At 68.4% G+C, this 230,686-nt stretch carries 212 protein-coding genes, 1 pseudogene and 1 riboswitch (1 of these 214 running past the window's edge); of the genes and pseudogenes, 83 read left to right on the plus strand and 130 right to left on the minus strand.

Annotated elements, in window-relative coordinates:
• Positions 1–94: 94 nt before the first annotated feature.
• Genes HUN07_RS19535 through HUN07_RS19545 form a run of 3 tightly spaced genes read right to left on the minus strand, consistent with a single transcriptional unit; the run spans position 95 to position 3,326 of the window.
• Positions 95–922: an SDR family oxidoreductase gene (locus HUN07_RS19535; protein ID WP_174912052.1), complete on the minus strand. Its 828-nt coding sequence runs from the start codon at positions 920–922 to the stop codon at positions 95–97.
• Positions 919–2,385 carry a flavin-containing monooxygenase gene (locus HUN07_RS19540; RefSeq protein ID WP_174912054.1) on the minus strand — a complete coding sequence of 489 codons (1,467 nt, stop codon included), beginning with the start codon at positions 2,383–2,385 and terminating at the stop codon, positions 919–921. The genes HUN07_RS19535 and HUN07_RS19540 overlap by 4 nt, the downstream gene beginning before the upstream one ends.
• Positions 2,382–3,326 (minus strand): patatin-like phospholipase family protein, encoded by a 945-nt coding sequence (locus HUN07_RS19545; RefSeq protein WP_174912057.1) that lies wholly within the window; start codon positions 3,324–3,326, stop codon positions 2,382–2,384. Before HUN07_RS19545 ends, HUN07_RS19540 begins: the two co-directional genes overlap by 4 nt.
• Positions 3,327–3,386: 60 nt before the next feature.
• Between HUN07_RS19545 and HUN07_RS19550 the strand changes: the two genes are divergently transcribed.
• Complete coding sequence (locus tag HUN07_RS19550) at positions 3,387–4,019, plus strand: TetR/AcrR family transcriptional regulator (protein WP_174912060.1); 633 nt, start codon at positions 3,387–3,389, stop codon at positions 4,017–4,019.
• Here HUN07_RS19550 and HUN07_RS19555 read toward each other — a convergent pair.
• Complete coding sequence (locus HUN07_RS19555; protein WP_254622606.1) at positions 4,013–4,612, minus strand: hypothetical protein; 600 nt, start codon at positions 4,610–4,612, stop codon at positions 4,013–4,015. The two genes, HUN07_RS19550 and HUN07_RS19555, sit on opposite strands and share 7 nt — an antisense overlap.
• Positions 4,613–4,844: 232 nt before the next feature.
• Between HUN07_RS19555 and HUN07_RS19560 the strand changes: the two genes are divergently transcribed.
• Positions 4,845–5,960 carry an N-formylglutamate amidohydrolase gene (locus HUN07_RS19560; RefSeq protein WP_174912063.1) on the plus strand — a complete coding sequence of 372 codons (1,116 nt, stop codon included), beginning with the start codon at positions 4,845–4,847 and terminating at the stop codon, positions 5,958–5,960.
• Here HUN07_RS19560 and HUN07_RS19565 read toward each other — a convergent pair.
• From HUN07_RS19565 to HUN07_RS19580, 4 genes are all read right to left on the minus strand, one after another.
• Positions 5,944–7,452 (minus strand): acyl-CoA synthetase, encoded by a 1,509-nt coding sequence (locus HUN07_RS19565; protein WP_114721862.1) that lies wholly within the window; start codon positions 7,450–7,452, stop codon positions 5,944–5,946. The two genes, HUN07_RS19560 and HUN07_RS19565, sit on opposite strands and share 17 nt — an antisense overlap.
• 45 nt (positions 7,453–7,497) lie before the next feature.
• Positions 7,498–9,126 (minus strand): acyl-CoA dehydrogenase family protein, encoded by a 1,629-nt coding sequence (locus HUN07_RS19570; protein WP_174912065.1) that lies wholly within the window; start codon positions 9,124–9,126, stop codon positions 7,498–7,500.
• Between the two features lie 68 nt (positions 9,127–9,194).
• Entirely contained in the window at positions 9,195–9,962 is a 768-nt protein-coding gene (locus HUN07_RS19575; protein ID WP_254622607.1) for a PaaX domain-containing protein, C- domain protein, read from the minus strand.
• Between the two features lie 108 nt (positions 9,963–10,070).
• Positions 10,071–11,408, minus strand: a complete 1,338-nt coding sequence (locus tag HUN07_RS19580; RefSeq protein WP_114721857.1) for an anaerobic C4-dicarboxylate transporter family protein — start codon at positions 11,406–11,408, stop codon at positions 10,071–10,073.
• 114 nt (positions 11,409–11,522) lie between these two features.
• Between HUN07_RS19580 and HUN07_RS19585 the strand changes: the two genes are divergently transcribed.
• Both HUN07_RS19585 and HUN07_RS19590 read left to right on the plus strand, forming a co-directional pair.
• Positions 11,523–16,046 (plus strand): ATP-dependent helicase, encoded by a 4,524-nt coding sequence (locus HUN07_RS19585; protein WP_174914890.1) that lies wholly within the window; start codon positions 11,523–11,525, stop codon positions 16,044–16,046.
• Between the two features lie 4 nt (positions 16,047–16,050).
• Positions 16,051–16,836, plus strand: a complete 786-nt coding sequence (locus HUN07_RS19590) for an Fpg/Nei family DNA glycosylase (protein ID WP_174912068.1) — start codon at positions 16,051–16,053, stop codon at positions 16,834–16,836.
• Here the strand turns inward: HUN07_RS19590 and HUN07_RS19595 are convergent.
• On the minus strand, positions 16,821–17,423 hold the full coding sequence (locus HUN07_RS19595; protein WP_174912070.1) for a TetR/AcrR family transcriptional regulator: 603 nt from the start codon (positions 17,421–17,423) through the stop codon (positions 16,821–16,823). The two genes, HUN07_RS19590 and HUN07_RS19595, sit on opposite strands and share 16 nt — an antisense overlap.
• 83 nt (positions 17,424–17,506) lie before the next feature.
• Here HUN07_RS19595 and HUN07_RS19600 point away from each other — a divergent pair, with 83 nt between their 5' ends.
• Positions 17,507–18,445, plus strand: a complete 939-nt coding sequence (locus HUN07_RS19600; protein ID WP_114721854.1) for an oxygenase MpaB family protein — start codon at positions 17,507–17,509, stop codon at positions 18,443–18,445.
• Positions 18,446–18,465: 20 nt separating this feature from the next.
• Complete coding sequence (locus tag HUN07_RS19605) at positions 18,466–19,008, plus strand: hypothetical protein (protein ID WP_174912073.1); 543 nt, start codon at positions 18,466–18,468, stop codon at positions 19,006–19,008.
• On the opposite strand, the gene HUN07_RS19610 is transcribed toward HUN07_RS19605, so the two are convergent.
• Positions 18,983–20,743 (minus strand): glycerol-3-phosphate dehydrogenase/oxidase, encoded by a 1,761-nt coding sequence (locus tag HUN07_RS19610; protein WP_174912076.1) that lies wholly within the window; start codon positions 20,741–20,743, stop codon positions 18,983–18,985. The two genes, HUN07_RS19605 and HUN07_RS19610, sit on opposite strands and share 26 nt — an antisense overlap.
• Positions 20,744–20,818: 75 nt before the next feature.
• On the opposite strand from HUN07_RS19610, the gene glpK reads away from it, so the two are divergent.
• On the plus strand, positions 20,819–22,357 hold the full coding sequence (glpK, locus tag HUN07_RS19615; protein ID WP_174912079.1) for a glycerol kinase GlpK: 1,539 nt from the start codon (positions 20,819–20,821) through the stop codon (positions 22,355–22,357).
• Here the strand turns inward: glpK and HUN07_RS19620 are convergent.
• The 3 genes from HUN07_RS19620 to HUN07_RS19630 form a co-directional block, all read right to left on the minus strand.
• Complete coding sequence (locus HUN07_RS19620; RefSeq protein ID WP_174912082.1) at positions 22,297–22,731, minus strand: type II toxin-antitoxin system Phd/YefM family antitoxin; 435 nt, start codon at positions 22,729–22,731, stop codon at positions 22,297–22,299. The two genes, glpK and HUN07_RS19620, sit on opposite strands and share 61 nt — an antisense overlap.
• Before the next feature lie 109 nt (positions 22,732–22,840).
• Positions 22,841–24,064, minus strand: coding sequence for an aminotransferase-like domain-containing protein (locus HUN07_RS19625; protein WP_174912084.1), 1,224 nt, complete (start codon positions 24,062–24,064; stop codon positions 22,841–22,843).
• Between the two features lie 196 nt (positions 24,065–24,260).
• Positions 24,261–25,664: an NAD(P)H-quinone dehydrogenase gene (locus tag HUN07_RS19630; RefSeq protein WP_114721849.1), complete on the minus strand. Its 1,404-nt coding sequence runs from the start codon at positions 25,662–25,664 to the stop codon at positions 24,261–24,263.
• A 200-nt stretch (positions 25,665–25,864) separates the two neighbouring features.
• On the opposite strand from HUN07_RS19630, the gene HUN07_RS19635 reads away from it, so the two are divergent.
• Positions 25,865–26,335 (plus strand): gamma-glutamylcyclotransferase, encoded by a 471-nt coding sequence (locus HUN07_RS19635; protein WP_114721848.1) that lies wholly within the window; start codon positions 25,865–25,867, stop codon positions 26,333–26,335.
• A 29-nt stretch (positions 26,336–26,364) separates the two neighbouring features.
• On the opposite strand, the gene HUN07_RS19640 is transcribed toward HUN07_RS19635, so the two are convergent.
• The 3 genes from HUN07_RS19640 to HUN07_RS19650 form a co-directional block, all read right to left on the minus strand.
• Positions 26,365–27,516 (minus strand): amidohydrolase, encoded by a 1,152-nt coding sequence (locus tag HUN07_RS19640; RefSeq protein WP_174912087.1) that lies wholly within the window; start codon positions 27,514–27,516, stop codon positions 26,365–26,367.
• Entirely contained in the window at positions 27,513–28,673 is a 1,161-nt protein-coding gene (locus tag HUN07_RS19645; protein ID WP_441346831.1) for a M20 family metallopeptidase, read from the minus strand. Before HUN07_RS19645 ends, HUN07_RS19640 begins: the two co-directional genes overlap by 4 nt.
• 64 nt (positions 28,674–28,737) lie before the next feature.
• Complete coding sequence (locus HUN07_RS19650) at positions 28,738–29,436, minus strand: enoyl-CoA hydratase/isomerase family protein (RefSeq protein WP_114721846.1); 699 nt, start codon at positions 29,434–29,436, stop codon at positions 28,738–28,740.
• Positions 29,437–29,502: 66 nt separating this feature from the next.
• Here HUN07_RS19650 and HUN07_RS19655 point away from each other — a divergent pair, with 66 nt between their 5' ends.
• From HUN07_RS19655 to HUN07_RS19665, 3 genes are all read left to right on the plus strand, one after another.
• Positions 29,503–30,288, plus strand: coding sequence for a purine-nucleoside phosphorylase (locus HUN07_RS19655; RefSeq protein ID WP_174912090.1), 786 nt, complete (start codon positions 29,503–29,505; stop codon positions 30,286–30,288).
• Complete coding sequence (locus tag HUN07_RS19660; protein ID WP_174912093.1) at positions 30,285–31,766, plus strand: phospho-sugar mutase; 1,482 nt, start codon at positions 30,285–30,287, stop codon at positions 31,764–31,766. Before HUN07_RS19655 ends, HUN07_RS19660 begins: the two co-directional genes overlap by 4 nt.
• 82 nt (positions 31,767–31,848) lie before the next feature.
• Complete coding sequence (locus tag HUN07_RS19665; protein ID WP_254622608.1) at positions 31,849–31,998, plus strand: PepSY domain-containing protein; 150 nt, start codon at positions 31,849–31,851, stop codon at positions 31,996–31,998.
• A 54-nt stretch (positions 31,999–32,052) separates the two neighbouring features.
• On the opposite strand, the gene upp is transcribed toward HUN07_RS19665, so the two are convergent.
• Positions 32,053–32,676, minus strand: coding sequence for a uracil phosphoribosyltransferase (upp, locus tag HUN07_RS19670; protein WP_114721842.1), 624 nt, complete (start codon positions 32,674–32,676; stop codon positions 32,053–32,055).
• A gap of 128 nt (positions 32,677–32,804) precedes the next feature.
• Here upp and HUN07_RS19675 point away from each other — a divergent pair, with 128 nt between their 5' ends.
• From HUN07_RS19675 to HUN07_RS19695, 5 genes are read left to right on the plus strand one after another with little or no spacing between them, the layout of a single operon-like run.
• Positions 32,805–33,122: a type VII secretion target gene (locus HUN07_RS19675; RefSeq protein ID WP_174912096.1), complete on the plus strand. Its 318-nt coding sequence runs from the start codon at positions 32,805–32,807 to the stop codon at positions 33,120–33,122.
• Positions 33,119–34,279, plus strand: coding sequence for a C40 family peptidase (locus tag HUN07_RS19680; protein WP_174912099.1), 1,161 nt, complete (start codon positions 33,119–33,121; stop codon positions 34,277–34,279). The genes HUN07_RS19675 and HUN07_RS19680 overlap by 4 nt, the downstream gene beginning before the upstream one ends.
• Positions 34,280–34,289: 10 nt before the next feature.
• Positions 34,290–34,634 carry a hypothetical protein gene (locus HUN07_RS19685; RefSeq protein WP_114721839.1) on the plus strand — a complete coding sequence of 115 codons (345 nt, stop codon included), beginning with the start codon at positions 34,290–34,292 and terminating at the stop codon, positions 34,632–34,634.
• On the plus strand, positions 34,631–34,936 hold the full coding sequence (locus HUN07_RS19690; RefSeq protein ID WP_114721838.1) for a YbaB/EbfC family nucleoid-associated protein: 306 nt from the start codon (positions 34,631–34,633) through the stop codon (positions 34,934–34,936). The genes HUN07_RS19685 and HUN07_RS19690 overlap by 4 nt, the downstream gene beginning before the upstream one ends.
• A gap of 48 nt (positions 34,937–34,984) precedes the next feature.
• The gene (locus HUN07_RS19695; protein ID WP_174912102.1) at positions 34,985–36,220 is read left to right on the plus strand and encodes a primosomal protein; all 1,236 of its coding nucleotides are present in this window, start codon (positions 34,985–34,987) and stop codon (positions 36,218–36,220) included.
• Positions 36,221–36,237: 17 nt separating this feature from the next.
• On the opposite strand, the gene HUN07_RS19700 is transcribed toward HUN07_RS19695, so the two are convergent.
• Positions 36,238–37,326, minus strand: coding sequence for an adenosine deaminase (locus tag HUN07_RS19700; protein WP_174912105.1), 1,089 nt, complete (start codon positions 37,324–37,326; stop codon positions 36,238–36,240).
• Between the two features lie 534 nt (positions 37,327–37,860).
• Between HUN07_RS19700 and sdhC the strand changes: the two genes are divergently transcribed.
• The 5 genes from sdhC to HUN07_RS19725 all read left to right on the plus strand — a co-directional run bounded on the left by sdhC (position 37,861) and on the right by HUN07_RS19725 (position 42,707).
• Positions 37,861–38,265: a succinate dehydrogenase, cytochrome b556 subunit gene (sdhC, locus tag HUN07_RS19705; RefSeq protein WP_174912108.1), complete on the plus strand. Its 405-nt coding sequence runs from the start codon at positions 37,861–37,863 to the stop codon at positions 38,263–38,265.
• Between the two features lies 1 nt (position 38,266).
• Positions 38,267–38,710: a succinate dehydrogenase hydrophobic membrane anchor subunit gene (locus HUN07_RS19710; RefSeq protein WP_114721834.1), complete on the plus strand. Its 444-nt coding sequence runs from the start codon at positions 38,267–38,269 to the stop codon at positions 38,708–38,710.
• 15 nt (positions 38,711–38,725) lie between these two features.
• Positions 38,726–40,477, plus strand: a complete 1,752-nt coding sequence (gene sdhA / locus HUN07_RS19715) for a succinate dehydrogenase flavoprotein subunit (RefSeq protein WP_174912111.1) — start codon at positions 38,726–38,728, stop codon at positions 40,475–40,477.
• Complete coding sequence (locus HUN07_RS19720) at positions 40,477–41,253, plus strand: succinate dehydrogenase iron-sulfur subunit (protein WP_114724263.1); 777 nt, start codon at positions 40,477–40,479, stop codon at positions 41,251–41,253. The genes sdhA and HUN07_RS19720 overlap by 1 nt, the downstream gene beginning before the upstream one ends.
• 113 nt (positions 41,254–41,366) lie before the next feature.
• On the plus strand, positions 41,367–42,707 hold the full coding sequence (locus HUN07_RS19725; protein ID WP_174912114.1) for a D-alanyl-D-alanine carboxypeptidase family protein: 1,341 nt from the start codon (positions 41,367–41,369) through the stop codon (positions 42,705–42,707).
• A gap of 7 nt (positions 42,708–42,714) precedes the next feature.
• On the opposite strand, the gene yhjD is transcribed toward HUN07_RS19725, so the two are convergent.
• The 9 genes from yhjD to HUN07_RS19770 all read right to left on the minus strand — a co-directional run bounded on the left by yhjD (position 42,715) and on the right by HUN07_RS19770 (position 52,445).
• Positions 42,715–43,740 (minus strand): inner membrane protein YhjD, encoded by a 1,026-nt coding sequence (gene yhjD / locus HUN07_RS19730; protein ID WP_174912116.1) that lies wholly within the window; start codon positions 43,738–43,740, stop codon positions 42,715–42,717.
• Positions 43,741–43,748: 8 nt separating this feature from the next.
• On the minus strand, positions 43,749–44,792 hold the full coding sequence (trpS, locus tag HUN07_RS19735; RefSeq protein ID WP_174912119.1) for a tryptophan--tRNA ligase: 1,044 nt from the start codon (positions 44,790–44,792) through the stop codon (positions 43,749–43,751).
• A 14-nt stretch (positions 44,793–44,806) separates the two neighbouring features.
• Positions 44,807–45,247, minus strand: coding sequence for a barstar family protein (locus HUN07_RS19740; RefSeq protein ID WP_174912122.1), 441 nt, complete (start codon positions 45,245–45,247; stop codon positions 44,807–44,809).
• 16 nt (positions 45,248–45,263) lie between these two features.
• Complete coding sequence (locus HUN07_RS19745; protein ID WP_174912125.1) at positions 45,264–45,785, minus strand: ribonuclease domain-containing protein; 522 nt, start codon at positions 45,783–45,785, stop codon at positions 45,264–45,266.
• Positions 45,785–46,588, minus strand: a complete 804-nt coding sequence (locus HUN07_RS19750) for an exodeoxyribonuclease III (protein ID WP_174912127.1) — start codon at positions 46,586–46,588, stop codon at positions 45,785–45,787. Before HUN07_RS19750 ends, HUN07_RS19745 begins: the two co-directional genes overlap by 1 nt.
• A gap of 29 nt (positions 46,589–46,617) precedes the next feature.
• Positions 46,618–47,748 carry an MFS transporter gene (locus HUN07_RS19755; RefSeq protein ID WP_114724267.1) on the minus strand — a complete coding sequence of 377 codons (1,131 nt, stop codon included), beginning with the start codon at positions 47,746–47,748 and terminating at the stop codon, positions 46,618–46,620.
• Between the two features lie 185 nt (positions 47,749–47,933).
• Entirely contained in the window at positions 47,934–49,157 is a 1,224-nt protein-coding gene (locus tag HUN07_RS19760) for an NADP-dependent isocitrate dehydrogenase (RefSeq protein ID WP_114724250.1), read from the minus strand.
• A gap of 257 nt (positions 49,158–49,414) precedes the next feature.
• Positions 49,415–51,001, minus strand: a complete 1,587-nt coding sequence (gene hutH, locus HUN07_RS19765) for a histidine ammonia-lyase (RefSeq protein ID WP_174912130.1) — start codon at positions 50,999–51,001, stop codon at positions 49,415–49,417.
• A gap of 52 nt (positions 51,002–51,053) precedes the next feature.
• Complete coding sequence (locus tag HUN07_RS19770; protein ID WP_114724248.1) at positions 51,054–52,445, minus strand: amino acid permease; 1,392 nt, start codon at positions 52,443–52,445, stop codon at positions 51,054–51,056.
• A 215-nt stretch (positions 52,446–52,660) separates the two neighbouring features.
• Positions 52,661–52,776, plus strand: a riboswitch (SAM riboswitch).
• Positions 52,777–52,914: 138 nt separating this feature from the next.
• On the opposite strand from HUN07_RS19770, the gene HUN07_RS19775 reads away from it, so the two are divergent.
• A complete protein-coding gene (locus HUN07_RS19775; RefSeq protein WP_114724247.1) occupies positions 52,915–54,228 on the plus strand; it encodes a bifunctional o-acetylhomoserine/o-acetylserine sulfhydrylase in 1,314 nt (437 codons plus the stop codon).
• Positions 54,225–55,364, plus strand: coding sequence for a homoserine O-acetyltransferase MetX (metX, locus tag HUN07_RS19780; protein WP_254622609.1), 1,140 nt, complete (start codon positions 54,225–54,227; stop codon positions 55,362–55,364). The genes HUN07_RS19775 and metX overlap by 4 nt, the downstream gene beginning before the upstream one ends.
• Positions 55,365–55,400: 36 nt before the next feature.
• Here metX and HUN07_RS19785 read toward each other — a convergent pair whose 3' ends face one another.
• From HUN07_RS19785 to HUN07_RS19800, 4 genes are read right to left on the minus strand one after another with little or no spacing between them, the layout of a single operon-like run.
• Positions 55,401–55,646, minus strand: coding sequence for a DUF3017 domain-containing protein (locus HUN07_RS19785; RefSeq protein ID WP_174914896.1), 246 nt, complete (start codon positions 55,644–55,646; stop codon positions 55,401–55,403).
• Positions 55,647–55,697: 51 nt separating this feature from the next.
• Positions 55,698–56,558 (minus strand): bifunctional methylenetetrahydrofolate dehydrogenase/methenyltetrahydrofolate cyclohydrolase, encoded by an 861-nt coding sequence (locus HUN07_RS19790; RefSeq protein WP_174912133.1) that lies wholly within the window; start codon positions 56,556–56,558, stop codon positions 55,698–55,700.
• A gap of 57 nt (positions 56,559–56,615) precedes the next feature.
• Entirely contained in the window at positions 56,616–57,224 is a 609-nt protein-coding gene (locus HUN07_RS19795; RefSeq protein WP_114724244.1) for a pentapeptide repeat-containing protein, read from the minus strand.
• A 43-nt stretch (positions 57,225–57,267) separates the two neighbouring features.
• Positions 57,268–57,549 (minus strand): hypothetical protein, encoded by a 282-nt coding sequence (locus HUN07_RS19800; protein WP_174912136.1) that lies wholly within the window; start codon positions 57,547–57,549, stop codon positions 57,268–57,270.
• A gap of 79 nt (positions 57,550–57,628) precedes the next feature.
• Between HUN07_RS19800 and HUN07_RS19805 the strand changes: the two genes are divergently transcribed.
• Together HUN07_RS19805 and HUN07_RS19810 are read left to right on the plus strand one after the other, a co-directional pair.
• Entirely contained in the window at positions 57,629–58,093 is a 465-nt protein-coding gene (locus tag HUN07_RS19805) for a tRNA (cytidine(34)-2'-O)-methyltransferase (RefSeq protein ID WP_174912138.1), read from the plus strand.
• 153 nt (positions 58,094–58,246) lie between these two features.
• The gene (locus tag HUN07_RS19810) at positions 58,247–59,266 is read left to right on the plus strand and encodes an alpha/beta hydrolase (protein WP_174912141.1); all 1,020 of its coding nucleotides are present in this window, start codon (positions 58,247–58,249) and stop codon (positions 59,264–59,266) included.
• A 26-nt stretch (positions 59,267–59,292) separates the two neighbouring features.
• On the opposite strand, the gene HUN07_RS19815 is transcribed toward HUN07_RS19810, so the two are convergent.
• Complete coding sequence (locus HUN07_RS19815) at positions 59,293–60,186, minus strand: LysR family transcriptional regulator (protein WP_114724240.1); 894 nt, start codon at positions 60,184–60,186, stop codon at positions 59,293–59,295.
• A gap of 91 nt (positions 60,187–60,277) precedes the next feature.
• Between HUN07_RS19815 and HUN07_RS19820 the strand changes: the two genes are divergently transcribed.
• On the plus strand, positions 60,278–61,342 hold the full coding sequence (locus HUN07_RS19820; RefSeq protein WP_174912144.1) for a TDT family transporter: 1,065 nt from the start codon (positions 60,278–60,280) through the stop codon (positions 61,340–61,342).
• An 18-nt stretch (positions 61,343–61,360) separates the two neighbouring features.
• On the opposite strand, the gene HUN07_RS19825 is transcribed toward HUN07_RS19820, so the two are convergent.
• From HUN07_RS19825 to HUN07_RS19875, 11 genes are all read right to left on the minus strand, one after another.
• Positions 61,361–61,747, minus strand: a complete 387-nt coding sequence (locus HUN07_RS19825; RefSeq protein ID WP_174912146.1) for a DUF302 domain-containing protein — start codon at positions 61,745–61,747, stop codon at positions 61,361–61,363.
• A 39-nt stretch (positions 61,748–61,786) separates the two neighbouring features.
• Positions 61,787–62,053: a metal-sensitive transcriptional regulator gene (locus HUN07_RS19830; protein ID WP_114724237.1), complete on the minus strand. Its 267-nt coding sequence runs from the start codon at positions 62,051–62,053 to the stop codon at positions 61,787–61,789.
• A gap of 92 nt (positions 62,054–62,145) precedes the next feature.
• Positions 62,146–64,320, minus strand: coding sequence for an MMPL family transporter (locus HUN07_RS19835; RefSeq protein WP_174914898.1), 2,175 nt, complete (start codon positions 64,318–64,320; stop codon positions 62,146–62,148).
• Positions 64,321–64,419: 99 nt separating this feature from the next.
• On the minus strand, positions 64,420–64,728 hold the full coding sequence (locus HUN07_RS19840) for a rhodanese-like domain-containing protein (protein ID WP_114724236.1): 309 nt from the start codon (positions 64,726–64,728) through the stop codon (positions 64,420–64,422).
• 49 nt (positions 64,729–64,777) lie between these two features.
• Positions 64,778–66,421, minus strand: coding sequence for an FAD-dependent oxidoreductase (locus HUN07_RS19845; protein ID WP_217487229.1), 1,644 nt, complete (start codon positions 66,419–66,421; stop codon positions 64,778–64,780).
• Positions 66,422–66,485: 64 nt separating this feature from the next.
• The gene (locus HUN07_RS19850) at positions 66,486–69,764 is read right to left on the minus strand and encodes an error-prone DNA polymerase (protein ID WP_217487150.1); all 3,279 of its coding nucleotides are present in this window, start codon (positions 69,762–69,764) and stop codon (positions 66,486–66,488) included.
• 145 nt (positions 69,765–69,909) lie between these two features.
• The gene (locus HUN07_RS19855; RefSeq protein WP_174912152.1) at positions 69,910–71,100 is read right to left on the minus strand and encodes a serine hydrolase domain-containing protein; all 1,191 of its coding nucleotides are present in this window, start codon (positions 71,098–71,100) and stop codon (positions 69,910–69,912) included.
• A gap of 118 nt (positions 71,101–71,218) precedes the next feature.
• Positions 71,219–72,208, minus strand: a complete 990-nt coding sequence (locus tag HUN07_RS19860; protein ID WP_114724232.1) for an AraC family transcriptional regulator — start codon at positions 72,206–72,208, stop codon at positions 71,219–71,221.
• Positions 72,209–72,273: 65 nt separating this feature from the next.
• Entirely contained in the window at positions 72,274–72,867 is a 594-nt protein-coding gene (locus HUN07_RS19865; RefSeq protein WP_254622610.1) for a GDSL-type esterase/lipase family protein, read from the minus strand.
• A gap of 13 nt (positions 72,868–72,880) precedes the next feature.
• On the minus strand, positions 72,881–73,702 hold the full coding sequence (locus HUN07_RS19870) for a DUF4261 domain-containing protein (RefSeq protein WP_174912158.1): 822 nt from the start codon (positions 73,700–73,702) through the stop codon (positions 72,881–72,883).
• A gap of 149 nt (positions 73,703–73,851) precedes the next feature.
• Positions 73,852–75,123, minus strand: coding sequence for a globin domain-containing protein (locus HUN07_RS19875; protein ID WP_254622611.1), 1,272 nt, complete (start codon positions 75,121–75,123; stop codon positions 73,852–73,854).
• Positions 75,124–75,344: 221 nt separating this feature from the next.
• Between HUN07_RS19875 and HUN07_RS19880 the strand changes: the two genes are divergently transcribed.
• The 7 genes from HUN07_RS19880 to HUN07_RS19910 all read left to right on the plus strand — a co-directional run bounded on the left by HUN07_RS19880 (position 75,345) and on the right by HUN07_RS19910 (position 82,487).
• Positions 75,345–76,268, plus strand: coding sequence for a MurR/RpiR family transcriptional regulator (locus HUN07_RS19880; protein ID WP_174912160.1), 924 nt, complete (start codon positions 75,345–75,347; stop codon positions 76,266–76,268).
• A 129-nt stretch (positions 76,269–76,397) separates the two neighbouring features.
• Positions 76,398–77,531 (plus strand): ABC transporter ATP-binding protein, encoded by a 1,134-nt coding sequence (locus HUN07_RS19885; protein WP_174912163.1) that lies wholly within the window; start codon positions 76,398–76,400, stop codon positions 77,529–77,531.
• Positions 77,524–78,879 (plus strand): ABC transporter substrate-binding protein, encoded by a 1,356-nt coding sequence (locus HUN07_RS19890; protein WP_174912166.1) that lies wholly within the window; start codon positions 77,524–77,526, stop codon positions 78,877–78,879. The genes HUN07_RS19885 and HUN07_RS19890 overlap by 8 nt, the downstream gene beginning before the upstream one ends.
• Before the next feature lie 11 nt (positions 78,880–78,890).
• Positions 78,891–79,655 carry a tyrosine-protein phosphatase gene (locus HUN07_RS19895; protein ID WP_174912169.1) on the plus strand — a complete coding sequence of 255 codons (765 nt, stop codon included), beginning with the start codon at positions 78,891–78,893 and terminating at the stop codon, positions 79,653–79,655.
• Positions 79,656–79,688: 33 nt separating this feature from the next.
• Positions 79,689–80,588, plus strand: coding sequence for a phosphodiesterase (locus HUN07_RS19900; RefSeq protein ID WP_114724225.1), 900 nt, complete (start codon positions 79,689–79,691; stop codon positions 80,586–80,588).
• A gap of 30 nt (positions 80,589–80,618) precedes the next feature.
• Positions 80,619–81,584 (plus strand): carbohydrate ABC transporter permease, encoded by a 966-nt coding sequence (locus tag HUN07_RS19905; RefSeq protein ID WP_174912172.1) that lies wholly within the window; start codon positions 80,619–80,621, stop codon positions 81,582–81,584.
• 9 nt (positions 81,585–81,593) lie between these two features.
• On the plus strand, positions 81,594–82,487 hold the full coding sequence (locus HUN07_RS19910) for a carbohydrate ABC transporter permease (protein WP_114724223.1): 894 nt from the start codon (positions 81,594–81,596) through the stop codon (positions 82,485–82,487).
• 23 nt (positions 82,488–82,510) lie between these two features.
• Here the strand turns inward: HUN07_RS19910 and HUN07_RS19915 are convergent, their stop codons facing one another.
• The 4 genes from HUN07_RS19915 to HUN07_RS19930 form a co-directional block, all read right to left on the minus strand.
• Complete coding sequence (locus HUN07_RS19915) at positions 82,511–82,918, minus strand: DUF5313 family protein (RefSeq protein WP_174912175.1); 408 nt, start codon at positions 82,916–82,918, stop codon at positions 82,511–82,513.
• A 2-nt stretch (positions 82,919–82,920) separates the two neighbouring features.
• Complete coding sequence (locus HUN07_RS19920) at positions 82,921–84,645, minus strand: SulP family inorganic anion transporter (protein ID WP_174912178.1); 1,725 nt, start codon at positions 84,643–84,645, stop codon at positions 82,921–82,923.
• Positions 84,646–84,801: 156 nt separating this feature from the next.
• On the minus strand, positions 84,802–86,688 hold the full coding sequence (locus HUN07_RS19925) for a phosphoenolpyruvate carboxykinase (GTP) (RefSeq protein ID WP_174912181.1): 1,887 nt from the start codon (positions 86,686–86,688) through the stop codon (positions 84,802–84,804).
• A 153-nt stretch (positions 86,689–86,841) separates the two neighbouring features.
• Entirely contained in the window at positions 86,842–87,207 is a 366-nt protein-coding gene (locus HUN07_RS19930; protein ID WP_114724219.1) for an ArsR/SmtB family transcription factor, read from the minus strand.
• Between the two features lie 301 nt (positions 87,208–87,508).
• Here HUN07_RS19930 and HUN07_RS19935 point away from each other — a divergent pair, with 301 nt between their 5' ends.
• From HUN07_RS19935 to HUN07_RS19945, 3 genes are all read left to right on the plus strand, one after another.
• Positions 87,509–88,672, plus strand: a complete 1,164-nt coding sequence (locus HUN07_RS19935) for a steroid 3-ketoacyl-CoA thiolase (RefSeq protein ID WP_174912184.1) — start codon at positions 87,509–87,511, stop codon at positions 88,670–88,672.
• Positions 88,673–88,796: 124 nt separating this feature from the next.
• Positions 88,797–90,797: an SDR family oxidoreductase gene (locus HUN07_RS19940; protein WP_174912186.1), complete on the plus strand. Its 2,001-nt coding sequence runs from the start codon at positions 88,797–88,799 to the stop codon at positions 90,795–90,797.
• A gap of 139 nt (positions 90,798–90,936) precedes the next feature.
• Complete coding sequence (locus HUN07_RS19945; RefSeq protein ID WP_114718946.1) at positions 90,937–92,418, plus strand: flavin-containing monooxygenase; 1,482 nt, start codon at positions 90,937–90,939, stop codon at positions 92,416–92,418.
• A gap of 10 nt (positions 92,419–92,428) precedes the next feature.
• Here HUN07_RS19945 and HUN07_RS19950 read toward each other — a convergent pair whose 3' ends face one another.
• Genes HUN07_RS19950 through HUN07_RS19980 form a run of 7 tightly spaced genes read right to left on the minus strand, consistent with a single transcriptional unit; the run spans position 92,429 to position 99,746 of the window.
• The gene (locus HUN07_RS19950) at positions 92,429–93,346 is read right to left on the minus strand and encodes a sucrase ferredoxin (RefSeq protein ID WP_174912189.1); all 918 of its coding nucleotides are present in this window, start codon (positions 93,344–93,346) and stop codon (positions 92,429–92,431) included.
• 21 nt (positions 93,347–93,367) lie between these two features.
• The gene (locus HUN07_RS19955; protein ID WP_174912192.1) at positions 93,368–93,940 is read right to left on the minus strand and encodes a YdeI/OmpD-associated family protein; all 573 of its coding nucleotides are present in this window, start codon (positions 93,938–93,940) and stop codon (positions 93,368–93,370) included.
• Between the two features lie 2 nt (positions 93,941–93,942).
• Positions 93,943–94,443, minus strand: coding sequence for a hypothetical protein (locus tag HUN07_RS19960; protein WP_441346781.1), 501 nt, complete (start codon positions 94,441–94,443; stop codon positions 93,943–93,945).
• 29 nt (positions 94,444–94,472) lie between these two features.
• Positions 94,473–95,246 carry an alpha/beta fold hydrolase gene (locus tag HUN07_RS19965; protein WP_174912198.1) on the minus strand — a complete coding sequence of 258 codons (774 nt, stop codon included), beginning with the start codon at positions 95,244–95,246 and terminating at the stop codon, positions 94,473–94,475.
• The gene (locus HUN07_RS19970; RefSeq protein WP_174912201.1) at positions 95,243–97,339 is read right to left on the minus strand and encodes a heavy metal translocating P-type ATPase; all 2,097 of its coding nucleotides are present in this window, start codon (positions 97,337–97,339) and stop codon (positions 95,243–95,245) included. The genes HUN07_RS19965 and HUN07_RS19970 overlap by 4 nt, the downstream gene beginning before the upstream one ends.
• A 47-nt stretch (positions 97,340–97,386) precedes the next feature.
• Complete coding sequence (locus HUN07_RS19975; protein WP_174912204.1) at positions 97,387–98,943, minus strand: DNA polymerase Y family protein; 1,557 nt, start codon at positions 98,941–98,943, stop codon at positions 97,387–97,389.
• Positions 98,940–99,746 carry a hypothetical protein gene (locus HUN07_RS19980; protein WP_254622613.1) on the minus strand — a complete coding sequence of 269 codons (807 nt, stop codon included), beginning with the start codon at positions 99,744–99,746 and terminating at the stop codon, positions 98,940–98,942. Before HUN07_RS19980 ends, HUN07_RS19975 begins: the two co-directional genes overlap by 4 nt.
• 227 nt (positions 99,747–99,973) lie before the next feature.
• Here HUN07_RS19980 and HUN07_RS19985 point away from each other — a divergent pair, with 227 nt between their 5' ends.
• A complete protein-coding gene (locus tag HUN07_RS19985) occupies positions 99,974–101,146 on the plus strand; it encodes a serine/threonine-protein kinase (RefSeq protein WP_174914905.1) in 1,173 nt (390 codons plus the stop codon).
• Positions 101,147–101,183: 37 nt separating this feature from the next.
• On the opposite strand, the gene HUN07_RS19990 is transcribed toward HUN07_RS19985, so the two are convergent.
• Together HUN07_RS19990 and HUN07_RS19995 are read right to left on the minus strand one after the other, a co-directional pair.
• Complete coding sequence (locus tag HUN07_RS19990; protein WP_114718934.1) at positions 101,184–101,858, minus strand: response regulator; 675 nt, start codon at positions 101,856–101,858, stop codon at positions 101,184–101,186.
• Positions 101,859–101,867: 9 nt separating this feature from the next.
• Positions 101,868–103,151, minus strand: a complete 1,284-nt coding sequence (locus HUN07_RS19995; RefSeq protein WP_254623023.1) for an ATP-binding protein — start codon at positions 103,149–103,151, stop codon at positions 101,868–101,870.
• Positions 103,152–103,285: 134 nt separating this feature from the next.
• On the opposite strand from HUN07_RS19995, the gene HUN07_RS20000 reads away from it, so the two are divergent.
• Both HUN07_RS20000 and HUN07_RS20005 read left to right on the plus strand, forming a co-directional pair.
• On the plus strand, positions 103,286–104,683 hold the full coding sequence (locus tag HUN07_RS20000; protein WP_174912207.1) for a PspC domain-containing protein: 1,398 nt from the start codon (positions 103,286–103,288) through the stop codon (positions 104,681–104,683).
• A gap of 31 nt (positions 104,684–104,714) precedes the next feature.
• Positions 104,715–104,933, plus strand: coding sequence for a hypothetical protein (locus HUN07_RS20005; protein WP_114719004.1), 219 nt, complete (start codon positions 104,715–104,717; stop codon positions 104,931–104,933).
• Positions 104,934–104,998: 65 nt separating this feature from the next.
• Here the strand turns inward: HUN07_RS20005 and guaA are convergent, their stop codons facing one another.
• The 4 genes from guaA to guaB form a co-directional block, all read right to left on the minus strand.
• Positions 104,999–106,570, minus strand: coding sequence for a glutamine-hydrolyzing GMP synthase (guaA, locus tag HUN07_RS20010; protein ID WP_174912210.1), 1,572 nt, complete (start codon positions 106,568–106,570; stop codon positions 104,999–105,001).
• 41 nt (positions 106,571–106,611) lie between these two features.
• A complete protein-coding gene (locus HUN07_RS20015; protein WP_174912211.1) occupies positions 106,612–108,375 on the minus strand; it encodes an FAD-dependent oxidoreductase in 1,764 nt (587 codons plus the stop codon).
• Positions 108,376–108,571: 196 nt separating this feature from the next.
• Positions 108,572–109,711, minus strand: a complete 1,140-nt coding sequence (locus tag HUN07_RS20020; protein ID WP_114718930.1) for a GuaB3 family IMP dehydrogenase-related protein — start codon at positions 109,709–109,711, stop codon at positions 108,572–108,574.
• Positions 109,712–109,741: 30 nt separating this feature from the next.
• Positions 109,742–111,265, minus strand: coding sequence for an IMP dehydrogenase (gene guaB / locus HUN07_RS20025; RefSeq protein ID WP_174912214.1), 1,524 nt, complete (start codon positions 111,263–111,265; stop codon positions 109,742–109,744).
• A 208-nt stretch (positions 111,266–111,473) separates the two neighbouring features.
• Here guaB and HUN07_RS20030 point away from each other — a divergent pair, with 208 nt between their 5' ends.
• Positions 111,474–111,878: a DUF5319 domain-containing protein gene (locus HUN07_RS20030; protein WP_114718928.1), complete on the plus strand. Its 405-nt coding sequence runs from the start codon at positions 111,474–111,476 to the stop codon at positions 111,876–111,878.
• Between the two features lie 80 nt (positions 111,879–111,958).
• On the opposite strand, the gene HUN07_RS20035 is transcribed toward HUN07_RS20030, so the two are convergent.
• The 3 genes from HUN07_RS20035 to HUN07_RS20045 form a co-directional block, all read right to left on the minus strand.
• Positions 111,959–112,939: an anti-sigma-D factor RsdA gene (locus tag HUN07_RS20035; protein WP_174912217.1), complete on the minus strand. Its 981-nt coding sequence runs from the start codon at positions 112,937–112,939 to the stop codon at positions 111,959–111,961.
• Positions 112,932–113,510: a sigma-70 family RNA polymerase sigma factor gene (locus tag HUN07_RS20040; RefSeq protein ID WP_031938667.1), complete on the minus strand. Its 579-nt coding sequence runs from the start codon at positions 113,508–113,510 to the stop codon at positions 112,932–112,934. Before HUN07_RS20040 ends, HUN07_RS20035 begins: the two co-directional genes overlap by 8 nt.
• A gap of 129 nt (positions 113,511–113,639) precedes the next feature.
• Positions 113,640–114,479 carry a hypothetical protein gene (locus HUN07_RS20045; RefSeq protein ID WP_174912220.1) on the minus strand — a complete coding sequence of 280 codons (840 nt, stop codon included), beginning with the start codon at positions 114,477–114,479 and terminating at the stop codon, positions 113,640–113,642.
• A 562-nt stretch (positions 114,480–115,041) separates the two neighbouring features.
• Between HUN07_RS20045 and HUN07_RS20050 the strand changes: the two genes are divergently transcribed.
• The 4 genes from HUN07_RS20050 to HUN07_RS20065 all read left to right on the plus strand — a co-directional run bounded on the left by HUN07_RS20050 (position 115,042) and on the right by HUN07_RS20065 (position 117,594).
• Positions 115,042–115,332: a WhiB family transcriptional regulator gene (locus HUN07_RS20050; RefSeq protein ID WP_174912223.1), complete on the plus strand. Its 291-nt coding sequence runs from the start codon at positions 115,042–115,044 to the stop codon at positions 115,330–115,332.
• Between the two features lie 164 nt (positions 115,333–115,496).
• Positions 115,497–116,159: a fasciclin domain-containing protein gene (locus HUN07_RS20055; RefSeq protein WP_174912225.1), complete on the plus strand. Its 663-nt coding sequence runs from the start codon at positions 115,497–115,499 to the stop codon at positions 116,157–116,159.
• A 63-nt stretch (positions 116,160–116,222) separates the two neighbouring features.
• Positions 116,223–116,888 (plus strand): sigma-70 family RNA polymerase sigma factor, encoded by a 666-nt coding sequence (locus tag HUN07_RS20060; protein WP_174912227.1) that lies wholly within the window; start codon positions 116,223–116,225, stop codon positions 116,886–116,888.
• A 1-nt stretch (position 116,889) separates the two neighbouring features.
• The gene (locus HUN07_RS20065; RefSeq protein ID WP_114718924.1) at positions 116,890–117,594 is read left to right on the plus strand and encodes an anti-sigma factor; all 705 of its coding nucleotides are present in this window, start codon (positions 116,890–116,892) and stop codon (positions 117,592–117,594) included.
• Between the two features lie 80 nt (positions 117,595–117,674).
• On the opposite strand, the gene groL is transcribed toward HUN07_RS20065, so the two are convergent.
• From groL to HUN07_RS20085, 4 genes are all read right to left on the minus strand, one after another.
• Positions 117,675–119,288: a chaperonin GroEL gene (gene groL, locus HUN07_RS20070; protein ID WP_114718923.1), complete on the minus strand. Its 1,614-nt coding sequence runs from the start codon at positions 119,286–119,288 to the stop codon at positions 117,675–117,677.
• Positions 119,289–119,402: 114 nt separating this feature from the next.
• Positions 119,403–119,705 (minus strand): co-chaperone GroES, encoded by a 303-nt coding sequence (gene groES, locus HUN07_RS20075; protein ID WP_005518479.1) that lies wholly within the window; start codon positions 119,703–119,705, stop codon positions 119,403–119,405.
• Positions 119,706–119,950: 245 nt separating this feature from the next.
• Positions 119,951–120,385 (minus strand): PaaI family thioesterase, encoded by a 435-nt coding sequence (locus HUN07_RS20080; protein WP_114718922.1) that lies wholly within the window; start codon positions 120,383–120,385, stop codon positions 119,951–119,953.
• Positions 120,382–121,353, minus strand: coding sequence for a zinc-binding dehydrogenase (locus tag HUN07_RS20085; RefSeq protein WP_114718921.1), 972 nt, complete (start codon positions 121,351–121,353; stop codon positions 120,382–120,384). Before HUN07_RS20085 ends, HUN07_RS20080 begins: the two co-directional genes overlap by 4 nt.
• A 162-nt stretch (positions 121,354–121,515) precedes the next feature.
• Between HUN07_RS20085 and HUN07_RS20090 the strand changes: the two genes are divergently transcribed.
• From HUN07_RS20090 to HUN07_RS20130, 9 genes are all read left to right on the plus strand, one after another.
• Complete coding sequence (locus HUN07_RS20090; RefSeq protein ID WP_174912229.1) at positions 121,516–122,331, plus strand: 2-keto-4-pentenoate hydratase; 816 nt, start codon at positions 121,516–121,518, stop codon at positions 122,329–122,331.
• A gap of 18 nt (positions 122,332–122,349) precedes the next feature.
• Entirely contained in the window at positions 122,350–123,687 is a 1,338-nt protein-coding gene (locus tag HUN07_RS20095) for an aromatic ring-hydroxylating dioxygenase subunit alpha (protein ID WP_114718919.1), read from the plus strand.
• Positions 123,684–124,034, plus strand: a complete 351-nt coding sequence (locus tag HUN07_RS20100; protein ID WP_174912232.1) for a bifunctional 3-phenylpropionate/cinnamic acid dioxygenase ferredoxin subunit — start codon at positions 123,684–123,686, stop codon at positions 124,032–124,034. Before HUN07_RS20095 ends, HUN07_RS20100 begins: the two co-directional genes overlap by 4 nt.
• Positions 124,031–125,260, plus strand: a complete 1,230-nt coding sequence (locus HUN07_RS20105) for an NAD(P)/FAD-dependent oxidoreductase (RefSeq protein WP_174912234.1) — start codon at positions 124,031–124,033, stop codon at positions 125,258–125,260. The genes HUN07_RS20100 and HUN07_RS20105 overlap by 4 nt, the downstream gene beginning before the upstream one ends.
• 7 nt (positions 125,261–125,267) lie before the next feature.
• A complete protein-coding gene (locus HUN07_RS20110; RefSeq protein ID WP_114718916.1) occupies positions 125,268–125,840 on the plus strand; it encodes an aromatic-ring-hydroxylating dioxygenase subunit beta in 573 nt (190 codons plus the stop codon).
• A 64-nt stretch (positions 125,841–125,904) separates the two neighbouring features.
• Entirely contained in the window at positions 125,905–126,786 is an 882-nt protein-coding gene (locus HUN07_RS20115) for an alpha/beta fold hydrolase (RefSeq protein ID WP_174912237.1), read from the plus strand.
• Positions 126,783–127,619 (plus strand): 3-(cis-5,6-dihydroxycyclohexa-1,3-dien-1-yl)propanoate dehydrogenase, encoded by an 837-nt coding sequence (gene hcaB / locus HUN07_RS20120; protein ID WP_114718914.1) that lies wholly within the window; start codon positions 126,783–126,785, stop codon positions 127,617–127,619. The genes HUN07_RS20115 and hcaB overlap by 4 nt, the downstream gene beginning before the upstream one ends.
• Positions 127,616–129,217 carry an acyl-CoA synthetase gene (locus HUN07_RS20125; RefSeq protein ID WP_174912240.1) on the plus strand — a complete coding sequence of 534 codons (1,602 nt, stop codon included), beginning with the start codon at positions 127,616–127,618 and terminating at the stop codon, positions 129,215–129,217. Before hcaB ends, HUN07_RS20125 begins: the two co-directional genes overlap by 4 nt.
• Complete coding sequence (locus HUN07_RS20130; protein ID WP_174912243.1) at positions 129,214–129,612, plus strand: hypothetical protein; 399 nt, start codon at positions 129,214–129,216, stop codon at positions 129,610–129,612. The genes HUN07_RS20125 and HUN07_RS20130 overlap by 4 nt, the downstream gene beginning before the upstream one ends.
• 539 nt (positions 129,613–130,151) lie before the next feature.
• Here HUN07_RS20130 and HUN07_RS20135 read toward each other — a convergent pair.
• Positions 130,152–131,447 carry a helix-turn-helix transcriptional regulator gene (locus HUN07_RS20135; protein ID WP_114718911.1) on the minus strand — a complete coding sequence of 432 codons (1,296 nt, stop codon included), beginning with the start codon at positions 131,445–131,447 and terminating at the stop codon, positions 130,152–130,154.
• Positions 131,448–131,711: 264 nt separating this feature from the next.
• Here HUN07_RS20135 and HUN07_RS20140 point away from each other — a divergent pair, with 264 nt between their 5' ends.
• From HUN07_RS20140 to HUN07_RS20190, 12 genes and pseudogenes are all read left to right on the plus strand, one after another.
• Positions 131,712–132,134: a hypothetical protein gene (locus HUN07_RS20140; protein WP_174912246.1), complete on the plus strand. Its 423-nt coding sequence runs from the start codon at positions 131,712–131,714 to the stop codon at positions 132,132–132,134.
• 467 nt (positions 132,135–132,601) lie between these two features.
• Complete coding sequence (locus HUN07_RS20145; RefSeq protein ID WP_254622615.1) at positions 132,602–133,354, plus strand: IclR family transcriptional regulator; 753 nt, start codon at positions 132,602–132,604, stop codon at positions 133,352–133,354.
• A gap of 76 nt (positions 133,355–133,430) precedes the next feature.
• Positions 133,431–134,198 (plus strand): HD domain-containing protein, encoded by a 768-nt coding sequence (locus HUN07_RS20150; RefSeq protein ID WP_114718908.1) that lies wholly within the window; start codon positions 133,431–133,433, stop codon positions 134,196–134,198.
• Between the two features lie 2 nt (positions 134,199–134,200).
• Positions 134,201–135,469, plus strand: a pseudogene (locus HUN07_RS20155) (cytochrome P450); the annotation flags it as partial.
• Between the two features lie 57 nt (positions 135,470–135,526).
• On the plus strand, positions 135,527–136,600 hold the full coding sequence (locus HUN07_RS26685; protein WP_114719001.1) for a PEP/pyruvate-binding domain-containing protein: 1,074 nt from the start codon (positions 135,527–135,529) through the stop codon (positions 136,598–136,600).
• Positions 136,601–136,668: 68 nt separating this feature from the next.
• Positions 136,669–138,483, plus strand: coding sequence for a PEP-utilizing enzyme (locus HUN07_RS20160; RefSeq protein ID WP_114718907.1), 1,815 nt, complete (start codon positions 136,669–136,671; stop codon positions 138,481–138,483).
• A gap of 1 nt (position 138,484) precedes the next feature.
• Complete coding sequence (locus HUN07_RS20165; protein WP_114718906.1) at positions 138,485–139,222, plus strand: SDR family NAD(P)-dependent oxidoreductase; 738 nt, start codon at positions 138,485–138,487, stop codon at positions 139,220–139,222.
• Positions 139,223–139,233: 11 nt separating this feature from the next.
• A complete protein-coding gene (locus HUN07_RS20170; protein WP_114718905.1) occupies positions 139,234–139,554 on the plus strand; it encodes a 2Fe-2S iron-sulfur cluster-binding protein in 321 nt (106 codons plus the stop codon).
• Between the two features lie 2 nt (positions 139,555–139,556).
• Complete coding sequence (locus HUN07_RS20175) at positions 139,557–140,864, plus strand: NAD(P)/FAD-dependent oxidoreductase (protein WP_114718904.1); 1,308 nt, start codon at positions 139,557–139,559, stop codon at positions 140,862–140,864.
• A gap of 6 nt (positions 140,865–140,870) precedes the next feature.
• Complete coding sequence (locus HUN07_RS20180; protein ID WP_114718903.1) at positions 140,871–141,518, plus strand: HD domain-containing protein; 648 nt, start codon at positions 140,871–140,873, stop codon at positions 141,516–141,518.
• Positions 141,515–142,993 (plus strand): aldehyde dehydrogenase, encoded by a 1,479-nt coding sequence (locus tag HUN07_RS20185; RefSeq protein ID WP_174912249.1) that lies wholly within the window; start codon positions 141,515–141,517, stop codon positions 142,991–142,993. The genes HUN07_RS20180 and HUN07_RS20185 overlap by 4 nt, the downstream gene beginning before the upstream one ends.
• A 105-nt stretch (positions 142,994–143,098) precedes the next feature.
• Positions 143,099–144,082 carry an endonuclease/exonuclease/phosphatase family protein gene (locus HUN07_RS20190; RefSeq protein WP_174912252.1) on the plus strand — a complete coding sequence of 328 codons (984 nt, stop codon included), beginning with the start codon at positions 143,099–143,101 and terminating at the stop codon, positions 144,080–144,082.
• Positions 144,083–144,098: 16 nt separating this feature from the next.
• Here the strand turns inward: HUN07_RS20190 and HUN07_RS20195 are convergent, their stop codons facing one another.
• Both HUN07_RS20195 and HUN07_RS20200 read right to left on the minus strand, forming a co-directional pair.
• The gene (locus tag HUN07_RS20195) at positions 144,099–145,808 is read right to left on the minus strand and encodes an HNH endonuclease signature motif containing protein (RefSeq protein WP_174912254.1); all 1,710 of its coding nucleotides are present in this window, start codon (positions 145,806–145,808) and stop codon (positions 144,099–144,101) included.
• A gap of 38 nt (positions 145,809–145,846) precedes the next feature.
• Complete coding sequence (locus tag HUN07_RS20200; protein ID WP_147283452.1) at positions 145,847–146,116, minus strand: hypothetical protein; 270 nt, start codon at positions 146,114–146,116, stop codon at positions 145,847–145,849.
• Between the two features lie 136 nt (positions 146,117–146,252).
• Between HUN07_RS20200 and HUN07_RS20205 the strand changes: the two genes are divergently transcribed.
• Together HUN07_RS20205 and HUN07_RS20210 are read left to right on the plus strand one after the other, a co-directional pair.
• Positions 146,253–146,597, plus strand: coding sequence for a hypothetical protein (locus HUN07_RS20205; RefSeq protein WP_174912257.1), 345 nt, complete (start codon positions 146,253–146,255; stop codon positions 146,595–146,597).
• Positions 146,598–146,669: 72 nt separating this feature from the next.
• Entirely contained in the window at positions 146,670–146,828 is a 159-nt protein-coding gene (locus tag HUN07_RS20210; protein WP_174912260.1) for a hypothetical protein, read from the plus strand.
• A 4-nt stretch (positions 146,829–146,832) separates the two neighbouring features.
• Here HUN07_RS20210 and HUN07_RS20215 read toward each other — a convergent pair whose 3' ends face one another.
• The 3 genes from HUN07_RS20215 to HUN07_RS20225 form a co-directional block, all read right to left on the minus strand.
• A complete protein-coding gene (locus tag HUN07_RS20215) occupies positions 146,833–147,651 on the minus strand; it encodes an alpha/beta fold hydrolase (protein WP_174912263.1) in 819 nt (272 codons plus the stop codon).
• Positions 147,652–147,737: 86 nt separating this feature from the next.
• A complete protein-coding gene (locus HUN07_RS20220; RefSeq protein WP_174912266.1) occupies positions 147,738–148,670 on the minus strand; it encodes a 3-carboxyethylcatechol 2,3-dioxygenase in 933 nt (310 codons plus the stop codon).
• 63 nt (positions 148,671–148,733) lie between these two features.
• Entirely contained in the window at positions 148,734–149,540 is an 807-nt protein-coding gene (locus HUN07_RS20225) for an IclR family transcriptional regulator (RefSeq protein ID WP_114718895.1), read from the minus strand.
• Positions 149,541–149,739: 199 nt separating this feature from the next.
• Here HUN07_RS20225 and HUN07_RS20230 point away from each other — a divergent pair, with 199 nt between their 5' ends.
• Positions 149,740–150,339 carry an XRE family transcriptional regulator gene (locus HUN07_RS20230; protein ID WP_114718894.1) on the plus strand — a complete coding sequence of 200 codons (600 nt, stop codon included), beginning with the start codon at positions 149,740–149,742 and terminating at the stop codon, positions 150,337–150,339.
• Between the two features lie 82 nt (positions 150,340–150,421).
• Entirely contained in the window at positions 150,422–152,155 is a 1,734-nt protein-coding gene (locus HUN07_RS20235) for a TIGR03767 family metallophosphoesterase (protein ID WP_174914911.1), read from the plus strand.
• Here HUN07_RS20235 and HUN07_RS20240 read toward each other — a convergent pair.
• Entirely contained in the window at positions 152,152–152,733 is a 582-nt protein-coding gene (locus HUN07_RS20240) for a potassium channel family protein (protein ID WP_114718893.1), read from the minus strand. The two genes, HUN07_RS20235 and HUN07_RS20240, sit on opposite strands and share 4 nt — an antisense overlap.
• A 207-nt stretch (positions 152,734–152,940) precedes the next feature.
• Between HUN07_RS20240 and HUN07_RS20245 the strand changes: the two genes are divergently transcribed.
• A complete protein-coding gene (locus HUN07_RS20245) occupies positions 152,941–154,338 on the plus strand; it encodes an exopolyphosphatase (RefSeq protein WP_174912269.1) in 1,398 nt (465 codons plus the stop codon).
• On the opposite strand, the gene tsaD is transcribed toward HUN07_RS20245, so the two are convergent.
• The 8 genes from tsaD to HUN07_RS20285 form a co-directional block, all read right to left on the minus strand.
• Positions 154,283–155,323, minus strand: coding sequence for a tRNA (adenosine(37)-N6)-threonylcarbamoyltransferase complex transferase subunit TsaD (gene tsaD, locus HUN07_RS20250; RefSeq protein ID WP_174912272.1), 1,041 nt, complete (start codon positions 155,321–155,323; stop codon positions 154,283–154,285). The two genes, HUN07_RS20245 and tsaD, sit on opposite strands and share 56 nt — an antisense overlap.
• Before the next feature lie 5 nt (positions 155,324–155,328).
• Complete coding sequence (gene rimI, locus HUN07_RS20255) at positions 155,329–155,826, minus strand: ribosomal protein S18-alanine N-acetyltransferase (RefSeq protein WP_114718891.1); 498 nt, start codon at positions 155,824–155,826, stop codon at positions 155,329–155,331.
• The gene (tsaB, locus tag HUN07_RS20260; protein WP_174912275.1) at positions 155,823–156,479 is read right to left on the minus strand and encodes a tRNA (adenosine(37)-N6)-threonylcarbamoyltransferase complex dimerization subunit type 1 TsaB; all 657 of its coding nucleotides are present in this window, start codon (positions 156,477–156,479) and stop codon (positions 155,823–155,825) included. Before tsaB ends, rimI begins: the two co-directional genes overlap by 4 nt.
• Positions 156,480–156,505: 26 nt before the next feature.
• The gene (tsaE, locus tag HUN07_RS20265) at positions 156,506–157,006 is read right to left on the minus strand and encodes a tRNA (adenosine(37)-N6)-threonylcarbamoyltransferase complex ATPase subunit type 1 TsaE (RefSeq protein ID WP_114718998.1); all 501 of its coding nucleotides are present in this window, start codon (positions 157,004–157,006) and stop codon (positions 156,506–156,508) included.
• Positions 156,996–158,090: an alpha/beta fold hydrolase gene (locus tag HUN07_RS20270; protein WP_174912277.1), complete on the minus strand. Its 1,095-nt coding sequence runs from the start codon at positions 158,088–158,090 to the stop codon at positions 156,996–156,998. The genes tsaE and HUN07_RS20270 overlap by 11 nt, the downstream gene beginning before the upstream one ends.
• Positions 158,087–159,265 carry an alanine racemase gene (gene alr, locus HUN07_RS20275; RefSeq protein ID WP_254623025.1) on the minus strand — a complete coding sequence of 393 codons (1,179 nt, stop codon included), beginning with the start codon at positions 159,263–159,265 and terminating at the stop codon, positions 158,087–158,089. The genes HUN07_RS20270 and alr overlap by 4 nt, the downstream gene beginning before the upstream one ends.
• A 100-nt stretch (positions 159,266–159,365) precedes the next feature.
• Positions 159,366–160,817, minus strand: coding sequence for an NAD(P)H-hydrate dehydratase (locus tag HUN07_RS20280; protein ID WP_174912280.1), 1,452 nt, complete (start codon positions 160,815–160,817; stop codon positions 159,366–159,368).
• A 2-nt stretch (positions 160,818–160,819) separates the two neighbouring features.
• Positions 160,820–161,599, minus strand: coding sequence for a VOC family protein (locus HUN07_RS20285; RefSeq protein WP_174912283.1), 780 nt, complete (start codon positions 161,597–161,599; stop codon positions 160,820–160,822).
• A gap of 73 nt (positions 161,600–161,672) precedes the next feature.
• On the opposite strand from HUN07_RS20285, the gene HUN07_RS20290 reads away from it, so the two are divergent.
• Positions 161,673–162,026 (plus strand): cupredoxin domain-containing protein, encoded by a 354-nt coding sequence (locus HUN07_RS20290; protein ID WP_174912286.1) that lies wholly within the window; start codon positions 161,673–161,675, stop codon positions 162,024–162,026.
• Between the two features lie 28 nt (positions 162,027–162,054).
• Here HUN07_RS20290 and glmS read toward each other — a convergent pair whose 3' ends face one another.
• Positions 162,055–163,917, minus strand: a complete 1,863-nt coding sequence (gene glmS, locus HUN07_RS20295; RefSeq protein ID WP_114718884.1) for a glutamine--fructose-6-phosphate transaminase (isomerizing) — start codon at positions 163,915–163,917, stop codon at positions 162,055–162,057.
• A gap of 98 nt (positions 163,918–164,015) precedes the next feature.
• On the opposite strand from glmS, the gene HUN07_RS20300 reads away from it, so the two are divergent.
• Positions 164,016–164,891, plus strand: coding sequence for a dienelactone hydrolase family protein (locus tag HUN07_RS20300; RefSeq protein WP_174912289.1), 876 nt, complete (start codon positions 164,016–164,018; stop codon positions 164,889–164,891).
• Between the two features lies 1 nt (position 164,892).
• Here the strand turns inward: HUN07_RS20300 and HUN07_RS20305 are convergent, their stop codons facing one another.
• From HUN07_RS20305 to eccCa, 10 genes are all read right to left on the minus strand, one after another.
• The gene (locus HUN07_RS20305; protein ID WP_174912292.1) at positions 164,893–166,389 is read right to left on the minus strand and encodes a hypothetical protein; all 1,497 of its coding nucleotides are present in this window, start codon (positions 166,387–166,389) and stop codon (positions 164,893–164,895) included.
• Positions 166,389–166,691, minus strand: coding sequence for an N-acyl-D-amino-acid deacylase (locus HUN07_RS20310; RefSeq protein ID WP_174912295.1), 303 nt, complete (start codon positions 166,689–166,691; stop codon positions 166,389–166,391). The genes HUN07_RS20305 and HUN07_RS20310 overlap by 1 nt, the downstream gene beginning before the upstream one ends.
• 114 nt (positions 166,692–166,805) lie before the next feature.
• Positions 166,806–168,143: a phosphoglucosamine mutase gene (glmM, locus tag HUN07_RS20315; RefSeq protein ID WP_174912298.1), complete on the minus strand. Its 1,338-nt coding sequence runs from the start codon at positions 168,141–168,143 to the stop codon at positions 166,806–166,808.
• Positions 168,144–168,296: 153 nt separating this feature from the next.
• Positions 168,297–168,812: a 30S ribosomal protein S9 gene (gene rpsI / locus HUN07_RS20320; protein WP_114718880.1), complete on the minus strand. Its 516-nt coding sequence runs from the start codon at positions 168,810–168,812 to the stop codon at positions 168,297–168,299.
• A complete protein-coding gene (gene rplM, locus HUN07_RS20325) occupies positions 168,809–169,252 on the minus strand; it encodes a 50S ribosomal protein L13 (RefSeq protein ID WP_114718879.1) in 444 nt (147 codons plus the stop codon). Before rplM ends, rpsI begins: the two co-directional genes overlap by 4 nt.
• 171 nt (positions 169,253–169,423) lie before the next feature.
• Complete coding sequence (gene rocD, locus HUN07_RS20330) at positions 169,424–170,668, minus strand: ornithine--oxo-acid transaminase (protein WP_174912301.1); 1,245 nt, start codon at positions 170,666–170,668, stop codon at positions 169,424–169,426.
• 153 nt (positions 170,669–170,821) lie between these two features.
• On the minus strand, positions 170,822–171,112 hold the full coding sequence (locus HUN07_RS20335; RefSeq protein WP_114718877.1) for a WXG100 family type VII secretion target: 291 nt from the start codon (positions 171,110–171,112) through the stop codon (positions 170,822–170,824).
• 46 nt (positions 171,113–171,158) lie between these two features.
• Positions 171,159–171,482: a WXG100 family type VII secretion target gene (locus HUN07_RS20340; protein ID WP_254622616.1), complete on the minus strand. Its 324-nt coding sequence runs from the start codon at positions 171,480–171,482 to the stop codon at positions 171,159–171,161.
• A gap of 185 nt (positions 171,483–171,667) precedes the next feature.
• Positions 171,668–172,981, minus strand: a complete 1,314-nt coding sequence (locus HUN07_RS20345; RefSeq protein WP_174912304.1) for a type VII secretion-associated protein — start codon at positions 172,979–172,981, stop codon at positions 171,668–171,670.
• Entirely contained in the window at positions 172,978–177,000 is a 4,023-nt protein-coding gene (gene eccCa, locus HUN07_RS20350; RefSeq protein WP_174912306.1) for a type VII secretion protein EccCa, read from the minus strand. Before eccCa ends, HUN07_RS20345 begins: the two co-directional genes overlap by 4 nt.
• A gap of 210 nt (positions 177,001–177,210) precedes the next feature.
• Between eccCa and eccD the strand changes: the two genes are divergently transcribed.
• Together eccD and mycP are read left to right on the plus strand one after the other, a co-directional pair.
• Positions 177,211–178,692, plus strand: a complete 1,482-nt coding sequence (gene eccD / locus HUN07_RS20355; RefSeq protein ID WP_174912309.1) for a type VII secretion integral membrane protein EccD — start codon at positions 177,211–177,213, stop codon at positions 178,690–178,692.
• Between the two features lie 50 nt (positions 178,693–178,742).
• Positions 178,743–180,086, plus strand: a complete 1,344-nt coding sequence (gene mycP / locus HUN07_RS20360) for a type VII secretion-associated serine protease mycosin (RefSeq protein WP_254622617.1) — start codon at positions 178,743–178,745, stop codon at positions 180,084–180,086.
• 22 nt (positions 180,087–180,108) lie between these two features.
• Here the strand turns inward: mycP and eccB are convergent, their stop codons facing one another.
• Positions 180,109–181,584, minus strand: coding sequence for a type VII secretion protein EccB (gene eccB, locus HUN07_RS20365; protein WP_174912312.1), 1,476 nt, complete (start codon positions 181,582–181,584; stop codon positions 180,109–180,111).
• 112 nt (positions 181,585–181,696) lie between these two features.
• Between eccB and eccE the strand changes: the two genes are divergently transcribed.
• Positions 181,697–183,337, plus strand: a complete 1,641-nt coding sequence (gene eccE / locus HUN07_RS20370) for a type VII secretion protein EccE (RefSeq protein WP_174912315.1) — start codon at positions 181,697–181,699, stop codon at positions 183,335–183,337.
• Between the two features lie 3 nt (positions 183,338–183,340).
• Here the strand turns inward: eccE and HUN07_RS20375 are convergent, their stop codons facing one another.
• Positions 183,341–183,898 carry an NADPH-dependent FMN reductase gene (locus HUN07_RS20375; RefSeq protein ID WP_114718871.1) on the minus strand — a complete coding sequence of 186 codons (558 nt, stop codon included), beginning with the start codon at positions 183,896–183,898 and terminating at the stop codon, positions 183,341–183,343.
• Between the two features lie 39 nt (positions 183,899–183,937).
• Complete coding sequence (locus tag HUN07_RS20380; protein WP_114718870.1) at positions 183,938–184,507, minus strand: TetR/AcrR family transcriptional regulator; 570 nt, start codon at positions 184,505–184,507, stop codon at positions 183,938–183,940.
• 70 nt (positions 184,508–184,577) lie between these two features.
• Between HUN07_RS20380 and HUN07_RS20385 the strand changes: the two genes are divergently transcribed.
• Positions 184,578–185,720: an acyl-CoA dehydrogenase family protein gene (locus tag HUN07_RS20385; protein WP_114718869.1), complete on the plus strand. Its 1,143-nt coding sequence runs from the start codon at positions 184,578–184,580 to the stop codon at positions 185,718–185,720.
• A 3-nt stretch (positions 185,721–185,723) separates the two neighbouring features.
• Here the strand turns inward: HUN07_RS20385 and truA are convergent, their stop codons facing one another.
• The 8 genes from truA to infA form a co-directional block, all read right to left on the minus strand.
• Positions 185,724–186,614: a tRNA pseudouridine(38-40) synthase TruA gene (gene truA, locus HUN07_RS20390; RefSeq protein ID WP_174912318.1), complete on the minus strand. Its 891-nt coding sequence runs from the start codon at positions 186,612–186,614 to the stop codon at positions 185,724–185,726.
• A 5-nt stretch (positions 186,615–186,619) separates the two neighbouring features.
• Positions 186,620–187,165: a 50S ribosomal protein L17 gene (gene rplQ / locus HUN07_RS20395; RefSeq protein WP_114718867.1), complete on the minus strand. Its 546-nt coding sequence runs from the start codon at positions 187,163–187,165 to the stop codon at positions 186,620–186,622.
• Positions 187,166–187,220: 55 nt separating this feature from the next.
• Positions 187,221–188,285 (minus strand): DNA-directed RNA polymerase subunit alpha, encoded by a 1,065-nt coding sequence (locus tag HUN07_RS20400; RefSeq protein ID WP_114718866.1) that lies wholly within the window; start codon positions 188,283–188,285, stop codon positions 187,221–187,223.
• Positions 188,286–188,387: 102 nt separating this feature from the next.
• Positions 188,388–188,993: a 30S ribosomal protein S4 gene (rpsD, locus tag HUN07_RS20405; RefSeq protein WP_114718865.1), complete on the minus strand. Its 606-nt coding sequence runs from the start codon at positions 188,991–188,993 to the stop codon at positions 188,388–188,390.
• Between the two features lie 26 nt (positions 188,994–189,019).
• Entirely contained in the window at positions 189,020–189,433 is a 414-nt protein-coding gene (gene rpsK, locus HUN07_RS20410; protein ID WP_005239680.1) for a 30S ribosomal protein S11, read from the minus strand.
• Positions 189,433–189,801, minus strand: coding sequence for a 30S ribosomal protein S13 (gene rpsM, locus HUN07_RS20415; protein ID WP_114718864.1), 369 nt, complete (start codon positions 189,799–189,801; stop codon positions 189,433–189,435). Before rpsM ends, rpsK begins: the two co-directional genes overlap by 1 nt.
• Before the next feature lie 215 nt (positions 189,802–190,016).
• The gene (gene rpmJ / locus HUN07_RS20420; protein ID WP_003938068.1) at positions 190,017–190,130 is read right to left on the minus strand and encodes a 50S ribosomal protein L36; all 114 of its coding nucleotides are present in this window, start codon (positions 190,128–190,130) and stop codon (positions 190,017–190,019) included.
• A 77-nt stretch (positions 190,131–190,207) separates the two neighbouring features.
• Positions 190,208–190,429, minus strand: coding sequence for a translation initiation factor IF-1 (gene infA / locus HUN07_RS20425; RefSeq protein WP_003418601.1), 222 nt, complete (start codon positions 190,427–190,429; stop codon positions 190,208–190,210).
• 304 nt (positions 190,430–190,733) lie between these two features.
• Between infA and dtd the strand changes: the two genes are divergently transcribed.
• Positions 190,734–191,171: a D-aminoacyl-tRNA deacylase gene (gene dtd / locus HUN07_RS20430; RefSeq protein ID WP_174912321.1), complete on the plus strand. Its 438-nt coding sequence runs from the start codon at positions 190,734–190,736 to the stop codon at positions 191,169–191,171.
• Between the two features lie 80 nt (positions 191,172–191,251).
• Here dtd and map read toward each other — a convergent pair whose 3' ends face one another.
• The 24 genes from map to rpsJ form a co-directional block, all read right to left on the minus strand.
• Entirely contained in the window at positions 191,252–192,055 is an 804-nt protein-coding gene (map, locus tag HUN07_RS20435; RefSeq protein ID WP_174912324.1) for a type I methionyl aminopeptidase, read from the minus strand.
• Positions 192,055–192,600 (minus strand): adenylate kinase, encoded by a 546-nt coding sequence (locus tag HUN07_RS20440; RefSeq protein ID WP_174912327.1) that lies wholly within the window; start codon positions 192,598–192,600, stop codon positions 192,055–192,057. Before HUN07_RS20440 ends, map begins: the two co-directional genes overlap by 1 nt.
• Positions 192,597–193,919, minus strand: coding sequence for a preprotein translocase subunit SecY (gene secY, locus HUN07_RS20445; RefSeq protein WP_174912330.1), 1,323 nt, complete (start codon positions 193,917–193,919; stop codon positions 192,597–192,599). The genes HUN07_RS20440 and secY overlap by 4 nt, the downstream gene beginning before the upstream one ends.
• A gap of 222 nt (positions 193,920–194,141) precedes the next feature.
• Positions 194,142–194,582, minus strand: a complete 441-nt coding sequence (rplO, locus tag HUN07_RS20450) for a 50S ribosomal protein L15 (RefSeq protein WP_114718859.1) — start codon at positions 194,580–194,582, stop codon at positions 194,142–194,144.
• Positions 194,583–194,584: 2 nt separating this feature from the next.
• Positions 194,585–194,764 carry a 50S ribosomal protein L30 gene (gene rpmD, locus HUN07_RS20455; RefSeq protein ID WP_005518394.1) on the minus strand — a complete coding sequence of 60 codons (180 nt, stop codon included), beginning with the start codon at positions 194,762–194,764 and terminating at the stop codon, positions 194,585–194,587.
• Positions 194,765–195,412 (minus strand): 30S ribosomal protein S5, encoded by a 648-nt coding sequence (gene rpsE / locus HUN07_RS20460; RefSeq protein ID WP_174912333.1) that lies wholly within the window; start codon positions 195,410–195,412, stop codon positions 194,765–194,767.
• A 31-nt stretch (positions 195,413–195,443) separates the two neighbouring features.
• Complete coding sequence (gene rplR, locus HUN07_RS20465; protein WP_114718856.1) at positions 195,444–195,851, minus strand: 50S ribosomal protein L18; 408 nt, start codon at positions 195,849–195,851, stop codon at positions 195,444–195,446.
• A 1-nt stretch (position 195,852) separates the two neighbouring features.
• Positions 195,853–196,389, minus strand: coding sequence for a 50S ribosomal protein L6 (rplF, locus tag HUN07_RS20470; RefSeq protein WP_114718855.1), 537 nt, complete (start codon positions 196,387–196,389; stop codon positions 195,853–195,855).
• A 14-nt stretch (positions 196,390–196,403) separates the two neighbouring features.
• The gene (rpsH, locus tag HUN07_RS20475; RefSeq protein WP_031937772.1) at positions 196,404–196,802 is read right to left on the minus strand and encodes a 30S ribosomal protein S8; all 399 of its coding nucleotides are present in this window, start codon (positions 196,800–196,802) and stop codon (positions 196,404–196,406) included.
• 174 nt (positions 196,803–196,976) lie between these two features.
• Positions 196,977–197,162 carry a type Z 30S ribosomal protein S14 gene (locus HUN07_RS20480; RefSeq protein WP_107982812.1) on the minus strand — a complete coding sequence of 62 codons (186 nt, stop codon included), beginning with the start codon at positions 197,160–197,162 and terminating at the stop codon, positions 196,977–196,979.
• Positions 197,163–197,166: 4 nt separating this feature from the next.
• On the minus strand, positions 197,167–197,733 hold the full coding sequence (gene rplE, locus HUN07_RS20485; protein WP_114718854.1) for a 50S ribosomal protein L5: 567 nt from the start codon (positions 197,731–197,733) through the stop codon (positions 197,167–197,169).
• Position 197,734: 1 nt separating this feature from the next.
• Complete coding sequence (rplX, locus tag HUN07_RS20490; protein WP_114718853.1) at positions 197,735–198,052, minus strand: 50S ribosomal protein L24; 318 nt, start codon at positions 198,050–198,052, stop codon at positions 197,735–197,737.
• Positions 198,052–198,420: a 50S ribosomal protein L14 gene (gene rplN, locus HUN07_RS20495; protein WP_174912336.1), complete on the minus strand. Its 369-nt coding sequence runs from the start codon at positions 198,418–198,420 to the stop codon at positions 198,052–198,054. The genes rplX and rplN overlap by 1 nt, the downstream gene beginning before the upstream one ends.
• 171 nt (positions 198,421–198,591) lie before the next feature.
• Positions 198,592–198,882: a 30S ribosomal protein S17 gene (rpsQ, locus tag HUN07_RS20500; protein WP_174912339.1), complete on the minus strand. Its 291-nt coding sequence runs from the start codon at positions 198,880–198,882 to the stop codon at positions 198,592–198,594.
• Positions 198,879–199,115, minus strand: coding sequence for a 50S ribosomal protein L29 (gene rpmC, locus HUN07_RS20505; protein WP_114718850.1), 237 nt, complete (start codon positions 199,113–199,115; stop codon positions 198,879–198,881). Before rpmC ends, rpsQ begins: the two co-directional genes overlap by 4 nt.
• The gene (rplP, locus tag HUN07_RS20510; RefSeq protein ID WP_114718849.1) at positions 199,115–199,531 is read right to left on the minus strand and encodes a 50S ribosomal protein L16; all 417 of its coding nucleotides are present in this window, start codon (positions 199,529–199,531) and stop codon (positions 199,115–199,117) included. The genes rpmC and rplP overlap by 1 nt, the downstream gene beginning before the upstream one ends.
• A gap of 3 nt (positions 199,532–199,534) precedes the next feature.
• Positions 199,535–200,338, minus strand: a complete 804-nt coding sequence (rpsC, locus tag HUN07_RS20515) for a 30S ribosomal protein S3 (protein WP_114718848.1) — start codon at positions 200,336–200,338, stop codon at positions 199,535–199,537.
• The gene (gene rplV, locus HUN07_RS20520) at positions 200,338–200,742 is read right to left on the minus strand and encodes a 50S ribosomal protein L22 (RefSeq protein WP_114718847.1); all 405 of its coding nucleotides are present in this window, start codon (positions 200,740–200,742) and stop codon (positions 200,338–200,340) included. The genes rpsC and rplV overlap by 1 nt, the downstream gene beginning before the upstream one ends.
• Positions 200,739–201,020, minus strand: a complete 282-nt coding sequence (gene rpsS / locus HUN07_RS20525; protein ID WP_005518370.1) for a 30S ribosomal protein S19 — start codon at positions 201,018–201,020, stop codon at positions 200,739–200,741. Before rpsS ends, rplV begins: the two co-directional genes overlap by 4 nt.
• Before the next feature lie 18 nt (positions 201,021–201,038).
• Positions 201,039–201,872 (minus strand): 50S ribosomal protein L2, encoded by an 834-nt coding sequence (gene rplB / locus HUN07_RS20530; RefSeq protein ID WP_114718846.1) that lies wholly within the window; start codon positions 201,870–201,872, stop codon positions 201,039–201,041.
• A gap of 40 nt (positions 201,873–201,912) precedes the next feature.
• Positions 201,913–202,218 (minus strand): 50S ribosomal protein L23, encoded by a 306-nt coding sequence (gene rplW / locus HUN07_RS20535; protein WP_005518367.1) that lies wholly within the window; start codon positions 202,216–202,218, stop codon positions 201,913–201,915.
• Complete coding sequence (gene rplD, locus HUN07_RS20540; protein WP_174912341.1) at positions 202,215–202,880, minus strand: 50S ribosomal protein L4; 666 nt, start codon at positions 202,878–202,880, stop codon at positions 202,215–202,217. Before rplD ends, rplW begins: the two co-directional genes overlap by 4 nt.
• Entirely contained in the window at positions 202,877–203,530 is a 654-nt protein-coding gene (gene rplC, locus HUN07_RS20545; protein ID WP_114718844.1) for a 50S ribosomal protein L3, read from the minus strand. Before rplC ends, rplD begins: the two co-directional genes overlap by 4 nt.
• 28 nt (positions 203,531–203,558) lie before the next feature.
• The gene (gene rpsJ / locus HUN07_RS20550) at positions 203,559–203,864 is read right to left on the minus strand and encodes a 30S ribosomal protein S10 (protein WP_003938093.1); all 306 of its coding nucleotides are present in this window, start codon (positions 203,862–203,864) and stop codon (positions 203,559–203,561) included.
• 510 nt (positions 203,865–204,374) lie between these two features.
• Here rpsJ and HUN07_RS20555 point away from each other — a divergent pair.
• The 6 genes from HUN07_RS20555 (at position 204,375) to HUN07_RS20580 (ending at position 209,790) form a co-directional block, all read left to right on the plus strand.
• Positions 204,375–204,851 carry a hotdog fold domain-containing protein gene (locus HUN07_RS20555; RefSeq protein ID WP_114718843.1) on the plus strand — a complete coding sequence of 159 codons (477 nt, stop codon included), beginning with the start codon at positions 204,375–204,377 and terminating at the stop codon, positions 204,849–204,851.
• A gap of 184 nt (positions 204,852–205,035) precedes the next feature.
• A complete protein-coding gene (locus tag HUN07_RS20560; RefSeq protein ID WP_174912344.1) occupies positions 205,036–205,731 on the plus strand; it encodes a GntR family transcriptional regulator in 696 nt (231 codons plus the stop codon).
• Positions 205,732–205,926: 195 nt separating this feature from the next.
• Complete coding sequence (locus HUN07_RS20565; protein WP_174912347.1) at positions 205,927–206,898, plus strand: ATP-binding cassette domain-containing protein; 972 nt, start codon at positions 205,927–205,929, stop codon at positions 206,896–206,898.
• Positions 206,895–207,758, plus strand: a complete 864-nt coding sequence (locus tag HUN07_RS20570) for an ABC transporter permease (RefSeq protein WP_174912350.1) — start codon at positions 206,895–206,897, stop codon at positions 207,756–207,758. Before HUN07_RS20565 ends, HUN07_RS20570 begins: the two co-directional genes overlap by 4 nt.
• Entirely contained in the window at positions 207,755–208,642 is an 888-nt protein-coding gene (locus tag HUN07_RS20575; protein WP_174912352.1) for an ABC transporter permease, read from the plus strand. Before HUN07_RS20570 ends, HUN07_RS20575 begins: the two co-directional genes overlap by 4 nt.
• Before the next feature lie 182 nt (positions 208,643–208,824).
• Positions 208,825–209,790, plus strand: coding sequence for an esterase/lipase family protein (locus HUN07_RS20580; protein WP_114718840.1), 966 nt, complete (start codon positions 208,825–208,827; stop codon positions 209,788–209,790).
• A 93-nt stretch (positions 209,791–209,883) separates the two neighbouring features.
• On the opposite strand, the gene HUN07_RS20585 is transcribed toward HUN07_RS20580, so the two are convergent.
• Positions 209,884–225,240, minus strand: a complete 15,357-nt coding sequence (locus HUN07_RS20585; protein WP_174912355.1) for a non-ribosomal peptide synthetase — start codon at positions 225,238–225,240, stop codon at positions 209,884–209,886.
• Positions 225,241–225,370: 130 nt separating this feature from the next.
• Positions 225,371–230,686, minus strand: the 3' portion of a protein-coding gene (locus HUN07_RS20590) for a non-ribosomal peptide synthetase (protein WP_174912358.1). The gene runs 5,379 nt beyond the window's last position; 5,316 of the gene's 10,695 nt are visible here — the last part of the coding sequence; its start codon lies beyond the right edge, outside the window; the stop codon is at positions 225,371–225,373.

The raw sequence follows: 230,686 nt of genomic DNA on the forward strand, positions 1-230,686 counted from the left end.
CAGGAGTCCGGTCTGATGACGGTCATGCTCGCGCAGCGCAACGCGGCGCCACTCCCCTAGTGCCGTCGAAACCTCCCCGCGCCGACCGCGGGATTCATTCCGACTCGGTGCGCCGCAGCCGCGCGTCATAGTCGGCCCGCGCGGTGGGGTCGACGTGGGTGAGCGCCCGCTCCCCGCCGATGACGCGTCGGATCAGCCGTACCAGCCGTTCGGGCGCCACCGCCACCCCGACGTCGAGGGCCGCGAGGTACCCCGGGACGGGGGTCTCGGCGCGTCGCGTGCGGACGGTGCGCAGGACGGCGTCGGCGATGTCCTCGGGGTCCACGGTGGGCAGGCCCTTGCCGAGCGGGATCCCGGACGTCAGTGTGGTGCGGACCGCGCTGGGCAGCACGGCGCTGACGCTGACTCCGTGCTCGGCGAACTCGAGGCGCGCCGCCGACGAGAGTCCCACGGCCGCATACTTACTCGCGTTGTACACGGCGAGCCCGGGGATGGCGATCTTCCCGGCGAGCGACGCGACGTTCACGACGTGGCCGCGGCCGCGTTCGATCATGCCGGGCACCACGGCCCGCATGCCGTGGATCGGTCCCCACACGTTGACGTCGATCGTCATCTCACCGGTCGCGTCCGGCTCATCGAGGAACGCCCCGACCGGCATGACGCCAGCGTTGTTGACGAGAATGTCGATCGGCCCCACCTCGGCCACGCACGTGTCCCACGACGCCCGGGACCGGACGTCCAGCACGTGGGCGGTACCGAGACCTGCGGCGGCGTCCTCGACCGCACTCCGGTCGATGTCGGCCAGAGCAACGGTCGCGCCGTGGGCCGCCAACGCCCGCGCGGTGGCCCTGCCGATGCCGCGTCCGGCGCCGGTCACGAGCACCCGCGCGCCGCCGAGAGCAATCGCGGGATACCGGGTCATGACGACACCTCCGTCGATGTCAGGTAGGCCGCCTTGTCGAAGTGCCGCAGCCTCTCCCGCATCCGTCCGGTCGACCACGGCCAATTGAAGCTGTTGCGGCCGTTGACATCGAGGAAGTAGCTCTGGCAGCCGCCGGCGTTGTAGACGGTGGTGGCGAGTGCCTGCTGCACCTCGGCGTTGAACGCGGCCTGCACCTCGGGACGGGTCTCCATCCGGGTCCAGCCTGCGGCGCGGGCGGTGGCGATCGCGGCGGCCAGGTAGTCGAGTTGCGCCTCGAGGATCATGAACGCCGACGTGTGGCCGGTGCCGAGCGCGGGACCGAGCAGCACGAACGCGTTCGGGAACCCGGCGACGGTGGTGCCGAGGTACGCCTGCGGGCTGCCCTTCCAGTGGTCGCCCAGGCTGCGGCCCTGACCGTCGAACACCCTTCCCGCGATGGGCATGTCGAGGATGTGGAAGCCGGTGCCGAAGATGATGGCGTCCACCTCGCGCTCCTGGCCGTCGGCGCCGACCACCACGTTGCCACGCACCTGCTGTACCGCGTTCGCGTGCACCTCGACGTTCGGGCGATTCAACGCGGGATAGTACGTGTTCGACATCAACAGGCGCTTGCAGCCGAGCGTGTAGTCCGGGGTGAGCGACTTCCGCAGGTGCGAGTCGCGAACCTGCGCCCGCAGCTGCACCCGACCGATCTGCTGGACCACCCGCAGGATCCACGGGTTGCGGAAGCCGATCCCTAGCGCCTCCATGATTCCGTACTGGATGCGCCGCAACGCCTTCAGCGCGCCCGGCACCCGCCCCATGGCCGCTCGCACCGCGCCCGGGATCGTGGTGTCCGGCTTCGGCAGCACCCACTGCGCGGTGCGCTGGTACAGGTGCAACTCCGCCACGGTCGGCGCAATCTCCGGCACGAACTGCACCGCCGACGCGCCGGTCCCCACCACGGCCACCCGCTTGCCCGCCAGCTCGTAGTCGTGGTTCCACCGCGACGAGTGGAAGACCTCGCCGCCGAAACCGTCGAGCCCCGGGATGTCGGGGATCAGCGGCTGATTCCACGGTCCGGCGGCCGCGATCACCGCGTTCGCAGTGAGCACACCGTTCGACGTCTCCAGCAGCCAGCGGCGCGACAGCTCGTCCCACTGCGCGCGCAGCAGTTCGGTGCCGAACTCGACGCGCTCGTGGACGCGGTGCGCCGCCGCGGTCCGCTCGATGTACTCGCGAATCTCGTCCTGCCCCGCGAACAGTCGACTCCAGTCGGTGTTGGGCGCGAACGAGTACGAGTACAGCGCCGACGGTACATCGCACGCACACCCGGGATAGGTGTTGTCGCGCCACGTCCCACCGAGCGAATCGCTCTTCTCCAGGACGACGACGTCGTCGACCCCCATCTGCTGCAGCCGGATCACGGCGCCGATTCCCGAGATTCCGGCGCCGACGACGATCACCTCGTGGTGGCGGGTCATCCGCGAACTCCTGTCGTGAGGGCGTGCTCCACCGCGGTCCGGGTGCTGCGCAGCGCGTGTTCCAGCGTCGCGAGCCGACGCCGGTCGTCCATGAAGTTGGCGCCCATCACGGCGAGATCCTCGGCGGTCGCGTCGATCCGGATCACCCGGGTGCCGGACGCCTCCAGCGCCGCGCATTCGGCGTCGAGTCCGGCGCTCATCCAGTTCCGCAACACCGTCCGCTCGAGGATCGCCGGTCCCCGAGCGCGGATGCGTCCGCCGGACGCCATGGGAGCCAACACGATCACCTCGTCCAGTCCGCGCCCGGCCAGCAGGTCGGCGGACGCCGTGGACGCCGCACCGCCGTCGACGAACCGTCGGCCGCCGATCCGGACGGGCGGCATCCAGCCCGGGATCGCCCACGACGCCCGGAGCGCCTCCGCCAGCGTCGCGTTCGGTGCCCCCTGCGCACCGAACGCCACCCGCTCGCCGGTGCCGTAGTCCATCGCGACCAGCCGGGTGTCGGGATGCGAGACCCAGCCACCGGCACCGAGACCGGTCGCGAGCCGGTCAAGCCAGCCCGCGTCGCCACCGCCCTCCGGGAGCATCCCGCTCAGCCCGGTCACGGTCGGCAGGCCGCGACGCAGCAGCCCGGGCGAGCCCAGGCGCGGTCGCGGTAGCGGCGGGAAACGTCCCGGCGCGCCGGCGAGATGTCCGGCGAGCACGGGATGCGTCGACTCGCCCAACTGCACAGCCAGGATCTCGTCGACACCGATTCCGCTGCCCAGCATCGTCACCAGCTCGGCCCCGGCCGACGTGCCCATCAGGACGTCGGCGTCGCGCGGATCCCAGCCGAGCGCGTCCCGCACGGCGACCAGCGCCGCGACCGTCCACGCCGCCCCCAACGTTCCCCCGCATCCGATCACCAAGCCGCGACTGAGATGTGTGTCACTCGACGTCATATCTAGAAACTAACAGCATCCAGATACTCTGGGTACCCCAAATGCGCGAGGAGATTGGCGATGCCCCGTCTGACCAGGTCGGAGAGTCAGGCCCGGACCCGGGCCGAGTTGCTGTCGACCGCCCGCGACCTGTTCCTGACCGACGGATACGCGGCGACGTCGCTCGAGAAGGTGGCCGAGACGGCGGGCTATTCGAAGGGTGCGGTGTACTCGAACTTCCGTGGCAAGAAGGAGTTGTGCCTCGAGGTCCTGGACCTGATCCACTCGACCAAGTTCGCGGAGGTCGCCGCACTGCTCGCGGCGGACGGCGAACTCGACACCACACTCGCCCGTTTCCAGGACTGGGCCGAACGAACACTCGGCGATGTCGACTGGACGATACTCGAGTTCGAGTTCATCGCCGCGTCCCGGCACGACCCCGAGGTCCGGGCCGCGCTCGCGTCGACGCTCGGCATGGCGCACGGAATGGTTCTGGCCCTGCTGAATTCGCTGACCGAGACGACCGGCGTCACGCTCCCGATCCCACCCGACGACGCCGCCCGCAGCGTTCTCAGCCTGGGCGTGGGTCTCGGCATCCAGCGCGCCATCGACCCCACCATCTCGGCCCGCATCGTCACCGACAACCTGCGCGCGCTGCTCCACCGGAGCTCGCCCCTCCCCGACTCCGAGGCGAGCGGCCGGCCGGGTCAGTAGAGCGTGGCGATGAAATCGAACACGGCGGGCTGGACCGCCGGGTTGTTGTTGGTGATTCCGGTCGCTGCTCCGATCGCGCCACCGATCGCGGCACCCGGGATGCAGCCGACGAACAGGAACAGAACGCAGCCGACGACGGCACCGACACCCGCGCCGATCTGCGCGGACATCTGTCCTCCGTTGAACCAGCCCTGTTCGATCTGCCGGACCATGTTGTCGTAGGCGTCCTGGCGGGCGTCCACGTTGTGCAGCGCAGCGACGCCCTGGGCCGGGACCGCCGGCGTGAGGGTGAGTCTGCTGCCGTCGACCGACGGGACCAGCGAGATGTCGGTACCGGCCACCGGGTAGGTCAGCGGGATGGTGCCGACGGTGGCGCCCGCGGGATCGACGACGTCGACGACATTGCCTGCGACCCGGAAGGTGCCGGCATCGAGCACAGTGTCGAGCGATGTTCCGTTCGAACCGATCTGGGTCTGATAGTGAATGACCCCAGGACTCGGCGGAGGTCCGGGCTCGGCGTAGGCGGTGCCGGTGGCGACACCCAGAGCCGCGATGGCCAGCACGGACACGGCGGCTGTTCTGTGGAGTTTCACGGGGAGCTCCCCTCCTTGCAGGAAGACGGCCCCGACCTGGTCAAAGACCGTCCGGAACATCCACTAGACTAGTGAGTGGAGGCCGGTCTGTACGGCCTTACCGGGATTCTCGACCGAATCTCGAGCGACTTCGACGACGCGGCCCGTCGCCCGTTCGGCAGCGCTCCCCACTGTCCGATTCGACCGCATTTCCCTACCGCCCCAAAGTATTCCGAGACGATATGGTCGAGCCATGACTGGCACGCCGCTGTTCGTCCCTGCCGGAACGGAATTCACGCCCGAGGACCTGGTGTTCTACGCCGACCCAGGCAATCGAACGCTCGATCAGGCGCTGGCCGAGGCGGATCTGCTGGTGAGTTGCCCGCATTCGGGTTACGCGATCCCCGAGGAGCTCGCACCGTTCCTCGCACCCGAGTTCACTCGCAGACTCCAGTTCGATTTCACCGATATGTCCACCGGGCCGATCGTGCGGCGTTGGGCCGAGATCGACCCCCGGATCGTGTATGTCGAAAATCCGCACCCGCGCATGATTCGCGACCCCAACCGGGCCCGCCCGACGGATCTCGAGGCGACGCTGCGCGAGGCATTCGCGCGGGTGCGGCAGGCCGGCCCCGGCAACCGGGCCGACCTCGACGGCGTCGACGCCGTCCGACCGGTCACGTTCTCGTTCTACCCGCTGCTGCGCGAACCCACCGACGACGCCGGATGGAAGCATCTGGCCGACACCTTCACCGAGGTCGCCGACCGCGGCCTGGGCGTCTACGAGCGCACCCGCGACGAGTTGGTCGACCGCATGGCGGAACTGGCCCTGCGCCGCGGCACCGACTTCACGACCCTCTCGTTCCACGACACGATGAACCACACGACCCGACGCGACGGCGCGGTGAACGTCCTGCGGGCCGAGCCCGACCTGCTACCGGATGTCGTGGCCCTGTCGAATCGCGGGGACCACGAGGGCGATCCGCGGGGCGACAATCCGGTCACGATGGACCCCGCCCGGGTCCGCGCACTCGCGCAGGCACATCGCAAGGGATTCGTGGACTTCACCGCCGAGGCGGAAGCCGTGCAGCTCAACCAGCCGTACCTGGGCAGCCAGGAGATCATCGCGGCCGGCGCCCGTTTCGCCGCGCTGCGGCACCGCACCGAGGCCGCCGGGGTCGTCCTCGGTGCGGTGCAGGCCGAATTCCGGCGCGAGTTCCTGCTCGGCGAACGGGCGACGGCCGAACTGATGGAACCGGGCGTCGACTGGCCGACCGCCGATCAGGACCGGATCGACCACCTCGCCCGCGCGTGCAAGGCGAGCTGGGACGAGTACCGGAGCCGGTTCCCGCTCAGACCGTCTCGGTGAGCAGGCGATCGCGGAGCGCGTTCTTCTGCACCTTGCCCGTGGCCGTCGTCGGCAGCGCCTCGATGAACCGGACCCGGGTCGGCACCTTGAAACGCGCCAGCCGTTGCCGAGCGAAGGCGATGACGTCGTCCTCGGCGAGTGCGGCACCCTCGGTCGGCACGACGAAGGCCACCGGCGTCTCGCCCCACTTCTCGTGGGAGGCCGCGACCACCGCCACGTTGCGCACTCCGGGCATCTCGGCGATCACCACCTCCACCTCACGGGAGTACACGTTCTCACCGCCGCTGATCAGCATGTCCTTCTTCCGGTCGACCAGGGTGATGAAACCCTCGTCGTCCGCTCGTGCCATGTCCCCGGTGTGGAACCATCCACCCCGCAACGCATGGGACGTCTCCTCGGGACGCATCCAGTACCCGGCGAACACGTTGTCGGCTCGGACCAACAGTTCTCCCACCGTTCCGACGGGCACGTCGCGGTCCAGGTCGTCGACCAACCGCGTGTCGATCCCGAAGAGCGGCCGTCCGATCGATCCGGCCTTCTCCCGAACGTGCTCGGAGTCGAGCAGCGCGATCGACGGGGCACACTCGGTCATCCCGAACCCCTCCCGGAACGGGATACCACTGCGCGCCAGGAAGTCCAGCACCGAGACAGGTGCAGGCGCACCGGATGTCAGGGCACAGTCGAGCGAGGACAGGTCGTAGCGTTCCAGATCGGGCACACCCATGACGGCCTGCCACATCGTGGGCACCAACAACAGTTGAGTCGCCCGGTGCGCGACCACCGCGTCGAGGACCGCGACCGGATCGAACGACGGCATGATCACGTTCATGGCGCCCACATAGATGAACGGCAGTGTGTAGAGCCCCAGCCCGCCGATGTGGAACATCGGAAGTGCCGTCACGGTGACGTCGCACGAACGCAGTCCGAACGCGGAGGTGACGGCGGCCGCGTTGGCCCGGAGGTTCTCGTGGGTGATCATGGCGCCCTTGGGTCGCCCGGTGGTTCCGGACGTGTACATGATCACCGCCACGTCGTGGCGATCCGTCAGCGCCGGCAACGGGTCCGGATCGGCGGTCGCCACGAGGTCGTCGTACTCCGCCCCCAGTGCTACCACGTCGCGCACCCGCACGCCCGGTTCGTTCACCGCAGCTGCCGCCTGGGTGAACGCCCCGTGCACGAAGAGTAGCTGTGCTCCGAGATCGGCCAGGACATAACCGATCTCGGACGCCGTGAGCCGGACGTTGATCGGTGTGAAGACGGCGCCGAGCTTCGCTACCGCGAAGAGGATCTCGAGGCACTCCACGGACGTGGGTACGACCGCGGCGATGCGGTCTCCGCGCCTGACGCCGAACCGATCGCGTAGCTGGTTCGCCAGCCGGTTCGCGCGGTCGTCGAACTCGCCGTAGGTCCAGGTGCGCTCACCGGACACGAAAGCGACCTTGTCGCCGCTCAATTGGGCCCGCCGGGTGGCCCAGTCACCGATTCCCTGCATTGATCGACTCCTTCGACATTGTGTTCCGGGCCGCGGTCGGCTCTGTCAGCCGACCTTCGAGGTGACGCGATCGATAATTGCTGCGAAGTCCACGCCGGCGGGCAGCGTTCCGTACACGCTGCCACGGTCGCCGTCGATTCTGGTGGCAATGAAGGCATCGGAGACCGCATGATTGCCGTGCCGCACCAGGAGCGACGCCTGCAGAACCAGTGCCATCCGCTCGATCACGCGACGGGCGAGGACCTCCGCGTCCGCCAGATCGGTCAGCTGGGAACGGATCTCGCGGACCGCACGCTGAATGCTCGGCTCGGGACCGGCCAGCGCGACCTCGTCGAAGAACCCTTCGACGGTGCGCGGATTCTTGCCCATCGCCCGCAGCACGTCGAGCGCCGCGACGTTTCCGCTGCCTTCCCAGATCCCGTTGAGCGGGGACTCGCGGAACAGGCGCGGCATCTGAGACTCCTCGATGAAGCCGTTGCCCCCGAAGCACTCCATCGCCTCGGCCGCATGAGCGGGCCACCGCTTGCACACCCAGTATTTCCCGACCGCGAGGGCCAGACGCAGGAAGTCGGACTCCGCCGCGTCACCGCGAGTGGCACGGTCGTGGGCGCCGGCGAGGCGCATCATCAGCAGCGACGCCGCCTCCGACTCCACGGCCAGGTCGGCCAGGACGTTCCGCATCAACGGCTGGTCGATGAGGTAGTTGCCGAAGGCCTGCCGATGCGTCGCGTGATGCACGGCCTGGGTGACGCCCCGACGCATGCCCGACGCCGCCCCGATCAGGCAGTCGAGGCGAGTCATGTTGACCATCTTGATGATCGTCGGCACACCACGGCCCTCGTCACCGACACGCCACGCGAAGGCGTTCTCGTACTCGATCTCGGCCGACGGGTTGGACCGATTGCCCAGCTTGTCCTTCAGCCGCATCAGTCGAACGTTGTTGCGGGTGCCGTCGGGAAGGACGCGGGGCACCAGGAAGCACGTCACGCCCGCGTCGGTCTGCGCCAGGACCAGGAACAGGTCGGCCATCGTCGCCGACGTGAACCACTTGTGGCCGACGATCCGGTAGGTGCCGTCGGGCTGCAGGACGGCGCGCGTCGTGTTGGCTCGAATGTCGGAGCCGCCCTGCTTCTCGGTCATGGACATCGTCGCGAGCAGGCCCGCCTTCTCCAACGGAGGCCTCAGGCCGCCCTCGTACGACGAATTGGACAGCAGCGGTTCGTAGATCGCGGCCAGCTCGGGGTTCTCCCGCAGCGCGGGGACGGCGGCGTACGTCGCCGAGATCGGGCAGGTGTGGCCGGCCTCGACATTGCTCCACACGTAGAACTTGGCGGCGCGCGCCACGTGGCTGCCCGGCCGGGCGTCGCTCCACGGTGCGCCGTGCATCCCGTTGGCGACGGCCGTGGACATCAGCTCGTCCCACGCCGGGTGGAACTCGATGTCGTCGGTGCGGTGACCGAACCGGTCGTAGGGCCGCAGGACCGGCGGGTTCTCGTTCGCGAGCCGGCCCAGTTCCTGCACGTGCTCGGTTCCGGCCAGCGCGCCGAGGCGGCTGACGTCGTCGACGGCCCATTCCGCGCCCTCACGGACGAGCCCCTCGAGCAGCGTCGGATCGTCGGCGACGTTGTGGCCGTATAGCGGAACGGACTGGTTGAACACCTCGTGTGTCTGCATGACTGCCTCCTTCGACTGATTCGGACATTACGTTTTCCGAACAGTCGAAGTCAATGAGTAATATTCGGTCAGTTCGTGTGACCGACCTCCGGAATCGACACGAACTCCTCCTGGTACGCGCCCCACGCCGCATGCACACGGTCGGCCGTCCACGAATTCGGTCGAAGTTCCTGCGGTAAAACAGGATCCGTGAGAAGGTGTCGAACAACCGCGGTGGCGACCGTGAATCGGTCGACCGTGCTCTCGGCCAGGTTCATCAGCTCGAGCAGCCGCCGGGACTCCCGCTCCCAGGCCGGGAGGTTCCACAACGATCCGAGGAGTTCACCGGCGTCGCGCACCGGACTTCCCGTCAGCACCTCCACCGGTTCGGCGGCCAGGTCGAGCACCCGCGTCAGGTTGGCCGGACGCAGCCAGACGCCCTCGCGCAGTTCGGCCAACCGGAGCCGGGACAGCCGCTCGCGCAGCGCGGCGCGATCGCCGGGATCGCGTCCCGTGCCGGTGACGACGACGATCTCCCACTCCCCGTTCCACGGGCGGGTCCCCTGCTCCACCTCGTGCAGCACCCGCTGACGACGTTCGAGCAGCGGTGCACTCAGATGGAACCCGTCGGGTGTTCGCGTGAGATCGCCACCGGACACCATCCGGCTCAACGCGACCCGCGCCGCAGATTCCTTGATACCGAACACTCCCGCGGCCCGGACGACCTGCGCCGGCGTCGGCCGCGCCGGGTGATTGCTCACGAGGAGACTGAGAATCACACCACGCGCCGTCAGTCGCGGTAGATGCGCCGCCAGGTCCAGCCGCGAGCGGTCGGTCGGGTCGTCAGCACCCTCCACGTCGGTTCACTCCTTGTCACGCAGGCAGGGCAAACGGGAGATGTCCCTGCGGCATCGTCCAACCGTAAGGCTCCACGCGCGATACCGACCGTGGGGGCGATCAACCCCTCACCCCAGCAACACGCCCAGGCCCGCACCCGCCGCGACGGTCGTGGCCGCGAGGACCACGGTCGGGATGAAGAACGAGTGGTCGACGAGCTTGGTGCCGAGCTTGGTGGTGCCCGACAGGTCGAAGTTGGCGGCCGCGATCTGGGAGCCGTTGGTGGGCAGCAGGTAGACGCCGGCGAAGGCGCCGGCCCACATTCCGCTGAGGACGCCCGGCGCGATGCCCGCCGCGAGACCGATCGGCACGATCGTTCGGGTCGCGGTCGACTGGCTCGTGGTGAGGACACACACGAGGAACACGCCGAGCGCGAAGATCCACGGTGCCGCGTTCACCCAGTCGCCGACGGTGTTGGTGATGGTGTCGCTGTGTGCGCTGATGAACGTGTCGGTCAGCCACGCGAGTCCGAACAGGGCGATCGCCGAGACCATGCCGGCACGGAACACCGTCGAGGCGGGCACCGTGGACACGTCGGGCCGCGACACCAGCAGGATCACGGTGCCGACGAGGAACATGATCATCTCGATGATCGGCGTCATGCCGAGCGGGGTGCCGTCGGCGGCATCCGGCCGGATGTCCTTGAACAGACCGAACACGACGATCGCGGCGACACCGGCGAGGAAGATCAGCGCAGCGTTGCGGCCCTTCGTGGTCGATTCGAGTTTGAGGGCGCCCGGACCACCGGCCCCCGCGACCTCGAGTTCCCCGGACTCGATCCGGGCCTGCACCTCGGGGTCGTCGCGCAGTTCCTTACCGAGCTTGTTGACGACGAACGCCGAGAGCACGATGCCGATGATCGCGGCCGGCAGCGTGATCTTGATGATGTCGATGAGTTCGAAGTCGTACGGCGAGACGTCGGTGAGCGTCACCATCGCGGCCATCGCGGCCGAGACCGGGCTGCAGGCGAGCGCGACGCCGGTCGACACGACCGACAACGACAGCGGACGCGACGGCCGGACCCCGTTCCGGTACGACAGGTCGTAGATCACCGGGAGCAGCGGGTACAGGATGTTCGACGTCCCGGCGCCCACCGAGAACAGGAACGCGACCAGCGGCGCGATCAGCGTGATCTGTTTCGGCCGCTTCGAGATGAGCCGGGCGGCAATGGTCACCATCCAGTCGATGCCGCCGGCCACCTGCATCATCGACGACGCCAGCACCACCGACAGGACGATCAGCAGCGCGTCCACCGGCGGCGTTCCGACGTCCTCGCCGAACACGAACACCAGCACGGCCACGCCCGCGCCGCCCCACAGGCCGAGCGCGACGCCGCTCGAGCGGGTGCCCATCACGATCGCGCCCAGCACGACCACGAGTTCGAGCACCATCTTCAACGTCTCCATGCCGCCCCGCCCGTTCTTTGTGAAGACCGATCGTTTGTTCAGGAAGCTACTACGCGGTGGGGCCGGGACGCTGGCTGAAAGTGCGTGTCGGTGCCTGCGGGCAAGATGGAGCGCATGGACGCCGTCCTCGACCGCTTCTCCGCGCCCACCCGGGAGTGGTTCGACGGTGCCTTCGATGCGCCGACGGCCGCACAGCTCGGGGCGTGGGACTCCATCGCGAGCGGGTCGCACACGCTCGTCGTGGCACCCACCGGCTCCGGCAAGACCCTGTCGGCGTTCCTGTGGGCGCTCGACCAGCTGTCCACGTCGACCGAGTCCGACCGGGCCACCCGTGTCCTGTACATCTCGCCGCTCAAGGCGCTGGGCGTCGACGTCGAGCGGAACCTGCGCGCCCCGCTGGTCGGGATCACCCAGACCGCGAAGCGGCTCGGGTCGGAGCCCCCGGAGATCCGCGTGGGTGTGCGTTCCGGTGACACCCCCACCGGTGAGCGCCGCAAGCTGATCAAGACCCCGCCGGACATCCTCATCACCACCCCCGAGTCGCTGTTCCTGATGCTCACGTCGTCGGCGCGGGAGACGCTCGCGGCAGTCGACACGGTGATCGTCGACGAGGTACACGCAGTCGCCGGCACCAAACGCGGCGCCCACCTCGCGCTGTCGCTCGAGCGCCTCGACCAGCTCCTGACCAAGCCCGCCCAGCGGATCGGGCTGTCGGCGACCGTGCGTCCGCACGAGGAGGTGGGCCGGTTCCTGGCGGGCGCCGCGCCCATCCGGATCGTGGCGCCGCCCGCAGCGAAGACCTTCGATCTCACCGTGCGGGTCCCGGTCGAGGACATGACCGAACTCGGCGTCGCGGAACCGGATCCGGACTCGATGTCGCCGGCGCCGCAGGCCGGGTCCATCTGGCCGCACGTCGAGGAGCAGATCGTGGACCTGATCCTCGCGCATCGCTCATCGATCGTGTTCGCGAACTCCCGCCGCCTCGCCGAGAAGCTCACCGCACGGCTCAACGAGATCTACGCCGAACGCCTCGGCGGCGCCGTCGAGAAGCAGGGCCGGCCGCCGGCGCAGATCGGCGCGCCCACCGAGGTGAACTACGGCGCCGATCCCCTACTGGCCCGCGCCCACCACGGTTCGGTGAGCAAGGACCAGCGGGCCATCATCGAGGACGATCTCAAGTCGGGACGGTTGCGCTGTGTCGTCGCGACCAGCAGCCTCGAACTCGGCATCGACATGGGCGCGGTCGACCTCGTCGTCCAGGTCGAGGCGCCGCCGTCCGTCGCGAGCGGACTGCAGCGCGTCGGCCGCGCCGGACACCAGGTGGGCGAGATCTCCCGCGGCGTGCTGTTCCCCAAGCACCGCACCGACCTGATCCACTGCGCCGTCACCGTCGAACGGATGACCAGTGGCAAAATCGAGGCGCTCGAGATCCCGGCCAACCCGCTCGACATCCTCGCGCAGCAGACCGTCGCCGCCACCGCGCTCGAACCGATCGACGTGGAGCAGTGGTACGAAATGGTCCGTCGCAGTGGGTCGTTCGCGACGCTACCCCGCTCGGCGTACGAGTCGACGCTGGACCTGCTCGCGGGCCGCTATCCGTCCGACGAGTTCGCCGAGCTTCGGCCCCGGCTCGTCTGGGATCGCGACGCCGGCACCCTCACCGGACGGCCCGGGTCGCAGCGCCTCGCCGTCACCTCCGGCGGCGCCATCCCCGACCGCGGCCTGTTCGCGGTGTACATGGTCGGCGAGAAGGCCTCTCGGGTGGGCGAACTCGACGAGGAGATGGTGTACGAGTCCCGGGTGGGCGATGTGTTCGCACTCGGCGCCACCAGTTGGCGGATCGAGGAGATCACGTTCGACCGCGTGCTCGTCAGTCCCGCGTACGGACTGCCCGGACGGCTGCCGTTCTGGCACGGCGACGGTCTGGGCCGTCCCGCCGAACTCGGGGAGGCGCTCGGGGGGTTCCTGCGCGAGCTGTCCACCAGCACCCCGGACGAGGTGGCCACCCGACTCGCCGCGAGCGGACTCGACGCCAACGCCACCACCAACCTCGCGGCCCTGATCGACGATCAGCAGCAGGCCACCGGACGCGTCCCCACCGACCGCACGCTCGTCGTCGAACGTTTCCGCGACGAACTCGGCGACTGGCGACTGGTGCTGCACTCGCCCTACGGGCTGCGCGTGCACGCGCCGTGGGCGCTCGCGGTGGGCGCCCGACTGCGGGAACGCTTCGGCGTCGACGCCGCCCCCACCGCGTCCGACGACGGCATCATCGTCCGCCTGCCCGACACCGAGGACAACCCGCCCGGCGCCGAACTGTTCGCGTTCGAGCGCGACGAGATCGAGGACATCGTCACCGACGAGGTGGGCGGCTCGGCACTGTTCGCGTCGCGGTTCCGCGAATGTGCCGCGCGCGCACTGCTGTTGCCGCGCCGCACCCCCGGCAAGCGGGCGCCGCTGTGGCAGCAGCGGCAGCGCTCGGCGCAACTGCTCGACGTCGCCCGCAAGTATCCGACGTTCCCGATCCTGCTCGAGACCGTGCGCGAATGCCTGCAGGACGTCTACGACCTGCCCGCGCTGCGCGACCTGTTCGGCCGCATCGCCCGTCGGCAGATCCGCATCGTCGAGGTGGAGACCGCGTCGCCGTCGCCGTTCGCGAGCTCGCTGCTGTTCGACTACATCGGCGCGTTCATGTACGAGGGCGACAGCCCGCTCGCCGAACGCCGCGCTGCCGCGCTGTCCCTGGACTCGACACTGCTCGCCGAACTGCTCGGCCGGGTGGAACTGCGCGAACTCCTCGACGCCGACGTCATCGCCAAGGCCGAACACGAACTGCAGCGCCTGGTCCCGGAACGGCACGCCCGCGACGTCGAGGGCATCGCCGACCTGCTGCGCCTGCTGGGGCCACTGACCACCGAGGAGGCCGCCGCCCGCGCCACCGCCGACCCGCTGCCGTGGCTCGAGGAACTGGTGGAACACCGGCGCGCGCTGCACGTCTCGTTCGCGGGCCGCCAGTGGTGGACCGCGATCGAGGACGCCGCACGGCTGCGCGACGGGCTCGGCGTACCGCTGCCGATCGGCACGCCCGCGGCATTCATCGAGCCGGTCGACGACCCACTGGGCGATCTGCTGAGTCGCTTCGCGCGCACCCACAGCCCGTTCACGCTGGCCGAGGCCGCGGACCGGTTCGGCATCGGATCGGCCGTCGCGCGGGACGTGCTGGTCCGGCTCGCGAACGAGAAGCGCGTGGTCGAGGGCGAGTTCCGTCCCGGCGCCACCGGCAGCGAGTGGTGCGACGCGGAGGTGCTGCGGCGCCTGCGCCGGCGTTCGCTGGCCGCGGCCCGCGAGGACGTCGAACCGGTGAGCACCGCGACCCTCGGCCGCTTCCTGCCGGGCTGGCAGCACGTCGGAGGTTCGCTGCGCGGCATCGACGGTGTCGCGACCGTCGTGGAACAGCTTGCAGGAGTTCCGGTTCCGGCGTCCGCCCTCGAAACCCTGATCCTGGGCTCGCGCGTCCGCGACTACTCCCCCGCGATGCTCGACGAACTCACCTCCACCGGCGAGGTGCTGTGGGCGGGCGCCGGACAGATCTCCGGGAAGGACGGCTGGGTGAGCCTGCACCTGGCCGAATCGTCCCCGCTCACGCTCGCGGCGCCCGCCGACATCGAACTCACCGAGATGCACCGCTCCGTCCTCGACACCCTCGCCGGCGGCGGCGCGTACTTCTTCCGGCAACTCTCGGACACACTCGGCGCGACGGACGATCCCGCGCTCACCTCCGCGCTGTGGGACCTGGTGTGGGCGGGATACCTCGGCAACGACACACTGGCCCCGCTGCGGGCGCTGCTGTCGGACACCTCGCGCTCCACACCCAGCCACCGCACGCCACGGCGCGCACCCCGCGCGCACGCCTACCGGCGGCTGGGCCGGCCCACCATGCCCACCAGACCCGGCCCGCCCACCGCGGGCGGACGCTGGTCGCTGCTTCCCGAACCCGAGCCGGACCCCACGCTGCGCGCACACGCCACCGCCGACCTGCTGCTCGAACGCTACGGTGTCGTCACCCGCGGATCGGTGGTGAGCGAGAACGTTCCCGGCGGCTTCGCCTTGATGTACAAGGTCTTCAGCGGCTTCGAGGACGGTGGCCGCTGCCGCCGCGGCTACTTCGTCGACACCCTCGGCGGTGCCCAGTTCTCCACCTCCGACGTCGTCGACCGGCTGCGGAGCTACAGTGACACGATCGAAGGCCGGCACACCTCCACCCCCGCCGTCACGCTCGCGGCATGCGATCCCGCGAACCCGTACGGCGCGGCACTGCCGTGGCCTCCGTCGATGTCGGGCGAGGACGCACCGCGGCACCGGCCCGGCCGCAAGGCCGGCGGCTTGGTGGCGCTCGTCGAGGGCGAACTGGTGCTGTTCGTCGAGCGCGGCGGACGCACCGTCCTCACCTTCACCGACGACATCGGCGCACTGCGCACCGCCGCGGAATCGCTCGCCGGCACCGTCAAACGCGGAGGCATCGACAAGGTCGTAGTCGAGAAGGTCGACGGCGCAACGATTCACGGACACGACTTCGCACAACTGCTCGCCGAGGTCGGATTCTCGGCCACCCCGCGCGGCTACAGATTGCGGGCGTGAGGCGATGCCCGAGGGAGACACCGTCTGGCGGACGGCGCAGCGGCTCGACGCAGCCCTCACCCGCCACGTGCTCACCGAGTGCGACGTCCGGGTCCCGCGCTACGCGACCGTCGACCTGTCCGGCAACACGGTCGACTCGGTGATCGCCCGCGGCAAACACCTGCTGACCCGGGTCGGCGACCACACGATCCACACCCACCTGAAGATGGAGGGCGCCTGGCACGTGTACCCCCGGGGCGCCCGGTGGAAGCGCCCCGGACATCAGGCCCGCATCGTTCTGGGCACCGATGACGCCGTCGCCGTGGGATTCTCACTCGGCATCACCGAAGTGATCGGCCGCGACGAGGAGGAGAGCGTCGTCGGCCACCTGGGCCCCGACCTGCTCGGCCCCGACTGGGACGCGGCGGTCGCGGCCGCGAATCTGGCTGCGGCCGAGGATCGTCCGATCGGCGAGGCCCTGCTGGACCAGCGCATCATGGCGGGCATCGGCAACGTGTACCGCAACGAGATCTGCTTCCTACGCGGCGTCGATCCGCGAACCCCCACCGACCGGGTGCCGGACCTGCCCAAGGTGGTCGACCTGGCGCACCGACTGCTCCAGGCCAACCGCGACCGCGCCGTCCGCGTCACCACCGGTGATCGACGGCCCGGCCGACGGGACTGGGTGTACGGGCGCGGCGGCAAGCCGTGCCTGCGCTGCGGCACCCTGATCGTGGCCGACGAGTTGGCCGAGGGACCCGGCCGCGAGCGTTCGATCTTCTACTGCCCCAACTGTCAGCCGCTGCGCTGACCGGCACCGTCGAGCAGTGCGACACAGTGTCCGACGAACCGCTCGCGGGATGTCACGATCGTGCCGTCCAGGTACCCGATGAACAGACTCGTGAGCGCCCCGACGAGGCCGACCGCCGTCATCTGCCGTTCGTCGCGATCGGTGATCTGCGACAGCTGCTCGTGTACGAGCAGCACGAAGGCCGGGGCGAGTTGGAGCCCCCGCCCACCGAGCGCGGGCTCGACGAGCGGCGCGAGCAGCAGCACCCGGCCACGCGCCGGGTCGTCGACCATCAGTTCCACGAAGGCCGACACGGCCGCGGCCGCGCGGTCGTGTGGTGCCGGTGCCGCTCCGACCGCCGCCACGAGTGCGGCGTGCGCCTGCCGGCCGACGTCGTCGTACACCGCTCGGACGAATCGGTCGCGGTCGGCGAAACTCTCGTAGAAGTACCGTTCGGTGAGTCCGGCGGCGCGGCAGACCGCGCGGACGCCGACGGCCGCACCGCCCTGTGCGCCCAGCAGTTCGATGCCGGCGGCGAGCAGTGTGTCGCGCCGGGCGGCACGGCGTTCCTCGATTCCGGTGCCCGCCCACGTCCGCTGCGTACCCACCGCACCTCCAGCCCTTGACCGCGTACCGCCCCGATCCTAATCTGACAACGGGTGTAGTCAATTGCTCCCGGAAGGCGGCTCGCATGACCCGTTCGGACACGTCGGCGCCGATACCGCTCGGTCCCGACTCGCTCACGTGGCGCTACTTCGGCGACTGGCGCGGCATGCTCCAGGGTCTGTGGGCGGGGTCGATGCAGAACATGCACCCGGGTCTGGGCGCCGGAGTGGAGCAGCACTCCCGGTTCTTCGAGGAACGGTGGGAACGCCTGTTCCGGTCGCTGTACCCGATCGGCGGCGTGGTGTTCGACGGTGACCGCGCGCAGCAGACGGCCGAGGAGGTCCGCAACTACCACCGCGACATCAAGGGCGTGGACGCGAAGGGACGGCGCTATCACGCACTCGACCCCGAGACGTTCTACTGGGCGCACGCCACGTTCTTCATGGGCACGATCCTCACCGCCGACAACTTCATGGGCGGCATCACCGAGGCCCAGAAGCGGCAACTGTTCACCGAGCACATCCAGTGGTACCGGCTCTACGGGATGAGCATGCGTCCGGTGCCGCAGACGTGGGAGGACTTCCAGCGGTACTGGGAGCACATGTGCCGCGACGTCCTCGAGGACAACAGGGCTGCCCGTGACGTGCTCGACCTGTCCGACATCGGCCGTCCCCCGTTCCTGATGTGGGTGCCGGAGCCGATCTGGCGGGTCGCCCGGATTCCGGTGTCGAAGGGGTTCGTGTGGCTCACGGTCGGGATGTACGACCAGCCTGTGCGGGATCTGCTGGGCTACCGCTGGGGGCCGCTGGACGCGTGGCTGCACCGCCGCGTCGGCGAACTCGTGAATGTGGCATTCCGACTCGTTCCGGAGCGCAGGCGCAAGCATCCGCGGGCCCGTGGCGGCGTCGACCGGGTCAGCGGGCGGTCACCGGCCGACGCTCCACTGGTGCACACGCCGACGCGCAACCTTCCGCCGCTCGAGCATCGCAACGATCCGAGCCACTACGTTCCACCCCTCAACTGAGGTATGCGACGCTTTTACGCATGGAACCGGACCTTCGCTCGCTGCTGCACCGCCCCCTGTTGAGTCGTTCGGTTCCTCTCGACCGGGAGAACGCGGCCAGTCGCATCAGCGCCTACGTGTACGGCAACATCCTGATCCTCGCCGCGCTGATTCCGGAGACCGTCTCCCGCAGCGACTCCCGCACCATCGCCGTCGTGGCCGGAACCGCGGTGTCGACATTCATCGCCCACGCCTTCGCGGAAGGCGTCGGCAGATCGGTGCGCTCCGGTCGTCAGCTGACGACCGCCGAACGCCTGGCCGAACTGCGCGATTCGGTCCCGGTCCTCAGCTCGGCGGTCCTTCCCATCGTCCTCCTCGCGACCGCCGTCTTCGGTTGGCTCGAGCCGTTCACCGCCCAGGTGATCGCCGAGGTCACGATCCTCATCCGCATTGCGTCGATGGTCTTCGTGATCGCCCGTCTCCGCGGCGAACGACCCTCGCGCGACACCCTGATCGCCGCGGGGCTGCTGGCCGTCGCAGCCACCGCGGTCGTCGTCGTCAAGATCGTGCTGACCCACCACTAGGCAGCACCGTGCCCGGTACCGGCTCGAGGATCTGCGCACGCGCCTCCGGGGCCGCGGCCCGCAGCGCGTCGGCGGAAGCGTCGTCCGGCTGCGCCTGCGACATGATCTCGGCCTCGACGCGCGCCCGATACGTCTCGACCTCGCGGTCGATCGTGGCCGAGTCCCAGCCGAGGATCGGCGCGACGAGATTGGCCACCTGCTCGGCGCAGTTCACGCCGCGGTGCGGGTACTCGATCGAGATGCGGGTGCGGCGCGCGAGGATGTCCTCGAGATGCAGCGCACCCTCGGCCGCGGCCGCATACACGGCTTCCACCTGCAGGTAGTCGGGCGCGTCGGTGATCGGCTGGAGCAACTCGGGTGAGTCCTGACCCAGTTCCAGGACCTCGTCGATGAGCGAGCCGTACCGGTCGAGCAGGTGCTTGACCCGATACGGGTGCAGTCCGTACAGCTGGCCGAGGTGCACGGCCTGGTTGACCAGCGCGAAGTAGCCGTCGGCGCCGACCAGCGGCACCTTCTCGGTGATCGACGGCGCGACGCGGGCCGGAATGTCCTCCGAGGCGAGGTCGACGGCGTCCTGCCCCATCACCCGGTAGGTCGTGTACTTGCCGCCGGCGATCGCGACGAGGCCCGGCGCGACGCGTGCGACGGCGTGTTCCCGCGAGAGTTTCGACGTCTCGTCACTCTCCCCCGCCAGCAGCGGACGTAGCCCGGCGTACACGCCGTCGATGTCGTCGGGGGTGAGCGGGGTGACCAGCACCTTGTTGACGTGGCCGAGGATGTAGTCGATGTCGGCCTTGGTCGCGGCCGGGTGTGCGAGGTCGAGATTCCAGTCGGTGTCGGTGGTGCCGATGATCCAGTGGCCACCCCACGGAATCACGAACAGCACCGACTTCTCGGTGCGCAGGATGATCGCGGCGTCGCTCACGATCCGATCGCGCGGAACCACGATGTGCACGCCCTTGGACGCCCGCACCCGGAACCGTCCACGCTGGCGGGACAGCGACTGGATCTCGTCGGTCCACACACCGGTGGAATTGATGACGACGTGGCCGCAGACCTCGGTCGTCTCACCGGTCTCCGAGTCGCGGACCCGCACGCCGGACACCCGGTCGGCCTCCCGAAGGAAGCCCACCACCTGCGTCGAGGTCCGAACGACCGCGCCGTACTGGGCCGCCGTGCGTGCCACGGTCATCGTGTGGCGGGCGTCGTCGACGACGGTGTCGTAGTAGCGGATTCCGCCGACCAGCGAGTGCCGCTTGAGTCCGGGCGCCATCCGCAGGGCACCCGCCCGCGTCAGATGTTTCTGCGCCGGGACCGACTTCGCGCCGCCCATCCGGTCGTAGAGGAGGAATCCGGCCGCCATGTACGGCCGCTCCCACACCCGATGTGTCAGCGGGAAAAGGAATTTCAACGGCTTGACCAGATGCGGCGCGAGCGTCGACATCGACAGTTCCCGCTCGTGCAGCGCCTCCGCCACCAGACCGAACTCGAGCTGCTCCAGATAGCGCAGTCCGCCGTGGAACATCTTCGACGAGCGTGACGACGTGCCCGAGGCGAAATCGCGGGCCTCGACGAGCGCCACCTTGAGCCCGCGCGTCGCGGCATCGAGCGCCGCGCCGGCACCGACGACGCCGCCACCGATCACCACCACGTCGAATTGCTCGGTTCCCAACTTCTCCCAGGCCTGCTCGCGCTGCTGCGGACCGAGGAATTGCACACCAGGCTGCTTGTCCAACTCGGGCTCCCGTGGTTGTCGGCAAATCTGCCCCCAGGCTAGTAGCTTCGTGCCCAGACTGCCCGAGAGACGAGGATGCCCGTGAGCCAGTACATAGCCGCGATCGACCAGGGAACCACGTCGAGCCGTTGCATGATCTTCGACCACGCCGGTCAGGTCGTGGGCGTCGCGCAGAAGGAGCACGACCAGATCTTCCCGAAACCGGGCTGGGTGGAACACGATGCGGTGCAGCTGTGGAGTAACACCCGCGAGATGGTCGGCTCGGTGCTCGCGAAGACGAACCTCACGGCCGGCGACATAGCCGCGGTCGGCATCACGAACCAGCGCGAGACCACCGTGGTGTGGGACCGCGAGACCGGTGAACCCGTCTACAACGCGATCGTCTGGCAGGACACCCGCACCGATCGGCTGTGTGACGAACTGGCCGGCGAGGAGGGCCGCGGGCGGTTCCGCGAGGTCACCGGGTTGCCACTGTCGACGTACTTCGCGGGTCCCAAGGTGCGCTGGATCCTCGACAATGTCGAGGGCGCCCGACAGCGCGCCGAGGCCGGCGAGCTGTGTTTCGGCACGATCGACTCGTGGATCGTCTGGAACCTCACCGGCGGTCTGCACGTCACCGACGTGACCAACGCGTCACGCACGCTGCTGATGAATCTGCGGACCCTCGACTGGGATCGGGACATCTGCGAGGCGATGGGCATCCCGGTCTCGATGCTGCCGGAGATCCGAAGCTCGTCCGAGGTGTACGGCGACCTCGCGCTGCCCGGCATCTCCGCCGGCATCCCCATCGCGGGCATCCTCGGTGACCAGCAGGCCGCGACGTTCGGGCAGGCGTGTCTGTCGGAGGGCGAGGCCAAGAACACCTACGGCACCGGAAACTTCCTGCTGCTCAACACCGGAACCACGCCCGTACACAGCGAACACGGCCTGCTCACCACGGTCTGCTACAAGCTGGGCGACAAGCCCGCCGTCTACGCACTCGAGGGATCGGTCGCCGTCACCGGCTCCCTCGTCCAATGGCTGCGCGACAACCTGGGAATCATCCAGTCGGCCAAGGATATCGAGCCGCTCGCCAAGAGCGTCGCCGACAACGGTGGCGCCTATTTCGTGCCCGCGTTCTCGGGTCTGTTCGCACCGCGCTGGCGGCCGGATGCCCGCGGCGTCATCGCCGGCCTGACCCGCTTCGTCAACAAGGGACACCTCGCCCGCGCCGCCCTCGAGGCCACCGCCTACCAGACCCGGGAGGTCATCGAGGCGATGCGCGCCGACTCCGGCGTCGAACTGAGCTCGCTCAAGGTGGACGGCGGCATGGTCGTCAACGAGACGCTGATGCAGTTCCAGTCCGACATCCTCGGCGTCCCGGTCATCCGCCCCGTCGTGAACGAGACCACCGCACTCGGCGCCGCGTACGCCGCGGGTCTCGCGGTGGGATTCTGGAAGAGCGAGGACGACATCCGCGACAACTGGGCGCAGGACAAGACGTGGGAACCGAAGATGGACGAGTCCGACCGCGAACGCCTCTACAGCGGGTGGAACAAAGCCGTCGAACGTACCTACGGTTGGACCGACGACGCAGGCGACTCGGGCGACACCGCCGACGCCCCTTCGACGTAGCCCTTCCACGCCTCCAGGCGTTCACGCCACGAGACGGCTGCGTCGCCGCCGTCGTACGTGTCGAGGATCAGGTCCTGCCACCACTGCACACGTTCTCGGTACCGGGCAACGGAGTACCACACGGCGCCGAGGGAACCGGTGATGCCGATACGCTCATCGACCCGGCCCTCCGCTTCGGGCGACGTGGAAGGGACGGCGCCGCAAGGTGCTTGCGTGAGCGCCTCCAGACTGCGCAGGTCCTCGAGCGACACCATCACGGCCGCGGGTGCACCGTGGCGGGTGATCGTGATCCGCTCCCGCCCGTAGCCGGCCCGGCAGACCAGTTCTCGTAGTTGCGCTCGGGCCTCTCCGAACGGGACCTGCGATGTCGTCATGACCGGATGGTGGGTGGGCCGTCCGACAGTGCGAGCCTACGAACCCGCCGAACCACTCATCAACCCGAATATGAATTCGTACAGAACACGAGGTTTTGTACAAAATCGTTCACGCGTCGAAAACAGTCTCCGAGCGCTCGTGCGCGTCGTGGGCCTCCCGCATCCGCCGGACGCCGTCGGCCAGTACCGCGCCGTCGTACGTCGCGAAGCAGAGCCGCGCCGCGTGCGGGTGGGCGGCAGCGACTCCGAACGCCCCGCCCGGCACATAGGCGACGCCGTGCCGAACCGCGGTGTCCAGCAGAGTCGCGGTGTCTGTGCCATCGGTGAACTCGACCCAACAGAACATGCCGCCGTGGATCGTGGAGTGCGCGATCCTGTCACCGAAGGCCTCCTCGAGCGCGCCGACGAGCGCGCCCGCCCGCGACCCGTACGCCGCACGGATCGTGTCGAGGTGCCCGCCGAGCCACGCCGTGTCGCCGAGCAGTTCGGTCGCGATCTGCTGCGTGAGGGACGATCCACACAGGTCGGCGCCCTGCTTGAGAAGTTCGACGGCCTCGCACACCCGGCGGTCGCCATGCAGCCAGCCGATCCGCAACGCCGGTGCGAGGGTCTTGGATCCGCTCGACAGTCGCAGCACCCGGGCCGAGTGGGTCGCGATGGGGTCGGGGGTCGGTTCGCCGAACCACAGTTCGCCGTACGGATCGTCCTCGATGATCCAGAAGCCGTACCGGTCAGCGAGATTCGCGAGGTGCGCACGCCGAGCCGCGGACAGCACCACCCCGCGCGGGTTGTGGAAGTTGCTGACCGTGTGGACAACCTTGGGCCGCAGCCCTTCCCGCAACGACCGCTCGAGCGCGTCGGTGTCCATGCCGTCGCCGTCCAGTCCGATGGGCACCAACGCGGCCTGCGCGGTCCGGAACACCTGCAGCGCCCCCGTGTAGCCGGGCTCCTCGACCACGACGACATCGCCCGGATCGAGCAGCACCTGCGCGAGCAGGCTCAGCGCCTGCTGCGATCCGTGGGTGACGACCACCTCGGCCGGTTCGATCCTCCGCCCCACCCGCTCGCTCTCACGCGCCGCGATCGTCTCGCGCAGCGGCGCCCAGCCGGACGTCTCGCCGTACTGGACAGCGCGGGGATCGGCGAATGCCCGCTCGGCGGCCAGCGCAATGCGTTCGCGCGGAACGAGTTCCGTGGCCGGCAGTCCACCGGCCAGGCTGATCACATCGGGGCGGGCGGTGAGAGTGAGCAGATCGCGGATGGCCGAGCCGCGTAGCCCGGCCATCCGTGACGACAACGCGAGAGACGGACCGTGCGAGGAATCGAGGGACATAGAGCAACTCCGCAGTCGGGGAAACTGCCGTCGCGCACGACGGCGAAGGACGAAGGCAGATACACCCAGGTCGTCCCGGATCGACGGGGCGGAGAGCGATGCGATGGGCCGATGGTTCTCGACCGACTTATCGCATCATCCCACAGATCGCTCCACCATATGAAATCATCGTCTCACATGGTGAACAGGACGCCGATCAGTCCAGGTCGTCGTGACGCATCAGCTGACGCGATGCCTCGGTGATGGAACCCGACAGCGACGGGTACACCGAGAACGTCTGCGCCAGATCGTTGACCGTCAGGTTGTTCTGCACCGCGATCGCGATGGGCAGGATCAGTTCCGACGCCGTGGCCGCGACCACGACACCACCGATGACGACGCCGGTGGCCGGGCGGCAGAAGATCTTCACGAAGCCGCGGCGCAGACCCGACATCTTGGCGCGCGGGTTCGTGTTGAGCGGCAGCATCACGGTGCGGGCCGGGACCTCACCGTTGTCGATCGCAGCCTGGCTGACGCCGACGTTCGCGATCTCCGGGCGGGTGAAGACAGCCGACGCGACGGTCTTGAGCTTGATCGGGCTCACGCCCTCGCCCAGCGCGTGGTACATCGCGATGCGGCCCTGCATCGCGGCAACCGACGCCAGCGGCAGCAGGCCGGTGCAGTCGCCGGCGGCGTAGACGCCCGAGACCGTCGTGCGCGAGACACGGTCCACGCGCAGGTAGCCGCCCTTGTCGAGTTCGATGCCGACCTTCTCGAGTCCCAGGCCCTCGGTGTTGGGGGTGGAACCGACGGCCATCAGGGCGTGGCTGCCGTGCACGGTACGACCGTCCGCGAGCTTGACGACGATGCCGTCTTCGGTGCGCTCGACCGCATCGGCGCGTGCGTGCTTGACGAGGGTCACGCCGCGCTCGGCGAGCACGTCCTCGAGGACGAGGGCCGCGTCGGCGTCCTCGTGCGGCATGACGCGGTCACGGCTGGACACCAGCGTCACCTTGACGCCCATCTCTGTGTACGCGGACACGAACTCGGCACCGGTGACGCCGGAACCGACGACCACCAGGTGCGAGGGCAACTCCTCGAGGTCGTACAGGTGACGCCACGTGAGGATCCGCTCGCCGTCCGGCACAGCGCCCGGCAGCACGCGCGGGCTGGCGCCCGTGGCAATGAGGACGACGTCGGCGTCGAGGACCTTCTCCTCGCCGGTGGTCAGCGTGGCGCGGACCTGGTGCGCCGCCATGCCGATCTGCCGGTCGATGAGCTCGGCGGTACCCGATAGGAGCTGGACGCCCACGCTCTGCAGGCGGGCCCGGATGTCGGACGACTGGACCTGCGCGAGGTTCTTGACGCGGGAGTTGATCTGCGGAAGCGAGATGGTCGCGCTCGCGGGATCGAGGGAAATGCCCAGGTCGGTGGCGCGGCGCATGTCGGTGCGGATGCCGGTGGACGCGATGAACGTCTTGGAGGGAACGCAGTCGAACAGCACACACGCGCCGCCGATACCGTCGGAGTCGACCAGGGAAACGGAGGCGCCGTGCTGTGCGGCCACCAGCGCTGCCTCGTATCCGGCAGGTCCGCCACCGATGATCACGATCCGGGTCATTCGTCCTCCAAGCTCACCGCGCCGGCCGGGATCTCCAGCCAGGCCCGTGCACAACGCTATTCCAGTGACCGGGAACACGCAGGCCGCGACCCCCCTCTGACCCCCATCATGCGCTCTCGGAATCGCCGAATGCGCCGGATCGTGCTCGCGGCGGTTCTCCCGCTACCCGAGCGTCGAGTACAGCGATTAGGCTTGCCGCCGTGCCGATCTATGCCGCCTACGGGTCCAACATGCATCCCGAACAGATGCTCGAGCGCTGCCCGCACTCGCCGATGGCGGGCACCGGGTGGCTCCGCGGGTGGCGGCTGACCTTCAGCGGTGGCGACATCGGCTGGGAGGGCGCGCTCGCGACGGTCGTCGAGGATCCGGACAACCCGGACGCCAAGGTGTTCGTCGTCCTGTACGACGTCCCGTCCGAGGACGAGGAGCGCCTCGACCGCTGGGAGGGTTCCGAACTGGGCATCCACCGCAAGATCCGGCTGCGTGTCGACACCGCCGACGGACCCGTCCTGGCCTGGCTGTACGTGCTCGACGCCTACGAGGGCGGACTGCCGTCCGCCCGCTACCTGGGTGTGATGGCCGACGCCGCGGAGATCGCCGGAGCCCCCGCCGACTACGTGCGGAGCCTGCGCACCCGCAACAGCCGCAACGTGGGACCCGGCACCCCGTAGGGCCGCCACAGGGCCGGCTCAGTGTCGACTCAGGACTGGAGCACCAGGTTCGTCAGCACCCGGACCCCGGTCGTCAGCGCCCGCTCGTCCAGGTCGAAGGTGGGCTGGTGGATGTCGAGTTGTTCGCCGTGCCCCGACCACACGCCCAACCGCGCCATCGCGCCCGGCGCCTCCTCGAGGTACCAGGAGAAGTCCTCCCCGCCGCCGGACTGTGGGGTGTCGGCCAGCGCGTCGGGGCCGATCGCGCGGACCGCGTCCTCGAGCATGCGCGCCGACACCTCGTCGTTCACGACCGGCGGCACACCCCGTCGGTAGTTCAACTCGTACCGCACGCCGGTCGGCGCCAACAGCCCGTGCACGATCTCCCGCACCGTCGGCTCGAGCAGCGCCCACGTGTCGTGGTCGCCGGTCCGGACGGTTCCGGTGAGGATGCCGCTGCGCGGGATCGCGTTGGGCGCCTGCCCCGCGCTCACCGCGCCCCACACCATCACGGTGCCGCTGCGCGGATCGATGCGGCGGCTGAGCATGCCGGGCAGACCGGTGATCACCGTGCCGATCGCGTACACCAGATCGGTCGTCAGGTGCGGCCGGGAGGTGTGCCCTCCCGGCGAGTCGAGGACGAGTTCGACGGTGTCGGCCGCCGACGTGATCGCGCCGACGCGCACCCCCACCCGGCCCGCCTCGAGCCGCGGATCGCAGTGCAGCGCGAAGATCCGCGACACCCCCTGCATGCCACCGGCGGCGACGACGTCGAGCGCACCGCCCGGCATCACCTCCTCCGCCGGCTGGAAGATGAACCGCACACCGATCGGCAACTGCGGCAACGCGTTCAGCGCCAGCGCGGCACCCAGCAGAATTGCGGTGTGCGCGTCGTGGCCGCACGCGTGGGCCACCCCCGGCACCGTCGACGTGTACGGCGCACCGGTGGCCTCCCGCATCGGCAGCGCGTCCATGTCGCCGCGCAGACCGATCCGCATGCCGCCGGGGCCGATGTCGCAGATGACGCCCGTCCCACCGGGCAGCAGCAGCGGCGACATGCCGGCCGCGGACAGCTGGCTCGCGACGAACGCGGTGGTCGCGAACTCGTGCCGCGCCAGTTCCGGATTCGCGTGGAAGTGCCGTCGCCACCGCGACAGGTCGATCGTGTGCTCGGCGAGCCACTTCTCGATGCCCTCGTTCACCGCAGCGCCACCCCCTCGAGCAGTCGCACGCGCTGACCCTCGTCGAGTGCGGCACGGATCGCGGTGCGCGCCAACGCTGTAGCGCCGTCCACCACGGCCTGGTCGGCCGACTCGGTCACGGCGGCAGCAGCGAACTCGGGCTGATGGGTCACCGCCCCACCCGAGTCGATCCCCACCACCGGATGAATGCCGGGGAGAACGTGCGTCACGTTTCCCATGTCCGTACTGCCCAGGGGGCGAGACGATTCCAGCTCCACCGGAAGCGTGGTTCGACCGAGGTCGACGATCTCCTCGCGGTAGGCGTCCGCCAGCCACGGATCGGGCCGCAGCTCGGTGTAGGCGGGCGAGACCGTCCGCACCGCGTGCGTACACCCGGTCGCCAGGGCGCCCGCCGCGAAACACGACTCGGCGCGGGCGGCCAGTTCGTCGAGCGACTCCGCGGTCCGCGCCCGCAGGTAGTACAGCATCTCGGCGCGCGCGGGAACGATGTTGGGCGCCACGCCACCGTCGCTGACGATGCCGTGCAACTGCTGCCCGGGCGACAGATGCTGTCGCAGCAGCGCCAACGCGACCTGAGCGACGGTGGTCGCGTCGGCGGCGTTGCGGCCGAACTCCGGTGCCGCCGAGGCGTGCGCCTCCCGACCCGTGAACGTGACCGCGATGTCCGCCAGCGCCAGCGAGGTGGCGCCGACGATGTCGAACGGGCCCGGATGCACCATCAGGGCCGCAGCCACGTCGTCGAACACACCCCGTTCGAGCATCAGCACCTTGCCGCCGCCGGATTCCTCCGCCGGGGTTCCGATCACCCGGACGGTGATCCCCAGCGTGTCGGCGATCGGTGCGAGCGCGAGGCCGGCGCCGACCGCGGATGCCGCAATGATGTTGTGCCCGCATGCATGACCGATCTCGGGCAGCGCGTCGTACTCGGCGAGCACGGCGAGCACCAGTTCCCCGTCCCCGAAGGTCGCATCGAACGCGGTCGGCAGCTCCGCGACCCCGGTACGCACCTCGAAACCGCGGCCCCGCAACACCTCGGTGACCTTGGCCGCGCTGCGGTACTCCTCGAACGCGAGCTCGGGTTCGGCGTGAACGGAGTGCGACAGCGCGACCAGATCGGATCGCGCCGCCGACACCGTGTCCGACACCGAGGCGAACAGCGAGGCCGACAGGGATCCTGATTTCACAGATCCCAGTCTCTCACTCCTGCCCGCCCGGGCCCGCCTATCCGAACTTGAAGTTGCTCTCGTCGGTCTCGGTACCCAGCGCCTCGAGCGTCTCGCGATGGATTCCACGCTTGATCCCGGCCAGGTTCGCGCCGTGCGTGGACGCAAGCGCCGACGCACGCGCGACGGCAGCGCCGAGCACCAGGTCCCCCTCGACCGCGTCGTCGACGATCCCGGCAGCGAGCGCGTCCGCTCCGCCGTACCGGCGACCGGTCGTCATCGCCTCGACCGCCGTCTGACGGGGCAGCCGCGTCGACAGCAGCGTCGACATGCCCACCGTGAACGGCATGTTCAGGTTGACCTCGGGGAGGCAGAAGTAGCCGCGGTCGCTGCGCATCACCCGGAAGTCGTGGGAGGCGACCAGCATCGCGCCGGCGCCGAACGCGTGCCCTTGCACGGCAGCGACGGTCGCCATCGGGAACTCGAGGATGCGGGAGAACACCGTGTGGACCCGGTCGAGGTAGCCCGGCAGCTTGTCGAGATTGCCGAAGATCCAGTCGGTGTCGAGGCCGTTCGTGAAGAACTTGCCGGTGGCCGTCGTGACCAGCGCCGCGGGTCCCTCGTGCGCCTCGACCTCGTCGAGCAACGCGTGCGTCGCATCGATCCAGTCGGGATGGAACCGGTTCTCGTTGTCCGTCTCCCCCTCGTTGCCGAGGTAGAGGACGAAGACGTCGCCTTGGCGATTCAGGTATGGCATGTTCCGGATACTACCCGTGAGTAACATTTCGTGGCGTCGCTACCGGTCGCACTACTGTGTCCCTTCATGGGCACACTCGAGCAGCAGGCCGCCGACGTCCTCGCCGACCGCACCGGAATCGCGAAACACGCCGCGGCCGTCGTCCTCGGATCCGGCTGGCAGGCCGCGGCCGACGCACTCGGCCGGGCGTCCGCCGCCGTCCCGATGGCCGACCTGCCCGGCTTCGCGACACCGTCCGCGTCCGGCCACGCCGGGACGGTGCTGTCGATCCGTGTCGGTGACACCCCGGTGCTGGTGATGCTCGGCCGCGCGCACGCATACGAAGGCCACGAGTTGTCCCGCGTCGTGCATCCGGTGCGCACCGCAATCGCGGCGGGCGCCGGAACCGTCATCCTCACCAATGCCGCCGGCGGCATCCGGGAGGGCATGAGCGTCGGCGAACCGGTTCTCATCAGCGACCACCTCAACCTCACCGCACGCTCGCCCCTGGTGGGCGCGCAGTTCGTCGACCTGGTCGACGCCTACAGCCCGCGACTGCGCGGGCTCGCCCGCGAGATCGACCCGACGCTGAGCGAGGGCGTGTACGCGGGCCTGCCCGGGCCGCACTACGAGACCCCCGCGGAGATCCGGATGCTGCGCACCCTCGGCGCCGACCTGGTCGGGATGTCCACCGTGCACGAGACCATCGCCGCCCGGGCGCTAGGCGCCGAGGTGCTCGGTGTCTCGCTGGTCACCAACCTCGCGGCCGGGATCACCGGCCAGCCACTCGACCACGCCGAGGTCCTCGCGGCCGGGCAGGCGTCCGCTGCACGCATGGGTGGGCTGCTGCGCGAGTTGCTGGCGCGGTTGTGAATCTCCGTTTCGGCACCGCGGGCCTGCGCGGGCCGGTCGGGGACGGACCCGGCCGCATCAACGTCGGCGTCGTCGAGCGCACGACGGCCGGCCTCGCACAGTGGCTGCGGGACCGGTGCCTCGGCGGCGGGACCGTGGTGGTCGGCCGGGACGCACGACACGGGTCGGAGGAGTTCGCCCGCGCCGCCGCGGAGGTCCTGACCGCGGAGGGATTCGCGGTGACCGTGCTGCCGCGACCGCTGCCCACTCCCCTGGTCGCGTTCGCGGTGCGCCGCCTGGGCGCGGTGGCCGGGGTCCAGATCACCGCGTCGCACAATCCGCCCGCCGACAACGGCTACAAGGTGTATCTGTCGGGCGGCGCGCCGCTGGCCGCGCCCGCGGACCGGGAGATCGAGGACGCGATCGGACGGGTGGGGCGGATCCGCCGCCAACCAGTCTCCCTCGCCGACGACACCCTGCTCGACGACTACCTCGAGCGCGTGGCCACACTGCCGTACGGGGATCGCCGCGATGTCCGGATCGCGTTGACCGCGCTGCACGGCGTGGGCGGCGAGACCGCAGTCGCAGCACTGCGTGCTGCCGGCTTCACCGACATCCACACCGTCGCGTCGCAGTTCCTGCCGAACCCGGATTTCCCCACGGTGACCTTCCCGAATCCCGAGGAACCGGGTGCGACCGACGCACTGCTGGCCCTGGCCGCCGAGGTCGATGCGGACGTCGCGATCGCGCTCGACCCCGACGCCGACCGCTGCGCCGTCGGTGTTCCCGCCTGGGACGGCTGGCGGATGCTCACCGGCGACGAGACCGGAGCGCTACTGGGGCAGCGGATCCTGCAGGACGCCCCTGACGGGGCCCTCGTCGCGACCACGATCGTGTCGTCGACGCTGCTCGGGAAGATCGCCTCTGCCCGCGGTTTCCGCTCGGCCCGCACCCTGACGGGATTCAAGTGGCTCGTCCGCGCCGGGGACGGCCTGGTCTACGCATACGAGGAAGCGGTCGGACACTGCGTGGACCCCGACGTCGTGCGAGACAAGGACGGCATCTCGGCGGCGGTGCTGGTGGCCGACCTGGTCGCCGACCTGGTCGGTTCGGGCCGCACCGTGCAGGGCGTGCTCGACGAACTCGCCGTCGAGTTCGGGGTGCACGCGACCGGCCAGGTGTCGATTCGCTTCGACGACCTCGGCGACATCGCTCGGATCATGGCGCGGCTGCGTACCGATCCCCCGACCGAGATCGCCGGGATCCCGGTCGAGGCAACCGATCTGGGTCGGTCGCGCGGCGCGATGCACACGGACGCCGTCGTGTTCACCGGACGCGATCTGCTCGTGACGGTCCGCCCGTCGGGCACCGAACCGAAACTCAAGTGCTACTTCGAGGTGGTCGAAGCCGTCCCGGCCGGTGACGTCGCTGCGGCGCGGGCGACCGCGTTCGTGCGCGCCGGGCTGGTGCGTCGTCAGCTGGAGGATGCGGTCACGTGAGAGTCTGAGACAAACATCAATACAACAAGGGGTCGCGACATGAAGGTCATCGAGCACGCCGGCCGGACCGCGATCGAGGTCGGTGTCTCCCCCGACGGCGACAGCATCATCGCAGGACCAGAAGGGCGGCACGTACGTGTGGGAGGCCGACGTGATCGACGCCTCAGGCGTGCAGCGCGCAGTGGACGTCGATGCAGTCACCGGCCGCGTCCTGCAGAACACGACGCGCTGACCGAACGGAGGCGGCCACCGGTCCGGTAGCCACCTCCGTCCACGCACGATCGAGCTAACGCGGACCGAACTGGCGATCACCCGCATCGCCGAGTCCCGGCACGATGAAGGCGTTCTCGTCGAGGCCCTCGTCGACGGTGGCGGTCACGAGCCGCACCGGGTGGCCGGAGTTCGCGAGAGCGTCCACACCCTGCGGGGCCGCGACGACGCACACGGCGGTGACATCGGTGGCGCCCCGCGCGACCAGCAGGTCGATCGTGTGCACCATCGAACCACCGGTCGCGAGCATCGGATCGAGCACGTACACGGGAATGCCGGACAGGTCGGCGGGCAGCGACTCGAGGTACGGCACCGGCTGGTGCGTCTGTTCATCACGCGCCATGCCGACGAATCCCACCTGGGACTGCGGGATCAGCGAACTGGCCTGCTCCACCATGCCGAGACCGGCCCGCAGGACCGGGACCAGCAGCGGCGGATGCGCCAGCCGGATGCCGGTCGTCACGGCGACGGGCGTCTTGACCTCGAACTCCTCGACCGGGGCGTCGCGGATGGCCTCGTAGATCAGCATCTGGGTGAGTTCACGCAGCGCGGACCGGAACGTTGCGTTGCTGCTGCGTTCGTCCCGCATCGTCGTGAGGAGAGCTGCTGCGAGCGGATGGTCGACCACGTGCGTATCCATGACTTCACAGGATAGTGGGGCGCCGCCGCCACTCGAACTCGCCCGGAAACTTGCCGGAACCGAATCCACCGCCCGTGCGTCCAACCTTGCGACGGAATCAGTTCGACGGGGATGCACGGGGGGATGCAATGAGCGAGTTCTCAGCGGTGACGGAGGGAATCACCGCGTTCGGCGTCACCGCCGCGACCATGGCCGCACAGTCCGAGGCCGCTCAGGCGGGTGCCGCAGCCGCAGGTTCAGCACTGCTCGGACCGGTGTTCGGACTGATCGGCGGCGACTTCGTCACGGCGTTCGGGACCGCCCAGGCCGCACATGCAACGGAACTGGGGCGCCTGGCCGCGGCCTGGTCGGCGATGAGCGCGGCCGCGGCGACCACCGCCGCCACCTACGACGCGACCGACGCCGGGACAGCGGCGTCGCTCGGTGCAACCGGAGTCGCGCCGTGATCGACCTGCTCGCGCGACCCGTCCTCGACCTGCTCGGCGCCTTCGGTTCGGGCGCCCTGCCCAGCGGGTCCCCCGCCGACGCCATCCGAGCCGCGTCCGATGCGGTCGACGCCGTCCACGCGCTCGGTCGCACCGGGATCAGCGACCTCGGCGGCGTGTGGACCGGGACCGCCGCCGACGCGGCGATCGACAAGGCCGAGGCCACGCAGGCCGCGTCGGTACACCTGTCCGATCGGGGCCGGGAGATCGCGGCGGTCGTCGAGGCCGCGTCCGAGTGCGTCCGGGCCGGTACCGCCGAACTGCAGGCCATCCTCGACTCCTTCCTGTCCATCGCCTCGTCCGCGCTGCCCATGCTGGCGACGCCTGCTGGGCAGGCAATGCTGATCGGCGCCGCGATCGAGCACCTCGGACGGGCCCTGGCCGTGGTCGAGCGGGTACGCGGCGAGCTGGCCGTGCACACCGGGAAGATGGTCGAGCTGACGGCACCGGACCCCGTACCCGGCGATGCCCGCACCGTCGCGGCCTCGGCCAGCGCACCCGCGCCCGTCACACCTGCGGCCGCCGCGCCGCCGACCGGCACCCCGCAGTCCGACGCCGCGGGCCGTCTCGTGTCGGCGTTCGCCGGCTCCTACCGCTCGCCGACACCGTCGGTCGGCGGCGCACCTGCGGGCACCGTCTCCTACGGGTCCGGGTCGTCCGCCGGCTCGGTCGAGACCGGGAGCGCCGGCGGGTCCAGCTCGTACGACCCCCGGTTCGGTGGCAGCGGCATCGAGATCCTGCTGCCCGACGGCAGCACCGCCGTCGCCCCCAACGAGGAAGCCGCGAACGCCGTCCGCAATGCGCTCACGCAGCAGGGCGTCCCCTATCAATGGGGTGGCACCACGCCGGGGCAGGGTCTGGACTGCAGTGGCCTGACGCAGTGGGCATACGGCGAGGCCGGTGTCGAGCTGCCCCGGCTCGCTCAGGAACAGGGTGTCGGGATCCCCGTCGACCAGGAGAGCCTCATGCCCGGCGACCTCGCCGTGTGGGACGGGCATGTGGCGATGGTGATCGGCAACGGCCAGATGGTCGAGGCCGGCGACCCGGTCTCGGTGAGCTCGATCCGTACAACGAACAGCGGCATGGGCTTCTACGGCTTCTACCGCCCCACCGAGTGACCGGAGGAACATGACCCTCGAACCACCGTCCCCGCCGGCCCCCGAGGTCGCGACCGCGGTCAACCGCGCGCGGACCGTCGCGGTGCGCGCCACCGAAGCCGGCCTGCCACTCGACATTCGGATCGACGAGCGCGAACTGCGCTACGGCGGCGAGCGTCTGGCTGACGAGATCCTCCGGCTCTGCCGAGAGGCCGCGCGGGAGGCCGGCAGCCGCCGACGCGAGCAGCTCGCGCACGACGGCATGCCCGAAGACGTCCTCGACCGGCTCGGGCTACCGACCCGTGAGCAGGTCGCGGTCGCCCAACAGGCCGAGGACGAGAACCAGGCCCCGACGAGCTGGATGCGACGGGTATGAGCGGACACGACATGGACGCCATCGTGCGGCGGGCGTCGGCGCAATTGAATATGTTCGACGACGCGCTGTCGGGGCTGCGATCCATCCGGGCGCACGCGGTCAGCGACGACGGCAGGGTGCGTGTCGAGGTCGACGGGAACGGCAGCCCGACCGGGCTGTGGCTCAGCGATTCCCTGCTCGGGCTCGACGCCCGTGCCCTCGGCCGGACGATCACACACACCGCGCACCGGGCGGCGGCCGTCGCCGCCGAGGAACGGAACCGGATCACCGCGGCCCTGTTCACCGACTTCACGAACAGCTGACCTGTGTCCGGCTATATCTTTGCGCGTGAGCTGGCTAGGCTTCCGGCCATGGCTGGAGACATCGTCCCGATCGAACTCGGTCTCACCCGAGGCGACCTCGTCACGCTGTGGGCTCCTCGCTGGCGCGAGGGCGACGACGAGTGGGAGGCGTTCCTCGGTCACGAGGAGGACCTGTACGGTTTCCCCTCCGTCGCCGAACTCGCCGCGTTCATCCGCACGAACAACGACAACGACCTCGTCGAGCACCCGTCGTGGCCGGTCGTCTCCAAGCTGGCCGCGCCCGAGCTCGAGCCGGACGAGAACTTTGCGTTCGATCTGATCGGCGTTCCCGAACTGGCCGCCGGCGATCCGGAAGGCCTGACCATCTCGGAGCTCGAGAGCACGCTGGCGATGGTGCGCAACATCGGTGAGGTGTGCGATCTCGAGCCGGTGATCAAGTTCTTCGAGAACCACCCCGAACTCGCCTACCTGCGCGGCGGCGCCGACGAGTTCGTCGGCCGCGAGGGCGAGGCGCTGTGGGACCGGATCGGCACCGCGGTCGCCGAGGACTGGGACGCCGTGCTCGACGCGATCGATTCGATCGTCACCGCCCCCGACATCGACGCCGACGCCCTGTCGATCGCGGAGGCGGAGGTCCTCGCGGCGGAGGAGAACGTGGTCGACGCCGACGACGACGCCGAATCGGACGAGGACTACGAGGAGTACGACACCGACGAGACCGAGGAGGAAGAAGAAGAGACCTTCTGGACTCTCGTCGGAATCGACCCGATCAAGATCATCACGTCGGAGACCACGTACTACTCGCTCCGCTGCTACCTGAACGATCACGCGGTGTTCCTCGGACACGGCGGCCGGATCTCGGTGTTCGGTTCCGAGCGCGCGCTCGCCCGCTACCTCGCCGACAACCACGACCACGAGCTGGCTCGGGTCAGCACGTACGAGCAGGTGCAGAACGCCGCGGTGGACGGATCGCTCGACGTCGAGGTCACCGACGAGAACGTCTACGTGCTGCCGGGCCTGGCCGACGACCTCGCCGCGGGCCCCGACACCGTCGATGCCGATCAGCTCGAACTCGCCGTCGAGCTGTTCACCGATGCGGCGGACTTCGCGAAGGACGACGCGACCGACGCCGCGCTGGCACCGTCGACCCCGCTGGGCTGGTACGTCTCGTACATCATCGAGCCCACCCCGAGCCGGATGACGCCCAATCCGCCGTTCCAGGCTGAGTCCGAATCGTGGCGGGCGCTCGAGAACGAGTTCGAGAACCGGCTGCGTCCCGAGTAGGCCGGAATCGGCCCGGCTCAGCCGATGAGGACTGCGTAGCCGGGCTTGATGACGTCGTCGATCAGCGCCAGCCGCTGGTCGAACGGGATGAAGGCGGACTTCATCGCATTGATGGTGAAACGTTCGAGGTCACTCCAGCCGTACCCGAACGTGTTCACCAGCGCCAGCATCTCGCGGCTCATGGAGGTGTCGCTCATCAGCCGGTTGTCGGTGTTGACGGTGACGCGGAACCGCAGGCGCGCGAGCAGATCGAAGGGGTGCTCCTCGAGAGTCGCCACTGCCCCGGTCTGGACGTTGGAGCTGGGGCACAGCTCCAACGGAATCCTCTTGTCGCGCACGTAGTCGGCGAGCAGTCCGAGTGTGACGTCGCCTTCCGGTCCGATCGTGATGTCGTCGGTGATCCGGACTCCGTGCCCCAACCGGTCGGTGCCGCAGAACGCGATGGCCTCGTGGATGGACGGCAGACCGAACGCCTCACCGGCATGGATCGTGAAATGGGCGTTGCAGGTCCGCATGTATTCGAAGGCATCGAGGTGCCGACTCGGCGGGTAGCCGGCCTCGGCGCCCGCGATGTCGAAGCCGACCACGCCGCAGTCCCGGAACCGGACCGCCAGTTCCGCGATCTCGCGCGAGCGCGCCGCGTGCCGCATCGCGGTGAGCAGGCACCCGATGCGGATGTCGGTCCCGGCGGCCCGGGCCACCGCCGTGCCCTCCTCGAAGCCGGCCAGGACGTGCTCGACCACCTCGTCGAGGGTCAATCCCTCGTCGAGATGTTGTTCGGGCGCGAAGCGCACCTCGGCGTAGACGACGCCGTCGGCGGCGAGGTCCTCGGCGCACTCGCGCGCGACCCGGCGCAGACCCGCCGGTGTCTGCATCACCGCGACGGTGTGAGCGAAGGTTTCGAGGTAGCGCTCGAGCGATCCGCTGTCGGCGGCGTCACGGAACCATTCGGCGAGTTCGTCGGGCGTGTGCGCGGGAAGTTCGGTGTAGCCGCACTCGGTGGCCAGTTCCGCGACGGTCGCGGGCCGCAGACCACCGTCGAGGTGGTCGTGCAGCAGCACCTTCGGCGCTCGGCTCAGGTAGTCCAGATCCAACGGCGCTGTCATGGCTAGACGGTAGCCGCGGATCCCGGCGATCGCGTGGCATCGACATGCCGGATGTCGGAACGTGAAGTGACAGAAGCATGGCGAAATAAAGTTACCGGCGAGTAGGTTATCGACACGCAATGTTCACCCGCGTGAGACATTTTCCACATTGCATATGGCGGCGTTATACCCGTCGTTCACCGTCGCCGCCACTCGCCAGTCCACCCCGGATGCAACCCGACGAAACGCCCACGCACCCGATCAACAGTGTCGCGCAACAACTTCCGCCGAAACAGGGCCGAAGGTCCTCACCCGATCACACGGGCTGAATGGATGCAGAGAATCGACAGGCGCCCCCAAACTTGCCATGGGAAGGCAAACCTAACAAGCATTTTCGACGCCGTACGAACCGCACAGAGAATTAGTTCCCGGATTCGGTTGGGTTTAGAGTTCACAGAAGTCGGTTTAGGTTCTCGTCGAGCCCGAGCTGCGGTACTCCCGAACAGTGTTGCAGGCTCGACGCGCCCACCAAAGACGTTGGAGGCACAGCACTCGATGAGCAGCACGACGGAAGCCGCTCCCACGAAGGAGCGCACCCGGTCGCTATACCGGGGCGACCCCGGAATGTGGTCCTGGGTTCTACACCGGATCACCGGCGTCGCAACATTCTTCTTTCTCTTCGTCCACGTCCTGGACACCGCGCTCGTGCGCGTCAACCCGGACACCTACGACCGCGTCATCGAGACCTACAAGAACCCCCTTGTCGGTCTCATGGAGCTCGCGCTCGTTGCCATGGTGCTGTACCACGCACTGAACGGCATCCGGGTGATGCTGGTGGACTTCTGGTCGAAGGGCCCCCAGTACCAGCGCATCATGCTCTGGGTCATCCTCGCCATCTGGTTCGTGGTGATGATTCCGGGCGCAGGTCGCATCTTCTACAACATGTTTGCGGGGCACTGACATGACGACAGAAGCCAAGTCTCTGGGCACGGCGTACGACCGCCCTGCCAGCCTGGACAACCCCCGCTCGCCGCGTCGCGCCGCGAAGAACAACTTCGAGCTCTACGCATGGCTGTTCATGCGGTTCTCCGGCCTGGCACTCATCGTGCTGGTCCTGGGCCACCTGTTCATCATGCTGATGCTCGACGACGGCGTGCACCGCATCAACTTCGCGTTCGTCGCGGGTCGCTGGTCCAGCCCGTTCTGGCAGTTCTGGGACCTCACCATGCTCTGGCTCGCCCAGCTGCACGGCGGTAACGGTCTGCGCACGGTCATCGCGGACTACTCGCGTAAGGACTCCACCCGGTTCTGGCTCAACACGATCCTGGTCGTGTCGATGATCCTGATCATGGGCCTGGGTACCTACGTCATCTTCACTTTCGACCCCAACATCTCGGCGAGCTAGGGGAGCAGACACTTCATGCAGGAACATCGTTATGACGTCGTCATCGTCGGCGCCGGCGGCGCAGGCATGCGCGCAGCCATCGAGGCCGGGCCCCGCGCCCGCACCGCGGTCCTGACCAAGCTGTACCCCACTCGCAGCCACACCGGTGCCGCACAGGGTGGCATGTGCGCCGCGCTGGCCAACGTCGAGGAAGACAACTGGGAGTGGCACACCTTCGACACCGTCAAGGGCGGCGACTACCTCGCCGACCAGGACGCCGTCGAGATCATGGCCAAGGAAGCCATCGACGCGGTGCTGGACCTCGAGAAGATGGGTCTCCCGTTCAACCGCACCCCCGAGGGCAAGATCGACCAGCGTCGTTTCGGTGGTCACACCCGCGATCACGGTAAGGCCCCGGTTCGCCGCGCGTGCTACGCCGCCGACCGCACCGGTCACATGATCCTGCAGACGCTCTACCAGAACTGCGTCAAGCACGACGTCGAGTTCTTCAACGAGTTCTACGCGCTCGACCTCGCGCTGACCGAGACCCCCGAGGGCCCCGTCGCCACCGGTGTCATCGCCTACGAGCTCGCGACCGGCGAGATCCACGTCTTCCACGCGAAGTCGATCGTGTTCGCCACCGGTGGCTCGGGCCGCATGTACAAGACGACGTCCAACGCGCACACCCTCACCGGTGACGGCATGGGCATCATCTTCCGCAAGGGCCTGCCGCTCGAGGACATGGAATTCCACCAGTTCCATCCGACGGGTCTGGCGGGTCTCGGCATCCTCATCTCCGAGGCCGTCCGAGGCGAGGGCGGCATCCTCCGCAACGCCGACGGCGAACGCTTCATGGAGCGCTACGCCCCCACCATCAAGGACCTCGCGCCGCGCGACATCGTCGCCCGCTCGATGGTGCTCGAGGTGCTCGAGGGTCGCGGTGCCGGTCCGAACAAGGACTACGTCTACATCGACGTCACGCACCTCGGCGAGGACGTGCTCGAGGAGAAGCTCCCCGACATCACCGAGTTCGCCCGCACCTACCTGGGCGTCGACCCGGTCACCGAGCTCGTCCCGGTGTACCCGACGTGCCACTATGTGATGGGTGGCATCCCCACCAAGATCCGCGGTGAGGTGCTGCGCAACAACGAGGATGTCGTCCCCGGCCTGTACGCCGCCGGCGAGTGCGCCTGCGTCTCGGTGCACGGCGCGAACCGTCTGGGCACCAACTCGCTGCTCGACATCAACGTCTTCGGTCGCCGCGCCGGCATCGCCGCCGCGGAGCACGCCGAGAACAGCGACTTCGTGCCGCTGCCGGAGAACCCGGCGAAGATGGTCGAGGAGTGGCTCGAGGTCATCCTGTCCGACCACGGCCACGAGCGTGTCGCGGACATCCGGACCGAGCTGCAGCAGACCATGGACAACAACGCGTCGGTGTTCCGCACCGAGGCCACGCTGACCCAGGCGCTGCAGGATGTGCGTGCTCTCAAGGAGCGCTACAACCACATCACGGTCCAGGACAAGGGCAAGCGCTACAACAGCGACCTGCTCGAGGCCGTCGAGCTCGGCTTCCTGCTCGAGATGGCCGAGGTCACCGTCGTCGGTGCACTCAACCGCAAGGAATCGCGCGGCGGACACGCCCGCGAGGACTACCCGGATCGCAACGACGCCGAGTACATGCAGCACACCATGGCCTACAAGGTGGGCGACGGTCTGCTCTCCGACATCCGTCTCGACTACAAGCCAGTGGTCCAGACCCGCTACGAGCCCATGGAGCGTAAGTACTGATGTCCGCACCTGTCATGGACAAGGACGCACCCGCGCTGCCGCCCGTTCCCGAGGGCGCCGTCATGGTCACCCTCAAGATCGCCCGGTTCAACCCGGAGGACGGCGAAGGCCAGCGCTGGGAGAGCTTCCAGGTCCCCACTCTGCCGACCGATCGTCTGCTGAACCTGCTGCTGTACGTGAAGGGCTACCTGGACGGCACCCTGACGTTCCGTCGCTCCTGCGCGCACGGCGTGTGCGGCAGCGACGCGATGCGGATCAACGGCGTCAACCGTCTGGCCTGCAAGGTCCTGATGCGCGACATGCTGCCCAAGGACGGCTCGCCGATCACGATCACCGTCGAGCCCATCAAGGGTCTGCCGGTGGAGAAGGATCTACTGGTCGACATGGAGCCCTTCTTCGACGCGTTCCGCGCCGTGAAGCCGTTCCTCATGACCTCGGGCAACGAGCCGACCCGCGAGCGCATCCAGTCGCAGGCGGACCGTGCACGCTTCGATGACACCACCAAGTGCATCCTGTGTGCCTGCTGCACCACGTCGTGCCCGGTGTACTGGAGCGACGGCAGCTACTTCGGCCCGGCCGCGATCGTGAACGCGCACCGCTTCATCTTCGACAGCCGTGACGAGGGCGCCGCCGAGCGTCTCGACATCCTGAACGACAAGGAAGGCGTGTGGCGCTGCCGCACCACCTTCAACTGCACCGACGCGTGCCCCCGTGGCATCCAGGTGACGAAGGCCATCCAGGAAGTCAAGCGCGCACTGCTGTTCGCCCGCCAGTGATGTTCCGGTAAGCCACGCACCACCCGTTCTGCGCACTTGCCGCTGTTCCCGACCAGTTCGGGGCAGCGGTGAGTGCGCAGAACGCGTTTCAGGGCATACCCTGGACTCTCGTTATGACTGCTCTCGACAAGACTGCGCGACGGCGTCTGCTGCTGACCGCCACAGCCGCCACGCTCGCCTTCGGCGCCGGGGCCGCCCCCGCCGCCGCCCTTCCCGTGGCAGCGCAGCAACCGTTGGCAGCCGACGTGGACCCCTCGCCCACCACCACTCCCCCGTTCAGCACCCCGAGCACCGACAGCTGCCCGCACCGGCAGTCACCACCGCCGGCGATCGATCTGTCCGAGGTGCCGCGCCCCGGCGAGTCGGCGCCCGCTCCCGTCCCGGTGCCGGACGACCCCGTCGGCGGCGACGCGCTCGGCAACTGCGGCATCGTCACTGCCCCGGGCACCCCGCCTCTGCCCGCGGACCTGTCCGCGACCGGCTGGATCCTGTCGGACCTCGACACCGGCCAGGTACTCGCCGCGAAGGACCCGCACGGCCGCTACCGGCCGGCGAGCACGATCAAGATCCTGTTGTCGCTGGTCGCCCTCGACGAACTCGATCTCGACAAGACCGTCGTCGCGGACGCGACCGCTGCCGCTACGGAGGGCAGCTCGGTGGGCCTCGGCGCCGGCGGCACCTACACGAACCACCAGCTGATGCAGGGCCTCGTGATGCGCTCCGGCAACGATGCCGCCCACGCCCTCGCTGCACAGCTCGGGGGCGACGAGGCCACCGTCGCCAAGATGAACGCCAAGGCACAGTCCCTGGGCGCGTTGGACACCCGGACGGCGTCGGTCTCGGGCCTGGACGGTCCAGGCATGTCGACGTCGCCGTACGACCTCGCGCTGTTCTTCCGTGCGGCGATGCAGAACCCGACGTTCGCGCAGCTGATCTCCACCGACGAGGTGATGTTCCCCGGGCACCCGGCGGACCCGACTGTGCCCGACAGCAAGCCGGTCGAGCCCTACCCGATCTACAACGACAACCTGCTGCTCGCCAACTACGCGGGGGCACTCGGCGGCAAGACCGGTTACACCGACGACGCCCGCCAGACGTTCGTGGGCGGCGCCGATCGCGACGGGCGGCGGCTGGCGGTCACGCTGATGGCCGCCGACGTGCTGCCCATCCGTCCGTGGGAGCAGGCCGCACGGCTGCTCGACTACGGCTATGCCCTCGATCCCGACACTGCCGTGGGCGCACTCGTGGATCCGATGTCCGCGACCGACGGGTCGGCGGTGGCCGTCGCGGGACCGGGCAGCTCCGATGCCGGCGGTATGGATCTGGCGTCCGGATCGGATCTGCCGAACAAGGACGTCGCCGGGCGAGTCGCGGTGGGAATCGTCGGATCGGGCGTGATCGTCGGGCTCCTCGTCTGGGCCCGCGCGCTCACCCGCCGCCGCCGTCGTCGCTGAGCGTCGGTCAGTCCCCCCGGCGCTTCCACAGGCCGGCCAGTCCGATGGCCGCGAGCGCGCCGGCGCCGGTGAACGCGAGCGCCTCCTTCACGGACGGCCCCGCGCGCAGTTGCACGCGCGGGCGGATGACCGCCGAGTCCGGGGGCGGCACGAACGCGTTATCGAGGTTCTCCCGCGCGGTCGCCGCCCACGCGGTCGCGAAGAGGATCAGGCGCGCGGTGAGGTTGCTGAACACGAGCAGGCCGAGGATCGGTCCGAACGCGATACCGGCGGGCCCCCGACTGACGGCCGCCAGATAGAGCGCTCCGACCTGACGGAAGATCTCGAACACGATCGCGGCGGCGAAGGCGGCCCGGGCGGCGCTGCGCAGCGTCACCGGTTCGCGGGGCAGGCGCGCGATCACCCAGGTCAGCACGGCCCACGTCGCGAGCAGACCGATCACGAGCGACACGATCCGCACCGCCACCCCGACGCCGGTGATGTTCTCCGCGCCGAGCCATGCGACGACCTTGCCGGACAGGGGCCCGTTGCTGAGAGCGGACAGTCCGAACGACACCAGCATCGTCAGGCCCAGCCCGAGGAGGGCAGCGAGATCCTTCAACTTGGTGACGATGAAGTTCCCGGACTCGTGAGTGGTCTCCCACATCGCGGTCAGCGCGTCGCGCAGGTTCGCCATCCACCCGAGTCCCGCGTAGGCGGCACCGAGCAGACCGAGCACACCGACACCGGTACGCGCCGAGATGGCCGAGTCGATCAGGGAGTTGACGGTGTCGCCGAGCCCACCCGGCATGTTTTTGCTGACCTGGTCCTGGATGTCGGTGATCCAGTCGGGATTGCCGGCGAGCACGAAGCCCGCGACGGCGAACGCCACCATCAGGATCGGCACGATCGCAAGGATCGTGAAGTACGTGATCCCGGCGGCGTAGTAGTCGCCCTTCTGCTGCTGATAGCGCCCGCCCGCGCGAACGAGGTGATCGAGCCACGGCCGCGCCGCTCGCTGCCTGTCGAGAAAGCTCGGCGCCTCGTCCGTCATGTGCAGATCTACCCCTTACTGGTCAGGAATCCCACCTTCTCATAGACCTGGCCGAGTGTCCGGGCAGCAACTTCACGGGCCCGATCGGCGCCGGCGGCGAGGATCCGATCCAGCTCGGTCCGGTCGGACAGGTACCCGTCGACCTTCGCGCGCAGCGGGGTGACGAAGTCGGCGAGGACCTCGGCGGTGTCGGACTTGAGGTCGCCGTAGCCTTTGCCCTCGTACCCGGCCACCAGATCGTCGATGCTCTTGCCTGACAACGCCGACTGGATGGTGAGCAGATTGCTCACGCCCGGCTTGTTCGCCCTATCGAAGCGGATCTCGCGCTCGTTGTCGGTGACCGCGGACTTGATCTTCTTGGCCGAGACCTTGGGGTCGTCGAGCAGGTTGATCAGGCCGGCCGGGGTGGGGCCGGACTTGCTCATCTTCGACGTCGGGTCCTGCAGGTCGTAGATCTTCGCGGTACCCTTGATGATCTGCGGCTCCGGAATCACGAACGTCTTGCCGAAGCGGGTGTTGAAGCGGCCGGCGAGGTCGCGCGCGAGTTCGAGGTGCTGACGCTGGTCCTCGCCCACCGGCACGCGCTGCGGGCGGTAGAGCAGGATGTCGGCGGCCATCAGGACCGGGTACGTGAACAGACCCACGCTCGCGTGGTCGCTGCCCTGCCGCGCCGACTTGTCCTTGAACTGCGTCATGCGGCTGGCCTCACCGAAACCGGTGATGCAGTTGAGCACCCACGCCAGCTCGGCGTGCTGCGGCACCTGGCTCTGCACGAACAGCGTCGACCGCTCGGGGTCGATGCCCACGGCCAGCAGCTGCGCGACGGCCCGCAGGGTGCGCATGCGCAGTTCCTTGGGGTCCTGCGGCACGGTGATCGCGTGCATGTCGGGGATGAAGTAGAACGCATCGAACTCGTCCTGCAGGGGCACCCACTGCTGCAGCGCACCGAGGAAATTGCCGAGGTGGAACGAGTCGGCGGTCGGCTGGATGCCCGACAGGACGCGAGGCTTCGCGGTCGGAGGGGTCGCGGTGTTCTCTGCAGTGCTCGACATAATCCCCGATACTTTCACGCGTCCGGATCGGCGATGCGAGGGAGGTGCACGCCGACGGCCAGGCATCGGTCGACCACAGTGTCGGCGTGGCCGGGCCGCACCTGCAACACGATCGACCCCGGCACATCGCCCACGGCTTCGGCGAACCAGGCCAGCTCCGAGACCTGCTCGCCCAGCAACGCGTCGGCGTCGAGGACGAACACCACGGGGTCGGGTCCGACGGTGTCGCCGATCTCGCCGAGGCACTCGTCGAACGCGTCCTTGTTGCGGCCGAAGTAGTACGGGAACTGCAGTGCGGCCGCGAACTCGTCGAACAGGGCCGGCACGGTCGACATCCGTCGTCCGCGCACGTGCCGCACCGGACGCCCGGCCGCGCGCAGGTCCTCCTCGATACCCGCCGCCCGGCCCCGATCCGTCACCAGCAGGGACAGTCCGCGCGGGAACCCGGGTGTCATCACAGCGTCCTCGTCATCAGCGCATCCTCACGAATGTTTCGTAATGGTCCGAGGTGTACCACGCGGAGCCGTCGTCACCGGTGATGATGCGTTCGGCGTCGCGACCCCGGCCGCTCTGCTTCCGGTTGACGTCCCACTCCTGGTAGCGGACCTTCTGACCGCTGTCGGACTTGCCGGGCAGCCGGCCCTCGTGATTGCCGAACACCCGCCCGCCCTGCGTGCCGGGTGCGTCGGCGGGCGGCCAGCTGCCGGCGTCGATCGCGGCCAGCGTGGTCCACACGTACTCGGGGACGGCGCTGTTCGCGGCCTTCTTCGCCGGGCTCGTGGTGGCGGTCGGGCTGGTGGTGGTCCTGGTACTGGTGGTAGGGGTGGTCTTGGTGCCGGACGCGGCGACGCCGCTCGTCACCGACGTGACCGAGGCTGCGGCCGGTGCCGTGTCGTCTCCCCCGCTCTGCGTCCCGAGGACGATCGCCACGGCGAGGCCGACGATCGCCACGAGCAGCGCCAGCAGCGAGTTCTTGGACTTCGGTGACGCCATCAGCGGAACTGGACCGTGACGGGCGCGTGGTCCGACCAGCGCTCGGCGTACGTGGCGGCCCGCTCGACACGGGCCTCCTTCGCCCGCTCCGCCAGGCCCGGCGTAGTCAGGTGGTAGTCGATGCGCCAGCCCGCGTCGGTGTCGAACGCCTTGCCGCGGTACGACCACCACGAGTACGGGCCGTCGACCTCGGGGTGCAGCGTCCTCACAACGTCGACCCAGGCCCCGTCGGCGAGGAGGGCGTCGACCCAGGCACGCTCGCCCGGCAGGAAACCGGACTTCTTGACATTGCCCTTCCAGTTCTTGATGTCCCGCTCGGTGTGGGCGATGTTCCAGTCACCGCACACGAGAACGTCGCGTCCCGCCGCGGCGGACGACTCGGCGCTGCGGTTCAGGTGCGCCGCGAACGACGCCATGAAGCGTTCCTTCTGCTCCTGCTTGGGCGTCTCGGCCTCACCGGTGGGCAGATACAGGCTGCCGACGGTCAGGGTGTCGAAGTCGGCCTCGATGTAGCGCCCGGCGTCGGCGAACTCGTCGTCACCGAACCCGATCCGCACGGCGTCGGCGGCGCGACGGGACAGCACCGCGACACCGTTGCGACCCTTCGCGGACGGCTCCGCGGAGGCGAGGTGCCAGCCGGCATCGAGCGCCGGCGCGAGGGTCTCGTGGAGCTGCTTGTCCGACGCGCGGGTCTCCTGCAGGCACACGACGTCCGCCTGCGAGCCCTCGAGCCACTCGAGCAACCCCTTGCGGGCGGCAGCGCGGACGCCGTTGACATTGACCGTGGTGATGATATGTGGCACGCGAAGAACCGTAGCCGAACGGGCCGACGCTATCGGCGGGCCGTCACCACCGCGACGGCGAGGACCGCGATGCCCGTCAGGGCCAGCAGCGAACCCACCAGGGCGGGGGCGGTGTAGCCGAATCCGGCCGCGATGACGACACCACCGATCCACGCGCCGAACGCGTTCGCGATGTTCAACGCGGAGTGGTTGAGGGCCGCTGCGAGGGTCTGTGCGTCCGCGGCGACGTCCATCAGCCGGGTCTGGAGTCCGGGCACCAGCGCCGATCCGGCGGCGGCGACGAGGAACAGCACGATCATCGCCGTGTACGGGTTGTGCGCGGCGACGGCGAAGAGCGCGAGCAGCACCACCAACGCGCCCATCATGACGAACAGTCCGCGGGTGAGGGCACGGTCCGCGAGCCGGCCGCCGAGGAGGTTTCCGGCGACCATGCCGAGCCCGTAGACCATCAGCGCGAGCGGCACCAGGGACATCGGCAGCCCGGCGACCTCCGTCATCGTCGAGCTCACGTAGGTGTAGACGGCGAACATGCCGCCGAAGCCGACCATGCCCACCACCAGGGTCAGCCACACCTGGCCCCGCCACAGTGCGCCGAGTTCGGTGGCCGGGTTGCTGGTGCGGATCGCGTGCAGTGGCGGAACCCACACGGTGATCGCGGCGACGGTGACGGCGCCGATGACGGCGACCACCGCGAATGCGCTGCGCCAGCCCAAGCCCTGCCCGATCCAGGTGGCGGCCGGCACGCCGACGACGTTGGCGACCGCGAGACCCGACATCACCATCGCCACCGCCTTCGCGCGGTGGCCGGGTCCCGCCAGGTGGGCGGCCACGAGCGAGGCCACACCGAAGTAGGCGCCGTGTGGCAGACCGGCGACGAAACGCGCGACCATCAGCCCGCCGTAGTTCGGGGCCACGATCGCGGCCGCGTTCCCGACGGTGAAGGCGATCATCAGGCCGATGAGCAGCGCCCGGCGCGGCATCCGCGCGGTGAGCGCCGCGATCAGCGGCGCGCCCACCACGACACCCAGCGCGTACGCGGTGATGACGTGCCCGGCGGTGGGCTCGGAGACGCCCAGGCCGCCGGCGATCTGCGGCAGCAGGCCCATCGCCACGAACTCGGTGGTGCCGATGCCGAAGCCACCCATCGCGAGCGCCAGCATCGCGCGGCGGCGGCCGGTGGGTGAGAGGAACACGTCCGTGGACGTCTGGGCGGGGGCCGAGATGGTCAAGAAGAGATGCCTTTCGGGGCACGGTGAAAACAGCAGACGTTCGACGGTACCGACCGAAAGAAAACGGGACGTTCCCACGAGGGGAACGTCCCGTTTCAGCTGAAGTCAGCGACGCATCAGCGTGACGCGCGAGCCTTCTGCAGGTTCTCGTCCAGCGTGGAGAGGAACTCCTCGGTGGTCTGCCAACCCTGGTCGGGTCCGATCAGCAGAGCGAGGTCCTTCGTCATCTGACCGTTCTCGACGGTCTTGATGACGACGTCCTCGAGCTGCTGCGCGAAGTCGATGACCTCGGGGGTGTTGTCCAGCTTGCCGCGGTGCTCGAGGCCCCGGGTCCACGCGAAGATGGACGCGATCGGGTTCGTCGAGGTGGGCTTGCCCTGCTGGTGCTGACGGTAGTGGCGCGTGACGGTGCCGTGTGCGGCCTCCGCCTCGACCGTGCGGCCGTCCGGGGTCATCAGCACGGAGGTCATCAGACCCAGCGAGCCGTAGCCCTGCGCAACCGTGTCCGACTGCACATCGCCGTCGTAGTTCTTGCAGGCCCAGACGTAGCCACCCTCCCACTTGAGCGAGGAGGCGACCATGTCGTCGATGAGGCGGTGCTCGTAGGTCAGACCTGCGGCATCGAACTCGGCCTTGAACTCGGTCTCGTAGATGTTCTGGAACTCGTCCTTGAACATGCCGTCGTAGGCCTTGAGGATGGTGTTCTTCGTGGAGAGGTACACCGGGTAGTTCTGCTGCAGGCCGTACGCGAGCGAGGCGCGGGCGAAGTCCTGGATGGACTTCTTGTAGTTGTACATCCCCATGACGACGCCGCCGTCCTCGGGAATCTTGCACACCTCGTGCTGGATCGGCTCGGAGCCGTCCTCGGGGGTGTAGGTGATGGTGACGGTGCCGGCGCCGGGGACCTTGAAGTCCGTAGCGCGGTACTGGTCACCGAACGCGTGACGTCCGACGATGACCGGCTTGGTCCAACCCGGGACCAGACGCGGGACGTTGGAGATCAGGATCGGCGCACGGAAGATGGTGCCGCCCAGGATGTTACGGATGGTGCCGTTCGGGGAACGCCACATCTTCTTCAGGCCGAATTCCTCGACCCGGGCCTCGTCCGGGGTGATCGTCGCGCACTTGACGCCGACGCCGTGCTTCTTGATCGCTTCTGCAGCGTCGATCGTCACCTGGTCGTCGGTCGCATCGCGATGCTCGATCCCCAGGTCGTAGTACTCCAGGTCGACATCCAGGTAGGGATGGACCAGCTTGTCTTTGATGAACTGCCAGATGATGCGAGTCATCTCGTCGCCGTCGAGTTCGACGACCTTACCTTCGACCTTGATCTTGGACATGGGGGCTTCGTGTCCTCCTAGGAAGTTTCCCTGGTTCCACGTGCACGGACCACTTTGTGGGCGGGTCCGCCAACGGTTCAATTATCAAACGTATACGGTCCGGATCTCCCGCGTGAGGGCCGATCCAAACATGACGAGCGTACTGCTATCCGCCCGGACCGCAACCACCGGGCCGAAAGCCGCACACCCTACCGTTCAGTAACCAGACTTCCGCAGAGGGCCGCCGCGATTGCGCGCGGCGACCCTCCGTCGGCCGATCAGCCGAGTTCGCCGACGACGGCCTCGGCGCTACCGAGCAGCGCACCCGACGCAACCAACTGCACCGCAGCCTCGATTTCGGGGGCCAGGTAGCGGTCCGTGCCGGGACCCTCGACGTGCTCGCGGAGGGTGTCGCGCACGGCACCGGTCGCCGGCGACGGCTGCAGGGGCGCCCGCAGGTCGAGACCACGCGCCGAGGTGAGAGCCTCGATGGCCAGCACCCGGGTGAGTCCGTCGATCGCGCGGCGCAGCTTGCGCGCCCCCGACCAACCCATCGACACGTGATCCTCCTGCATCGCCGAGGACGGAATCGAGTCCACGCTCGACGGCGCGGCGAGGCGCTTGAGCTCGGAGACGATCGCAGCCTGGGTGTACTGAGCGATCATGTGTCCACTGTCGACGCCCGGATCGTCGGCCAGGAACGGCGGCAGCCCGTGGTTGCGCGCCTTGTCCAGGAACCGGTCCGTCCGGCGCTCACTCATGCTCGCCACGTCGGCGACGACGATCGCCAGGAAGTCCAGTACGTAGGCCACGGGCGCACCGTGGAAGTTGCCGTTCGACTCGACCCGGCCGTCGAGGGTGACGACCGGATTGTCGACCGCACTCGCCAGCTCGTAGGACGCGATCCGCTCCGCGTGGGCGAGGGTGTCGCGCGCACCGCCCGCGACCTGGGGCGCGCATCGCAGGGAGTAGGCATCCTGGACGACGGTGCAGTCCGGGTTGGCGTGGCTGGCGACGATCTCCGAGCCGGCGAGGATCCGGGTCATGTTTGCGGCCGCGACCGCCTGCCCGGGCTGCGGGCGCAGCGCCTGGAGGTCCGCGGCGAAGACCTTGTCCGTTCCGAGCAGGCCCTCGACGCTCATCGCCGCGGTGATGTCGGCGAGCGAGAGCAGCTTGTGCAGATCGTGGCAGGCGAGGACCAGCTGGCCCAGCATGCCGTCGGTGCCGTTGATGAGGGCGAGGCCCTCCTTCTCCTCGAGCTGGACGGGCTCGATCCCGGCCGCGGCCAGCGCCTCGGCGGTGGGCATCAGCTCGCCGTCGGCGTTCCGCACGGTGCCTTCCCCGATGACGACGAGCGCGACGTGCGCCAGCGGCGCGAGGTCGCCGGAACAGCCGAGGCTGCCGTACTCGTGGACCACCGGGGTGATGCCGGACGACAGCAGCGCCGCGTAGACCTGCGCCACCTCCGGGCGAACCCCGGTGCGGCCGGTCGCGAGCGTCGACAGGCGCAGCAGCATCAGCGCCCGGACCACCTCACGCTCCACCTCGGGACCGGACCCGGCGGCGTGCGAGCGGATCAGGCTGCGCTGCAACTGTGCCCGCAGCTCCAGCGGAATGTGCCGGGTGGCCAGGGCACCGAAACCGGTGGACACTCCGTAGACCGGCTTCGGATCCTCGGCGAGTGCCCGGATACGGGCGCGGCTCTCGCCGATGGCCGACAGGGCCTCCTCGGACAGTTGCACCGTCGCACCGAATCGTGCGACGCGCACGACTTCCTCGGGCGTCACCGCGCCGACACCGACAACGACAGGTGCGATCTCCTTCGCTGCCTGGTCTGCGGTACGCGGGAGGGTGTTCGTGCTCATCTTTGTTCTCCGTTTCGAAAAGTAAGGGTCGTGCTCGAAGTTGTGGTCGGTGTCAGACGGGATCGACGAGGATCTCGTCCTCGACTACGGGCTCCGGGCGCGCCCAGCGGCGGTAGGCCAAGGCGAGCAGCACCAGCCACACCGCGCCGACCACGAGTGCCACTCGAGAGTCGGCGTCGAAGGCCAGCACGGCGATGACGAAGACCAGGAAGCCGATCGCGATCAGCTGCCCGTACGGCCAGAACGGCACCGGGAACTTCAGTGCCGCAACCTCGTCCGCGCTCATCTGCTTCCGCGAGCGGTACTGGGCGAACAGGATCATCAGCCAGACGAAGACCGTCGCGAAGGTCGCGATCGACGCGATGACGAGGAAGACCCGGTCCGGCATCGTGTAGTTCAGCAAGACGCCGACCAACAGTGCGGCGACCATGATCACCACCGTCATCCACGGGACCCCGTTGCGGGAGACCCGGCTCATCACCTTCGGCGCGTACCCACGCTGCGCCATTCCGTACATCATGCGGCCGGCGCCGAAAATGTCGCTGTTGATCGCGGACAGCGCAGCGGTGATCACCACGACGTTCAGCACCGTCGCGGCCGGACCGATGCCGAGTCCCTGGAAGATCTGCACGAAGGGGCTGCCCTCGGACCCGATGTTCTGCCACGGGGTGATCGCCATGATCACGGCGAGTGTGAGCACGTAGAAGACGATGATCCGGATGGGCACGGTGTTGATCGCTCGCGGAATGGTCTTCTTCGGGTCCTCGGCCTCGCCCGCTGTGATGCCGATGATCTCGGTGCCACCGAATGCGAACATCACGATCGCGAAGCAGCCGAGGAACCCGCCGAGCCCAGTGGCGAAGAACCCGCCCTCGTTCCACAGGTTCGACACTCCCTCGCTGGTGTCGTGAAGACCGAACCCGAAGATCAGAACCGCGATACCTCCGGCGATCATCGCCACGATCGCCACGATCTTGACGATCGTGAACCAGAACTCCACCTCACCGAAGACCTTGACGCTGAGCAGGTTGATCGCGCCGATGAAGAAGATGACCGACAACACCCAGATCCACCGCGGGACATCCGGAAACCAGAAACCCATGTAGACGCCGAAGGCCGTCACGTCGGCCAGACAGACCACGATCATCTCGAACGTGTAGGTCCAGCCGGTCGCGAATCCCGCGAGCGGACCCAGATACTTGCTCGCGTACTCGCCGAACGAACCCGAGACCGGGTTGCTCACCGCCATCTCGCCGAGCGCACGGAGCACGATGTAGATCACCGCGCCGCCGATCAAGTAGGCCAGCAAGACGGACGGCCCCGCCTGGCTTATCGCCTCCGCGGAGCCGTAGAAGAGGCCGGTGCCTATGGCGGAACCGAGGGCGATGAAGCGGATATGGCGCGCTGTGAGACCTCGGGTCAGCGCCGGGGCAGTGTCTGTCACAATCGAACTCCCTGGACGGTGGCGTTATCGGCGGACGCAGCGCGGATCGGAAACCCACAGTTTTGTGCGAGTTTTGTGCCCTGCGTCACAACCTGCGGCACATGTTTAGTCCTGTATATACAGCTAAGTCAAGTGGGGCTCGTCACTTTCCCTTCTCGACGCGCTTGCCTGCCCTCCTTCCAACCGCGCGGTCGATACCGCTACTATCGGCGGCAGGTCATGAGTGCCAGCGTCAAGCCCCGGCTCGCTGGTCGGCAACCCTCCAACCGCGGTGGGGTGCCCCGGGTGATGACCAGGTTTCCCGGCGAGAGTCGGGTGACAAGCGCGGGTCCGCTGGGACGGACCCACTGACCGGGCCATGCCCCACCGGAGGTTTCTCATGTGTTGTTGTCGCAGATAGCCCAGTCATTCCGGCGCGCGGACGCCGCAGCGCCGACTCATCACCTCCCCAACCTGGAGTAGACGACTCATGACCGACATCACGGACGCCGCGACCGATCCGACGGCCGACTGGAGCTTCGAGACCAAGCAGATCCACGCTGGCCAGTTGCCGGACGGCACCACCAACGCGCGCGCGTTGCCGATCTACCAGACCACCTCGTACACGTTCAACAGCACCGACCACGCCGCCGCGCTGTTCGGGCTGGCAGAGCCGGGCAACATCTACACCCGCATCATGAACCCGACGCAGGACGCCGTCGAGCAGCGGATCGCCGCGCTCGAGGGTGGCGTGGCAGCGCTGCTGCTCGCGTCCGGTCAGGCCGCCGAGACGTTCGCGATCCTCAACCTCGCCGAGGCCGGCGACCACATCGTGTCGAGCCCGCGCCTGTACGGCGGCACGTACAACCTGTTCCACTACTCGCTGCGCAAGCTGGGCATCGAGGTCTCGTTCGTCGAGGATCCCGACGACATCGAGCAGTGGCGCGCCGCCATCCGCCCGAACACCAAGGCGTTCTACGGTGAGTCCATCTCGAACCCGCGCAACGACGTGCTGGACATCCCCGGCATCTCGAAGGTCGCGCACGAGAACGGCATCCCGCTGATCGTCGACAACACGGTCGCGACCCCGTACCTGATCCGTCCGCTCGAGTTCGGCGCGGACATCGTCGTCCACTCGGCCACCAAGTACCTCGGCGGCCACGGCACCGCGGTCGCCGGCGTGATCGTCGACGGCGGCAACTTCGACTGGACACAGGGCCGCCACACCAACTTCACCACCGCCGACCCGAGCTACCACGGCGTCGTCTACGCGGATCTCGGCGCACCGGCATTCGCGCTCAAGGCCCGCGTGCAGCTGCTGCGCGACCTGGGTGCGGCCATCTCGCCGTTCAACGCGTTCCTCATCTCGCAGGGCATCGAGACGCTGAGCCTGCGCATGGAGCGCCACGTCGCGAACGCGAAGGCCGTCGCCGAGTACCTCGAGGCCCGCCCCGAGGTGACCTCGGTGTCGTACGCCGGTCTGCCGTCGTCGCCGTGGCACGAGCGCGGCAAGACGCTGGCCCCCCGCGGCACCGGCGCCATCGTGGCGTTCGAGCTCGCCGGTGGCGTGGACGCGGGCAAGAAGTTCGTCAACGCCCTCACCCTGCACAGCCATGTCGCCAACATCGGTGACGTGCGGTCGCTGGTGATCCACCCCGCCTCGACGACGCACTCGCAGCTGACTCCCGCAGAGCAGCTCGCCTCCGGCGTCACCCCGGGTCTCGTCCGCCTCGCCGTCGGGATCGAAGGCCTCGACGACATCCTCGCCGACCTAGATGCCGGGTTTGCGGCGGCGGCATCTTGACCGTCAGCCCCGTTCGCAACGCCCGTCCGGCCGGATTCCCTCCGCCGGACGGGCAGTTGGGCACTGTCCACATCGGCTCGATCGAACTCGAGAGCGGTGCGGTGCTGCCCGACGTCACGCTGGCCGTCCAGCGGTGGGGTGAACTGGCGCCCAACCGCGACAACGTGATCCTGGTCGAGCACGCCCTGACCGGCGATTCGCACGTGACCGGGCCGGCGGACGCCGAACACCCCTCCCCCGGCTGGTGGGACGGCATGGTCGGGCCCGGCGCGCCGATCGACACCAACGAGTGGTGCGTGCTCGCCACCAACGTGCTGGGCGGCTGCCGCGGCACCACCGGCCCGGGTTCACTCGCGGCCGACGGGTCGCCGTGGGGTTCACGGTTCCCCGCGATCTCCATCCGCGATCAGGTGACCGCCGAGATCGCGCTCGCGGACCTGCTCGGCATCGAGCGCCTGTCCTCCGTCGTCGGCGGGTCGATGGGTGGCATGCGCGCACTCGAATGGGTCGTCGGGCGCCCCGATCGGGTCGATTCGGCGCTGATCCTCGCGGTGGGTGCGCGTGCAACCGCCGACCAGATCGGCACCCAGACCACCCAGATCGCGGCCATCGAGGCCGACCCCGACTGGCAGGGCGGCAACTATCACGGCACCGGCCGCGTCCCGGCCACCGGACTGCGCCTCGCCCGCCGGATTGCACACCTGACGTACCGCACGGAGAACGAGCTGGACTCGCGCTTCGCGAACGACGGCCAGGGCGACGAGAACCCTTGGGACGGCGGACGTTACGCAGTCCAGAGCTACCTCGAACACCAGGCCGACAAGCTGGTCTCCCGGTTCGACCCGAGCACGTACGTGCTGCTGACCGAGGCCATGAACCGGCACGACGTCGGACGCGGACGCGGCGGTATCGAGGCGGCGCTCGCGTCGACCGACGTTCCGGTGATCGTCGGTGGCGTCGACTCGGATCGGCTGTACCCGCTGCGGCTGCAGAAGGAGCTCGCGGACGGCCTGCCCGGCTGCGACCGGCTGCGGGTCCTCGAGTCGAAGGACGGCCACGACGGCTTCCTCACCGAGGCCGACGCGGTGGCCGAACTGCTGAAGGAAACGATGGAGTTGGCGCGCGCGGCGCGCTGATCCGGTAGAGCAGGTCCCGGCGGTCCGCTCGGCGCGTCAGTCGGTGCCGAGCGGATCGATCGAGACCGCCAGCGCGAGGATCGTGACGCCGACGACCGCCATGGCCGCGACGTCGAACCCCTTGCCCCGCACGGCCAGCAGCCCGACCCGGTCGGGCGAGAGGATGCCGCGCAGGAACGCCGCGAGCAGCATGGCGCCTCCGAGCACGAAGGCGCCACGCCGCCAGCGGTCGGCGAGGACCAGCACGAATGCGGCCGCCACCACGAGGAGGACGGCCAGCATCGGGAGGTTCTGTCGCACGAACCGCGTCACAGGCTGGGACACTGGGCGAGCCTAGTCGCGCAGACCGGCGAGCTGCTCGGCGCGCTCCACGACGTTGGTGAGCAGGAATGCACGGGTGAGGGGTCCGACGCCACCGGGGTTCGGGGAGATGAATCCGGCGACCTCGCGGACGTCGGGGGCGACGTCACCCTTGAGTCCGTCGGCGGTGCGGCTGACACCCACGTCGAGCACCGCGGCACCCGGCTTGACCATGTCGGCGGTGATCAGTCCCGGCACGCCCGCGGCGGCGATGACGATGTCTGCCTGGCGCACCTGCGCCGCGAGATCGCGGGTTCCGGTGTGGCACAGGGTGACCGTCGCGTTCTCCGATCGGCGGGTGAGCAGCAGGCCGATGGGACGGCCGACCGTGACGCCACGACCGACGACGGCGACGTGCGCGCCGGCGATCGGGACCTCGTAGCGGCGCAGCAGGTGGACGATGCCGCGCGGGGTGCACGGCAGCGGGGCCTCCTTGCCGAGGACCAGACGACCCAGGTTCACCGGGTGCAGACCGTCGGCGTCCTTCTCGGGGTCGATGCGCTCGAGGGCCGCGTTCTCGTCGAGGTGCTTGGGCAGCGGGAGCTGCACGATGTAGCCGGTGCACTCGGGGTTGGCGTTGAGTTCGTCGATGGTGGCCTCGAGGTCGGCCTGGGTGATGTCGGCGGGCAGGTCGCGGCGGATGGAGGTGATTCCGACCTTGGCGCAGTCGTTGTGCTTGCCACGGACGTAGGCCGCCGAGCCGGGGTCGTCACCGACGAGGACGGTACCGAGTCCGGGCGTGATGCCCCTCTCCTTCAGGGCCGCCACCCTGGCCTCGAGGTCCTCGAAAATCTCGTCGCGGGTTGCTTTGCCATCCAGGATCGTTGCAGTCACGGCGACCATTGTTCCAGGCTGGAGTGACTCCGCGTCACCGGCTCCGAATCTTCGCGGTCACCACGGCTCGACGACGAGTCCCATCGCGGTCGCGTAGGCCACCGCCTGGGTGAGTTCCACCTGGGTCTTGTCGAGCTTCGCGGTGGTCCACAGCCCGGCGTCGACGTGGGCTCCCCGCAGGTCGGCGCCCTCGAGTCGCGCACCCTCGACGCGGGCGCCGAGCAGGTCCACCGACCGCAGGATCGCGCCGCGCAGGTCCGCCTGCACCAGGTTGGCCTCGCGGAACCGGGAGTCGGTGAAGTCGAGCCCGCGCAGGTCGGCGCCGCCCATCGAGACCAGCGTGAAGTCCACCTCGTCGATCAGCAGCGGCCGCAGCTGACAGTCGACGAACACCGATCCGAGCAGACTGCAATTACGGAAGCTGCTGTGCCACATGGTGGTCCGCGCGAACATGCACGACCGGAACGCACTGCCGTGATGATGCGAGTCGGTGAGATCGGCACCGGTGAAGTCGCATTCGGTGAAGACGGCGAACTCGGTGTGCAGCTCGGACAGGTCGGCGTCCCGGAACGAGCACGCGGTGTAGTGCTGCCGGTTCCAGTTCTCCCGCGACATGCGGGCGTCGGAGAAGTCCTCCCCGACGATCTCCACGAGTTCTCCCGTCATACGTCCATGCTGCCCTCGGGTACCGACAATTACGACCGGTCCTCTAGCAGTTGTCGAACTGCCAGCGATCGTCGATCAGCGTCCAGGTGCGCGGCTCCATCGCGTGCGCGGGTGCGTTCGGGTCCGCGTCCACCGTGACCACCTGGCCCGACGATCCGATCACGCGAACGGTCCAGCTGGTCGGCCGCGGGTCCCGGCCTGCATAGAAGGCGTCGAGCAGACGACGGTAAGACTCGACGTCCCCGATCTCCGCCTGGCATCGCTGCGAATAGAAGTCCCAGGCAGTGTCGGCGTCCTTTGCGGCGGCGGCCCGATCGAGCGCCACGGCCGCATCCCCGAAACGGTACCCGAGGCCGCCGCGCCCGAGTATCCGAGCACCTCCGGCGCCTGGCAAGCTGAACGCCGTGTTCCGAGTGATGTTCCACGAGCCCCGCATTCCCCCCAATACCGGCAACGCGATCCGGATGGTCGCCGGTACCGGCTGCGAACTGCACCTCGTGGGACCGCTCGGGTTCGACCTGTCGGAGCCGAAGCTTCGCCGCGCCGGCCTCGACTACCACGACCTGGCCTCGGTCACCGTGCACGAGGATCTCGATGCGGCGTGGGCGGCGCTGAATCCGGACCGGGTGTTCGCGTTCACCGCGCACGCGTCGACGTCGTACGCCGACATCGCGTACCAGCCGGGCGACGTCCTGCTGTTCGGTCCCGAGCCGACGGGCCTGTCGGAGGAGGTTCTCGCCGATCCGCACGTGACCGCACACGTGCGGATCCCGATGGTTCCGGGCAGGCGGTCGCTGAATCTGTCCAACGCCGCCGCCGTCGTGACGTACGAGGCGTGGCGTCAGCACGGATTCGCCGGAGGCGTCTGAGTCCCGAGTTGGACACTTGACCGATCCGGTGTACGACGACCGGGTCACACGCGCTACAGTGCCCTCGAAAACCTGAATTAGCAGGGGGAATGCGTGTTAGCGCGCGTCGCAGGTATGTCGGGTGCCACCCCTCGGAGTGGCTGAGGGGTCACCATGCGTACTGAAGCAGTGCACCGTCTGCGGAACGCCTGCGCCGCGGTACTGTCCGTGACGGCACTCGTCGTGACCGGGCTCCTTGCCCAGGCACCCGCGGCGAGCGCCGAACCCGCACCGCGCGTGACCCGAGTGGACGACGACGGCTCACGTGCGGTCACCGCACAGGTCTACTCCCCGTCGATGGACCGGGTGATCCCCGTTCGTGTGCTGCTGCCCGCGGAGACCTCGACTCCTCGCCCGACGCTCTACCTGCTCAACGGCGCCGGCGGCGGGAATACGGACGCGACGTGGCAGGAGAACACCGACGTCACCGAGTTCTTCGCCCACAAGCACGTCAACGTGGTCACCCCGATGGACGGCGCCGCGAGCTACTACACCGACTGGGAGCGCGACGATCCGATCCTGGGCCGCAACAAGTGGCAGACGTTCCTGACCCGCGAGCTGCCCCCGATCATCGACTCCGAGTTCGGTGGCAACGGAAACAATTCGATCGCCGCCATCTCGATGACCGCGACGTCGGTCCTGAACCTGGCCATCGCCGCTCCCGGCCTGTACAAGGGTGTCGGGTCGTACAGCGGTTGCGCCGAAACGAGCAGCCCCGCCGGTACCGCGTTCGTCGACCTGGTCGTCCGATCGGCGAAGGGTGCCGACCCGACGAACATGTGGGGGCCCGTCGGCGGGCCGGGCTGGATCGCCAACGATCCCGTGGTGAACGCCGAGAAACTCCGGGGCACCGCCCTGTTCGTCTCGTCCGGCTCGGGGCTGCCGGGACAGTACGACCACCTCGGCGCCCCCGGAGTGGACGGCGACCTGGTTGCCTTCGCGCGGCAGGTCGCCGTCGGCGGCGTCATCGAGGCCGCCACCAACATGTGCACGCACAACCTCGCGAATCGCTTGCAGCAGCTCGACATTCCGGCCACCTTCGATTTCGCACCCTCGGGCTCGCATTCGTGGTTGTACTGGCAGGACGATCTGCACCAGTCGTGGCCGCTGTTGGCGCGTGCGATGGGGATCTGACTCCCGCCCGGATTCCGGGCCTGTGGTCAGCTTCCCGTGCGGGCGATCTCGAGGAAGTCGCGGGCGGCTCCGCGCAGTCCGCGGGACTCGTCCCACACCGCGAGCAGCCGTCGCGGCATCCGCAGACCCTCCACCTCGACGGACGAGAGCCGACCGTCGTTGAGGTCCGCTTCGACCGCGAGCGACGACACGACGGCTGGAGCGTTGCCGGCCACGACGGCCGCCTTGACCGCCGTGCACGACGTCAGTTCCAGCAGCGGCTCGACGCATCCGGGCACCGCGTGCTCGAGTGTCGTTCGGGTGCCGGACCCCGATTCCCGCTGGATCAGTGCCGTGGCCGCGAGTTCACTCGCGGCGATCGGTGCGCGTGAGATCCAGGTATGGCCGGGCGGGACGATCACGACCAGTTCGTCCCGGGCCACCTCGACCGACCGGAGGCCGTCCGGGACCACGGGCCCCTCGACGAAACCGAGGTCGGCCTCCCCCGCCCGTACCTGCGCGGCGACGTCGGTGGAGTTGAGCAGCCGAATCGAGGTGACGACGTTCGGGTGCTTGCGCCGCATCGTGACCGTCCAGGCGGGCACGAGGTACTCGGCGATGGTCATGCTGGCCGCGACGGTGAGGTTGGCCTCCATCTCGCCGCGCAGCGCGGCGACTCCGGACGCGAGCTCCTCCGCGGAGTCGAGGATCGCGGACGCCCATTCCAGGATCAGTGCGCCCTCGGCGGTGGGCTGGACGCCGCCGGAGCCGCGGTCGAACACGCGGATCCCGAGCTGGCGTTCCGCGGAGCGCACGCGCGCGCTGACGGCCTGCTGGCTGAGTCCGTGCTCGCGCCCCGCGGCCCCCATGCTCCCGAGCCGACCCACCGCGACCAGCACGTCCAGCGCGGCGAGTTCGGGTACGCGGTTCGAAAGCGGCATACCACCAAGGCTAGCCCCACAAAGCGCGTTTGTACCCCATCTACCCCAAGGCTTCTACCGGGGACAACGACCAGACGGGAGAGTTGGTGTCATGCTCACAGCTTCACGTCTGGCACACCTGACCCCCAATTGGTTCGCCATGGTGATGGGCACGGGAATCATCGCCGTCGCCACGTCGTCGCTCCCGGTCGACCTCCCCGGACGGCGCGGAATCGCGCTCGCGTTCTGGCTGCTGGCGACGGCCCTGCTGGTCGTGCTGGTGACCGCGTTCGTCATCCACTGGGTCCGCCACACCGAGCACGCCCGCGGTTACGCCCGCAGCGCCACCATGTTCCCCTTCTACGGCGCGCTGCCGATGGCCGTGCTCACCGTGGGAGCCGGGACCGCGGCCGTCGGGTCCACCGTGATCAACGCCGATGCGGCCTTCGCCATCGCGGGCACGCTCTGGGCAATCGGCACCGCGGGAGGACTCGTGACGAGCGCGGTGATGGGGATGCGGTTGCGGTCGGTCGCCGATCGCGGCACTCCGGTGCCCGCTTGGCTCATGCCGGTGGTGCCGCCGATGGTGTCGGCCGCGACCGGCGCCGCCCTGGTGAACCACCTGCCGGAGGGCTGGCCGCGTGTGGCGATGCTGACCGGCTGCTATGCGCTGTTCACGGTCGCCCTGGTCTTCGCGCTGGTCATCGCCACGATGGTCGGACGCGAGTTCGGCGAGCGGGGACTCCCGCCGCTGCAGGCCCTGCCGACCATGTGGATTCCGCTCGGCATCGTCGGACAGTCGATCGCGGCGGCGAACCTGCTGGGCACGGCGGCGGAGGGGGCCGTCGGTCACGACGTCGCCGACGCCCTGCACATCTTCGGGCTCGGGTACGGACTGCTGATGGGCACCATCATGATCGTCGCGCTGACCGCGGTCGGCGTGGTCACGGCCCGCGCGTTCCGCAACGGTCTGACCTTCACGATGAGCTGGTGGAGCTTCACCTTCCCGGTCGGTGCCTGCGCGGTCGGGATGGGAGCATTCGGTGTCGCGGGTGACTTCGAGATCCCGCGAGTGTTGTCGGCCGGACTGCTGTGCGCCCTGGTCGTCGCCTGGTGCGTGGTGGCAGTGCACACCGCACACAAGGTTCGGACCAGGGCGCTTCCGGCCCCGGCCTGAGCCGGGCCGAACCGTCGGTCAGGCGAGGGCGTCGATGGCAGCCTGGAGTCGGATCGTGGCCTCGTCGGCGACGGACTCGAGTCCGGGCTCCTTGGTCACCTCGACCATCAGCGCGGGGTTCATGGCCTCGACGATCACGCCGTCACCGTCGGCGCGGACGACGACGTTGCACGGCAGCAGCAGGCCGATCTGACGATCCACCCCGACCGCGCGGTGCGCGAGCTGCGGATTGCAGGCTCCGAGGATGACGTACTGCTCCATCTCGGCGCCGATCTTCGTCTTCAGCGTGGCCTGCATGTCGATCTCGGTGAGGACACCGAAACCCTGCTCCTGCAACGCGGCCCGCGTCTTGGCGATCGCGTCGTCGAACTCGGTGTTCAAGCGGGTCGAGATTCCCAGATCCATGACGGACTCCTCACGGTTGTCGGTTCGGTTTCCCGGCGATCACGCCAGTGCCAGGAACAGCTTCTCCAGTTCGGCCTCGGTCAGCGGCTCGGACGCCTTCCCGTCGCCGGCCAGGCACTCACGCAGACCGGTGGCGACGATCTTGAATCCGGCCCGGTCCAGGGCCCGCGACACCGCGGCCAGCTGGGTCACGACGTCCTTGCACTCGCGGCCGTTCTCGATCATCGAGATGACGCCCGCCAGCTGCCCCTGCGCGCGGCGCAGTCGGTTGAGCACCAGGGCGATGCTCTCTTCGTCTCCGGTCATGGGACCTCCTAGTTCTACTTCCAGATTACCCACAGGGGTATCCGACCGGATCCGGCTGTGACAACGATCATCAGCCGGATCCGGCGCCGGAGTCACCCGTGCGAGAACGTGATGTTCGGCAGCGCCCGGCGCAGCCAGCGCGGGGACCACCAGGCGGCGTTGCCGGTCAGGCGCAGCAGCACCGGCAGCAGCACCAGGCGGATCAGCACCGCGTCGAGCAGCACCGCGACACCGAGCAGGATGCCCATCTCCTTCGGCGGCAGCGGCTCGGCCAGCGCGAAGCTGAAGAACACGCCCACCATGACGGCGGCCGCCGCGAAGATGACCCGGCCCGAGTGCGCCATGCCCCCGATCTGGGCGCGACGGGCGTCACCGGTCTTCTCGTACTGTTCCTTGACCGTCGACAGCAGGAACACCGTGTAGTCCATCGCGATCGCGAAGATCATCGCGAAGAAGAACACCGGACCCCAGCCGTCGAGGAAGCCCTGCGGTTCGAAACCGAGCAGCCCGGACAGGTGGCCGTCCTGGAAGATCAGCTTCGAGACACCGAACGCGGCGGCAGTCGAGAGCAGGCTCACCACGGTGCCGATCAGCGACACCAGCGGGGCCTGCAGCGCGACCAGCAGCAGCAGGAAGCCGAGCGCCAGGATCACGCCGATCACCAGCGGCAGGTAGTCGTTGAGCGCCTGCTGCAGGTCCAGGTTCTCCGCCGGCGCACCGCCGACGAGAGCGCTGTCGGGCAGCTCGGCACGGAGCTGGTCGAGCGTTCCGCCGAGCGCGGGATCGGACGGATCCACTGTCGGCAGCGCCTGCATCATCATCAGGTCGGAGCCGTCCATCGCGGGCATCGCGGGTGTCACCGCGGCGACACCGTCGACGGCCGCGGCCGCTTCGGCGGCTGCCGGGGCGTCGGACGCGGGCACGACGATCTGCAGCGCACCCGGTGCGCCGATGCCCATCTGTTCCTGCACCAGTTCGTAGCCCTGACGGACGGGGGCGTCCTCGGGCACCACCTGGATCGACGGCATCGCGACCTCGAGCCCACCCAGCGGAATCGCGAGTCCGATCAGGATCGCGACGGCACCGACCGCGAACGGCCACGGGCGCCGGTCCAGCAGTCGTCCCCACTTCGCGAACAGCGGCGAGCCGTCATTCTGGGTCTGCTGCTTCTTGGCGTACGGCAGCGAACCGGCGTTGACCTTGCGGCCCAGCTTGGCCAGGACCGCGGGCAGCAGCGTCAGCGTCGCGGCGAGGACGAACACGACCGCGAGCATGATGCCGACCGCCATCGTCCGCACCGCCGGTGCGGGCACCAGCAGCACCGCCGACAGACTCACCAGCACGGTCAGCCCGGACAGCAGCACGGCCTTGCCGGCAGTGTCCATCGTCTCCGCGACGGCGAGCCGCGCGTCGGCCTTGGCGCGCAGCGCCTCCCGGAAGCGGACCACCAGGAACAGTGCGTAGTCGATGCCGAGGGCGAGGGCGAACATCATCGCGAAGTTCATGGCCCACACCGAGATCGGCGTGATCTCGTTGAGCAGCACCAGCGCACCGGCCGACGCGACGAGTCCCGCGAGGGTCAGCAGCAGCGGCAGACCGGCCGCGACGAGGGAGCCGAACGCGAGCACCATGATGCCGAGCGTGACCGGCCACGACATCATCTCGGCCTTGATCATCGCCTCGTGGTTGGCCTTGTTGAAGTCGCTCCACAGCGCCGACGCGCCGGTCGGGTAGACATCGATGCCGTCGCCGGACAGGGCCGTCAGGTCACCACCCAGGTCGTCGACCGCGCGCACCATCTCGTCGGTGTTCGCGTTCGCGCCGGCCACCAGGATTCCGGTGTGGGCGTCGGGGCTGATGGTCATGCCGGGCTGCGGCGGGATCACCTCGCCGATGCGGGCGTCGGCCTTCAGGATCGACGTGGCCTCGCCCAGCACCTGCTGCATCGCGGGATCGTCGAGCGGCTTGTCGTCGGAGTGGACGACGACCTGGACCGCGGACGACGCGTTGCCGCCGAAGTGTTCCTGCGCGAGTTCGCGGACCTGCACCGACTCGGAGCCGTTGGCCTGCCAACCGGCGCCGGCCAGCGAGTTGAACACCGACGGTGCCGCGGCGCCGAGGGCGACGACGAGCACCAGCCAGGCGGTGATCACCCATTTGAAGTTGCCGGCCATCGCGGCGCCGAGTCGTGCGAGCGGTCCGCCGACTGACTCGCTGGAGGGCGGCGGGGACTTCGCAGTTTCTCGTTGCTGTCCGGTGGTGGTCATGAGCTTGCCCTTCATGGTTCGAAAATACGGGTGGGGGTATATGAACGACCGAAGAAACCCGGCCGAGTACGTGACGACCTCGACCGGGTCCGGAGGAGACTAGCTGCCGGCGTCGACGGCGCGGCCGGACTGCATCCAGGCCATGGTGCCGCCGGCGACGTTGACGGCGTCGACGCCGCGGGCCACGAGGTATTCGGCAGCCTGGCCGCTGCGGCCGCCGACCGCGCAGATCATGTACACGGTGGCGTCCGCGGGAACCTCGTCGACGCGCGCGACGAACTCGCTCAGCGGGATCGAGACGGCACCCGGGACGTGCCCGCCGGCGAACTCGTCCGCCTCCCGGACGTCGACGAGCGGGGCGCCCGAGGCCAACACCGATTCGAGTTCGGTCACGTCAATTTCACGCATGGGGTTCCTTCCGGATGTTCTTCAGCAGTCGTTCGATTGTCGCGGTTCGTCACGAGACGGTGGCCGGCGCGTTCACACGCCGTCCCGCGTCCCACGTCTTGTAGCCGCCGTCGAGGTTGGCCGCGGGCCGACCCAGCTGTCCGAGCAGGCGCACCGCGGTGTGACCACGCTGGCCCACCTGGCAGTGCACGACCAGGTCACCGGCCGGCAGTTCACCGACACGGTCCCGGAGCTCGTCGAGCGGAACGTTGACGGCACCGGGGATGGCGCCGGCCGCGAACTCGTCGGCGGTGCGGACGTCGACCAGCGACGCACCGTCGGCGACCAGGGTATCGAGTTCGTGCCACTGGACGGTGCGGGTGGAGTCGGTGCGCAGGTTGTCGGCGATGTAGCCGAGCATGTTCACCGGGTCCTTCGCCGAACCGAACTGCGGCGCGTACGCCAGTTCGAGGTCGGCCAGATCCGACGCCGTCAGCCCACCGGCCATCGCGGTGGCGATGATGTCGATCCGCTTGTCGACGCCGTCACCGCCCACGGCCTGGGCGCCGAGGATCGCGTCGGTCTCGGGATCGACCAGCAGCTTGATCGACATCTGCTGCGCGCCCGGGTAGTAGCCGGCGTGCGACTGCGGATGGGTGTGGATGGCCCGGTACGGGCGGCCCGCGGCCCGCAGCCGCTTCTCGTTCCAGCCGGTCGCGGTGACGACGAGCCCGAAGACCCCGACCACTGCGGTGCCCGACGACGAGCGCGCGTGCACGGGTCGGCCCGCGATGACGTCGGCCACCAGGCGGCCCTGACGGTTCGCCGGGTTGGCCAGCGGGATCAGCGCTGCGCTGTCGCCGATCGCGTCGTGTTTCTCGACGGTGTCGCCGACCGCGAAGATGTGCGGGACCGAGGTGCGCATCTGATCGTCGACCGCGACGCCGCCACGCTCCCCCAGCTTCAGTCCGGCCATCTTCGCGAGCGCAGTCTCGGGCCGGACACCGATCGCCATGACCACGACGTCGGCCGGGACGGTGCGCCCGTCGGCCAGGTCGGCGGTGGTCGCGTCGATGCGGGTGAGCTGGGTGCCCAGCTCGAGGTTCACCCCGTTCTGGCGCATGCGGTCGGCGACCGGTGCGGCCATCTCGGGGTCGAGGGGCGCGAGCACCTGATCGGCGAGCTCGACGACGGTGACGTCCAGGTCGCGGTGACGGAGGTTCTCGGCGAGTTCGACGCCGATGAACCCGGCCCCGACGATGACCGCGCTGCGCGCCGTCTCCATCTGCCCGACCAGGCGGTCGACGTCCTCGACGTCGCGCAGGATCAGGGCGCGCTCGACGCCGGGCAGCGGCGGCACGATGGGGCTCGCGCCGGTGCTCAGGACCAGTTCGTCGTAGCTCTCGACGTAGGTGTTCCCGGACTCCAGGTCGCGGACCGTGACGGTGCGCGCGTCGGCGTCGATGGAGACGACCTCGCTGCGGACCCGGACGTCCAGGCGGAAGCGGGCGCCGAGACTCTCGGGGGTCTGCAGCAGCAGTTCGTCGCGGTCCTCGATGACGCCGCCCGCATAGTAGGGCAGACCGCAGTTCGCGAACGACACGTGTGCGCCGCGCTCGAACACGACGATCTCCGCCGACTCGTCCAGACGACGCATGCGGGTGGCCGCGGACATGCCGCCGGCGACACCTCCGACGATGACAACCTTCACGATCTACCTCCTCGATGTTGGAGTCGAGCATACCCCAGGGGGTATATGGTGGGGTGTGAAGCTGCTCTCAGCGGAAGTCCCGGGACTTCGTCGGCATCCGCAGGTCCATCAACTGGAGATGGTCCGCGACGATCGTCACCGCGCCCTCCGCGTTCTGCACCCGCCCGCGCACCAGCAGCGCCGGGGCACTGTTCGCGAGCCTGCGATACTTCGCCCACAGGCCAACCGAGCACACGACGTTGACCATTCCGGTCTCGTCCTCGAGATTGACGAAGGTCACCCCGGCGGCCGTCGCGGGACGCTGGCGGTGCGTGACCGCTCCCCCGACCAGCACCCGGTCCCCGTCGGGGACGTCCAGCAGTCGCGACGCGGGAATCACCCCGAGGGCCTCGAGCTGTGGGCGCAGGAACTCGGTCGGATAGGTGTCCGGCGAGATCCCGGTGGCCCACACGTCGGCGGCGGCGAGTTCGATGTCGCTCATGCCGGGCAGCGTCGGCGCCCGTGTCGACGCCCCCATTCCCGGCAACCGGTCCGGGCGCTCCCCCGCCGCGGCACCCGCCGCCCACAGCGCCTCCCGCCGCGAGATCCCGAAGCAGCCCAGTGCCCCGGACGTGGCCAGCGACTCGGCCTGCGCCGTGCTCAGTTCCACCCGCCCGGTCAGGTTCAGGAACGAGGTGAACGGCCCGTCCTCGTCGCGGGCCGCGACGATCCGCTCGGCCAACGCGGTCCCGATGTTGCGGACCTCCCCCAACCCCAGCCGCACCTCGGTGCCGGCCGCCTCCACCGTCGCGTGCGGGAGGCTCGCGTTGACGTCCGCCCCGTGCACCGTCACCCCGTGCCGCCGGGCGTCGGCCACCAGCGACTGCGGCGAGTAGAAGCCCATCGGCTGCGCCCGCAGCAGCCCGGCACAGAACGCCGCCGGATGGTGCAGCTTGAACCACGACGAGTAGAAGACCAGCGACGCGAAGCTCTGCGAATGACTCTCGGGGAAACCGAAGTTCGCGAACGCGTACAGCTTCTCGTAGATCCGGTCGGCCACCTCGCCGGTGATGCCGTGCAGCTCCCGCATGCCGTCGTAGAGCCGCCCGCGCAGGCGTTCCATCTTCTCCGGTGAGCGCTTGGACCCCATCGCCCGCCGCAATTGGTCGGCCTCGGCGGCGGTGAATCCGGCGACGTCGACGGCCATCTGCATGAGCTGCTCCTGGAACAGCGGAACCCCCAGCGTCCGTTCCAGTGCCTTCTCGAGACACGGATGGTCGTACGTGACGGGTTCGCGGCCGTTGCGGCGTCGGATGTAGGGGTGCACCGAGCCGCCCTGGATCGGCCCGGGGCGGATCAGCGCGACCTCCACGACGAGGTCGTAGAAGTTGCGGGGCTTCAGCCGCGGCAGCGTCGCCATCTGGGCGCGGGACTCCACCTGGAACACGCCCACCGAGTCGGCCCGCTGCAGCATCTCGTACACCGCCTGCTCGGACAGGTCGAGTTGCGCCAGGTCCACGGCGATCCCCTTGTGCTCGGCGACCAGGTCGATCATGTAGTGCAGCGCCGAGAGCATGCCGAGGCCCAGCAGGTCGAACTTCACCAGTCCCACTGCGGCGCAGTCGTCCTTGTCCCACTGCAGGACGCTGCGGTTCTCCATGTGCGCCCATTCCACCGGGCACACGTCGGCGATGGGCCGGTCGCAGATCACCATGCCGCCGGAGTGGATCCCGAGGTGTCGTGGGAAGCCCTCGATCTGGGCGGCCAACTCCAGGACCGCCGAGGGGATGTCGGTGCCGGTCTCCGCGCCGACACCGCTCCACCTGCTGACCTGTTTGCTCCACGCGTCCTGCTGCCCCTGCGAGAAGCCGAGCGCGCGGGCCATGTCCCGCACCGACGACCTGCCCCGGTAGGTGATGACGTTGGCGACCTGCGCGGCGTACTCGCGGCCGTACTTGGTGTAGACGTGCTGGATGGCCTCCTCCCGGCGGTCGGATTCGATGTCGACGTCGATGTCGGGCGGGCCGTCGCGTTCGGGCGAGAGGAACCGTTCGAACAGCAACTGGTTGCGCACCGGGTCCACGTTGGTGATGCCGATCGCGTAGCAGACGGCCGAGTTGGCCGCCGATCCTCTTCCCTGACAGAGGATGTCGTTGTCCTTGCAGAACGAGACGATGTCGTGGACCACGAGGAAGTACCCGGGAAAGTTGAGCCTCTCGATGATTCCGAGTTCGTGTTCGATCTGCTCGTAGGCGGCCGAATTCGATGACGGCGGCCCGTAACGCCGACGCGCACCCCGCATGGCGAGCTCACGCAGCCAACTCGCCTCGGTGTGCCCGTCCGGGACGTCGAACGGCGGCAGTTGCGGCGCGATCAGCCGCAGGTCGAACGCGCACTCGAGCCCCAACTCGGCCGCACCCGACACGGCTTGCGGGTACTGCGCGAACAGTCGCGCCATCTCCACCCCCGACCGCAGGTGCGCGCCGCCGGTGGGAGCGAGCCAGCCCGCCGCCTCGTCGAGACTCTGCCGGGCCCGCACCGCGGCCATCGCCATCGCGAGCCGTCGCCGTGACGGTCCCGCGAAGTGCGCAGCCGTGGAGGCGATCACGGAAAGGCCTTGCCGCCCGGCCAGTTCTGCGAGCCGCGCGTTGATCTCGTCGTCCTCCGGCAGCCCACGATGCGTCAGTTCGACCGTCACCCGATCCGCACCGAAGCGGTCGACGAGATCATGTAGGGCGGCGGCGGCCGCTTCGGGGCCACCCGCCGCGAGCGCGCTCCGCACGTGACCCTTGCGGCAGCCGGTGAGGATCTGCCAGTGCCCGCCGGCGGCCTCCGTGAGCGCGTCGTAGTCGTAGCGCGGCTTGCCCTTCTCACCGCCGGCCAGGTGCGCGGCCGCGATCTGACGGGACAGTCGCCGGTAGCCCTCCTGCCCGCGCGCCAGCACCAGCAGGTGGGTACCGTCCGGATCGGGGATGCCGGTACGCGGCGCCGCGTCGAGCGACAACTCGGCCCCGAACACCGTCCGCATGTTCAGTTCCTTCGCGGCCTCGGCGAATCGGACCACCCCGTACAGCCCGTCGTGGTCCGTCAGCGCGATCGCGTCGAGACCGAGCCTCACCGCCTCCTCCACCAACTCCTCGGGCGGGCTGGCACCGTCGAGGAAGCTGAAGGCCGAGTGCGTGTGCAGTTCCGCGTAGGGAACGGTGGCACCGACGGGCCGGGACGTCGCCCCTCGATAGTCTCCGCGCTTACGGGACCACGCGGGACTGTCGCCGCCGTCGCCCGGGAACTCCGAATCCCGACGCGGCCGCCCCGACAGCACCCGCTCCATCTCCGCCCACGTCGGCGGACCGTTGCCCCATCCCATCCCTCTGCAGCCTTCCCGCAGGCACCAGCCCGCACATCAGGGAAGATGCCGACGAGGAAGACGCATCTTTCGAACTCGTGTTCGATTGATTCGAGTCTGACACGTGCGCCCGGCGGGGTCAACGCGGACCCAGCCGGGCAACCGCCTATTTCCGGTCGAGGCTGCGATAGGTGATGGTCTCGAAGTCGAGATAGCCCCCTATCGACGCCGGGTCGACGAACGGCAGGATCTGCGTCGCCCAGAATCCGGCGATACCGCTGCGTCGGTCGATCCAGTAGTAGAGGTTCGCGAGCCCGGCCCAGCCGAGAGACCCGGCCGGCCGGCCCGTCGGCGCGTCCTCGTCGTTGACCATGAACGTGTACGCCCACGACTTGCGCCGGCCGGGGAAGAACTCCGCGTCGTGCGAGAGTTCGGGCTCGACGCCGGGCAGCATCGTCACCTGCTGACCGTCCAACCCGTTCAGCACGGCCTGCCGCACAGTGTCCGGAGCGAGGACACGCCCGTGCTCGCCCGCCCCGTCACCGAGCCACATGCGGAGGAACTTCGTGTAGTCACCGGCCGTCGAGTAGAGCCCGTGCCCACCCATGTGCACCTCGGGATCCTGCGGCAGCACCAGATCCAGCGGTTCCAGGGTCCCGTCGGGCCGGCGTTGGTGGATCGTGGCGCGACGCGAGTTCATCGTCGGGTCGAGTGTGAACGCGGTGTCCGTCATCCCCAGCGGGGCGAAGATGCGTTCGGCCATCACGTCACCCAACCGCTCACCTCTGACAGCCTCGACCACGAGGCCGGCCCAGTCGATGTTCGAACCGTACTGCCAGCGTTCACCGGGCTCGAACAGCAGCGGCGTCTCCAACGACGCCCGGGTCCCGGTGATGATGCTGGGCTGACCGTGCTCGACCGCCAGGCGGTGGTAGGTCTCGTCGAAGAAGGAGTATCCGAGTCCCGCGGTGTGCAGCAACAGCATGCGCGTGGTGATCTCACGCCGGGGCGCCCGCAGCACCGGGGCCCCCGACGCATCGAACCCGTCGATCACCTGGAGCTTTCCGATCTCCGGGAGGTAACGTGCTGCCGGCGCATCCAGGTCGACGAGCCCCTCCTCCACGCACTGCAGCACGGCGGTGCCGGTGATCGCCTTCGTCGTCGAGAACATCGCGAAGACCGTGTCGAGGGTCATCGGCTGCTGTGTGTCACCGACCGATCGGAGCCCGGCCGCACCCTCGAACACGGTGCCGTTCCGGTCCGTCAGCATCGCGACCACACCGGGCACCTGCCCGGCACCGCCGGCCGCCGTCACGTCACGCAGGACGGCGTTCAGTTCCGAATCACGTTGGCCCATGGTTTTTCTCCTGTCGGCGAGAAGTCGTTGCAGGAGAGCAACCTACGAGGATCTGCGCGGCACCCATGTCCCCGATCGGCAACACCCGTCCCGAATCGGCAGCCGTTCGTGAGCCGCGTCACCCCTGCGCGCGACTCAGGGTGTCCGACGGATTCTCGCCGAATCGCCGCCGGTAGGCGGCTGCGAACACACCCATGTTCACGTACCCCCACGCACCGGCGGCGGCAGCGACCGTGGATGTCGACGACGACAGTTCTCGCCGCACCCCCTGCAACCGCTGCTCCCGCAGACAGTCTCGCGGCGTGATCCCGAGGTACTCACGGAACGCGCCGGACAGGGCACGCACGCTGACACCGACCGACCCCGCAACCTCCGACACGGTCGGTAGGTCCTGCGCATTGTCCTCGATGTAGCGCACGGCGCGCCGGACATAGCCCGGGGCACGCACACCGCTGGTCGACACCGGATCGATGCCGGCGTCGGCGGCCCACTCGGCGAGCAGCTGCGCGGCGATCAGTTCCTGCAGGTTCAGCCGGACACGTTCGTGATCGACCAGGTTCCGTGCACTCGACAGGGTGCGAGTGACGTACTCCATCAACCCGAGCCACGGGCCGCCCGGCCCACCGATGACGCACTTGTGCCGCCACAATCGGTCGTCGGGCATCCACCCCCACCAGCTCAGTGCCAGATCGGCGAGCATTCGGTGCGGAATCGTGAGGTTCAGTTGCAGGTGCGCGGCGTCCGCGTCGAACCGGTAGTCGACCCGACTGCAGTCGGCGACGAAGGTCTCCCCGGTCGTCAGATCGACACTCGACTTCGCAGTGATCTCGTGCCGCGTCCACCCGGCGAGTGTGGTGAGCACCAGGATGTTGCCCGCCTCCGGGGCGAACTCGCCGATCGTCACCGGGATTCCGTAGCTGAACCGGGTCAACGTCATCTCACCGATCTCCGCCGAGAACATGCTGGACGCAGGGGCGAGCGCGCGGCCGACCGGTCGCACCTCGTACGGCATGTAGACCGCGTCCGACCACTGCTTGATCTCGTCCCAGTCGGTGACCAGTCCCGCCGCCCGCTCATCGCGGGTCCGGGGATCGAATGTCGATGACACACCGGGAGCATAGGCAGCTTCGCCCCGACCGGGAACCTCCTCGGCGTCCCGGCGCCGTTCGCGGATCAGGAATCGGCGATCCACGTGTCCCAGGCAGGCCGGGTCAGTTCTGCGAGCTCCCGGTACCCACCGCTGTCCGGGTGTGCGCCGTCGCCGTTGCGTACCTCCTCCGCCCAGACCGCGTTGCCCGACAACTCCGCGAACACCGCGACGTACGGCACCCCGGCACCGAGGCACACGTCGGCGAAGGATCGGTCCAATCGTGCCGTCCGCTCGTTCTGCCCGACGTCCGCGATCGGCGGCGGTCCGACGACCAGCGCCCGCCACCCGACGCTGCCGCATTCCTTCAGTACCGCGGCCAGATTCTCCACGGACCGGGCAGGGTCGACCCGCACCGATCCGTTCTCGACGGTCGTGTCGTTGACGCCGAACGAGAACACCACGCGCCCTTCGCAACCGGACGGCAGTCGGGGCGTGCACTCCCCCAGCCAGCGGTCGCGGATCTCGCTCGACGTCTGCCGGCGCACCCCGAGGTTGTAGGCCGTCAGACCCGCCCGCGCCGTTCCCGCCGCGAGTCGGCCCGCCCACCCCAGGTACTCGGAATCACCGACCCCCGCAACGAAGGAGTCGCCGACGAAACACACCCGCACATCATTCATAGCCATGATGATGTCAGCGTCGACGTCCGAACCAACCCCGCTTGCGCTTGCTCTGCCCGGCATCGAACCTCAGCCGTAGGACGGTGCGTTCGGGATCGATGTCGCTCGGGGCGTGATCGACGACGATCTCGGCGACCTCGGTGCTCCCGATCGTGTCGCCGTCGTTGATGACGGGGCCTTCCTCGAGAAGGTACGAGGTGATGCCGGTGAGACGGTCGAACGTGTCGCCGGCGGACTCGGGGGTGTCCGGGATCTCGATGTCCGGGAGGTCGAGCATGTCGAGACCTCGTGTGTGACCGGTCATCACGCCGTCGGGGCGCCGGCCGACGTTGATCGCGACCCAGGCGAGCAACGGCGGCTCGGGCAGCACGTCCTTCACGAGGTCACGGAACAGTGCGGGCAGGATGATGTGATTCGCACTGCCGAAGTACACGGCGCGGATGGTGCCGCTGAGCGCGACGAGCGACGCGACGACACGGGACAACAACACCGCGTCCGCGATCGCGTCCTCGTCGGCGCTTCCCGGACGGAGCACGGTGACGATCGTGTGCGCGGTGTAGTCGGTAGGAGCGGGCACCTCCTTCGGCCACAGCCGACTGTGCCCGGCGATGTCGGCGACGTCGTCGCCCACCGGGGAAGGAACCGTGAGCAGCGCAATCATCCTGCCGTCCAGGTCGAGACACACCGGCCCGTCCCGGTCTGCGGACTCGTCCCGATCGACGGCAAGGCCGGAGAGTTCGACGTCCGGCCAGTCCAGCCGCATTTGCGCGGTGAGCGCTTCGGCAGTGACGTCGGCGTCGAGCCGGTCCCGGAACAGCATCGCGAGCGCGGGCATGGGCTCCCTCGGAGAATCGTGTGCGTATTGACGCGATCGGCGACCGCACGGGATGCTTCCAGGACCGCGTCGCGCTACACCCTATCCGCGGACCGGACATCCTCGACATTCTGCCCACGCGGCGGACAGCCGACGACCCCGCGACCGAATCAGTCGAACCCGAACCACGAATCCGGCGCGAACACCTCGTAGTGGACCTTCTCCGGCGAAATACCTTTGACGACAGCGATCCTGCGAACCTGTCGCATGAATCGCGGTGATCCGCACAGGTATACCTCAGCGCCGCTGTCCCATTCGCGGTCACGCAGAAGTGGCACCGCCTCCTCCGCGTCGTCGACGTAGTACGTCTCGAGCCACGAATAGCCGGGATACGCCTCGAGGAGACCGAGGATTCGATTCCGATGAGCGAACGACTGCTCGTCCTTGTCGACGTGCACCACATAGACCGGCCGGGTGTCCCGCACGGCGATCATCTCCTGCAGGATCGCGACGGTCAGCGACGAGCCGACACCGGACGAGCCGAGCACGACCGGGTTGTCGTTCCGGACCGGGTACGCGGTCCCGGACGGGATGGACACCACCAGCGGATATCCGATCCCGGCCTCGGCGATCAGCTTGTTCGACACCAGACCGCCCGGCATGGGGTCGACGGTAATCTCCCACGTGTCCGGCTCGTCCCCCGACATCACCGTGTACTGACGGATCTGCCGAGCGCCGTCGCCGACGATCATTGCGACCGAAATATACTGTCCAGCAGAATAGTTCACCATCGAAACACCCGTACCGCCTGCCAGCGTGAACGTCCACACTCCCGGCGCGACCTCATGGCGACCGACCACCGTGAGCACATGCCACACGCGTCCTGCCGCAACCTCGGCCCGGTCGTACATCGCCGCTTCCTGCGCGATCAGCGAGTCGGCCATCAGCCAGTACACCTCGTCCCAGGCAGCCGCGACCTCCGGGGTCACGGCGTCACCGAGCACGTCGCCGATGGCCCTGAACAGCGCCCGGTGCACCAGGTCGTAGTGCACCCGCGAGATACCCAGGGACGCATGCTTCGCGGCGATCCGCGACATCACCCGGTCGACCGGCGGTGCATCCTCGGTGACCAGCAGGGTGGCGAACGCCGCGATCGAACCGGCCAGGGCCTTCTGCTGCTCGCCGTTCGCCTGATTGGACCTGTTGAACAGGTCGGACTCCAGCGCGGGCACCCCGTCGAACAGATGACGGTAGAAGACCTCACTGATCTCCCCCAGGTGCTCCCCCACCACCGGCAACGTAGCCTCGATGATCGGAAGCGAGTCCGGCGACAGCAGAGACGAATTCGGTGCGGACGCCCTCCCGGTTCCGGTGTCGCCGGCGCCCACGACGACGGAGGGCGCGACAGTGGAGATGCCGACGGGGGCGACTACGATAGACATGAGGAAATCAGAGACCTTTCGGGACCGACCGGTTACCGCAATACAGCATCACCGATCCCCCCACGACAGGCAATTTGTGAAGTTCGGGGCAATTGCCCGGTTTAGATCGGCCTGAGCGCCCACTCTTCGTCCTGATCCGCGGGATCCCGTCTCGAACCCGCGGGAACGGGCGCTCAGGCCGACAGGATCAGCCGTTCACCGGCGTGTGTTATCCAGAAGCCATGAGCGCAGGTTCCCCCGAATCAGAGTCAGCTTCCGGCACGCAGTTTCCGATCGGCACGACGACCGCGACCATCCGGGCGATGGCGGCAGGGCTCGCGCCGAGCGAACGCCGCGTCGCCGACGTGTGCGTGGAGCGGCCGCGCGAGGTGGCGTGGTGGTCCGCGGCGGATCTCGCGGAGGCGGCATCGACGTCGACCGCGACCGTGGTGCGCGCGTGCCAGAATCTCGGTTTCACCGGCTTCCAGCACGTCCGGATGCTGCTGCTGCGCGACCTCGGCGCGGAGACCTCCACGACGCCGCAGGACGCCTCGCCGCCGGGCAGCATCGGCGTGCTGCAGGCGATCGTCTCGGAGGTCGGTTCGGACCTGTCCGGAGGTCTGGCGCCGCTGTCGGAGAAGTCCTTCGACGACACGGTGCGCGTACTCGCGAACGCGCGGCGAATCTTCGTCGTCGCGAACGGCGGCTCGGCACCGGCAGCCGCCGCCTTCGCGGTTCGGATGCTGGTCAACGGCAGGATCGCCGAGGCACCCACCGACACCGTCGTCCAACTGTTCGCGGCGCGGACCCTGACCGCCGACGACGTCTGCGTCGCGGTCAGCGACTCGGGCATGAACGCGTACACGATCGACGCGACGAGGGCCGCCCGCGCGGCCGGCGCGTACGTCGTCGGCGTGACCGGCCATGCCCGGTCCACGTTGGTCGAACTGTCGGACTCCGCGCTGGTGATCGGGAACGGGTCGGGCCCGTACGCCGGGCACGGGGTGTCGGCGACAATCATCCAGCTGACGTTCCTGTTGGGGCTACAGGTCGCGGTGTCCGAGGTCGACGGGGCGACCACCGACGCCGCCACGAAGAGCCTGGAACACTTTGCCGCCCTGATGAATCCGCCGATCATCGAGAACGAGCCGACGGACCGCATCTAGCCCACCAAACCTCATCGTTCGTTGCTGGACCATTCAGTTCACGTTCACCTTCGACTGGCTAACTACTCGATGTAATGAGAATTCCGAATCGAGCCGATTCGGGTAATCACGTTTCATCGGGAGAGGGTCATGGGCAGTATTCGAATCGAGGGCCTGGGCAGGAGCTTCGGCGGCGTCACCGCCGTCGACGACATCTCGATGGAGATCCAGGACGGCGACTTCCTGGTGCTCCTGGGCCCCTCAGGCTGCGGCAAGACCACGCTCCTCCGAATGATCGCCGGACTGCTGGAGCCGACCAGCGGACGCATCGTCCTCGACGGCGAGGACATCACCTCGGCGCCCGCGCGCAAGCGTGACGTCGCGATGGTCTTTCAGAATTACGCGCTCTACCCGCACCTGTCGGTGGCCCGCAATCTCGGTTTCCCGCTCAAGGTGCGGAAGGTCGAGAAGAGTCAGGCCGCGGAACGGGTCGACGAGGTCGCGCGCCAACTCGAGATCGCGCACCTGCTCGACCGGAAGCCGAAGGAACTGTCGGGCGGCCAGCGACAGCGCGTGGCCGTCGGGCGCGCGATCGTCCGCAATCCCAAGGCGTTCCTGATGGACGAACCCCTGTCCAACCTGGACGCCAAGCTGCGGACCGCGACACGACGCGAACTCACCGACCTGCACCGACGACTCGGCGCGACGTTCGTGTACGTCACCCACGACCAGGTCGAGGCGATGACGATGGCGACCCGGATCGCGCTCCTCAACGGTGGCGCCGTCGAACAGATCGGCACCCCGGAGGAGGTCTACGACCGCCCGGCCTCGGTGTTCGTCGCCGGCTTCCTCGGCAGCCCCGCGATGAACCTGCTCGACGCCACGGTCCGCACCGTCGACGGCGCCGTGTGCGCCCTCGCCCCCGGCATGCGTGCGGACCTGTGGCCGGGCGAGACCGAGGACCTCGACGTGGTCCTCGGCATCCGTCCCGAACACCTTCGCGTCGGCGACAACACCGAATCCGTATGCCTCACCGCGACTGTCGATTCCGTCGAGAACCTCGGCAGCGAGGAGATCGCGTACTGCACGGTCGGCGACACGACGGTGTGTGTCCGGTCCCCGCGGCCGATCGCGATGAAGCCCTTGCAGATCCTCACCCTGACCGCCGATCCGCAACACGTGCACCTGTTCGACCGCGCGAGCGGTCGGCGAATCGAGTGGATCGATGTACCCCAGCACACCGACGTTCCTGTTTCTTCAGCTAGGAGCTTGACCCATGCGTAGACGCACCACCGGCCTGGCGCTGCTGTCGCTGGCCGCCCTCACCCTCACCGGATGCGCCACCGGCGCCGGCGCCTCGAGTTCGTCGTCCGACGGCGTCGTGCCCGAACTCGACCCCGACCAGAAGGTCGAGATCACCTTCGAGTCCTACAACCTGACACAGGCAGGTCCGTGGACGGACACCATCACCGGATTGATCGCCGACTTCGAGGCCGAACATCCCAACATCGATGTCAAACCCCAACCACCGCAAGGAACATCGGCCGCGGGAAGCGGAACGGCGAGCAGCGTGCAGACCCAGTTGCTCGCCGGAACCCCGCCCGACGTGGCGCAGTTGACCTTCGACACGCTCGACTTCGCCGTCAACGAGCTGGGTGCCCGTTCCCTCGACTCGATGGTCGGCGCCGATGCCGTCGACGAGCATCTCGCAGGCGCGCACCCCTATCACCCGCGGGCCGCGACCCTCGGCGACTGGGAGGGCCAGACGTACGGCATGCCGTACGTCTTCTCCACCCCGGTCCTGTTCTACAACGCCACCGCGTTCCAGAAGGCGGGCCTGCCGGCCGACACCGAACTGTCGACGTGGACCGATGTCGCGGCGGCCGCGAAGAAGATCACCGCGACGACAGGCAAGCCGGCGCTGACGATCTCGTGCGCGGTCAAGGGCGGCAACTGGTGCATGCAGGGACTGTTCCGGTCGGCCGGCGGCAATGTGCTGTCCGAGGACCGCAGCACCGTCGAGTTCGCGAGCGACGATTCGCTCGCGGCGGTGCAGATGCTGCGCGACCTGTACGACCAGGGCGTGCTCGCCAACCAGGACTCGGCGGGCCAGATGGAGAGCTTCATGAAGGGCGACAGCTCGATCCAGCTGCAGTCCTCGGCGGTCCAGGGCATGCTGCTGGGCGCGTCGAAGGCCGCCGGCTGGGAACTGCGGGCCGCGGCGATGCCCGCGTTCGCCGGCGGCGAGGCGGTGCCCACCAACTCCGGCTCGGCGCTGTTCGTGTTCTCCCAGGATCCCGCGAAGCAGCGCGCATCGTGGGAGCTGATCAAGTTCATGACGAGCGATCACGCGTACACCGAGATCTCGTCCAAGATCGGCTACCTGCCGCTGCGCACGTCGCTGACCACCGACCCCACGGCACTGAAGGCCTGGGCCGACGGCAACCCGCTCCTCGCCCCCAATCTCAAGCAGTTGGACCGGCTCGAGCCGTGGCAGTCCTACCCGGGCAACAGCTACGTTCAGATCGACGACATCCTCGCCACCGCGATCGAGGAGTCGGTCTTCTACGGCAAGGACCCCGCCTCCACGATGGCCGCTGCCCAGCAGCGCGCCCAGGACCTGATCGGCTGAGTGAAACGAACATGACGACCAACCTCGACCGCACCCCGTCCCGCCGCCTCCCGGCCCGCGGTGTGCACAACCTCCGCGATGTCGGCGGATATCCGACAGTGTCGAACCTGACGACCAAGTGGGGCAAGCTCTTCCGCTCGGACGCCCTGCACGGAATCGACGCCGACGGCCGGGCCGAACTGGCGGGCCGCGGCCTGGCGCTCGTCATCGACCTGCGGGAGACGGACGAACGGACCAGCGCACCGAACGCACTCGACGGCGTCGGGCACCGCGAGGTGCACCTGCCCGTCTACCGCGACGGACTCGGCACCCGCGGCGCGACCTACACCGCCGAGACCCTAGACCTCGGCGGGATCTACACCTGGATGCTCGACGACCACGGCGCCGCCCTGACCGACGCCGTCCGCCTCATCGCCGACTCCGGAAGCGACCCGGTCCTGGTGCACTGCACCGCCGGCAAGGACCGCACCGGCCTTGTGATCGCCCTGGCCCTGGCGGCCGTCGGCGTCGACGACCGCGACATCGCCGCCGACTACTCCCTGTCCGAGCTGATGCTGGCCGGCGAGTGGGTGGACGCGATGACCGCCGTGATGGCGGCGCGCGGCCTGCCCGCCGGAACCGACATCACCCAGATCGTCGCCTCCAGCCCGGCCCCCCTGATGCTCGCCACACTCGCGTCACTGCGCGAGCGCCACGGCGACGTGCCCGGCTACCTGCGCGCGCACGGCATGACCGACACCGAACTCGACAATCTGCGCGTCTGCCTCCTCGGCTGACCCCCACCCTCACGAACCCGAAGGAAGACAACCATGTCCACGAACGGACAGTACGGCGCCACCGAACACTTCGTCCTGCACATCAGCGACACCCACTTCGTCGGCGACGGCGAGTTGCTCCACGGCAGCGTCGACAGCGACGCCAACCTGGGCCGCCTGTTCGACCGCCTCGACCGCGCCGGGCAGCGACCCGAGGCGATCGTGTTCACCGGCGACCTCGCCGACGCCGGCAACCCGCAGGCGTACGCCCGACTGCGGGACATGGTCGAGCCGGCGGCGGAGAAGCTGGGCGCCCAGGTGATCTGGGTGATCGGCAACCACGACAGCCGGCCCGAGTTCCGCGCGGGCCTGCTCGGCACCGAGCCCACACAGGAGTCGGTGGACATGGTCCACGACATCGACGGCCTGCGGATCATCGCGCTCGACAGCACCGTTCCCGGCCACCATCACGGCGAGATCACCGACGAGCAGATCGATTGGCTCCGTGATGTTCTCGCGACTCCTGCCCCGCACGGCACGCTGCTGGCGCTGCATCACCCGCCGGTGCCGAGCCCGCTGGAACTGCTCGAGTCCGTCGAACTGCGCGACCAGCACCGGCTCGAGGACGTGCTGCGCGGCACCGACGTCCGCGGCATCCTCGGCGGCCACCTGCACTACTCGACCACCTGCACCTTCGCAGGCATCCCGGTGTCCGTCGCATCGGCCACCTGCTACACCCAGGACCTGTTCCCTGCGGGCGGCGGCATGCGCGGCCAGGACAGCGGGCAGTCGTTCAACCTGGTGCACGTGTACTCCGACCGGATCCTGCACACCGTCGTACCGGTCGAGGAGGGCCCGACGCTGTACGAGGTGACGATGGAGCAGCTGCGCTACTACCAGTCGCTGTCCCCCGAGGAGCAGCTCGCGGTCATGGCCGACGCGTCGAACCACTGATCCGACCCCGAAACCGATTGCGAGTATTCGATGTTCGTCGAAGTTCCGGCGAGCGCTGAGCCGCGGAGCGTCACCCCGGCCCTGCCTGTGCAGGCAGGGCCGGGGTGGCGGTCACGCGCAGCACGGCGCGCCATCCCCTACATGTTCCTGCTGCCCGCGGTCGTCCTGCTCGTGATGTGGACCTACAAGCCGCTCGCCGAGACGGTGGGGCTGTCGTTCTACAAATGGAACATGATCCCGACCAGCCCGAAGACGCCGGTCGGCCTGGACAACTACGTCACCGTGCTCTCGCTCCCCGAACTGCACCAGGCACTGTGGAACACCGCCCTCTACATCGGCGCGTTCATGGTGTTCTCCCTGGTTCTCCCGCTCGCGATCGCGCTCCTGTCCGCCCGGGTGAGCGGCCGGGCCCGCACGTTCTACCAAGCGCTGATCTTCGTCCCGTTCCTCGTGACTCCCGTTGCGAGCAGCGCCATCTGGCGCTGGCTGTTCAATCCCGACAACGGCATGATCGCCCGCATCTCGGCGACGATGGGTCACGACCTCGGCAACGTGTTCCGTGATCCGAAGCTCGCGCTGATCGGCGTGGTCGTGATCGTCGGATGGCAGATGCTCGGCTTCGGCGTTCTCGTCATCTCTGCGGGAATGGCGGGGATCAGCCCCGACTACGGCCACGCGGCCGCGCTCGACGGCGCCACGCCGTCGACGATCACGCGCCGGATCACGCTGCCGCTGCTCTCCCCCACCCTGCTGTTCCTGGCGATGATGACGATCCTGCTCAGCGCGCAGTGGACCTACCCGGTGATCGACGTCCTCACGCAGGGCGGACCCAGCGGCTCCTCGACCAACATCTACTACCTGTTGTACGAGTTCGGTTTCCGCAACTTCGATGCCGGCATGTCGGCCGCCGCGGGCACCCTGTTCTTCCTCGGCTTCGGCGTCATCGCGCTCGTGTTCGTGCGGCTGACCGAGCGCCTGAGCTTCTACGACAACTAGGAACCAGTCATGGCCTTCGTCCTCCTCGACCCGCCCAAAGTGCCCACTGCAACCAACGCACCCACCGCGCCGTCCGGATCGCCCGAACCACAGCGCAGGAGCGGTCGCCGAGTCGCGCTCGGTCACGTGGCGCTCGCAGCGCTCGCGGTGTTCAGTGTCTTCCCGGTGTACTGGATGTTCGCCACCGCGTTCCGCCGACCGGAGGACACGTTGTCCGGCAGCCCGGTCCCGTGGCCGCTGAGTACCGAGAGCTTCCGGTACGTGTTCGACACCATCCCGATGCTGTCGATGCTCCTCAACACCTTCGCGATGGCGTTCGTGGTCGCGGTCAGTCAGCTACTGGTAGCCCTGCTCGCGTCGTACGCGTTCGCACGCTGGGACTTCGTCGGCAAGCGCCTGCTGTTCCTTCTGTTCGTCGGATCCTGGCTGGTGCCGTTCCAGGTCACGATGATCCCGAACTACCTGTTGATCTCGCAGATGGGCCTGCTCGACACCGTGGCCGGCGTGGTGATCCCCAACCTGTGCTCGGCGTTCGGCGTCATGCTGCTGCGCCAGCACATGGAGGCATTCCCGCGTGAGTTGCTCGACGCGAGCGAGATGGACGGGCAGGGTGCGTGGGCGTCGCTCTGGCGTGTGATCGTGCCGAACATGCGACCGGCACTCGCGGCCCTGGGCATCATGCTGTTCATCTCGGCGTGGAACGAGTACCTCTGGCCGTCGCTGATCCTGCGGAACTCCGATGCCCTGGTGCAGATCGGTATCCGCAGCTTCCTCGGCGCGGAGGGCAACAACTGGGGCGCGGTGATGGCCGCCTCCGGCATAGCATGTCTACCGATCTTCCTGATCTACATGTTCCTGCAGCGGCACGTCGTGGACGCCTTCGTGCGATCCGGGTTGAAGTGACCGGCGCCTGACAGCTCGGGTGGTCAAGCTCCGTGGCGGTAACGCGATTCGTAGGCGTCTCGTTCCTGGCCGAGTCGCTGTTGTTTGTGGGCGTTGAGCAGTTCCGGGTCGAGACCGTGGCTGACGAGGCGGTGTCGAAGGTAGATCGCCTTCAGCGCCAGCAGGAAGTACACGAAGGGCAGAAACAGCAACAGCACCATGCCGATTCGGATGATCCACGGTCCGGGGATCAACAGCAGGGCAACCAGGATCGGGACCAGCGGAACCAGACAACGGATCGCGTAGCGCCGGGTGGCGCCCGGCCCGGTGATGTCCCGGACAACCCACTCGTGCAGGTGGTCGGGAAGCGTCCTGCCCAGGATGTAGCCGAGGCGCTGACCGCCGGTGGGCGCCAGCGAACTCGGCCTCGCCGGAAATGTGCTGTGTGTCATCGTCAGTCCTCGCTGGCAATCGTTGGATGGCGGGTATCGGCGAAGACGATTGCGCGTGCGTGCTCGATCGCTTCGGGGGTGGTGGCGAAGAGTCGGCGGCTCTCGCCGTCACTGGTGGTGAACACGCCGAGCGCGGCCAGGGGGCGCAGATGCTCGGGTTTGGCACCGGCGATCAGGACGGTGATCTGACGATTCTCGAGCTTCGCGATGACGTCCTGGAGTACGAGGGTGCCGGTGGCGTCGAGGGCGGTGATCCGCGACATTCGCAGGATCACCACCTTGACGTCGGAGACTTCGGCGAGTTCGAGCAGGAATCGATGCGCAGCGGCGAAGAACAGGGCACCGTCGATCCGGTACGCGACGATGTGCTCGCGCAGCAGTTCGTGTTCCTCGGCCAGGTGATCGCCGGTCTCGTCGAGCGGGACCTGTTCGATGCGGGCGGAGCGCGCGACTGCACGCAGCGCAAGGATCGCGGCGAACCCGACGCCGACGGCAACAGCCGCGACCAGGTCGAACACGACGGTGACCAGGAACGTCGCCACCATGACGATCGTGTCGGCCCTGGTGGCGCGCACGATCGCGAGAATGGACGCGGTCTCGACCATCCGGACAGTGGTAGCCAGGAGAACTCCGGCGAGTGCGGCCAACGGGATCTCGGCGACCAGTCCGGCGGCGAGGTAGACGATGGCGGCGAGGATTGCCGCATGGGTGAGCGCGGCCAGGCGCGTGCGGGCACCGGATCGAACATTGACCGCGGTCCGGGCGATCGCCCCCGTGGCGGGCACTCCGCCGAAGAGGGGTGCGGCGATGTTCGCCAGGCCCTGACCGAGCAGTTCACGGTCCGGGTTGTGGCGTGTTCCCACCGCCATCGAGTCGGCGGCGGTCGCGGACAGCAGCGATTCGAGGGCGCCGAGGGCGGCGACGGCGAGGGCGGGCGCCAGCAGTGAGGTCACCTCACCGGGATGCAGGAAATCCAGGGACGGGGCCGCGAATCCGGAAGGGATGGAACCGATCCGCGCGAGATCGAGGTGGAACAGCTGCGCCACGATCGTGGCGACAGCGACCGCCAGAAGCGAGAACGGCACTCGGGGCAGGTAGCGGCCGCCGACGAGGATCACGGCGGCCACGCACAGCGCGGTCGCTGGAGTCAGGACCGACGGGTTCTCCAGGTAGCGGCGAACAGCGTCGAAGGCGCTCTGCCACACCTTCTCCCCCTCCGCGCCCGAAACACCGAGCGCGGCCGGAACCTGCTGCAGGGCGATGACGACGGCGATGCCCGCGGTGAACCCCTCGATCACCGGGGCAGGCACAAAGCGCACGGCCCGCCCGACGCCCGCGAACGCCAGCAGCACCAGGATGATGCCGGCGATCAAGCCGACAGCGAGCACTCCGGTCGGCCCGTACTGGGCGACGATCGGGACCAGGACGACGGTCATCGCACCGGTCGGCCCCGACACCTGGAACCGCGAACCGCCGAAGACTGCGGCGACCACACCGGCGACGACCGCTGTCGTCAAGCCTGCTGCGGCGCCGAGACCGGAACTGATTCCGAATCCCAACGCGAGTGGCAGTGCGACGAGCGCGACGATGAGTCCGGCGAGCAGATCGGCGCCCGGCGCGCGGACAGCGGGGCTCCAGTCGCTCCAGCGCGGCATCAAGACGACTGCGGCGCGCGCGGCGTCGGCGATGCGGCCGCCCGAGGCAAGAACGGAACGAGGTTCAGACATTCACGGTGATCCTGGTAGATGGGCTGAGGGTGGCCCGACCCGAGTCGAGATCGGTTCGGCTCGGGTCGGGCCGAGAGGCGTGGAGCGCAGGGGGATCGACGTGACGCACTCCACGCCTCGTCATGGACGGGGCGTTCTACCCCGATTGCGGGCGCGTCACCGCTCGTCGCGACGAACCCGGCTGAAGTGCTCGTCGCGCACCGGCACCGGATCACCGAGCAGGTCCCGGCCGGACAGTCGCAGCTTGAGGGCCGCGAGTTCATCGCGAAGCGCGTCGGGCAGGGTGTTGCCGCCGATGGTGGCGAACCACTCGTCGATCAGTCGAGTCTCGGTGATCCACTCGTCGGGATCGACGTTCAGCGCCGCCGCCACCTCGGCCTTGTCGACCGTCAGGCCATTCAGGTCCAAGTCGTCGACGGCGGGCACGTTCCCGATCGGCGTCGCCTCGGCCCCAGCCGCGCCGTCGATCCGGCGCAACGCCCATTCGAGGATCCGGGCGTTCTCGCCGAACCCGGGCCACAGGAAGCGTCCGTCGTCACCGCGGCGGAACCAGTTGACATAGAAGATCCTCGGAAGCAGCGACGGGTCGGTCTTGGTGCCGATGTCGAGCCAGTGCGCGAAGTAGTCACCGACGTGGTAACCGAGGAACGGCAGCATCGCCATCGGGTCACGGCGCACCACACCGACGTTGCCGGTGGCCGCGGCGGTCGTCTCCGACGACAGGGTGGAGGCGAGGAACACGCCGTGCTGCCAGCTCGAGGCCTCGGTGACCAGGGGAACGGTGGTGCCGCGGCGGCCGCCGAAGAAGATCGCCGAGATCGGTACGCCGGCGGGGTCGTTCCATTCCGGCGCGACGGTCGGGCACTGCGCGATGGGGGTGCAGTACCGGGAGTTCGGGTGGGCCGCAGGCTCGCCGGAGTTCGGGGTCCAGTCCCGACGCCGCCAGTCCGTCAGATGTGCGGGCGGTTGATCGGTCATGCCCTCCCACCAGATGTCGCCGTCGTCGGTGAGCGCGACGTTGGTGAAGATCGAACTGCCTCGCTCGATGGTCGCCATCGCGTGCGGGTTCGTGTGCGCGCCGGTGCCCGGTGCGACACCGAAGAACCCGGCCTCCGGGTTGACGGCGTACAGCCGACCGTCCTGCCCGAATCTCATCCAGGCGATGTCGTCGCCGATGGTCTCGGCGGTCCACCCGTCGAGGGCGGGCTCGAGCATCGCGAGGTTCGTCTTGCCGCACGAGGACGGGAACGCCGCCGCGATGTAGCGGACCTCGTGCGAGGGAGAGGTGAGCTTGAGGATGAGCATGTGCTCGGCCAGCCAGCCCTCGTCCTTGGCCATCTTCGACGCGATCCGCAGCGAATAGCACTTCTTCCCGAGCAGTGCGTTGCCGCCGTAGCCGGAGCCGTAACTCCAGATCATGCGTTCCTCGGGGAAGTGCGAGATGTACTTGGTGTGATCGCACGGCCACGTCGCGTCTGCCTGGCCGGGGCGCAGAGGGGCCCCGACCGAATGCAGGCATTTGACGAATTCTGTTCCGGCGGTGAGCTTGTCCCACACCGGCGCACCGGATCGGGTCATGATCTGCATCGACACGGCGACGTATTCGGAGTCGGTGACCTGAACACCGAACTTCGGCTCAGCGGCGTCCAGCGGACCCATACAAAAGGCGATGACGTACATCGTGCGCCCGGCCATGGCCCCGCGGTACTGCTCGGTCATCACCGTCTTCATGTCGACGGGGTCCATCCAGTTGTTGGTCGGCCCGGCATCGGACTGCGATGCCGAGCAAATGAACGTGCGGTCCTCCACCCGCGCGACATCCGCCGGGTCCGAGGCACACCAGAACGAATTGGGTTTGCCCTCGAGTCGAACGAAGGTGCCCTTGTCGACCAGTAGCGCGGTCAAACGGTCCCATTCGGCGGCGGAACCGTCGCACCACACCACGTTCTCCGGTTCGGTGAGTGCGGCGACATCGGCCACCCACGAGACGATCTCCGGGTGTCCGGTTGCAGTGCATGCCGATCCGGCAGGGGTACTCGTCATGACGTCTCTCCTCGTCCAGGGCTCGTGAACCGACCACCCGACGACGAGGCCGGCTGCGTGTTCACCACGATCGATATCGAATCACAGAAGATAAGAAGTTTAGAAAGTTCGCAACTAGTGAGTAGCGGTGGACCGCCCGAAGAAGACATCAACTCAGCCCCGCGACTCGCCTGACAGCACCGACACCTGGGGGGCCTCCTCGAGAAGCTCGGCCTGGCCGGCGACCACACCGGTGAGGATCTCTCGCGCGGTCTTCAACAGTTCGGCAACTCGGGGTGAGGTCAGCGCATACGACACCGACAGCCCCTCCCGCCGGGCCGTGACCAATCCTGCCCGCCGGAGGATCGATAGCTGCTGGGACAGGTTCGCCGGCTCGATTCCAACCTCGGGCAGCATTTCGGAAACGGCATGCTCGCGCTCACTCAACAACTCGAGAACCCTGATCCGGGCTGGATGCCCGAGGGTCTTGAAGAAATCAGCCTTCATCCGATACAGCGGCTGGTGCGAGTTCGCGACCATGTCACCTCCTGTCGTGCCCATTGAAATCAGCAACTCTCCACCGAGAGGTGCACACCCTGCCCGGACAGCACGGCAGACCCGCCGTCCGCAAACTATGCTACACATTAATGCACTACTTGCGAATCTTAGCAATTTGCCATGCCTCATCTGTCGCCACCCGTCGGCCACCACCACAGGTCGTCCCCTGCTGTTCCAATCCGGCCCTGGATATCTCCCGAATCCTCTTGCCATATCGACTTTTTGATGTGCCGCTGATATGAAGAACACGTTCTAGTAGGTAGACACACGGAGGTTCTTCGCCATGGGCACACCAGTAATCGTCGAGGCAGTTCGCACACCGATCGGGAAGCGCGGTGGCTGGTTGTCGGGCCTGCACGCGACCGAGATCCTCGGTGCCGCACAAAAGGGAATCGTCGATCGCGCGGGGATCGATCCGGTACTGGTCGAACAGGTCATCGGCGGCTGCGTCACGCAGGCCGGCGCGCAGTCCAACAACGTCACCCGCACCGCGTGGCTCGCCGCGGGCCTGCCGTGGCAGACCGGCGCCACCACCATCGACTGCCAGTGCGGTTCCGCGCAGCAGGCCAACCACCTCATCGCGGGTCTCATCGCGACCGGCGCCATCGACATCGGCGTCGCGTGCGGCGTCGAGGCGATGAGCCAGGTTCCGTTGGGCGCCAACGTCGGCACCGAGGCCGGGCCGCGCCGTCCCGCGTCGTGGGACATCGACATGCCCAACCAGTTCGACGCCGCCGAACGCATCGCGAAGCGCCGTGGCCTGACCCGTGACGACATCGAGGCCCTCGGTGTCCGCTCGCAGGCGCTCGCGAAGCAGGCGTGGGCCGAGGGTCGCTTCGACCGCGAGATCGTCCCGGTGACCGCACCGGTCATCGGCGAGGACAAGCAGCCGACGTCCGAGATGAACGTCGTCAGCCGCGACCAGGGCCTGCGCGACACCACCGCGGAGTCGCTCGCGAAGCTCGAGCCGGTCCTCGAAGGCGGCATCCACACCGCCGGCACGTCGTCGCAGATCTCCGACGGCGCCGCCGCGGTCATGCTCATGGACGAGGACCGCGCCCGCGCGCTCGGCCTCAAGCCCCGTGCCCGCATCGTCACCCAGGCCCTCGTCGGCGCCGAGCCCGAGTACCACCTCGACGGCCCCGTGCAGGCCACCGCGCGGGTGCTCGAGAAGGCCGGCATGAAGATCGGCGATCTGGACCTGTTCGAGGTCAACGAGGCGTTCGCGTCGGTCGCCCTGTCCTGGGCCCAGGTCCACGGCCCCGACATGGACAAGGTCAACGTCAACGGCGGCGCGCTCGCGCTCGGACATCCCGTGGGCAGCACCGGTTCTCGCCTGATCACCACCGCGCTGCACGAACTCGAGCGCCGCGACGGCTCGACCGCACTGATCACGATGTGCGCGGGCGGCGCACTCGCGACGGGCACCATCATCGAGCGGATCTAGTCGTGCGGCCGCGTCGATGAACCGGCGAGGCCGCCGCTAGTCGCCGTGGCCGCCACCGTTCCGGCCACCGAAAGCCGCCCCGATTACCCTGGCACCACTCCTTACTTCGGAGTAAGTTCCGGGTATGGCCACGTACATCGTCACGGGCGGCACCGGGTTCCTCGGCAGACACACGATCGAACGGCTGCTCGAGCGCGATCCTGCCGCCGAGATCCACGTCCTGGTCCGCCCCGGGTCGGTGTCGAAGCTCGAACGGATGTCGCACTCCTGGCCGGGCGGCGAGCGCGTCCACGCGCTGGTCGGGGACCTCACCGAGCCCGGGCTGGGACTCGACGCCCCACCTCCGGACGCCGATCACGTGCTGCATCTCGGCGCGATCTACGACCTCACCGCCGGGGACGAGCAGGCGTCGACGAACATCGACGGCACCCGATCGGTGATCGAGCTGACCGCCCGGATCGGCGCGACGCTGCACCATGTCTCGTCGATCGCGGTGGCCGGTGATCACCGCGGACGGTTCACCGAGAGCGACTTCGATCTGGGCCAGGGATTCCCGACGCCGTACCACCGCACCAAGTTCGAGGCCGAGCGGCTGGTGCGGACGTCGACGGTGCCGTGGCGCATCTACCGGCCGGCGGCCGTGGTGGGCAGCTCGGTCACCGGCGAAATGGACAAGATCGACGGGCCGTACTACTTCTTCCCCGCCCTCGCCGCACTCGCGAAGCTTCCGTCCATCCTTCCCGTCGCGGTCCCGAGACTCGGATACACCAACGTGGTTCCGGTGGACTTCGTCGCGGCCGCGATCGTCGAACTCATGCTCCGACCCGGCCTCGACGGCCGCGCCTTCCACCTCGTCTCTCCCGAGTCGCAACCGATCCGGCAGATCTACGCCGCGCTCGCCGAGGCCGCCCACGCGCCGACACCGGTAGCCGATCTACCCGGTTCACTGGCCGCACCCCTGCTGAACCCTCCGGATCGGATACGGCCCACCCGCAACCTCGTGCTGCGGCGCATGGGCATCCCGCCGGTGCTGCTCGACCACCTCACCCTGCCGACCCGGTTCACCACCGAGCAGACCCGGGAAGCCCTGCAGGACAGCGGAATCGCAGTACCCCCGTTCCCGTCGTACGCGGCGAGGCTGTGGTCGTACTGGCGTGAGCACCTCGACCCCGACCGGGCCCGCCGCGACGATCCGGCCGGTCCGCTCGTGAACCGTCACGTCGTCATCACCGGCGCCTCCTCCGGCATCGGACGGGCCGCCGCGATCGCCACCGCCGCGAAGGGCGCGACCGTGCTGCTTCTCGCTCGTCGCGCCGACGAACTGGACGCCGTGGTGTCGCAGATCCGCGAGGCCGGCGGGTCCGCGTTCGGGTACCCGTGCGACCTCACCGACACCGAGGCGGTCGACCGTACCGTCAAGTCGATCCTCACCGAACACGATCACGTGGACATGCTCGTGAACAATGCGGGTCGGTCCATCCGCCGAGGCCTCTACCGCTCGACCGACCGCCTGCACGACTTCGAGCGCACCATGGCCGTCAACTACTTCGGGGCTGTCCGCATGGTCCTCGCGCTGCTACCGCACATGCGCGAGCGACGCTTCGGCCACATCGTCGACATCAGCACCGCCGGCGTCCAGGCCCGGACGCCGCGGTTCGCGGCCTACGTCGCGAGCAAGTCCGCGCTCGACGCCTTCGCCGACGTGGCCGCGGCCGAGACCCTGTCGGACGGGATCACGTTCACCACGATCCACATGCCGCTCGTGGAAACCCCGATGATCGCGCCGACCGGGCAGTACAACGCCGGCCGCGCGGTGAGTGCCGAGAAGGCTGCGGCGATGGTGGTCCGCGCCCTGATCGAACGCCCCAAGCGCATCGACGTCCCCATCGGAACCCTGGCCGAGTTCGGTGCCATCTTCGCGCCGCGAATGAAGGACCTCGCACTATCTCGGATGTATCACGCCTTCCCGGACTCCCCGGCCGCCCGCGGCGAGGCCGGCCCCGCACCCCGGCCGGAACCCCTCCTCGAGGCCCCGCGGGACGCCCGCCGACCGACCGGTCCGACAGCGTCGGCGGCCCGCTTCGCCCGTCGTCTCACCCGACTGGTTCCGGGCGTGCACTGGTGACGCATATGCGCTGGTGAACCGCCCTATTTCGCCCCGAAGATCGCACAGAATTTCGATTCCGAACGAGCCGCCGAGTTCGCCAAACCGTCTTTCGCTGTGCTAAGCAAGATAGGGGACCAACGAAAATAGGGAGAAGACTTTGACGCCAAGGATCGCGATTTTGGGAGCCGGTCCGAGCGGCCTCGCACAGTTGAGGGCATTCGAGTCGGCACGTAAATCAGGTCTTGGGTCGATGCCCGAAATTGTTTGTTACGAAAAGCAGAGCGATCTGGGCGGCATGTGGAACTACACGTGGCGCACCGGGCTCGACCAAAACGGCGAACCAGTGCACGGAAGCATGTACCGCTTCCTCTGGTCGAACGGACCGAAGGAATGCCTGGAGTTCGCCGACTATTCTTTCGAGGAACATTTCGGCCGACCGATTCCGTCGTACCCGCCGCGTGCCGTCGTACACGACTACATCATGGGCCGGGTCGATCAGAGCGACGTGCGCAAGTACATCCGCTTCGACACCGCCGTCCGCTGGGTGGAGTACGTCGAACCCGAGAGCGAGGGTGACACCGGAAAGTTCGCGGTGACCGTCGCCGACCACAAGTCCGGCTCGCTCGAGACCGAACTCTTCGACTATGTCGTGGTCGGAACCGGACATTTCTCCACTCCGAATGTTCCGCACTTCGAGGGCCTCGACGACTTCCCGGGCCGCGTGCTGCATGCTCACGACTTCCGTGACGCCCGAGAATTCACAGGTAAACGGCTTCTGCTGATCGGCAGCAGTTACTCGGCCGAGGACATCGGGACGCAGTGCTTCAAGTACGGCGCCGCCGAGGTCACCTTCAGCTACCGCTCGGCGCCCATGGGCCACGACTGGCCCGAGGGCTTCTCCGAGGTGCCCGTGCTGACCGGGATCGACGGCCACACCGCACGTTTCCAGGACGGCAGCACCCGCGAGGTCGACGCGATCGTCCTGTGCACCGGCTACCAGCACCACTTCCCGTTCCTGCCCGACGAGCTGGCGTTGCGCACGAACAACCGCCTGTACCCGACCGGCATGTACAAGGGCGTCGTCTCGCAGGAGAACTCGCGTCTGTTCTTCCTCGGCATGCAGGACCAGTACTTCACGTTCAACATGTTCGATGCGCAGGCCTGGTTTGCGCGCGACGTCATTCTCGGCCGGATCGAATTGCCAGACACCGAGACGCGGGAACGGGATATCCAGGAATGGCGGGCCCGCGAGGAAGAACTTTCGACTGCCGTCGAGGAAATCGATTTCCAGGCCGCTTACATTCGCGATCTGGTGGATCGGACCGACTACCCCGAATTCCACGTCGAAAAGCAGGGCGAGCTTTTCAAGCAGTGGAAGAAGGACAAGAAGGCCGACATCATGGGCTACCGGAATTGCAGCTACGTGTCGACGCTGACCGGCACGATTGCCCCGCCGTTGCACGACGAGTGGCTGAACATTCTCGACGATTCCGCGGAATCGTTCCTGAACAACGATTTCGGCACGGGCGATTCGGCGAAGCAGGATTCACCCGCGCCGCGGAACGTGACGCCCATCGGACCTCGGATCACGCGGGCGCACCCGCCGCGGACCGAACGCTCGACCGAACTGTCCGGCTGAGCCGACGTCGCTAGGAACTCCCCGCCGGCACCTCGGCGGGGAGTTCCTGCATGCTCACCGCCACCACCGGCCGCACGAGCTTGGCCTCGGCGCCGCAGCTCGCGGGGCGGGCCGCGAGCTCCCGCTGCTCGAGTGAGACTCGCCACCGTCGACCGTCGCGGTGTGCCACCACCGGATCGGCGGTCCGTTCGTCGACCACCAGCTCGTCAGTACGGGCCGGCACGTCCTGTCGCACCGTCACCTCGGCGACCTGGCCGCGCGGGCTCCAGATGCTCCGTCCCCGCAGTCCCGGCAGGTACACCCGACCGTCCGCGGCGGCCTGGACGGCCCGCGCGCTGTCGTCCGGGCCCAGCCGCCCGTACGTGTTGCCGCTGGGCAGCAGGATCAACGACGGCGCGAACCGGTGGCCACCGGTGTGCGAGCACTCCCACACGGCGTCGCCGAACTCCGCGGTGAGCGCCGCCGCCACCGGACGTCCGAGCACCGCGCAGCACTGATCCCTTTTGCCGTGCGCGCACACCAGCACCACCGGCCCGGGCACCCGCTCCCCCAGCCCGGGTGCGCGGCCACGAACCTGCATCAGATCGACGTCGAGCAGGTCGGAGACATCTCCGATTTCGAGGCGCTCGCACCACGAGTGGTCCGGGTGCGAGTTCGCCAACAGCACCGTGCGACCGCCGCGCGCCACCTCGCTGCGTCCGGGACGGCGGATGAACATGATGCGCACCCCCGCCGCGTCGGCGCGGTCCGCCAGCTCACCGGCCAGTTCCGCGCCCAGCGCGGTGCCGTCGAGGACGTCGCGGCCCCACGCGCCCGGGTACTCGATGCACACCCAGCCCGCGACCTGAGCCGCGGTGCCCGGCAGCGGTTCGTCCGCCGACAGCACGGAGCACGTGTTGGGGCCGGCCTGCGGTACCGATTCACTCACCCCGCCATTGTGTACCGGCGCTCACTCGTAGAACCTGCGGCCCTCGGCGAACTGTTCGACGAAGGTGGCGATCCGCCGGGCCCGCGTCTCGGGACGCTTCGCGTCCTGGATTCGGTACAGCGCCGCGAATCGGTTGCGACTGTCGAGGGTCGCGAAGAACGCCTCCGCGGCCGGGTTCGCGGCGAGGGCGTCGAGCAGGTCCTGCGGCACCTGTGCCGTCTTCGGCCCCGCGTACGCCCGGTCCCACCGGCCGTCGGCCTTGGCCGCCTCCACCGCCGCCAGCCCCTCCGGTTCCACCAGGCCGCGCTCGATCAACGCCTCCACGGCATCCCTGTTGCGCTCGGACCAGGGGCTGCGGGCGGTGCGCGGCGTGAACCGCTGCACCCGGAAGTCCTCGTCGAGCCTGCGGGCCTGACTGTCGATCCAGCCGAAGCACAGCGCAACCTCGACCGCCTCGGCGTACGTCACGGACGTGTGCCGAGAATCCTTGCGGGCGATCTTCACGAGCACACCGGGCGACGACACGTTGGCGCGCAGCCACTCTCGGAACTCGGCCTGGTCGGCGAAGTACTCGACGGGCAGTTCGGCCGCCACGATCAGCGCCTCGCCCAGACCCGCACGAAACCCTGCGCCAGATACGCGAAGGCGCCGAGCCCGAGGACCCACTTGGTGGTGCTGACCGCGGTGGCGGCCCGCACGGTGGTGTCGCTGATGCGGTCCCGGTGATCGAGCAGGTAGAGCCCGGCGACGTTCTCGACGTAGTCGCCCGCGGCCGCGGCGACGGGAGCCGCGAGCAGCATCCGCTTCGTCGCCGGGGACAGCGGCGTCAGCTCGTCGAGCCGCCGGGCCCCCACCCGCAGCGCGGTGGCGTAGATGACGGGGTGCACGAAGTCCGGGTAGAAGTGGCTGCGGTAGCGCGCGATCTCGCCCGCGTCCATGCCGTCCAGCACCGCCCGGTACGCCCGCGCCGACGGCGCCGTCTGCGTCTTCAGCAGCTTCACCCCGACCGGGCCGAGCAGGCGCGCGATGTTGGCCTGCGACACGACATACGCCACCGACCACGCGATGAGCTTCCGATCTGCACGAAGGAATGCCATGTCCCGCATACTGCCACGCGGGACCGACGTCAGTGCGCCATCAGGAACGGCAGGACCGCGGCCTCGAAGTCCCGGTACCGGTCGCGATGGATGCTGTGCCCGCTCGTGAACGACACCACCTCGCAGTCGCGGATCGCGGTGACCGCGGCGTCGAGCAGCACCGGATCCACCATGCCGGTGGGGCCACCGCGCAGGATCAGCGTCCGCGCCTCGATGTCCGGGAGCCGTTGCCACCACGACGGATTGGGCTCGTGGAACTGGGTGAGCGCCGACGCCGTCATCGACCGGTCGAACGCCCACACCGCCCGCGGGCTGCGCAACATGCTGGAGGCGGCGTGCCACAGTTCCACCAACGACGGCAGCCTGCCGCCGAAGTTCGGGATCGGATCGCCGGGGCGCAACGGCAACGGTGCTTCCTCGAGCACGAGGCGACGGACCAGGTCCGGACGCTGCTGCGCGACCAGCGAGACGGCGTGCCCGCCGAGCGAGTGCCCCACCAGGTCCACGCTGCCGAAGCCGAGGTCCTCGCACAGGCCGAGAATGTCGTCGCCGAACTCCCCGAACAGGTACGACTCGGCGTGCGCGCTGCGGCCGTGACCGCGCAGGTCCACCGCCAGCACCCGCCGCCCACGACCGGCGACGGCCCGCGCGAACCGGTCCCACGTGCGACTGTCGCCGCCCATCCCGTGCACCAGGATCACCGGAACAGGATGTGCCACAGCAGATCCTGTGGCACCACTGTCGCGGTAGGCGATCGTGTGGCCACTCCGGGTGACTGTCGTCTCGGTCATCTCCACGATCATCGAGCGTAATCGTGCTCCCGTTCCGGAACCGAGCGGGTCAGCCGTTGCGGTTCGAGCTTCAACCGGCGCAGCAACTGTGCGTTCGCCGCGACGACGACGGTGGACGCCGACATCAGGATCGCGCCCACCTCCATCGGCAGCACGAACCCGACCGGCGCGAGGACACCGGCCGCGAGCGGCACCGAGATCACGTTGTAGCCCGCCGCCCACGCCAGGTTCTGCACCATCTTCCGGTACGTCGCGTGGGACAGTTCGATCACCGACACCACCGCACGGGGATCGTCGCTGACCAGCACCACCCCGGCCGACGCGATCGCGACGTCGGTGCCGGCACCGATCGCGATGCCGACGTCGGCCTGCGCGAGCGCGGGCGCATCGTTGACGCCGTCGCCCACCATCGCGACCCTGCGCCCCGCGGCCTGCAACTCCTTGACCTTGGCGCCCTTGTCCTGCGGCAGCACGCCGAGGTCGTCGCCCACGGCCCGCGCGACCGCCTCCGCATCGCCGGTGAGCATCACGACGCGTACCCCGCGGGCATGCAGCGCCTCGATCGCGTCGCGAGACTCGGGCCGGATCTCGTCGGCCAGCGCGACCGCACCGATCACCCGACCGTCGCGGAGCACGTGCAGCACCGTCGAGCCGTGCGACGCCCACTCCTCCGTCTCGGGCAGGGCGGACGCACGGTGGCTGTGGAGCATGCCGGGCCCGCCGACGCTGACGCTCGCGCCGTCGACGGTAGCCGTGACGCCGACGCCGTTGCGGGCCTGAAACTCGGTGGCCTGCGGGACGTGCAACCCGCGATGCTCGGCGGCCGCGACGATCGCGCGGCCCAGCGGATGCTCGCTGTCGCGCTCCACCGCGGCCGCGAGCGCGATGACGGTGCCGTCGTCCCGTCCGGCGACCGCGGTGGCCGCGACCAGCGCCGGTTCGCCCTTGGTGAGGGTGCCGGTCTTGTCGAACAGCACGGTGTCGACGGTGCGCATGGCCTCGAGCGCACGCCGGTCGGTGATCAGCACACCGGCACGGGCCGCGCGCTCGGTCGCGATCGACACCACCAGCGGAATCGCCAGACCGAGGGCGTGCGGGCACGCGATGACCAGGACCGTGATGGTCCGGGTGATGGCCTCGTCGGGGGTACCGAAGATCGACCACACCGCCAGCGTGACCACCGCGGCGCCCAGCGCGAACCAGAACAGCATGGCCGCGGCCCGATCGGCGAGGACCTGCGCCCGCGACGACGAGTTCTGTGCCTCGGCGACCAGACGCTGGATGCCGGCGAGCACGGTGTCGTCGCCGACCGCGGTGATCTCGATCCGCAGCGCGGAATCCGTCGACACCGTGCCCGCGACGACCGTGTCGCCCAGCCCGCGGCGCACCGTGCGGGACTCGCCGGTGATCATGGATTCGTCCAGGTCACCGGCGCCCTCGACGATCCGGCCGTCGGCGGGGATGCGGCCGCCGGGGCGCACCATCACGACATCGCCGGCCACGAGATCGGCGGTCGAGACCGTGGTGACAGCGCCGTCGTCGCCGATGCGCTCGGCCTCGTCGGGCAGCAGGGCGGCGAGCGAATCCAACGCACTCGAGGCCTGCCCCAGCGACCGCATCTCGATCCAGTGCCCGAGCAGCATGATCACGATGAGGAGGGCCAGTTCCCACCAGAAGTCCAGGTCGTGGCCCAGGATGCCGAGGCTCGACCCCCACGACGAGACGAATGCGACGGTGATCGCGAGCGCGATCAGCAGCATCATCCCGGGCTGCCGGGCACGGAGTTCGCTCACCGCGCCGGTCAGGAAGGGGCGGCCGCCCCACACGAACATGACAGTGCCGAGCAGCGGCGAAATCCATTCCACCGCAGGGTTGTCCGGCAACGTGTAGCCGACCAGATCCGCGAACATCATGTTCGCCCCGACGACGGGGACGGACAGAATCAGCATGATCCAGAAGAGCGTGCGGAACTGGGCGACGTGATCACCGTGACCGGAGTGCCCGCCGTGACCGGCGTGACCTGAATGATGCGCGTGTTCCGAACCCTCGTGACCGGAAGTATCCGCCGCGTGGTGTTCGTGAACTGCTTCTCCACTTGGGTTCATACCCACCGAAGGTATACCCCCATGGGTATAGGGCAAGGGTGAATCGGCTACTCGTAGATGCCCTCCACACCCCACCTTCCTCCCTCGCAGATCAGAAGCAACGCCCGCGACTCGGCGAGCAGCACCTGCGCGCGCGCGGCCGCCCGCGCCGCCGAGACGTCCCACCAGCGTTCGTCCACCGGCCACGGTCCCGCCCACCCCTGCACCTCCCAGTCCCGGCTCCCCCACCGCAGCCGTGCGGGAACGGCGCTGAACTCCCCCCGCTCGGTGACCTGCACCGCACCACCCGCGCGGTCCTCGAGCGACACCGTCGGGATGTTCGGCAGCACCGTCGCCGGCGCCGGTTCGGGGAGTCGTCCCGGCCACGGCGCGGTGGGGTCGGATTCCGGTACCAGCTCGTCTCCCAACGGCACCAACGTGATTCGTTCCGCCGGCCCCCGACCGCCACTGAGCACACCCACCCGCACCGATTCGCCGCCGAGCAGACCCTGCACGCGGATCAGGGCCCGGCGGGCTCGTTCGTCCCCCTCTCCGACACCACCCCAGAGCCCCAGTTGCAGGGCCCCGGCAGCCACCACCTCCACCGGTTCGAGACGCAGGACGCTGATCCCCGCGGTGGGCCGGGACCCACTGCGGCCGGTGAGCCAACCGTCCAACTGCCAACGCACCCGGTCCGCGGTGCCCTCCGGCGTCAGCGGTTCGGCGCACCGCCACGTCCGGGTCAGGTGCTCACCGTTGCCGGTGGTCGCCGACACCTGTAGTCGCGTACACACGACCGCGGCGCCCGACAGTTTCGCGTGCAGCCGCTCGGCCATGGCCCGGCCCGCGAAGGCCGCGGCGTCGATCCGGTCGATCGGCGGATCACACTGCTGCTCCACCTCCAGGTCGGGGGGCAGCGCCCGCGCCGACGGTGGGCGTTCCGGTTCGCCGCGGGCAGTCCGGTGCGCGTGGACGGCGTCGGCGCCGAACCGCGACGCCACATCCACCCCGGACAGCGCCGCGAAGGATCCGACGGAGCGCAGCCCGAGTCGGCGCAGCAGATCGACCAGGTCGGCCCGGTCCGCTGCCGCGAGGCTGGGTTCGGCCGCGATCTCGGCGATCGGCAGCGGGGCCAGAAACCGCGCCCCCGCCCCGGCCGGCACCAGCGCCGCGTGGCGCGCCGCGATCACCGCGGTGGACAGTTCGTCAGCGATGCCGATCTGACACTCCGCACCGGCCGCCGCCACCACGTCCACCAACCGTTCGGCCGCGGCCTCCTCCGAGCCGAAGTACCGGCTCGCGCCGCGAGCCGTCAACACCAGCAGACCGGGGCGCAGCACCTCCACCCCGGGCGCGGCCTCGTCCACGGCGGCAGCGACGGGCTCGAACAGCCGCGCGTCACGCTCCGGATCGGCCTGCGCCACATGCAGTTCCGGACAACGCGCCTGCGCCTCCCGACGCCGCAGCCCACGACGCACCCCGTCCGCCCGGGCCGGCGCCGAGCACGCGATCACCCGATTGGCCAGCAACACCGCCACCGGCCGGGTGGCCGGCAGATCCGCCGCCGCGGCCGCGGCCACCGCGGGCCAGTCCGGGCACCACACCGCCAGCACCCGCGAGCTCACAGCGCCACCACGTCCGGCGTGAGCGCGACCGCCTCCGGCACCCACTCGACGCGCCCCTGCATCGAACGCACATCCAGGCACGTGGTCCGCGGCCGGAAGGCCCGCCCCTGCGCCCGCACCGCCAACCGGACCGAACACACCCGGCCACGTCCGACGTCCGCGCCGCGCCCCACCCCGTCGTAGCCGCGCACCTGCGCGTCCAGCCGGACCTCCGCCCCGCCCCAGTGCCCGTCGGTGACCACCAACGTGGACTGCTTGCTGCGCGCGCGAGCCACCACGGCCCGGGCCCGCGACGGCGGCACCGACATCCCACCCAACCCCAGAACCACCAGGTCCATGCCGTCGAGCAGAACCGCCGCCACCTCCACCGGGTCCGGCCCCGGATCCGGCACGAACGCCATCCGCCGCAACTGAGCGCCCATCTCGGTGGCGGCGAGCAGCCCGAGCTGCGGACGACCGATCACCGCGACGTGCCCACCCGCCGCCGTCACCGACGCCAGCAGCCCCAGGAGCAGCGACGACGCACCGGAAACGGAGACCACGGAACCGCGCGCCAGTCCGCCCTGCGGCAGGAGCGCGGCCAGCGGCCCGGGCACCGGCAGTACCCGCCGCGGACGCACTGCCGCGTCGACGACACTCGATTCGCCCTTCGCCGGCACCGCCGCGATCCGCCGACGCAGGTATTCCAGGCGCTGCTGACGCGTCAGGCCCGACAACCCCGACAACCCCGATAACTCCGACACCCCCGACAACTCGGCGGAGACGGAAGGCGGGGATACAGGCAGCTGGGCTGGTTCGGTCATATCTGCTCCCCGGGGCACACTTCTGGTTCTTCCGATGTTCGGCGCGCACGGGGAAGACGCGGCACACAGTCTATTCGAACATGTTTTCGAATCAGTTCCAGTAAAGCTCCTGCGCGTCAGCACGTCAAGACGAACCCCGCCGATCCACTAACCTCGAATACGTGACTGATCAGGAACCCACCCGAGCAGGCCGACGAAGCCGGGCGGTCATCGGGCCGGACTACCTGATGGCGGGCAGATACCGGCTGCGCTCCAAGCTCGGCGGCGGCGGCATGGGCGCGGTGTGGCTCGCGCACGACACGCTGCTCGACCGCGAGGTCGCCGTGAAACAGGTCACCTCCACCATCGGCATGGACGAGGCGGCGGCCCGCACTGTCCGCCAGCGGGCCCTACGCGAGGGCCGCAACGCCGCGCAGCTGTCCCACGAGCACGCGATCGCGATGTACGACGTCGCGGTCGAATCCGGCGAGCCGTGGCTCGTCATGGAGTACCTGCCGTCGCGCAGCCTCGCCGAGGCCATGAATCTCGCGGACACCCTGCCGCCCCTCGAGGTCGCGCAGATCGGTGCGCAGATCGCGGCCGCGCTCACGGAGGCGCACGCGGCCGGCATCCTGCACCGCGACATCAAGCCGGGCAACATCCTCGTCGCCGACCGCGGCGAGGCCCTCGGCATCGTCAAGATCAGCGACTTCGGGATCGCCCGCGCGAAGGGTGACGCGCCCAGCGGCAAGCCGGGGGTCATCACCGGAACGCCCGCCTACTTCGCCCCCGAGGTCGCCCGCGGCGACGACCCCACCGAGGCCAGCGACGTCTTCTCGCTCGGCGCGACGCTGTACACCGTCGTCGAGGGCCAACCCCCGTTCGGCCTCGACACCGATCCCATCGCGCTGCTGCACCGGGTCGCGAAGGCCGAGATCTACCGACCGAGCCTCAGCGGTCCGCTCACCGACACGCTGCTGCACCTACTCGAGCCCGACCCGGCCCGCCGCCCCACGATGGCGCAGGCCCGCGACGCCCTCGCCGCCGTCGCACTCGGATCCGACGCCGGGACCGGGGCGGCCGCCGCCGACACGCTGATCGGCGCACCGGTGAAGGCGGCCGACGGCACGGTCCCCAACTGGGCCTACCGGTCGGCCCCGGCACCGATCCCGCGCCGCCGCATGGCCTCGACCACTGCGACGGATCTTCCTGCCGCGCAATCGAACACACCGTTGGGTGCGGTTCCGCGTCCCGCGGGGCGGGCGTGGCTCCGTCAGCTCACCGACGGTCTCACCGGCCCGCAGGCCCCGACCGACACGCGCGGCAAGATCGTCGCGGCCGCGCCGCTCGCGATGGCCGTCATGGTCGGCATCATCGTGCTCGCGTTCGTCGTGGTGCTGATCGTCGCGCTGGTTCTCTGAGACAGCGTCCCGGTAACGACTTCTCAGTCGCGACGGCTCAGTCGATGCGGCGCCGGTGCGCCCACCGGGTGAGCGCATTTCGATTGGACTGCTGCGTCTTTCGCAGCACGTTCGACGCGTGGGTCTCCACGGTCTTCACCGAGATGACCAACTCCTCGGCGATCTCACGGTAGGTGTACCCGCGGGCGAGCAGGCGCAGCACCTCGAGTTCACGCGGGGTGAGCGAGTCCAGTTCCGGATCCAGAGGAGGCTCCGGAACATTCGAACGTCCGGTGAACGAGTCCAGCACGAAACCCGCGAGCCTCGGGCTGAACACCGCGTCGCCTCCGGCCACGCGGCGGACACCGTCCGCCAGTTCGGCACCCGAGATCGTCTTCGTCACATACCCGCGGGCGCCGGCCCGGATCACCGCGATCACGTCCTCGGCGGCGTCGGACACACTCAGCGCCAGACAGACCGGGCCCGAGTCGATTCCGTTCAGCACCGCGACGCCGCCCCCGTCGGGCATGTGCACGTCGAGTAACACCACCTGGGGACGCAGCGCGTTGATGCCGGCCACGGCCTCGGCGACGCCACCGGCCTCACCGACGACCTCCATGTCGGACTCCCGACCGAGTTCGGCACGCACCCCGGCCCGGAACACCGCGTGGTCGTCGACGAGGAATACCCGGAACTTGTCGGGGCTGGGTGCAGAGGAGGCCGAGAAAGTCACGGCCCCACCCTAGGACATCGGTTCGGCTTCGCTCGCGACGTCCGGGGCGATGTCTTCACTGTCCGGCGAGACCGGGCGCGGCATGTGGATCCGCACCTCGGTGCCCTTGCCCACCGTCGAGCGAACCTCCACCCGACCGCCGCGCCGCTCGATCCGGGCACGGATCGACTTGGCCAGCCCCTGCCGGTCCTCCGGCACCGTGTCGGGGTCGAAGCCCACGCCGCGGTCGCGGACGAAGATGCTGACCTGGTCGCGTTCGGTCTCCGCGTACAGATCGATGCTCGAGACCCCCGCGTGCTTGGCGGCGTTGACGAGCGACTCCCGCGTGGCGCCGAGCAGCGCGGTGAAGCACTCCCGCGACAGCCCGGGCCCCTCCTTGCCGTCGGCAGCGAGTTCGACGTCGCCGACGGTGACCGGACGCACCGTCACCCCGTGCTGGTCCTCCACCTCACCGGCGATGGTCTGCAGTGCCTCCGACAGGCTCGTGTGCGCGGTCTCGCCGCCACCGAACAGCCACCGTCGCAGCTCCCGCTCCTGCCCGCGCGCCAGCCGGGTCACCTCCTGCGGCGACTCTGCCTGCTTCTGGATCAACGCGAGCGTCTGCAGCACCGAGTCGTGCAGGTGCGAGGCAATCTCCTCGCGCTCCTCGTTGCGGATGCGGGCCGCACGCTCCTCGCCCAGCGCCCGCCACAGCCGCAGCCACAGCGGCACCGTGAGCAGACCGGCACCGACCAGTGTCACGACGACGGCGAGCAGCGACGACCGCAGCGCATCGATGTCCACCTGCGCGAGAATCACCACGCCGAGGCCGGTCACGATCAGCGTCACACCGCCCAGGACGCGGGCCCAGGTGAGCACCGTCGGGCGGTGCGGCAGGCCCAGCACCGAACGCGAACCGTCGGTGTCGAACTCCCGCCACACCAGCGCGGCACCGACCGCGACGACGACGAACGGCGTGATCACCGACGCCGCCGTACCGTTGATCATCCAGGCCAGACCCGCACTGATCGCGAGTCCGATCACGGCCAGGCCCAGCGCGCGACGACGCTCGGCGGCGCTGGGTTTCTCGGTGTCGGTGCCGGGCGGCGTGAAGATCCACAGCAGCCCGTACGCGACGATGCCCGCACCGGCGAGCGCGGCCAGCAGTGTGAATGCGACCCGCACCTTGAAGACGTCGACGCCGAGATGATCGGCGAGGCCGCCGGCGACACCGCCCACGATGCGGCCCCCGACTCGACGCTCGAGCCTGGGGTGGAGGGTTTCGTCCCGCACGGGATCCAGAGCCGTGTTCACGACCTGGTTGGGGTCGACCAGAGGTTGCACAGTCCCGATCCTGGCACGGATTCCCGCGGTCCGGCATCAGGGTCCGACCCTGATATCCGTGGACGCTCCGACCCGGGTTCAGGGAAAGATCAGGGTAGTTCCCGATGGTGCGGCGAGTCGCCGATCGCGACGATGGTTGCATGAGCACTGAAGGGACCACCGGGAGCTTCTCCGATCAGCTTCACGACCTGTGGCGGACCCGCCCGATCCGGCTACCGGCGCACGGCCACATCGCCGGCGTCGCGGCGGGCATCGGCCACCGCTACGGCATCGACCCCGTCCTCGTGCGGGTCGCGTTCGTCGTCTCGACGATCTTCGGCGGCGCCGGCATCGTGTTGTATCTCGCATGCTGGCTGCTGCTCAGCAAGCCCGGCGACCAGGTCTCGCCCGCCGAGTCACTGCTCGGACGCGGCCAGAGTTCGCAATCCGGCACCAAGACCGTGGTGTTGCTGGTGGCGCTCGCGATCGCCGCGAGCACGCTCGGCCCGATCGGTGTCGGGATGGGCGGGTCGGGACTGATCAGCTTCGCGCTCATGCTCGGCGGCCTGTGGCTGCTGTACCAGCGCCGGCCGATTCCGCCGGCGCTGCCGGCGGGGGTGCCGCAGACCGTCGCCGGGTTCCCGGTGACGCCGTTCCAGACGGCGCCGACGGCCGCGTACCCCGGCCAGCCGTACACCGGGTACAGCGCGTACACGCCGTACACGCGACTGCCCGACCACTACGAGCCCGAGTCGGAGCCCGCGTCCGAGTCCGAGTCCGGGGCCGCTCCGGATCGGCCGACCGTCCCGACGGATCCGGTGGCTACGACATCACCCGAGCCGACTCCCCCGGCCTGGGACCCGCTCGGCGTGGCGCCGTTCGCGTGGGACCTGCCCGAGCCGGCCCGCGCACCGGAGCTGCCCGCGGAGCTGCCACGCAAGCCCCGCAGCCGATTCACGTCCGTCGTCCTCGGCCTCGCGGTCCTGGCCGCCGCCGCCGCGACCGGCGTGTGGGCCGCGACCGGCGCGGAATGGTTGACGCCCGCCCGGATCGGCGGCATCGCCCTCGCCGTGATCGGCGCCGGACTGCTGGTCGGAGCCTTTCTGCGGCGCGGCTACGGACTGCTCGTCGTCGGATTCCCGCTCGCCGGGTTCGTGATCCTCTCGTCGATCATCGGACCACTGAACTGGGACGGGTCGAAGGTCGGCCAACACACCTGGACCCCGCGATCGATGGGCGAACTCACTGCGGTCTACGAGGGCACGGCCGGCGACTTCACCGTCGACCTACGCCAGCTCGATCTCACCGAGAACCGGGAGATGCGCCTCGACGGCACGTTCGGTAACTACACCGTGATCGTGCCCGAGAACATGAACGTCCGCACCGATTGCTCCGTCGTCGGCGGTACCACCGACTGCATCGGAGACGGATTCGTCGACGGTGGCGCCGACGGCACCAGCGGCCCGGTCCTGGACCTGAAGGTCGACAACAAGTTCGGAGAAGTGAGGGTCTACCGTGGCTGAATACGCTGACAATCAGGAAACCACCGAACGCATGTCGGACACCGACGAGCAGTCCACCGCGACACCGTCGCGATTCCCATCTATAGGCCTGCTCCTGGCCGGCATCGCCGCGCTGCTGGTCAGTGCGTGGGCCATCATCGGCCCGTTCACCCTCGACCCGCTCGCCAACGTCGGCGCCCGCTGGCTGTTCGTGATCGTCGCGGTCGGCATCGGCGCGGCGCTGGTGTTCTCCCCGGGTCGGCGGCGCTAGCCGCACAGACGACAGCGCCCCAGCCTGTGTGGTGGCCGGGGCGCTGTCGTGCGTTCAGTGCGGGATCACTCCCACTCGATCGTTCCCGGCGGCTTGCTGGTGACGTCGAGGACTACGCGGTTGACGTCCGCGACCTCGTTGGTGATCCGGGTGGAGATGCGCTCGAGCACCTCGTACGGCAGCCGGGTCCAGTCGGCGGTCATCGCGTCCTCGCTGGAGACCGGGCGCAGCACGATCGGGTGCCCGTAGGTGCGGCCGTCGCCCTGGACACCGACGCTGCGGACGTCCGCGAGCAGCACGACGGGGCACTGCCAGATCTGGCCGTCCAGGCCGGCGGACGTGAGCTCTTCGCGCGCAATGGAATCCGCGTGGCGCAGGATCTCGAGACGCTCCTGCGTGACCTCACCGATGATGCGGATGCCCAGGCCCGGCCCGGGGAACGGCTGGCGTCCGACGATCTCCTCGGGCAGACCCAGCTCGCGACCGACGGCGCGCACCTCGTCCTTGAACAGCAGGCGCAGCGGCTCGACGAGCTTGAACTGCAGGTCCTCGGGCAGGCCGCCGACGTTGTGGTGACTCTTGATGTTCGCGGTACCGGTGCCGCCGCCGGACTCGACGACGTCCGGGTACAGGGTGCCCTGGACCAGGAAGTCGACGGTCTCGCCGTGCGCGGCGCTCTCGCCGAGCACCTCGGACACCGCGCCCTCGAAGCTGCGGATGAACTCGCGGCCGATGATCTTGCGCTTGGTCTCCGGATCGGACACGCCGGCCAGCTCGCGCAGGAACGTCTCCGACGCGTCGACGGTGATCAGGCGGGCGCCGGTCGCGGCGACGAAGTCCTTCTCGACCTGCTGGCGCTCACCGGCGCGCATCAGACCGTGATCGACGAACACGCAGGTGAGGCGGTCGCCGATCGCACGCTGCACCAGCGCGGCCGCGACAGCGGAGTCGACGCCACCGGACAGAGCGCAGATGGCCTTGCCGTCGCCGACCTGCTCGCGGACCTGCTCGATGAGCGATTCCGCGATGTTCGCCGCCGTCCACGCACCGGGGATCCCGGCGATCTCGTGCAGGAACCGGCTGAGCACCTGCTGGCCGTGCGGGGAGTGCATGACCTCGGGGTGGTACTGGACGCCGGCGAGCTTGCGGGCGCGGTCCTCGAACGCCGCGACCGGTGCACCGGCGCTGGACGCGGTGACCTCGAAGCCCTCGGGTGCGGCGGTGACGCCGTCGCCGTGGCTCATCCACACCGGCTGCGTCGCGGGCAGGCCGTCGTGCAGGATGCCGCCGCTGACGGTCATCTCGGTGCGGCCGTACTCGCGGCCGCCGGTGTGCGCGACGGTGCCGCCGAGCGCGTTCGCCATCGCCTGGAAGCCGTAGCAGATACCGAAGACGGGGATGCCCAGGTCGAACAGGGCGGCGTCGAGCTGCGGCGCACCCTCCTCGTACACGCTGGACGGCCCACCGGACAGGACGACGGCGAGCGGCTTCTTCGCCGCGATCTCCTCGACGGTCGTGGTGTGCGGCACCACTTCCGAGTAGACCTTCGCCTCACGGACGCGGCGAGCGATCAGCTGCGCGTACTGGGCACCGAAGTCGACGACGAGAACCGGCCTGTCCTGCTGGGTTTCTGACACCAGAACAGTCTAATATGCGCAGCTCCCGCGCCGTCCCCCGCCTAGGCGACCCCGCTCCCCGCCTCGGTGCCCTCCGGCTGCCCACCGGTCCGACCGCCACGGATCTCGACGATCGGCAGGGTCAGCGCGGCCGGCGCACCCGCCGGGACCACGGGATTCTTCGGCGCCACCGGGGCGATCCGGGAGTAGCCGGCGCCCTGCGCGGGACGATTGTCCTGCTCGCCCTTGTTGGGCCACAGCGACGCCGCCCGCTCGGCCTGCGCGCTGATCGTCAGCGACGGGTTCACGCCGAGGTTCGCGGAGACCGAGGCACCGTCGACGACGCTGAGCGTCGGGTAGCCGTACACGCGGTGGTAAGGGTCGATGACTCCGTGGTCGGCATCCGACCCGATGGTGCAACCGCCGAGGAAATGCGCGGTGAGCGGGATGTTGAACACCTCGCCCCACGTGCCGCCCGCGACACCGTCGATCTTCTCGGCGATCCGTCGGGTGGCCTCGTTGCCGGCCGGGATCCACGTGGGGTTGGGCTCGCCGTGGCCCTGCTTGCTGGTGACCTTGCGGCGGCCGAGGATCCCCTTCTTGGTGTACGTGGTGATCGAGTTGTCGAGGTTCTGCATCACGAGCGCGATGATGGTGCGCTCGCTCCAGTTCTTCACGGTGAGCATCCGGAGCATCTGTCGCGGGTTGGCGGCGATCACCTTGAGCAGCTTGATCCAGCGCGGCGTGCTGCCGCCACCGTCCGTCATGAGCGTCTGCAGCAGACCCATCGCGTTGGAGCCCTTGCCGTACCGGACGGGCTCGATGTGCGTGTCCGACGTGGGATGGAACGACGACGTGATCGCGACGCCGTGGGTGAGATCCATCGCCGGATCGATCTTGTACTTGCCCGCGCCGACGATGGACTCGGAGTTGGTGCGGGTGAGCTCGCCGAGGCGATTCGACAGCCGCGGCAACGTCCCGGTGTCCTTCATCCTGTGCAGCAGTTGCTGGGTGCCCCATGTGCCGGCCGCGACCACGACGTACTGGGCGGTGTAGGTCTTGCGGTGCTTGCGGACCTTCGCCCCGGTGCGGTGGGTCGCGACGTCCCACGTGCCGTCCGACCGCTCGTACAGCGACTCGACGGTGGTCATCGGGATGATCTCGGCGCCGGCCTTCTCCGCCAGGCCGAGGTAGTTCTTGATGAGGGTGTTCTTGGCGCCGTGGCGGCAGCCGGTCATGCACTCACCACACTCGATGCAGCCGGTGCGGTCGGGGCCGACGCCACCGAAGTACGGGTCCGAGACGGTCTTGCCGGGCTCCCCGAAGAACACACCGACCGGCGTCTGGATGAACGTGTCACCCACGCCCATGTCCTCGGCGACCGACTTGATGACCTCGTCGGCGGGGGTCATGTGGGGGTTCTGGACGACACCGAGCATCTTGCGGGCCTGCTCGTAGTGCGGCGTGAGTTCGGAGTCCCAGTCGGTGATGTCGCGCCACTGCGGGTCCCGGAAGAACGACGACGGTGGCTTGTAGAGGGTGTTCGCGTAGTTCAGGGAACCGCCGCCGACACCCGCGCCGGCGAGGATCAGAACGTCGCGCAGCAGGTGCACGCGCTGGATGCCGTAGCAGCCCAACGCCGGTGCCCAGAGGAAGCGCTTGAGGTCCCAGCTGGTCTTCGCGAAGTCGGCGTCGGCGTAGCGGCGCCCGGCCTCGAGCACACCGACCTTGTAGCCCTTCTCCACCAGCCGGAGCGCGGTGACGCTTCCACCGAAGCCGGAGCCGACGATCAGCACGTCGTAGTCGGTCGCGCGCTGCTTGCCCATAGGACACCTCCACCATGAACGGATTTGTTACTCGCCAGTATGCACCGCAGTCCTGTGACTCGTACCACAAGGGTGCCCTAACTGTAACCACCGGTCGCACGAACGGTGGCGGTTCCCCGAAACGCCTGTGGCCGAATGTCACACCGGTTCAGTTCAACTGAACGGATGTGACATTCGGCCACAGGAACGAGGTGGATCAGGCGCGAACGCTCAGGCCGACCTTCTGGAACTCCTTGAGGTCGGAGTAGCCCGACTTCGCCATCGAGCGGCGCAGGCCGCCGACGAAGTTGAGCGAACCGTACGGGTCGTCCGACGGCCCGTTCAGGACCTGGTCGAGCGCCGGACGCTCGCCGTACGAGACCGGCAGCAGCGAGCCACGCGGCATCGACGGGTGCGCGGCCGCGGACGGCCAGAACCAGCCACCGCCCGGAGCCTCCTGCGCCACCGCGAGGGGCGCACCGATGACGGCCGCGTCGGCACCGCATGCGATGGCCTTCGCGAAGTCGCCCGACGACGTGATGTCGCCGTCGGCGATGACGTGGACGTAGCGTCCGCCGGTCTCGTCGAGGTAGTCCCGGCGAGCCGCGGCGGCGTCGGCGATCGCCGTCGCCATCGGCACGCCGATGCCGAGCACCTCACGGGTGGTGGTGGCGCCCTCGGTGGAGCCGTAGCCCACGATGACGCCGGCCGCGCCCGTACGCATCAGATGCAGCGCGGTGCGGTGGTCGCTCACACCACCGGCGATGACCGGGACGTCCAACTCGGAGATGAACGTCTTGAGGTTCAGCGGCTCGCTCTCGCCGTGCGCGACGTGCTCGGCCGAGATGATCGTGCCGTGGATGACCAGCAGGTCGATGCCGGCCTTCACGAGCGCCGGGGTGAGCGCGCGGGCGTTCTGCGGGCTGACGCGGACAGCTGTGGTGACACCGGCGTCGCGGACCTGCGCGACCGCTGCCGCGAGCAGCTCGGGCTGCAGCGGCGCGGCGTGCAGTTCCTGCAGGCGTGCGACGGCTGCGTCGGGATCGATCTCCTTCTCGGCCATCTCGGCGAGCTCGGCGAGCTTGACCTCGACGTCGGCGTGCCGACCCCACAGGCCCTCACCGTTGATGACACCGAGACCGCCGGCCTTGCCGAGCTCGATCGCGAACGACGGCGACACCAGCGCGTCGGTCGGATGAGCCAGGACGGGGATGTCGAAGCGGTACGCATCGATCTGCCAGGCCGTCGACACCTCCTTCGAGGAACGGGTCCGGCGAGAGGGAACGATGTTGATGTCGTCCAACTCGTAGGTGCGTCGGGCAGTTCTGCCCATGCCGATTTCGACGAGGTCGCGCACGCGCGCCCCTTTCTCGATTGTTATGAGTGCTTAGCGGGCAGCGTAGTTCGGCGCTTCGACGGTCATGGTGATGTCGTGCGGATGGCTCTCCTTGAGGCCCGCCGCGGTGATCTGCACGAACTGCGCCTCCTGGAGCTGCTCGATCGTCCCGGAGCCGGTGTAGCCCATGGCCGCGCGCAGGCCGCCGGTGAGCTGGTGGATCACCTGCGACAGCGGGCCGCGGAACGGAACCCGGCCCTCGATGCCCTCGGGGACCAGCTTGTCCTCGGCGAGCACGTCGTCCTGGAAGTAGCGGTCCTTGGAGTAGGACTTGCCCTGTCCGCGGCTCTGCATCGCGCCGAGCGAGCCCATGCCGCGGTAGCTCTTGAACTGCTTGCCGCCGACCAGGATCAGCTCGCCCGGGGACTCGGCGGTGCCGGCGAGGAGCGAGCCGAGCATCGCGGTGGACGCGCCGGCGGCGAGCGCCTTGGCGACGTCACCGGAGAACTGCAGGCCGCCGTCGGCGATGACCGGGACACCGAGTGCCTTGCACGCGGCCGTGGCCTCGAGGATCGCGGTGATCTGCGGGGCGCCGACACCGGCGATGACGCGGGTGGTGCAGATGGAGCCGGGGCCGACACCGATCTTGACGGCGTCCGCGCCGGCCTCGGCGAGAGCGAGAGCGCCGGCGCGGGTGGCGACGTTGCCGCCGATGAGCTGGACGCGGTCGCCGATCTCGGCCTTGAGCTTCGCGATCATCTGCAAGATGTTGATCTGGTGGCCGTGCGCGCTGTCGACGACGAGGACGTCGGCACCGGCGTCGGCCAGCGTCATCGCGCGGACCCAGGCGTCGTCACCGACACCGACCGCCGCACCGACGAGCAGGCGTCCGTCGCGGTCCTTGGTGGCGTTGGGGTGCTGCTCGGTCTTGACGAAGTCCTTGACCGTGATGAGCCCGGTGAGCTTGCCGTGGCCGTCGACGATCGGGAGCTTCTCGATCTTGTGACGACGCAGCAGGCCGAGCGCGACCTCGGCGGTCACACCCTCGCGCGCGGTGATCAGCGGCGCCTTGGTCATCACCTCGGCGACCGGACGGTTCTCGTCCACCTCGAACCGCATGTCGCGGTTGGTGATGATGCCGACGAGGGTGCCGGTCTCGTCCGTGACGGGCAGTCCGGAGATACGGAACCGCGCGCACTTGGCGTCGACCTCGGCGAGGGTGTCCGACGGACTGCACGTGACCGGATCGGTCACCATGCCGGCCTCGGACCGCTTGACGGTCTCGACCCATCCGGCCTGCGCCTCGACGGCGGAATTGCGGTGCAGGACACCCATGCCGCCGGCGCGCGCCATGGCGATGGCCATGCGGGCCTCGGTGACGGTGTCCATCGCCGAACTCACCAGCGGGACGTTGAGGCGGATCTCACGGGTCAGCTGGCTCGAGGTGTCCACCTGGTTGGGGACGACGTCCGAAGCCGCCGGCAGCAGCAGCACGTCGTCGAAGGTTAGACCCAGCATCGCAACCTTGTTCGGGTCGTCTCCCCCGGTGTGCACGTGCCCTCCGGTACTACTCATGCGGCTCGGGCCCTCCATGAAGCGTCGATTGATATTGATTACGGAAGAAGAGTCTGGGCCGACGAAAGATTCCCGTGCGGGATTTGCCGTGCGCAGACCTCCGTGGACCATGGTATCGGCTCGCCCGAAAGTGCACGCGGGCCGTCCCGGCGACTCACCCACGGCTATCAGCTAGCGCAGACCGGGATGAACTGCGTACCGTGGTGTTGTGCGCGATCAACTGCCTCCCGGTCTTCCGCCGGACCCCTTCGCCGGTGACCCTGCCGACCCGTCTGCTGCGCTCGACGCGATCGAGCCGGGCCAGCCGCTGGATCCCCATGAGCGTCTCGCCGTGGAGGAGGACCTCGCGGACCTCGCCGTCTACGAGGCGCTGCTCGGCCACCGTGGAATTCGCGGACTGGTCGTGTGCTGCGAGGACTGCCAGCAGGACCACTACCACGACTGGGACATGCTGCGCGCGAACCTGCTCCAGCTGCTCGTCGACGGCACGGTCCGCCCGCACGAGCCCGCGTACGACCCGTCGCCCGACGCGTACGTCACCTGGGACTACTGCCGCGGCTACGCGGACGCCTCGATGAACGACGCCCTCCACGGCGACGGCTTCGAACTCTGAGAGTCACCCCTCGACGGCTACGGCCCGGCAAGCATTGCTTGCCGGGCCGTACTCGTTCGTGCGGGATCCATCCTGAATCGTCAGGGCGAGGGCGTCACCGGCGGCTGTCCGCCCAGTGAGCCACTCGTGGCCCGTGTGGTCGACGTCGCAGGCGGCGTCGTCGTGGTCGTCGTGGGAGGCGGCGTCTCGGACGTCGCGGTCGCCGGGTTCGGTGAGGAGGTCGCCGATGGCGATGGCGACTGTGACGGCGCTGTCGAGGTGCCCGGAATCACGCCCTGGATGCGGGGGTCGATCGTGGGCGACGGCCACTCCGTGACCGGAACCGACGTCTCCAGCCCCGGACTGGTGGACGACGAGTCGCCGGCGGTGGCGGGTGGCGGGGTCGTCGTCGGCGGCACGTTCGGAGCCTGTGGCGGCACGACCTTCCCCAACTCGGTCAGGAGTCGGTCGCGCCACACGTTCAGCTCGTCCCGGGTCCCGGCCTCGTTGACGGCGCTCGCGCGCGCACCGGCCGAGTCGAGCTTGGCCTTCGCGCCGACCGCATCACCCGACGCGATGAGACGTTCGGCCTCCTGGAGGTTGGACGTCGTGTCGATCTTCGCGACGGTGGAGGCCGCCCGCTCGGTGAAGACCACCTGCTTGACGCCCCACAGCGGGTCGCCCGGTTCGGCGTTGTACGAGAAGATGCTCATGCCGCCCATCGCGATCGCGACGACGGCGGCGGCCGCGGCGATCGGTCGGAGCAGTCGGAGTTGGCTGCGCCCGGACCGCGACCGGGTCGACAGTGAGTCCTGCGCCTCGAGTTCGCGGTGGACGCGGGCAACGATGTCGTCGAGGTCCGGTTCAGCCGGCAGGGGCTGCGCCAGGATCTCGGTCCGCCAGTTCGCGAGCAGCGCGGCGACCTGGTATTCCTCAGGACTGTCGGTTGCGACGGGACGGTCGCCGGCGATCGCGTCGATCAGCGCATCGTCGCGACGCACCGCGGCGACGTCGACGGGCGTGCCGTTTCCAGCGAGATCGGCGTGGGGATCGCCCGGCTCGCCATTCTGGCCCCTAGCCATGCCTCTCACCTGCTCTCGTCACTTCCTTCTTCAACTTGGCAATGGCTCGGTGTTGAGCCACCCGCACCGCGCCAGCGGTGCTTCCGACTGCTGCTGCCGTCTCCTCCGCCGACAGACCGACGACGAGCCGAAGGACGAGGATCTCGCGGTGCTTCTCGGGAAGCGTCTGAAGCAGTGCGTTCACCTGTCGGCTCGTCTCCGAACTCAGCGCCCGCTCTTCGGGACTGTCGTCGGAGGAAACGACATCTGGTACTTCAGCAACTGGATCGGATTTGTTACGCGCAGCGTTTCGGTGAGCGTCAGCGACCTTGTGTGCGGCGATGCCGTAGACGAAAGCCATGAACGGACGACCCTGATCCTGGTAGCGCGGAAGTGCCGTCATCACCGCGAGGCACACCTCCTGCGCCACATCGTCCGCGGACAACTGCCCACGCTCCGCGGCGCCGACCCTGGCACGGCAATAGCGCACGACCAGAGGGCGAATACTCTTCAGGACCTGGGCCAGAGCATTCCGATCGCCCTGCGCTGCGGCAGCGACGGCGGAGTTCAACTCCTCACCCGTGTTAGACATCGTCAGCGCGAATCCTGGCGTTACAGTGGCACGTCCCCCCAGCCGGGTGTGCTTCCGCCTCACGGCGGAACGTCTGTAAGAGTAACGACAGAGTCCGACGCGTCAGTGCATCGTTCGAATATCGGGCGGTCATTTCGAGAACCTCCCGCCCCGGCGAGCGATCGCATCGGCGCATTCGTCACGGATCGCTCGTGCGGCCGGATTCGGGCGCACGCCGTCCACCAACATCGCTGCCGCCCATCGCAACGGGACCAGTCCGTGTGCACCGGCGTCGACGAGCACCCGCTCCGCGGTCTCGAGTGCGAGGTCCGGCTCGGGCCTTCCGGTCGCCGACGCCGCGAACAGCAGCTCGGACTTGATCCGATGCCGCACGGACGGGCAGTCGGCCGAGCGGTCGACCGCAGCCTGAGCATGGACGGTTGCGGCGGCGAAGTCTCCGGCCGCGAGCGCGATCTCGGCCGTCACCCAGTGCAGTCTCACGTACTGACGCCACAGCGTGTCCGGTTCGCCGACCGCAGACAGGTACGCCTCGCAGCGGACGAGGAGCGTGCGCCCCAACGCCAGCCGACCGCATCCCAGCGCGTCGGCAGCAAGTCCCGTCAGAGCATCGCAGCGTGCCTCGTGCCACCATCGGTCGCCGGTACGGGTCATCCCGATCAGCGCCAGCGCGGCACCGTCGTAGCCGGAAGCGAGGGCGTGGGCGCCGAGCTGCCGCAGCAGGGATGCCTGTGTGCTGGCCGCGAGCGAGGCCACCGCCGGCTCGGTCGCGGACATCCGGCGCAGCGGTTCGAGCTCGGCCCGGGCCTGCGCGTACCGCCCCTGTCCACCCAGTGCGACGGCGCGCAACCAGCGCCCCAGCGGATCGGCAGGTACCGGCAACGGGTTCCGTCCGGGATCCGAACCGAAGGCGGCGCCCCCAAGACCGTGCGAGTCGTGAGAGCCGTGCGGGTCGTGCGGGTCGTGCGGCATCCGGTGATCATGCCACTGCGGGCGCCGACGCCATTCCGCATACCGGTCGGCCGACGTCCGATCCCGCCCCGATAGCCCCCGATAGCCCCCGATAGCCATTGCAGACGCGACTGAAGACACACGATGAACCGTTGAAACTTCTCCAACTGGACGACCTGTTAATAATGTTCGTGCACCATAAAGGCGATTCGCCGCGCGAACATGATTCAAATTTGAAGAATATGTGGCGTCGAGGTTAACGAGAATCGCCGAACAATACTCCAGAGTAACCAACCAGTCGGGGAGAATCAGGACGATCGTCCAGGTGAGGGCAACGTCGGCCAACGCGGAAGCGATCGACCCCCGTGTCGCTACGCAATCACAGCCGCCGCCCCATGTAAATGTCCAGGGCGTTAATTCTTGGCTCCAGGGATATGGAAATCACCACTCAGCGTAAGTGTTGACGGGATTTCATATGCCCCTTTACGGTTGCGGGGCGTAACCGATTTCATAGGTCTTGTCATCCCGGGGGGTGGCGGGCCGCTCGCAGCGTCACCGCGAGCCTGCTGACAGAGGAGTCCTGATGCCTGTTCCGAATCATCTTCCCGGCCCGAATGCCGATATCTGGGATTGGCAGATGCACGGGTTGTGTCGTGGTGTGGACTCCGCCGTGTTCTTCCACCCGGACGGCGAACGTGGCCGTGCTCGGGCCCAGCGGGAAAGCCGCGCGAAGGAGATGTGCCAACAGTGCCCGGTGCTGGCACAGTGCCGCAACCACGCGCTGTCGGTGTGCGAGCCGTACGGGATCTGGGGTGGGATGTCGGAGTCCGAGCGCGAGATGCTGACCAGGCAGTCGCGCCGCCGCATCGCTTAGGGGTGCCCGTCACCCGTAGGTGAGTACACGCGCAGGCCCGGGTAGACCTCGACGTCGAGGTCTCCCCGGGCGCAGTCGTGTCCGCGTCGACCCATCCGCGGCGTCCGGTACTCCGAATGCCTTTCCGACAGTGCTGAAGACCATCCCGTCAGGAAGGCAGTCCCATGAACATCAAGACGTCCCGCCGCATCGCCGTAGCCGCCACCACATCGATCGCGTTGCTCGGTGTCGCTGCGTGTTCGTCCGACGACAACTCCGGCGACGCCCCGACGACGAGCACCACGACATCAGGTTCGGCGGAGTCCGGAATGATGTCCTCGGGTGCCACCGCCGCGGCCGCGAACCCGGTCGGTCCGGGCTGTGCAGAGTACGCAGCGATGGTTCCCGACGGCCCGGGCTCGGTCAGCGGCATGGCACAGGATCCCGTCACGGTCGCCGCGTCGAACAACCCCATGCTGACGACACTCACCGCCGCGGTGTCCGGCCAACTCAATCCCGACGTCAACCTCGTCGACACGCTCAACGGCGGCCAGTTCACGGTGTTCGCTCCCACCGATGCGGCGTTCGCAAAGCTCGATCCGGCGACCGTCGAGACGCTGAAGACCGACGACGCCCTGCTGACCAAGATCCTCACGTACCACGTGGTTCCGGGACAGTTGGCCCCCAGCCAGGTCGACGGGACCCACGCGACGGTGGAGGGCTCCGACGTCACCGTCACCGGGTCCGGAGACAACCTGAAGGTGAACGAGGCCGGAGTCGTGTGCGGCGGCGTGCAGACGGCGAACGCGACCGTGTACCTCGTGGACTCGGTGCTGATGCCGCAGTAGTCATAGTCACGACGGTCCACGACCATGCCACTACGAGCCGCCCACTCCGGGAGGATCCGGCCGATGAACGCTACGGTGGTCCTCGATGCACTCGAACGAGGACACGTGAGCTCGGCCGGATCCTCCGGCGGCGATGACGCATGCCCCGTCGACAACGGGAAGCTCGTCGCCGCCCGCCACGAGGAATCGGTTCACCTGCGAAAGTTGTTGGCGGATATCGCCGAAGGTGACCGCGCTGCGTTCGCGGACTTCTACGATCGGACCGGCGCGCGGGTGTACGGCATGGTCCTGCGGGTCCTGCGTGACCCCGGGTTCTCGGAGGAGACCACTCAGGAGGTCTACCTCCAGGTGTGGAGATCGGCCGGCAACTTCGATCCCGAACGCGGATCACCACTCTCGTGGCTGATGACGCTCGCCCACCGCCGCGCGGTCGACCGGGTGCGGTCGGAACAGTCCCACTCCGATCGTGAGGTGGTCTACGAGACTGCGAACCGCGTGGACGAGTTCGATCAGGTCACGGAGGATGTGCAGCACCGCGCCGAACGGCAGGCAGTTCTGGACTGCCTCCAGGCGTTGACCGACATTCAACGACAATCGGTCACGCTCGCCTACTACGGCGGCCGGACGTACCGCGAGGTGGCGGCCGAACTCGGGGTGGCGGTGCCGACCGTGAAGTCACGGATCAGAGACGGATTGACAAGGCTCAGAGGCTGCCTGGGGGTGATATGAGATGGACGACGATCTGATCGAATGGGCGCACGCCTGTGCGCTGCACGCCCTCGACGACTCCGAGCGACGCGACCTCGACGCACGACTGGCGGAGGCGGACGAGGCGACTCGCGCCGAGTTCGACGCCGCGGTCCGGCTGGCCCGCGAGACGATGGCCGCCGCCAGCTCCCTCGTCGCAGTCACGCCGCCGGCATCCCTGCGCCACAATCTGATCCGTCAGGTCACGGGCGACGAACTCGCGGCCCGTCGGACGCCCGGGCGCCGATGGCGGATCGCGATCGCGTCCGTTGCCGCTGCGGTGGCACTGCTCGCCGGCGGCGTGGTCATCGGTCACCAGATCACGGAGACCCCGCCGACACCGTCGGTCACCGCGCAGATCCTCGACGCACCCGACATGCACTCGGTGACAGCCGAGATTCCGGGTGGCGGCACGGCCACCACGATGTACTCGAAGGACGCGAACGCGGCGATGCTGGTGATGAACGGTGTCACGCCGCCGAAGTCGGACACCGTCTACCAGATGTGGCTGGTACGTGGCGACGAGCCGGTGCCGGCCGGCACGATGGGCCCCGACCAGGTGTCCCCCACCACGACCGCGGTGCTCGAGGGCATCGACGGTGCCACCCAGCTCGGTTTCACGGTGGAACCGCCCGGCGGGTCGACGTCCCCGACGGGCGACATGTTCGCGTCCATCCCGCTCACCTGATCCGATGCGGGTCCCCGAAAGCCGAAGACCCCCGGACGAAACCGTCCGGGGGTCTTTCGTCTCAGCTGGTGCCGAGGAGATCAGTGAGCGTGGCCGTGGCCGGCGTCCGCTGCTTCCTCGGTGGGCTTCTCGACGACGGCGCTCTCGGTGGTGAGCACCATGCGCGCGACGGATGCCGCGTTGACGACAGCCGAACGCGTCACCTTGACCGGGTCGACGACACCGTCGGCGAGCAGGTCGCCGTAGGTGAGGGTCGCGGCGTTGAAGCCGTGGCCCTTGGGCGCCTCGGACACCTTGCTGACCACGACGGAACCGTCGACGCCTGCGTTGGTGGCGATCCAGAACAGCGGAGCGCGCAGCGCGGTGCGCACGACCTCGACACCGGTGGCCTCGTCACCCGAGAGCGACGCAGCCAGGTCGGTGAGGACCTGACCGGCCTGCACGATGGCGGAGCCGCCACCGGGGACGATGCCCTCCTCGACCGCAGCCTTGGCAGCGTTGACGGCATCCTCGACGCGGAACTTGCGCTCCTTGAGGTCCGTCTCGGTGGCTGCGCCGACCTTGATGACGGCGACGCCGCCGGCCAGCTTCGCGAGGCGCTCTTCGAGCTTCTCGCGGTCCCAGTCGGAGTCGGTGTTCTCGATCTCGCGCTTGAGCTGCGCGACGCGGGTGGCGATGTCGGCCTCGGTGCCGGCACCGTCGACGATAGTGGTCTCGTCCTTGGTGACGACGACGCGGCGTGCCGTGCCGAGCAGGTCGAGACCGGCTTCCTTGAGCGTGATGCCCATGTCCGTGTTGATCACGGTGCCGGCGGTGACGACGGCGAGGTCCTCGAGGAAGGCCTTGCGACGGTCACCGAAGAACGGCGCCTTGACGGCGACGGCCTTGAGCGTCTTGCGGATCGCGTTGACGACGAGCGTGGAGAGCACCTCGCCCTCGATGTCCTCGGCGATGATGAGGACCGGCTTGCCGGACTCGGCGATCTTCTCGAGCAGCGGCAGGAAGTCCGGCAGCGAGGTGATCTTGTCGCGGTACATCAGCACCAGCGCGTCCTCGAGAACGGCGCGCTGGGCGTCGATGTCGGTGACGAAGTACGGCGACAGGTAGCCCTTGTCGAACTGGACGCCCTCGGTGACGGCGAGCTCGGTGTGCAGGGTCGAGGACTCCTCGACCGTGACGACACCGTCGACGCCGACTCGGGTCATGGCCTCGCCGACCAGCTCGCCGATCTCCGCGTCACGCGACGACACGGTGGCGACCTGTGCGATGGCCTCCTTGCCCTCGACCGGGGTGGCGGCCGCGAGCAGCGCCTCCGACACGGCGTCGGCGGCCTTGCTGATGCCGATTCCGAGGCCGATCGGGTTGGCTCCCGCGGCAACGTTCTTCAGGCCGGCCTTCACCAGCGCCTGCGCGAGAACGGTGGCGGTGGTGGTGCCGTCGCCCGCGACGTCGTTGGTCTTGGTGGCGACGCTCTTGACGAGCTGTGCGCCGAGGTTCTCGAACGGGTCCTCGAGCTCGATCTCGCGGGCGATGCTCACACCGTCGTTGGTGACGGTGGGGCCGCCGAATGCCTTGGCGAGCACGACGTGCCGACCGCGCGGGCCGAGGGTGACCTTGACGGCGTCGGCGAGCTGGTCGACGCCACGCTCGAGCGCGCGCCGGGCCTTCTCGTTGAACTCAATTTGCTTGGACATTGATTCAGCTACTCCTGGCTCAGGGTTTTCGTCCCGGAACGGATGTCAGGGTGTCGGCCGGAACGCACTCCGCCCCGGGTCCGATGCGGAACTCCGGGGCGGGAGGCGTAAGGCTTACTTCGCGACGACAGCCAGAACGTCGCGAGCCGACAGGATCAGGTACTCCTGGCCGGCGTACTTGATCTCGGTTCCGCCGTACTTGCTGTAGATGACGGTGTCGCCTTCCTGGACGTCCAGGGGGATGCGCTTCTCGCCATCCTCGTCCCAGCGGCCGGGACCAACAGCGACGACGGTGCCCTCCTGGGGCTTCTCCTTCGCCGTGTCGGGGATGACCAGGCCGGAGGCAGTCGTCGTCTCGGCCTCGTTGGCCTGGACGAGGATCTTGTCCTCGAGCGGCTTGATGTTCACGCTCGCCACGATGAGCCCTCCACTTTCAGGGGTTTGTCGGGCCCGAGGCTGTTCCTCGGACCACCATCAATTCAGTCACCACAGTGACTCTTCACGCGCCCCGTCGTCGCGGGTGCCGGGACTCGCTCAGTGTCGACTAGCACTCTATACATGAGAGTGCCAGCACTCAAGGGTGGCGTCCGCTCGAGCGCACTGACCCGAACGCAGACGTGGCGCCGGAGCGAGTGCTCCGGCGCCACCTCCAGCGAACGAATTCAGTACTGCGACGGCGTCTCCAGGACGGCCATCGTGCATCGCGAGATGCACACGAGCTTGCCCTCGTCGTTCACGATCTTGATCTCCCACACGTGCGTCTTGCGGCCCAATGCCAGCGGCGTCGCCTTGCCGTGCACCCAGCCCGAGCTCACGGGTCGGACGTGGTTGGCGTTGATCTCCATACCGACGCAATGGAACTTGCTGCGATCCACCGCGAAGATCGACGCCCAGCTGGCGAGGGTCTCGGCGAGCGCGACCGAGGCGCCACCGTGCAGCACGCCCGCGGGCTGCTTGGTGCGCTCGTCGACCGGCATCCGGCCCTCGAGCGAGTTCTCGGTCAGTTCCGTCAGCTCGATGCCGAGGTTGCGGTTGAGGGTGTCGACGCCCTTCTCGTTCGCGATCTCGATGGTGGGATCGCCGATCCAGATGCTCACGAGACCTTCACCACGACCTTGCCGTTGACGTCGCCGTCGATCATGGCCTGGAACCCGGAGTGGATGTCCTGCAACGGAATCACGCGGTCGATCTTGGGTCGCAGTCCGGTGGCGTCCATCATCCGCAGCATCGACACCAGCTCCGCCCGGGTGCAACCGGTGGACCCGAGGATGCGCTGCTGGAGGTAGAAGATGCGGGTGAGGTCGGCCGACGGGTTGGAGCCGGACGTCGCACCCGCGATGACGATGGTGCCCCCGGGACGTAGCGCGCGCATCGAGTGCGCCCACGTGGCCTCGCCGACGGTCTCGATCACCACGTCGACCTTCTCGGGCAGCCGGGCGCCGGCCTCGATCGCGGTGTGCGCGCCGAGCTCGAGCGCGCTCGCACGCTTCTCGGCACTGCGACTCGCGGCGTATACCTTGGCGCCCGCGGCGGCCGCCAGACTGATCGCGGCGGTCGCGACGCCACCGCCGGCACCCTGCACCAGGACGCGGTCGCCGGCCTTGATCTGCGCCTGCGTGAACAGCATCCGGTACGCGGTGGTCCACGCGACCGGCAGGCACGCCGCCTCGTCGAACGACAGCCACTCGGGCTTGGGGATCAGGTTGCGCCGGGGCACCACGAGGTACTCGGCGAACGCACCGTCGTGCTGCTCGGACAGCAGCGCACGGCCGGGGTCGAGCGTCTCGTCGCCGCCACCACCGTCGGCGTCGGCGATCACCGGGTAGACGATCACCTCGTTGCCGTCCTCGTCCACACCGGCCGCGTCGCAGCCCAGGATCATCGGGATCCGATCGGCCGGGTGCCCGACGCCGCGCAGCGTCCACACGTCGTGCATGTTGAGCGCGGACGACCGCACCGCGACCTTGGCCCAACCGTCCGGAACGACCGGGTCGGGAACCTCGCGGAGTTCGAGACCGCTCAGCGGATCGTCCGCGTTCTGGGCGACGGCGACGGCTGCGAGCATGGATTCTCCTGTGCTGTCGGACACAACCGCCGGGTGCAGCGGTCGTGAAATACGTGTTCGGATACCCATGGTCGACGCCCGCCGGGCCCTCGCGCGAGAGACCGTGCCGTACCTCGGCACGACCGCTGGCACTCGGTGTCGCCCCGACGGTCTCCTGTACGCATGCCAACTGACACCAGGGGCGCGCTGCATGCGGCAGTCCCCTCGCTCGCCGCAGAGCTTGCCGAGGCGGAGCGCACTCGGCGGCCGATCGCGCAACCGACCTCGTCCCACCCGGACCTCACCGTGGCCGACGCGTACGAGATCCAGCGCCGCAACATCGCGCGTCGGGTCGAGGCCGGCGAACGGGTCGTCGGCCGCAAGATCGGGCTGACGTCGCTCGCGATGCAGCGCCAACTCGGTGTCGACCAGCCCGACTTCGGCGCGATCCTCGACACGATGGTGGTCCCGCACGAGGGCGAGCAGGCCCTGGACGACCTCGTGGCCGCGCGCGCCGAGGCGGAGTTCACGTTCCGCCTCGCGAGCGACCTGGTGCCCGGCGAGTCCGCATTCACGTTCGAGCAGGTGCGCGATGCGGTCGGCGAGGTGATGCTCAGCCTCGAACTCATCGACAGCCGCATCGCCGACTGGAAGATCGGCCTCGTCGACACCGTCGCCGACAACGCGTCGAGCGCCCGTCTGGTCGCGGGTCCGGGTGTTCCCGCCACCCGGGAACTCCTCGACACGCTCCCGGAACGGATCCTCACGCTCACCCGCGACGGCGAGACCGTCGGCGAGGGGCCCGGGTCCGCGGTGCTCGATCACCCGCTCAACGCCATTGTCTGGCTGGCAGATTCGCTCGCGCAGTACGGCGATCACCTGCGCGCGGGGGACCTCGTCCTGGCCGGCGCCGTCCACGCCGCGGTCCCGCTGGCCGCCGGCTCCACCTTCGGTGTCACCTCGCCGGGCCTGCCCGACGTCACCGTCCGCATCGTCTAGCTCGAAGGAAGACGACCTATGTGTACCTCCGACGGCAACGCCGTTCCCCAGGGTTCGATCCAGAGGCCGGCCGCCCTCACCAAGTTCGTGGACGTGTCCACGATGGTGGACGGCGACAACGGCTACGTCGACCGTGCGGTCTTCACCGACCACGCGATCTACCAGCAGGAGCTGCGCCGCATCTTCGCGCCCAGCTGGCTGTTCCTGGGCCACACGTCGCAGTTCGCCAAGCCGGGCGACTTCCTCACCACCTTCATGGGTGAGGATCCGGTGATCGTGTCGATGGGCAAGGACCGCAAGATCCGCGCGTTCCTCAACTCCTGCCGCCACCGCGGCGCCCGCGTGTGCCGCGCCGACTTCGGCGCCACCAAGAACTTCACGTGCACGTACCACGGCTGGAGCTTCGACACCGCCGGCAAGCTGGTCAGCGTCCCCAACGAGGCGGGCTACCCGGAGAGCTTCGACAAGAAGGACTGGGGCCTGGTCGAGGTCGCACAGCTCGACACGTACCACGGCCTGGTCTTCGCGACGTGGAACCCCGACGCACCGCCGCTGAAGGAAGCACTCGGCGGGATGACCTACTACATGGACGCGATGCTCGACCGCGATCCCGAGGGCACGGTCGCCGTGGGCGGTATCCACAAGTGGGTGCTGGACGGCAACTGGAAGCTGGCGGCCGAGCAGTTCGCCACCGACTGGTACCACGTCAACATGTCGCACGCGTCGGCGCTGATGGTGCTCTCCCCCACCGGCCGTGGGCCGAAGGCCGAGATCGTCAACACGCCGGGCCGCCAGTTCAGCGATCCGATGGGGCACGGCGCCGGGTTCCCGACGCATCCGCGCAGCCGCTTCGACGCTCAGCCGGTGCACGAGTACTACGACTACGACGCGCTGCGTGAGCGCCTCGGCGACGAGCGCGTCGAGGGCCCGATGACCACGGGCCACGCGACCGTCTTCCCGAACTTCTCGTACCTGCCGGTCAACGGCAGCATCCGCGTCTGGCACCCGAAGGGCCCGGACAAGATGGAGGTCTGGGCGTGGACGATCGTCGACAAGTCCATGCCCGAGGAAGTACGTGAGGCCCAGCGCCTGTACAACCTGCGCACGTTCGGTCCCAGCGGCATCTTCGAGCAGGACGACGGAGAGAACTGGAGCGAGTGCCAGGCCATCGCGGGCGGCTTCATCACCAACAGTGTGCCGCTCAACTACCAGATGGGCCTGGGCAGCGAGCGCGAGGACGGCGTCTACCCCGGCAAGACGAGCGAGCTGTACAGCGACGCCGCCGGCCGCGGTTTCTACCGACGCTGGGCAGAACTGATGAACACACCGGCATGGCACGAAAAGGGCGCGAAGTGAGCGAGACCATCACCAGGATCAAGGTCGGCGCGGTCGGCGACATCGAGGACGGCGAGGCGCTGGTCGTCGACGCCGAGCAGACCGGCACCGGCGAGCCGATCGCCGTCTTCCACGACGACGGCGAGTACTTCGCCCTGAACGACCGCTGCACCCACGGCGAGGCGTCGCTCGCCGACGGCTGGATCGAGGGCGGCCAGGTGGAATGCCCGCTGCACTCGGGCAAGTTCTGCCTGCGCACCGGCTCGGTGCTCTCGATGCCGGCCACCGAGGACGTCGCGGCCCACAAGGTCGAGGTCACCGACGACGAGATCTGGCTCTACCCCGGCCAGAACGCAGAGGCGCAGTGAGTACCCCCTCCGCAGTCGTCGTGGTCGGCGGCGGTCTGGCGGGAGTCAGCGCCGCCGGCGAACTGCGGGCCCGCGGCTTCGAGGGTGAGATCACCCTCGTCGACGGCGGACCCGCGCCGTACGACCGTCCGCCGCTGAGCAAGGCGTTCATGTTCGGTACCGCCGACGAGGCAGATCTCGCTCTCGCCAAGCCGGATTGGTATCTCGCACAGAGGGTCACGCTGCGCACCGGCGTCGCCGTGACGGCACTGAAGCCCGACGAGGGTGTGGTCGAACTGGCGGACGGCACTCGTCTGGACGCCGACGTGACGATCCTGACCACCGGCGCCGGCGCGCGTCCGTTGCCGGTGCCCGGCGGTGGCCTGCCGCAGGTCCACCTGCTGCGCACCATCGACGATGCCCGCGCACTCAAGGCCCGCCTGGTACCCGGCGCTCGCCTGGTGGTGATCGGCGCGGGCCTGATCGGTGCCGAGACCGCTTCCGCCGCACTGCAGCTCGGAGCGTCCGTCACCCTGGTCGATCCGATCGATCCCCCCATCGCCCCCGCCGTGGGCCCGGAGCTCGCGCGCTACCTCCACGACCAGCACGCCGCCAACGGCATCGACGTGCACGCGGCGGGCGTCGCCGAGATCCGCTCGACTGACGACGACAGCGTGGTCGTCGTCCTCACGACCGGCGACGAACTCCCCGCCGACGCGGTCCTGGTGGGCATCGGCTCGATCCCGTCGACCGAACTCGCGGAAACCGCGGGCCTCGACGTCGACGGCGGTGTCCTGGTGGACGAGAACCTGCGGACGAGCCATCCCGCGGTGTACGCCGCTGGTGACGTGGCACGCCGACGCGATGCCGACGGCACACTCCATCGTCGCGAGGAGCACTGGGAGGCAGCGCAACTCAACGGACGCGCGGTGGCCGCCCGCGTCCTGGGAGAAGACCCCGAGCCCGAGTGCGCGGGGTGGTTCTGGTCCGACCGGCACGGCATCCACGTGCAGGGCGTCGGATCGATGACCGCCGAGGGCGAGACCGTGATCCGGCCGCACCCCGACGACGCCACCCGACCGCAGATGGCGTTCCGGGTCCGGGGCAACACCCTGGTCGGCGCCGCGTTCATCGACGGCGGCCCCGCCGTGCGGGCCGCGCGCATCATCATCGACCGCGCACTTCCCGTCGATCCGGCCGCGCTGGCCGACCCGACCGTGAACCTGCGCAAGCTCGCCAAAGGATGACTGACTCATGGCAACCGACACCACCCAGCCGACCACGCAGCGCCCCACCGCCGACGCCGACACCCACTTCCGGGTGCAGCAGCTGTACTTCCACGAAGCAGAGCTGATCGACGACGGCCGGTTCACCGACTGGCTCGACCTGCTGGCGGAGGACCTGCACTACTGGGCTCCCACCCGCACCAACCGCCTGCGGCGCCAGCAGTCGCTCGCGGTCGCCGCGCGCGGTGAGGCCGCATTCTTCGACGAGACCCGCGCCAGCCTGGCGTGGCGCATCCGCCGCTTCGACTCCGGCATGGCGTGGGCGGAGGATCCGCCGTCGCGCACCCGGCACCTGGTGAGCAACGTCGTGGTCCGCCACGCCGACGAGGACGAGCGCGAGATCGGCCAATGGCACGTCCGCTCGAACTTCCTCGTCTACCGCAACCGTCTCGAACGCGAGGTCGACATCTACTCGGGCGGACGCGAGGACATCCTCCGCGAGAACCCCGACGGCCCTCCCGGCTCGCTGCTCGTCGCCCGCCGCACGATCCTGCTCGACCAGAACGTGTTGCTGGCCAAGAACATCAGCACCTTCTTCTGATCGCGCCACGGCGACGATCCCCTCCCGACACCGACTCTTCCCAGACACAGGAGCGCGTGAAACAGTGACAACGAATGCAGCGGCGGAGACAGCCCTGAGCACCCGCGAGGTCGAAACCTCGCTGGGCACCATCAAGGTGAGCGAGGCCGGCAGTGGCCCCGTCCTGGTGATGCTGCACGGCGGCGGCCCGGGCGCGTCGGCGATCGCCAACTACAGCCAGAACCTGCCGGCACTGACGCCGCACTTCCGCGTTGTCCTGCCGGACCAGCCGGGCTTCGGCGGCAGCTACCGCCCCACCGACGAGGACCTGCACGAGCGCAGCATCACGCAGATCACCGTCGACGCACTGATCCAGACCCTCGATGCGATGGGCATCGAGAAGTTCCATCTCATGGGCAACAGCCTCGGCGGCGCCGCCGCGATCGCGCTCGCGCTCGCCGTCCCCGAGCGGGTGACCCGTCTGGTGCTGATGGCGCCGGGCGGCGGCTGGCTGCCGTTCGGCCCGACGCCGACCGAGGGCCAGAAGGCCATGTTCCGCTACTACAACGGCGGCGGCCCGAGCGTGAAGAAGATGAAGGACTTCGTCCGCACGATGGTCGCCGATCCCAAGCAGTTCGACGACGCGAACATCGAGGCCCGCTACGAGGCGTCGCTCGACGAGAGCCACATCGAGTTCTACCACCGCTACAACGCCGCGTTCGCCCGCCGCCACGGCATGGATCCGCTGTGGCGCAACGCCCACAAGATCAAGGCTCCGACGCTGCTGCTGTGGGGCACCGAGGACCGCACCATCACGTTCGAGGGCTCGCAGCTGATGCTCAAGCAGATCCCCGACGTGCAGTTGCACGCGTTCAGCAAGTGCGGCCACTGGGTCCAGGTCGAGCGTCAGAAGGAGTTCGAGCGGCTCGTGGCCGACTTCCTGGCGGACTGTTCGGGGGACGCATGACCGGGTGGCTCGAGGGCAACGTCGCCCTCATCACCGGCGGAGGCTCCGGGCTGGGCCGGGCGATCGCCGAGCGCTTCCTCGCCGAGGGTGCCTCCGTCGTGGTCGCCGACCGTGACACCGCCAAGCTGGACGACCTGATCGAGTCGGTCGGCGATCTCGCCGACCGGGTGCACACCGTCGAGGCCGACGTCCGGTCCACCACCGACCAGCATCGCGCGGTCACCGAGGCCGTCGCGCGCTTCGGTAAACTCGACACCCTGGTGCCGAACGCGGGTATCTGGGACTACCAGCGCAGCATCACCCGGCTGGACGGCGACGCGTTGTCCGCGGCATTCGACGAGCTGTTCGCCATCAACGTCAAGGGCTATCTGCTGGCCGTCGAGGCGGGGTGGCGTGAGCTGGTCAAGACCCGCGGCAGCGTCGTGATGACGCTGTCGAACTCGGCCTTCTATCCGAACGGAGGCGGACCGCTGTACACCGCGAGCAAGCACGCCTGCCGCGGACTCGTGCTCGAACTGGCGTACGAGCTGGCTCCCAAGGTTCGCGTCAACGGTGTCGCTGCCGGCGGCATGCGCACCGACCTGCGCGGCCCCGAGTCGATCGGACTGGCCGACCGTTCCATCGAGGCGTCGTTCGCGCGCGGCACCACGACGGGTGACAACCCGCTCCTGCCGCTGCACGACGCGAGTGTCGAACCTGCCGATTTCACGGCGCCGTACGTGCTGCTGGCCTCCGCGGCCAACAGTTCCAACATCACCGGTGCGATCATTCCCGTCGACGGCGGCATCGCCGCTCGCGGATTCCGCACCGCAGCGGGCGGAGACGATCTGTGAGCACCGACAAGACCCCTGTGAACATCAGCCCCGCCCGCGCACTGCAGTCGCTGGGCCGACTGCACGGCGCCAACACCGCCCTCATCTACGAGGGCCAGGAGCTGAACTACCGCGAGCTCACCGCGCGCGTGCACTCGGCGGCGCTGGCGCTGCACGCGACGGGCGTCCGCAAGGGCGACCGGGTGGGCTACCTCGGCCTCAACAGCCCGACCTTCCTCGTGAGCTACCTCGCGTCGGCGTGGGTTGGCGCGGTCTTCGTGCCGGTCAACTTCCGGCTCGCTTCCGCCGAAATCGCCTACCAGCTGGGCGATTTCGGACCGCGCGTGCTGGTCGTCGAGCCCGGCCACATGCCGCTGGTCGACGAGATCGACCCGGCGGTGCTTCCGCCGCGGCTCATCGCGGTCGACAACGACGACGCGGTGCCGCTGACCGACGAGCCGTCCGAGCGCTGGGAGAAGCTGACAGCCGCACTTGCACGGGGCGCGGCACTCGAGGTGGAACTCACCCCGCTCCCCCGCTTCGCGGACGACCTGGCCGCGCTGATGTACACGTCGGGTACGACCGGCCGCCCCAAGGGCGTCATGCTCACGCACGGCAACATCTGGTGGAACTCGTTCAACGTGGACTCCGTGGTGGACACCAACCGCCGCGACGTGAACCTCGCGGTGGCGCCGCTGTTCCACATCGGGTGCCTCAACTCGTTCACGCTGCGCAGCCTCGCCCGCGGCGGTGCGACGCTGGTGCGCCGCACGTTCGACCCGGCCCGCACGCTCGCCGACCTGGTGGAGTACAAGATCAACACGATCTTCGCGGTGCCGGCCATGTTCTCGGCGATCGCCCAGTTGCCGCACTTCGCGGACGCGGACCTCTCGCACCTGCGCTCGGCGATCGTTGCCGGCGCGCCGGTGCCGCCCAGCCTGGTCAAGGAATACGGCCACCACGGTGTCGCGCTGCAGCAGGCGTGGGGCCTGACCGAGACGGCGCCGTTCGCGACGTCACTGCCGCCCGAGCGCACGCTCGAGCGGGCGTCGTCGGCGGGTCTGCCGATGCCGTTCACGGAGATCAAGATCGTCGATCCGGTGACCGGTGCAACGCTCACCGAGCCCAACGCGGCCGGCGAGATCTGCGTGCGCGGACCGAACGTCACCCCGGGCTACTGGGCCAACCAGAAGGCCACGGACGCGGCGTTCGATGCCGAGAACTGGTTCCACTCGGGTGACCTCGGCTGCCTCGACGAGGAGGGATTCCTCTACATCGTCGACCGGATCAAGGACATGGTCATCACGGGCGGCGAGAACGTCTACCCGGCCGAGGTCGAACGGGTGCTCGTCGAGTACCCGGGCGTGACCGACGCGGCCGTCGTCGGCGCCCCGGACCCCAAGTGGGGCGAGATCGTCGTCGCGGTCCTCGTCGTGTCGACCGACACCGATCCGACGCTCGAGGAGATCCGCGAGTTCACCAGCGAGCGCCTCGCGCGGTACAAGCTCCCCAAGGAGCTGCTGGTGCTGGACTCGCTGCCGCGCAACGGATCCGGAAAGCTCGACAAGGTCTCGCTGCGCAAGCTGGCCGCCGACGGCCACGGCTCGCTGAGCCGATGAGCACGCCGGGCTGGCCGCTCACGTACGGCGTCAACGACGGTGACGCTCCGGTCGAGGTCCGCGCGCGGTACGCCGTGCGCGGGCCGCTCGGCAACGCGTACCCGGCCGGCATCGCCGACCTGGAGCTCGACATCCGTGGCCCGCGCGACGCCGAGACCCTGCGCGGGCTCGGGGAGCGGGTCCTTCGAGAGAACCCGGCCTGCCGACGCATCGTGCTGCCGGTCCCGGCCGGCGACCTGGCCGCGATCGCGTTCGCGGAGGACGCCGGGTTCCGGTACGTCGTCGACGTCGACGTCCCGGGCGAGCGCCGGGGGATCACCGAGCTCTCCCTCCTGGTCATGGAGCCCGGCTGGGTCGCCGACGCGCCGACCGCCGTCGACGACCTCCCCCTCTGATCACGCCGCACGGGCGGTGGGATTCCACCGAATCCCACTGCCCGTCTTACGTTTTCGGGGCCTCCCGCGGCGCCCCCATACGAGACACCTTCCGGTACATCCGTCAGTGCGTCGCCCCGGGTGCCGGCCTCGACTCATCGATGTCACGCACTCCTACTGGCACTGGCACTGCAGATTCGACGTTACGGCCCATCCGCCTGCGAGCGCATCGCGGTACCAATTCAAGATCTCCTGCGCGTCGGACGACACGATTCGTCGTGGTCTCCTCGCCGGAATCGACTCCGAACCCATCGCAGCCCCGCCTTCCGACGCTGTCAGCGCACCTTCCCGAAACACCGACTGAGCGGCATCCCCCGATACTGCCCGTAGTTGTCGATCCGCGAGAATCGTGCGTGCAGGGCCACATCCGCGAACACCTGCAGGATCTGCTCCCGTGTCCTGACGGCAGGGCCCTATCGACTACCTCACACAAGCGCTCGCCCAAGCTCATCCGGAAGCGAGTCACAGAAATCCCGGTATGCGGCCGGCACTGTTCGAAGCTATGGCCCGGGGTTGCCTGCCGGGCCGATGGACAGAAGGAGTCGGACGAGTTCGGCCTGGCGGTGCGTGGTGGTCTTCTCGAAGATGTGCTGAAGATGGGTTCTGACCGTGGTGGTCGAGACGGAGAGTTCCTCGGCGATCGGCCTCAACCCATCGCCCTGAGCGACCCGCAGCGCAACCTCCGCCTCCGTGCTGGTGAGCGCGTACAGCCGGCGCAACATGGCGGTGTCCAATTTGGGTACGCGATCGGGGTCGTCGATCACCACGAGTGCGGTGGCCTTCGATGCGTCCAGTCCGATGGTTTCCTCGACGGTCTCCGCACTGAGAGGGACCACGTGAACTGCATATTCGCATCGTCCGGACGGGCGGGGGCAGGAGACTGAGCCTCCGGAGGAAACACCGTCGCCGTGTGCGTTCAGCGCGCGGTACATGAGAGAGCGGAGTTCTCGATCAGAACGCGTGAGGGACGCTGAAATAGATCCCTGCCGATCGAGGTGAAGGCCGTCGCCGGAAACGAAGATTCTCTCGGCTGCGGTGTTGAGGTGCAGAATCCGTGTGTCCGGTCCAATGATCACGATGCCGCGCGACACCTGCTCGAGCGCCGCGGACAGGTCGCGTTCACTCTGCGCAAGGTCCGCGAGTCTCGCTTGGGTGTGAATTGCCTGTTGTAGGTGCGGAATCAACTGTCGGAACGACGAAAGCCGATCGGTGGTTCCGAACGGTTCCGGGCCACGCTCGGCGGCAACTCCCAGCCACGCGGTGTTGCTACCGCTGGTCAGTCGGACGAACAGGCCGTCCTCGAAATGATTGGGGCGGCACCAGTCGGCGTAGAACTCCGTGTTCACGTGGGGGTAGATCAACTCGGTGCCGGTGTGAATGATGCCGATCGGAGCGCTTTCCACGACTTCTGCCACATAGTCGAGTCGACCGTAGTACTCGTTGTAGGCGGCTTGTGCGGAAGGCTCACCACCGACCTGCCAGTCGGCTCGTCGCTTGCTCCTCGACGACGTCAGCAGGCCGGAACCGTGACCGTCGAAGGCGCGTACGAGACCGCGGAGTACCGAATTCCACTGTTCGGGAGCGAGGGCCGTCGCGTAGATGGCGGACACAAGGCGGGAGAATTCATCGACTCTGATCATCGACCACCCCTTGTGGAGGTCGGGTGCACAGCACGGGGTTCTTCGATTATCGCCGATTTCGTCTGTTTGCACGAGGTCGAATTCGGCAATGAGTGATGTTCTGGTTCTGGGCCTTCGAGCACGAATCCGAATTACATCCGCTTTCGGGACGATCATGGACCCACATCTACCCTGAAGCGCTTAGGGAGTCGCGATGGGAGCCGATGAAAACCCTTACTGGCCAATGCTTCCGGATGGATCTCGCTGGTGCACCTCACGTCGGACACCGACCGCTACCGCCAAACTCGAATCCGATCCGGTCGCTTGCACCGCAGTCGTCAACCATTACCAATGGCGGTCCCCAGGCCGCGAAATCGCGTCCATAAGTGACCCACTACACTCGAGGTGAGAATTGTGACATACGCCACTATGCCCATAAATGTGGCAACTCCCGACCAGGCCCATTTGCCGGCCACCCATGACCAGACCCGTCAGACAGTCACCCGATGGACGATCAGCGGTGTCGGAATCGCTCGGATCCTCTACGGCATCCTCCCCCTGGCACTCCTGGCCAACGGATTCGCGGCAGGTACCGGTATCGCGACCGCAGTACTCGCGACCATAGGGGTCGGGTTCGTCATCCAAGGCATCGCCATGACAGCGCTGGCGAGGGCGCTCACCGACATCGACGCCGCCGTGATCATCTCGGTCGTGCTCGATGCACTCGTCGCCGTCGTCGCGCTCGTGCTCATGGTCGCCGGATGGAACCAACTCACCGCTGCTGCAGGACTGGTAGTGCTCGGCGCGATGGCAGCGGCCACCGTCTCCGCTGTCATCGTCACTATGACGTCCACCCCGTTCTGACGCGGGATCACCAGGCTCCGAGCGTCCCATGCCCTCCGATGGAGCGGAGGACCGGCGGCGCATCGAGGTAGTCGACACCAGCCGTCCGGCTTTCCGGCCAGTGTGATTACTGTCACCTGCACGATGCCGCCCGGATGACGTTCGTGGCGTCGCCGGGATCGACGCTGGAAGCACCGTGGCTGCAGTTTGCGATGATGGGTCGCTGGAGGAACCGACTCGACGCGGCGGAACCGGGTCAGGCTCGCCCGTTCGGCCACCCGACTCCGCCGGAACCCTCGTCCACGCGTACGTCGTCAGCGGCAGGATGCGAGTCGGCCAGGGTAACGAGCTCACCGATCTCCACCCCGGCGATGTAGTGACGATCGGCCCGATGGAGCAGGATCTGGGGACGAGGGGGCCCTAGAGTCGGAAGGCGGTTCGACATGGCAGGTACTCCCCGGGAAGCCGGCCGAACCACAGCATCGCGCGTGCTCGCAATCCTGGAGGTATTCGGGGAGGATCCTGGCCCACACGCGTTGAGCACCATCGCGGCCGCGACGAGCATGCCGCTGACGACGGTTCATCGCCTGGTCGGCGAACTCGAGCAGTGGGGCGCACTGCTGCGCGGACCCGACGGCCGCTACCAGATCGGCATCCGGCTGTGGGAAATCGGTCAGAACGCCGGGCTCCGGCTCCGCGACATCGTCCATCCGCCGCTCCAGGACCTCTTCGATCTCACCCACGAGACCGTTCACTTCGTGGTGCGCCGCGGTACCGAAGTGATCTACGTCGATCGCATCTACGGAAGCAGACGCGTCCCCCGACTGGCGCGCGTCGGCAGCCGACTCCCCCTGCACCCGACCGCTGTCGGCAAGGTGCTCCTGGCATACCAGGACCCGTGGTTCAGGGAGACGTACCTGGCCCACACTCTCGAGCGTCGCTCGAGATTCACGATCACCGAACCGGCGCGGCTCGCGCGCGAACTCGACACCATCCGTGAACAGGGCTACGCGAGGACCCAGGAGGAGATGGCCCTCGGGTCCTGTTCGGTGGCGATACCGGTCCGCGCGCCGAACGACGAAGTCGTCGCAGCGATCGGAATCGTGCTCCCGAGCAGCCGATCGGCCGACATTGCGCGCTTCCTTCCCCCACTCCGCGGCACCGGCGCGCGGCTGGAGAAGGTCTTCAAGGCTTTGCCGCAGCCCGTTGAACAGGCAATACGAACCTTCTGGCTCGGTTGATTCCGTTCATCGGAAGATCCTGCTTGGCTGCGTCGCGGGCGGAAGCAAGAGTGGTCCACGTCATAAGGAGGACGACATGGAGACCGCCACCACACGGCACCGAGGCGACGCTGACGACACCGGCCTCCTCGGCAGGGACATCCGGGCTCTCGTTCCGGCGACCGGTGACGTTCCGCACCTGATCGACATGGACCCGCCTCAGGATCGCATCTGGCGGCGCGCTGCTCCGTACCTACGGGTACGGGACAACGACGCCCACACCCTGTATGCCTTCGGCATCGCCCGCGCGCTACTCGACCAGGTACCGGGGGCGCGGCCCGAGATCGTGCTGCCGGCGATCCTGCTCCACGACGTCGGGTGGTCGACGGTCCCGGAGGAACTGGTGCTGGAGGCGATCGCGCCACGGCCGCGGCACCCGGAACTGGTCCGCGTCCACGAGATCGAGGGCGCCGCGATCGCGCGGTCGATCCTCGGCGACCTCGGCACACCCGACACCGACATCGACGAGATCGCCGCAATCATCGACGGTCACGACAGCCGCCGCGAGGCCACAAGCCCCAGCGACGCGGTCGTCAAGGATGCCGACAAGCTCTGGCGGATCACACCGCACGGACTGGCCACCGTCGGCCGATGGTTCGGGCTCGCCCAGTCCGAGACGCTCCGACTCGTGGGGTCCCGAACCCACGCCCACCTGTGCACCGAACCGGCCCGAGTGATGGCTCGCGCGTTCGCCGCGATCGCGTCGACCGACGTGTCACCGCAGCTTCGCGAACTGTCTTCCGCCGCAACGAATACCTCAGACACCGCGCTCTACGAGCACCCGACACCCCGATTCCAGGAGTGAACATGTCCGCGCCGACACAGAAGACGACCGACACCGTCTCCACGGGTGGTTGCCCCGTCGCCCACCATGGCTACGAACCGTTCGACATGAACGATCCGTTCTCGGCCTACGCCCGACTCCGCTCGGCGGAACCCGTCATGTTCGACGAGCGGATCGACTGCTGGGTGGTCACCCGCTACGAGGACATCAAGGCCGTCTTCGACAACTGGGAGGTCTTCAGCAGCGAGAACGCCCAGGCACCGGTGCGTGAACGGGGGCCGCAGGCCAAGCAGATCATGAACGACGGCGGGTTCACCGCCTACTCCGGACTGTCCGCCCGGAGGCCGCCGGAGCACACCCGCATCCGCAAGGCGACCTCGAAGGCGTTCACTCCACGCCGCTACAAGGCACTCGAGCCGTTCGTCCGCGCGAATGTCGATCAGCAACTGCGGGCCCTGCTCGCGCACGAGGACCGCCGCGGTGACCTGCTGCGCGACCTCGCCTACGACGTGCCGACCGTGACGATCCTGACACTGATCGGCGCCGACACGAGCCAGGTCGACCAGTACAAGCGCTGGTCCGACTCCCGCGCCGCGATGACGTGGGGCAATCTGAGCGACGAGCAGCAGATTCCGCACGCGCACAACCTGGTCGAGTATTGGCAGGAGTGCCGGCGACTGGTCGCCCACGCCCACGAGCACGGTGGGGACAACCTCGTCGCCGACCTGGTGCGCGCCCAGCAAGAGGGCACCGAGATCACCGACCACGAGATCGCGTCGGTCTGCTACAGCCTGCTGTTCGCCGGGCACGAGACGACCACGACACTGATCTCCAATACGCTGCGACTGCTCCTGGCCCACAGGGAGCAGTGGGCGGCGCTACGGGACGATCCGAAGAAGATCCCGAAGGCCGTCGAGGAGGTGCTGCGCTTCTCCCCCTCGATCGTCGCGTGGCGCCGAAAGGCACTCGAGGACACGATGATCGGCGAAACGGCCATTCCCGCCGGGGCGAACGTCCTGCTCGTGATGGGCTCCGCCAACAGGGACGAGTCGTACTTCGCCGATCCCGAGACGTTCGACATCACTCGGGACAATGCGCGCGAGCACCTCGCCTTCGGCTTCGGCCTGCACTACTGCCTGGGCAACATGCTCGCCAAGCTCCAGACCCGCGTCGTCGTCGAGGAGGTACTGAAAACAGCGCCGTTCCTCGAACTCGTAGATCCCGACGCGATCACGTTCGGCGAGAACCTGTCGTTCCGGGCCCCGACGTCGGTACCGGTACGGTGGGACGCACTCGGCGAGAGCGGGGCCGACACCGACGGCACCACCGAGACCGCGTCGGCACGGTACATCCAGTTCTTCGACAGCCCGCGGGAACCGCAGCACGATCAGTTGGGCGGCAAGTGCGCGTCGCTGGTGTCGCTGACGGCGGCCGGCATGCCGGTGCCACCCGGCTTCGCACTCACCACGACGCTGTACGACGATTTCATCGCGACGGCCGGAATCGCCGACGAGATCCGTGAGCTGCTCGCCGGCCTCGATCCCGAGGACGTCACCCGCGTGGATGATATCTCCATCCGGATCAGGGACGCGATCACCTCGCGCCCGGTCCCGGAGCCGCTGCGGCGCTTGACGATCGACGCATACGAGCGCCTGCAGTCACGATTCGAGCACCCCGTGCCGGTGGCTGTGCGGTCGTCGGCGACCGCGGAGGATCTGCCCGACGCCAGCTTCGCCGGCCAGCAGGACACCTACCTGTGGCTCAACGGGGTCGACGAGGTACTCGAGCACATCCGGCACTGCTGGGCATCGCTCTACACCAGTCGCGCGATCACGTACCGGCTGAAGAACAACATCCCCGACGCTGGACTCTCGATGGCCGTGGCGGTCCAGAAGATGGTCAGTGCCAGGGTCGCCGGCGTCGCGATGACGATGGACCCCACCAACGGGGACCGCTCGAAGATCACCGTCGACGCGTCGTACGGTGTCGGCGAGATGGTGGTCTCCGGTCAGGTCACCCCGGACAACATCGTGCTCGACAAGGTGATGCTGACCGTGGTGTCCGAGACGATCGGCGACAAACACGCCGAACTGGTTCCCGATCCCGTCTCCCACCGCCTCGTCGAGCGTGAGGTCGACGCCGACCGCCGCGCCTGCCGGAGCCTGAGCGACGAGGAACTGAAGGCCGTCGCCGCGATCGCCAAACGCGCCGAGAAGCACTACGGATGCCCGCAGGACATCGAGTGGGCACTCGACGCCGACCTCCCGGACGGCGAGAACCTCCTGCTGCTGCAGTCCCGCCCCGAAACCGTGTGGTCTGCAAAACCCGCTCAGGACAAGGCAACCGAGACCACCAAGCCTGCTCGACGGAGCTTCGACATGAGCTCGATCAGCCGAGCAATGACCAAGCCGCGCTCCGCCTGATCCGACCGCGCACTCCGCGTACAGATCCAGCACCCGCCCCGCACCGCTTTCCTTCCAGAGGAACTCCTATGACGATGAAGTCCTTTCCGAGCCCCTTCGACCTCGAGACGCCCGCGGGCGCCGAGGGGTGGGAGGAGCTCTACCCGTACAACATGGTCTTCCAGCCGAACCGCAAGGAGGTCGACGACGCCAAGTTCTGGTTCTGCGACAGCCAGCACTGGCCCACGGTCTTCAAGCCCTTCGAGACCATCGGCGGTGAATTCGCCGTCAAGTGCCTGGGCCAGTACAACACCCGGCACCTGCTCATCCCGAACTCCAACGGCATCGAGTTCAAGATGCACCTCGGCTATCTGTACATGTCGCCGATCCCCGCTCCCGAGGAGGAGTTCGACACCCGCGCACCGCAGTTCGAGGAGCGCGCGGCGTACTACTACCAGAACTGGGAGCCACTGCTCGAGCAGTGGCACAAGAAGGTCCGCCAGACGATCGACGAGATGAACGCGCTGTCGTTCGCGAAGCTGCCCGACATGGTGTCGATCGAGGACATCCGCTCGGGGAAGGCCATGGACGGCACCGAGGTTCTGCTCGAGAACTACGACCGGCTGATCCAGCTCTGCTACCAGAACTGGCAGTACCACTTCGAGTTCCTCAACCTCGGGTACATCGCGTACCTCGACTTCTTCGGCTTCTGTAAGGAGGTGTTCCCGAACATCCCCGACCAGTCGATCGCGACGATGGTCCAGGGCGTCGACATGGAGCTGTTCCGGCCCGACGACGAACTCAAGGGCCTCGCGAAGCTGGCCGTCGAGCTCGGGCTGACCGGGCTGTTCGACAACACGGACGACCCGGACGGCACCCTGGCCCGGATCGCGGCGGCGGAGAACGGCGCCCGGTGGATCACCCAGTACGAAGGCGCCCAGGATCCGTGGTTCAACTTCACCGTCGGCAACGGCTTCTACGGCCACGACAAGTACTGGATCGAGCACCAGGAACTGCCGCTCGGCTACATCGCCGACTACATCCGGCGCCTCGGCGAGGGGCAAGACATCATGCGCCCGGTCGCCGAACTGGCCGCCGAGCGCGACCGGATCGCCGAGGAGTACCGCGACCTGCTCGACGACGACACGCGAGAGTCGTTCGACGCCAAGCTCGGACTGGCCCGCACCGCCTACCCGTACGTCGAGAACCACAACTTCTACATCGAGCACTGGACGATGGGCGTCTTCTGGCGCAAGGTCCGCGAGCTCTCCCGCATGCTGCATGAGGAAGGGTTCTGGCCCGAGCAGGACGACCTGCTCTACCTCAAGCGCGGCGAGGTGCGCGAAGCCCTGTTCGACCTCGCCACCGCATGGGCCGTCGGCGCCGAGCCGACCGGACCGCACTACTGGCCCGCCGAGATCGAACGCCGTCGAGGCATCGTCGACGCGCTGAAGTCCCGCCGCCCCGAGCCGGCGCTCAACACGCCCCCGGAGTTCATCACCGAGCCGTTCACGAGCATGCTCTACGGCATCACCACCGAGCAGGTCCAGCAGTGGCTCAACGACGACGACCAGTCCGGCGACAATCTCCGTGGCATGGCCGCGTCGCCGGGTGTCGTGGAAGGCATCGCCCGCGTGATCACCAGTTCAGACGAACTGGCTCTCGTCCAGGACGGCGAGATTCTCGTCGCCCCGGTCACCGCTCCGTCCTGGGGCCCGATCTTCGGGAAGATCAAGGCGACGGTGACCGACATCGGCGGCATGATGAGCCACGCCGCGATCGTGTGCCGCGAGTACGGTCTGCCGGCCGTGACCGGCACCGGGTCCGCGTCGACGCAGATCAAGACCGGGCAACGCCTGCACGTCGACGGCACCAAGGGTGTCGTCACGATCGTGGGCGAGTGACATGCGAACCGTTCTGATCACCGGTGGCGCAGGAGGACTCGGCCGCGCATTCGCGGAAGGATTCGCCGACCGCGGCTACCGGGTGGCCGTCGCCGACATCGACGCCGAGGGCGCCGAGGAGACGGCGAGACAGCTCCGCGAGCGCGGGGCCGAGGCGCTGTCGACGGCGGTGGACGTGACCTCGGTGGAATCCACCGACGCGATGGCGACCGCGGTCGCCGAGTTCGGGGGCGGCCACATCGACGTCCTCGTCAACAACGCCGCGATCTACGCCGGCGTGACCCGGTCAGCTTTCGAGGAGATCGACCCGGGCGAATGGGATCGCGTCATGGCGGTGAACCTGAAGGGGCCATGGATGTGTGCGCGGGCCTGCAGCCCGCACCTGGCAGAGGGCGGATCTGTCGTGAACCTCTCCTCCGCAACGATTCTCAGCGGATCGGCGAATTGGATGCACTACGTCGCATCGAAGGGTGGCGTGGTCGCTCTGACCCGGGTCATGGCCAAGGAGTTGGGTTCGCGGTCGATCACCGTCAACGCGATCGCTCCCGGCTTCACCCTCACCGAGGCCAGTTACGGCCTGATGGAACAGGCCGAGACCTACGGTGTCGACCGCGGCGCGATCAAGCGGGCCAGTCAGCCCGACGACATCGTCGGAGCCGCACTGTTCCTGGCCGGTCCGGACAGCAAGTACATCACCGGCCAGACACTCGTCGTCGACGGCGGCCGACAGTTCATCTAGGAGGCGCAGCAATGCCCACAGTCACCTACACCGATCACGACGGCAACTCCCGCGTCGTCGAAGGCAGTGTCGGCGATTCCGTCATGGAGGTCGCGATGCGCAACGGCGTCGCCGGCATCATCGCCGAGTGCGGAGGCTCGCTGTCCTGCGCGACGTGCCATGTCTTCGTCCGGCCGGACCAGTTCGAAGACCTGTCGGCGATGGACGACATGGAAGACGAGATGCTCTACGGCACGGCGGTGGACCGCCAGGACAACTCCCGCCTGTCCTGCCAGGTCAAACTCACGGACGGCATGAATCTGCACGTGCGCACCCCGGAAACGCAGGTGTGACAATGGTTTCCGACGACTCCGCCGCCGGCAGCGGGCTACTCGTCATCGGGTCGAGCCAGGCCGGCGTCCAGCTGGCCGGCTCGCTCCGCGCCCTCGGGTACGCCCCGCCGATCACCCTGCTGGGCGACGAAAACCACCGCCCCTACCAGCGGCCGGCACTGTCCAAGGAGTTCCTGCAGGGTCTGGTTTCCGCCGAATCGCTGATCTTCCGCAGCGCGGAATACTGGGACGAGCACCGCATTTCGCTGGTCAAGGGTGAGCGCATCACCAGCGTCGAGCGCGGGCCCGACGGGTCGGGCGTCGCCGTCGCGGCGTCCGGCACGAGGTTCCCCTTCGATCGTCTGGCGCTGACCGTCGGTGCCCGCGCGCGAACGATCGACGTACCGGGCCACCACCTGGACGGGGTGCTGTACCTGCGCAATGCCGACGACGCCCTCGAGTTGCGCCGGCGCATGCCGGACGCCACCGACATCGTTGTCGTCGGCGGCGGGTTCATCGGGATCGAGGCGGCCGCGAGCGCCCTGAAGATGGGCAAGAGCGCTACGGTGCTCGAGGCCGGGCCGCGCCTGGTCGGCCGGGCCGTCGGGCCGGAGACGTCGGAGTATCTCCTCGAGGCACACCGCACACGCGGAATGCGAATCGAGTTGGACGCCAAGGTTTCCCGGATCGTGGAAGCGGACGGCGCGGTGACGGGCGTCGAGTTGACCGACGGACGCGTCCTGCCCGCGCAGATCGTGCTCGTCGGCATCGGCGTCGTGCCCAATGTCGAACTGGCGCAGTCGATGGGACTCGTCTGCAACGACGGCGTCCGCGTCGACGAGTACGCGCTGGCCTCCGACGGCACCACGGTCGCCGTGGGTGACTGCGCAAACATGCCCAACCCCGTGCCCGGCGCCGACCCGGGCGACCGGATCCGGGTCGAGAGCGTCAACAACGCCATCGAACACGCCAAGATCGCCGCCTACTCGCTCACCGGGCGCCGCACCGAATACACCAGCATTCCGTGGTTCTGGTCGAACCAGGGCGATCTGAAGCTGCAGATCGCGGGCCTGTCGACCGGATACGACACCACGGTCGTGCGCAGGGACGAGGCGAAAGGCAAGTACACGGTTCTGTACTACCGCGGCGGACGCCTCATCGCGGCCGACTGCGTCAACAACCCGCTCGACTTCATGGCCGTGCGGGGCGCCCTAGCGAAGGGTGCCCACATCCCCGCCGATCTCGCGGCCGACCCTGCGACGGCCCTCAAGACGATCACCGCCGAGAGCGCGGACGCGCTCCCGGCTCCGACTCCATCCGAATCGAGGTAGTGCGCAATGCGTACCCCTACCGCCCTTCCCGTCGACACCTCGCCGATCGTCGTGGCTCCCGACGCCGACACCGACTTGGATCCGATCTGGAAGTCGGTGGTTCCCGAGTCCCGGGCCCGCGGCAACGACATCCACCTGCCCACGTCGTTCGCATACGCCGAGCGCCTGTGCGACTGCTACCCCGAGGCAGACTCGCTCATCGTCCGCGTCTCGATCCTGCTGCACGACACCGGATGGGGGCGTGTCGACGAATCACGGATCATCTCCGAAGGTTTCAGCGGCGACTGGCGCAAGGCCGCGATCCGGTACGAACACGAACGTCAGGGCTGCATCATCGCTCGCGAGGTACTGCCGCCGCTCGGCTACGACGACGAGTTCGTCGAGCGCGTCTGCGAGATCATCGACGGCCACGACACACGGCCCGACGCCAAATCCCTCGAGGACGAACTCGTGCGCGACGCCGACCGTCTGTGGCGCTTCGCTCCCGTCGGTATCGCACTTGCCTCGTCCTGGTTCGGGATGACGCCCTCGGTGTACTGCGACCGACTCGAGAGCGAGATCCTGCCCGAACTGAAAACCGAAGCCGGATACCGGATCGCCGTGGCAGACCTCGATCGGTCCCGCGCGCTGTTGAAGACGGACGTGCTGCGATGACACGGGCCGTGCCGAGCAGGGACCGGGTCGAGCTTCCCTACACACACGTCGACGATCTCTTCGTCGACGGCACCTGGGTCACGTCCACGAGCAACGCGCGCATCGACGTCGTCGACCCGGCCACCGAGGAGGTGTGGGGTTCGGTACCGAACGCCTCCACTCGCGACGTCGATGCCGCGGTCGGCGCCGCCGACCGTGCCTTCCGCGGACCGGGGTGGTCGGATCTGCGTCCGTCCGACCGCGCGGAGTACCTGCTGCGGATCGCGGACGAGATCGAGAAGCGGGCCGAACCGATGTCGTGGACGAACACCCGAGAGAACGGCAGCCCTGTCGCCGAGACCTCGGGTAGTGCGGCGAATGCCGCCGGGATCTTCCGCTACTTCGCATCGCTGGCGTCGTATCTCGAGCGCGACGACGAGCGCCCCTACCCGAACGGGCTCGGCACGACCACCGTCTTTCGCGACCCGGTCGGCGTGTGTGTCCTCATCGCGCCCTGGAACTTCCCGATCAACCTCGTCGTCGCCAAGCTGGCGCCCGCACTCATCGCCGGCTGCACCGTCGTGATCAAGCCTGCCGAAACCACCCCTCTGTCGATCCGGTTCGTCATCGAGGCGGTCGCGGCCGCCGGCGTCCCACCCGGCATCGTGAACCTGGTGACCGGGACGGGCGCCGTCGGGGACCACCTCGTGCGCCATCCTCTGGTCCGTAAGGTTGCATTCACCGGGTCCACCCCGGTCGGCAGGAAGATCGCGGCGGCGTGCGGTGAACTACTGCGGCCGGTCACACTCGAACTGGGCGGCAAATCGTCGGCGATCGTGCTCGAGGATGCCGATCTGGACGCCTTCGCCCAGGTGTTGATCCGGTCCTGCATGCGCAACACGGGCCAGACCTGCTACATCTCGACCAGAATCCTCGCGCCCGCGGCGCGGTACGACGAGGTCGTCGACACCGTCACGCGCACCGTCGCCGCGGCCAAGCATGGGGACCCCTTCGACGGCGACACCGTCTTCGGACCATCGGCGACCGAGGCGCAGTACGGGAAGGTCCTCGGGTACATCGAGGGCGCTCGTGCCGAGGGCGCCCGCCTCACCACCGGCGGTGGCCGCGCTGACACGGACCGCGGGTACTTCGTGCAGCCCACCGTCTTCGCCGATGTCACTGCGGAGATGACCATCGCCCGCGAGGAGATCTTCGGACCGGTCGTCACTGTCATGCGGTACGAGACCGTCGACGACGCCGTCGCGATCGCCAACGACACCGCGTTCGGTCTCGGCGGAATCATCTTCTCCACCAACGAGGATCGTGCCATCGAGGTGGCACGCCGGATCGACACCGGATCGGTAGGCATCAACTTCTTCGCCTCGAACCACAGTGCGCCGTTCGGAGGACGTGGAGACTCCGGCCTGGGAGTCGAGTTCGGAATCGAAGGTCTGAACGCCTACCTCACACCGCAGTCCGTCCACCACCGGCAGTAGTGCGCGACCCCACGGGCCCGTCCACGTCCTGTCCCGTTTCCGGACCGAACGGATAGGCTGCCGTCGCTGGTCGGAACGCACGAATCATCTGGGGGCGAAGAGTCGATGACGAGATCCAGGGCGCTGCGGTTGATCGCGGGTGCGGTCGGGGTGGCGGGACTCGTCGCGGGCGTGGCGGCACTGGCCACATTCCGCTCGGGTGCCTCCAACAACATCGTGATCGTGCTGGCATCGTTGGCGCCGCTTCTGCTGTTGGCCACCGTGGTCGGCGCGATCGTCTCGGCTGTCGCACGACAGTGGCTGCTGCTCGCCGCGGCCGTGGTCGTCGTCGGGCTCGGCGGCTGGGCGTACGGCCCGTTGTACGTCGCGGGTGCGTCCGGAGAACCGGTGGTGGACGAGAACGGACCGTCGATTCGCGTGATGCAGTCCAACATCATGGTGGGTTCCGCCGATCCGGAGGCCCTGGTGCGGATGGTGCGAGAACGTGACATCGATGTGCTCACGATCCAGGAGTTGACCGACCCGTCCGTCGAGGCCCTGCGGAAAGCCGGGCTCGAGGACCGTCTGCCCCATCAGGTTCTGGCCCCGCACACCACCGGCGGCGGCGGTGGCGGCATCTACAGCCGACTGCCGTTGTCGAACGGCCGCCAGGTGGAGGGAATGGCACTGACCAATCTGGTGACCGAGGTCGATGCCGGACTCGGCCGGCCGGTGATCCTGTACGACGTGCATCCGGTGCCCGCGTACATCGCGCCGGCAGCACATTGGACGGAGGATTTCGATCGGTTGCGCGCCGATATGGATTCGTCGGCCGCGCACGACAACGTCATCGTCAGTGGCGACTTCAATGCCACTTACTCGCACAGCAAGTTCCGCGATCTGCGCCACGGCGGATACGTCGATGCGGCCGACCAACTGGGCGCCGGGATCCTGCCGACGTATCCCACCGACAAGCGCTACCCCGCAGTCGTCGGGATCGACCACATCCTCACGAAGGGCGGCACGGCAACCTCGCTCGAGCGCATCGACGTAGTCGGATCCGACCACCACGGGCTGGTCGCGGACGTGCGGCTCACGACCGGATCCTGAGCCGGAACGAGTTGCATCAGAACGGCGGCGGTTCGTCGGTCTCGTTCGTGCCGTCGGCCGTTTGGCGGTGTCTGCGTCGCGGGAGGTGCGGGACGAGCGTGTTGTCGAGGTCGGTCATCGCGACCCCGCCGGGAAGAGTGACCGTGGTGGTGCCGTAACTGCTCGACCACACGAGGATGCCGCCCGCCAACATGGTGGCGGTGATGCGGTCCATCGTCTTGAGGTTGTGGTGGAACTGGCACAGGCACTGCAGGTTCGACGGAATGGTCCAACCACCCGCGATCGGGTTGCGGTGTGTGAAGGCGACGATGTGGTCGAGTTGGCAGCGGGCCGCGGGCACCGAGCAGCCCGGGAACCGGCAGTGCCCGTCGCGGGTGCGGACCATGCTCGTGGTCGATGCGTCCGGCCGGTACGTGAGGGCGCCGTGCGGTGGCTGCGCTTGTCCGCCGTGCCCGTCCGGGAATCGCCCGCGCCGCAACGTCGCGTCGGTGTCGAGCCTGTTCAGAACGTCCGCAATCGTGGTGCCCTCTCCGACCGGTGGCGGTCCCGGCAGTGGTGGTGGCCGATCCCACCACGACGACGGGATCGGCGATTCCGGCAACCGTCCCCCTCGGTGTCGGCGGCCCCGGGCGCGGAACACCTGCAGGCCCTGACGTCGCTGTGGCGCGGATTCGGTTGCGTTGCCTTGGCCGCCCGGCGCCGCCGAAATGGTGTCCGCATCCGGACCTGTACCCGTATCAGTCTCGGTGGGCTGCGTCGACGGTGTGAGCCCCAGTTCTGTTGCGAGATCGCGCATCTCCGTGAGCATCGCCCGCCACGTCCCGTCCTCCGCCAACAGCCGGGCGAGGTGCGGATCGATCGGACCGTGCCCGTCCAGGTATGCGGGCGAGGCCGTCAAGCCCAACAGGGTCGCCACATCGACGGTGATCTGCACCAACGGCTTGCGCCGCGACGGCATCGACGCGACACCAACCTTCGGGCACCGCTCGCTTCCGCACGTGCAGGACAGGGCGGATTCGCCGTGCAGCGACGCCATCAACGCATCCACCAGCAGCGCCTGCCGGCCACGCCGATCTTTGCCGCACACCGTGCCGGCCATCTCGCACACCAACTGCCAGGCCGCCTGCCCCTGATCCGCGGGAAGCACCGCCGAGAACTCCGACAACGGACCCAGGCGCCGGACCCTCACCCGACACTCCGCCTCCGCGAGTTCCCGATCCGACGCCGCCTCGCCCGGGCTGGCCCGCAGGATCAACGCCCGGATCTCCCGACCCAACGCCGCCGGCGCCAACCTGCGGGCCGACGCCACGATCTCCGCCTCCAACAACGAGAACGTCTCCGGCAGTAGCCCGGCCGTCTCACGATGAATCCGCCACGCCCGGGCGTAGTCCAGATCTCCGGCGAGGAACGCCGCCCGCGTCAACGGCAGCCGCAACCGCAGGTCCACCCCCAGATCGCAGAAATGCGACGCCATCGTGTGTGAACACCCCAACCTCGTCGACACCTCCGCGACCGCCTCGTTGCCACAATCCCGAATATCGCCGCCCCGCAACGCCACATCCCGCTCGAGCGCCGACAGCATCAACTCGCCCGCCAGCAGAACCTTCCGCGCCGCATGCGCATTCTCGATCCGCGCCAACTCCGACAACACCACGAACCGCGCCGCGTCCCCCGCGACACCACCGTCCGTCGGTATCTCGCCGACCCCACCCCCGGTATCGAACATACTTTCGACAATACAGGTGGCCACCGACAACTTCCCACTCACTCGACCACGTCAACCCGCGCAGGATCCGCATAGTCGCAGGTCATCAACGTCGCCGGAACCGGACCGTTCCAACCGCAGGGGCGGCCACATGTGCCGACGACCAGCGACTCCGTAGTGCCATCGTCGAACTGCACAGTGATCGTGGAGGCACGCGCGGGATAACCGCAGACAGGGCATTTGCCGAAGTAGTTCAGGATCTCTTCCACGGCCGACGAGGCGATTCGCCGATATCGCCTGTGCCGGTCCGGTGTCGACGCAAAGCCCATGACTCGCCCCTCCCGTCAACCACACACGCTACTTCCGAGCACCCGCGAAGTCAGCGAACTCCACCGGCAGCCCGCCACTTCGTGGCATCGTCGAGGCTGTGAGGATCCTCGGACCCGTTGCCGCCACGGTTGTCCCGTGGTTGCGGTGGCGGGCCTCGTCCATCTTCACGAGCGCCCGCCGAGTCCGCCCGGCGACGCGGAGATCGCGGCGGGAGTCGATTGCCTGGATCCGGGCATGTTCCCCGGCCGTTTCCCACCGCCGACGGCGCAGACCTTCACACCTCCATCGACGGGATCGGTGCCCGACAACTTCATTCCCGTTGCCGTCGTGTCCTGTGAACCGACCTTCGGCAGGTCGCGCCTCGATGCGAACGGGAACCCTGTGGGCACGGAGGTGACGGTCGACGAGGTTCGGCACGCCGGCGATCTCACCGTGCTCCTGTCCGCGCTGTCCGAGGATTCGGACCCGCAGGGCTGGTGAATCGAGGCGTGGTTCGGCAAGACCCGCGACTACACCGGCGGCGCACACTGCACCCCGGGGATCCCATGCTCCATGCTCTGGCTCGTCGATGCCGACGGTCGCGCGATCCGGCCCGCGATACCGAAAACCCGTTCCGGAGGACCCAAGCCCGATGCGCGCGAGGCGATCGCCCGACTCACCGTGGTCGATCGCACCAGCCATGGCCTCTTCGTGCCGAGGTCCGACTCGTAGGCCCTCAGGCGACGCCGTCGCGGTGGGCGACCGCCTCGAGATGTGCGCGGATGGCGGCGGCGACCAGCTGCGGATTCTCGAGCGCAGGTATGTGGCCGACTCCGGGGAGGGCGACCTCCTGGACATGGTCGGGCAGCTCGTCGACGAAGCGTTGGATGAACTTCTCCCGCAGGAAGAACGAATCGAACTCGGAGATGATCAACGAGGTCGGCGCCCTCACCGCGCCCAGACCCGTCAGTGGGCCGTCACGCAGGAATGCGAGCAGGATCGGCAGGTAGACCGAACAGCGGGAGACGGCACGGATCACGTCGGTGGCGTCTGCCGGGTCGACGGCCGACATGTCGTGGCTGCAATTGCGGATGATCGGCCGCTGGAACAGCGGATGTGACGCGGCGCGATCGCCGAGCACCCGGGCGAGCGCCGCGAGCGGGAACTGGGCGACGAACCCGCTCCCCATCCGGAACTCCGTCGCCGAGAAGCGCTTCCAGCCTCCACTGGGATTGATCGCGGCGAGCGATGCGGCCCGGCCCCGCCGCTCCAGCTCGAATCCCACCTGGCCGCCGAGCGAGTTCCCGACGACGTGGCATGTGTCCCAACCGATCACGTCGAGCTCGCGTTCGATCCCGTCGGCAATACCGGAGATGCCGAGATCCCGCCATCGCAGCCGCGGACCGCCCCAGTGACCGGGCATCGTCAGCGCCAGGACGTCGCAGTCCGAAGCAAGTTCGTCGACCACGCGATGCCACACGTGGTGTGACAGCGTGAATCCGTGCAGCAGCAAAACACGTTCGCCGGCCCCCGCCCGTCGCGCGGATGTCACCATGACGCCCCCTCCCCGAAGCACTACGTCATGAGTAACACCGCGCGACAGCGATGTCCAGGGTCGCCGAGAGAGGTCGGCGAGAGTCGCTACTTCGCGGTGGTCACCGCGAAGCCCGCAACCCACTCCGGGATCGGCCGGTAGTACCGCGACTGCAACTCGTACGCACCCGACGCCGCGAGTGCCGCGTAGGCCGCGATCCACGTGCGCACCTCGTGCGACGACCCGCCACCGTTCGCCTCGAAGAACTCGTTGGTCCAGCCGTCGAACTGCGCGATGTCTCCCGCGGCGACGATGTCGAGAACGTCGTTGTCCCACTCCGGATTCAACGGCTTACGCGTGGAAGTTCCTGCCGCCAGATCGATTCCGGACTGCACGACCCGCTGCTCACCGCGGGCACGCTGCTCTGGGGTGGGCGGGTTGCCGAGGATCAGCGCCTCCGCGACCCGCGGCGGCGCACCGGCGAGGATCGGCACCGGCGGATCGTGCGACAGTCCGCCCGACGCCAGGAACAGCACGCGCTTGTCGAGCAGCGCCGCGGCCTCACCGAGCGCCTTGCCGAACTGTCGGATCCGGCGCACCGGGCCGAGAGGGGCCGCGACGCCGTTGATGAACACCGGCACGACCGGCACCGACCGGATGCCGCCGAACAGCATCTCGAGCGGCTGCACGAATCCGTGGTCCACGACCATGCGTGCCGAGATCGTGAGGTCGATGTCACGCTCGAGGACACCCTCGGCGATCGCGTCGGCCGCATCGGTGTCGACCAGGATCTCGCCTTCCGCGGAACCGAAGTCGCCCACCGCGATTGCGCCGGTGCCGATAGCGAACGGTGGCATCTTCTCGTAGAAGAAGCCGTTGTAGTGGTCGGGCGCGAACAGCACGACGACCTCGGGAGCGAACTCCTCGATGAACGCTCGCGCCCCGGCGACGGCGTGGTCGACCTCGTCGAGCACCTCCTGAGCCGGATCGTTCAGCCCGATCAGGGGTGAATGGGACAGCGCAACCAGTGCGACTGGCATGTAGGGCTCCTTCAGCCTGAATCAGATTCCGGGAGAGGTTCTTTCCTGGAAGTTGTGGCGTCGCTACGACGCGAGTGCGATCTGGGACGCGCACAGCGCGCGCGACGCGGCCAGACTCACCCGACGCAGGGCGGGCTCCACGCTCGCCGGCGAGAAGCTCGCAACCGGACCCGACACCGAGAACGCTGCGACAGGGCGTGCACCCGAGCCGTTGACGACTCCCCCGATGCACACCAGGCCCTCGCGGGTCTCCTCACGGTCGAACGCGACACCGGACCGCCGGACCTGCGACAACTCGACACGCAACTGTCCGATGTCGGTCACCGTCCGAGCGGTGCGGGCCGCGAGATCCGAGCCCAGCAGATCCTCGGCGTCCTGACCGGAGTATGCGAGCAGCGCCTTGCCCACCGCAGTGCAGTGCGCCGGCGCCTTCCCGCCGACCCGCGACGGTGACGCGACGTGACGGTGGCCGTAGAGCTTGTTGATGTAGAGGATGTCGGGACCGTGCAGGACCGCGAGATGCACCGTCTGCCGGGTCGCCTCGTACAGGTCCGCCAGGTAGGGAGTCAGGACGTCGCGGATCACGGAGTGCTGCGGCGCGTATACCCGGCCACCGAGGTTGTGGAGCTCGGCGCCGAGCCGGTAGTCGCTGCCGACCCGCTCGACGGCGTGGTTGCGCTCGAGCATCCCGAGGATGCGGAACGCGGTGGACTTGCTGAGCCCGGATCGGCGCGCGAGTTCGCTGACACCGACGCCGGAGTACGCCTCCTGCCCGAAGCTGGTGAGCAGGCTCATCGCCTTGTCCACGGCGGCACGGCCGTCCCGCGTCGACCCCGAATGCGACAGATCGGTCAACTCCTGCACACCCATCGATCCCTACCCAATCACTACGCAAAGAGGACATTCCCGGCGCGACGGCCCGTGGCGGCGCCTTCGCGATCGAGTGTGCCCACCTGCCGTTTCGATGTCAAGATGGACGATAGTGATATTAAAAGTGACACACGGTCGAGCGGGGATTCAATCGTGTGGAACATTGAGCGCATTGCGTCATCGACGAAAGGAGGCCCTGTTGGACAGCAACGGCCTGATCGCACGCAACGTGCAGCGGTTCCGTAACGAACGACAGATGAGCATGGGCGACCTCGCCAAGCGGGCGAACCTGTCCAAGCAGACGCTCTCGAAGATCGAGCAGGGTGTCGGCAATCCCACAGTCGAGACGATCGACGCCATCGCCGAGGCGCTCGACGTTCCGCTGCGGCGCCTGGTGACCGAGTGGGGGACGCGGGTGTTCGTCGTCCGCTCCGGCGAGGGATCGTGGAACGACCGGTCCGATATCGGTTCGACGAAGGTGCTCGATCAGATCTACGGCTCCGGCTACGTGCGCACGAGCCTGACCAGACTGCGGCAGGCGCCGGGCGGCGACGTCGAGAGCATGGTGCGCCCGGCCGACTCCGCCGGGACCCTGATCCACGCCTACGTCGTCTCCGGAAAGGTGCGAGTCGGCCCGACGAACGAACTGACGAACCTCACCACCGGGGACTTCGTCCAGTTCCCCAGCGACGCGCCCTGGATCCTCGCCGCACTGAGCAGCGAGGCGACCGTGCACGTCGTGACGACGATGCCGCAGGTCCCACAGTTCGGACCGCTCTCCGACGAGAGCCGTCACTGAGCGACACGGGGCCGCAAAGGGGGCGAACAGGAGTCTGTGGCACGAACCGTCCCCTACAGTGGGCGCCGTGTGTGAACAGCAGATGAACGGTTGGAATCGGCGGTCCTTCCTCGGAGCGGCCGGCATCGGAGCGCTCGGAGTCGCCGGACTGCCTCTCATCGGCAGCCGGTCGTGGAATCCGCTCGCAGCACAGGCCTCCGCGGCCCCGCTGCCCGCGTCGATCGCAGGCACCACTCTCGAATCCGTCGCCGTCCCTCTGGGCAGCAGCGGATACCGCCGTCTCACCGCCGGTCCGGGCTGGCCGCTGGTGGTCCGCACCGATCTGGCCGAGCCCAAGTCCGGTCGCGAGGACCGTCGCTCCGCCCTCGCGTCCATGGTTCAGCTCACCGACGTGCACGTGCTCGACGCCCAGTCACCCGTTCGGTTCGAGTACGTCCACCCCTTCCAGGGTGCCGCGTTCCGGCCGCAGGAGACCATGACCGCGCAGGGCCTCGTCTCCCTCATCGACCGGGTCAACTCGCTGCGCCAGGGTCCGCACACACAGCGCGACTTCGACGCCGTGATCACCACGGGCGACAACACCGACAACAAGGAGCACGTCGAACTCGACTGGTTCCTCAAGGCACTCAACGGTGGCACGATCGTTCCGAACACCGGCGATCCGACCCGCTACGAGGGCGTGCAGAACTCGGGCGCGGACCTGTACTGGAATCCCGAGTCGTCGATCCAGGACATCTACAAGAAGACCGGATTCCCGGAGGTCCCCGGCCTGCTGTCGGCGGCACTGCAGCCGGTCACCAGCCCCGGCCTGAACACGAAGTGGTACAGCGTTTTCGGCAACCACGACGACTCCGTCGAGGGCACCCTCCCGAGCGGCATCCCGTTCCTCGAGCAGATGTACACAGGAGACAAGAAGTTCGAGGTCCCGGACTCCTCCGACCAGGCCGCGCGCATCTCGAGCGCCCTGAGCTCCGATCCGACCGCCGTCCTGAACCTGCTGTCGGCGATCACCACCCCGCCGCGCATCGTCACCCCCGACGCGCGGCGCCACCCCTTCACGCCGCGCGAGTTCATCGCCGCCCACCTCGACCCGGCGAACGCCGGCCCCGGCCCGGTCGGCCACGGCTTCGCGGCCGACGCCGACGAAACCGGAATCGGTTACTACACCTTCGAGATCGCGCCCGGCGTGATCGGCATCAGCATGGACTCGACCAACCGCGCGGGCTTCGTCGACGGCTCGCTCGGCGAGGCGCAGTTCAAGTGGATCGAGCAGACGCTGCTCGCGGGCAGCAGCAAGTACTACGACACCAACGGTGCGCTCGTCACGCAGAGCCGCAGCGATACCTACTTCGTGCTGTTCAGCCACCACACGAGCACCACGATGGCGAACACCCTGCCCGACCCGGAGCGCCCGCTCGAGCCCCGGTACAAGGGCGCCCAGCTGGTGGATATGCTGCACCGCTTCCCGAATGTCCTCGCCTGGGTCAACGGCCACACCCACGAGAACCGCATCACCGCACAGGTGGGCCAGACTCCGGCACAGGGATTCTGGGAGATCAACACGGCATCGCACATCGACTTCCCGCAGCAGGGACGCATCATCGAGGTGGTCGACAACGAGGACGGCACGGTGTCGCTGCTGACCACGCTGATCGAGGCCGACAGCCCGTACCAGGTCGACTACGACGACTTCTCTCCGGCGGGCCTGGCGTCGCTGTACCGCGAGTTCTCGTTCAACGACATCCACGCCGACCCGAAACTGCTGGGCGGCTCCCCGGACCACAATGTGGAACTGGTCCTGGCCACACTCCGCTAGTCGTCGGCGCGGGCGTCCTTCGGGGCGTCCGCGCCGCCGTCGGTCTCCCGCCGGGCCTTGCTCCACCGCACGGCCTCGGTCAGCAGTCGTACCCCGACCGCAAGCATGACGAGGTTCCCGACGATCTGCGCCGTGACCACCGCACGGGCAGTCTGGTCGACCGCCGCGATGTCGCCGAAGCCCACCGTCGCGAAGACCGTGAGCGTGAAGTACAGCGCATCGATCCTGGTCAGCGGCTCCGTGAACGACTCCGGATTCATCTGGGACAGGAGGAAGCTCGCCACCGCCGAGCCCAGCAAGTACACCGGCAGCGTCACCATCAGGGCCTCGGCCGACCGTATGGCGGGCACAGGGGAGCGCAAGATCTGCCGAACCTGCCAGATACACAACGCCACAACGAACAGCAGGCCGCCGACGAGGATCGCGACCATGCCCGCGTTCGACAGGTGATCCATCGGCAGCGCGAAGTACGCGATGACCAGAACGACAACCGTGCCGAGCGGACGAAGCAGAGCCCGACGCAGCAATCGACGGCGCTCGTGCTTGTCGAGCTCCTGCAGTCGGGCCGGGTCGGTCATAGGCTCTCGCTTCTGCATTCGTCACACCGTACTACCGCGAATGTCGGCACCGACCTGCGACGACACACCTGACCGAGCAGAGCGGACCGATCTTCGGTAACGTTCGGATAACGACGTCGACGTCTGGAAGGGAAGTAGTCCAGCTTTCCGGTGCGAGCGAGTCGAGAACGCGAACAGATCCGAACACCGAAAGTGGGAGGTGGACAAGTGCGAAGTTCACTCGGTATCTCTGCCGGAGCGGCCGGCGTGTGCACTGCACTCGTCGCCACCGACGACACCGGCATGCAGTCCATGGAGTACCGGACGCTGTCCTCGGATCTCGGCACCCACACCGACCTCGGCGACCTCAGCCTCTCCGCGATCGGCCTGATGACCGTCCAGGTTCCCGACCACAAGATCGAGCCGGACGCGATCGCGGTGGCGTACCGCACCGAGGGCCACGCCGCAGCCGTTCGGTCCGCGGCCAAGCGCCAACGTCGGGCCATCCGCTTGATTCCCGAGACGGCCGCCACATTGGCCTATCTCCGTAGCACCGGGCTGGTCGCGCAGTACGGGAGCATCGCGGTCGTCGATCTCGGCGCATCGGGACTCACCGTCACGGTCGTCGACCAGGCCAGCGGCTCGATCTTGTGCCGTGACCGCACCACGACCGTCAGCGGCGACGGTGCAGCCGATGAACCGGACGCCGATATCGCCTCGCGCGTCGTCGAGTTCGTGACCGGCACCTGCGCTCGCAGCTTCCGCACCCCCGAGGCCGCGGTCCTCGTCGGCGGCGGCGGAAACATCACCGACGTGGGGGCGGCACTGGACGCCGGCTTCGACGGCGTCACGATCGTCGTGCCCGAACCGGAGGCCGCGACCGCCAAAGGCGCCGCGCTGCTGGCCGGATCGAACGCCAGACAGGATTTCCCGGTGGTCGCCGGGTCGGGTGGAGGACGTGGGACGGGTGCTATCGTCGGCGCACTCGTCGTCGGTGGCCTGATGCTCGGCTACGGCGTCAAGGAAGTGATCCCGCAGAGCGAGGAGAACTACGCACCCACCGGCAGCCAGGTCATCGAGACACCCACGGGCGAACCCGATGTCCCCACTGTCGATCCGGACGACACCGACATCCCGTCGGGCGATCCGACCCCGAGCTCGACCGTTCAGGTGCCCGCCTCGCACGTGCCACTGCCGACCACCGACGACTACAGCGGTCCGGCCTGGACGACGCAGTACACGACCACCGTCGAACCGCCCCCACCCACGACGACTCCCCCGACGCCCACCACCACCGAGGCGCCGACCACGACGACACCGCCACCGAGCACCACGCAGAGTCGGCCGTGGATTCCGCCGATGTGGCCCGAACTGCCCACGTGGCTCCCGGGTCTCGTACCGGGGGTTCCGACTCCGGACGCCGACCCTCCGAGCCTCTCGGCCGATCCGACCACGCCCACCACCGAGACGTCCACCACCGAGCCGCCTACCTCCGAGCCGCCGGCTTCCGAGACCCCCACCTCCGAGCCGCCCGCCCCGGGGACCGAGCCGGCCGGGCCGCAGCCAGAGGTCAGTCCCGAATCTGGCTCACCGACACCGGAAGTCCCGGATTCGTTGCCGAGGTGAGCGCCGACGGCTGTGCGCCTCCCGCGATGAGGTGCGCGCCGAGGGCCGCGATCATCACGCCGTTGTCGGTGCACAGCCGCGGACTGGGCACCCGCAGCGTCAATCCCGCCGCAGCACACCGCTCCTCCGCGAGCGACCGGATCCGCGAGTTCGCGGTGGCGCCGCCGCCGAGAACGAGGGTGTCGACGCCGACGTCCTGCGCCGCGCGAACCGCCTTCATCGTCAGCACGTCCGCCACGGACTCCTGGAATCCGGCCGCGACATCGGCGACCGGAATCGGTTCGCCCGCACGCTCCTTGGCCTCCACGAACCGCGCCACCGCAGTCTTGAGCCCGGAGAACGAGAAGTCGTGCCGGGCATCCCGGGGACCGGTCATGCCGCGCGGGAACACGACGGCGTCCCGGTCGCCCTGCTGCGCCAGGCGATCGAGCGCCGGGCCGCCCGGAAATCCGAGATCCAGCAGGCGCGCGACCTTGTCGAACGCCTCACCGGCCGCATCGTCGACCGTGGTGCCGAGTTCCACGATCGGCTTGCGGCCCAGTTCCTCCACGTGCAGCAGGTGCGTGTGCCCACCCGAGACGAGCAGCGCGACGCACGGAGGCATCGGGCCGTGCTCGATCGTGTCCACCGCGACATGCCCGCCGAGATGGTTGATCGCGTAGAACGGCACGTCCCACGCGGCCGCGTACGCCTTGGCCGCCGCGACACCGACCAGCAGGGCGCCGGCGAGACCGGGGCCGATCGTCACGGCGATCGCGTCCGGCTTGTCGATGCCCGCGGCCGCGAGGGCGCGACGCATCGTGGGAACCATCGCCTCGAGGTGCGCGCGCGAGGCCACCTCGGGCACCACACCGCCGTAGCGGGCGTGCTGGTCGACGCTCGACGCCACCTCGTCGGCGAGCAGCTCGCAGCGCCCGTCATCGTGCCAGCGGACGATACCGACCCCGGTCTCGTCGCACGAACTCTCGATACCCATCACGATCATGGCCGTCACTCCTTGCCCTGCCGCTCGGCGGCCTCCGCGTCGATCCGCGCCGGGCGGTGCATCGTGTACGCGTCCGCGCCGCTCGGCTGGTAGTAGCGCTTTCTGGTGCCGACGATCTCGAAGCCCTCACGCTTGTACAGCGCGATCGCCGGCTCGTTGTCGGTGCGGACCTCGAGGAACACCGGTCCGCCCCACTTGTCCGCCACGCGCAGCAGTTCGGCCAGCAGCGCTCCGCCGATGCCGCCGCGCTGCGCCGACGGATCCACCCCGATGGTGTGTACCTCGGCCTCGGGCGTCACGCTGTTGCCGAGCAGTGCCACCCCGGCGTAGCCGATCAGTGTGTCGGCGTCGTCGCGCGCCGTGAAGTAGTGATTGTGCCCGCCCGCGAGTTCCGACCGGAACGCCTGCGCGCTCCACGGGTCGTCACCGGGGAACAGCACCTGCTCGAGCTCGGCGCACCTGTCGGTGTCGGTGTCGGCCATCGGAACGATGCGGATGCTCATTTCCTGCGGTCCGCCAACTCCACCGCGTCCGGGCGCCGCAAGTACAACGGCACCAGCGGTTCCGGCTCCACGCCCACCCGCAGTGCCTGCGCCGCGACCTTCACCAGACCGGCCGGCGAGGGGGTCTCGACCGGCTCGACCGGCAGGTCGAACATGTCCACGTGCGAGGCCGAGCCCGCGATCACCTGCGACGGCGACGGATCGAGATCGGACGGCTTGACGACATCGGGCCCCTCGACCCGCGCCCCGCCGGAGTAGCGCGCCCAGTACACCTCGCGGCGACGAGCATCGGTGACCACCAACAGGTCCCGCTCTCCGGAGACATCGGCGGCGATCGCGTCCAGGCTGCACACCCCGTGTACCGGGATGCCCAGCGCATCGCCGAACGCGGCGGCGGTCGCCATACCGACGCGCAGACCCGTGAACGGACCGGGCCCCACGCCGACGACGACCGCGTCCAGATCGGCGGGGCTGTGGCCCGATTGGGCCAGGCAGTCCAGAATCTGCGGGGTCAGGACCTCCGCATGCGCTCGGGCGTCGACGGTGACTCGGACGGCCAGCGTCCGAGGAACGCCCGGGTCCGAATCAGGGTCGAAGCTCACGACGCCCGCGGTGACCGCGGGAGTGGAGGTGTCGATGGCAAGGACAAGCACGGTAGACCAGGCTACTCGGCTCCGTACTACGCGCGCGGCACCCACTCCCAGCTCGCGGTGCGGACATCGGACTCGGGCTCGCGACGCAGCCGCACCCGCAGGTGCCGATCCGCCAGATGTTCCACCACGCCCTCGCCCCACTCGACCACGACGACGGCGTCGCCCAGGTCGGTGTCTAGATCGAGCGCGTCGAGCTGATCGTGCATATCGAGCGAGCCCGCGTCACCGCCCTCGCCGCCGAGGCGGTACGCGTCGACGTGGACCAGGCCGACGGGCGCGCCACCGTCGGGGCGCGTCCCTGGCCGGTGCTCTCTCGCGATGATGAACGTCGGCGACGTCACCCGGCCCTCGACGCCCAGACCTGCCGCGATACCGCGGGTCAGCGCGGTCTTCCCGGCGCCCAGCGGGCCGTCCAGCACCACGAGATCACCCGCGACGAGGTCGCGGGCCAGCGCCCGCCCGAGAGCCTCGGTGTCCTCGGTCGTGGGCAGGGTCGCGTTGCCCCCGGTACGTGTGTCAGCCGACATCGGTTCGCTCCAGTTCACCCGCCGGCACAGCATTCTCGTGGTTCGCACGACTCGACACGGCACGCCGGACCAGCCGATCGATCGCATCGGAGGTTACCTGCGGGAACTCGAGCTCCACGAGATGGCCGGCATCGCGCACCCGCACCAGTTCCGAGCGCGGCAGGGCGGCCGCGAGGTACTTGGAGCTGGTGAACGGGATGATCATGTCGGCGTCACCGCACAGCACCAGCGCCGGTGTGTCCGACAGCACCGGCAGCGCCTCCGACTCGTCATGCAACTCCAACGATTCGAGGAAGTTGACGATCGTCACCACCGAGATGTCGTTGAGCATGCCCTCCGAGAACGCGACCAGCCGCGGACTGACCTCGGTGCCGTACGACGCGGCCCGCAGGATCGGCGAGATGATCGCGCGCGCGGCGCCCCGTGCCTGCTGCACGGCGCCGGGGGCGGTGCGCACCGCGAGGCGGAACCCGTCGATGACCGGGTTGTCGAGGTTGCGTCCGAGCCCCGACTTGTTCAGGCCGGCGGCGGTCGTCGCGAGCAGCCCCACACCGATCACCCTGTCGTCGAACAGCTCCGGGAACTGCCGGGCCATCGCCAGGATCGTCATGCCGCCCATCGAATGCCCGACGAGCACCACCGGGCCCGACGGCGCCACGTCCTCGACGACGGCCGCCAGGTCGCGGCCGAGCTGGGCGATGGTGCAGCTCTCGGCGGCGGGCACGCCGGACTCACCGTGCCCGCGCTGGTCGTAGAACACCATGCGGACGGAATCGCCCCACCGCTCCGCGAGCTGCGCGCGCTGGAAGTGCCACGACTCCATCCGCAGGCAGTAGCCGTGCACGAAGATCACCGTGAGGGGCGCATCCGGTGGACCCACCTCCCGCACCAGCAGTGGCACGTCGTCCTCGGTCGCCACGACGCGGCTGCGGTCGCCGGTCATGAGCGCGAAGTCCTCGGACCCGTAGATCTCCGGTCCTCGTCGCGTCGCCGCAGACTTGACGACGTTGATCCCCGCGATCGCGCCGATCGCCGCGGCACCCAGCACTCCCCCGAACAGGCCGAGCCTGTTCAGGACGTTCACGAACGACCGCCGGGACCGCCGACATAGGTTCGCACCGTCCGGCCCCGCACCGAGGTCACCACCTCGTAGTGGATGGTGTCGAGCGCGTCCGCCCACTCCTGTGCGTGCGGTTCACCGTGCTCGCCGTTGCCGAAGAACACCGCGGTGTCGCCCTCCTGCACACCGGCACCGTCGGGACCGAGATCGACGACGACCTGGTCCATGCAGACCCGTCCGATGCCCGGGCGCCGGTCGTCACCCAGGCGCACGTCGAACCGTCCGCCCAGCGCGCGCGGAATACCGTCCGCGTACCCGACCGGCAGCAACGCGACCGTCGTGTCGTGCGGGGCCACCCACGTGTGCCCGTAGGACACACCCTCACCAGCTGCCACTTTCTTCACCAGCGCCACCCTCGATCGGAACGTCATGACCGGCCGCAGGCCGAACGTCCCCAGATCCGGTACCGGGGACAGTCCGTATATCGCGATTCCGGGCCGAACCATGTCGAATTGCAGGTCAGCACGGGTGAGGGTGGCCGCCGAGTTCGACAGGTGCGCCGCCTCCGGAGCCAAACCGATCCGCTTGGCGTCCGCGAGGGCACCCGTGAAACGTTCCCGCTGATCGTCGATAGCGGGGTGGTGCGGTTCGTCGGCGTGCGCGAGGTGCGAGAACACACCCTTGAAACGAACCGCCCCCTCGGCCTCGACCCGAGCGAGGTCCTTCAGGAAGTCCGTCCACTCCTCACGCGAGACGCCGTTCCGGTTCAGGCCGGTGTCGACCTTGATCGTCACGGTCGCGGGCGTGCCGACCTCCCGCGCCGCCGCGACGACGGCCGCGAGATGCCGCGGCGACGACAGCCCCACCTCGACGCCCAGCGCGATCGCGGGGGCGTAGTCGGAGTCCGCGGTGTGCAGCCACGACAGCACCGGGGCGGTGATCCCGGCGTTCTTGAGTTCGATGCCCTCGGCGAGGGTGGTGACACCCAGTTCCCGGGCACCGGCAGCGAGTGCGGCCCGCGCGACCGGAACCGCGCCGTGGTTGTAGGCGTCCGCTTTCACGACGGCCATGACCGCCGCATCGCCGGCGTGCTCGCGCAGGATCCGCACGTTGTGGGCTACCGCGTCGAGATCGATCACCGCTTCCGCCTGCGGCGCCGCCGCCGGAGGGGGTGTGTCCGCCGCCGAGGTGGCGCTCACGGTGTTCGGGTCGGTGTCGGTCTCCTGCGCGCTAGTAGTCACAGAATTCGATCCTGCCACTCACCGGGACCAGCCCGGTTCCTGGGTACAACCCGACCCGTCACGATTCGGGCACATGTGAGCGAAGGATCCGAATCGCGGACCGCAGGTGCGCCAGCAGCGTCGACGCGGAGATCGGCGCGAGCCCGGCGTCCCCGATGTCCTCCGAACCCTCCCGCGCCCCGAGGTTGGCGGCGAGCGAGTGGGCCCGGGCCCCCGCCGCGGCCGCGGCCTCCGGTGCCAGACCCGTCGCCATCAGCGCACCGATGACGCCGGACAGGACGTCACCCGACCCGGCCGTGGCCGCCCACGAACTGCCCGCGTCGTTGACGTACGCCCGGCCGTGCGGGTCCGCGATCACGGTGGCCCGGCCCTTCAGCAGCACGGTCACGCCCCACTCGGCGGCCAGTGCCCGCGTCGCGGCGACGCGGTCCGGCGTCGGCGCGACAGCGGTGAGCCGCTCGAACTCGCCCGCATGCGGGGTCAGCAACGTCGGCGCACCGCGCCCCCGCACCAGGTCCGGGTGCTCGGCCAGCAGGTTCAGCCCGTCGGCGTCGACGAGGACCGGTAGGTCGGTTTCCAGCACCGTCCGCAGGTCCGTCAGGGCGTCGTCGTCGGTGCCGATGCCGGGGCCCACGACCCACGCCTGTACTCGGCCCGCATCGGCGGGCGACGGGGCAGCGACCACCTCGGGCCAGTGATCGAGCACCTCCGCGACGGCACGACCCGCATACCGCACCATCCCGGCGGTGGCGGTGACCGCGGCGCCGGAGGACAGCACGGCAGCGCCCGGATAACGTCCGCTGCCCGCGACGACGCCCACCACGCCCTGCGTGTACTTGTCGTCCGCCGGCCGCGGAACGGGCCACAACCGGCCCACCTCCCACGCGTCGAGCGCGACCAGGTCGGGCGTCGGCAGGTCCAGGCCGATCGGCACCAGTTCGACCCGGCCGCACCTCGGCGCGGCCAGGACGTGCACCGGTTTGAGCGCCCCGAACGCCACGGTGACGGCAGCGGTCACGGCGGGACCGTCGACGGCACCGGTGTCGGGGTCCACGCCACTGGGCAGGTCGACCGCGACGATCGGGGCATCGAGTTCCGCGACGATCGCGGCCGCGGCCGGGCGCAGCGGGCCCTTGCCGGAGATCCCGACGATCCCGTCGAGCACCAGGTCGGGGCTGCCCGGATCCGACGAGACGCGCCCACCGGCGGCCTTCAGCGCCGCCAATCCGGCGGCGTGCGCGCGCTCGGGGTTGAGTAGGACCGCGGTGACCGCCACGCCACGCCGGCGCAACAGCGTTCCCGCCCACAGCGCGTCACCGCCGTTGTCACCCGAGCCCACCAGTAGCGTGACGTCGCGGCCCGACACGCCCCCCGTTCGATCCCGCAGCTCGTCGGCCGCGACACGCGCCAGGCCGTACGCGGCGCGCCGCATCAGCGTGCCCTCGAGCAGGCGCGCCAGCAGCGGCGCCTCGGCGGCCTTGACCTGCTGCGCCGTGTAGAAGTTCCGCATCTCTACCCGGCCGCCACCGGACCGGAGATCATGAACTGCGCGCCGTTCGGATCGGCGACGTTCGCCATCCGGCCGTGCTCGGAATCCCACGGCTCGCGCAGCACCGTCCCGCCGAGTTCCGTGAGCCGCGCGACAGCGGCGTCGGTGTCGTCCACCGCCACGAACATCTGCCAGTGTGACGGCACGTCCGCCGGCATCGCGGTGCTCGCGTCGAAGATCCCGGCCAGGTCCTCACCGTCGAACCGGCCTGTGGTGTACCGGAATTCGCCCGTGTCGCTGAGAGTTGCCAGGTTCCAGCCGAAGACGTCCCGATAGAACGGCAACGCGGCGTCGTAGTCCTTGCTGACCAGTTCGAACCACGCGGGGGCACCGTGTTCGCCCATGACACCGAAGCCCTTGTGCTCGGCGGGCTGCCACACCCCGACGACCCCGCCGGACGGATCGAGGAACATCGCCATGCGGCCCTGCTCGGGCACGGTCATCGGTTCCATCATCACCTGACCGCCGGACTCCGTGACGGCCTTCGCGGTGGCATCGGCGTCGGCGGTGGCCAGATACGTGGTCCAGATGTTCACGTAGGGGTTCCCCGGCTGCCCGGCCATCATGCCGGCGACGGGCTTCCCGTCGGAGAAGAACATCACGTAACCGCCGTACGCCTCTCCGGACGATTCGTGGGTCCAGCCGAACATGGCGTCGTAGAACGCGGCGGCGCGTTCGGGATCCGAGGTCTGCAGGTCGATCCAGCAGGGCGCACCGATCGGCGCGGATTCACGGGTTGGCATGACTACTCCTCGCGAACTCGAGGTCGGGAGATGTAACTCGAGGCACAATCATCGCCAGACTACGCTGAATCCCATGAAGACACGGGCAACTGCGATGATCGCCGGAATCGCCTTGGCTGCAAGCCTTTCCGCTTGCACCAACTCCTCGACCGACGAACCCGTCGCCGACAGCGGGCCGACGGTCAAGGTCTCGAACATGACCTACTCGCCCTCGTCGATCACCATCTCCGCGGGACAGACGGTGACGTGGGTGTTCGACGATCGCGGCACACCACACGACGTCGTGGGCCTCGGCGACGCGAAATCGGTGTTGCGCAGCCCGTTGAAGACCACCGGGACGTGGGAGTTCACCTTCACCGAGCCCGGCACCTACGACTACACGTGCTCGCTGCACCCGGACATGCTCGGTGTCGTCATCGTGATGTGACGACACCGAGCCTGTCCTGACGGTCTCGCTATTCGACCGTGACGGACTTCGCGAGGTTGCGCGGCTTGTCGACGTCCAGGCCACGGGCCTGCGCCACCTCGGCGGCGAAGACCTGCAGCGGTACCGTCGACAACAACGGCTGCAGCAGCGTCGGCGCGGCCGGGATCTCGATGAGGTGGTCGGCGTGTGCCCGCACCGCCTCGTCGCCTTCCTCCGCGATGACGATCGTCTTCGCGCCGCGCGCCTTGATCTCCTGGATGTTGGAGACCAGCTTCGAGTGCAGCACCGCCCGGCCCTTCGGCGACGGCATGATCACGATGACCGGCAGGCCCTCCTCGATCAGCGCGATCGGACCGTGCTTGAGCTCACCGGCCGCGAAGCCCTCGGCGTGCATGTACGCGAGCTCCTTGAGCTTGAGCGCACCCTCGAGCGCCACCGGGTAACCCACGTGGCGACCCAGGAACAGCACCGCGGGCGACTGTGCGAACTCGCGTGCGAGCGCGCGCACCGGTTCGACGGTCGCGAGCACCCGGGTGACCAGCTCCGGCATCGCGGCCAGGTCGGCGTACTCGCGCGCCACCTCGTCCGGGTACTTCGTGCCGCGCGCCTGCGCCAAGGCCAATCCCACCAGGTAGTTCGCAGTCACCTGGGCGAGGAAGGCCTTGGTGGAGGCCACGGCGATCTCCGGACCGGCCCGCGTGTAGAGGACGGCGTCGGCCTCACGGGGAATCTGTGCACCGTTGGTGTTGCAGATCGCGAGGACCCGAGCCTTCTGGTCCTTCGCATGCTTGACGGCCTCGAGCGTGTCCGCGGTCTCACCGGACTGCGAGATCGCGACGACGAGCGTCGACCGATCCAGCACCGGGTCGCGGTAACGGAACTCGCTGGCCAGTTCCACCTCGACGGGCAGCCGCGTCCAGTGCTCGATCGCGTACTTCGCGAGCAGGCCCGAGTGGTAGGCGCTGCCGCACGCGACGACGAAGATCTTGTCGACGTCGCGCAGCTCCTGATCCGACAGTCGCTGCTCGTCGAGGACGATCTTGCCGTCGGCGAAATGGCCCAGGAGCGTGTCGGAGACGGCCTGCGGCTGCTCCTGGATCTCCTTGAGCATGAAGTAGTCGTGACCGCCCTTCTCGGCGGCCTGCAGGTCCCAGTCGATCGTGAACGGGCGCCCCTGCTGCTCGTTGCCGGCGAAGTCGGTGATCGTGTAACCGTCGGCGGTGATGACCACCACCTGGTCCTGCCCGAGCTCGACGGCATCGCGCGTGTGCTCGATGAAGGCCGCCACGTCCGACCCGATGAACGTCTCGCCCTCACCGACACCGACGACCAGCGGCGTCGAACGACGCGCGGCGATGATCATGTCCGGATGGTCGGCGTGCGTGAACACGAGCGTGAACGCGCCCTCGAGCCGACGCAGTACCGACAGCGCGCTCTCCACGAAGTCGCCCGCCGTGGGACCGCTCTCGTACGCCTTCGCGACGAGGTGCACCGCGACCTCGGAATCGGTGTCGCTGAGCAGGTCCACCCCGGCGGCCTCGAGCTCGGCGCGCAGCGGCGCGAAGTTCTCGATGATGCCGTTGTGCACGACGGCGAGCTTGCCGCCCGCATCGCGGTGCGGGTGGGCGTTGCGGTCGGTCGGCTTGCCGTGGGTGGCCCAGCGGGTGTGACCCATTCCCGTGGTGCCGACGAACTTGTCGGCGCCCACCTCGGCGAGCTCCGCCTCGAGATTGGCGAGGCGCCCCGCCTTACGCTCGGTGGCCAGCCCGCCCACACCGTCCGCCACGGCGATCCCGGCGGAGTCGTAGCCGCGGTATTCCATCCGCCGCAACGCCTCGACGACAACACCCAAAGCCTGGCGGTGGCCCACGTAACCCACGATTCCGCACATGGTTCACCAGGGTACTTGGACCACAGTCCGGAACGAACTCGGACGGGCGATGCGGCGCAACTCCCGGGGGGCGCACCCGATCGGATAACGTCTCCCCCGTGGCGCAGACACCGAAGTCCCTGGTATCCAAGCTGTCCAAGCGTGGCCCACGCAAGGTGCTGCGCGGCGACCTGGCGCTCGCGGGGCAACCCGGCGTGGTCTACACCCCCGCCGAGGGGTTCAATCTCCCCGCCGTCGCCTTCGCGCACGACTGGCTGGCGAGCACCGCCAACTACGCCGCGACGCTCGAACACCTCGCATCGTGGGGCATCGTCGCTGCGGCGCCGGCTACCGAACGCGGCCCGGTGCCGTCACACCTCGGGCTCGCCGCCGACCTGGGCACCACCCTCGACATCTGCACCGGTGTGCGCCTCGGTCCCGGTCGGATCAGCGTCCACCCCGAGCGCCTGGCCTTCGCCGGACACGGCATGGGTGCCGGTGTGGCCGTACTCGCGGCGGCCCGGACGGCCCGCGTCAAGGCCGTCGCCGCACTGTTCCCCGCCCCCACCGCACCGTCCGCGACGGTCGCGGCCGCGCAGATCGACGTGCCGGGACTCGTCCTCGCCGGGGCGAACGACGTCGACTCCCTGAACAGCGACGCGCTGGCCCTCGCCGACGCGTGGAAGGGCGAGAGCCTGCTGCGGGTCGTCGACAAGGGTTCGAGCGCCGGCGTCGTCGAGGGGCGGCGACTCCTCGGTTTCCTCGGCGTCGGCGGGTCCGAGCGCCGCACCCAGCACGTGACGCGGGCGCTCGTGACCGGGTTCCTGCTGCACCACCTCACCGGCGACAAGGCCTACGCCTCGTTCGCCGACGCCGACGCGCACTTCCCCGGCACCCATCCGGCCGTGCGCGACGAGATCGACGACACGCTCGACGCCCGCGATGCCGCCGCGCACCACGCGAGCGCCCAGATCGGGCAGCTTCTCGGCCGCTAGCTCACAGCGGACCGGCTTCCGCGAGCACGGCGCCGGTCTCCTCACCGGGCAACGGCTGCGATCCCATCTCGGCGATCGCCGGTTCCTCCGCCCGGCGGCGCGGCGACCCCGGCGGTGCTCCGACGACCGAATGCGCGGCCGGAGCGCCCGTCGACCCGACCTCCGATCCCGCCGCCGGTTCCGGCGCGGGAGCGCAGTAGTCGGCCGGCGCTTCCTCCACCGGGGGTGCCTGCGGTGCGGGCTGTTCCACCGGCTCGTCCACAACCGGCGCCTCGTCCTCCGGGCAGTCGGGTACCGGGGTCACCGACGGTTCTGGGGCGGGTGCCGGTTCGGGAGCGGGCGGCGGCTCGGTGGCCGGCGCCTCCGGCGCGGGTGCCGCCTCGGCTGGCCGGGCACAGTCGCATGCGCAGTCGCAGTCACAGCCCCGCTCCGATTCGAGATCGAGACTGCCGCCCGACAGCGTCGATTCCGCCGCCACGCGAACGAGGCCGTCGACGATGTCGAGCGCAACATCCGCCACCATCCCGACAACGGCGCCCACCGCGCGGACTGCGCCGTCGAGCGCCAGCGACCCGTGCAATGTGGCGCCGGGTTGCACGGGCGGACGTTCGAGACCGCTCAGGCTCGACTCTGCCGTCACCGGTGTCAGCGCCGTCGCTGGTGTCGCTGACGGCACCGCGGTCACGGATGTCGGCGCTGGCGCTGGTGTCGCAGCCGTCGCTGCTGACGCCTGCACGGGCGCGGCGCTGCACTGCGCCGTCGCGACCGGGGTGCGCGTCCGACAGTCCACCGCGAGCGTGCCGGGGGCGGGACAGGCGCTGTCGTCGATCTGGGCGAAGACGCGGGCGAGCGTGCAGTAGATGTCGTCGACCGCCGTCTCCGTCGCGTCACAGAGCGCGGTGAACTCGCGCAGCGTGTCCCGAACGTGCGGCAGGAAGACCCCGGCGAGCCATTCGCGGCACGACTCCTCGAACGGTCCGACACCGGCCGAAGCGCCACCGGACAGGTATCCGGACGTCCCGAGCATCGTGTCGATCTCGGCGACGGTACGCCCGCCGAGCTGCGACGCGTCCCGATCGCGCACCCACTCGGACTTCCGGGTCACGACCTCGCGCAGCTCGCGCTCGGCAACCACCAGCGCGGTCCGGACGTCATGTGCGGAGCTCCGCAACCGATCCGCCCGCTCGAGATTGCCGGACAGATGCCGACAGGCCAGCTCTGCGTCGGGCCCCTGCCATGCCTCCGGCAGAGCCCGCACCGCCCGGGTCTGATCGTCGAACGTCCGATCCAGACTGCAGGTGATCCGCCCGATCGCCTCGATGTCGGCGTCGAGCGCGGTCAGGTCGATGCCCCGTTGTTCGAAGTAACGCGCCTCGACCTGTTCGGGGGTCGCCGACAGCTCACCGGTGCCGGTGCCGTCCGCGACGAGGGCGGCGCGGGGCAGGAACACCGCGAAGTACTGCAGACCGCTTGCGCCGGCATCGAGGATCGCGTCCACTACCGCCCACCCAGCGCGACGACGTTCGCCGACTCCTGACGTTCGTACGCGTCGGAGGTACCACGGAGAGCACTGGCGTCATCGGCCGAACCGGCAGCCCACGCGCCGATAGCCCGCGCGAGCCGCGCATAGCCGTCCCGTACGGCCTGCTCACGAGCGGTGTCAGTCGTACCGGCATCGGAGGAGCCGAAACCGCACTCGCTCACCGTCCGGGAGACCCCGGTCAGCAGCTCCGCTCCCGCCTGCAACGCCTGCGCCGTCGCCCGCACCCCCGCAACGTCGATCGCGACCACGTCCGCCATCGGTTCCGCCTTCCGCACCTGTCGGTGCCTGTCGATTCGGATCCTTCGTCCTGTTCGACGCAGCGGCACGGCCCGCGGTTCCGCTAGGTGTGCGGGTTCGGTGGGCCAGGTGCGCTAGGCGGACGCCACCTTCTCCGCCAGCGTCTCCGCGATGCGCTGCGCCATCTCGAGATCGGCCGCCTCGACCATGACCCGCACCAACTGCTCGGTGCCGGAGGGACGCAGCAGCACCCGGCCGGTGTCGCCGAGTTCCGCTTCCGCCTCGCTCACCGCCGACCGGACCTGCGGCGCGGCCGCGACAGCGGACTTGTCAGCGACCCGGACGTTGACCAACACCTGCGGCAGCGCGGTCATCGCGCCCGCCAGATCGGCGATCGACGCACCGGTGTCGGCCATCCGTGCCATCAGCCGCAGACCGGTGAGCACGCCGTCACCCGTGGTGCCGTAGCGGGGAAGCACGACGTGGCCCGACTGTTCACCGCCCAGGCTGAACCCGCCCGAGCGCAGTTCCTCGAGCACATACCGGTCACCGACAGCGGTGGTGCGCAACGCGATCCCGGCCTCGCGCATCGCGATGTGGAGGCCGAGGTTGCTCATCACCGTCGCGACTAGAGTGTTGTCGACGAGTTCACCGGCGTCGCGCATCGCGATCGCCAGGACCGTCATGATCGCGTCGCCGTCCACGACCGCACCGGTCGCGTCGATCGCGAGGCAGCGGTCGGCGTCGCCGTCGTGCGCCAGACCGATATCCGCGCCGTGCTCGACGACGGCACGTTGCAGCGCCTCGAGATGCGTCGACCCGCAGCCGTCGTTGATGTTGAGCCCGTCCGGATCGGCATTGATCGCGATTACCGTCGCACCGGCGTTGCGGTAGGCATCGGGCGCAACCGTCGACGCGGCGCCGTGCGCGCAGTCGACGACAACGGTGAGCCCGTCGAGCCGAGTGTCGAGGGCACTCGTCAGGTGGGCCAGGTATCGACTCGTCGCGTCGAAGGCGACGTCGACACGCCCGATACCGGCACCGGTGGGACGTCGCGCGGGTCCCGCGGCGATCGCGGCCTCGATCCGGTCCTCCGCCTCGTCGTCGAGCTTGCGCCCGCCCGCCGCGAAGATCTTGATGCCGTTGTCGGGCATGGGGTTGTGCGACGCGGAGATCATCACGCCCAGCGCCGCCCCGTAGGCGCCGGTCAGGTACGCCACCGCCGGTGTGGGCAGGATGCCGACCAGGACGACGTCGACGCCGGCCGCGGTGAGTCCGGCCGTCACGGCCGCCTCGAGCATCTCGCCACTCGCCCGCGGATCACGACCGACCACGGCCACGGGCCGGGCCGACTCGGATCCCGGCGGTGCGAGCACCTCGGCCGCGGCCGCGGCCACCTTCAGTGCCAACTCCGCGGTCAACTCGGCATTCGCCAAGCCGCGCACGCCGTCCGTGCCGAACATACGACCCATAGAACCGATCCCTCGCATTCCGGTTGAGCAATCCGGGTGAGTATCCAGGTAAAGCACAAAAGCAGGCGTCCGGTAGCGAAGAACTCTACGAACGCCTGCTCTCGTGATCGAACAGGTGCCGGAGCCGACACGAATGCCGGCTCCGGCGACACATCAGCGCTTGGAGTACTGAGATGCCTTACGGGCCTTCTTCAGGCCGTACTTCTTGCGCTCGACGGCGCGAGCGTCACGCGTCAGGAAGCCGGCACGCTTGAGCGCGGGGCGATCCTCGGCGGTGACCTCGATCAGAGCGCGGGCGATGGCGAGACGCAGGGCGCCTGCCTGGCCCGAGGGGCCGCCACCGGTCAGGAGAGCGGTGATGTCGAACGACTCCGTGCGCTCGACCATGACCAGCGGAGCCTTGATCAGCTGCTGGTGCACCTTGTTCGGGAAGTAATCCTCGAGGGTGCGGCCGTTCAGCTTGAACTCACCGGTGCCGGGGGTCAGGCGGACGCGGACGACCGCCTCCTTACGACGACCGACGGTCTGGACCGGACGATCGATGACGATCGGGGCCTGCGGAGCAGCCTCGTACGACTCGACGACCTCGGTCTCGGTGGTGTACTCCGAGACGTCGTCTGCCACGGCCTCGACAGCCTCGACGGCCTCGTTGAAGTCTTCGTTGCTCACTGGGCGACCTGCTTGATCTCGAACGGCACCGGCTGCTGCGCGGTGTGGGGGTGGGTCGGGCCTGCGTAGACCTTCAGCTTGCCCGCGATGGCGCGGCCCAGCTTGTTCTTCGGGAGCATGCCGGTGACGGCCTTCTCCACCAGGCGATCGGGGTTCTTCTCGAGAACCTCGCCGACCGAACGGGACTTGAGGCCACCCGGGTGTCCGGAGTGGTGGTACAGGAACTTGTCCGTACGCTTGTTGCCGCTGATGGCAACCTTGTCGGCATTGATGATGACGACGAAGTCGCCGCCGTCAACGTGCGGTGCAAAGGTGGGCTTGTGCTTGCCGCGGAGCAGGTTTGCTGCCTGCACGGCAAGGCGACCGAGCACCACGTCTGTGGCGTCGATGACGTGCCAGGTACGGGTCACGTCTCCGGCCTTCGGGGAATACGTAGGCACAGAACTTCCTCGTCTGTTCGTTTCTGCTGCTGGCCGAGTGTGCTGCGCTGATGGTTCTCGGCGGCCAGTTGAGACCCGAGAACCACCCCTCCCCGCGCTCGAAGGCACGGTAAGAGACGGCACACCGACGTAGAACGATACCGGCTGGGACCGACCAGGGTCAAAGTGCCGCTACTCGGCGAGGGCCTCGGCCAGCTTCTCGACCGCCCAGGTCACGTCCTCACGCGAGATGACGAGCGGCGGCGCGATCCGGATCGTGCCCTCGTGTGCGTCCTTCGCCAGCACCCGCCGGGCCAGCAGCCGCTCGCAGATCACCCGTGCCGACGGCTGCCCGGACGCCAGCTGGACGCCGGCCCACAGGCCACGGCCCCGGACCTCGGCGACGCAGTCCCCCGGCAGCTCCGCGAGCAGCGCGTGCAGATGTCGCCCGAGCTCACGGCTGCGCCGCTGGTAGTCGCCGGTCTCGAGCAACCGCACGACACCGCTTCCCACGGCGCAGGCGAGCGCGTTCCCGCCGAACGTGCTGCCGTGCTGACCGGGGTGGATGACATCCATGACGTCGCGGTCGGCGACCACCGCGGACACCGGGACCAGTCCACCGCCGAGCGCCTTGCCGAGGATGTAAACGTCAGGGACAACCCCCTCGTGATCGCACGCGAACGTCTCGCCCGTCCGGCCCAGGCCGCTCTGGATCTCGTCGGCGAGCATCAGGATGCCGCGGGCGTCGCACAGCCGACGCACACCGGCCAGGTATCCGTCCGGCGGCACCAGCACGCCCGCCTCCCCCTGGATCGGCTCGACGAGTATGGCGACGGTGTTCTCGGTGGTCGCGTCCGCCACTGCGTCGACACTGCCGTACTCGACGGACGGGAAGCCCGGCGGGAACGGCCCGAAACCGTCCCTCGCATCCGGATCCGACGAGAACCCGACGACGCCGATCGTGCGGCCGTGGAAGTTCCCCGAACAGGTGATGATCTCGGCGCGATCGTGCGGCACGCCCTTGACGTCGTACCCCCACTTGCGGGCCAGTTTCAGTGCGGTCTCCACCGCCTCGGCGCCCGTGTTCATCGGCAGGACCGCATCCTTGCGGCACAGCCGCGCGACGTCGGCGCAGAACTGCGCGAACCGGTCGTGCTGGAACGCGCGACTGGTCAGGGTGAGCCGACCGATCTGTTCACGCGCGATCTCGACCAGTTCGGGGTGCGCATGCCCGAAGTTCAGCGCCGAGTATCCGGCCAGGACATCGAGGTAGTCGACTCCGTCGATGCCCCGGACCCACGCACCGGACCCGGACTCGATGACCACCGGGAGCGGGCTGTAGTTGTGCGCACTGTGCACGTCGGCGCGGGCGAGTTCCGCCCGCGTCGCCGCCGTCACCGGCACGAGTTCGGCATCGAGGTTATGTCCCGTCGTCATAAGGTCCGCCTCCCGGCCCGGCGCCAGGCGCCACTGCTTTCGGGTCAGGCCAGTATCCGCCGACCGGCCGTCGGCGGCAATCGTTCTCACCTGAACATGCGTGTGCCCCGACGGCTCTCCTTCCGTCGGGGCACACGCGTCAGACGTAGCGGACTACGCCCAGCTCTTGGCGGCGGCGTTGTTCACGTCCCGCATGTCCGAGTTGCCCTGGCCGACGACACGGCCGACGGCGTCGAGAACCTGGTTGAGCTCGAGCGCCGCGCCGTCCCACTTGGCCTGGTGCTCCTGGTACGCGTCGGATGAAGAGGCGTCCCAGTCCACAACCATCTGGGCGACGGCCTTCTTGAGATCCTCCAGCTTCCCGTTCATCTCACTCTGAAGGCCGTCGATCCGCTGCTGAAGCGCCTCGATCTCGCCGAACGAATAATGGATGGGGGTGCTCATGACTGCTCCTGTCGGTAAAGGTCTGCGAATTCAGCGATCGAGATACTCAAGACATGTTCAGGCTGCTCGCGACGTTGTTGATCGCCGCGGTGTGATCCTGCTGCGTCGTATCGAACTGCACGCTGTTCGCCTTGATGTTCTCGCTGATCGACTGCAGCGCATCATTGAGCTTCTTGGAGCTGCCGTCCCACTGCTCCATGAGGTTCTGGAACGCGCCCGCAGCGCCGCCACCCCAGCTACCACGGATCCCGTCGACCTCGGCCCGAATGCGTCCGAGCAATCCGTCGAGGTCGCCCTTCATCTCGCCGACACGACGAGAGGTGGCCTCCATCGTCTCGGTTGTGGCCTTCAACTGATCCTGTCCGCCCACTTCGAACTCCTTCGGATGCGCTCGGCATCGTTGTCCCACTTCCGCGTCCGGCCACCGATCCCCCCAGGGACTCGTCGCAGCCAGTTCGCGCCTACATCTGGTTGGACGCATGCGTGCGCCGATTCGGTTCCATTCGTACCGAAACTTTTTCCGTGACCCTCACTCTCGCGGGGCGCCTCTCAGGCCTACCCGACCGTGACACCGCCGACGGCCTGCTCGCACGACCCGGCGGCCGCGTCCCAATCGCCGTCGAGGAACCGGCAGCCGACACTGACCTGGGCGTCGTTCTCGACGAGCACGTACCACCGCACCCCGGTTCGTTCGTCCGGCGACTCCAGGTACGAGATGACAGGGCGGCCGGCGAACTCGATCTCGGAGACGAACTGCGAGAACGGACTGTCCGGGCCGCGCTCGGCCATCCGTTGCTCGAGAGAGTGCGCCACTGCCACCAGATCGGACCCCGCCGCCAACTCGGTGGGCATCACGATGACACGGCGGTCCGCCTCGCCGTCGGGCACCAGATCGAGCCGCCCCGGCTGTCCCGCCCGCGCCCGCCACGAATCCGGCACCGCGACACTCACCCGACCGACCTCGAAGCGCTGCAGGGATTCCGCCGAGGCGGACGCCCCAGGCTCCCGCGCCTGCCAGAGCGCGGCCGCACCGGCACCGAGGCCCAGTACCAGCACCGCCGCTGCGGCGACGATGATGATGCGTCGTCCCCTCCAACCGTGCGGCCGGGACCGCCCCGGCGACGGCGTCGAAGCCACCTGCTGCCACACCACGGCGTCCGGTGCGGGGCCGGGTGCAACGCTTCCTGGTTCGGTGACCGGAACCGACACCAGGACCGCGTCGGACACCGCCGATACCTCTGATCCGATTCCTGTGCAGACTGTTTCGACAACCGCCGCCTGTTCGTCCGCACCAATCACCAGGACCACATCGGGCGCGCGGTCCCCACCGATCGCGTGGACCGCATGTCCGATCGCGCGGACCCGATCGGAGTCCTCGAGCAGATCGAGAATCCCGATGTCCGACAGCAGCTCGCAGGCAACGATCCTCGGTTCACCACGCTCGTCGCGCTCGACCAGCACGACCGTCGTCGACAACGGGCCGCACTCGACGACACTCCACCGTCGGACGGCGTCGGGACACGGCACCGCGAACGCGAGGGGAAGCATCTGCACCTCGTGGGCGGACCGACGGGTCGCCGATTCCAGGACCGCACACCGGGTGGCTCCCCAGTGCGAGGGATGGAATACGGTGGCCGTCGCGACGAATCCCGTTCCGCCGAGCGCGGCTTCGAATGCTCGTCGAATAGCGGCGGCCGCCACGTCCACGGTCGCGACCGTGTGGCCACCCACCGACATGTAATCGTCGTCGATGCACTCGACGACGCCCTGAACCGAATCGTCGGGGACCCTGACGGTCCCGCGTGCGGATCCCACCCACACGGCGCCGTCCGTGAGGTGGACACGAACGACGGCACCCGGGCCGGTCACAGCGGCGGAAGCCAGGCGACCTGCATCAGCGACGTCCCGCTGCGCGCAACGAAAGTGCCTCGGCCCTGGGGTTGCTCGCTCGGGCGTACGGTACCGAGGAGATTGCCCTCGTCACGACTGCCACTCATCACCATGCCCGCCGGCACCAAGTCACGCATCCTCGCGATCACCGGTTCGTACAGCGCGCGCGACGCACCGCCGGACCGCCGAGCGATGATCAGGTGCAGGCCGAGGTCCTTCGCGTGTGCGAGGTAGTCGATGAGCGGCGTCAGCGGATTGCCGCTGGACGTCGCGACGAGATCGTAGTCGTCGACGACGACGTAGATCTCGGGCCCCGACCACCACGACCGTTCGCGGAGCTGCTGCTGCGTAGTATCGGGACCAGGCATACGGCTCGCCAGGATCCCTGCCAGATCATTCATCATGGTCGTGAAAGTGGTTGCCGAAGCGGCATATCCGGCGAGGTGATCGCCCTCCACTACGCCGAGCATGGTGCGTCGGTAGTCGCCGATGATCAGCTTCGCCTGCTGCGACGTGTTCGACTCCATCAGGCCCAGACAGATGCCGCGCAGCAACGTCGTCTTGCCGCACGCGCTGTCACCGAACATCAGGAAGTGCGGTTGATCGGCGAAGTCGAGGTACACGGGTGCGAGTTCCGCCTCGTCGATCCCGATCGGTACCGCCAGGCACGCCCCGCTGCGCGCGCTGCCCTCCGGCCATCGTCCGGCCGCGGCGGCGAGGAGATCCTCCCGGGACAGCCGGTCCGGCAGCATCCGCACCCGCGGCGCAGCGGGACCCGAGCCCGCACCGGGGCGCACGCCGAGCCTCGCGACCGCATTCGCGACGCCCGCGCCGAGATCGTCACTACGGGAGGCGCCGTCGAGTCTGGGCAGGGCGGTGAGCAGGTGCAGGCCGTCACGGGTGATACCTCGACCGGGTCGGCCTGCGGGCACCAGCATCGCCTTGGCGCGGCCGACGTCGGAGTCGGTCGGATCTCCCAGGCGCAGCTCGATTCTCGTGCCGAGCTGGTCCTTGAGGGCCGGGCGGATGTCGGCCCAGCGCGGGGTCGCGAGCACGACGTGGACGCCGAACGAGAGTCCCTGCCCGGCCAGTGCACTGATCTGCGCCTCGAGGGCCTCGAAGTCCTGGCGGATACTCGGCCATCCGTCGACGACGAGGAAGACGTCCCCGAACGGGTCCTGCGCGGCGCCCACTGCGGCCGCGCCGGTCTCGGCCGAGCCACGCAGTCGCCGGAATTCCGCCATCGACTCGATGCCGAGCTCCCGGAAACGGCGTTCGCGTTGACGCACGAGGGTCGCCATCTCCGCGACCGTGCGTCGGACCAGATCGACGTCGAGCCGGTTGGCGACGGATCCGACGTGCGGGAGCCCCGCCAGACCGGAGAGCGTGCCACCGCCGAAGTCCAGGCAGTAGAACTGCACCTGCCGCGGCGAGTGCGTCGCCGCCATCGACATGATCAGGGTCCGCAGCAGGGTCGACTTACCGGACTGCGGACCGCCGACCACCGCGACGTTGCCGGTCGCTCCGGACAGGTCGGCAACCAGCAGATCCCGCCGCTGGTCGAACGGCCGATCGATCACGCCGATCGGTGTGCGCAGCGAACTGACGTCGGGGACCGGGTCGGTCAGCGCGGACGGCGGCAGGATCCGGTCGAGGGTGGGCGCGATGTCCAGCGGCGGCAACCACACCTCGTGTGCGGACGGACCGCGGCCGCGAATGCGGTCGACGAGAACCTCGAGGACCGAACGTGGATCGGTCTCGCCCTCCCACACGGGGTCGGGCTCGATCGGAACGATCGGTTCGTCGACGACGGGCACGGCGACCGGTGCGGCGGTGAACACCCGCGGGCGCAGGTCCGCCGTGGACGCCACCGCGTGCGCCGATCGGCGCACGCGCTCGGACTCGTACGGACCCGACACGTAGGACGCGGCGAACCGAACGATCTCCGCCGAATCGCACTTGAGATACCCGGCGCCCGGCGAGGCCGGGAGGTGGTAGGCGTCGGGCACACCGAGGACTGTCCGGGACTCGTTGGCCGAGAACGTCTTCAGACCGATCCGGTACGACAGGTGGCTGTCGAGGCCGCGCAGCTTGCCCTCCTCGAGCCGCTGACTCGCCAACAGCAGGTGCATGTGCAGCGATCGGCCGAGCCGCCCGATCGCGACGAACAGGTCGGCGAACTCGGGCTGCTGACTGAGCAACTCGGAGAACTCGTCGACGACGATGAACAGGGCCGGCAGCGGCGCGAGGTCTGCGCCGGCGCTGCGGGCCTTCTCGTAGTCGGTGACGTTCGCGAAATTGCCCGCGGCCCGCAACACTTCCTGTCGCCGGTTCATCTCACCCGCGAGCGCATCCTTCATCCGATCGACCATCGCCAGTTCCTCGGCGAGGTTCGTGATGACCGCCGCGACGTGTGGGGCCTGGTCGAGCCCGAGGAACGTCGCGCCGCCCTTGAAGTCGACGAGGACCAGATTGAGCGCCTCTGGCGAGTGCGTCGCGAGCAACCCGAGAACCAGCGTCCGCAGGAACTCCGACTTGCCCGACCCTGTCGCGCCGATGCACAGGCCGTGCGGCCCCATGCCGTTCTCGGCGGCCTCCTTGAGGTCGAGTTCGACGGGGCTGCCGTCCACCCCGACGCCGATGGGCACCCGGAGCCGGTCCCGGCCTTGCCTGGGCACCCACGCGCGGGCGGGGTCGAACTGCCCGATGTCCCCGAGCCCGAGCAGATGGCTCCATCCCGCAGCGACCGGAGCGCCACCGTCGTCGCCGACGTCGGCCGCGGCCCGACTCGCGATCCGGTACGGCGCCAGCCGACGGGCCGCGGACAGTGCCTGCTGCGGGGTGAGCGTGTCCACCGCGGCAAACGTCTCGGTCCCCGCCCCGCCGCGGGCACCGAGGGAACCGTCTGCGGCCACCAACTGCAGTCCGCGGGTCGCGGTGAGCCGGGGACAGTAGCCGCTGAGGTCCAGCAGCGTCACCGAGTCGAGGCCTCCGTCGGTGACCGCACCGCTGTCGCCGTCGAGGATTCCCCCGTCGATCACGACGACGATCTGCGGCACCCCCGCGGTCGGCGGCGCACTCCGCGAGAATCGTCCGCGCATCGAGAACTGCGGGCCGAGGGCCGATTCCAGCTCGATCACCGATCCGTAGACCATGCGAGCGGAACCCACCCCGTCGAGCGAATCCGGATGCTGGGCGTGGGGCAGCCACTTCGCCCACTCCCATTCCGGGGCGGTGTCCGGGCCGCACACGATCGCGATCTGCAGGTGGTCGGGTCCGTGGAACGTGCACAGCTGGAGCAGCATCGCGCGGACCAGTCCTCGCGCGTCGTCCCGGTCGCCGTCGATCGAGATCGCCGCGAATCCGCGGAGCGAGACCGCTGTCGGCAGCTCCGGAACCACGGAGTGCGCGCGGACGAACCGGCGCAGCGACACCGCCGAAACCGGCTCGAGGTCCTCGACGGGACCGGTCTCCGGTGGGATCAACCGTGTCGCCAGTCGTTGACTCCCCCGCCCCACCCGCACGTGGCCGTAGTCGGGATCGGTGATCCGGCGCTCCCACATCCGGCCGGTTCCCGAGAGCGTCCACAACGCCTGCGGGTCGGGATGGCTCCATTCGAGGGCCTTGCGCTGTTGCCGCCCGGTATCGAGGGCGTCGCGTCGAAGCTGATCGAGATACCGCAGGTAGTCCTTGCGCTCCTCGTTGGCCTCGGCCGCCTTCGCTCCCCCGCCGCGCCCGGATCCCGCGAGCATGCCGAGCATCGACACCATCATCATCACGGGGAACAGGAGCGACATCGGATTCGCCGACATCCCGGACGTGAACATCAATGCCACCATGCCCACCATGGCGGCGACCATCACGAGCGGGAGCAGCTTCGTCACCAGGTTGCCGGGGGTGATCCGGGGGATCTCGGGCGGAGTCTGCAGGCTCACCTCGCCACCCGGCGTACGCGGCGCCTCACGACGTGCCTTCCGCACGAAATGCGCGGTGCCCATGCTTCCACCCCCAGTGAAATGCCAGTCCTCGCGCGGTCGGCCGATTCGACCGGACCGAGTCACCCCCCACGGGCTCCGGACTCGCGATCTGTGAAGCTACAGTACGGCGCCGACAACGCGTGGTAGAGGCCCGACGTCGAGTAGCGGTACAGTGCCGATGTTTCGAAACGAGCGGTTCGGGTGGGGATCCGGACCGCGGAATCCGGGGGGATGAGCGTGACAGTTCTGCATGCCGGGCACTCGGCCGGTGCAGCTACCGGTTCACGGCCGCGGGGAGCGGCCGACCTGTGTCGACTGACGATTCTGGCGCCGCACACACAGATCGATCTCGCCCTCCCGAACACGGTTCCCGTCGAACTGCTGATCCCGGGCATCGCCGACCTCGTCGATCGCCACAGTGCCGCAAACGACTTCGATGTCGCCGGCGAACGCACGGAACCGGCGCGGTGGACCCTCGCGCGACTGGGGCAGCCACCGCTCTCGCCGGCGCTGAGCCTGCGCGAGCACGGGGTGCTCGACGGCGAACTCCTCGTGTTCGACAGCATCGAGGCCGGGTCTCCCCCACCGCTGTTCGACGACATCATGTACAACGTGGCGGTCGCCGACACCGGCCACACCCGCGCCTGGACTCCGCGGATCGCACGCCTGACCGGGTCCGCCCTCGCGATCGCCGCGACGGTCGCCGGGTCGTTCACGCTGCTGCAGACCGACGGCGCCACCGAATCCCTCGTGGGCGCGGTGTGTGCACTGGTGACGATGGTCCTGTTCGTGGTCGCCGGGGCGGTCGTGAGCAGGGTCTACGGTGACACGGCCGCGGCCCTGACGCTGAGCACCGCCGCGCTGCCGACGGCATTCGCGGCCGGTGCGCTGCTCGTTCCCGGCGACCGCGGTGCGCCCCATGTTCTCCTGGGGCTGGTCATGGTCGGTGCCACCGCGGTACTCGCTCTGCGCACCGCGGGGGTCGGGTACGGCGTGTTCACCGCGGCCGCGACGGTCTCGCTGATCGGGTCCGGCACCGCGCTGGTGGCGACGCTGACCGACCAGTCGCTGCGCGCGGTCGGATCGATGCTCGTCGGCGCCGCACTGATCGGTCTCGTGTTCGCGGCGCGGGTGGCGATGCTGCTCGCCAAGCTCCCACTGCCGCCGGTGCCCGCCCCCGGTACGTCGGTCGACCCGGCGGAGGACGACCCCGACGATGCCCGCAAGGTCCCGTCGTTCGAGTCCGTCGCCACCCGAGCGGACCGCGCGCGGCGTTACCTCACCGGGTTGGTCTGCGCGATGACCCTGCTCACGGCGTCCGGTGCACTGCTGGCCTCCGTGCCGACGTCGGCGTCCGGGATCTACTGGCCGGGGACCGGACTGGCCCTGGCCGCGGCGACCGTGCTGATGTTCCGCGGACGGACCTACACCTCCGCGGAGCAGGCGGTGCCATTGGTCGGCGGCGGCGGCGCGATCGTCGTCCTGCTGTGTGCCGGCACGGCGTTCGCCGTCCCCGCCGCGGCGCTGGGACTGTTCGCCGTCTCGGTGCTGGTCGTCACCGCGGCCCTCGCCTTGGGAATCGTCGCGCCACAACGGAACTTCTCGCCCGTCCAACGGCGCGTCGCCGAGTTGGTCGACTACGCCGTGATCGCCACTGTTGTCCCACTGGTCTGCTGGGTGTCCGGGCTCTTCGCCGCCGTCCGGGGACTGTGAGCCCGGCCGTGAACCGGGGCCGACGACGTCGGTGGTCGGGCGCCTCCACGGTGACCGCGCTGGTTGCCCTGACGGCGACGATCGGCACAGGTGTGGGCGGGGCCGCCGTCCCGGCTCCGATCGATCCCGGCAAGCTGCCGGCGCGTACGCGACCGGCACCGTTGGCACCGACCGAGCAGCGCAACGCGTGCGCGACGGCACTGCCGATGAAGGAGAGCCCCGAGGTGCCGCTGCCGCAGCGCACCATGGACTTCGCGTCGGTGTGGCCGCTGACCCGCGGCGCCGGCCAGGTGATCGCGGTCATCGACACCGGAGTGTCACGACACCCCCGGCTGCCACAGCTGACGGCGGGCGGCGACTACGTCTCGAACGGCGACGGGACCGGCGACTGCGATGCCCACGGCACCATCGTGGCCGGGCTGATCGCGGCCGCGCCCGTTCCCGGCTCCGGTTTCGCCGGAGGCGCACCGGACGCGCGGATCGTCACCATCCGCCAGTCCAGCGCCAACTTCTCCGAGGTCCGCCGCAACGAGGACCCGAACGACGTGCAGAACTCGAGTGGCTACGGCAACACCCAGACCATGGCGATGGCCGTGCGTGAGGCCGCGGACGCGGGCGCGACCGTCATCAACATCTCGGAAGTGGCGTGCCGTTCGGCGGCGGACGGCATCGGCGATCAATCCCTCGGCGCCGCGGTCCAGTACGCGGCGACCGTGAAGAACGCGGTCGTCGTCGCGGCCGCCGGAAACTACCAATCCGGCGGGTGCACCGCCCAGAACCCGCCGGCCGACCCCCTCGATCCGAACGCCGATCCGTGGGATTCGGTATCCACCATCGCGACCCCGGCGTGGTACGACGACTATGTGCTGACCGTCGGATCGGTGGATCCGGACGGGTCGGCATCGAGCTTCAGCCTCGGCGGGCCCTGGGTGGACGTTGCGGCCCCCGGTACCGGCATCGTCTCGCTCAGCCCGGACGGGCGCGGTCAGACCAGCGCATGGTTGACCTCACAGGGACAGCAGAGTCCTTTCGCCGGAACGAGTTTCGCCGCACCACTGGTCTCGGCCACCGTCGCCCTCGTCCGGGCCCGCTTCCCGCAGCTCACCGCACAGCAGGTGATCGAGCGGATCGAGGCCACCGCGCACGCACCGGCCGAGGGGTGGAATCCCTTCGTCGGGCACGGCGTCGTCGACCCGGCCGCCGCCGTCAGTGCCGATCTTCCGCTCGACGGCGGCGCGGCCGGCGGACCCGTCTCGGCCCCGGTGGCGGCCCCGCAACCGGTCGAGGAGGACACGCGGCCGCGCACGGTGGCGCTGGCCGCGACCGGTGGGATCGTCGCGGTGGCGATGCTCGGCGTACTCGCCTCGTTTCCACTGCGCCGGCGGCGCAATTAACCGCAAGTAACTGCGGCGCCGGTCAGTTCCCCGCCGCGACCGGTGCAGGGTTGCTGTCGGGTGCGATGCCGTCGTGGGCGACGAGGGCTTCCTCGCGGCCGAGTGTCGGTCCGGGGGCGAGGAGTTCGACGATCCGCCACGGCGCCGGGGCGCCCGGGGTGTCGAAGCCGAGTGCCTTGGCCGCGTCGGCGTTCTTCACGCCGTACCGGACGCCGGTGTCCGCCACGAAGAACATGCCGCCCTTGCGGGAGCTGCCGGATTCGAGGCCGGTCGTCTGCACGAATCCGCTACTGCCGGGGCTCACGTACACCTCGTCGGCGTTGTCACCGGGCCCGTCCGCCTGTGCCAATCGGACGGTCCGCGCCTGGTCCGGGATCGGCAGGGCGCGGCCGGCCGAGACCGTGAGCACCGCGTCGACCCGGCCGGACTCGTCACCCGCGGCGGCGCCCTGGGGAGTCCAGGTGAGGCAGCTGACCGGGTCGTCGGCCGCCTCCACGAGCCGCGGCGGGACGCTCGGGAAGGTCGAGACGTCGAGGCCGTGCACGGTGGGTACGTCGGCGAGGGCATCGGGCGTGACCGCGGCCATCTCCGACTGTCCCTGCGAGTCGGAGAACTGGATGAGGAACGCGGTCGCGGCGCTGATCTCCTGCACTCCGTCGCGCAACACCACGTAATAGTGGGCGTCGTCGCCGCGCATGACTTTGACGACAGAACCTATTGTCCGTCCGGCCATTCCGAATGCCGGGGTGTTCCCAGCGTCCTCGATGTGGGGCGGCGTGATCGGCAGCGCCTCGGGGATCGCGTTGAGCATGCCCCGGCTGACCGGGCGTGGCCGCACACCTTCGAGTCCCAGGGCCCGGGCCACCGCCTGGTCGTTCAGGTCGATCGGAGCGCGGCGGCCGTCGTACACCAGGAACGTCTCGTCGGAGTGGGATACCAGCAGCGCCTCGTCCGTGTCGAGTCGACCCGCGCGCTCGCTCCATGTCGGTTCGCCGACAGCCACCGTGGTTGTGACGGAACGGCTTCCGCCCGGCGCCACCGTGTCGCACACCGTCCAGGACTGTCCGTCGGCACCGCCGCCGTCGGGTAGCGCGGACGGTGCCCCGGGAATCCCGACGAGGGCACCACGAGGGCGCGTGTCGATCTCGGATTCCTTGATCATCACCGGGCGGGCCGACTCCCCGATCACGAGCCGCGCCGACGCCAGATTCAACACGGGGTGCAGCGTGCCGTTCGTGACGACAAACATTGCACCCGAACTCTTTCCGACGACGATCGAGGCGTCGCCGATCTTGTCCTGCGGCCGGATCAGCGCGAGAGCCGCGCACGCCGCAAGGCCGAGGCACGCCACGACCACACCGACCGCGAGCGCCCGCGACTGCGAGCGCATCGGGTCGTGCAGCATGCGCACGTCCCGCCGGACGAGCGCGTGTTCCATGCGACGAACCAGGAATCGATACCCGCTGACCTGCCATCGCGTAGTCGGCTGTGCTGCCATGTTCCCTCCCCCATGAGGCGCACGCTACGGACCCACACAGTACAGTTCGCGTGAAAACACACTTCGGCGGTCGACTACTCGGTCCGTCTGGTTCAGGTATCGGGGAGGATCCGTGGACCAATTCCGTGCCCGACGCCGTCGGCACACGCCCGCCGTACTGGTGGCGACCGTGATCGTCGCACAGGTTCTCGCGGCCGTCGCGTGCCTGCTCGCGCTGCTCGCCGGGCTGCCACTGTGGGCCGCGGTCGTCACAGCCGTCGTCGCCGGCGCCGTGATGTTCGTGCGGGTCGGTGGCCGCATGACGTTGTCCTGGGCCGAGGCGGCGTGGCTCTTCGTGCGCAACCGGCGGCCCGCCGCGGGGCACTCCGCGGACTTCCGTTCGCCCGGCGAGTCCGTGGGGTTGCACTGGGTCGACGGCCAGGTCCAGGCGGTCGTGGAACTGCTCCCACCGCAGCGGGGCTGGACCCGGATCACGCGCGAGACGTTCGATTCGGGCGAGCACGTTCCGGTTTCGGCCCTCGCCGACTGCCTCGAACAGCACGACGTCAGCCTGAGCGGAATCGACATCGTCAGCCACGGCAGTCGCGCGGTCTCCGGCACTCCGGCTGCCGACGTGTACGACAGCCTCGTCGGACCACTGCCCGCCGCCGCGCAGCGCAGCGTGTGGATCGTCCTGCGCTTCGATGCGGCCGACCACGTGGAATCGATCGCCCGCAGGGGCGGCGGCGAGGAGGGTGCGTCGCGTACCGTGGCCGTCGCGGCACGTCGGGTGGTCCGGGCGCTCGCCGACGCCGGGTGCCGCTCACGCATCCTGACGGCGTCCGAGATCGAGTCGGCCGCGGCACGCATCTGCCGCGGTGTCCATCCGGTCGCGATGGACCAGGACTGGTCCCACGTGCCGTTGCCGGGGGTGTTCAACGTCGGCAACGCAGTCGATCCCGGACATCTCTCACGGGAGGTGCTCACCGCCGTGTGGGCGGCGCCGAGTCTCGGGACCACCGTGGCAGTTCGCCTGCGCCCGTCGGACAGACCGAGATCCGTGCGGGCCGGCGCAGCCTTCCGGCGGACGGTACGGAGCGCACCGGAACGTCTCGGCATTCCCGGCACGATCTCGATGCAGGGTCGCCACCGCGACGCCCTGTTGTCGCACCTGCCCACGTCCTCGCCCGAACTCGACGGCCTGACGCCGATGTCCGAGTTCGACCGGGCGGATCTCGACGCACTCGCACTGCCCGTCGCGGGCTGCGGCCAGCTCGTGGGCTCCGACGCACACGGGCACGCGGTGACGGCCCGAGTCACCGGACGCGGCGTCGGCGACGTGTACATCGCCGGCGAGCTGTATCTGGCTCAGCAAATGGTCTTCCGGGCGGTCGCGACCGGCGCCCGCGTCCTGGTCCACACCGATCGCCCACACGCGTGGGCGACGCTGATCGGTACCGTCGCAACCCCGACCCGACTACGCGCGGCGGCCGAATCCTCGTGGTCCGATACGGGATTCGACACGATCGTCGTGGACGGCGTCCCGGCCCCGCCTACGCGGGCCGGCGTCACGACCATCCATCTCCACAGCCATCCGCAGCAGTGGCCGTCGACGGCCCCGCACCTGACGATCGTGCAGCCGGGAGCGGCCGGCGATCGGGTGGTGCTGACCACCGGCGACCGCCACGTCGAACTGGCGTTGGTAACGATCTCGTCCGAGACCGCATTCATCGGGCACGGACGCACCCCCGCGGGACTGGCCGCCGCCCGTTGACCGTCAGCCCGGATACGGTCTCCGCTCGCGCTGTGACCGGAGGGCGTCGGCCCACCACTCCAGCTGCGTGAGCATCCGCTCGGCGGCATCGTTCGCGGCGCCGTCGTCCGGGTCGAAATGTTTGCGGGCCTGGTGAAAACTGACGGCCTCCCGGATCGACACCATGTGCACTTCGGCCACGACCTGACGAAGTTGCTCCACTGCGCGCAGCCCGCCCGACATTCCGCCGTACGCGACGAACCCGATCGGTTTGGCCCGCCACTCGTACTTGACCGTGTCCAGCGCGGTCTTGAGCGCCGCCGGGTATCCGTGGTTGTACTCGCTCGTCACCACCACGAACGCATCGGCGTTCCCGATACGTTCGGTGAACCGCTCGACGTCGGACGTGTGCGAAAGATCCTGGGGCAGAGCCGCATCTGCGAGATCGAGGACGGAGGTGTCGAAGGCGTCGCGCACACGGGCCCGCTCGACGAACCAGTCCACGACCACCGGCGCGAACCGCCCGGCGCGGACACTGCCCACGATCACTTCCAGTCGCAGCGGCCGGATCGGTTCGGTCATCGGCACACTCCCTTCCCGGTCCGATCCTAGAGCGCGCGGTCAGAGTCCGCGGGTCAGCAGGATCGCCAGCTCCTGGTAGGCCTGGGCGTCGTCGAGGCCGGTCGAGGCCGCCACCTGACGCTGCTGGATCCGCACCATCGCGGCCGCCGCGATGTCGCCGACGAACGCCGCGTGCGCGTCGCGAAGTTCGGCGGCGGCGACGCCCTCGGTGATGAGTTCCTGCACCCGACGCGCCGCGAACCGCGTGTTGCGCTCGTACACCTCGCGCGCCGCCGAGTCACCCGCGAGATCCTCCATGAACCGCGCCGACGCCGGCCGCAGCTGTTCCCCCACCGCCTCCAGGTACATCCGGATCCGTTCGCGGGCACCGACTGCACCGGCGAGGCTCGCCTCGACCCGGTCTGTAGCGCCTCGGAAGAAGTGCACCGTAGCCGCCCGCACCAGCTGTTCCTTGCTGTCGGCAAGCCGATACAACGTGGACTTGGAGCAGTGCAGGCGTGCCGCGAGATCGTCGAGCGTGAGGTGCGCGAACCCCTCCACGAGGATGAGATCCACGAGCGCGTCGAACAGCGCGAGGCGTCGCGCCGTCATCTTCACCGGGGTTGCCATACGCGAAACAGTACTGCAGTATCGATCTCAGTACTACTTTCCGCTCTCGGTCCACCATGAGGAGACCACCGTGCCCGTCGAACGCCTGCTGCCCACCCAGGAAGCCCACGACCTGATCGACCTCACCCGCGAGGTCGCCGACAAGGTGCTGGCGCCGATCGTCGACGAACACGAGAAGAACGAGACGTTCCCCGACGGCGTCTTCCCCGCCCTCGGCCGTGCCGGACTGCTGAGCCTGCCGTACCCCGAGGAGTTCGGCGGCGGCGACCAACCCTACGAGGTGTACCTGCAGGTCCTCGAGGAGATCGCGGCCCGATGGGCGGCCGTGGCCGTCGCGACCAGCGTGCACAGCCTGTCGTGCTTCGCGCTCGCCACCCACGGCACCGACGACCAGAAGGCGAAGTGGCTGCCCGACATGCTCGGCGGCGAGACCATCGGCGCCTACAGCCTCTCCGAACCCCAGGCCGGCTCCGACGCCGCGGCGCTGACGTGCCGGGCCACCGAAGTGGACGGCGGATTCCGGATCAACGGCAGCAAGGCGTGGATCACCAACGGCGGTCGGGCGGACTTCTACACCCTGTTCGCCCGCACGAGCGACGAAGGCGCCCGCGGCATCTCGTGCTTCCTCGTTCCGAAGGGCACCGAGGGACTGAGCTTCGGCAAGCCGGAGGAGAAGATGGGCCTGCGCGCGGTCCCCACCACCGCCGCACACTACGACGACGCCTTCGTCCCCGGCGAGCGACTGATCGGCAAGACCGGACAGGGCCTGCCCATCGCGTTCAGCGCGCTGGACTCGGGCCGCCTCGGCATCGCTGCGGTGGCGGTCGGACTCGCGCAGGGCGCCCTCGACGACGCCGTCGCATACGCCAAGGAGCGCAAGGCTTTCGGCAAGCGAATCATCGACCACCAGGGTCTGGGCTTCGTGCTCGCCGACATGGCGGCCGCCGTCGACTCGGCCCGCGCCACCTACATCGACGCCGCCCGCCGCCGCGACGCCGGTCTGCCCTACTCCCGGAATGCCTCCGTCGCGAAGCTCGTCGCGACCGATGCGGCCATGAAGGTCACAACCGACGCGGTCCAGGTGTTCGGCGGCTACGGCTACACCCAGGACTTCCCCGTCGAGCGGTACATGCGCGAAGCGAAGATCACGCAGATCTTCGAGGGCACCAACCAGATTCAGCGACTGGTCATCGCCCGCCAGCTCGCGGGCTGACGCTCAGCCGCCGCAACATCCGAGGCTGCCCGGATCGATCGCACTGCGCGTCTCCCGGGTGGCCTCGTTGCGTGCGGCGAGATCCTCGTCGGCGGGATAGTCGACCCGGACCAGCGAAAGTCCGTGTGCCGGAGCGACGGCCACTGCGCTGGCACGTTCACGCTCGGAGAGCAGACCCGCCATCCAGTCGACCGTGCGACGGCCCTCGCCGACTGCCAGCGCGGCGCCGACCAGACTGCGCACCATCGACCAGCAGAAAGCGTCGGCGGTGACGAACGCCGTCAACTCGTGACCCGATTGCTCCCAATCGAAGCGCTGGAGTTCGCGCACCGTTGTCGCGCCCTCCCGCCGCTTGCAGAACGCGGCGAAGTCGTGCAGCCCTAGCAGCCGCGACGACGCCGCCCGCATCGCGTCGACGTCCACATTCTTCGGCCACGCGACCGTATCGCGGGCCCGCAACGGATCGACGCCGTACGGTGCCGTCGTGAGGCGGTACTCGTAGTGTCGGCGGATCGCGGAGAACCGCGCATCGAAGTGCTCTGGCGCAAAGGAGACGTTCTTGACCCGCACGTCGCGCGGGAGGAAACGGGCCAGGCGCCGGACCAGTCGCGACGGATCGTCCGGAATCATGTCGGCCGGCACGTCGACGTGCGCGACCTGGCCGCTCGCGTGCACGCCGGCGTCGGTGCGACCGGCGACCGTGAGCAGAACAGGGGTGCGCACGATCGCACTGAGCTTCTCCTCGATCTCGCCGCACACCGTGCGGCGGCCGGGCTGACGCGCCCACCCGGAGAAGTCGGTGCCGTCGTACGAGATGTCGAGCCGCAATCGAACGAACCCGCCGTCCCCAGAGGGAACGACGGGTTCGTTCGATTCAGCATGTGCCGAAACCAAGTGGACTAGTCCTTCTTGGCCTCGTCGGCGTCGGCTGCGGTCGCGGTCTCGTCTTCGACGGCCTCGATCACTGCGTCTGCGTTCTCGACCTCTGCCTCGGTGGCGTCGGCCTCGACGGCCTCCACCACGTTCTCCTCGGCGGGGGCCTGCGAAGCCGCAACGCGACGAGCGCGGTCGGCCTCGGAGGTGACCGTCTTCTCCTGGACGAGCTCGATGATTGCCATCGGAGCGTTGTCGCCCTTACGGGGAATGGTCTTGATGATGCGGGTGTATCCGCCATTGCGGTCGGCGTAGAACGGACCGATCTCCGCGAACAGGGTGTGCACGACATCCTTGTTGCGGATCACCTTGAGAACCTCACGACGGTGCGCCAGGGTTCCAGCCTTGGCATGCGTCACGAGCTTCTCGGCGTACGGACGCAGGGCCTTGGCCTTGGCCTCCGTGGTGGTGATTCGGCCGTGCTCGAAAAGAGCAGTCGCCAGGTTGGCGAAGATCGCCTTCTGGTGCGACGCCGACCCGCCGAAGCGGGCACCCTTCTTGGGCTTGGGCATTGGAGCTCCTCTAGGGCTCGCCCAGCACATTTGCCCATGTGCCGGGGGCTACGGGTTAAAGCTGTTCGGTCTCGGCGTAGTCCTGCTCGGTCCCGTCAGCGTCGCTGAAGGAACCGGCATCCGTGTCGCTCCACGTCCCGGTGGCGGCGTCGTAGCCGGCAACGGTGGTGGGGTCGAAGGACGCAGGGCTGTCCTTGAGGGCGAGGCCGAGCGAATGGAGCTTGACCTTCACCTCGTCGATGGACTTCTGTCCGAAATTGCGGATGTCCAGCAGATCGGACTCGGTACGACCAACCAGCTCGCCGACGGTGTGAACACCCTCGCGCTTGAGGCAGTTGTAGGAACGGACCGTGAGGTCCAGATCCTCGATGGGGAGTCCGAAGGAAGCGATGTGATCGGCCTCGGCGGGCGAGGGTCCGATCTCGATGCCTTCTGCTTCGACGTTCAGCTCACGGGCCAGGCCGAAGAGCTCAACCAGGGTCTTGCCCGCCGAAGCGAGCGCATCCCGAGCGGTGATGGAATTCTTGGTCTCGACGTCGAGAATCAACCGATCGAAGTCGGTGCGCTGCTCGACGCGAGTGGCCTCCACCTTGTAGGTGACCTTGAGCACCGGCGAGTAGATCGAGTCGACCGGGATACGGCCGATCTCGGCGCCGGACGCCTTGTTCTGGACGGCGGGGACGTAGCCGCGACCGCGCTCGACAACGAGCTCGATCTCCAGCTTGCCCTTGTCGTTCAGGGTGGCGATGTGCAGATCCGGGTTGTTGACCGTGACACCTGCCGGCGGAACGATGTCGCCTGCAGTCACGGCACCGGGGCCCTGCTTGCGGACGTACATGGTGACCGGCTCGTCCTCTTCGGAGCTCACGACCAGGCCCTTGAGGTTCAGGATGATGTCGGTGACATCTTCCTTCACACCCGGGACGGTGGTGAACTCGTGCAGGACGCCGTCGATACGGATGCTGGTGACAGCAGCGCCGGGGATCGACGACAGCAGGGTGCGGCGCAGCGAATTGCCGAGGGTGTACCCGAAGCCTGGCTCGAGGGGCTCGATGACGAACTTCGAGCGGTTTTCAGCGATGACCTCTTCGGTCAGCGTGGGTCGCTGAGAAATGAGCATTGGATTTCCTCCTGTACGGGCGTCCGCTATATGACGCCCACGATGGGAAAGGCTTGGGGCCTGTGAGTGGCCGGCGAACCGGCCACTCACAGGCATTACGCCTTACTTCGAGTAGTACTCGACGATCAGCTGTTCCTGCAGCGGAACCTCGATCTGCGCACGCTCGGGGAGCTGGTGCACCAGGATGCGAAGACGTCCACCGACCACCTGCAGCCAACCCGGGATCGGGCGGTCGCCCTGGGTCTCGCGGGCGATCTGGAAGGGCAGCGTCGCCAGCGACTTCTCGCGGACATCGATGATGTCGTACTGCGAGACGCGGTAGCTGGGGATGTCGACCTTCTTGTTGTTCACGAGAAGGTGACCGTGCGTGACCAGCTGACGCGCCTGGCGGCGGGTGCGAGCGAGGCCTGCGCGGTACACGACGTTGTCGAGACGCGACTCCAGGATCTGGAGCAGGTTCTCACCGGTCTTACCGGGGCGGTTGACCGCCTCCTGGTAGTAGCGACGGAACTGCTTCTCCATGACGCCGTAGGTGAAGCGAGCCTTCTGCTTCTCCTGCAGCTGGAGCAGGTACTCGCTCTCCTTGATCCGCGCGCGGCCGTGCTGTCCCGGCGGGTACGGGCGCCGCTCGAACGCCTGGTCGCCTCCGACGAGGTCGACGCGCAGACGACGCGACTTGCGGGTGATGGGTCCGGTATAACGTGCCATGTTCTTTTACCTATCCTTCCCGCTACTTAAACCCGACGCCGCTTGGGCGGACGGCAGCCGTTGTGCGGCTGGGGGGTGACATCGGAGATGGTGCCGACCTCGAGGCCTGCAGCCTGCAGCGAGCGGATCGCGGTCTCGCGGCCCGAACCCGGACCCTTGACGAAGACGTCGACCTTCTTCACGCCGTGCTCCTGCGCCTTGCGGGCAGCGTTCTCAGCAGCGAGCTGAGCAGCGAACGGCGTCGACTTACGCGAGCCCTTGAAGCCCACGTGGCCCGACGACGCCCAGGAGATGACGTTGCCGGCCGGGTCGGTGATCGACACGATCGTGTTGTTGAAGGTGCTCTTGATGTGAGCGGCACCGTGCGGGACGTTCTTCTTGTCCCTGCGACGCGCCTTCTGGGTCTTCTTCGGACCGGTGCTACGTGACTTAGGAGGCATTACTTCTTCTTCCCTGCGACGGTGCGCTTCGGACCCTTACGGGTGCGCGCGTTGGTCTTGGTGCGCTGACCACGCACGGGCAGACCACGACGGTGGCGCAGGCCCTGGTAGCAGCCGATCTCGATCTTGCGACGGATGTCGGCCTGCACCTCGCGGCGCAGGTCGCCCTCAACCTTCACCGACTCCTCGATGTACTCGCGGAGCTTGGCGAGGTCCTCGTCGGTCAGGTCCTTGCTGCGCAGGTCCGGGTTGACACCCGTGGCAGACAGGATCTCCTTGGAGGTGGTACGGCCGATGCCGTAGATGTAGGTCAGTGCGATCTCCATGCGCTTTTCGCGAGGAAGATCGACACCTGCGAGACGTGCCATGTGGCATTCCTATCGGTGTGCGGAGGTCTGCTCCCAGTCCGTCCCCTGCGTAAGACTCTGCGTTCGAATCGCAGTGGGGCCCCGGCCTCCGTGCCGGGGGTAGACCGTTACCTGCCTTCGGGATATCTCCCTGGGCCCGGGTAGCGGTTGGTGCTGAGAGGTCTTCTTTGCGCTTGTTGCCAAGCAGATCTCGAAGAAGCCGTGAACTGCTGGGATTAACCCTGACGCTGCTTGTGACGCAGGTTCTCGCAGATCACCATGACGCGCCCGTTACGGCGAATCACCTTGCACTTCTCGCAGATCTTCTTGACGCTAGGCTGAACCTTCACGTTGCGTCTGATCTCCTGTTGTCTGTCCGCCGGACGGCGGACACAGTTTTCCCCGGCCGGTGTGGCCGGGGAAGCTTTTACTTGTAGCGGTAAACGATGCGTCCACGCGACAGGTCGTAGGGCGACAGCTCCACGACCACGCGGTCCTCGGGAAGGATGCGAATGTAGTGCTGCCGCATCTTGCCGCTGATGTGTGCGAGGACCTTGTGGCCGTTTTCCAGCTCAATGCGGAACATCGCATTGGGCAGCGGCTCGACAACTCGTCCCTCGACCTCGATGGCCCCGTCCTTCTTAGCCATATCCTCCGCGATCCGTTGAGTGGCGTTTGGATGCATCGGCTACCGTCACCGGTATCCGCTACAGGGCGGCCCTGCAGGCGTTATCGGTCGAGAACGACTCCCCGGCACGAGGCCGGACAGGCAGACAACCGATACGCAGGGCGCACCGTTGATCCATCTTACCGACATTTCCCAACCAGGCCAAATGCGGCCTCGAGTCGGTACGACCGGCCGCCACCCGGAAGCGCCACGAAGCCTCGCCGAAGCCTCGCCGAAGCCTCCGAGAAACCTCCGAGAAACCTCCGAGAAGGGATACGCACCTCACATGCGCGCACTCGTCCAACGCGTCACTTCGGCAGCCGTCGAGGTCGACGGCGAGGAGGTCGGCCGGATCGAGCCGGGAGACGGAGGGCAGGGACTGCTCGTCCTTCTCGGCGTCGGACACGACGACGACCCCACCGCGGCGTCGAACCTCGCGCGTCGGGTGTGGCGACTGCGCATCCTCGACGACGAGAAGTCCGCGTCCGATGTCGGCGCGCCGATCCTGGTCGTCAGCCAGTTCACCCTCATGGCCGACACCCGCCGCAGCCGCCGACCGTCGTGGTCCCCTGCCGCGCCCCGCGCCGTGGCCGAACCACTCGTCGACGCCTTCGCCGAAGCGCTCCGGGAACTGGGTGCCACCGTCGAGGCCGGCCGGTTCGGCGCAGACATGCGGGTCAGCCTCGTCAACGACGGACCGGTCACCGTCCTGCTCGACGGCTGACCCGCGGCCCGTCCGAGGAAACGCAGAAACGCCGAACGGGCAGTGGGTGACCCACTGCCCGTTCGGCGTCTTCGAGATCTTCAGTTGTCCCCGGGACGCAGGGTGAGGATCCGCGGACCGTCCTCGGTCACCGCGACGGTGTGCTCCCAGTGGGCGGCACGGCTTCCGTCGGTGGTCACCACGGTCCAGTCGTCGGCCAGCACCTCGGTCTCGTACGTACCGAGCGTGAGCATCGGCTCGATCGCGAGGACCGACCCGATCACCAGATGCGGGCCCTTACCGGGGGCACCCTCGTTCGGCAGGAACGGATCCATGTGCATCTCACGGCCGATCGCGTGACCGCCGTAGCCGTCGACGATTCCGTAGGACCTGCCGTGCAGCTTCTCCGCTGCATGCGTGCCCAGCTCGATGGCGTGCGAGACGTCGGTGAGCCGGTTGCCGTCGATCATGGCGGCGATACCGGCCTCCATCGAGAGCCGGGTCGCCTCGCTCAGCTGAGCGTCCGCTTCGCTGAGAGTGCCGACGCCGAACGTCCACGCGGAGTCGCCGTGCCAACCGTCGAGAATCGCCCCGCAGTCGATCGACACCAGATCGCCCTCGACCAGGATGTCGTCGGCGGACGGGATACCGTGCACGACCCGATCGTTGACCGACGAGCAGATGGATCCGGTGAACCCGTGGTATCCGAGGAACGACGGCACCGCGCCGGCGTCCCGGATGACGGATTCGGCGACCCGGTCGAGCTCGAGCGTGCTGACACCCGGCTTGGCCGCATCCCGCACCGCCACGAGGGCGGCCCCGACGATCGCGCCCGCAGCCGCCATGGCGTCGAGCTCACCCGCCGTGCGGAACGGAACGACCTTGCGCTTGCGGCCGAATGCCATTACTTCCCCAGCGCGGCCAGGGCGCGGGCGTTGACCTCTTCGACAGCGCCGACAGCGTCGACGGTGACGATATGGCCGGCGTAGTAGTCGAGCAGGGGTGCGGTCTCCTCGCGGTAGACGCGCATGCGGTTGCGGATGACGTCCTCGGTGTCGTCGGCGCGACCACGGGCGAGCATCCGCTCGACCACGACGTCGTCATCGACGTCGAACGCGAGCACACCGTCGAGCTTGGCGCCCAGGCCCTCGAGGATGCCCTCCAGTGCCTTCGCCTGATCCACCGTGCGCGGGAACCCGTCGAGCAGGAAGCCGTTGGCGGCGTCGGGCTCGGCCACGCGGGCCTTCACCATGTTGTTCGTGATCTCGCTGGGAACCAGGTCACCTGCGTCGAGGTACTTCTTGGCCTCGAGCCCCAGCGGGGTCTCCTGCCCGATGTTGGCGCGGAACAGATCTCCGGTGGAGATGTGCGGAACGCCCAGCTTCTCGGACAGGATCGCGGCCTGGGTGCCTTTACCGGCACCGGGAGGACCAAGGAGGACAAGTCTCACTTGAGGAACCCTTCATAGTTTCGCTGCATAAGCTGGCTCTCGATCTGCTTAACGGTATCGAGGCCCACACTGACCATAATCAGCACCGCGGTGCCACCGAACGGCAGGTTCGCTGCGCCGCCCGAATTGCCGATATCGAGGAACAGATTCGGCAGGACTGCGATGGTGCCGAGGTAGATGGCACCCGGCAAGGTGATACGGCTCAGTACGTAGTTCAGGTAGTCGGCCGTCGGCCGGCCGGGACGGATGCCCGGGATGAAGCCGCCGAACTTCTTCATCTCGTCCGCGCGTTCCTCCGGATTGAAGGTGATCGCGACGTAGAAGTACGTGAAGAAGACGATCATGCCGAAGTAGATCAGGATGTAGACCGGGTTGGCCGGGTTCACCAGGTACTCGTTGATGAACCGCTGCCACCAGCTCGGATCGGCGCTCGTGTTGGCGCCGGTGAGCTGCGCGATCAGGTTCGGCAGGTAGAGCAGGGACGACGCGAAGATCACCGGAATGACACCGGCCTGGTTGACCTTCAGGGGCAGGTAGGTCGACGAACCTCCGTACATCTTGCGGCCGACCATCCGCTTCGCGTACTGCACCGGGATGCGCCGCTGGCCCTGCTCGACGAAGACGACACCGGCGATGATGGCCAGCGCGGCCACGCACACGAGTGCGAACGTCAGGCCGCCGCGGCTGTCCAGGATGGTCTTGCCCTCGCCCGGAATGCGCGAGGCGATGCCCGCGAAGATCAGCAGCGACATGCCGTTGCCGACACCGCGCTCGGTGATGAGCTCACCGAACCACATCACCAGGGCCGAACCCGCCGTCATGACGAGCACGATGATGATCAGACCGAAGATGCTCTCGTCGGCGATGATCGACTGCGTACAGCCCTGCAGCAGCTGACCTCGGGCCGCGAGGGCCACGATGCCAGTGGCCTGCAGGATCGCGAGCGCGATCGACAGGTAACGCGTGTACTGCGTCATCTTCGCCTGGCCCGATTGGCCCTCCTTGCGGAGTTCCTCGAACTTCGGGATGACGACAGTGAGCAGCTGCACGATAATGCTCGCGGTGATGTACGGCATGATGCCGATCGCGAAGACCGAGAGCTGCAGCAGTGCACCACCCGAGAACAGGTTGATCAGCGAGTAGATGCCGGCAGACTCGCCACCCGACACCTGGTCGATACATGCACGGACATTGCCGTAGTCGACACCGGGAGAGGGCAGTGTCGCGCCGAGGCGATACAGGGCGACGAGACCGAGTGTGAAGAGGATCTTCCGCCTCAGGTCAGGCGTCCTGAGGGCCGAGACAAAGGCGGAAAGCAAAGATCCTCCTGGCGCACGACATACGGGGAGCCAAGTCGAATGACTCGTCCCATGGATTGCAGAACTCTAGAACTCTAACAGTGACACATGAAATCACAGCCCCGTTGCCTGGGGCCGGTTGCTCAACAGTATGCCGACAGGACACCCTGCAGAGCGGCGAATGGCCGCAACTCGGCCCGATTGGGCAGAGTTGCGGCCATTCGACAAGCTAGCTGAGCGAAATCACAGCTCGGTGGTGGTACCACCGGCAGCGGCGATCTTCTCCTTGGCAGCGCCGGAGAACTTGTTCGCGGTGACCTGAACGGCAACCGTGAGCTCACCCTCGGCGAGAACCTTCACGAGCTGGTTCTTGCGAACCGCACCGGCGGCAACGAGCTCGGCAACGCCGATCTGTCCACCCTCGGGGAACAGACGAGCGATGTCGCCGACGTTGACGACCTGGTACTCGGTGCGGAACGGGTTGGTGAAGCCCTTGAGCTTGGGCAGACGCATGTGCAGCGGCATCTGTCCACCCTCGAAGGCGGCCGACACGTTCTTCCGGGCCTTGGTGCCCTTCGTACCGCGACCGGCGGTCTTACCCTTCGAGCCCTCACCGCGACCGACGCGAGTCTTGTCGGTCTTGGCGCCGGGCGCGGGGCGCAGGTGGTGCAACTTGATGGTCATGGTTAGACCTCCTCAACTGTGACGAGGTGGCGCACCACGTTGATCAGACCGCGGTTCTGCGCGTTGTCCTCACGAACGACCGACTGGCGAATGCCCTTCAGCCCGAGGGTGCGCATGCTGTCCCGCTGGTTCTGCTTGGTGCCGATGGTGCTCTTGACCTGGGTGACCTTGAGCTGTGCCATTTACTTCACGCTCCCAGCCTGTGCACGAGCGCGGAGCATGCCGGCCGGAGCAACGTCCTCGATGGGCAGGCCACGGCGAGCCGCAACCTCTTCCGGACGCTGCAGACCCTTGAGGGCAGCAACGGTCGCGTGCACGACGTTGATCGCGTTGTCGCTACCGAGCGACTTCGACAGGATGTCGTGGATTCCCGCGCACTCGAGCACGGCACGCACCGCGCCACCGGCGATAACACCTGTACCGGGGCTGGCCGGACGCAGCATGACCACACCGGCCGCCGCCTCACCCTGGATCGGGTGGGTGATGGTGCTGCCGATCATCGGGACGCGGAAGAAGCTCTTGCGAGCCTCCTCGACACCCTTCTGGATGGCCGCGGGAACTTCCTTGGCCTTTCCGTAGCCGACGCCGACGAGTCCGTTGCCGTCGCCCACGATCACCAGAGCGGTGAAGCTGAAGCGACGACCACCCTTGACGACCTTCGAGACACGGTTGATGGAGACAACCCGCTCGATGAAGTTCGACTTCTCGGCAGCGTTGTCGCGGCGGTTGTCGCGACGGTCACGGCCGCCACGGTTGTCGCCACTGCCGCTGTTCGGCCCATTCTGTCCGGCGGGTCCGCTTCCGCCGTCACGCCTTTGACGTCCCGGCATCAGGCATTCCTTCCGTTAGTAACGTTGGTCATCAGAACTTCAACCCGCCTTCGCGAGCGGCGTCGGCCAGGGCCGCGATGCGACCCGTGTAGGTGTGGCCACCGCGGTCGAAGACCACGGTCTCCACGCCGGCTGCCTTGGCGCGCTCGGCGATCAGCTGACCGACCTTCGCGCCACGGGCGCTCTTGTCGCCGTCCAGCGCACGCACGTCGGCCTCGATGGTCGACGCAGCGGCGAGGGTCTTGCCGGCCAGATCGTCCACCAGCTGCACGTGGATGTGCCGCGCGGAGCGGTTCACCACCAGACGGGGACGCTCCGGGGTGCCGGAGACCTTCTTGCGGAGACGGAAGTGACGACGCGCCTTCGACAGACGACGCGTCGTGGACGCGTCCTTGCCGAGCGGAATCCGCTTGGCTTTCTGATTTGCAGTCTGGCTCATATCACTTACCCGTCTTTCCGACCTTGCGACGGACCTGCTCACCCTCGTAGCGGATGCCCTTGCCCTTGTACGGGTCGGACTTGCGCAGACGACGGATGTTGGCCGCGATCTGGCCGACCTTCTGCTTGTCGATGCCGGTGATCGAGAACCGGGTCGGCGACTCGACAGCGAAGGTGATGCCCTCCGGAGCCTCGATCGGGACCGGGTGGCTGTAGCCGAGCGAGAACTCGAGGTCCTGGCCCTTCAGTGCCACACGGTAACCGACGCCGTGGATCTCCATCTTGGTGGTGTAACCAGCGGTAACACCGATGATCATGTTCTGCACCAGGGTGCGCGACAGACCGTGCAGCGCGCGGCTGCGACGCTCGTCGTCGGGACGGGTGACCTGAAGGGCACCGTCCTCCTGTGCGACCGAGATCGGCTCCGAGACGGTCATCGTCAGGGTGCCCTTGGGGCCCTTGACCGCGACGTCCTGTCCGGTGATGGTCACGTCGACGCCCGCGGGGACGGCGACCGGAATCTTTCCAATACGCGACATAGTGGTGGCCTCCCTTACCAGACGTAGGCGAGGACTTCCCCGCCCACTCCCTGATTGGCCGCCTGACGATCGGTGAGCAGGCCGGAAGACGTGGAGATGATCGCCACGCCGAGGCCGCCCAGGACCTTGGGCAGGTTGGTGGACTTCGCGTACACGCGCAGACCGGGCTTGGAAACACGGCGGACGCCGGCGAGGCTGCGCTCGCGGCTCGGGCCGTACTTGAGGTCGACGATCAGCGTCTTGCCGACCTCGGCATCCTCGGTGCGGTAGTCCGCGATGTAGCCCTCGCGCTTGAGGATCTCGGCGATGTTCGCCTTGATCTTCGAGTGCGGCAGCTTCACCTCGTCGTGGTACGCCGAGTTGGCATTACGCAGACGCGTCAAGAAGTCTGCGATCGGATCAGTCATGGTCATGAGTTGACCTGTGCACCTTTCTCGTTGGGGTTCCCATGCAACACCGGTCCCGGCCCCGCTCCCCCGACAAATCGGATGGAGCGGGGCCGGCCCGGTCGTGGGCCTACAACGAAGTGGTTCTTACCTTCACCGTTCCGCGGGTGCGGAACGGAAGTCTGTGTAACCCGGAGTGGGTTACCAGGAGCTCTTGTGAACGCCCGGCAGTTCGCCGGCGTGTGCCATCTCGCGAACGCAGATACGGCACAGGCCGAACTTGCGGAACACCGCGTGCGGACGGCCGCACTTCTGGCAGCGGGTGTACGCGCGCACCGCGAACTTCGGCTTCTTGTTGGCCTTGTTGACCAGTGCCTTCTTAGCCATGGGCTCAGTTCTCCTTGAACGGGAAGCCGAGGTGCTTGAGCAGCGCACGGCCTTCTTCGTTGTTGGTGGCGGTGGTCACGACGGTGATGTCCATACCGCGCGGACGATCGATCTTGTCCACGTCGATCTCGTGGAACATCGACTGCTCGTTGAGGCCGAACGTGTAGTTGCCGTTGCCGTCGAACTGGGTGCCCGACAGACCGCGGAAGTCCCTGATACGGGGCAGCGCGATCGACACCAGGCGATCCAGGAACTCCCACATGCGGTCGCCACGCAGCGTGACGCGCGCGCCGATCGGCATGCCTTCACGCAGCTTGAACTGCGCGATGGACTTGCGGGCCTTGCGGATCTCGGGCTTCTGACCGGTGATCAGAGCGAGATCGGCAACCGCGCCGTTGATCAGCTTCGCGTCACGGGCGGCGTCGCCGACACCCATGTTGACGACGACCTTGACGACGCCGGGGATCTGCATGACGTTCGCGTAGTCGAACTCCGCGTTCAGCGCGTCCTTGATCTCCGCACGGTAGCGGGCCTTCAGGCGCGGCTGGGTCTTGTTCTCAGTGGAGGTCATGTCAGATGTCCTTCCCGTTCTTCCGGGAAATACGAACGTTCTTGCCGGTCTCCTCATCGGTGCGGTAGCCCACGCGAGTGGGGTTACCGTCCGAGTCGACGACCGCGACGTTGGAAACGTGGATCGGGGCTTCCTGCGTCACGATGCCGCCCGAGGAGGCGCCACGCTCGTTCGCAGAGACCGCGGTGTGCTTCTTGATGCGGTTCACGCCCTCGACCAGGACCTTGTTGGTCGCGGGGAAGGCCTGAATGACCTTGCCCTTCGCGCCCTTGTCCTTGCCGGAGATGACCAGCACGGTGTCACCCTTGTGCACCTTCATCACAGCACCTCCGGGGCGAGCGAGACGATCTTCATGAACTTCTTCTCGCGCAGCTCACGGCCGACGGGGCCGAAGATGCGGGTACCGCGAGGATCGTTGTCCGCCTTGATGATGACGGCAGCGTTCTCGTCGAACTTGATGTACGAGCCGTCCGGACGACGACGCTCCTTGGCGGTGCGGACGATGACGGCCTTGACGACCTCGCCCTTCTTCACGTTTCCACCCGGGACGGCGTCCTTGACGGTGGCGACAATGATGTCGCCGACCCCGGCGTAGCGACGAGACGAGCCACCGAGAACGCGGATGCAGAGAATCTCCTTGGCACCCGTGTTGTCGGCGACGCGCAGTCGCGACTCCTGCTGAATCACTAACTTCTCCTTGACCTGGCTTGTTTCGACCAGAACGAACCACAGTGGCTCGCGCTGATCATGCGCGGCAGATTTCCGACCCGACGCGCGCGGTCTGTACCCGCCGATGGTGGGGCCACCGCTGCTCTCGCAGGGCAACCCCACCATCGTACTGGATACACTCTTCGGCTCTTACTTGGCCTTCTCGAGGACCTCGACCAGACGCCAGTGCTTCGTCGCGGACAGCGGACGGGTCTCCATCAGCTGAACGCGATCGCCGACGCCGGCGGTGCCGTTCTCGTCGTGCGCCTTCACCTTGGTCGTACGGCGGATGATCTTGCCGTAGAGCTTGTGCTTGACGCGGTCTTCGAGCTCGACCACGATCGTCTTCTCCATCTTGTCGGACACGACGTATCCGACACGGACCTTACGGCTCGCGCGCTCTTCGGTGCTGTTGGTGCTCACTGCCTTTTCCTCACTCATGCCGCGTCACCTGCGTCCGGACCAGCGGCCAGGCCGAGCTCACGCTCACGCAGGACGGTGTAGATGCGCGCAATCTCGTGACGGACCGTGCGCAGCCGGCGGTTGTTGTCCAGCTGACCAGTGGCCATCTGGAAGCGAAGGTTGAACAGCTCTTCCTTCGACTCGCGGAGCTTGGTGACCAATTCTTCTTCGGTCAGCTCGCGGAGCTCTGTAGCAGGGCTTGCGGTTGCCATCAGAACTGCTCCTCCCTCGTCACGATCCGGCACTTGCAGGGGAGCTTGTGCATCGCGCGGCGCAGGGCCTCACGAGCGATCTCCTCGTTCGGGTAGCTCATCTCGAACATCACCCGTCCGGGCTTGACGTTCGCGATCCACCACTCCGGCGAACCCTTACCGGAACCCATGCGGGTCTCGGCAGGCTTCTTGGTGAGCGGGCGATCCGGGAAGATGTTGATCCAGATCTTGCCGCCACGCTTGATGTGCCGGGTCATGGCGATACGAGCGGACTCGATCTGCCGGTTGGTGATGTAGGCCGGCTCGAGAGCCTGGATGCCGTACTCACCGAAGGTCACCTGGGTCCCACCCTTGGCGGCACCCGAACGGCTCGGATGGTGCTGCTTGCGGTGCTTGACCCGCCGGGGGATCAACATGCGTCAGCCCTCCTTCTGTTCAGTCGAAGCGGGTGCATCGGCGGTGGCGGTCGCAGCGCGACCGGCCTCGGTGCTGGTCGCGGTGGTGCCTGCGGCACCGGAGCGACGCGGACGGCTCGGACGCTCGCGGCGCGGGCGGTCCGACGGTGCAGCAGCGCCTGCGGCCAGCTCACGCTTGCCACCGACGATGTCGCCCTTGTAGATCCAGACCTTCACGCCGATGCGACCGAAGGTGGTCTTGGCCTCGTAGAGGCCGTAGTCGATGTCCGCACGCAGCGTGTGCAGCGGAACGCGACCCTCACGGTAGAACTCCGAGCGGCTCATCTCGGCGCCGCCGAGGCGACCCGAGCACTGCACGCGGATGCCCTTGACGTTCGGCTGACGCATGGCCGACTGGATGGCCTTGCGCATGGCGCGACGGAACGCGACACGGTTCGAGAGCTGCTCGGCGACACCCTGTGCCACCAGCTGGGCCTCGGCCTCTGCGTTCTTGACCTCGAGGATGTTCAGCTGGACCTGCTTGCCGGTCAGCTTCTCGAGCTCGGCGCGGATGCGATCGGCCTCGGCGCCGCGACGGCCGATGACGATGCCCGGGCGTGCGGTGTGGATGTCCACACGCACACGGTCACGGGTGCGCTCGATCTCGACCTTCGCGATACCGGCCCGCTCCATGCCCGTGGCGAGGAGCTTACGGATCGCGACGTCTTCCTTGACGTACTCCGCGTACTGCTTGTCTGCGTACCAGCGCGACTTCCAGTCGGTCGTGATGCCGAGACGGAAGCCGTGCGGGTTGATCTTCTGGCCCACTACTGACCACTTCCCTTCCGGCGGTTACGGCCCGAGGCACCGGACACGTTGGCCCGGCTCTCCACGATGACCGTGATGTGGCTCGAACGCTTACGGATCCGGAAGGCCCGGCCCTGTGCGCGCGGCTGGAACCGCTTGAGGGTCGCACCCTCGTCCACGTACGCGGTCGCGACGACCAGCGTGGAGGGATCGAGGTTCAGGTTGTTCTGGGCGTTGGCAGCTGCGCTGGCGATCACCTTGGCGACCGGCTCGCTGGCGGCCTGCGGCGCGAACTTGAGGATCGACAGTGCGTCCTCGACCGAGCGGCCGCGGACCAGGTCCACGACACGGCGCGCCTTCATGGGGGTCACGCGCACGTGGCGCGCGACCGCCTTCGCAGTGGGGTTCTGTGTTTCAGTACTCATCGACGCTTGCTCTTCCGGTCGTCCTTGATGTGGCCCTTGAACGTCCTGGTCGGTGCAAACTCTCCGAGCTTGTGGCCAACCATCGAGTCCGAGACGAACACCGGAACGTGCTTGCGTCCGTCGTGGACGGCAAACGTGTGACCGATGAAGTCCGGAATGATCGTGGAACGACGGCTCCAGGTCTTGATGACCTGCTTGGTGCCCTTCTCGTTCTGCACGTCCACCTTCGCAAGGAGGTGGTCATCGACGAACGGGCCCTTCTTAAGGCTGCGTGGCATCCTTCACTCCCTCCTTGACTAGCGCTTCTTGCCGGTACGGCGACGACGGACGATGAGCTTGTCGCTCGCCTTGTTCTTGCGGGTGCGGCCCTCGGGCTTGCCCCAGGGGCTGACCGGGTGGCGACCACCGGAGGTCTTACCCTCACCACCACCGTGCGGGTGGTCGACCGGGTTCATGACCACACCACGGACGGTCGGGCGCTTGCCCTTCCAGCGCATGCGGCCGGCCTTGCCCCAGTTGATGTTCGACTGCTCGGCGTTGCCGACCTCGCCGACGGTTGCGCGGCAGCGCACGTCGACGCGACGGATTTCACCGGACGGCATACGCAGCGTGGCGTAGGTGCCTTCCTTGCCCAGCAGCTGGATGCTGGCGCCGGCGGAACGGGCCATCTTGGCGCCGCCACCCGGACGCAACTCGACTGCGTGGATGGTGGTACCGGTGGGGATGTTGCGCAGCGGCAGGTTGTTGCCCGGCTTGATGTCGGCGGTAGCGCCGGACTCGATCGGGGCGCCCTGCACCAGGCCCTTGGGGGCGATGATGTAGCGCTTCTCGCCGTCCGCGTAGTGCAGCAGCGCGATGCGAGCGGTGCGGTTGGGGTCGTACTCGATGTGAGCGACCTTGGCCGGCACGCCGTCCTTGTCGTTGCGACGGAAGTCGATCAACCGGTAGGCGCGCTTGTGACCGCCACCCTTGTGACGGGTGGTGATGCGACCGTGGGCGTTACGACCACCGCGACCGTGCAGCGGGCGAACCAGCGACTTCTCGGGCGTCGACCGAGTGATCTCGGCGAAGTCCGAGACGCTCGAGCCGCGGCGGCCCGGGGTAGTCGGCTTGTACTTACGGATTGCCATGAGTCTTCTCGTCCTCTATATCTCGTCAAGTCCCGCCCGCTTACGCGACCGGGCCTCCGAAGATCTCGATGGGCTTGCTGTCGGCCGAGAGGGTCACGAGCGCACGCTTGGTGTCCTTGCGCTTGCCGTAACCGAAACGGGTCCGCTTGCGCTTGCCCTGACGGTTGGCGGTGTTGACGCTGGTCACCGTGACGCCGAAGACCTTCTCGACGGCGATCTTGATCTGCGTCTTGTTCGAGTCCGGGTGCACCAGGAAGGTGTAGGTGCCTTCCTCGATCAGTCCGTAGGACTTCTCGGAGATGACCGGGGCCAGCAAGATGTCGCGGGGGTCGGCGATGGTGGTCACTTGCTCTCCTCCTCGTTCTTGGCCGGGCCCGCGATGAAGGTGTTCAGAGCCTCGAGGCTGAACACGACGTCATCGCTGTTGAGCACGTCGTAGGTGTTGAGCTGGTCGGGTGCGATGGGGTGCACGCCTTCCAGGTTCTGCACGCTCTTCCAGGCTGCGATGTCCTCGCGCCCGACGACCAGCAGAAGCTTCTTGCGATCCGAGATCTCACCCAGGAACGACTTCGCCGACTTGGTGGACGGGACCTGCCCGGCGACCAGCTCGGTGATGACGTGGATGCGCTCGCTGCGGGCCCGATCGGAGAGGGCGCCACGGAGAGCGGCAGCCTTCATCTTCTTGGGGGTGCGCTGGCTGTAGTCACGCGGCTGCGGGCCGTGGACGATGCCACCGCCGGCGAACTGCGGCGCACGGGTCGAGCCCTGACGTGCGCGGCCGGTGCCCTTCTGTCGGTACGGCTTCTTGCCACCACCGCGGACCTCGCCGCGGGTCTTGGTGGAGTGGGTGCCCTGACGTGCGGCGGCGAGCTGCGCGACAACGACCTGATGCATCAGAGCGATGTTCGCGGTCGCGTCGAAGATCTCCGAGGGGAGATCGACAGTGCCGTTGGTCTTGCCACCGGCAGCCTTGACGTCCAGGGTCAGCTTGGTTGCGGTCTCGGTCATGCCGACGCACCACCCTTCACTGCGGTCTTGACGATCACGAGGCCACCCTTGCGGCCGGGGATCGCACCCTTGATCAGCAGCAGACCGTTCTCGGCATCCACCTTGTGGACCGAGAGGTTCTGCGTCGTGATGCGGTCGGAGCCCATGCGGCCCGACATGCGCATGCCCTTGAACACGCGACCGGGGGTGGCACAGCCACCGATGGAACCCGGGCGACGGTGAACGGCCTGCGCACCGTGGGAAGCACCCTGACCGGCGAAGCCGTGACGCTTCATGGTGCCGGCGAAGCCCTTGCCCTTGCTGGTGCCGGTGACGTCGACGTATGCGCCGTCCTCGAAGACCTCAGCCGTGAGCTCCTGGCCGACCTCGTACTCGGAGGCGTCGGCAACGCGGAGCTCGACGATGTGGCGGCGCGGGGTGACGCCGGCCTTGGCGAACTGGCCGGAGACCGGCTTGTTCACCTTGCGCGGGTCGATGGCGCCGAAGGCCAGCTGCACAGCGCTGTAGCCGTCACGCTCTTCGGTCCGGATCTGGGTAACCACGTTCGGTCCGGCCTTGACGACGGTGACCGGGACGACCCGGTTGTTCTCGTCGAAGACCTGGGTCATGCCGAGCTTGGTGCCCAGGATTCCCTTGATCTGATTAGTCATTTGATATCTCCGCTGCGTCTTCCCAAGCTCACTGGATGTTCACGTCGACGCTGGCCGGAAGGTCGATGCGCATGAGCGCGTCGACCGTCTTCGGCGTCGGGTCGAGGATGTCGATCAGCCGCTTGTGAGTACGCATCTCGAAGTGCTCGCGCGAGTCCTTGTACTTGTGCGGCGAGCGGATGACGCAGTACACGTTCTTCTCGGTAGGCAACGGCACCGGGCCGACCACGCGGGCCCCGGTACGGGTCACCGTCTCGACGATCTTGCGCGCTGACGCGTCGATCGCCTCATGGTCATAGGCCTTGAGCCTGATGCGGATCTTCTGTCCCGCCACGCTTAGTGTCCTTTTCTTGCCGCGTTTCGTAGAACCCGAACGAGCCGGGGACTACCTCGTCTGCACAGTCCCCGGACTGAAACACGACACGAACATTGGAATGGCGATCGAGACATCACTCGATCCGCTGCCGCTGTTCATCTGTCATGGTTCTCCGGTCCACGCGGTCGGGCGTGTCGCCCTGCCACTCATTCCCGGGCCCCGGAAATCTCTCTCCAGGAGCCTCGGAAACTCGAACCGGATGCACCCGTAATGGGTGCAAAGCTGGGTACTGCTTCCGTCTTGCATTCGCCGTGACCAGGTCTTTCGACACGATCTTCGACGTTCATCCCGCCCGACTCGAGTCGCGACGGATCACGTCTCAGTCAAGGCAACCCGATCAGTATGCCGTAGCGGACCCGAGAGTTCAAATCGCACCCCCAGCCACGCTCACCGACAAGCCCGAGGTCAGCCTATATCGCCCACCCGAATCGCCGTCCAGCATCTTACCGACAAGTAAGGTTGCGTTGCATGACGCCCGCGACCGCCACCTACCGCAGCTGGCAACGACTGCCCGCCAACCGATTCGGCCGCGCACTGTTCTCGATCGGCATGTGCGCCCGTGTCCCCTACTTCGCGACCGTGCTGCCGAGTGTGGAGCAGTTGGCGCCCGGACTGTGCGTGATCTCCGCCCCCAAATGGTGGGGAGTCCACAACCACATCAAGACCTTCCACGCGATCGCCGCCTGCAATCTCGCAGAGGCCGCGATGGGGATGCTGGCCGAGGCGACCGTGCCGACCACGCATCGCTGGATCCCCAAAGCGATGAACGTCCGATACCTCGCGAAGGCGCAGTCACGGCTTCGCGCGACCGCGATGCTGCCCGAAATACCGGACTTCCCGACGATCACCAGCGGCGCCGAACTGGCGATCCCGATCACGATCACCGACCGGGGCGGTGTCGAGGTCGTCCACGCCGACATCACCGTGTGGGTGACCCCTGCCTGAGCGCGACAGGCTGAGCGCGACAGCCTGGGCGAGACGGGGCGGTCGGAGATGCCGGCCGAGGTGGGCCACCCGATATATTCGGCCGGATCAGTTGTTGCATGCGTCACAGCGGCCGGTTCGGATCGCGAACCCGATGTGGTGGCTGCAGACGACAGCGGGATTCCTGTCCCGTGAAGGAGTGCTCATGACCCCGTCCGCCGCCTCTCGCCCCAGTTCTGCCCGCGCGTTGCGTCGCCGTCCGCAGCTCTCCGAGGATGTCGCGGTGCACGTGCGAAACCTGATCATGTCGGGCGGCGTGCGGCCCGGGGACTACATCCGTCTGGACGAGACCGCCGCCGAGCTGGGAGTCAGTGTCACCCCGGTTCGCGAAGCGCTGCTCACGCTGCGCGGCGAGGGCCTCGTGGAACTGGTCCCCCACCGCGGGTACGTCGTCGCCCCACTCAGTCGCGACGACGTCAACGACCTCTTCTGGCTGCAGGGGCGGATCGCCGAAGAACTGGCGATTCGGGCCACCACACTGGTCGACGACGACGCCCTCGCGGAACTCGGGGCGATGAACGAGCAGTTGCGACGTGCCGTCGAGCTCGGTGATGCCGACCGCATCGAGGAGCTCGAGTTCGGCTTCCACCGAATTCTCAATCGACTCGCGGGAGCACGGAAGTTGTCGTGGTTCCTCCTCAATGCGACGCGCTACACCCCGGTGCACTTCTATTCATCGGACCTGGACTGGGGCCACGAAGCGGTGGCGAGTCACACACGTCTGCTGTCGGCCCTCGCCGCGCGTGACACCGTGGCCGTGTCGACCGAGACCCGCGCCCACTTCGAGGATGGTGCAAAACGCCTGGTGCGACACCTGGAGACCGTCGGAATCTGGGACTGACCAAACAAACGACCGACCCGGACATCGCCGGATCGCGCGCGGCGGGACGGCGGTCGGGGCAAACCTCACAGAACGACCCGCGTCACATCGCCGGGTAACATTTGGCGGGAGCGGAGGGATTACACGTCGACGGATGGACGCGTGGGCCCTGAGAGTGGTCACCCATCCGAACCCAGGTGAAACAGCGGAGTGTCGATGCCCATATTCCAGGACACAGCGGTGCTGGTCGACGATGTCCACAAATCCTTCGGCGATGTGAAGGCCTTGCGGGGCGTCAGTTTCCAGGCCGAGCGCGGGACTGTCCTGGGCATTCTCGGGCCCAACGGCGCCGGGAAGACCACGACGGTCAAGGTGCTGTCCACACTCATCCGACCCGACAGCGGCCGCGCGATGGTCGCCGGTCACGACGTGGTCAGTCACGCCGCCGACGTCCGGCGCTCGATCATGATGACCGGCCAGTACGCCGCGCTCGACGAAACGTTGTCGGGCCGCGAGAACATCGAACTGTTCGGCCGGCTGATGGGGCTCGACCGCGCGTCGGCCCGGCAGCGCGCCCAGGCCCTGCTCACCGAGTTCGATCTCCTCGATGCCGGTAAGCGCGCCGTGCGGCACTACTCGGGCGGCATGCGACGCCGTATCGACATCGCCTGCGGTCTGGTGGTCCGCCCCGAGGTGGTGTTCCTCGACGAGCCGACCACCGGGCTCGACCCGCGCAGTCGACAAGGCGTGTGGTCGCTCGTCAGCTCGCTCAAGGCGCAGGGCATCACGGTATTGCTGACCACGCAGTATCTCGAGGAGGCCGACCTGCTCAGCGACAACATCATCGTCATCGATCGCGGCACCGTGATCGCGGAGGGCACCGCCGACCAACTGAAGGCGCGGACCGGCGGCAGCTACTGCGAGATCGTCCCGCTCGATCCGCAGCAACTGCCATGGGCCGTGCACGCGCTCGGCAACCTCGTTCCGATCGAGATCCGGGCCGAGATCTCCGAGGGGAGCGAACGGGTTGCGATTCCGGCGCCCGACGGGGCCGGCACGCTGTCAGAGGCGCTGCGGCGACTCGACGCCGCGGGAATCGAACTGGCCGACATCGCGTTGCGTCGCCCCTCCCTCGACGACGTCTTCCTGTCGTTGACCGGTCACTCCGCACCGGAGAAGCAGCCATGACAACCTCGGCGAAGAGCGCCGCGAATAGTCTCTCGGTGTCCGCGGCGTCGAAACAGGCCGCGCTGAGTGTGCCCGCGAAGAGGATCGGCTCGCACCGACGTCCGGACCCCAACGCATTCCAGCAGTGGATGGTGCTGACCGGCCGCACCCTCAAGACAATGGTGAAGACGGGTGAACTCGCGGTCGCCATCGTTGCACCGCTGATCTTCACCATCGGTTTCTATCTGCCTCTGCGGTTCGTCATGAAACTGCAGGGCATCGACTACGCGCAGTTCCTGATGCCGATCATCGTGTTGCAGGCGATGGCCTTCACCGCGATCTCGGCGTCGCAGCTGGCGTCGGTCGAGGCGCTGCACGGTTTGACGACCAGGCTCAAGACGATGCCGGTGTCGGGTCCTGTTCCCTTGCTGTCCCGCATGACCAGTGCGCTGGTCAGGTCGACGATCGCGCTCGCGGCGGCACTCGCATACGGCTATGCGATCGGGTTCCGGTTCAGTGCGGGATTCGCCCCGGCAGGTCTCTTCTGCGTGATGGCCCTCGCCATCAGCCTCGCCCTGTCACTCGGGGCCGACGCGATCGGCACGCTCTCGAAGTCTCCCGAGGCGACCGCGCAGGCACTCGCCCTTCCGCAGCTGATCCTGGGCATGCTGTCGTGTGGTTTCGTGCCGGAGTCCGGGTTCCCCGAGTGGATCCGGCCGTTCGTCCGAAATCAACCGATCTCCCAGTTCTCCTACGCCATGCGCGACATGGCCGAGGGCGGGCTGTCGGCATCGACGTTGTTCCCCGCAACCGCATGGTGCGTCGGATTGGCCGCGGTGTTCGCACCGCTGGCCTGGTGGGCAAGTATGAGGCGCCAATGAGCGAGCACTCCCAGTCCACCCGGCCAGCCCGGTCCGCCCTGGTCTCGTCCGAACGCAGGGTCGACGAAGGCGGCTTCGACTTCCCGCTCCCCGTGAACGTGTGGGGCGAGAATTCGATGCAGGCGTTGTGGACGCACAGTCTGATCCAGTGCAAGCGACTGCTGACGCGGTGGGCACGCGACCCCTCCACGATGATCCAGGCGCTGCTGTATCCGGCTCTGACACTGATCATGTTCCGAGTCGTCATCGGCAACACCGTGACGGCCGCGACGGGCATGCCCGCCATCTACGGGCAGGTTCCGATGATCATCCTCGTCGGCGCGATGTTCGGCTCGATCGTGAGCGCCGTGGGTCTGCGTGGCGAACGAAAATCGGGTCTGCTGTCGCGGTTCTGGACGCTGCCGATCCACCGCGCCGCCGGCCTCGTCGGCCGCATGATGGCGGAGGCCGTCCGTGTTCTGGTGACGACCGTCGTCATCCTGGCAGTCGGGTTCGCCCTCGGGTTCCGGATGACGCAGGGCTTCCTCCCGAGCATCCTGCTGCTGGTGATCCCGGTGATCTTCGGCATGGGCTTCGCAATGATGGTCACCGCGTTGGCCACGGTGGCCGGCGACGCCCCCCTCGTCGAGTTGGTGTCGATCGCCTGCACACTGCTGATGTTCTTCAACTCCGGGTTCGTCCCGGTGATGGCCTATCCGACATGGCTTCAGCCCGTGGTCGCGGCCCAGCCGATGTCGTGTGCGATCGACGCCATGCGTGGTCTCGCGGTCGGCGGCCCCATCCTCGAACCGGTGTTGCAGACGCTGGCATGGTCGTTCGGGATGATGGCCGTGTTCATCTACCCGGCGATCCGCGGCTACCGGCGCGCTGCTGCCACCGGCTGACGTCGAAGACGGGCCCGAAGATCGGGCCGAAGACGAGCCGAAGACGAGCCGCTGAATCGGTTCTGTCCCGGCGCCTCCGGAACACCCCCGATTGTTCATCCGAATACCGGGGTGAATGCCCTTTTCGTCTGATATCAATTCAGCGAATCACTGCCCGTCCGCAGGTTTACAGGAGCACAAGAATGGCCCTTCGGCAACGCTCGGTGGCGAGAGTCCTCGCCACCACGGCAGCGGTCTTTCTCGGCGCAATGGGGCTTCACCCGGCCGCCGCGACCGCCGAGCCTGCTCCGGGCAGCCTCGTCCTACCGTCGGCGGCCCCCGCCGCGCGCTCGCTGACACCACCCGACGCCGCGCCGGAGGGCGCCAACGACTGGTCGTGCCGCCCGAGCACGCAACACCCCCGGCCGGTGGTCCTGGTGCACGGCACCGGCATGAGCATGCTGCAGAGCTGGAATGTGATCTCGCCCGCGCTGCGGAACGCGGGCTACTGCGTCTACGCACTGAACTACGGCGCCGCGGCGCATTCGTGGGGCACCGGCGACATCCGCGGTTCCGCCCGCGAACTCGCATCGTTCGTGGACACGGTCCGTGCTCGCACCGGATCGGCCCAGGTCGACATCGTCGGCCACTCCCAGGGCGGAACCATGGCGCGCCAGTACCTGCGTTTCGAGGGCGGGGCCGACCAGGTCGATCCGTCGCGCAACACGGTGCGCCACCTCGTGATGCTCGGCCCGACCAATCACGGCACCACGTTCAACGGGATGCAGGACCTCTACTCGGTGTTCACGTCGCTCCGGATCACCGACGAACCGACCAATCAGAAGATCGTCGAGTTCGCATTCGGCCTGGCGTCGTACCAGCAGCTGATCGGATCCGATTTCCTGACCCAGCTCAACACCGGTCGTGAGAGCTTCCCCGGTATCGACTACACGGTGATCGCCTCCCGCAGCGACGACATCGTCACTCCCCCCGAGGGGGCTTTCCTCGCAGCGGATCCGGGAACCTCGGTGCGCAACGAGTGGATCCAGGACACCTGCCCGGGCGCGGCAGTCTCGCATGTGGGCCTACTGAACGACCCCCGCTCGGTCTTCCGGGTGCAGAGCGCCCTCGACCCGACCTACGGGGCGCGCAGCGCGGCGCCCTGCTGACAAGGCCTTCCCCCGCCACATCGAGCAGTGCCGAGAAGTAAGGGCCCTTCCCGGCCGCGAGGTCCGGGGAGGGGCCCTGTGCGTCGGCCCGCGTCAGGACTGCAGGCGTCGGTTCAGGATCGGGCCGATCACGTCGATCGCCTCGGGGGTCGTCATGTCCCAGTGGGTGACCGGAACCGCCACCACCTCCACCTCACCCTCGACGACCTCGCGCCACGCATCGGCGCCGCGGGAACCGTCGAGATCCGCGCTGAAGTAGAGCAGGCTCCCGTCGAACCGGGCGGTCGGCCGGTAGGACGCGGCCACCGCGGAGGCGTGGACCACACCGGAGACGATGCGGTCCATCTGCTCGGCGGTGAAGTCACCGATCGGGGCGAGCATCTCGCGCAGCATCTCCACCGCGGTCTCCTGATCGAGATCGTCCAGGGACCGGGTCTCCCCCGTCTCCGCGACGAGACCGCCGAGCATGTCGGCGAGCGACGGCGCGGGCCCGGCGACGGATGCAGCCGTCTCGTCCGCGACGTGGCTGTCCAGCATCACGAGCGTGCGAACCTCCTCGCCGACAGCGGCCAGTTGCACCGCCATCGCATGCGCGATCGCGCCGCCCATCGACCATCCCAACAAGTGGTACGGACCGTTCGGCTGGATCCGGCGAATCTGGTCGATGTACAGCGCCGCCCAGTCCTCGATCGACGCGGGAAGCTCACCTCCGTCGCCGAGCGCAGGTGACTGCAGCCCGTAGATCGGACGATCCGAATCGACGTTCGCGGCGAGGCCGGCGAAGCCCCACGACAGTCCCGTCACCGGATGGACGCAGAAGAGCGGGCTCTCGTCTCCACGCGACCGCAGCGGGAGAACGACGCCGAGCCCGCGCTCGGTGTCCGGCGTCGAGTAGGTGGACTCGATCCGGTCGGCGAGTGCCCCCACGGTGGAATCCTCGAACAGCCAGTGCAACTGGGGTTGCGCGTCGAACGCCTTCCGAAGCCTGGCGATCATCCTCACCGCGATCAGCGAGTTGCCGCCGAGGGCGAAGAAGTCGTCGTCCAGACCCACCTGCTCCACACGGAGGACGTCGGCGAACACACCCGCGACGATCTCCTCCACCGGCGTGGCCGGTGCCCGGAACACCGTGGCCTCGAAGGTCGGTTCCGGCAGGGCCAGGCGATCGAGCTTGCCCGACGCACCCAGCGGGAACTCGTCGAGGACCACGAACGCTGCCGGCACCATGTACGACGCCAGCGACGTCGACAGCTCGGATCTCACCGCATCGGTGTCGACCACCGCGTCGACCGCCGGGACCACGTAGGCGACGAGTTGCTCGCTCTTCACCAGGACCACAGCCTGTGCGATGGCCTGCCGGTCGAGAAGCGCCGCCTCGATCTCGCCGAGCTCGATCCGCAGACCGCGCAGTTTCACCTGGAAGTCGGTGCGGCCCAGGTACTCGAGCTCGCCCGAGGCATTCCACTTCACGAGGTCGCCCGTGCGATACATCCGTGCACCGTTGTCCCCGAACGGGTTCGCCACGAATCGCTCCGCGGTGAGGTCACCGCGGCCGAAGTAGCCGCGCGCCACCTGAGCACCCGCCAGGTACAGCTCGCCTGCGACGCCGGCGGAAACCGGTTTCAGACGCGAATCCAACACGTAGGCCCGTGTGTTCCACACCGGCGCACCGATCGGCACACCCGCCACGTCGTCCGTGGTCACGGCGTGACGCGCCGCCTGCACCGTCACCTCGGTCGGGCCGTACAGGTTGTGCACCGCAGCACCACTGACGCGACGGAGCCGCTCCACAGTGCCGGCGGTGAGCGCCTCGCCACCACAGAACACCCGGGTCAACGCGACGGGCCGGCCGTCGAGTTCGTCGGCGACCACCGCCAGCATCGACGGCACGAACTGCACCACCGTCACCGACTGCTCTGCGATCGTCGTCGCCAGGTACACCGGATCACGATGGCCATCCGGTGCGGCGACGATCAGCTGCGCTCCGACCTGCAACGGCCAGAACAACTCCCACACCGACGCATCGAACGTCGCGGGCGTCTTCAGCAGCACCCGATCCGACGAGCTCAACTCGTACTCGGACTGCATCCACCGCAACTGGTTGACGACCGAGCCGTGCGAGACCGCCACGCCCTTCGGCCGACCCGTCGAACCCGACGTGAAGATCACATACGCCACGTTCTCCGAACGCAGCGGAGCGATCCGATCGGTATCGGTGACCGGCGCGTCCGAGAACGTCGACAGGTCCAGTGTGCTCAGGTCCGTGACGTTCGCCAGAGTGGTCGCGAAACCGTCACGAGACGTGGTCAGCACCAACGCGGGTTCGGCCAGCCGGAGAACGTAGTCGTTGCGATCGGCGGGCTGGTCCGGATCCACCGGCACATATCCACCACCCGCGGCGAGCACCGCGTACATGCCGACCAGCAGATCCAGTGAACGACGCATACCGAGGCCGACGAGAACGTCCGGGCCCACACCCTGCGCAATCAACAACCGCGCCAGGCGATGCACCCGGGCCGCGAACTCGCCGTACGACAGCGACTCGCCCGCGCACACCACGGCCACCGCGTCCGGCGTCGATGCGACCTGCGCGTCGAACAACTCGAGCAGCGTGGCGTCCGGCACCGGGTGATCGGTGGAATTCCATTCGACGAGCACCCGATCCCGCTCGGCACCGTCGAGCAGTTCGATCTCACCGACCGGCAGCGACGGGTCTGCCGTCACCGACTCGAGTACCCGCACGAACCTTTCCCCGAACCGGACCATGGTCGGCTCGTCGAACAGGTCCGTCGCATAGCTCAGCTCCACCGACAACGCCGAATCAGCCTGGCCCGGAGCCGTTTCGCTGAGCGTCACCGACAGGTCGAACTTCGCGGAAACGGCGTCGAACGGAAGCTCCGCGATCGACAGCTCGCCGGTACTGATCTGCGCACGCGACATGTTCTGGAACGCGAGCATCACCTGGAACAGCGGGTGGCGCCGCTGCGACCGCTCGGGGTTCAACACCTCGACGAGCCGCTCGAACGGCACATCGGCGTTCCCGAATGCCGCCAGGTCGTTCTCCCGCACCGATGCCAGCAGATCAGCGAACGACCGGCCGCCGTCGACCTCGGTCCGGAGCACGAGCGTGTTGACGAACATGCCCACCAGGTCGTCCAGCGCCCGCTCACCACGACCGGCGACCGGCGTGCCGATCGCGATGTCGGAGGTGCCGCTCAGTCGAGCCAGCAACACCGACAACGCGGCGTGCACCACCATGAACGGCGTCGTGCCGCAGCGCCGTGCCAACTCGGTCACCCCGCGATGCAGACCGGCACCGATCTCGAAGCGGTGCAAGCGACCCGCACCGGACGCCACCGCTGGACGTGGACGATCCGTCGGCAGATCCAACTGCTCGGGCAGACCCGACAGCGCCGTCTCCCAGTAGTCGACCTGACGCGAGATGATCGACTCCGGGTCGTCCTCGGAACCGAGGACCTCACGCTGCCACAGCGCGTAGTCCGCGTACTGAACCTCGAGCGGCGCCCACGCCGGTACGTCACCCGTAGAGCGGGCGAGGTACGCGGACACCACATCTCGGGTGAGGGGTCCGAGTGACCAGCCGTCCGCGCTGATGTGATGGATGACGAACACGAGCACGTGGTCGACCGGGGACAGCGCGAACAGGCGAACCCGCAGCGGGACCTCGCTCGTCACGTCGAAGCCGGTGGACACCAGTTCGGTCACGGCGGCCAGGACCTGCGCGACCTCGATCGCAACGGGCGCGAGGTCGAGATCCACCTGCGACGGGGACAGGACCTGCTGGTAGGCAACACCGTCCTGCCCGGGGAACACGGTTCGCAGCGCCTCGTGCCGGGCGACGACGTCCCGCACCGCATGCTGCAGCGCCGGCAGGTCCAACGAACCCGACAGCCGCACCGCGACCGGAATGTTGTTGACGGCGGATGCCGGATCGAACTGGTTCAGGAACCACATCCGCTGCTGCGCCAGTGACAGCGGAATCCGCCCCGGCCGCGGGGAAGCCGTGAGCGGCCGACGGGTTCGATCCTGGGTCAGCGAACCCACCGCCGCCGCGAGGCGCTCGACGGTCGACGCCTCGAACATCACGCGCACGGGCACCCGGGTGTCGAGGGCGGAGCCCAGCCGGGACACCACCTGGGTTGCGATCAGCGAGTTGCCGCCCAGTTCGAAGAAGTCGTCGTCGAGACCGACGCGGTCGACACCGAGGACCTCGGACAGCACGATCGCCACGGTCTGTTCGATCGGGGTGACCGGTGCCCGGAACTGCCGGGCCTCGAGAACCGGTGCCGGCAGCGCCTTGCGGTCGATCTTGCCGTTGAGGTTGAGCGGCAGCGCCTCGAGTCCGACGAAGGCGGAGGGCACCATGTACGACGGGAGTGACTGCGACAGTTCCGATTCGAGCACAGCAGCATCCAAGGTCGCGAAGTCCGTCGGGACCACGTAGGCCACGAGCCGGTCACCCACCCGGGCGTCGGCCCACACCGTGACCGCCGCGTCCTTCACGCGGTCCGACGACCGCAGCGCGGCCTCGATCTCACCCAGCTCGATGCGGAAGCCGCGCACCTTGACCTGGAAGTCGGCTCGTCCCACGTAGTCGAGCGCGCCGTCGGTGCGCCACGCGACGACGTCGCCGGTGCGGTACATCCGCTCCCCCGCCGGCCCGTACGGGTCGGCGACGAAACGGTCGGCCGTCAGCGCCGGACGGCCGAAGTAGCCTCGGGCCAATTGCACACCGGCGAGGTACAGCTCGCCGGGCACACCGACCGGGACGGGGCGGAGCCGATCGTCGAGGACGAGCAGGCGCGTGTTCCATTCCGGGCCGCCGATGGGCACCGCGGATCCGTCGGTGTCCTCGACGCGCTGCGCCGTGACCGACACCGCGGCCTCGGTGGGACCGTAGAGGTTGAACAGGTCTGCGGTTCCCGCGGATGCGAAGCGCGCCGCGGTGTCGGCAGGTAGCACCTCACCGATCGCGAGGACCCGGCGCAGCGACTCGGGAAGCCGGTCCCCGGGTTCGACGAGCAGCGCCTGCAACATCGACGGCACGACGTGCAGCGTGGTGACGGACTCGCTGCGCATCAGCGCGTTGAGATAGCCGGGATCGCGGTGGCCGTCTGCCGTGGCGACGACGAGCCGTCCGCCGGACGTCAGCGCGGACCAGAACTCCCACACCGACAGGTCGAACGTGGCCGCGGTCTTGAGCAGCGCGGCGTCCGACGAGTCGAGACCGTACTCGGCACGCTTCCATTCGAGCTGGTTGACGATCGCGGCGTGGCTGACGGCGACGCCCTTCGGCCGTCCCGTCGAACCGGACGTGAAGATCACGTACGCGGTGTTGGTCGGTCGCAGAGGCGACGTGCGCTCGTCACCGACGATCGGGCCTGCGTCGAACTCTGCGCCGTCGAACGTGTCGACGTGCAGCACCGGAATATGCGTGGCGACCTCGACACCCTCGCGGGTGGTGGACAGCACGCAGGCGGGCTGCGCCGTGTCGAGAATGTAGGCCGTGCGGTCCGCGGGATGATCCGGATCGATCGGTACGTACGCGCCACCGGCCTTCGCGACGGCGTACATGCCGACGAGCAGCTCCACCGACCGCCGCATCGCCAGCGCGACACGAGATTCCGGTCCGACGCCCATCTCGATGAGACGGCGGGCCAGGCGGTTCACCCGTGCGTCGAACTCCGCGTACGAGAGTCGTTCGGCCGCAGCCACGATCGCCGGCGCGTCCGGAGCATCGGCGACCTGCGTGTCGAAGAGATCGACCAACGTGAGGTCCGCACCGACAGGACGCTGCGTCGTGTTCCACCGTCCGAGCACCTGCTCACGCTCGTCGGTGTCGATCATTTCGAGGTCACCGACCGGCGCCGACGAATTCGTGACCACGGCCCGAAGGATGCGCGCATACATTTGCGCGAACCGCCGGGCGGTGGTCTCGGTGAACAGATCGGTCGCGTACGTGAACTGGACGGTGAAGTCCGCCGGGTTCCCGTCCTCGTCGGTGCTGTCGACGATGGTCACGTGCAGGTCGAACTTTGCGAGATCGGAGTCGATCTCGAGCGGCGCGATCTCGAGATCGGGCAGGGCGAGCGACCCGATCCGCATGTTCTGGAACGAGAATCCGACCTGGAACAGCGGATGCCTGGCCGTGGACCGGACCGGGTTGAGGACCTCCACCAGCCGCTCGAACGGCAGGTCGTCGTGAGCGTATGCGTCCAGATCCGAGCCGCGCACCCGCGCCAACAGATCCACGAAGGTCTCCGCGGGATCCACCTGGACCCGCAGTGCCAGCGTGTTGACGAACATGCCGATGAGATCGTCGAGAGCGGCATCGCCGCGGCCTGCGATCGGGGTGCCGACCACGATGTCCTGCGACCGCGACAGTCGTGCGAGGAGCACCGCGAGCGCGGCATGCATGACCATGAACGAGCTGGCGTTGTGTGCCCGCCCGAGCTCGACGAGGCCGCGGTGGGTCTGTGCGTCGACCTCGGCGCCGACCGTCGCGCCGGCATACGTCTGCTGCGCGGGCCGCGGATGATCCGTCGGGAGATCGAGCTGATCGGGAATGCCGGCGAGGCGACCGCGCCAGAATGCGATCTGCTGGGCGATGACGGACGTCGGGTCGTCCTCGTCACCGAGCGAATCATGCTGCCACAGAGCGTAGTCCGCGTACTGAATGTCCAGCGGCGCCCAGGTCGGAGCCGTCGCCGCCGACCGCGCGGTGTAGGCCGTCATCACGTCGCGGATCAGCGGACCCATCGAGACGCCGTCGGCAGAGATGTGGTGCACCACGACGACGAGCACGTACTCGGACGGAGACAACTCGAACAGCCGGATGCGCAGGGGCACCTCGGCGGTGACATCGAAACTGGTCGATGCGATCGCGACCACGCGGTCACGCACGTCGTCGGCGGTGACCCGCTCGGGACCGAAGTCCCACCCCGACAGCGCCTCCTCGACCGGGAGCACCACCTGATAGCCGACGCCGGCCTCCTCCGGGTACCGGGTACGCAGCGATTCGTGCCGGCTCACCACGTCCACGACCGCCGAACGCAGCGCATCGACGTTCAGGTTGCCGGACAGGCGGACCGCCATGGGGATGTTGTCGGCCGCCGATCCGGGCTCGAGCCGGTTGAGGAACCACATACGCCGCTGCGCGAGGGAGAGCGGGATGCGGTCGGGCCGAGGCTGCGGCGAGAGAGCCTTGCGGCCGCCGCCGGACTGCGAACCCAGTCGGGCGGCGAGGGTCTCCACCGTCGAGGCCTCGAACAGTTCCCGCACCGGTACTCGGGTCTCGAGCACCGCACCGAGGCGTGACACCAACTGCGTGGCGACGAGCGAGTTGCCGCCGAGGTCGAAGAAGTCGTCGTCGAGCCCGACCGGATGGACGCCGAGGACGTCGGCGAAGGCCTCCGCGACGAGCACCTGCGCACGGGTCACCGGCGCGCGGAATACCTTGGCCTCGAAGACCGGTTCCGGCAGCGCCTGCCGGTCCAACTTGCCCACCGCGGTCAACGGAACCTCGTCGAGGATGACGATGGACGCCGGGACCATGTACGACGGCAACAGCGATTCCACGTGCCGCGTCATCGTGTCGGTGTCGACACCGTCATCTGCGAGGACGTAGGACACGAGCGCCGTCTGCCCGGAAGGCATCCGATGCCCGACGGTGGTCGCGAACGACACGCCCGGGCAGTCGGTGAGCGCCGAGTCGATCTCGCCGAGTTCGATGCGGAACCCGCGTACCTTGACCTGGAAGTCGGACCGGCCGACGTACTCGATCGACAGGTCGGTGGAATCCCCCGTCGCTCCGCTCGCCGAGACACCCCCCGTCGCTCCGCTCGCCGATGCGGTCCACCGCACGACGTCGCCGGTGCGGTACATCCGCTCACCGGCCTCCCCGAACGGGTTCGCGACGAAGCGGTCCGCCGTGAGCGCCGGACGGCCGTGGTAGCCGCGCGCGAGAGCACCGCCCGACAGATAGAGCTCACCCGCGACACCCACCGGGACGGGCCGCAGTCGGGTGTCGAGGATCAGCGCCCCGACCCCGGGTACCGGTCCGCCGACCGTGATCGGCTTGCCCGCGAACAGCTCGCCACGGGTCGACACGATCGTCGTCTCGGTGGGCCCGTATGCGTTGAAGAACTGCCGATCCGGCGCCCAGCGTCCCACCAGTTCCGTGGTCGACGCGTCACCGCCGACCGACAGCAGGCGCAGGTCGTCGAGACCCGCGGGGTCCATCGATCCGAGCACGGCCGGGGTGATGATCGAGACGGTCACACGGCGCTGCGCCAGGAGCGCGTGCAGTTCCTCGCCGCCGAGTATCGACGGCGGAACCACCACCAGCTCCGCGCCGGCAGCAGCGGCCAGCGCCCATTCGAACACCGACGGATCGAAGCTGGGCGAGCAGATGTGCAGCACGCGATCGGAGGCATCCACGTCGTACAGCTCGACGGACTGATCCACCAGGCCGGACAGCCCGCGGTGCGTCACGACGACGCCCTTCGGTTTGCCCGTCGATCCGGACGTGTAGATCACGTACGCGGTGTGGTCCAGGCGCAGCGGACTCGTCCGGTCGGTGTCGCCGACGGGCGTCACCGCGCGGCCGGCGTCGGCCGCCGCGCGCTCGAGCTCACCCAGCGACCACCACGAGACGGCCTCGGGCAGGTCGTCGATTGCGTCCGCCGCCGCGATACCCAGTGCGGCAGCGGAGTCGGTGACCATGTGCTCGATGCGATCGTCGGGGTACGTCGGGTCCACCGGGACGAAGGCGGCGCCGGTCTTCGCGACGGCCCACACGCACAGCACCATCTCCCACGAACGCGGGAACGACAGCGCGACGACGCTCTCCGGACCGAGCCCGCGGGCGATCAGTTCACGGGCCAGCGCGCTCGACCGCTCGTCGAGGTCGCGATAGGTGAGCGTCGTGTCACCGCAACTCAGTGCGGGTGCCGCCGGGTTCGTGTCCACGTGGCGCCCGAGGATCTCGGTCAACGTCTCGCGGCAGGCCACGTCCGGTCCCGCGACGCGGGTCAGGGTGTCGAGTTCCGACGCGTCGAGCAGGATCGCGTCGCCCACTGCGGCCGACGGATCCGCGACCACCGATTCGAGCACCGCGCGGAAACGCCTGCCGACGGCCTGAATGGTCGGCTCGTCGAACAGGTCTGTCGCATAGGTCATCTCGACGGACAGGTCGGCGACCGTCACCTGCAGGTCGAACTTCGCGAGGGCGATGTCGAAGTCGACACCGGAGACCGTCAGTCCGGGCAGTTCGAGGGACTGCCGGGCCACCCCGCTCTGGAAGGCCAGTGCCACCTGGAACAGCGGGTGACGTGCCTGAGACCGCTCCGGGTCGAGGATCTCCACGAGCCGCTCGAACGGCACATCGGCGCGCTCGAACGCTGCCAGATCGGCGGATCGGACCTGCGCGAGGAGGTCGGCGAACGACTGTCCCCCGTCGACCTCGGTGCGTAGGACCAGCGTGTTGACGAACATGCCGATGAGGTCGTCCAGGGCCGCCTCGCCGCGGCCCGCGACCGGCGTGCCGACGGCAATGTCGGAGGTGCCGCCGAGCCGGGACAGCAGCACCGCGAGCGCGGCGTGGACCACCATGAACGGGGTCGCACCGTGCGCGCGGGCCACGCTGTCGATGCCGGCCTGCAGCTCGGCGCCGATCGAGAACCGATGCGTGGCACCGCTGTTGGAGGCCACTGCGGGTCGAGGTCGGTCCGACGGCAGATCGAGCTGGTCGGGCAGACCGGCCAGGGCCGTCTTCCAGTACTCGACCTGCTGCGAGATCACGGCGCCCGGATCGTCCTCGGAGCCGAGTACCTCACGCTGCCACAGCGCGTAGTCGGCGTACTGCACGTCGAGCGGAGCCCAACTCGGTGCCTGCCCCGCCGCGCGCGCCGCGTAGGCCGTCATCACGTCCCGGGTGAGCGGGCCCATCGACACGCCGTCCGATGCGATGTGGTGCAGCACCAGGACAAGAACGTGCTCGGTCGACGACAGGGCGAAAACCCGTGCACGGACCGGGAGTTCGGTGGTCAGGTCGAAGCCCGCCAGTGCCCAATCCTCGATCCGCGCGACGAGTGCGTCGTCGGTGAGCGGTTCGATCCCGAGGCCGAAGTCCACCTCGTCGGCGGACAGGATCGACTGGTGGCCCACCCCGTCCGTGTCGGGGAACACCGTGCGCAGCGACTCGTGCCGCGCCAGGACGTCCCGCACCGCTGCCTGCAGGGCCTCGGTGTCCAGCTCGCCGGACAGCCGGATCGCGAGCGGAATGTTGTTGACGGCGGACTCGGGATCGAGCCGGTTCAGGAACCACATGCGCTGCTGCGCGAGCGAGAGCGGGATCCGGTCCGGCCGGGGCCCGGCGGTGAGCGGGCGGCGTGAACCCGAACCCGTCAGCGCGGCAACGTGCGCGGCAAGCGCACCGACCGTCGACGCCTCGAACAGGGTCCGCACGGGCACCTGCGCATCGAGCGCGACACCCAGCCGCGACACCACCTGCGTACCCAGCAGCGAATTGCCACCGAGACCGAAGAAGTCGTCGTCCAGACCCACCCGCTCGATCCCCAGAACCTCGCCGAACACGCCGGCCACGATCCCCTCGACCGGCGTCGTCGGGGCACGGAACGCCGTGGCCTCGAAACTCGGCTCCGGCAACGCCTTCCGATCCAGCTTGCCCGACACATTCAACGGGAACGCATCCAGCACCACGAACACCGCCGGCACCATGTACGACGCCAACGACGTCGCAAGCGCGGCCTTCACGACCTCGGTGTCGACCGTGCCACCCACAGTGGGGACGACATAGGCGACGAGCTGATCGTTCTTCACCAACACCACGGACTGCGCGATCGACTCCTGCGCCAGCAGTGCGGTCTCGATCTCCCCCAACTCGATCCGCAGACCACGCAACTTCACCTGGAAGTCCGTACGCCCGATGTACTCCAGCTCGCCCGACGCATTCCACTTCACCAGATCGCCCGTGCGATACATCCGCTCGCCGCCGTCACCGAACGGATTCGCCACGAACCGGTCCGACGTCAGATCCGCGCGCGAGACATACCCACGCGCCAACTGCACACCCGCCAGATACAGCTCACCCGGCACACCCACCGGCACCGGACGCAGCCGCGCATCGAGCACGAACACCTGCGTATTCCACACCGGCGCACCGATCGGCACACCCGCAGTGTCCGCCACCGTCACCTCGTGGAACGTCACATCCACCGCGGCCTCGGTCGGCCCGTACAGATTGTGCAACGAAGCCGACGAAATCGCCCGGAACCGCTCCGCCGTCCGAGCCGGCAGCGCCTCACCCGACGCGAACACCAGACGCAACGAATCCGCCCGGGACACAGACGATTCCGCATCACCGCTCGCTGACCACTCCGCCACGAACACCGACAACATCGACGGCACGAAATGCGCCACCGTCACACCACGATCGCCCATCACCCGCACCAGATAACCCGGATCCCGATGACCATCCGGCGCCGCCACCACCAGACGCGCACCCACCTGCAACGGCCAGAAGAACTCCCACACCGACACATCGAACGTGAACGGCGTCTTCTGCAACACCACATCGCCCGCAGTCAGCCCGTACTCGGCCTGCATCCACACCAGACGATTCACGATCGCGCCGTGCTCGACCGCCACACCCTTCGGCCGACCCGTCGACCCCGACGTGAAGATCACGTACGCGGTGTTCGAAACACGAAGGGCAGCAACCCGATCCGCATCCGTCACCGCCGCAGCCGAGAACCCGGATACATCCGCCTCGTCGAGATTCAGGATCCGGACGGACCCCTCCCCCGACGCCTCGAAACCGTCCCGCGACGTCGACAACACCAACACCGGGTCCGCTGTGCCCAGGATGTAGGCGTTTCGCTCGACCGGCTGATCCGGGTCCACCGGCACATACCCGCCACCGGCAGCCAGCACCGCGTACATCCCCACCAGCAGATCCAGCGAACGCCGCATCCCCAGACCCACCAACGAGTCCGGACCCACACCCTCCGAGATCAACAGGCGCGCCGTGCGATTCACCCGCGCAGCGAACTCCCCGTAACTCAGCGACTCGCCCTCGAACTCCAGCGCCGTCGCATCCGGAGTCCGCGCCACCTGCGCCTCGAACAGGTCGACCAGCGTCGCCCGCGGCACCTCGTGATCGGTGGCATTCCATGTGCCGAGTACCTGATCGCGCTCGGATGCGTCCAGCAATGCGACGTCGCCGACGACCGCTGCCGGATCCGTCACGACCGACTCGAGTATCCGCACGAACCGGTCCCCGAACGACGTCATCGTCGCGTCGTCGAACAGATCGGTCGCGTACGTCAGGGCCACGGAGTATCCGGACTCGTCGCCCGCCTCGAGCACCGTCACCTGAAGATCGAACTTGGCTGTGGCGGAGTCGAACTCGACCTCCGACACCGCGAGGTCACCGAGGGTGAGATCCGCACGCCCGAGATTCTGGAACGTCAGCATCACCTGGAACAGCGGATGGCGGCCCTGCGATCGCTCCGGATTCAGCACCTCGACCAACCGCTCGAACGGCACGTCGGCGTGGCCGAACGCCGCGAGGTCGGTACCGCGCACGCGAGAGAGCAACTGGTCGAACGACTGCGCGCCGTCGACCTCGGCCCGCAGGACCAGGGTGTTGACGAACATTCCGATCACGTCGTCGAGCACCTGCTCGCCGCGTCCGGCGACCGGCGTGCCGACCGCGATGTCGGTCGTGCCGCTCAGCCGTGCCAGCAGCACCGACAGGGCCGCGTGCACCACCATGAACGGGGTGGCGCCACGCTGCCGGGCCAGTTCGTCGATCGCCGTGGACAGATCCGCGTCGAGTTCGAACCGGTGGGTGGCACCGTGGTCGGACGCCACCGCGGGGCGCGGCCGGTCCGTCGGCAGATCCAACTGGTCGGGCAACCCGGCGAGCGCCGTCCGCCAGTAGTCGACCTGCTGCGACAGCAGCGATTCCGGATCGTCGTCCGTGCCGAGGACGTCGCGCTGCCACAACGTGAAGTCGGGGTACTGCACCTCGAGCGGAGTCCAGGCCGGATCCGAACCGGCCGACCGTGCCGCGTACGCGAGCATGACGTCGCGCGTGAGCGGTCCGATCGAGAAGCCGTCGGCGGCAATGTGATGCACCACGAACACCAGCACGTGCTCGTTCTGCGACACCTCGAACAGCTGCGCCCGCACCGGGATGTCACGGGACAGATCGAAGCCGGCGCCGACCAGCGCACCGACGCGGTCGAGGATCGACTCGGCCGACACCGCCTCCACGGGAAGCAGTTCGCCGATCTCGCTCGATGCGCGGACCACCTGGTGCCCGACACCGTCGAAGTCCGGGAACACCGTGCGCAGCGACTCGTGGCGGTCCACGACGTCGGCCACGGCGGTCTGCAGCGCGGGCACGTCGAGGGTGCCCGACAGTCGGATAGCGACCGGAATGTTGTTGACCGTGGAGTCGGGCTCGAAACGGTTCAGGAACCACATCCGCTGCTGCGCGAGGGACAGCGGAATGCGTTCCGGCCGTGGACCGGCGACCAGAGCCTTGCGGGCCTCGCCGCCGACGGCATCGGCTACCTGGGCCGCGAGCGCCTCGACGGTGGACGCCTCGAACACTGCACGCACCGGAATCTGCGCGTCGACCGCGGCAGCCAACCTCGACACCACCTGCGTCGCGATCAGCGAGTTCCCGCCGAGTTCGAAGAAATCGTCGTCCAGCCCCACCTGCGGGACGTCGAGGACGTCGGCGAACACCGACGCGACGAGTTCCTCCGCCGGGGTGACCGGGGCCCGGAACTCGCGCGCCTCGAACACCGGCGCCGGCAGCGCCTGCCGATCGAGCTTGCCCACCGGCGTGAGAGGGATGTCATCGAGGACCATGACGGTCGACGGCACCATGTGCCGCGGCAGGGAACGTCCGACGAACTCGAGCAACGCCGCGGTGTCGATCTGGCGGCCGGAGACCGGACGCACGTAGGACACGAGAACCTTGCTGCCCGTGGTGGCTTCGTGCGCCACGGTGGCGGCGAAGTCCACATCGTCGTGCTCGGCCAGCGCGGCGTCGATCTCCCCCAGCTCGATGCGGAAGCCACGGATCTTGACCTGGAAGTCGGAGCGGCCGACGTACTCGATCTGCTGGTTCGCGTTCCACCGGACGACGTCGCCGGTGCGGTACATCCGGGTCCCGGGCTCACCGAACGGGCACGCGACGAATCGCTCCGCGGTGAGCGCGAACCGGTCGTGGTACCCGCGGGCGACGCCCGGGCCCTGCACGTAGAGCTCACCCGCGACGCCCACCGGGGTGGGCCGCAGCCGGTCGTCGAGCACCACGAGCGACATGCCCTGCGTGGGACCGCCGATCGTGATCGGTTCGCCGGGGACGAGCGGATCCGAGATCGCGGTCATGATCGTGGTCTCGGTGGGGCCGTAACCGTTGAAGAACCTGCGGCCGGATGTGGCCCAGCGCGTCACCAGATCGGGCGGGCACGCCTCGCCTCCGACGACGACGTCGAGGAAGGTATCCAGCCCCTCGGGGTTCACCGACGCGAGCGCCGCGGGGGTGACGAAGCCATGCGTGACGCGTTGCGTCGCAATCAGTTCGGCGAGATCGTCACCGCCGTACACCGTCGGGGGTGCGATCACCATCGTCGAACCGGCGCCCACGGACAGGAGTAGTTCGAGAACCGAGGCGTCGAAGCTGGGCGACGCGAAGTGCAGGGTACGGGCCTGTGCGGTGAGGTTGTAACGACGGACCTGTTCGGCGCAGAAGTCGCCCAGGCCGGCCTGTGTGACGACGACACCCTTCGGGCGGCCGGTCGAACCGGATGTGTAGATCACGTACGCCGGATCGGCGTCCGCCAGCACCCGGCTGCGGTCGGCGAAGGAGATCGGCTCCGGGGAATGCTCGGCCAGTACACGTTCGAGGTCGTCGCCGAGGACGAGCCATTCGACGGAGTCCGGGAGCGAATCGCGGGACTCGGCTGTCGTCAGTCCCACCACGACGCCCGAGTCGGTCACCATGTGCTCGACACGGTCGGCGGGATAGTTCGGATCGACGGGCACGAAGGCCGCACCCGACTTCGCGACACCCCACACGCACGACACCGACTCGATGGACCGCGGCACGGCCACCGCGACCGAGTCGCCGGGACCGATGCCCCGTTCGATCAGGACCCGGGCGAGACGCGAGGACCACGCGTCGAGGTCCTCGTAGGTGCGAGAGCGGTCGCCGCACACGAGGGCGGTGGCCGACGGGTCACGCTCGACAGCGGCCGCCAGCAGCTGCGGCAGCGTCGTCGAACGGGGACGGCTCCGGCGCGCCGGACGTTCCCGGCGCGGGCGCCTGGTGCGCTTGCGCTCGTCTCCGTCATTCCCGTGCAGCTCCCGACCCTGCTCGCTCATGCGTTCAGAACACCTCGTGCGTCGATCGCCGGCACCCGAAGACTCGGCTTCTGCCGACTCGGCATCTCACAACGCAGCACAGTGACTCATTCCTTACATACATCGCCCGGGACAAACCATCATTATCGCCTCACGCGGACCATGCCTCCGCATCGGCGACGACCCGCCGGACGTCCGGCCGTTCCTCCGGCAGTGCGCCGTCGGTGAGCACGAGGACCTCGAGATCCTCGAGTTCCTCCACGTCGAGGGCCTGCGCGCAGGCCGCCGACACGAACGCATGGGTCACCCATTCGTCGGCCAGAAGGTCGGTGACGTTACCGTCCGGTAGTGCCGTGACGACGGTCACCGCACCTGCAGTGGACGCGACGATCAGCTCGATCGCGGACCACACGCTGCTCAGGGGCTCGGTACACGCGGTCCGGGACTCGTAGGTGATGTCGTAGCGGGCGCGGTCCCGTTCCGCGAACGCCACCACGTTTCCGTGGGTGAGCGAGAACGATCCGTCTGCCGCCACGATTGCGGGATCCTCGGAGCCCAGTCGGCGGATCCGCTCGGTGTAGGTGACCGGTCGGCCCGACTGCTCGTCGATGTGGATCCGGTCCGCGTCGCCGTCCAACACGACCCATTCCATGCTGTCGGGAAGGGCGTCGACGTGTGCGGACGTCGTGATGCCGACCTTGGCCGGCATGCCGGACGGCATCCGATCTGCGTCTGCTGCGTCGATCGGTGTCAGCGCGGCACCGCTCTTGAGCACCGCCCACGCCGCGACCACCGCGTCCGCCGAGCGCGGCAGCACGATCGGCACCTGGTGGCCCGGGCCGACGCCCTCGCCGATCAGCAGCCGCGCCAGCCTGGACGACTGCTCGTCGAGGTCACCGTAGGTGATCTCCTCACCGTCGTCCGAGATCGCGGGGGCCTCCGGATCGGCCTCCACCACCGCGGAGAGGATCTGCGGCACCGTGCTGCCGCTGGGCACGACGACTGCGTCCGACTCGACGTTCGCCGATCGTCCGACCGTTGCGGCACTGCGCAGCTGTGCGCGCTCCGCGTCGGACACGATGTCGATGTCACCGACGACGGCGCGGGCATCGGTGGCGACGGCCTCGAGGATGCGGACGAACCGCTGCCCCAGCATCGCGACCGTCGACTCGTCGAACAGGTCCGTCGCATAGGTCAACAGCGCCTCGAGATCTCCGGAGGGCGCGGGCACCAGTGTCAGCTGCAGGTCGAACTTGGCGGCCCGCTCCTGATCCGGCACCGCGCCCACCGTCAGACCGGGAAGTTCGAGTGCGGCCTGCTGCTGGTTCTGGAACGACAGCACGGTCTGGAACAGCGGGTGCCGCGCCGTCGAGCGGGACGGCGACACTGCCTCGACCACGCGCTCGAACGGCAGGTCCGCGTTGCCGAACGCCGCCAGATCCGTCTCACGGGTGCGAGCGAGGACATCCGTGAACGTCATCGACGACGTCAGTTCCGTCCGCAGCGCGAGCGTGTTGACGAACATGCCCACGAGATCGTCGAGCGCGGCGTCCCCGCGTCCGGCGATCGGGGTGCCCACCGTGACGTCCCAGGTTCCGCTGAGCCTCGCGAGCAGAACGGCCAACGCGCTGTGCGCCACCATGAACAGCGATGCGCCCTCGGCCCGCGCGAGGGAATCGAGTGCGGTGTGCAGTGCGGCCGGGATCGTGAAACCTGTTTCGGCTCCGCGCATCGACGCCACCGGCGGGCGGGGACGGTCGGTGGGGAGGTCGAGCAGATCCGGCGCGCCCGACAGCGTCCGCACCCAGTACTCGAGCTGGTCGGCGGCCACCGTGCCGGGCTCGTCCGCCGAGCCCACCACCTCGCGCTGCCACAGCGCGAAGTCCGCGTACTGCACCGCGAGCTGGGACCACTGCGGTGCCTCGCCCCGGCTGCGAGCGGCATACGCGGCGACCAGGTCCCGGGCCATCGGCGCCATCGAGACGCCGTCCGCGCCGATGTGGTGGACGACGAACGCGAAGACGTGGGTGCGGTCGTCGATCCGGAACAGTCCCGCCCGCGCCGGCACACCGCTGGTCACGTCGAAGCCCTGGCCGAGCAGACCGCTCACGTGGGAGAGCAGTTCGTCCGCGTTCACGGAGACGGGCGTGAGATCGAACTCGACCCGATCGGTCGGCAGGATCACCTGGTACGGGCCGTCCGCGTCCTCCGGGTAGTACGTGCGCAACGCCTCGTGGCGGACGAGGACGTCCTGCAGGGCTGCACACAGCGCACCGTCGTCCAGGTCGCCGGTGAGCTGCATCGCCAGCGGGATGTTGTACGTGGTGGATTCGGGCTCGAGCCGGTTCAGGAACCACATGCGCTGCTGCGCGAGCGAGAGCGGGATCCGGTCCGGCCGGGGCCCGGCGGTGAGCGGGCGGCGTGAACCCGAACCCGTCAGCGCGGCAACGTGCGCGGCAAGCGCACCGACCGTCGACGCCTCGAACAGGGTCCGCACGGGCACCTGCGCATCGAGCGCGACACCCAGCCGCGACACCACCTGCGTACCCAGCAGCGAATTGCCACCGAGACCGAAGAAGTCGTCGTCCAGACCCACCCGCTCGATCCCCAGAACCTCGCCGAACACGCCGGCCACGATCCCCTCGACCGGCGTCGTCGGGGCACGGAACGCCGTGGCCTCGAAACTCGGCTCCGGCAACGCCTTCCGATCCAGCTTGCCCGACACATTCAACGGGAACGCATCCAGCACCACGAACACCGCCGGCACCATGTACGACGCCAACGACGTCGCAAGCGCGGCCTTCACGACCTCGGTGTCGACCGTGCCACCCACAGTGGGGACGACATAGGCGACGAGCTGATCGTTCTTCACCAACACCACGGACTGCGCGATCGACTCCTGCGCCAGCAGTGCGGTCTCGATCTCCCCCAACTCGATCCGCAGACCACGCAACTTCACCTGGAAGTCCGTACGCCCGATGTACTCCAGCTCGCCCGACGCATTCCACTTCACCAGATCGCCCGTGCGATACATCCGCTCGCCGCCGTCACCGAACGGATTCGCCACGAACCGGTCCGACGTCAGATCCGCGCGCGAGACATACCCACGCGCCAACTGCACACCCGCCAGATACAGCTCACCCGGCACACCCACCGGCACCGGACGCAGCCGCGCATCGAGCACGAACACCTGCGTATTCCACACCGGCGCACCGATCGGCACACCCGCAGTGTCCGCCACCGTCACCTCGTGGAACGTCACATCCACCGCGGCCTCGGTCGGCCCGTACAGATTGTGCAACGAAGCCGACGAAATCGCCCGGAACCGCTCCGCCGTCCGAGCCGGCAGCGCCTCACCCGACGCGAACACCAGACGCAACGAATCCGCCCGGGACACAGACGATTCCGCATCACCGCTCGCTGACCACTCCGCCACGAACACCGACAACATCGACGGCACGAAATGCGCCACCGTCACACCACGATCGCCCATCACCCGCACCAGATAACCCGGATCCCGATGACCATCCGGCGCCGCCACCACCAGACGCGCACCCACCTGCAACGGCCAGAAGAACTCCCACACCGACACATCGAACGTGAACGGCGTCTTCTGCAACACCACATCGCCCGCAGTCAGCCCGTACTCGGCCTGCATCCACACCAGACGATTCACGATCGCGCCGTGCTCGACCGCCACACCCTTCGGCCGACCCGTCGACCCCGACGTGAAGATCACGTACGCGGTGTTCTCCGGCCGCAGCGGTGCCCGCCGCTCCGCGTCCACGATCGGCGCGTCCGAGAAACCGGACACATCGGTCGTGTCGAGTTCGACCACCGCTGCGGCACCGGGCAGATCACCGCCGTCGCGCGAGGTCGTCAGGACCAGTACCGGCTTCGCGGTGTCGAGGATGTAGGCGTTGCGTTCCGCCGGTTGATCCGGGTCCACCGGAACGTAGGCGCCGCCCGCGGCGAGCACGGCATACATGCCCACCAGCAGATCCAGCGAACGCCGCATCCTCAGACCCACCAACGAGTCCGGACCCACACCTTCCGAGATCAACAGGCGCGCCGTGCGATTCACCCGCGCAGCGAACTCCCCGTAACTCAGCGACTCGCCCTCGAACACCAACGCCGTCGCATCCGGAGTCCGCACCACCTGTGCCTCGAACAGGTCGACCAGCGTCGCCCGCGGCACGTCGTGGTCGGTGTCGATCCACTGCCGCAGCACCAGGTCGCGTTCGGAGTCGTCGAGCAGGTCGATCTCGCCGACGGGTACTCCCGGGTCGGCCGTCGCGGCGGACAGGATCCGCAGGTACCGGTCGCCGAAGGCGCGGACCGTCGCCTCGTCGAACAGATCGGTCGCGTACGTCAGATCCATCGTCAGGTCGGGCGTCTCGCCGGTCGATTCGGCGAAGGTGACCTGGAGGTCGAACTTCGCTGTGGCGGAGTCGAACTCCACCTCGGAGACGGTCAACCCGCCCAGCGCGAGGTCGGTGCGTCCGAGATTCTGGAACGTCAGCATCACCTGGAACAGCGGGTGCCGCGACTGCGAACGCGCCGGGTCGAGGATCTCCACCAACCGCTCGAACGGCACGTCGGCATGTCCGAACGCCTGCAGGTCGGTCTCACGCACCGCGGCCAGGAGATCGTCGAACGAGCGGGCGGTGTCGACGTCACTGCGCAGCACGAGGGTGCCCACGAACATGCCGACGAGGTCGTCGAGCGCCTGCTCGCCGCGGCCCGCGATCGGCGTGCCGACGGCGATGTCGGAGGTGCCACTCGACCGCGCCAACAGCACCGCCAGCGCCGCGTGCACCACCATGAACGAGGTGACGCCGCGTGCGCGGGCCAGTTCGGCGAGCGCGGTCTGCAACTCTCCGCTCAGCGGGACGGACAGCCGTGCCCCCCGATACGACGACACGGCGGGACGGGGACGGTCCGACGGCAGATCCAGCTGGTCGGGCAGACCGGCGAGCGCGGATGTCCAGTAGTTCTGCTGCTGGGCGAGCAGTGACTCCGGGTCGTCCTCACTGCCGAGAACCTCACGCTGCCACAGCGTGTAGTCGGCGTACTGCACACCCAGCGGCGCCCAGCCCGGCACGGTCCCGGCGGATCGCGCCGCGTATGCGATCATGACGTCGCGGGTCAATGGGCCCATCGAGAAACCGTCCGCCGCAATGTGATGCACGACGAGCACCAGGACGTGTTCGGTCTCCGACACCGAGAACAGTCGCATCCGCACGGGCAGGTCGGTAGTCAGATCGAACCCGGCCGTCACCATCGAATCGACGATCGCGGGCAGGTCCACATCCGAGATCGGTTCCGCCGAAAGCGGCGCCGACACCTCGACCGCGGGCCGGATCTGCTGGTATCCGACGCCGTCGATGTCGGGGAACACGGTACGCAGCGATTCGTGCCGGTCGAGCACGTCGCCCATCGCGGCAGCGAGGGCGTCGACGTCCAG

It is taken from the genome of Rhodococcus sp. W8901 (genome assembly GCF_013348805.1).
GTDB lineage: Bacteria > Actinomycetota > Actinomycetes > Mycobacteriales > Mycobacteriaceae > Prescottella.

What these genes read in the sequence shown, in the direction of transcription:
- HUN07_RS20190 (WP_174912252.1), top strand. Translation starts at nt 143,099, where the DNA reads ATGACGAGATCCAGGGCGCTGCGGTTGATCGCGGGTGCGGTCGGGGTG.
- rplF (WP_114718855.1), bottom strand. Translation starts at nt 196,389, where the DNA reads ATGTCGCGTATTGGAAAGATTCCGGTCGCCGTCCCCGCGGGCGTCGAC.
- dtd (WP_174912321.1), top strand. Translation starts at nt 190,734, where the DNA reads ATGCGCGCACTCGTCCAACGCGTCACTTCGGCAGCCGTCGAGGTCGAC.
- HUN07_RS19580 (WP_114721857.1), bottom strand. Translation starts at nt 11,408, where the DNA reads ATGGAGACGTTGAAGATGGTGCTCGAACTCGTGGTCGTGCTGGGCGCG.
- HUN07_RS19540 (WP_174912054.1), bottom strand. Translation starts at nt 2,385, where the DNA reads ATGACCCGCCACCACGAGGTGATCGTCGTCGGCGCCGGAATCTCGGGA.
- rpmD (WP_005518394.1), bottom strand. Translation starts at nt 194,764, where the DNA reads ATGGCACAGCTCAAGGTCACCCAGGTCAAGAGCACCATCGGCACCAAG.
- groL (WP_114718923.1), bottom strand. Translation starts at nt 119,288, where the DNA reads ATGTCCAAGCAAATTGAGTTCAACGAGAAGGCCCGGCGCGCGCTCGAG.
- HUN07_RS20285 (WP_174912283.1), bottom strand. Translation starts at nt 161,599, where the DNA reads ATGCCAACCCGTGAATCCGCGCCGATCGGTGCGCCCTGCTGGATCGAC.
- HUN07_RS20380 (WP_114718870.1), bottom strand. Translation starts at nt 184,507, where the DNA reads ATGGCAACCCCGGTGAAGATGACGGCGCGACGCCTCGCGCTGTTCGAC.
- HUN07_RS19920 (WP_174912178.1), bottom strand. Translation starts at nt 84,645, where the DNA reads ATGTCTGAACCTCGTTCCGTTCTTGCCTCGGGCGGCCGCATCGCCGAC.
- HUN07_RS20480 (WP_107982812.1), bottom strand. Translation starts at nt 197,162, where the DNA reads ATGGCTAAGAAGGCACTGGTCAACAAGGCCAACAAGAAGCCGAAGTTC.
- HUN07_RS19965 (WP_174912198.1), bottom strand. Translation starts at nt 95,246, where the DNA reads ATGATCGTGGAGATGACCGAGACGACAGTCACCCGGAGTGGCCACACG.
- HUN07_RS19830 (WP_114724237.1), bottom strand. Translation starts at nt 62,053, where the DNA reads ATGACCGGAGACGAAGAGAGCATCGCCCTGGTGCTCAACCGACTGCGC.
- HUN07_RS19725 (WP_174912114.1), top strand. Translation starts at nt 41,367, where the DNA reads ATGACTGCTCTCGACAAGACTGCGCGACGGCGTCTGCTGCTGACCGCC.
- HUN07_RS19940 (WP_174912186.1), top strand. Translation starts at nt 88,797, where the DNA reads ATGGCCACGTACATCGTCACGGGCGGCACCGGGTTCCTCGGCAGACAC.
- HUN07_RS19960 (WP_441346781.1), bottom strand. Translation starts at nt 94,443, where the DNA reads ATGGCATTCCTTCGTGCAGATCGGAAGCTCATCGCGTGGTCGGTGGCG.
- HUN07_RS19690 (WP_114721838.1), top strand. Translation starts at nt 34,631, where the DNA reads ATGAGCGGACACGACATGGACGCCATCGTGCGGCGGGCGTCGGCGCAA.
- HUN07_RS20170 (WP_114718905.1), top strand. Translation starts at nt 139,234, where the DNA reads ATGCCCACAGTCACCTACACCGATCACGACGGCAACTCCCGCGTCGTC.
- HUN07_RS20195 (WP_174912254.1), bottom strand. Translation starts at nt 145,808, where the DNA reads ATGTTCGATACCGGGGGTGGGGTCGGCGAGATACCGACGGACGGTGGT.
- eccCa (WP_174912306.1), bottom strand. Translation starts at nt 177,000, where the DNA reads ATGGGCACCGCGCATTTCGTGCGGAAGGCACGTCGTGAGGCGCCGCGT.
- sdhC (WP_174912108.1), top strand. Translation starts at nt 37,861, where the DNA reads ATGAGCAGCACGACGGAAGCCGCTCCCACGAAGGAGCGCACCCGGTCG.
- HUN07_RS20310 (WP_174912295.1), bottom strand. Translation starts at nt 166,691, where the DNA reads ATGGCGGACGTGGTCGCGATCGACGTTGCGGGGGTGCGGGCGACGGCG.
- HUN07_RS20095 (WP_114718919.1), top strand. Translation starts at nt 122,350, where the DNA reads ATGTGTACCTCCGACGGCAACGCCGTTCCCCAGGGTTCGATCCAGAGG.
- tsaE (WP_114718998.1), bottom strand. Translation starts at nt 157,006, where the DNA reads ATGTCGGCTGACACACGTACCGGGGGCAACGCGACCCTGCCCACGACC.
- HUN07_RS19900 (WP_114724225.1), top strand. Translation starts at nt 79,689, where the DNA reads ATGTCCACGAACGGACAGTACGGCGCCACCGAACACTTCGTCCTGCAC.
- HUN07_RS19785 (WP_174914896.1), bottom strand. Translation starts at nt 55,646, where the DNA reads ATGCTGGCCGTCCTCCTCGTGGTGGCGGCCGCATTCGTGCTGGTCCTC.
- HUN07_RS19605 (WP_174912073.1), top strand. Translation starts at nt 18,466, where the DNA reads ATGGAACCGGACCTTCGCTCGCTGCTGCACCGCCCCCTGTTGAGTCGT.
- HUN07_RS19760 (WP_114724250.1), bottom strand. Translation starts at nt 49,157, where the DNA reads ATGTCCAAGATCAAGGTCGAAGGTAAGGTCGTCGAACTCGACGGCGAC.
- HUN07_RS19855 (WP_174912152.1), bottom strand. Translation starts at nt 71,100, where the DNA reads ATGGGCCAACGTGATTCGGAACTGAACGCCGTCCTGCGTGACGTGACG.
- HUN07_RS19620 (WP_174912082.1), bottom strand. Translation starts at nt 22,731, where the DNA reads ATGACGACATCGCAGGTCCCGTTCGGAGAGGCCCGAGCGCAACTACGA.
- HUN07_RS19655 (WP_174912090.1), top strand. Translation starts at nt 29,503, where the DNA reads ATGGGCACACTCGAGCAGCAGGCCGCCGACGTCCTCGCCGACCGCACC.
- HUN07_RS20240 (WP_114718893.1), bottom strand. Translation starts at nt 152,733, where the DNA reads ATGACCGACCCGGCCCGACTGCAGGAGCTCGACAAGCACGAGCGCCGT.
- HUN07_RS20160 (WP_114718907.1), top strand. Translation starts at nt 136,669, where the DNA reads ATGACGATGAAGTCCTTTCCGAGCCCCTTCGACCTCGAGACGCCCGCG.
- HUN07_RS20185 (WP_174912249.1), top strand. Translation starts at nt 141,515, where the DNA reads ATGACACGGGCCGTGCCGAGCAGGGACCGGGTCGAGCTTCCCTACACA.
- HUN07_RS19985 (WP_174914905.1), top strand. Translation starts at nt 99,974, where the DNA reads ATGGCGGGCAGATACCGGCTGCGCTCCAAGCTCGGCGGCGGCGGCATG.
- HUN07_RS19625 (WP_174912084.1), bottom strand. Translation starts at nt 24,064, where the DNA reads ATGTCCCTCGATTCCTCGCACGGTCCGTCTCTCGCGTTGTCGTCACGG.
- rpsK (WP_005239680.1), bottom strand. Translation starts at nt 189,433, where the DNA reads ATGCCTCCTAAGTCACGTAGCACCGGTCCGAAGAAGACCCAGAAGGCG.
- HUN07_RS19850 (WP_217487150.1), bottom strand. Translation starts at nt 69,764, where the DNA reads ATGGGATGGGGCAACGGTCCGCCGACGTGGGCGGAGATGGAGCGGGTG.
- HUN07_RS20055 (WP_174912225.1), top strand. Translation starts at nt 115,497, where the DNA reads ATGAACATCAAGACGTCCCGCCGCATCGCCGTAGCCGCCACCACATCG.
- HUN07_RS19755 (WP_114724267.1), bottom strand. Translation starts at nt 47,748, where the DNA reads ATGCTGGCGCTCGCGATGGGTGGCTTCGGCATCGGCACCACCGAGTTC.
- sdhA (WP_174912111.1), top strand. Translation starts at nt 38,726, where the DNA reads ATGCAGGAACATCGTTATGACGTCGTCATCGTCGGCGCCGGCGGCGCA.
- infA (WP_003418601.1), bottom strand. Translation starts at nt 190,429, where the DNA reads ATGGCTAAGAAGGACGGGGCCATCGAGGTCGAGGGACGAGTTGTCGAG.
- HUN07_RS19675 (WP_174912096.1), top strand. Translation starts at nt 32,805, where the DNA reads ATGAGCGAGTTCTCAGCGGTGACGGAGGGAATCACCGCGTTCGGCGTC.
- HUN07_RS19825 (WP_174912146.1), bottom strand. Translation starts at nt 61,747, where the DNA reads ATGGATCTGGGAATCTCGACCCGCTTGAACACCGAGTTCGACGACGCG.
- rpsQ (WP_174912339.1), bottom strand. Translation starts at nt 198,882, where the DNA reads ATGAGTGAGGAAAAGGCAGTGAGCACCAACAGCACCGAAGAGCGCGCG.
- HUN07_RS19905 (WP_174912172.1), top strand. Translation starts at nt 80,619, where the DNA reads ATGTTCGTCGAAGTTCCGGCGAGCGCTGAGCCGCGGAGCGTCACCCCG.
- HUN07_RS20150 (WP_114718908.1), top strand. Translation starts at nt 133,431, where the DNA reads ATGGAGACCGCCACCACACGGCACCGAGGCGACGCTGACGACACCGGC.
- HUN07_RS19930 (WP_114724219.1), bottom strand. Translation starts at nt 87,207, where the DNA reads ATGGTCGCGAACTCGCACCAGCCGCTGTATCGGATGAAGGCTGATTTC.
- HUN07_RS20400 (WP_114718866.1), bottom strand. Translation starts at nt 188,285, where the DNA reads ATGCTCATTTCTCAGCGACCCACGCTGACCGAAGAGGTCATCGCTGAA.
- rplV (WP_114718847.1), bottom strand. Translation starts at nt 200,742, where the DNA reads ATGAGTACTGAAACACAGAACCCCACTGCGAAGGCGGTCGCGCGCCAC.
- rplX (WP_114718853.1), bottom strand. Translation starts at nt 198,052, where the DNA reads ATGAAGGTGCACAAGGGTGACACCGTGCTGGTCATCTCCGGCAAGGAC.
- HUN07_RS19535 (WP_174912052.1), bottom strand. Translation starts at nt 922, where the DNA reads ATGACCCGGTATCCCGCGATTGCTCTCGGCGGCGCGCGGGTGCTCGTG.
- HUN07_RS19890 (WP_174912166.1), top strand. Translation starts at nt 77,524, where the DNA reads ATGCGTAGACGCACCACCGGCCTGGCGCTGCTGTCGCTGGCCGCCCTC.
- rpsD (WP_114718865.1), bottom strand. Translation starts at nt 188,993, where the DNA reads ATGGCACGTTATACCGGACCCATCACCCGCAAGTCGCGTCGTCTGCGC.
- HUN07_RS19810 (WP_174912141.1), top strand. Translation starts at nt 58,247, where the DNA reads ATGCGTACTGAAGCAGTGCACCGTCTGCGGAACGCCTGCGCCGCGGTA.
- HUN07_RS20215 (WP_174912263.1), bottom strand. Translation starts at nt 147,651, where the DNA reads ATGGTGACATCCGCGCGACGGGCGGGGGCCGGCGAACGTGTTTTGCTG.
- glmS (WP_114718884.1), bottom strand. Translation starts at nt 163,917, where the DNA reads ATGTGCGGAATCGTGGGTTACGTGGGCCACCGCCAGGCTTTGGGTGTT.
- HUN07_RS20560 (WP_174912344.1), top strand. Translation starts at nt 205,036, where the DNA reads ATGACCCCGTCCGCCGCCTCTCGCCCCAGTTCTGCCCGCGCGTTGCGT.
- rpsM (WP_114718864.1), bottom strand. Translation starts at nt 189,801, where the DNA reads ATGGCACGTCTCGCAGGTGTCGATCTTCCTCGCGAAAAGCGCATGGAG.
- HUN07_RS19685 (WP_114721839.1), top strand. Translation starts at nt 34,290, where the DNA reads ATGACCCTCGAACCACCGTCCCCGCCGGCCCCCGAGGTCGCGACCGCG.
- HUN07_RS19700 (WP_174912105.1), bottom strand. Translation starts at nt 37,326, where the DNA reads ATGACAGCGCCGTTGGATCTGGACTACCTGAGCCGAGCGCCGAAGGTG.
- rplR (WP_114718856.1), bottom strand. Translation starts at nt 195,851, where the DNA reads ATGAGCCAGACTGCAAATCAGAAAGCCAAGCGGATTCCGCTCGGCAAG.
- HUN07_RS20130 (WP_174912243.1), top strand. Translation starts at nt 129,214, where the DNA reads ATGAGCACGCCGGGCTGGCCGCTCACGTACGGCGTCAACGACGGTGAC.
- HUN07_RS19880 (WP_174912160.1), top strand. Translation starts at nt 75,345, where the DNA reads ATGAGCGCAGGTTCCCCCGAATCAGAGTCAGCTTCCGGCACGCAGTTT.
- HUN07_RS19895 (WP_174912169.1), top strand. Translation starts at nt 78,891, where the DNA reads ATGACGACCAACCTCGACCGCACCCCGTCCCGCCGCCTCCCGGCCCGC.
- HUN07_RS19710 (WP_114721834.1), top strand. Translation starts at nt 38,267, where the DNA reads ATGACGACAGAAGCCAAGTCTCTGGGCACGGCGTACGACCGCCCTGCC.
- HUN07_RS20175 (WP_114718904.1), top strand. Translation starts at nt 139,557, where the DNA reads ATGGTTTCCGACGACTCCGCCGCCGGCAGCGGGCTACTCGTCATCGGG.
- HUN07_RS19815 (WP_114724240.1), bottom strand. Translation starts at nt 60,186, where the DNA reads ATGCCGCTTTCGAACCGCGTACCCGAACTCGCCGCGCTGGACGTGCTG.
- HUN07_RS19745 (WP_174912125.1), bottom strand. Translation starts at nt 45,785, where the DNA reads ATGGCGTCACCGAAGTCCAAGAACTCGCTGCTGGCGCTGCTCGTGGCG.
- HUN07_RS20035 (WP_174912217.1), bottom strand. Translation starts at nt 112,939, where the DNA reads ATGGCTAGGGGCCAGAATGGCGAGCCGGGCGATCCCCACGCCGATCTC.
- HUN07_RS20045 (WP_174912220.1), bottom strand. Translation starts at nt 114,479, where the DNA reads ATGCCGCACGACCCGCACGACCCGCACGGCTCTCACGACTCGCACGGT.
- HUN07_RS20065 (WP_114718924.1), top strand. Translation starts at nt 116,890, where the DNA reads ATGGACGACGATCTGATCGAATGGGCGCACGCCTGTGCGCTGCACGCC.
- HUN07_RS19720 (WP_114724263.1), top strand. Translation starts at nt 40,477, where the DNA reads ATGTCCGCACCTGTCATGGACAAGGACGCACCCGCGCTGCCGCCCGTT.
- HUN07_RS20280 (WP_174912280.1), bottom strand. Translation starts at nt 160,817, where the DNA reads ATGCGGAACTTCTACACGGCGCAGCAGGTCAAGGCCGCCGAGGCGCCG.
- rocD (WP_174912301.1), bottom strand. Translation starts at nt 170,668, where the DNA reads ATGACGACGGGACATAACCTCGATGCCGAACTCGTGCCGGTGACGGCG.
- HUN07_RS20555 (WP_114718843.1), top strand. Translation starts at nt 204,375, where the DNA reads ATGACGCCCGCGACCGCCACCTACCGCAGCTGGCAACGACTGCCCGCC.
- HUN07_RS19865 (WP_254622610.1), bottom strand. Translation starts at nt 72,867, where the DNA reads ATGAATGATGTGCGGGTGTGTTTCGTCGGCGACTCCTTCGTTGCGGGG.
- HUN07_RS20570 (WP_174912350.1), top strand. Translation starts at nt 206,895, where the DNA reads ATGACAACCTCGGCGAAGAGCGCCGCGAATAGTCTCTCGGTGTCCGCG.
- HUN07_RS19570 (WP_174912065.1), bottom strand. Translation starts at nt 9,126, where the DNA reads ATGCAGACACACGAGGTGTTCAACCAGTCCGTTCCGCTATACGGCCAC.
- upp (WP_114721842.1), bottom strand. Translation starts at nt 32,676, where the DNA reads ATGGATACGCACGTGGTCGACCATCCGCTCGCAGCAGCTCTCCTCACG.
- hcaB (WP_114718914.1), top strand. Translation starts at nt 126,783, where the DNA reads ATGACCGGGTGGCTCGAGGGCAACGTCGCCCTCATCACCGGCGGAGGC.
- HUN07_RS19795 (WP_114724244.1), bottom strand. Translation starts at nt 57,224, where the DNA reads ATGACGGGAGAACTCGTGGAGATCGTCGGGGAGGACTTCTCCGACGCC.
- HUN07_RS20090 (WP_174912229.1), top strand. Translation starts at nt 121,516, where the DNA reads ATGCCAACTGACACCAGGGGCGCGCTGCATGCGGCAGTCCCCTCGCTC.
- yhjD (WP_174912116.1), bottom strand. Translation starts at nt 43,740, where the DNA reads ATGACGGACGAGGCGCCGAGCTTTCTCGACAGGCAGCGAGCGGCGCGG.
- rpsH (WP_031937772.1), bottom strand. Translation starts at nt 196,802, where the DNA reads ATGACCATGACTGATCCGATCGCAGACTTCTTGACGCGTCTGCGTAAT.
- HUN07_RS20575 (WP_174912352.1), top strand. Translation starts at nt 207,755, where the DNA reads ATGAGCGAGCACTCCCAGTCCACCCGGCCAGCCCGGTCCGCCCTGGTC.
- HUN07_RS19560 (WP_174912063.1), top strand. Translation starts at nt 4,845, where the DNA reads ATGACTGGCACGCCGCTGTTCGTCCCTGCCGGAACGGAATTCACGCCC.
- HUN07_RS19740 (WP_174912122.1), bottom strand. Translation starts at nt 45,247, where the DNA reads ATGACACCCGGGTTCCCGCGCGGACTGTCCCTGCTGGTGACGGATCGG.
- HUN07_RS20085 (WP_114718921.1), bottom strand. Translation starts at nt 121,353, where the DNA reads ATGCTCGCAGCCGTCGCCGTCGCCCAGAACGCGGACGATCCGCTGAGC.
- HUN07_RS19820 (WP_174912144.1), top strand. Translation starts at nt 60,278, where the DNA reads ATGCTCACAGCTTCACGTCTGGCACACCTGACCCCCAATTGGTTCGCC.
- HUN07_RS19970 (WP_174912201.1), bottom strand. Translation starts at nt 97,339, where the DNA reads ATGAACCCAAGTGGAGAAGCAGTTCACGAACACCACGCGGCGGATACT.
- rimI (WP_114718891.1), bottom strand. Translation starts at nt 155,826, where the DNA reads ATGAGCATCCGCATCGTTCCGATGGCCGACACCGACACCGACAGGTGC.
- HUN07_RS19885 (WP_174912163.1), top strand. Translation starts at nt 76,398, where the DNA reads ATGGGCAGTATTCGAATCGAGGGCCTGGGCAGGAGCTTCGGCGGCGTC.
- HUN07_RS19550 (WP_174912060.1), top strand. Translation starts at nt 3,387, where the DNA reads ATGCCCCGTCTGACCAGGTCGGAGAGTCAGGCCCGGACCCGGGCCGAG.
- HUN07_RS20180 (WP_114718903.1), top strand. Translation starts at nt 140,871, where the DNA reads ATGCGTACCCCTACCGCCCTTCCCGTCGACACCTCGCCGATCGTCGTG.
- HUN07_RS20015 (WP_174912211.1), bottom strand. Translation starts at nt 108,375, where the DNA reads ATGGGCAAGCAGCGCGCGACCGACTACGACGTGCTGATCGTCGGCTCC.
- HUN07_RS20580 (WP_114718840.1), top strand. Translation starts at nt 208,825, where the DNA reads ATGGCCCTTCGGCAACGCTCGGTGGCGAGAGTCCTCGCCACCACGGCA.
- glmM (WP_174912298.1), bottom strand. Translation starts at nt 168,143, where the DNA reads ATGGGTCGTATGTTCGGCACGGACGGCGTGCGCGGCTTGGCGAATGCC.
- eccB (WP_174912312.1), bottom strand. Translation starts at nt 181,584, where the DNA reads ATGGCAGCACAGCCGACTACGCGATGGCAGGTCAGCGGGTATCGATTC.
- HUN07_RS19695 (WP_174912102.1), top strand. Translation starts at nt 34,985, where the DNA reads ATGGCTGGAGACATCGTCCCGATCGAACTCGGTCTCACCCGAGGCGAC.
- HUN07_RS19585 (WP_174914890.1), top strand. Translation starts at nt 11,523, where the DNA reads ATGGACGCCGTCCTCGACCGCTTCTCCGCGCCCACCCGGGAGTGGTTC.
- HUN07_RS20000 (WP_174912207.1), top strand. Translation starts at nt 103,286, where the DNA reads ATGGTGCGGCGAGTCGCCGATCGCGACGATGGTTGCATGAGCACTGAA.
- HUN07_RS20210 (WP_174912260.1), top strand. Translation starts at nt 146,670, where the DNA reads ATGCTCTGGCTCGTCGATGCCGACGGTCGCGCGATCCGGCCCGCGATA.
- HUN07_RS20585 (WP_174912355.1), bottom strand. Translation starts at nt 225,240, where the DNA reads ATGAGCGAGCAGGGTCGGGAGCTGCACGGGAATGACGGAGACGAGCGC.
- rplE (WP_114718854.1), bottom strand. Translation starts at nt 197,733, where the DNA reads ATGACCTCCACTGAGAACAAGACCCAGCCGCGCCTGAAGGCCCGCTAC.
- HUN07_RS20225 (WP_114718895.1), bottom strand. Translation starts at nt 149,540, where the DNA reads ATGGGTGTGCAGGAGTTGACCGATCTGTCGCATTCGGGGTCGACGCGG.
- HUN07_RS20220 (WP_174912266.1), bottom strand. Translation starts at nt 148,670, where the DNA reads ATGCCAGTCGCACTGGTTGCGCTGTCCCATTCACCCCTGATCGGGCTG.
- HUN07_RS20235 (WP_174914911.1), top strand. Translation starts at nt 150,422, where the DNA reads ATGAACGGTTGGAATCGGCGGTCCTTCCTCGGAGCGGCCGGCATCGGA.
- rpsS (WP_005518370.1), bottom strand. Translation starts at nt 201,020, where the DNA reads ATGCCACGCAGCCTTAAGAAGGGCCCGTTCGTCGATGACCACCTCCTT.
- HUN07_RS20135 (WP_114718911.1), bottom strand. Translation starts at nt 131,447, where the DNA reads ATGATCGTCCCGAAAGCGGATGTAATTCGGATTCGTGCTCGAAGGCCC.
- HUN07_RS19840 (WP_114724236.1), bottom strand. Translation starts at nt 64,728, where the DNA reads ATGCGTGAAATTGACGTGACCGAACTCGAATCGGTGTTGGCCTCGGGC.
- HUN07_RS20290 (WP_174912286.1), top strand. Translation starts at nt 161,673, where the DNA reads ATGAAGACACGGGCAACTGCGATGATCGCCGGAATCGCCTTGGCTGCA.
- HUN07_RS19935 (WP_174912184.1), top strand. Translation starts at nt 87,509, where the DNA reads ATGGGCACACCAGTAATCGTCGAGGCAGTTCGCACACCGATCGGGAAG.
- HUN07_RS19915 (WP_174912175.1), bottom strand. Translation starts at nt 82,918, where the DNA reads ATGACACACAGCACATTTCCGGCGAGGCCGAGTTCGCTGGCGCCCACC.
- HUN07_RS20050 (WP_174912223.1), top strand. Translation starts at nt 115,042, where the DNA reads ATGCCTGTTCCGAATCATCTTCCCGGCCCGAATGCCGATATCTGGGAT.
- rplB (WP_114718846.1), bottom strand. Translation starts at nt 201,872, where the DNA reads ATGGCAATCCGTAAGTACAAGCCGACTACCCCGGGCCGCCGCGGCTCG.
- HUN07_RS20565 (WP_174912347.1), top strand. Translation starts at nt 205,927, where the DNA reads ATGCCCATATTCCAGGACACAGCGGTGCTGGTCGACGATGTCCACAAA.
- HUN07_RS20200 (WP_147283452.1), bottom strand. Translation starts at nt 146,116, where the DNA reads ATGGGCTTTGCGTCGACACCGGACCGGCACAGGCGATATCGGCGAATC.
- map (WP_174912324.1), bottom strand. Translation starts at nt 192,055, where the DNA reads ATGGCATTCGGCCGCAAGCGCAAGGTCGTTCCGTTCCGCACGGCGGGT.
- HUN07_RS19775 (WP_114724247.1), top strand. Translation starts at nt 52,915, where the DNA reads ATGACCGACATCACGGACGCCGCGACCGATCCGACGGCCGACTGGAGC.
- HUN07_RS19910 (WP_114724223.1), top strand. Translation starts at nt 81,594, where the DNA reads ATGGCCTTCGTCCTCCTCGACCCGCCCAAAGTGCCCACTGCAACCAAC.
- rplP (WP_114718849.1), bottom strand. Translation starts at nt 199,531, where the DNA reads ATGTTGATCCCCCGGCGGGTCAAGCACCGCAAGCAGCACCATCCGAGC.
- HUN07_RS20040 (WP_031938667.1), bottom strand. Translation starts at nt 113,510, where the DNA reads ATGTCTAACACGGGTGAGGAGTTGAACTCCGCCGTCGCTGCCGCAGCG.
- HUN07_RS20375 (WP_114718871.1), bottom strand. Translation starts at nt 183,898, where the DNA reads ATGACCGAACCGATCCGGCCGCTGCGACTGGAAGTGATCGTGGGCAGT.
- HUN07_RS19650 (WP_114721846.1), bottom strand. Translation starts at nt 29,436, where the DNA reads ATGCCATACCTGAATCGCCAAGGCGACGTCTTCGTCCTCTACCTCGGC.
- HUN07_RS19590 (WP_174912068.1), top strand. Translation starts at nt 16,051, where the DNA reads ATGCCCGAGGGAGACACCGTCTGGCGGACGGCGCAGCGGCTCGACGCA.
- glpK (WP_174912079.1), top strand. Translation starts at nt 20,819, where the DNA reads ATGCCCGTGAGCCAGTACATAGCCGCGATCGACCAGGGAACCACGTCG.
- HUN07_RS19600 (WP_114721854.1), top strand. Translation starts at nt 17,507, where the DNA reads ATGACCCGTTCGGACACGTCGGCGCCGATACCGCTCGGTCCCGACTCG.
- rplC (WP_114718844.1), bottom strand. Translation starts at nt 203,530, where the DNA reads ATGACTAATCAGATCAAGGGAATCCTGGGCACCAAGCTCGGCATGACC.
- HUN07_RS20060 (WP_174912227.1), top strand. Translation starts at nt 116,223, where the DNA reads ATGAACGCTACGGTGGTCCTCGATGCACTCGAACGAGGACACGTGAGC.
- HUN07_RS19630 (WP_114721849.1), bottom strand. Translation starts at nt 25,664, where the DNA reads ATGACCCGGATCGTGATCATCGGTGGCGGACCTGCCGGATACGAGGCA.
- eccD (WP_174912309.1), top strand. Translation starts at nt 177,211, where the DNA reads ATGAGCGTGACAGTTCTGCATGCCGGGCACTCGGCCGGTGCAGCTACC.
- trpS (WP_174912119.1), bottom strand. Translation starts at nt 44,792, where the DNA reads ATGTCGAGCACTGCAGAGAACACCGCGACCCCTCCGACCGCGAAGCCT.
- HUN07_RS19545 (WP_174912057.1), bottom strand. Translation starts at nt 3,326, where the DNA reads ATGACGTCGAGTGACACACATCTCAGTCGCGGCTTGGTGATCGGATGC.
- HUN07_RS20165 (WP_114718906.1), top strand. Translation starts at nt 138,485, where the DNA reads ATGCGAACCGTTCTGATCACCGGTGGCGCAGGAGGACTCGGCCGCGCA.
- HUN07_RS19870 (WP_174912158.1), bottom strand. Translation starts at nt 73,702, where the DNA reads ATGCCCGCGCTCGCGATGCTGTTCCGGGACCGGCTCGACGCCGACGTC.
- HUN07_RS20110 (WP_114718916.1), top strand. Translation starts at nt 125,268, where the DNA reads ATGGCAACCGACACCACCCAGCCGACCACGCAGCGCCCCACCGCCGAC.
- rplD (WP_174912341.1), bottom strand. Translation starts at nt 202,880, where the DNA reads ATGACCGAGACCGCAACCAAGCTGACCCTGGACGTCAAGGCTGCCGGT.
- HUN07_RS20335 (WP_114718877.1), bottom strand. Translation starts at nt 171,112, where the DNA reads ATGAGCACCCCCATCCATTATTCGTTCGGCGAGATCGAGGCGCTTCAG.
- rplO (WP_114718859.1), bottom strand. Translation starts at nt 194,582, where the DNA reads ATGACCATCAAGTTGCACCACCTGCGCCCCGCGCCCGGCGCCAAGACC.
- HUN07_RS19875 (WP_254622611.1), bottom strand. Translation starts at nt 75,123, where the DNA reads ATGTCTATCGTAGTCGCCCCCGTCGGCATCTCCACTGTCGCGCCCTCC.
- guaB (WP_174912214.1), bottom strand. Translation starts at nt 111,265, where the DNA reads ATGAGTAGTACCGGAGGGCACGTGCACACCGGGGGAGACGACCCGAAC.
- rpsE (WP_174912333.1), bottom strand. Translation starts at nt 195,412, where the DNA reads ATGCCGGGACGTCAAAGGCGTGACGGCGGAAGCGGACCCGCCGGACAG.
- rpmC (WP_114718850.1), bottom strand. Translation starts at nt 199,115, where the DNA reads ATGGCAACCGCAAGCCCTGCTACAGAGCTCCGCGAGCTGACCGAAGAA.
- HUN07_RS20005 (WP_114719004.1), top strand. Translation starts at nt 104,715, where the DNA reads ATGTCGGACACCGACGAGCAGTCCACCGCGACACCGTCGCGATTCCCA.
- hutH (WP_174912130.1), bottom strand. Translation starts at nt 51,001, where the DNA reads ATGAGCACGAACACCCTCCCGCGTACCGCAGACCAGGCAGCGAAGGAG.
- HUN07_RS19565 (WP_114721862.1), bottom strand. Translation starts at nt 7,452, where the DNA reads ATGCAGGGAATCGGTGACTGGGCCACCCGGCGGGCCCAATTGAGCGGC.
- HUN07_RS19925 (WP_174912181.1), bottom strand. Translation starts at nt 86,688, where the DNA reads ATGACGAGTACCCCTGCCGGATCGGCATGCACTGCAACCGGACACCCG.
- tsaD (WP_174912272.1), bottom strand. Translation starts at nt 155,323, where the DNA reads ATGATCGTGATGGGTATCGAGAGTTCGTGCGACGAGACCGGGGTCGGT.
- HUN07_RS19980 (WP_254622613.1), bottom strand. Translation starts at nt 99,746, where the DNA reads ATGACCGAACCAGCCCAGCTGCCTGTATCCCCGCCTTCCGTCTCCGCC.
- rplQ (WP_114718867.1), bottom strand. Translation starts at nt 187,165, where the DNA reads ATGCCCAAGCCCAAGAAGGGTGCCCGCTTCGGCGGGTCGGCGTCGCAC.
- HUN07_RS19835 (WP_174914898.1), bottom strand. Translation starts at nt 64,320, where the DNA reads ATGACCACCACCGGACAGCAACGAGAAACTGCGAAGTCCCCGCCGCCC.